Below are 166,413 nucleotides of genomic sequence, written 5' to 3' on the forward strand. Positions count from 1 at the left end.
AAAGGACTGAAAGTAATTAACACTCCTGCAGCTTCTTCTTCTTCTGTAGCCGAATTAGTATTTGCGCATTTATTTGGTGGCGTTCGCTTTCTTTATGATGCGAACCGAAATATGCCATTAGATGGAGATAGTAAATTTAAAGATCTTAAAAAGAATTATGCCAAAGGTAGCGAAGTACGAGGCAAAACCATTGGTATTATTGGATTTGGACGTATAGGACGTGAAGTTGCAAAAATAGCATTAGGATGTGGGATGAAAGTGATTGCAAGTGACAACTATGTAGGTGAAGCAGATATTACTCTCACCTTTTATGATGGGCAGGACATTACATTAAAAATAAAAACAGAGCCAGTTTCTGAATTAATTAAGCACAGTGATTTCATTACATTGCACGTTCCTGCACAAAAAGACTATGTGATTGGAAAAAAAGAAATTGCAGAAATGAAAGATGGCGCGGCAATTATTAATGCTGCCCGTGGAGGAGTGATCGATGAAGTGGCTTTAATCGAAGCACTTGATAGTGGCAAATTATCGTTTGCAGGATTAGATACCTTCGAAAAAGAACCTACTCCAGAAATTAAATTATTAATGAATGAAAAAGTGTCACTTACACCACACATTGGTGCCGCTACAGAAGAAGCTCAAGACAGAATAGGAACCGAATTGGCGACTCAGATCATAGCTTTGTTAAAACCAGTCGAATAGCTTTTTTTTCCTATCTTAGCCAACAACAACCTTTTAAATAAAATAATATGTCCGGAATTTTAGACCTTTTAAACAGTGATATGGGAAGACAGATCATTGGAGGCGTTAGTAATGAAACACAGCAACCAGCTGATAAAACAGCATCTGTATTAGCGATGGGACTTCCTATCCTATTGGGTGCTATGAAAAAAAACACAAATAGTAGTGAAGGCGCCGCAGGTCTAATGAATGCTCTTAATAGTAAACACGATGGGAGCATCCTTTCGAATCTTAGTGGACTATTTAATGGCGGTGTAAACGAAGAAGTAAAACAAGATGGACTTGGAATTCTGGGACATGTTCTTGGAGGTTCACAAAATAACGTAGTAAGCGCCCTTTCTAATAAATCTGGTGTTGACACCAATGGCGTAATGCAAATCCTTCAAGTAGCTGCTCCAATCCTTCTAGGGATGTTAGGGCAAAAGAAAAAAGAACAAAATGTTCAATCTGAATCTGGATTAGGAGATCTTCTCGGCGGTCTTATGGGCGGTGGAAAGAAAACACAAAGAAAGCAACAAAGCCTTATTGAATCTCTGTTAGACAGCGATGGTGATGGTAGCATCATAGATGATGTAGCAGGAATGGTTCTAGGTGGTGGAAAGAAAAAAAGTGGTCTTGGTGGATTGCTCGGCGGAATGTTCGGCGGACGATAAAATTAAGTACTAACTAAAAGAATACCACATTTCTTACAGTAAGAAATGTGGTATTTTGTTAAAGGAGGTTAAAGCATCTAATCGCTTATTCTTTATCTGTATATTTATAAAAAGTTGACGTATGAAATTTTTAATTTTTACTTTTGCCTTTTCTTTAATGATTTTTAGCTGTGACTCGGCAAAATCACCACTACAGGGAAACACATCTGAGACTAATACAACCGCGTCAGATACCGTTCGCATTGCAAATGATAGTCTTGAATATGAGATAATTATTTTCGAACCGGGATTTAATTCTTGGCTTGTATCACAAGAGCCAAGGGGATATTATGGACAAAGTTTTCTTGAAGGAAGAAATAAAATTTATGTTGGAGAATATAATAACCGGGTAAGAACAGTTAATAAGTACCCTACAAATTTATATCCGCAGATAATAGATTATGATTATTTTACCGATTATGGATATGAAGTTAATTATATGCTTTATAATTATTTTATCTATTTTCAAGAAAGATACAATCAAAAATTTATAATTGGACGAAATTGAAAAAATTAAAAGAACGCTGGAATATTCAATCAGACTGGCAACTAACAATTATATTTATTGTCTTTGCACTAACCGGAAGCACTTCTGCTAAATTTGCAGGACCCCTCACCGAATTTGTAGGGATTACCAAAGAAATGGGCGGACTTATATACTGGCCAGTTCGTATATTAATCATTTTTCCAATTTATCAAGTCTTACTAGTTTGTATGGGTTGGCTCTTTGGAGAATATCATTTTTTTTGGACCTTTGAAAAGAAAATGCTTCGATCTATGAAGCTTGGTTTCTTAATTAGAAAAAATGCATAAAGAAGTACAACAAATATTTAAAGTAATAGCAGCAACAATACTTACTGCTGCTTTATTATTTCCTGTACTTTTTCAATTCTCCCACATTTTCGAGAATCACGAGCACAAAACCTGCTCTGAGGTTTCAGTTCATCTTCATGAAAAAAAGGTAGATTGTTCGATCTACGATTTTCATATTTCGTTATTTACTTACACCTTAAATTCTTACGATAAGCTACATATTCAGCAGTATAATAAGTTAGTTATTACTGCCTTAATTGCTTCAGAAAAAGAGGTTTTAAATCACCATTTTTACCTTCGTGGTCCTCCACTTTATACTTAAATTTTTAGTTTACATATTTTTATCTAATAAACTTAATTTTAAGTAGTTATGAAATTTTTAATTTTATCAACACTGCTCCTATTTATAGGGAGTAGTACTATCATTGCACAATCTAATTTAAGCGGTGCTATTACCAATACAAACAACGAACCTGTTATTGCAACAGTATATATTTCTCAACTTGAAAAAGGCACTCTCAGCGACCTAAATGGACAATACACCATTAGCAATATTCCGCAAGGAAAATATACTGTTATTTATAGTGCTATGGGCTATGCAACAATATCTAAACAACTCTTTTTTACTTCTGAAAACACTACGAATGTAGATGATGTTATTATGACTGAAAGTGCCGTAGAAATGGAACAAGTAATTATTTCTACTCCTTTTCATAAGTTGCAAAGCGACAACGTTATGAAAGTTGAAAGAAGATCTGTTACAGAACTTAATAAGAAAGGAGCTACAACGCTTATGGAAGGTGTTACAGACATCGCTGGAGTAGAAACTATTAGTACTGGTATTGGCATTGGAAAGCCTGTTATTCGAGGTTTAAGTGCTAACCGGGTTTTGGTCTACACGCAAGGAGTACGGTTAGAAAATCAACAATTTGGTGATGAACACGGTCTAGGAGTTAACGAAGCTGGTGTCGAAAGCGTTGAAGTTATAAAAGGACCTGCTTCCCTGCTCTATGGTAGTGACGCACTTGGAGGTGTACTTTATCTAAATCCAGAACGTTTTGCAGTTTCAGGAGAAACCCATGGCGACGTGAGAAGCACTTATTTTTCTAATACTAGAGGAACTGCAACTACACTCGGAGTTCGTACTTCAGGGACGCAATTAAAGTTCATGGCCCGTGGTGCAATATCGTCTCACAGCGATTATCAAACTGGTGCTGATTATAAGGTGACAAACACTCGATTTAATGAAAAAGATTTAAAAACTGGAGTTCGTTTTCAGAATAAAGAATTAAAATCGACACTTCGTTATAATTACAATCGTTCAAATATTGGTATTCCTGAAGAAATTGGCGAGCAAAGTACCTCGAAAGATTTGTTACAACCTTTTCAAGAAATAGATAATCATATTCTGAGTTGGGAAAATACTCTCTTTTTTGAGACCTCAAGTCTTACGTTAAAAGCAGGGTATATTTTTAATGACCGCCGAGAATTCGAAGAACATCACGAGCACCACGAAGAAGAAGAAGAAGAAGAAGAAGAAGACCATGAGGATCATGATGAGCATGACGAGCACATGCATGGTGAAGAAGGACCGGCATTACAATTAAAGCTGAATACTATCACCTATGACCTTACTTATCATCTACCACAATTAGGAAAATTTGAAACCATTGTAGGTATTCAAGGACTGTATCAAACTAACGATAATTTTGGGGAAGAGATTCTTATTCCAGATGCCACCACACAAGACATTGGTGTTTTAGCAACAACACATTATCATTTAGAAAAAATTGATTTGCAAGCCGGAGTACGTTTCGATTCAAGAAAAATCGAAAGCGAAGCCGCCCGTGAAATTAACGCACCAGATTTTATTCCTGCAATCAATCGAAATTTCACAAGTTTTAATGCAGCGATAGGTGCAAAAGCCACACTTACTGAACAACTTCTAGCACGTATAAATTTAGCTAGTGGTTTTAGAGCTCCTAACTTGGCTGAATTAACTTCTAACGGTTCTCATGAAGGAACGAATAGATTTGAGATTGGGGATGAAACACTTACAAATGAGCAAAATTTTCAAACCGATATTTCTTTAGAATATCGAAACGAACATTTTGAATTTTCAGCCAATGGGTTTTACAACACTATAAACGACTATATTTTTATTGCACCTACTAATGAATTTATTGATGATAATATGGTGTTTAATTATGTACAAAATGATGCAAATCTTTATGGCGGTGAATTGGGAATGCATATTCATCCACACCCGCTAGATTGGTTACATTACGAAAGTAGCTTTGAAACTGTAACTGGTAAACTAGGAAACAATTCTTATTTACCTTTAATTCCAGCAAATAAACTTCGAAATACACTTAGAGTTGAATTCGCTAAAGCGGGAAAACTGGATAATTTGTATGCTTTTGTTACCTACGAAAATACTTTCAACAAAGATGAAGTAGGAGAATTTGAAACAAGAAATAACAGTTACAACTTACTTAGCTTAGGGACAGGTTGTAGCGTTGATATTGGTGATGCAGTATTCGACATAGGGATAAACACCACTAATCTTACAGATGAAACATATATTTCACATTTATCACGACTAAAACCCGATGGAATTTTCAATACGGGACGTAGTGTGAATGCACATCTTAAAGTAAGTCTGTAATTGAAAATAAAAAAAGGCACGAGTTAATAGTTTAACAACTAGTGCCTTTAAAATAATAATAAATTAATATCTTATTCTACAACTTCAACCTCGATAGTTTGTGGCATTGGTTCCTTTTGTGCTTTCCAAACGAAAGCGTACAACCACATTAAGGTAAATGTGGGTATAAAGTCGGTTATAGGAAGAATTTCTTCAATAAAAACGATTACTGAAGCTACTTTACCTTCAGTTCCTTTATACATTTTACTCATTTGTTTGGCAGCATAAGGTGCCCACAATATATCAAGTATTGGTCCTATAAAAGGTATGAACATAGTAATCATACCTACAGCATCAAAAAGAAGCCCTTTCCGAAGTAATTTATACTTTTCGTTTTGCATTTTTTTAATTTTTATCGGGTATGCTAGGCATTCCCAGAGGTTATTGATTATTATAAAGCAATAAGCCTGCCAAATTTAATGCACTAAATGCGAGTTAAATTACCTTGTTAAGATAGGTCTGAAGAGATTAATTTCATAAATTCATTTCGAGTCTCTATTTTTTCAAATTGCCCACGAAATCCAGAAGTAGTGGTAACACTATTTTGTTTCTGTACTCCTCGCATCATCATACACATATGAGAAGCTTCTATGACTACCGCAACTCCTTGAGGTTTTAGAGTATTGTTTATACATTCAAGAATATCATGCGTTAACCGTTCTTGTACCTGTAAGCGTCGTGCAAAGACATCTACAACTCGCGGAATTTTACTTAAACCAACAATATGACCATTAGGTATGTATGCAATATGCGCTTTTCCAAAAAAGGGTAAAATATGGTGTTCACATAATGAGTATAATTCAATATCCTTGATTACAACCATATCTTTATAGTCTTCAGCAAACATAGCTCCTCGTAAAATGGCTTCTGGATCTTCTCCATGTCCTGAGGTTAAAAATTGCATAGCCTTGGCTGCTCTTTCGGGAGTTTTCACGATCCCTTCCCGATCTATATCCTCCCCTATTCCAGTTAGAATATTGGTAAAATTGTCTTTTAATTTGTTGGTCACTATTTCGTCGTATTCTTCAGAAAAATTGTAAGATCCCATTAATTCTATTTTAATTTATCAGCATAAAACTTCTTAATCTTATCGATCTTTGGGTCTATAATATACTGACAATATGGTTGTTGCCTATTTAAGTTGTAATATTCTTGATGAGAAACATCTGCGGTATAAAATACATCTAACGGTTTCACTTCTGTAACTATTTGATTATCAAAGACATGCTTTTCTTCCAAAAATTTTATAAATGCTTTTGCTTCTTCCCCATCTTCTTCGGAAGAATAAAATACCGCACTCCGGTATTGTGTTCCTTTGTCATTCCCTTGCTGGTTTAAAGTAGTGGGATCATGCGTTGCAAAAAATACTTCTAACAATGTCTTAAGAGTAACAACTTCAGGATCGTAAGTAATTTCGACACCTTCAGCATGACCCGTTCTCCCCATGCAAACTTCTCGATACGCAGGGTTTTTAATAAATCCCCCAGTATACCCAGAAGTTACTTTTTCTACACCAGCAATGCGTTGAAATACGGCTTCTGTACACCAAAAACAACCAGCGGCAAAAACAATTTTTTTAGTTTTACTATTCATATTTTAAACAAAAATATAGTATTTGGTAGCGCAAACCAATGCATGGTATTCTTTTTAAATAATTTATAAGAGTTTCTGCGGTTGCGCTACCAATTATTAAATTTGAAGAAGCCCATAAATAAATTATCTTCGCCCCATATATGAAGCAGTTTTTTACATTTATTTATCTATTTTATTTCTTACTTTCTTATAGTTCTGTTTTTGCACAAACCGAAGAAAGAAAAACACTCCAAGCCACACGAATTAATTCGGCTCCTAAAATAGATGGCGTATTAGACGATAGTATTTGGAAATCATTACCTACATATGGAAATTTCTTTATGTACGAACCCGGTAATGAAGGAATCATTCCTAATAATTTTAAATCTGAGGTAAAACTAGCTTACGACGACAGAGCGGTATATGTAGCAGCATACCTTTATGATCCGGAACCTGAAAAAATAGCCAATCAGTTCTCTCAACGCGATGAAATCGATGTACAAGCTGATAATTTTGCCATTGCTTTGAATACCTATAACGACGGAATTAATGAAACCTATTTCTATGTAACTAGTACTGGAACAATTGGTGATGCGAAAGGGAACCAAGGAAGTCTCGATTTTAGTTATGATGTGGTGTTTGAAGCAAAGGTTTCTAAAGATGATAAAGGCTGGTACGCCGAGTACAAAATCCCCTACAATACCCTTCGCTTTCCAGAAATTGAAACACAAAATTGGAGTGTAAATTTTTTACGAAGAATTATAAGAAGAAACGAAACTCATAGTTGGAATTTAATTGAAAATGACAAAGGGAACCCTTCACAATACAACGGACTATTAACCGGAGTTACTAATATTGATCCTCCCGTGCGCCTTACATTCTTCCCCTTCGCACAAGGGCTAATCTCTAATTTCGATGGCGAAACAGAAACTAGTTTTAGTGCAGGAATGGATATTAAATATGGATTAAGCGATAGTTTTACGTTAGATGCAACGCTCATCCCCGATTTTGGACAAGCAGCTTTCGACAATGTTGAATTAAATCTGGGACCTTTCGAACAAACGTTTAACGAACAAAGACAATTTTTTACGGAAGGTGTAGAACTTTTTAACCGTGGTAATATTTTCTTTTCGAGACGAATTGGTGGAAGACCAAGTGGAAGTATAACTAACCAGACGGAAACCGAAATAATTATAGAGAACCCAGAAAAGGTAAATTTAATTAACGCCATAAAAATCTCTGGAAGAACAGAAGGAGAATTAGGAGTAGGATTTTTAAACGCTATTACTGAAAAAACAACGGCGACTCTGCTTGACACAATTTCGAATATAAAACGAAACATCGTATTAGAACCCTTATCCAATTACAATGTATTTGTGCTGGATCAGCAGTTTAACGGCAATTCTTCTATATCGCTGGTTAATACCAATGTTACTAGAGACGGAAGCTTCAGAGATGCCAACACCTCTGCCTTCGTTTTTAATGTTGCTGATAAAGGAAATCGTTTTAGAACTAGTGGTCGAGCCATTATGAGTAATGTAAATACTTCCGAAGGATTAATCTCTGGGTTTGGTTCAGAAATAGATATTCAAAGAATAAAGGGTAATTTTAGATACCGTATTGGCCATGATTTTGCAAATACAACGTTCAACATAAACGATCTCGGCGTAAACTTAATTAATAATTACAATGATTTTGTCGTAGGCATGTCGTACGAAAATTTTGAACCTACAAAATATTTTAATAAATATAGATTCACGGCAACAGCTAGACATCAACGTTTATACCAGCCGAGTGTACAAACAGGTAATTCTTTATTGCTAGAAAGTTTTTTCGTGATGCGCGACCGGTTCGCTTTTGGACTTGATCTCGAAATAAACTCAAAGTTTCAAGACTATTTCGAACCTCGTGTACCTGGAAGATTTGTAACTTTCAACAAGAATAAGGGAATTGGTGGTTTTGTTTCTTCAGATTATCGCAAAAAGTTTGCTTATGATGTAAGAGCAAATTACTCCTACTTCGAAGACGAAGATCAAGATGGATTTGAACTAAGTATCTCACCACGATACCGATTTTCGAACCGAATATTAATGATCTTCGAGACCGCCTATTTTAAGCGAAAAAATAATTTTGGGTATATTAATAGAACCGATACAAATATTTTCTTCGGACAACGTGATATTACTGAAGTAGAAAATACGATTACCACTACTTATAATTTCGATCCGTATAAAGCTATCGATCTCCGTTTTCGTAATTTCTGGAGTACAGCAGATTACAGCGATTCTATTTTTTATACGTTGAACCCAAACGGAAGCCTTCAAAATGTTGCGTATGATACTGAAGAAAGCAATCCAAATCGCAATTTTAATATTTGGAATCTAGACCTTAGTTTTCGTTGGCGCTTCGCTCCAGGAAGTGTAGCAACCCTACTCTATCGCAACCAAATATTTCAACAAGATGAGCGTGCTACACTTGGGTACCGAGAAAGCCTCGTAAATCTTTTTAAAGAAGCACAGCAAAACACCTTGTCGTTGCGAATAACGTATTTTATAGACTATAATAATATAGGGCAGGTATTCAACAAAAATTCTTAGTCGTTGTATTAGTCTGTACAAAACTGTAATTTCACAGCATAATTAAAATCTATGATAGAAGCCAAGAATATTCACAAGTATTACGATTCACTGCACGTACTTAAAGGAGTGGATCTTTTTATTGAAAAAAGTGAGATTGTTTCTATAGTAGGAGCTTCAGGCGCAGGAAAAACGACACTGCTTCAAATATTAGGAACACTAGATCGTGTTGACAAAGGCACTGGTTCTTTACACATAAATGCTACCGACATTGCTTCATTAAATGCGAAACAATTGGCGAAGTTTAGAAATGAAAATTTAGGATTTATATTTCAGTTTCACCAATTATTACCAGAATTTACAGCGATCGAAAATGTATGCATCCCTGCGTTTATTAAAAACACCCCGAAAAATGAAGCGGTTAAAAGAGCCAAAGAGTTGTTAGCATTTTTAGGGGTATCGCACCGGGAAGATCACAAACCCAATGAATTGTCTGGAGGAGAACAACAACGGGTTGCGGTTGCCAGAGCCTTAATTAACAATCCGGCGATCATACTTGCCGACGAACCCAGTGGTAATCTAGATACCGAAAGCGCAGAGAATCTCCACAATCTCTTTTTTAAATTACGAGACGAGTTTGGGCAAACTTTTGTCATTGTAACTCACAACGAAGAACTTGCTGGAATGGCAGACCGAAAACTCGAAATGCAGGATGGTCGTATTATAAAATAATTAGGATGCTGTTAGTGTTAGGGTATTGGTGTTTTTTATTTTTAAGCACCTCACTTATTGGACTCACGTTTCAAAAAGTCCTACATTTAAAAGGTTTACACCCCGCAATCACCATAGCTTTGGGCTGTTTCGGAATTACGCTATTTGCTTCTTTCTTTGCCTTCTTTTATGCTCTTGACGGGTATTTCGATCTCCTTTTAGGTTTTCTACTCTTAGCCGCATCGGTAACAAATAGAACTAAATTTTCACCCTATCTCCAGTACTGTAGCACTTTACTTCTAAAGTTTCCTCTTTTTTTAAAAATACTATTTCTAATTACAGTAGTGTTTGCAGCAGCTAAAAGCGCAGGAGTACCCTTTATTATAGACAATGAATCGTATTATTTGCAAACTATAAAATGGCTTGATAGCTACGGAATAGTAAAAGGCATAGCAAACATTCATCCGTTTTTGGACCAAGTTTCGGGCTGGCATATTTTTGAAAGTGCCTTAAACCTAAATAGTATTTTTAAAGGGTTCAACGATGCTAACGGATTTCTATTAGTTATTGCAACTTCGTACGCCTTCAGTCATCTTCATCAATATAAAAACGGGCGACTTGAATTTCTATTTATTGGTCTATTTCCTATTTTTAATTTGTTATTATTTCAATTTATCGATGCACCGTCTCCAGATCTTCCTGTATATATTTTGGGTTATTTTGTTTTTTCTGAATTTTTAAAAGAAATGAAGTCCGTTTCTGAAACAAATTACAATGGTTTTATACTTATTTCATTACTGGTTATTTTTTCTATTTATCTAAAAGTAAGTGCTTTGGCATTACTCATTTTCCCAATGTATCTCCTATATATAAATAATAGAGTTCCAAAAAACACTCTTCTTAAGATTGGGTTTATTGGCTTTGTGAGTGCTTTTTGTTTTATACTGAAGAATTATTATACCTCTGGTTACCCTTTATATCCATTAGCCCTGTTTGAAGCAAATGTTCCTTGGAAATTACCAAAATCAATTTTTGAATTCATTACAGAACAAACAAAATATTTTGGATATGGAATGACCGAAACTATTTTTTTAAAAAGCACCCTATTTCAAAGGATATGGCATTGGTTATTTCTCCCTGGGTTGCATGGACTGTTTAATAAAGCAATGGTATTGTTGCTTTTTATCGCTCCTTTTTATATTCAGAAAATGTCATTTAAGAAGTCGTTCTTAGTACTGTATTTTGCTTCTGTGATACAACTTATTTTAGTGTTGAGTGCTTCCCCACAGTACCGGTTTTATTTGTTGTTTTTTATGCTCTTATGTTTGCTGGTTCTGGTTAGGTTTGTAAGAAAGCAATGGCTACATCGTGCCCTTTTGGTTAGTTCCATTGGTGCTATTGCAATTACATTGTTTTTACCAGTTTCGCTTCAAAAGATCACTACAAATCAACACCTTCAAAACTTGGTGCCATTTCAAAAAGAAACCATTTTAATTCCGCACCCTAGTACCCGGTATGCAACAGCAAATTTCGAATCGGTTTCCGAAGGTAATTTTACTTTTTTTAGTGCAATGAATATCGATTTTTTCTGGGCAACGGGTGACGGTCCCCTACCATGTGTTAAGAAACAACAAATAAACTATTTTAAAGAAACTCATGGCAGGGTACCACAGTTTATTTCAGAAAAGGTATCAGACGGATTTTATTCAAAAAAAATAGCAGAATGAAAAAGGCAGAATTACAAGAATTTTTAGATGAAAAAGCAGCACTGTACAATCAGCCAAAATTTATAGAGAGTGATCCCATCCAGATACCACATCGATTTGAGAAGAAAGAAGATATCGAGATTGCAGGATTTCTAGTTGCTACCATCGCATGGGGCAACAGAAAAAGTATTATTACCAATGGCAATCGATTATTAGATATTATGGGGCATTCACCGCACGATTTTGTGCTTCATTTCTCTGAAGAACATACTAGCAAGCTAGACGGGTTTGTACACCGAACTTTCAACGAAACAGATCTTTTATATTTTCTGAAAGCTTTACAACATATCTACAGAAATCACAACGGACTTGAAGCAGTTTTCAGTAAACACGCCACTAAAGATTCGTTGCAACCAGCGATTCATGAATTTAAAAAACTTTTTTTTAGTCTTCCACATCTTCCACGTTCACAAAAACATGTAAGCGATCCGTATAAAAATTCGGCGGCTAAAAGAATAAATATGTTTTTACGTTGGATGGTGAGAAAAGATACTGCTGGAGTAGATTTTGGGATTTGGGATACTATTTCCCCTTCTATTTTATCCTGCCCCTTAGATGTACACAGCGGCACGATTGCTCGAAAATTAAAACTACTAAAACGGAAGCAAAACGACGGAAAAGCGGTAACTGAATTAGACCTCGCCTTGCGGAGTTTTAACGCATTTGATCCTGTGTTGTATGATTTTGCGCTCTTTGGTCTCGGAGCCTTCGAAAAGTTCTAAAATAACACCTCCTTTTGCCTATAAAGGGTATTTAATTATTTAAAATAAATATATATTTACATAGACAAACCAACCTTAGACTCATTTTCAACTTAACAAGGAGATTTTATTTTGATTATACCCTCACTACCTTCTAACGAACAGGAACGACAAATCGCTGTTCAAGAATATGGTTTATTAGATACACTTCCAGAGAAAGATTTCGACATTATAACGTCACTTGTTGCAACCATCTGTGAAGTACCTGTTGCATTGGTAACATTATTAGATACCGATAGAAACTTCTTGAAATCGCATTTTGGTATTCCGATTAACCAATCACCGAGAAATACTTCTTTTTGTGGACATGCTATTTTAGACCCATCAGAAATTTTTCTTGTTGAGGACGCAGAACAAGATGAGCGTTTTTTCGACAACCCTGTAGTAACCGAACAAGGTATGAAGTTTTATGCTGGAGTCCCCTTAATAAATAAAGATGGTTTTGCTTTAGGAACCCTTTGTATTTTCGACAAAAAGCCACGTACGTTAACAAAAAAACAAAAAGAAGCTTTAAAAGGACTTGCGCATCAAGTAATGAATTTATTTGAGGAACGTAGAAGAAATAATACCATGCAACAGCTGCAAATAGAATTAGAAAATAGAAATGAAGAATTAAAAAGCTTTGCTGGTGTAATTTCACATGATATGAAAATGCCTCTTTCAAACATGATTATTACTGCAGATATTTTAAAGGCTAAATATGGAAATGAATTAGATGAAAAAGGACATGAATATTTATCCTATTTAAAAAGCTCATCTTTCACTTTAAGCAATTATATCTCTGGATTATTAGCGCATTATGAAAGTGATAAAATAACAACAGATCATAAAGATGTTTTCGATATTCATCATTTACTAGAAGAAATTGTTGACCTTCTTAATATCAATGTGGATTGTGAAATAAACTTTCCCGAAAAAAATATAGATATTAATTGTAACCGATCGGCACTTGAACAGATTTTATTAAATCTAATAGGAAATAGCTTAAAGTATAATGATAAAGACGAAATTCTTATCGATATAGAATGTTATAATAAAAATGGACTGTATCATTTTTCATTAACCGATAACGGTATGGGAATACCAAAAGAAAAACAAAAAGAAATTTTTACTCTTTTCTCTACGGTAGGTAACGTAGATCGCAATGGGAATAAGGGGCATGGAATTGGATTATCTACGGTACAAAAATTAATTAATAAATTGGGAGGAGACATTTCTGTTTCCTCTAAATTAGGGGTTGGCACTACATTTGAATTCACAATTGCCGCGCTTATTTCTTAAATAACACCGATAAAGTGTTAAATTTTATAGGTAAAAAAAGACTATATGAGATAATTTACGTAATTATGCATTATTATGAAAGCTCCCAATTTACCTTCAAACGAATCGCAAAGATTAGCGCAAGTTAGAAGCTATAACCTACTCGATACGCTTCCCGAAGCTGATTTCGACAACCTATCTAGTTTAGCTGCTAAAATTTGTGAAACCCCTATTGCACTTATAACCCTCTTAGATAAAGACCGTAATTTTTTTAAATCCCATTTTGGAATAGATTTTAATCAGGCTCCAAGAGAAACTTCGTATTGTGGCCATGCCATATTAAGTAAAAACGAAATTTTTGAAGTAGAAGACTCTAGAAAAGATTATCGATTTGTAGACAATCCATCAATCGAAGATTGCGGCACTGTTTTTTACGCCGCTTCACCTCTAATTAATGCCGAAGGATTTCCCCTTGGAACATTATGTGTTTACGATAACAAACCAAGAGTATTAACACAATTACAAAAAGATGCTCTTATTTCTTTATCTAAGCAAGTCGTTAACTTATTTGAGCTTCATAAGAAAAATGAAGAATTAGAAGAAATTCAACGAGAATTAACAGAACGGAACAATCGGTTAAAAAGCTTTGCCGGAGTTGTTTCTCATGATCTTAAATCTCCATTAGCAAATATCACATCTCTTACTCGTCTTCTTAGAGAAGAAAATGAAGGAATATTAAAAGGCGATTCCGATGAGTATCTAGATTATATTGAAGAATCTTCAGAAACCCTTAACGATTACATTAATGGAATTCTTAAATATTATAAAGCCGACGAACTACTAAAAGAAAGAAATACCGATATAAACCTTGGAGAATTTTTTGAAGAAATTAAAGAGATCTTAATTCTTAATGATGCAGAATTTATACACCCAACAGCCGAAACTATAAGAGACACCAATAAAGCTGCTCTTACACAGATCATGCTTAATCTTATCGATAACGGACTTAAATATAATACAAGTCTTAACAGAAAAGTAACGGTACTTTATAAAGAAAAACCAGACTCTCATTGCTTCTCTATTATCGATAATGGAATCGGCATAGAAAGTGAAAAAAAAGACGAAATTTTTAATCTCTTTAAAACCACTGGTAAAAAAGACCGAAACGGAAAAAAAGGAACCGGAATTGGCCTTGCTACCGTAAAAACATTGGTTACCAAATTAGGAGGAACTATCAAAGTTGAATCGAAACCTGGAGAGGGAACTACTTTTAGTTTCACAATACAGAAGTAGTTAAAATCGACACACATTTTTTATCTTTGAAAGCATAAAATACTTGAGCATCGTTCCTTAAAATAGTATCTTGCGCATCGATTCGGCTCTTAAGTATACTACCGACTCAAATTTGGATACAAATGCAGTTTAAAAACCCTGAACTTCTTTACGCTCTTTTTCTGCTGCTTATCCCTATTATTATTCATCTCTTTCAACTTCGAAAATTTCAGAAAGTTGATTTTACCAATGTTGCTTTTCTTAAAAAAGTAACCCTTCAAACCCGAAAAAGTTCACAGCTAAAAAAATGGCTTACCCTACTTATTAGGCTGTTAGCCTTAGCCTGCATCATACTTGCTTTTGCGCAGCCATTTACGGCTACAAAAAAGGCCCTAAACACAGAAAAGGAAACAGTAATATACATAGACAACTCTTTTAGCATGCAAGCTAAAGGAGAGAAAGGACCATTGTTACAGCGTGCCGTACAAGATCTTTATGAGAAAATATCAGGAACCGAAAATGTGAGTTGGTTTACAAACGATTTTAGCAGAAAAAACAGCTCGTTACAAGACTTTAAAAATGAAATTCTTCAAGTAGATTATAGTGCGAGGCAGTTATCTTTAAATGAAATTCTTCTAAAGGGAAATCAGTTATTTGGAAGCTCAAAGACAGCCGACAAACAATTGCTTATCGTGTCCGATTTTCAAGGCAGAAATACTTTCCCAGACACATTAAATGATGCAACAATACACGCAGTACAACTTCAGCCCGTTGCTACACAATCGGTCGCTATAGACAGTGCATATTTTGAAGGGAATACCACTTCATCGAACATATTAAAAGTTAAAATAACTGCCTCGGAAACTATTGCTGCTCCAATTCCCGTTTCTTTATATAATAATGATGTTCTAGTAGCTAAAACAGCTGCAGACCTTTCAGAAAAAGGAACTACAATTTTAAACTTTGATGTTGATAAAAGTGAAAGCTTTAAAGGAAAATTAAGCGTTACTGAAGCAAATCTACCTTACGACAATACGTTGTTTTTTAGTATAAATACGCAAACGAAAATAAAAGTTCTTTCAATTAATCAAGCGAATGCGAATTTCTTGCAACGCCTATTCGATCAACCTGAATTTGAATATACGCAGCAAACATATAATGCCCTAGACTACAACCTAATTCCGAATCAGAATTTTATCATTTTAAACGAGTTAGTTTCAATTCCTCCACCATTAAGAACTGCCTTAGAATCCTTTACGGAAAGAGGTGGAAACCTTTTAATCATCCCTTCAGTACAGGGAGAAATTACAGAATACAACAGTTTGTTAGCTAATTTAAAGTTAGGAGTTATTTCTGAAGCTACACCTTCAGAAAAAAAGATTACACAAATTAGATTCGATCATCCACTATATAAGGATGTTTTTGAAAAACGAGTGGTTAATTTTCAGTACCCAAAAGTAAATCAGTTTCACCCAATAAGCACGAATGCTATCCCGGTACTTACTTTCGAAGATGCTTCTCCGTTTCTTCTTCAAAATGGAAATAGTTACGTTAGTACTGCTCCTTTTAATTCAGAAAACACAAATTTTCAGAATTCACCACTTATTGTCCCTACTCTTTTTAACATGGCGAAACAAAGTCTTTCTTTGCAAAACTTATATTACAATATAGGTTTACAAAATACTTTTTCGGTGCCGGAGGTATTAATGCAGGATGAAATTCTTGAGATGAGAGATAGCACGTTTCGTTTTATTCCACTTCAACAAACCAAAGCAAATCAGGTTATTATTACCACAAATGACGAACCTGCAATAGCCGGAACATACGATATAGTTAAAGACAAAACTTTTATAGAACATATTAGTTATAATTATGATCGGTCTGAAAGTATCTTACAGTATGCAAATTTAGAAAACTGGAAAGGTGTACAACTACATAATTCTATCACAGAAGTTTTCAATTCATTAGCCGCAGAAAATTCAAGGAACGATTTGTGGAAATGGTTTGCTATTTTTGCACTATTATTCCTTATCACCGAAATGTTGATCCTAAAATTCTATAAATGAAAATTCTACTAAAATCGGCCACGATTGTCGACCCCTCAGGAAAACATCATTTAAAACAACGGGACATCCTTATTGAAAAAGGAATTATAATCAAGATAGCGGCTACGATCCCAAATGATAAAAAAATTAAAGAAGTTGTTTTAAAAGACTTGCACATCTCTCAAGGGTGGTTCGATCCAAGTGTATCTTTTGGTGAGCCCGGCTATGAAGAACGAGAAACGATTGATACTGGATTACAAACAGCTGCACTTAGTGGTTTTGCTCACGTAGCTGTGAACGCGAATACGCAACCCATAACCGACAGTAAATCGAATATTAAGTACTTGCGCTCTAAAGCAGAAGGTCATGCAGTAAACCTCTACCCTATTGGAGCATTAACAGTTGAAAGCAAAGGAATCGACTTGGCAGAACTATACGATATGCAAAATGAAGGAGCCGTTTCATTTTATGATCATAAAAAACCAATAAGCAATGCAAACCTTTTAAAAATTGCATTGCAGTATACCCAAAGCTTCGATGGGCTAGTACAAAGCTTTCCTTTTGAGACTTCTGTCGCACGGAACGGAATGGTTAATGAGGAAATAAATAGTACCCGACTAGGGTTAAAGGGTATTCCGGCTCTTTCGGAAGAATTACAATTGGTACGTGATCTTCATTTATTAGCCTATACTGGAGGAAAATTACATGTACCCACAATTTCCACAAAAAAATCGGTAGCACTAGTAAAAGAAGCAAAGAAAAAAGGACTCAATGTAACATGCAGCGTAGCACTATCGAATCTCATACTTACCGACGATCTTTTAGAAACCTTCGACACTAATTATAAAGTTTTACCGCCGCTAAGAACTAAAGAAGATAGCAAAGCTTTATTAAAAGGTTTAAAAGAAGGAACCATCGATGGAGTTACCAGCGATCACAATCCTATCGATGTAGAACATAAAAAAATAGAGTTCGACCACGCATACTTTGGCAGTATTGGTTTGGAAAGTTGTTTTGGTGGATTACATAAAGAAATGAATGTTGAAGCAGCGGTAAGTGCTTTGACCAATTTAAAATCGGTATTTAAGATTCCATCGGAACGTATTGAAGAAGGGAACAAAGCCACACTTACCCTATTTAACCCGAATGTGAAATGGACATTTACCAAGGATGATATAATGTCTACATCAGCAAATTCAGCCTTTTTAGGAGAAACACTTAAAGGAAAAGCTTATGGGATTTTTTCCAACGACCAATTAATTTTAAATTCTTGATGAACCAGCAACCTTCCGGAAAATCGAAAGCAATTATTGCTTACATTACTTTTATTGGAATGTTCATTGCCTATTTTATGAATCGTGATCAAAAACACGCTTTTGCAACATGGCACATTAAAAATATGTTTGGGCTGGTGCTTATACTGCTAATCTCTCAAGTAATTCAAGCCTATGTAGATCTTCTTATTGGAGAAATTATTTGGGTAATATCGTTTCTACTTTGGGTATTTTCTATGATCATGGCTATTTCGAATAAGCAAAAAGCAATTCCCGTTTTAAGTGAGAAATTTCAGCAATGGTTTACTTTTCTTGATTAGTTCCCCTATCTTTAACAGATACTTAAAAATCAACCATCAAAAAAAACCTTAAATTATGGAAAACCAATCTGTTTCAGAAGGTAAGACAATAGCGATTATTGCTTACTTATGGGTCATCGGACTAATAATTGCCATTGTAATGAACAGTAGTAAAAAGAATCCTTTTGCATCGTTTCATATTCGACAAGCAATTGGAATTATTTTACTTTCGGTAATTTTTAATATTATTTTCTATTACATATATGTTCCTATTTTACCTTGGATACTAAACTTAGGTGTTTTCGTACTTTGGATTTTAGGATTTATTGCTGCCATTCAAGGCGAAGAAAAACCTGTACCAGTTGTTGGAGCACAATTTCAAGATTGGTTTAAGAATATTGGATAATTTTTAACCAATATTTATAGCATACGATGCCACTTTTTTAGGTGGCATCTTTTATTTTTGAAAAATGACAAAAAAAGAATTAATACTAGAACACAATTATAAAGCTCCCGCAGTTTCTTCTGAAAATCCTCCTGCAATTATAATGCTTCATGGCTTCGGAAGTGATGAGAACGACCTATTTTCTTTCGCTTCAGAATTACCTGAAACATATGCAGTTATTGCGCTAAAAGCACCTATACCTATGCAACCCTATGGAAATGCATGGTATAATATTTACTTCGATAACACCGACGGAAAGTTTAGTGATACCGAACAAGCAATTGCTTCTCGAGATCTTATTTCAAATTGTATCGATGATATAATCTCTAAATATAAAGTCGATAAAAATAACATTACCCTACTTGGCTTTAGTCAAGGAACTATTTTAAGTTTTGCCGTTGCTCTAAGTTATCCAGAAAAAATAAAAAATGTGATCGGTTTAAGTGGTTATATAAATGAAGATATTCTGAAAGAAGGTTACAAGGATAACGATTTTAGTAATCTAAACATCTATACATCTCACGGAAGTTCAGATCAAGTTATTCCAATAGATTGGGCACGGAAAACCAAACCCTTCTTGAAAAATTTAGATATCGATGCTACATATTCTGAATTTCCAGTAGGTCACGGTGTGGCACCTCAAAACTTTTATGAATTAAAACAATGGCTAGAAGATCTTAGTTAAAAATTACTGCGGATACAATAAAGATCCAAGTGTTCTAAACTGAAGTTCATTAGTTTCATTAAATGAGTATTCTAAGATCATTTCACCCCAATATTGTCCATCGGTAAAATCGGCTAACAACCATTTGTGGTTTAAAAAACGTACTTTATTTACGCGCATTGGCTTGCCATTTAGCCCGACAAATGGCACTAGTGGATTTCCCTCTTCTCTAACGTTTTGATCGTAAATCGCATTGTGTGCAAGAGCTTCAACAGCTTTCGCTTCGTATCCAGAATTTTCGAGATAGGTCATTGCATTATCATTACCTTGTAGCGTGAAATAATTTAAATCGTCGGCAACCATTTGTAATGAATCTGCTGCAGCTTCAGATCTTTCTGCTCGTTTGGTTAACGATTCAATCTTTTTTTCTTGTGATTCGAAAATCGTTTTCTCATTCATATACTGATAAATGATAAACAATGCAGCGAAAAGAAAGAGATACATGAATATTTTATGCTTCATAGGAAACTAGTTTTTTTTATTGAAATTTAAATTCTTGTTTTATTCTGAAAAAACGATTACAAACATTTCTAAAGTGATTATTGAATCACTAGTTGAAGTCCATCATACGCTAAATGCACTCGTTTTGGAAGCTTTTTCGACACCTCGTCATGAAAACCCAATAAATGGCTAATATGTGTTAAATAAGCCTTCCCAGGGTTTACTTTTTCAATGAATGCTAATGCTTCATCTAAATTAAAATGTGAAGGATGTGGTGCTTCTCGAAGTGCATTTACAACTAAAACTGCACATCCTTTAATTTTTTCAATTTCGGTTGTCTCCATAGATTTTACATCTGTGAGGTATACAAAGTCATCTATGTTAAAACCTAATACCGACAATTTATTGTGAAAAGCTTCTACTGGAATCACTTTCTTTCCGAAGAGATTAAAAGGGGTTTCTTTATCGATAACATGCTCTTCAATAGTAGGCGCACCAGGGTACTTATTTTCAATTTGAAATATATATCCAAATCGGTCGTGCAACGAATTAAATACGCGTTGCGATGCATAAAAAGGAATATTTCCTTGTCTAAAATAAAAAGGACGAATATCGTCAAGACCAGCAGTATGGTCACTATGTTCGTGTGTTAGTAATATACCATCTATTTTTTTACATTTTTCTCGAAGCATTTGTTGTCTAAAATCGGGTCCACAATCTATTACAATATGAGTGTCATCCCACTCTAAAAGCACCGAAACTCGAAGCCTTTTATCTTTAGGATTAGTGCTTAAACATACGGGATGATCACTTCCAATTATGGGAATTCCTTGCGAGGTTCCTGTGCCTAAAAATGTAACTTTAAGGGGTGATTTCATTGGGACAAAAATAACAGTATTTTTTTTGTTTGCCTATTGTATTTAGTACCTTTGTTAGTGACTTTACTTTAAATAAGTACCTATGCCAGATCATATTTCCGGAGACAAAGATTTTGAGGACATTCCTTCGATACGAAGCAAAGCCTTACGGATAAATCTTAATGAAAACATCTACGGTACCTTTGCAGAAATTGGTGCCGGACAAGAAACTGTACGTAATTTTTTTAGAGCAGGAGGTGCTTCTGGAACTATTGCAAAAACTATGTCTGCTTACGACAAGGATTTTAGTGATGCTATCTACGGAATCGAAGATGATGGACGATACGTTACCGAAGCGCGCTTACAACGCATGCTTTCTCATGAGATCAACCTTATCGAAGAACGAATAATTCGAGACAAACATCCCGAAAAATTATTCTTTGCATATGCAAATACTGTAGCAACCATCGATTTTGCTAAAAAATACAAAGGTCATGGATGGGTTGGAATTCGATATCAAATGGATCCCAACGAAGACTATAACGAAATTACTTTACACATTCGTTTTCATGAGAATGATGCGATGTTGCAGCAAATCACTTTAGGAATTCTAGGGGTTAACTTAATTTACGGCGCTTACTATAAATACGATACGCCTAAAAAGTTATTACGTTATTTATATGACCATATCGATAAAGATAAAATTGAGATCGATACGATAAACTTTTCTGGTCCTCGTTTTGCTGATGTTGATAACCGGTTAATGAGCTTACAACTTATTAAAAATGGTATGACCGATGCCGTAATGTTTGGTCCTGATGGGAATAATATTCTTCCTGCTAGAATTCTCTACAAAAAAAATATTCTTGCTTTACGCGGAAGTTTTAGACCCGTGACAAAAGTGAATATAGATATGTATGAGAAATCATACGAAATGTTTTTAAATGAAAGCAAAGTAGAAAAGGAACGTACTGAAGTAATTTTTGAAATTACACTTTCCAATTTACGTGCTGAAGGGGAGATCGATGAAGAAGACTTTATGGATCGAGCTAAACTCTTATGTTCTTTAGGACACACGGTATTAATTTCGAACTTTCAGGAATATTACAAACTGGTGGAATATTTTTCTCGTTACACAAAAGAACGTTTAGGATTGGCCATGGGTGTAAACAATCTAGTTGATATTTTTGATGAAAAATACTACCGTCATTTAAGTGGTGGTATTCTAGAAGCCTTCGGAAAGTTATTCTTTAAAGATCTAAAAGTATACCTCTACCCTATGCGTGATCCTGAAACAGGTGAGTATACAACTAGTGAAAATTTAAAGGTACATCCACGTATGAAAGAATTGTACAAATTCTTTAAATATAACGGCAAAGTGGTTGATATTACTGACTTTAACCCTGATATATTGAATATTTTCTCTAGAGAAGTGCTTCAAAAAATTGAAGATGGTGAAGATGGTTGGCAAGAAATGCTTCCAGAAGGGGTTTCAGAAATCATTAGAGACAAGCATCTTTTTAGTTGTAAGATTGATCCTAAGGCTGAAGAAGCTTCTAGTTAATCCTACTTTTTTAATACTTTTTTTTAAAACCTGTGGTCTTTAAAGTCACAGGTTTTTACATTATACAGTTATTCTTTAAATTATTCTAAGATTTGAGCGGCGTGATCTTTCGTTTTTACCTTATCGATAACACGAGAAACTATACCTTCTTCATTTATTAAGAATGTTTTTCGATGGATACCATCGTACTCACGGCCCATGAATTTTTTAAGCCCCCAAACTCCAAATGTTTCAATCACCTCTTTATTTTCATCTGCTAATAAAGGGAAAGGAAAATCGTATTTTTCTTTAAACTTCTTCTGCCTTTTTTCACTATCGGCACTTACACCTAATATAGAGTAACCTTGGCTTTGCAATTCTTTATAATTATCTCGTAGATTACAAGCTTCAGCGGTACAACCTGGTGTGTTGGCTTTTGGATAGAAAAATACAATCAATTTCTTCCCTTTGTAATCTGACAATGAAATGGAATTTCCTTCTTGATCGTTTACAGTAAAGTTTGGTACTTTGTCGCCTTCTTTTAATGTCTTCATTGTTTATTTTTGTATAAAAGTAGTTAAAATGAATAAGCAAGAAAAGGTAGAATTTGTTATTGAAAAGTTAAATGAAATTTATCCCGAAATTCCTATTCCGCTGGATCATAAAGACCCTTATACCCTTTTAATTGCCGTATTATTATCGGCTCAAAGTACAGATGTTCGCGTTAACAAAATTACCCCATTGTTATTTGAGGTTGCCGATAATCCACATGATATGATAAAATTATCTGTAGAAGAGATTCGAGAAATTATAAAACCTGTAGGACTTTCTCCCATGAAATCGAAAGGTATTCATGGACTGTCCAAAATTTTAATAGAAAAACATAATGGACAAGTACCTGTAAGTTTTGAAGCTTTAGAAGCATTGCCGGCAGTGGGTCATAAAACTGCAAGTGTAGTAATGTCACAGGCTTTTAACATCCCAGCGTTTCCCGTAGATACCCACATACACAGATTAATGTACCGCTGGGGTTTTACTAATGGAAAAAATGTAGTACAAACCGAGCGAGATGCAAAACGATTATTCCCAGAAGATCACTGGAACAAACTGCACTTGCAAATTATTTGGTATGGAAGGCAGTATTCACCCGCTAGAGGATGGGATTTAGAAAAAGATATTATCACAAAAACAATTGGAAGAAAAACAGTCTTAAATGATTATTTTAAGAAAAAAAATATTGCTACTAAAAGAGCATAAAAAACCCTCCGAAGGGCTTACTAAGGAGGGTCAAAGTTTAGTTTAGAAGTGCTTCAAACTTCAATTTATGGTAATCTATAACACTTAAAGCCTTCGAATAATCTAGAAGAAACTTTACGGTCTCTTCGCTAGGAGCCAATTTATTTTTCACGGGATCCATACGTGAGGTTTCAGAGTACAAGTTTTGCATATATCTCATTTTAGAGGTTATTATTTACAAATAACGCCCCAACTTGCACTTTATTGTATTAATTTGTTAATACAATATTATGTTTATCAATCACTTTGCGTAAATTAATAAGTGCGTAACGCATTCTTCCCAAAGCAGTATTAATACTTACTCCAGTTTGCTCACTAATTTCTTTAAAGCTCATGTCTTTATACATGCGCATTACTAAAACTTCTTTCTGATCTTCCGGTAATTCTTGGATAAGCCTTCTAACATCGTCCTCTACTTGCCCCTTAATCATTCGTTTCTCAGCGTTAAGTGAACCATCAGATAATACCGAAAATATGTTAAAGTCGGTATTATTTTCGAATTTAGGCATTCGATTATTTTTTCTGAAATGATCAATGACAAGATTGTGTGCAATACGCATCACCCAAGGAAGAAACTTCCCTTCTTCATTATAAGCACCTCGTTTTAAGGTCTTAATTACCTTAATAAAGGTATCCTGAAAAATATCTTCTGCGATATCCCGATTATAAACTTTTGAATAAATGAAACTGTAGATTCTTTGCTTGTGACGAGTAATTAATTCGCAAAGAGCGGATTCATTGCCATTCATATAAGCGCTTACAAGAAACGCATCTGTACTGTTACTTTGCTTCATATCGATACTTTTTAAAAATAAACAACTATTATATTGGTTGTTTAGCTGCTATGTTTTAAGTGTAAAAAGTAATGATATGCTATAGGCAATAAATTTTATAAATGACGTTGTAAGGCGTAAATATAACAACAAAGAAATCACAAATGCAACAAAATCTTATTTTTTTCCTAAAAAAAATACAATATATGTTAATGTGAAATCTCAAAATGTATATAGTATCTTTGCGAAAATCGTTGTAAAAAGAAAGTTGATAATTTGAATACTGAAACACTAGATACCAAAAAAAACATCCTTATTGAGGGTGCCAAACTTCATAACCTAAAAAATATATCGGTTGCCATTCCACGGAATAAATTGGTAGTTATTACTGGTCTTTCGGGAAGTGGAAAATCAAGTTTAGCCTTTGATACTCTCTATGCTGAGGGTCAAAGGCGCTACGTAGAAAGTCTTTCCTCTTATGCTCGTCAGTTTTTAGGGCGTCTTGATAAACCAAAAGTAGATAGTATAAAAGGTATTTCCCCTGCCATTGCTATAGAGCAGAAAGTAAATTCTACAAATCCAAGATCTACGGTAGGTACTTCTACAGAAATTTACGATTATTTAAAGCTTCTTTATACACGTATAGGAAAAACAATTTCGCCTGTTTCAGGAAATGTTGTTAAAAAAGATACCGTGAGCGATGTGATGACCTATATGAAAGAATTTCAAACGGGCGAAAAATTACTGTTGCTTGCACCCATTTTTCTTGAAGAAGGAAGAACTATTGAGAATAAGCTTCAGGCGTTAGCCCAGCAAGGATATTCCAGAGTTAAGATTAAAAATTCTATTTCGCGAATAGATGAGCTCAAGGAAGAAAAACTTCCGAAGAACATTCTTTTAGTAGTTGATAGGGTGATCACTAAAGATGATGAAGATTTTTACAATCGACTTGCAGATGCGGTGCAGATGGCTTTTTACGAAGGTAAAGGTGAGTTATATATTGAAAATCTTTCCGATAATTCTATAAGGGAATTTAATAATAGATTTGAAGCAGACGGGATGACATTTGTAGAACCAAATGTACATTTGTTCAGTTTTAATAATCCCTATGGCGCATGTCCGACGTGTGAAGGCTATGGAGATGTAATTGGGATAGATGATGATCTTGTAATTCCAAATACTGCCTTATCAATTTACGAAAATGCGATATTTCCTTGGCGCGGTGAGAGCATGAGTTGGTATCGTGATCAATTGGTAAATAATGCTTATAAGTTTGATTTCCCTATTCACAAACCTTGGTTTGAACTTTCTGATGAACAAAAACAACTAGTTTGGGATGGAAATAAATATTTTGAAGGATTGAATAGCTTCTTTGCTTTTCTTGAGTCTAAAAGTTATAAGATTCAAAATAGAGTAATGCTTTCTAGATATCGAGGAAAGACAAAATGTAGTACATGTAACGGAAAACGTCTGCGCCCTGAAGCAAATTTTGTAAAAGTTGGTGGACTTTCGATACAAGATCTTGTTGAACTTCCATTAGATAAAGTTGCTGTATTTTTTAAAGATTTAGAACTTGATTCGTACGAAGAACAAATTGCTAAAAGACTTTTACTAGAAATTAAAAACCGACTTTCCTTTTTAATGGATGTTGGTTTAAGCTACCTTACACTTAATAGAAAGTCTAATACATTGTCGGGTGGAGAATCGCAACGTATAAATCTAGCAACTTCATTAGGAAGTAGTCTGGTTGGATCTATGTACATCTTAGATGAACCCAGCATCGGACTACATCCTAAAGACACAGAAAGACTTATTGTAGTTTTAAAAGCTTTAAGAGATCTCGGGAATACGGTTATTGTGGTGGAGCACGACGAGGATATAATGAAAGCTGCTGATGATATTATAGACATTGGTCCCGAAGCGGGAACCTTTGGTGGAGAAGTTGTTGCTCATGGAACGTATGCTCAAATTTTAAAATCTAATTCTCTTACTGCTGGTTATCTCAATGGAGCGCTGCAGATAGAGGTTCCCTCAAAAAGACGCACTTCAAAAAACAGCATAAAAGTTGTAGGAGCACGCCACAATAATTTAAAGAACATTAATGTTGAGTTTCCAGTTGGTGCATTTACTGCAGTAACAGGAGTTTCTGGAAGCGGTAAGAGTACTTTAGTTAAGAAAATTCTTTACCCTGCAATGCAAAGACATGTTGGAGGATATGGAGAAAAGCCAGGACAATTTACGGGATTAGAAGGATCTTTTAATAGCCTTAAAAATATTGAATTTATCGATCAGAATCCCATTGGACGTTCCAGCAGATCGAATCCGGTTACTTACATCAAGGCATACGACGACATACGTAATTTATTTGCTAAGCAAAAATTAAGCGATATTCGCGGTTATAAAGCCAAACATTTTAGTTTTAATGTCGATGGTGGCCGATGTGAAACCTGTAAGGGGGATGGTGAAGTGACAATAGAAATGCAGTTCATGGCAGACGTTCATTTAGAATGCGATACTTGTAATGGAAAGCGATTTAAGAAAGAAGTTTTAGAAGTAACCTTTCACAAAAAAAATATTGATGACATTTTAACCATGACTGTGGATGATGCAATTTCTTTTTTTAGTGAACATGAAGAAAAAAGGATTATTACAAAATTACAGCCACTTCAAGATGTAGGTTTGGGGTATGTACAATTAGGACAAAGCTCCTCTACGCTTTCGGGTGGTGAAGCACAGCGAATTAAATTGGCGTCATTCTTAGTAAAAGGAACAACAAAAGAAAAGACCTTATTTATATTTGACGAACCTACCACGGGACTTCATTTTCATGATATAAAAAAACTATTAGCTTCCTTTTATGCGCTTCTCGATAAAGGCCATACGTTAATCGTGGTTGAGCATAATATTGATCTTATTAAGTGCGCTGATCATATCATTGACCTAGGACTTGAAGGAGGTTCTAAAGGTGGAGAAGTAATTGCACAGGGTACTCCAGAAGAAGTGAGCACTAATAAAAAGTCTTTTACAGCTGCATATCTAAAAGAAAAAATTTAGAATAAAATCAAAAACGTCTCATAATCAAGGGTTAACGTTTTTGGCACGATGGTTGTTTTATTAATGGCGTACAGAGCTGACCAAAGAAATTCAAAGCAAGTACAACCTTTTAAAAATGACAATTATGAAAAAAGCAGCAACCCTCCTATTTAGTTTATTCTTAATAGGATTCTCAGTAAAAGCGACACCAGATTCTTCGGAAAGTGTACCTACACTTGAAGAAACAACGAACTACGATTACGATGGAAAATCATACATCTTTATTGAAGGTACTGTTGAATTTTCAGTTTTTCCAGATGGTCAATTTGATTTTGTATATGTTGGTCCTCAACAAGGAAATAATGTTAATGTAAATATCAACACACCAAATGTAGCTGTCTCATTTAATTCTGGCTACGATTACGAAGCGTACGTTCAATACGATGATTATGGTGCTGTAATCCAGGTTGAAGATACACCTATTTATTATGATGAATACGGACGTATTGTCCAAGCTGGTAATACAGAAATTCAGTATACTAATCGACGTATTGTACGTGTAGGAGGTTTACGTGTTTTCTATAATCACTATGGACACTTCTCACATTATTCTGGATATATTAACCTATGGACTCCACGCTATGTTTACAGACCTTGGCATGTATATTATGCCAGACCTTATTACACAAGTTGCGTAGTATACGACTATCCTTATAGAAGATATTATTCTCCAAGACGTTATAGCTATACGCATCATAGAAACTATTATAAAAAAGGGCGTAATCACTATGCTAACGGAAGAAGAAATTTTTATAGACCAGGAAGTAGAAACCATTATAAAGACGGTCGTGTAACAAAAAATAGTAATTATAATCCCAATCGACGTAACACCTTTGTTTCTGATAGTGGAAGAAGAAATGCTAACACATCACGTACGGCCTCTTCAAATCGAAATAACAATAATATAAGTAGAAATAATAGTAGAAGTAAAGCTACCGGGAATGTGCGATCGAACCAACAGGTAAAACAAACTAGAACAACTAAAAAATCTGTTGCAACATCAAGAAATAATACGGTACGCTCAACAAATAGAACTGCGACAAAACGAATTGATAATTCGGCAAAAGTGAATCGAAAAGTATCTCCAAGCCGTTCTACAAAAACGGTGCGTACTTCGAGAATTAAGACTCCTACTAGAGTTGCTACAGGAAACAGAAAACAAGTGTCTAAGAATCGTAGTACACGCACAAGTAGACCAACAGCGACTAGTACTACACAAAGAAAGAGTACTAATGTATCACGAGGTGGAAGTGCTGTAAAAAGAACTACTGGAGCTAGTGCTTCAAGAAAGACTACTGCGCAAAGAGGTTCGAACACTAAATCTAAATCTTCATCACGAAGTCGTTCTGCCACTCGTAGTGGTAGAGGAATCTAAAAATTTGGTTGGTTAGTTAGAAACCCCCTAAAGGCCTTGTGCCTACAGGGGGTTTTGTTTTGTTTATCTACGATAAAAATTAAATTACCAATATTTTATGTCTGGTAATGTTTCATTTATATTTAATTAATTAAACAAATAATAAACCTTTATTCCTTAATAATTTGCTGAGTATAGACTCCACTATTTGTATTAATTTTAAGTATATAAACACCTTGCTGAAGGCTAGAAATATTTAACTCTCCATTTACGAAGGTAGCCGGTATTACTTTTCCAAGAACATCGTACATAACGCTATTTTCTATTTCAATTCCTGAAGGAATATTAATTTTTAAGATTCCTGTAGTGGGATTAGGGAAAACCGATATTTGTGAAAGAGTATTAGTATTAACACCTAGTAAGCAATCTCCACCAAAAATAAAGTTTCCGAATAGTTCTCCACTGCCATTAGCACCTTCTAACTCAATTTTTGTAATAGGTTCATCTGTGATTACCCCGAAAAAATTCTGAGAATTTGTTGGTGCATCTATCGATAATTCTTCTATTAAAACATCTCCTTCACCATAAACTCTAATTAAGGTAGTAGGGTCATTATTTTCCCAAACATCCATAGCTACTGCATACACATTAGGATCAAAATTGATAATTGTAAATTCTGCAAATGTTGTAGCACCAACTAAAGAATCTGTGTTACCAATGGCACCGGGAGGAATATTTATAACTGTACCAGTACTTACAGAAACTGTAAACCCAACTTCTAGTTCACCAGCTGCAAAACAACTATCTCCATCACTACTTACAGTAGGACCACATTCGGTAATACCTGCGGGACCTCCTGTAAAATCTTCAGAGGTTACACTCGTTTCTGAGCAGTTTTCAGAAAGCGCGGTATTAAATTCATCGAGAGTAGTGTAAACTCCAATAATTGGGCGTTCTAAGTCATCAATTTGTGTGATTGTAGCTTGTTGATTGGTAGCATTGATTACTGGTAAGTCTATAGCTCCCAGTTCGTGGTATCCGGAGATTTGCTGTGCGTAAGACACGGTCGATACGATTAATGCGATTGTTAAAGTAACTTTTTTCATGTGTAAGGTATTAAGGTTCGTAAATTACTCTTCATAACTAATGCTAAAAAGAGTCTCTATTCAACTCTAAATTAGTAATTTGTATTTAATTATCGCATATATTTAAAACATTAATTTTATTCTAATAAAAAAGCCTTCCATTTCTGGAAGGCTTTTGCTTTAAATGAATGTTGTTTCTCTAAAGAAACTTGGATTGTTATTTCCCGTCCATTTTGTCTTTTAAAGCTTGAAGTGCTGAGTTCGCGTCACCTAAAGTCGGTTTAGACTCATCGGCTTGTTGCTCCGCTTTTTTAGCAGCTGCTTTTACGATCTTCGCTTCTTCTTCTTTATGTATTGCCATGTGAGAGGCTACCACTTTCTTAAATTCTTTATTGAATTCAATAATTTGGAATTCTGCTTCTTCACCTTTTTGTACGTCAGTCCCGTCTTCTTTTTCTAAGTGACGTTTTGGTACAAATGCACTAATATCATCATTAAAGTTGATTACGGCTCCTTTGTCTACGATCTCATCGATCTTAGCTGTATGCTTGCTTCCTACTTTAAATTCAGCTTCGTACTTATCCCAAGGGTTGTCTTCAGTCTGTTTGTGACCTAAGCTTAATTTACGTCCTTCTACATCTAATTCAAGAACAACAACCTCTAGTGTATCACCAATATTAGTAAATTCACTTGGGTGCTTGATCTTCTTAGTCCAAGATAGGTCGCTGATATAAATAAGTCCGTCGATACCTTCTTCTAATTCTACGAATACACCAAAGTTGGTGAAGTTACGTACAATCCCTTTATGACGTGAACCTACAGGGTATTTAGAAGTAATATCAGTCCATGGATCCTGCGATAATTGCTTGATACCAAGAGACATTTTACGATCTTCTCTGTCTAGTGTTAATATTTCTGCTTCTACTTCATCTCCAACATTTACGAAATCTTGTGCGCTTCGTAAGTGTGTTGACCAAGACATTTCAGAAACGTGGATCAATCCTTCTACACCTTCAGCTACTTCGATAAACGCACCGTAATCTGCAATTACAACAACTTTACCTTTAACGCGATCACCAATTTTAAGCTCATCACCAAGGGCATCCCATGGGTGTGCATTTAATTGTTTAAGACCTAATTGAATACGTGTTTTATCTTCATCGAAATCAAGAATTACAACGTTCAATTTCTGATCTAGTTCTACGATCTCATTCGGGTGGTTGATACGTGACCAAGAAAGGTCTGTAATGTGTACCAGTCCGTCTACACCTCCAAGATCTACGAATACTCCGTATGAAGTGATGTTTTTCACAACACCTTCGAGTACTTGACCTTTTTCAAGCTGACCGATGATTTCTTTCTTCTGCTCTTCGATATCTGCTTCGATAAGCGCTTTATGTGAAACAACAACGTTTTTAAATTCGTGGTTAATTTTCACCACTTTGAATTCCATTGTTTTACCAACATACGCATCGTAATCACGAATTGGCTTCACATCTATTTGTGATCCTGGTAAGAACGCTTCGATTCCAAATACGTCTACAATCATACCACCTTTGGTACGACATTTAACGAATCCGTTAACGATAGTTGCTTCGTCGTGTGCAGTATTAACACGCTCCCAGGCTTTAATTGTTCTTGCTTTACGGTGAGAAAGAATTAACTGTCCTGTACTGTCTTCGCGTACATCGATTAAAACTTCTACTTTGTCTCCAACTTTAAGGTCCGGATTGTAACGGAACTCATTTAAAGAAACAACACCTTCAGATTTTGCGTTAATGTCGATGATCGCATCACGATCGGTTACAAAAACAACTTCTCCTTCTACTACTTCGTCATCTAATGTATCAACGAAATTTTCGGTTACTAGTTTTTCAAAATCTGCTAGTTTACCATCATCGATAGGATCGATTCCTTCTTGATAGTTGTGCCAGTTAAATTCTTCAAGAAATTTTTCAGGATCGCGTTGCTTTAAAGAAAGTTCTTCTTTTGGTTGCTCCACTTCAGCAGTTGCTGTTTCCTGTTCGTTTGTTGTAGCTTCTTCTTTTGCTACTTCTTTGTTTGCTTTATCAGCCATTTGTTACTGTGTATTGCGATTCAGAAATTTAAGTTGCTGCCTCACAAGTTTTTGTATTCTGTGTTCATTCAAGAAAAATGCGGCGATCCCACAGAAGGGTTTAGATTATATTAGTTTTAGCTCCTTTTATTCTTGCTTTGCCGCTAAAAGGGTTGCAAAATTACTACTTATCTTTTGATTTTCAAAGCGTTTTGAATAAGAAAAATCACTCCTTTTTTAAAGGCACTAACTTTTATCGCAAGTCAGATTTTAATAAATATCTATTTCATTATAAGTGTAATTTAAATCGTATTTCTAGAGCTACTTCTTGGGCAAGCCACTTCCGCTTCGCTACAGTGTCGGGCTATCCGCGCTACACGGTAGCCAACTGCTATCCCTCTTGCAGTAAAACAGTTGCATATAATAGAGCACTTATTTTTAAATGCTCCTTAGATTCATCTTATTTAAAAGTTGCTGCATCTCTATCGCTTTCATTATTTTTGTTTTCTTAAACCTCAACATTATGAAATCACTTACCGCTTTATTTCTTGCTTTTTTAATAGCTAATTCTTGTAATGAAAAACCTTCAGAAGAACAGGAGACCTTTGTGTATTGGGTCAACAGTGCTAAAGTCGCATGCGAAGGAGTGGGCCAAAGACAATGCCTTCAGATTCAGAAAGGAGAACAATTTAGAGAGGGAGAATGGCAACTTTTTTACAGTACTATCGATGGATTTAATTACGAACCCGGATTTATATATAAACTAGAAGTTTCCGAAGTAAAAAAAGACCCGAAGTCCGTACCCGCAGATGCTTCCTCAATTCAATATACACTTGTGGAAGTTCTTGAAAAAAAAGCAATGGAACCTAAAACAGATAGCAAGATAGCCATACAGCTGCACGATATATGGGCATTACAGGCAATGAATGGCGATGTGGTGCGGCACAATCAATTCTCAGGAAGAAATAAACAACCTGTATTAGAGATTTTTGTGGAAGAAAAACGCATTGGCGGTAACGATGGTTGTAATTCTATTTTTGGTAGCATTGAAACACTTACCGATAAAAGTATTCGCTTTGGAACTTTGGGCGGTACTAAAATGGCGTGTCCCAACATGGATTTATCTGCAGAATATAACAAAGCATTGCAACAGGTACGAAGTTATAAAAGAGAAGAACTAAGTTTGTATTTCTATAATGAAGCAGATAAAGAGGTATTGCGTTATAAAAAAGTAGATTGAAAAACTACTAGAAACCTCACCTCGTAGTAAAAAGTAGTTAGTTATTTAAAGCAAAAAGCGAAACCTTTTTAAGTGGAGTGTAAAAGTTATATTCGTCCAGCAATACGGTCTTTCGCCAATTGTAGAATAATATGAAACTGATCTTCTAGATTCATTTCACTGTTATCTATTTCTATCGCATCGTCCGCCTTTCGTAAAGGAGAATCTTCCCGAGTGGAATCGATATGATCGCGCTCTAATACATTTTCAAGCACATCTTTATAAGCTACCTCATCCCCTCTTTCCAACAGCTCGTGGAACCTTCTAGTAGCACGCTTTTCGGCAGAGGCATTCATAAATATTTTTAATTCTGCATTTGGAAATACCACGGTTCCTATATCGCGACCATCCATAACTACACCTTTTCCCTCTCCCATGCGTTGTTGCTGCTCCACCAATTTTCTGCGCACTTCGGGTATTGTGGCGATCGGACTCACATATTCTGAAACTTGAAGTGTACGAATTTGCTTTTCTACATTTTCATTATTAAGAAAAATTTCAGCTTTAGAAAATGCGTTCGGTTTTCTAAATTCCAGTTTAATTTCTGAAAGTGACGCAATAAGTTTGTCTTTATCGAAAATTTCTTCAGAAATAAACCCTTTTTGCATCGCATATAGCGTCACGGCTCTGTACATTGCGCCAGTATCTACATATACATACTCTAGCCAGTCTGCCAGTTGTTTGGCTACAGTACTTTTTCCTGTAGATGAATAACCGTCTATGGCAATGGTAATTTTTTTCATTACTGAAGGTTCATATTAAGTCCGAAAAAACTAGAGGTCGCTGCTGCATTATACTTGGCATACGTATAACTGAGTCGAATTTTGTTTAAGCGTATGGAAAATCCTGCGCTTATTCCTGCAAATGAACGCTGTTCGATAATTCGTAATTCTTCTGCGCGACGTAAATTATACCCCAATCGAATGTTAAATCCTTTCTCGGGAAATAATTCGATTCCTACAATCATGTGTCGAAACGCGTTGTCTATAAAGTTTACGTTTTCTTCGGTGGTATTTCCTTCAAGATCGGTCTCTGCCCGATTAGGATTGGGAAAAGCAACACGCCAACGTTGCATGTTCTCTAGTGTAAAGTGCCAACGAATGGGAATATTCTCTAAGGTTTGAGAGATTCCGAAGATTAATTCGAAAGGTAGTGGCTCGTATACTTCATCGTAAGGAGTAAATTGTGTTCCCAGGTTTCTAGCGACACCGGTAATATGCAAATCCCAAGCATCGTAAACGTACATTACTCCAATATCAAGAGCACCTCCAAAGGATGAATATTGTTCTAATTTTGAAGATATAAGTTTCACGTTTACGCCAACATGAAAATTGGTAAAAGCAATATTACGAGCATGTCCAAAAGATAAAGCTACTTCTCCTCCACTAAAACTGCTAGTAGGCTCTCCATTTTCGTCGTAGCCATCGAAACTTCCGTAATTAATATAGGTGATTCCAGTATGAAGCACTTGAGTACGACGATCCCACAAATAAGCGTACGCCGCTGTACCGTAATTTACGTCTCCAATATAATTTGAATAATTTATGGATAGTTGATTATCCATATCCGGATTAATACTCGCCGGGTTAAAAAGCGCTTGCGTTGGATCGTAATCATAATTTGTAACCACTTTTCCTCCCAATGCTGCCTGACGTGGATTATTTACTAAGTTCAAAAATTGATAGGTCGACCTCCCTCCTACCTGAGCGATAGCACTTGTGGTTAACATAACAATTAAAAACAGAATAATCTTTTGGATCATAGAAGCAGGATACCTTTACCTAACATGTAAACGACTGCAATATTAATTTATTTTCAACAGGCGACGAAATGATTTACGAAATGAATAAGACCTTATAACAAAATACACGTTATAAGGTCTTAAACTACAATTGCTATTTAAAGTTTCTTAGCATTTTTCACCTTTTCTTTGGTCAATGCCAATTGAAGCACATCGCTCATATCTTTTACATACTGAAATTTCAACCCTTTTAAATATTCGGGTTTAATTTCATCGATATCGCGTTTATTATCTTCACAAAGAAGAATCTCTTTAATATGTGCTCGTTTTGCAGCAAGGATCTTTTCTTTTATCCCTCCTACTGGAAGCACTTTTCCACGTAAGGTAATTTCTCCTGTCATGGCTATACTTTTCTTTACTTTACGCTGTGTAAATAGTGAAACCAATGAGGTTAACATCGTAATTCCAGCACTCGGACCGTCTTTTGGAGTTGCTCCTTCAGGAACGTGAATATGCACATTGTATTTTTCGAACACCGCTGGATCGATTCCTAGCACTTTAGCGTTCGATTTTATATATTCTAAAGCAATGGTTGCCGATTCTTTCATTACCTTACCAAGGTTCCCTGTCATGTTTAGAGTTCCTTTCCCATTAGATAGAATCGATTCAATAAAGAGAATATCTCCTCCCACACGTGTCCATGCCAGTCCGGTGACAACTCCAGCTACTTCATTATTTTCATATCGGTTGCGCTCCATTCTAGGGGCTTTGAGAACTTCTACGATCAAGTCGTTAGTCACTTTCAAAGTATACGCTTCTTCCATAGCGATCTTCATGGCCGCATAACGCACCATCTTCGCAATCTGTTTTTCAAGTCCACGTACACCACTTTCCCTAGTGTATCCTTCCACAATTTTTTCTAACTGTGGTTTGGCAATTTTAAGGTCTTCAGAAGTAAGTCCGTGTTCTTTTAATTGCTTCGGAAGTAAATGTCTTTTGGCAATCTCAACTTTTTCTTCGATCGTGTATCCTGTAACATTTATAATCTCCATACGGTCGAGCAATGCTGGTTGAATGGTACTTAGACTATTTGAAGTAGCAATAAACATCACTTTTGAAAGATCGTAGCCTAACTCTAAGAAATTGTCGTAAAATGCGCTATTCTGCTCTGGATCTAAAACTTCTAGCATTGCTGAGGAAGGATCCCCTTGATTTCCTGAAGACAATTTATCGATCTCGTCCAATACAAAAACAGGATTACTGGTTCCCGCTTTCTTTAAGTTTTTTAAAATTCTTCCAGGCATAGCACCAATATAGGTCTTACGATGTCCACGAATTTCCGCTTCATCTCGAAGTCCTCCAAGTGACATTCGAATGTATTCTCTTCCTAATGCTTCAGCAACCGATTTCCCGAGAGAAGTTTTACCTACTCCAGGAGGTCCGTATAAACAAAGTATAGGAGACTTCATATCGTTACGAAGTTTCAGTACTGCTAAATATTCAATGATACGTTGCTTTACGTCATCTAGACCATAATGATCGCGATCTAGAATTTTACGTGCGCGCTTAAGATCGAATTTATCGTTACTAAAAGTATCCCAAGGTAATTCTAGCATAAGATCCAGATAGTTTTTCTGAATACTAAATTCAGCTACCTGCGGATTCATACGCTGCAACTTGGTAAGTTCCTTATCGAAATGTTTCGATACTTCTTCGCGCCAATTTTTCTTCTTAGCACGCGTTCTCATTTCTTCAATTTCAGCTTCCGAAGAATTTCCACCCAACTCTTCTTGAATGGTTTTCATTTGCTGTTGTAAGAAATATTCTCGTTGCTGTTGATTTATATCACTGTGCACTTTCGATTGAATATCGTTGCGCAATGATAATTTCTGAAGTTCGACATTCATGAACTTCAACGTTTCCAATGCGCGATCTTTTAAATCATTAATCTCTAATAAACTCTGCTTTTCAGCCACAGATATGTTCAAATTAGAGGATACAAAGTTGATAAGAAACGAATTACTTTCAATATTCTTAATCGCAAAAGCGGCTTCCGAAGGAATATTCGGACTGTCTTTTATAATTGTTAATGCCAATTCTTTAATCGAATCAATAATCGCATTAAACTCTTCATTTTCTTTTGCAGGACGCGCTTCGGCAACCTCACGAATTGTAGCCGTCATGTAAGGCTCTGTAGTAAGAACTTCAGCAACCTGAAAACGTTTCTTTCCTTGAATGATCACCGTTGTATTTCCATCTGGCATTTTAAGCACACGAAGTATTTTGGCGACCGTCCCCGTTGTATTGATATCCTTGGCTCCAGGCTCTTCTTTACTTTCATCCTTCTGCGATACCACACCAATCACTTTATTCCCTTTGTTGGTTTCGTTGATAAGCTTTATCGACTTATCTCTTCCAGCGGTAATTGGAACTACTACGCCTGGAAACAATACCGTATTTCGCAAGGGAAGTATTGGAAGGGTATCAGGAAGTTCCTCTTTCTGCATGGCATCTTCATCCTCTGCAGATAATAAAGGAATTAATTCTGCATCTTCCTGCAATTCCTGTAATGACATCGTGTCTATATTTCTAAGTTTTGATTTCGACATATTAATATATAAGACATTGTGTCATTTTAATAAGAAACACAATGTATCGTTTAGTTTAAATTATTTTCAGTTTAAAGCATAGCTACTGTAATACAAGAGATTCAGAAGCCTCGCTCTTATAAATAGACAAGAGTTGTGCCATGTCGTTCAAGGGTTACTAAACACCGATGAGTATTCGAAAAATGTGCGAAATTAAAACTCTAAAATTTATCGATAAAACGATATGTTGCTTAATTTTTAAAAAAAATGTTAGTGTACGTGTAACAATTCATACCTTGGGTACTCTCTATACTAAACGAAGTATTTTTTTTGTCACTAACCCATCAAAATATTGAAACGTTACTGTTGCTCTGTAAAAAGAACAACCAGTTAGCACAATTAGAAGTGTACAACCGCTACCAGAAAGCGATGTATAATGTTGCGGTGCGCATTGTAAAAGATACTGCCGAAGCCGAAGATGTAATGCAAGAATCATTTATAACCGCATTTAGCAAATTAGATTCTTTTAAAGGAGATGCCACTTTCGGAGCTTGGTTAAAACGTATCGTGATTAACAATAGTATTTCACAATATAAAAAATCGAAACGATTTGTGACACTTCCTGAATATCATTTAGAAGATGAAATCGAAGAAAATACTAGTAGTATTGAAGAAGACTTTAGTCGTACAAAAGCGCAGCAGGTAATGCGTTGTTTAGAATTGTTGCATACCAGCTATAAACAAATACTAACACTGCATTTAATCGAAGGATATGATTACGAAGAAATCTGTGATATTATGCAACTAAGCTATGCGAATTGCAGAACAATGGTATCGAGAGCAAAAGAAAGTTTACGAAAAAAATTAATGGCAACGTCATGAAAAAAGATGCAATAGATGAACTGTTTAAAAATCTTGAAGGTAGTTTCGATATACACGAAACGGCCAACGGACACCAAAAACGTTTTCTTACTAAGTTACAGAATAAGACGACTAAGGAAGAACCAAAAAACAAAACATGGTGGAAACCACTCTCTATAGCTGCTTCTATCGCAGTACTTTTGGCAGTAAGTTCTTTATTTCTGAAAACAACGCCAACGTATGCAGAATTAGCAAGTGTTTCTCCCGAAATGAAAGAAACACAATCGTTTTTCACCTCAACAATTTCTGAAGAGTTACAAACCCTAAAAAGTTTTAATACTACTGAAACGAAAGAACTGGTAGACGATGCACTTTATCAACTTTCTATTCTTGAGGAAGAATATGAATCACTTAAAATAGACCTTACTGAAAGCGGAAACGACAAACGAGTAATCTATGCCATGATTAACAACTTTCAAAATCGAATTGAATTGTTACAACAGGTTATTGAAACCATAGAAGAAATAAAAACACTTAAAAATTATAAAGATGAAACTACATTATAACATACTCCTCATTTTATTTTTAGTCCCCATAATGGCGTTAGCCAGTCCGGAAAAATTTAAAGGAAAATACACCAAAGAGAAAACAATTAAAAAAGAATTTTCGGTAAATGCCAAAGCAGGGCTTAAAGTAAACAATAGCTACGGAAATATCGATATTGTTACGTGGGGAGAAAACAGAACCGTGATCGAAGTTTTTATAAAAACCAACGGAAATGACGAAGAGGAAGTACAGCGAAAATTAGACGAAATTAAAGTTGATTTCACTGCCAATGGATCGTTAGTTACTGCCATTACGAAATTCAATGAAGAAAAAAGTTCTTGGAAGTTTTGGGGAAATAAAAACAGTAGTATTTCAATGGAAATTAATTACGCCATTAAATTACCTGTCACCAATACTGTAGACTTAAATAACGACTACGGAACAATTAGCATTAATAAGCTTGAAGGAAATGCAAAAATCAATTGCGATTATGGACAACTAATTATCGGTGAATTATTAGCAGATGATAATTACCTTACTTTCGATTATACCGATAATTCTACCATCACTTACATGAAAAGTGGTAAGATCGACGCCAATTACTCTGGATTCACATTGGACAAAACAGAGCGTGTAGAGATTGCTGCAGATTACACCCATTCTGAAGTTTTAGAGGCTAAAGACGTAAACTATAATTGTGATTATGGTAAAGTAACAATACAAAAAGTAGGAGAGCTCATAGGACGTGGCAATTACGTTACCGTACGATTAGGAACAGTAAGTGGTTCGGTAAATCTAAATAGCGATTATGGCTCTATAAAAATCGATGAGATAACAAATACGGCTAAAAATGTGACACTCAATGGAGATTATACAGGAATAAAAATGGGCTTCTCCCCTAGTTACCATTTCAATTTTGTTGTAGACCTCTCTTACGCAGGGTTCACGGGAGAAAACGATCTTACTGTTACCAAATCCTCAAAAGACTATACTCATAAAACCTACTCAGGTTATCATGGAAAAGAAAATTCTGGAAATACAGTGAATATAAATTCCGATTACGGAAGCGTGACCTTATCTAAAAACTAACAAGTAACTAAAACAACACAATCATGAAAACACTATCACAAATTGTACTTACCGCAATATTATTATGTACAGCCACCATCGATTCTCATGCTCAGAAATGGGGAAATAAAAAAGTTAAGGGAGATGGGAATGTTATTACTAAAACGATTACAACACAAGAATATGATGTAGTTGATGTAACAGGTTCTATGGATGTAACACTTATAACTGGAACGGAAGGATCTGTAAAAGTTACCACAGATAGTAATCTTCATGAATATATTACCGTTGCAACTAAAGGAAAAACACTTTATATTAAAATTGAAAACGGTATTTCGATTCGCTCTCAAAAGGGAATAAAAGTTACTATACCATTTACCGATCTGAGTGGTCTTGATCTTGTTGGGTCAGGAACAATAGAAAGTGTTGCGGCTATTTCTTCTGAAAATTTTGAAGCACAAATTACGGGTTCTGGCGGAATTAAAGTTACAATTAATACTCAAAATTTCGACGCTAAAGTTACTGGCTCTGGGGATTTGAAAGTTAATGGTAACGTTCAGAATCTAGAGGTGAAAGTAACAGGTAGTGGGACTTTTAATGGAAAAGAACTAATAGCAGAAAATACAGAAGCCTATGTCTCTGGATCTGGAGAAGCTTCAGTAGTTGCAAACTCTAGTTTAAAAGCTCGTGTTAACGGTTCTGGAGATATTACTTATTCTGGTGCAGCAAATAAAAATGACACAAAGGTATTAGGCTCTGGCTCTATTAAATCGATGTAACCTATTACATTCAGTCAAAATAATAAAAAAAGCCACTTCATTTATAAGTGGCTTTTTTTATTTAACAAATTATTTTTTACTGTACCGTTAAAAAGAATTGACCTTCAGTAACTTCAAAAGTTTGGGGATCAACACCATTTGGATCTGTAGCTGAAAAAGAAAACCTACCTTCTATATTCCCTGTAACTTCATTATAACTATTAATTATAAGTATACCGGGATTACTACTGTAATTCACAGGGTTGTTTTCTGTATCTGGAGCATAAATTCCAACTATATTTTGAAAGTTTTCAAGTGTAGGATCCATCTCGTACGTACCTGCTTCGATCGTTCCAGGAAACGTTACACTTAAGAGTTCGTTACCAACAGTAGCGGTAATACGAATAATTTCGTTCCCTGCAAACGTTGTGTAAATAGCCGTAGCAGAAGTTGTTCCAAAATCTTCGTCGTCTACCTTTACTGAAAATGGGTCGTTGGTTCCAGGCATAGGTGTGTAACTAACATTTAAATTACCTTGAGTTACTTGCACTGTATCTGAAGAGCCTCCTACAGGATCGGTTCCTGTAAATGAAAATGTAGCCTTAATTTTTCCACTCAAAGTGCTAAATTCTGTTATTGTGATTGTGCCTGGATTAGAGGTGAGATTATTACCACCCTGTCCATCGTTATAGATTCCTATAAGTTTTGCGCCATTCGAAATAGACTCCATAGAGAATGTCCCTATTCCAACATTTTCAGGAATATCTATACGTAGTAGTTCTCCAGTTTCAGTACGGGCTTCAATTTTAACTACGTTTTCATCACCAACAACACGTACTTCGGCAGTGAAACTATCTTCTACAAATTCTTCTCCATTTACGTTTGCGAAGAAGGGATCTGTATCATCGGGATCCTCTTCATCGATCTCTTCAAAATCATATGGTAGATTTTTAAACGCTCCCAATGTAATTGCTATATTTTCGGTAACAGGGTCCCCGTTTGCGTCTACAATTGGATCACCATTTGCATCGAAAGTTGGACGTGCTCCTAGTATGCTAAAAGTACCCGTAATGGTAAGGTCCATTACATTTAAATCTGTAATTTGTAATTGCCCGGTACCCCCAAAAGCAAGAGATGTTGTATACGGGTTCAACGTGTTTTCTTCATCAAAATAAATACCTATATTTTGGGTTCCTGAACCTGAAGTTAAATTAAATGTGCCAGTTCCAGCATTTTCTACTCCTATAGTGATACTCTCCCCCGTTGATTCTTTAGTTCCTGTAATAACTAATTCGTTGTTTGAATTTAAAACCACAGTGGTACTTTCTGCTAGAAATTCTGTATTACCGATCATTGCTTTAAATTGACCGTCCTCCAGTAAACCGGGGTCGTTCTCGTCAGGAAAATCAGTATCTAAAGGTTCATTAGTACAAGCTGTAAATTGAAATGCAACAAATGCAATCAATACCCAGTTAAAAAGTTGAAATCGATTCATAAAAACAGGTTTATTAGGTAATAACCGCAAACTTAAGTAAAAATTGTTTATCCATTTTTATTTCTTGGCACTCTGAATAATAAAAGTAATCCTATTATAAAGAACAGAATAAAGAAGAGAATTGCATACCGTATGCTACCCGTTAGTTGCGCTACATATCCATAACTAAACATACCGATAACAATACCTATTTTTTCTGATACATCGTAAAAACTAAAATATGAAGCAGTATCTATGGCATTTACTGGGATTAATTTTGAATAGGTAGATCGAGAGAGCGATTGAATTCCTCCCATGACAAGTCCTACTATAGAAGCTGTAACATAAAATTGTTCTGGCGTTGTAATTGTATATGCATAAACACATATACATGCCCAAATAATATTAAGAACAATTAGAGTATTTATATTACCAAATTTCTCTGAGGCTCGGGATGTTAAGAAGGCTCCCAATACGGCCACTAATTGTATTAATAGAATACTCACAATTAATCCAGTGGTTGCATCGGTATCGCCCCAATCAAGTTCTTCAATCCCAAAATAAGTAGCCACCAACATAATGGTTTGAACAGCCATACTGTACACAAAAAACGCTCCCAAGAACCGTTTTAATGCAATATTATCTTTTAGACTTAACCATATCTTTTTAAGCTCTTTAAATCCGTTAAAAATAACATTCCTTGTTAATTTCTCTTTTTTATTTCCCTTCGGAAGGTGATAATATGAATATTGACTAAATCCAATCCACCATACTCCTGTTAATACAAAAGAAAGTCGTGTGGGTAACCCTTCATCTTCGAATCCGAAGGTTTCATAAGATAATATCATTCCCAAGCAAAGTACTAATAGAATTACGCTACCTATGTACCCTAAAGAATATCCTTTTGCACTTATTCGATCTTGCTGCTCAGGAAAAGCAATGTCTGGTAAATATGAATTATAAAATACCAAACTTCCCCAAAAGCCGATTAAAGCTAGAAAATAACATAAAAGACCAAACCATAAATATTCCATGTCGAACCAAAACAGCCCGATACATGAGATCGCTCCCATGTAACAGAAGAATTTCATAAACGCTTTTTTGTTTCCTACATAATCGGAAATTCCACTTAAAAAGGGGCTTAGAATAGAAACCATTAAAAAAGCAGCGGCAGTAACATAACTTATTAAGGTGTCATTATTAAAATCGTATCCTAGAAAAGTAACGGTGTCACTCACTATTTTTCCATCTTCTTTTACCAGAGTTAAAGCACCGTAAAATATTGGGAATACTGCTGAAGCAATTACTAAGCTGTATACCGAGTTTGCCCAATCGTAAAACGCCCAAGCATTCAATAATTTTTTGCTACCCTTTGGAAGATTTGCCATAATTTTAAAATCTATGTTTCAGAAGAAATAAAATGAACTGCTAAAATAGCAGAATGTTTTTTATAATTAGGGATTGTTTTACGTTTCAGAACATAAAAAAAGCCACTATTATAAAATAGCGGCTTTTTAAAATAAGTTGATAGTTATACTAACTTTTTCTGAAGGTTGTTACACCATATTTACGTGCTTCTGCTTTAGCTTCGGGAGCCCAACCTGTAATATTTCTAATTCGTGTATCACTAGATGGGTGTGTACTTAGAAACTCCGCTGGAGCACCTCCTGCTTGTTGTTTCATTCGTTGCCATAATTCTGCTGCTACGATAGGATCATATCCTGCAATAGCCATTAAAGTTAACCCAATTCGATCTGCTTCGGTTTCATGGCTTCTGCTAAAAGGAAGCATAATTCCAACCTGAGAGCCAATTCCATAGGCCTGATTAAAAATCCCTTGCTTTTTAGGATCACTGCTTAGCGCTATATTTCCTGCTACAGCACCCAATTCTTGTAATTGTCCAGCACTCATACGTTGCTGTCCGTGATTTGCTAAAGCATGTGCTACTTCATGTCCCATTACCGCAGCAACTCCAGCTTCATTTTGAGTTACGGGAAGAATTCCTGTATAAAAAACAATTTTCCCTCCAGGCATACACCACGCATTTACCGCATCATCTTGAACGAGATTGTATTCCCATGAATAATCTTTTAAATATCCAGAGTATCCATTTGCTGTAAGCCATCGCTCAGCAGCAGTGGAAATTTTTTGTCCAACATTTGAAATCATTTTAGCATCTGAAGTACCTCTCACTACCTTATTTTCTGAAAGAAATTGATCGTATTGTTGAAAAGCCATTGGAAGGATCTGTGAATTGGGCACCAAGGCTAATGTTTTTTTCCCTGTAAAAGGATTTTGTGCGCAAGCAACCATTAATAGGGTGACTGCAAGGATGGATAGTGTTTGTTTAAATTTCATTTTGTTACTTATTTTCGTTGGAATAAATATAGTTATATCCTTTTAGTATTCTCTTAAAATTATTTTAAAACAATTTCGTGTCAGAAGGACATAAAATTCGCACAAAATTAGTCAGATTATTAAAGTTGGAATGAATTTTGAAGATTCTTTTTAAAAACATACATCTTATGAAAAATCTACTTTTAGTATTATCTCTTACAACTGCATTTCTTTTCTCGTCTTGTACTAAAGAAACTACCGTTGTAGAGGAACAATTATTTTTAGCACAAACGTTCGAGGTTACTACGACGCTTTCTTTTAATTCTAATTCGAACCTCTATCAATCACAGCGATTTACATATCCGTTCGAAGTATTTGAAAGTGATGCGGTACTTGCATATCGTTTAGAAGATATCGATGAAGATGGATTTGATGTATGGACCCAATTACCACAAAATTTTTATTTGGCAAATGGTGACATCGTTCAATACCTACACCTTCAAACTTTTGTAGATGTTCAGATTTTATTGGATGGTGATTATGACCCAGACACTTTACCTTTATTTTTAACAGACAACCAAACATTTCGTTTTGTAGTAGTTCCATCTGAATTTGCCGATGCAAATATGTCTATGGATGAAGCGATTGAAACCTTCGACCTTCAATTCTAAGTAAATAGTTTCAGAGGCTATAATAAATACTTAAATTGAAGTTAAATAGTATCTTATTCCGTTAGGTTCAAGAAAAAATTCGACATAATTTTATGTTATATCATGATTTCAGAGGTAGATTAAAAATTGAGATCAAGTAAAAAACAAAGAATATAGCATTGAAATTGTTGAATTATAAATCAAATCAAGAAATGAAAAAAATAGTAGTATTACTTGCTGCTTTTGCATTGTTTAGCTGTAAAAGTAAAGCACAGGAAGAAAAGAAAGATCAGGATTTTAAAGTTAGTAAAACTGAAGCCGAATGGAAGGCTGAACTTTCTCCAGAAGAATTTTATGTGCTTCGAGAAGCTGGAACAGAACGTCCTTTCTCAAGTGAATTAAATAAAGAATATTCGAAAGGAACCTTTGTTTGTGCTGCGTGTAAAACACCACTTTTTAAATCTGAAAATAAATTTGACAGTGGTACTGGATGGCCAAGTTTCGATCGTGAGATTGAAGGAAACGTTGCCTATTCAACAGACAAAAAAATTGGATACACTCGTAAAGAAGAACATTGTGCTACATGTGGCGGACATTTAGGTCACGTATTTAATGATGGGCCTAAAGAAACTACCGGTTTACGTCATTGCGTAAATGGAGATGCCTTAGATTTTATACCTGCAGACAATGGAAAATAAAAAATATCCCATTCAGAAAACTGAAGCAGAATGGCGTGCTGAGCTAGGTGATGAACGCTATCGTATTCTGCGTGAAAAAGGAACTGAAAGACCACACACGGGTGAGTATAATCTTCATTTCGAAGATGGAGCCTATGTATGTGGAGCTTGTCATACACCATTATTTAAAAGTGACAGTAAATTTGAAAGCGGTTGTGGATGGCCTTCGTTCGATGAAGCCATCGATGGTGCAGTGGAATATGTAAAAGATCATACCTTTGGAATGGTACGCACCGAAATTCTGTGTTCCAATTGCGGCAGTCATCTAGGTCATGTATTTAATGACGGTCCTACGAAAACCGGACAACGTTTTTGTGTAAATTCACTATCGGTCGATTTCGAAAATTAATAAACTTAATAGTTTTAATAGGCATTATTTTCTGGTTATTACTAGGATCTGATGCCTTTTTGTTTTTCAAATAGTTTTGAAACATAGGGTTTTGTGATTTTCCTTTTTAGAATTGGTGCTTGTAACATACATTTCGTAAATTCGTAGCTTCAAATCAACGACAAAATACAGACAATGAGCAAATACGACGTAATCGTTTTAGGTAGTGGTCCCGGAGGCTACGTAACGGCTATTCGGGCTTCACAGCTTGGACTTAAAACAGCTATTATAGAAAAAGAAAGTTTAGGAGGCGTATGCCTTAACTGGGGTTGTATCCCAACAAAAGCACTGCTTAAAAGTGCTGAAGTATTCGATTATCTTAATCATGCTGAAGACTACGGCCTTACAGTAAAAGGAGCCGATAAAGACTTCGGAAAAGTGATTGAAAGAAGTCGTGGTGTTGCCGAAGGAATGAGCAAAGGTGTTCAATTTCTTATGAAGAAGAATAAAATTGAAGTTATTAAAGGCTTCGGAAAGTTACAGCCAGGTAAGAAAGTTGAAGTGGATGGTACAGTATACAGTGCAGATCACATTGTTATTGCAACAGGTGCACGCTCTCGTGAACTTCCTAATTTAAAACAGGACGGAGAAAAAGTGATTGGGTACCGTGAAGCAATGACCCTTAAAAAACAACCTAAAAGCATGATCGTTGTAGGAAGCGGTGCGATTGGAGTTGAATTTGCACATTTTTACAAAACAATGGGAACGGACGTTACTGTAGTGGAGTTTTTACCAAATCTGGTTCCATTGGAAGATGAAGATGTTTCAAAGCAATTTGAGCGTTCCTTTAAGAAAGCAGGTATTAAAGTAATGACCAATTCTTCCGTAGAGAAAGTAGATACGTCTGGGAAATTGGTTAAAGCTACAGTAAAAACTAAGAAAGGGGAAGAAATACTTGAAGCAGAAGTAGTTCTTTCTGCAGTTGGAATTGTTGCCAATCTTGAAAATATTGGTCTGGAAGATGTAGGTATTGTAACAGACAAGGGAAAGATCATGGTAAACGACTGGTATCAAACAAATATTCCGGGATATTATGCCATCGGGGATGCAGTACCTGGCCCTGCCCTAGCCCACGTGGCTTCTGCCGAAGGTATTTGCTGTGTTGAAAAAATTGCAGGTGCCCATACTGAAGCAATCGACTACGGAAACATTCCAGGATGTACCTATGCTTCGCCAGAAATTGCAAGTGTTGGAATGACCGAAAAACAAGCAAAAGAAGCTGGATACGATTTAAAAGTTGGAAAATTTCCGTTCTCTGCCAGCGGAAAAGCAAGTGCCTCTGGTAAAAAAGATGGTTTTGTAAAAGTTATTTTCGATGCAAAATATGGAGAATGGTTAGGCTGTCACATGATTGGTGCAGGAGTTACCGATATGATTGCTGAAGCCGTACTTGGGCGTAAACTAGAAACCACAGGACATGAAGTATTAAAAGCGATTCACCCTCACCCTACGATGAGTGAAGCGGTAATGGAAGCAGTTGCAGATGCTTATGGAGAAGTAATTCATTTATAACATAGGCTTTAGTTCAATAAAAAATGCGGCTATCAATAGCCGCATTTTTTATTTAGAATGTTTTTTTTAGGCTTTTATTATAGGTTTAAAATTCCATCACTTCCTTCTTCAGTTAAAAAACTTTGAAGCGCCAATTCATAGCTTTGAAGTCCGAAGCCTACAATCACCCCTTTCGTGTTGGGTGCTACAAACGATTTATGACGAAACTCCTCTCTTTTATACGTATTTGAAATATGAACTTCGACTACTGGAGTTTGTATTGCTTTAACGGCATCTGCAATTCCCACAGAAGTATGTGTATATGCCGCTGCATTTAAAATAATTCCTTGATACGTATAGCCTACCTCTTGTATCTTGTCGATAAGCTCTCCCTCAATATTAGATTGAAATTGAGATAGCTCAACCTCCTTATATTTAAATTGAAGAGTAGTAAAAAAATCGTTAAACGTTTCATCTCCGTAAATGTCGTTTTCCCGTTTGCCTAATAAATTTAGATTAGGACCATTGATGATCATTATTTTCATAGGGTAAATATAGAAATAAAAAAGCAGGAGTTTTTAGCTCCTGCTTATCATATTTTCCTTGTTATAATTTTAGAATTTATAACCAACTGATAACGATAGTACCGAGTTAGTAAGGTCATCCTCAAAAATTCCGTCTTCCGAATCATTTCCGGCATCATTAACATTGCTTAATCCTAATACATAGCGTGCCTGAAAGAAAACCCCCATAGGCAAGCGATATGCTGCTCCTATTCCTGCTCCAAGATCAAAACTTGAAAAGTCATCCTTCAAGTCAATTGTAGTTTCCCCTTCATTTCCATCTTCATCAATATTAGTTTCAAATTCAGATTTAGCTCTAAAACCGAATTGCGGCCCTCCTTCTAAACTAAATTCGTCTGTCACATAAAATTTTGCCATTACAGGTATATTGATATAATCTAAAATTAATTTACTTTCAACGGTTGTACCAGCAAATTCATCTTTACGCTGTAACCCCTGCTGAGAGTACAAAACCTCAGGTTGAATCGAAAACTTTTCAGTTACAGGAATTTCTACAAGACCACCAACGTGAAATCCTGTTCTTCCATCGGCATCTTCGACATCGTCACCTGTAAGCTTAGCAAAATTAACTCCTGCTTTTGCACCCATTCTAAAATCTGCCTGAGCAAATGTTGTCGATACTCCAAAAACTGCTACAGCAGCTACTAAAAAAACTTTTTTCATAATTTTTTGTTTTAGTTAAGAAGCAAACATACATATTGATTCGACTCAAAAATGCCAATTATCTATTAATTTCTCTTAAAAACATCTTAAAACCAGTAATTTAAGGTTAAATAGGCTAAATGAATTATAAAAAATTGTACCCTAGAGCAATTGAAAAGACACTGTTTTTCCCTTCTAAACCATCTACTACATCGTTAAGCCCTAATTGATAACGAGCATCAATACGAATACCCAATTCGAAATCGAATCCTACACCGGCGACAGCACTTAAATCGAAGGTTTCTGCTTCTATTTGAGATTCAACATCTGCGAGAGCTAGGTCGATGTCATCACTAATTAAAAAACCGAACTGAGGTCCAGCTTGTATATTTAATCCTCGAAATAAATAATATTTTACTACAACTGGTACATTTACATAAGACAGATCGAATTTCGCAGCATCGAATTCTGCACCTTGTTGTGAAAAAAGAACTTCGGGTTGTATTACTAAGACATCTGTAGGTTTAATTCCTAAAAAAGCGCCGGCAAGAAACCCCGTTTTATTCGAACCATCTCCTGCATCACTAATGTTTGCAAAAGTAGCTCCCCCTTTAATTCCAAATTCTATTCCTTGTGCGTTACTGTTTAAATACGCACCAAAAATAAAGACCAATACAAATAATTTTTTCATAATAAATAATTTTCAGGTTTGTCATATAAAGGTACAAAAAATGGTTTTTTTCTTGCAAATGATCTTTCATCTGGTTTCTCAAATTAAAAAAAATATCCTAATATCGTAGAATGAAATGGACGCAAGCCTTACAAGAATATCAAGATTATCTTCGTATTGAAAGAGGCCTTTCAAAAAATTCTATTTTAAATTATTCTTTAGATATAAAAAAATTGATTGGTTGGTTAGAAGAGCATTCGATTCAAACATCGCCCGTAGTAATTACTGAAGAATCTTTACAAGAATTTATTTACACGATAGCTAAAAAAGTTAACCCGCGTTCTCAGAGCAGGATTATATCGGGTTTACGTGGGTTCTTCAATTATCTCGTTTTTTCAGAATACCGAACTACAAATCCATTGGAACTAATTGAAAGTCCGAAAATAGGTCGCAAACTACCCGATACGCTTTCCGAAGAAGAAATCGATATGCTCATTAAAAATATCGATCTAAGCAGTTCTCAAGGAGAACGCAACCGTGCAATCTTAGAAACTTTATATGCATGTGGTTTAAGAGTTTCAGAATTAATATCCTTAAAAACATCAGATCTTTTCTTTGAAGAAGGCTTTATTAAAGTAACTGGAAAAGGTGATAAAGAGCGTTTTGTCCCTATTGGAGACGGTACTATAAAATTCATCGAATTATACCGGAAAGAAATTCGCGTACATGAACCTATTCAACCTTTGGCGCAAGATACTTTATTTTTAAACAGGAGAGGAAATCCTCTTTCTCGTTCTATGATCTTCGTAATTATTAAAGAACTTGTGGTTAAAGCAGGAATTCGTAAAACTATTAGTCCGCATACGTTTCGGCATTCGTTTGCGACTCACCTTTTAGAACGGGGAGCCGATTTACGTTCTATTCAACAGATGCTAGGTCACGAGAGTATTACTACTACAGAGGTGTACACACATTTGGATAAAAAACACCTTACTTCAGTTTTAAATAATTTTCATCCACGAAAATAAGTTTCTATTATAACAAATATTTTAGATTACATTTTTTTTTCTGAAACTTCACACCTTTACAACTTCCCATATGGGTTAAATAAACGCTAAAGTGTTTTAATTCTTTTTATGCGCTTAATTCATTTCGTAAATTCTTCCGAAGAAAAAAAATAAAAACTATGAAAACACTAGAATTTGAAAATAAAGACCGGATGCATGCCATTGGTTTAGGAACTTGGAAAGCAACCGGAAATGACGTAAAAAAAGCTGTGAAAAATGCTCTAGAAATTGGTATCCGACATATAGATACAGCAGCTGCTTATGGAAACGAGTCTGAAATTGGTGAAGCATTGGCAGAAGTTTTTGAAGAAGGAAAAATTCGAAGAGAAGATGTATTTATTACGTCTAAATTGTGGAATAACGCACATCAAGAACGGTCGGTTTTACCTGCACTTCAAGAGAGTTTAAAAAAGCTTCAATTAGATTATCTGGATTTATATTTAATCCACTGGCCAGTCGCCTTTAAAGCTAATGTAAACCAGCCTTCCTCACCTTCAGATTATCTTTCACTTGAGGAAGTTCCTATTATTGAAACATGGAGAAAAATGGAAGAAGCAAAAGAAAATAGATTGGTACGACATATTGGAGTTTCTAATTTCAGTAAAGAAAAATTGAACGATCTTATTTCGAAAGCAACCCATAAACCAGAAATGAATCAAGTGGAGCTGCACCCTTTATTACAACAGGATGAATTATTAAATTTCTGTAAGAAAGAAGGTGTTTTTATGACTGCATATTCTCCCCTTGGTTCTGGAGATCGATCTAAAAACATGAAAGGTGAAGACGAACCAAACCTTATGGAGCTTGACACCATTAAAGAAATCGCTAAAAAGAACAATGCTACTCCTGCACAAGTATTAATTTCGTGGCATGCTCATCGTGGGTGTGGAGTGATCCCAAAATCGACCAGTAAAGATCATATTGAGTTGAACTTTCGAGCAGCAGATCTATCGCTTTCTGAAAAAGAATTAGAACAGATTTCAAAATTGGATAAACACTATCGGTTTATAACTGGTAAATTTTTTGAAGAACCTTCTAAAGGTTACGAAAATATTTATGATGAGTAATCATTAGGAATTATAATAAAACAAAAAATGCCCGAACATTATACTCGGGCATTTTTAATTTCCTATAAAATGTTTTTATTTCGCAATATTTACCGCTCTGGTTTCCCGAATTACGGTTACTTTAACTTGACCTGGATACGTCATGTCTGTTTGAATTTTTTGAGAAATCTCAAATGAAAGTTGCGCCGCCTTGTCGTCACTTACTTTTTCACTCTCTACCATTACGCGTAATTCACGTCCAGCTTGTATGGCATATGCTTTATTAACGCCGTTAAATCCGAAAGCAATGTCTTCAAGATCTTTTAAACGTTGAATATACGAATCCATTACCTGTCTTCTTGCGCCTGGCCTTGCACCACTAATAGCGTCACAAACTTGTACGATAGGTGACAGTAAACTTGTCATTTCTATTTCGTCGTGGTGAGCTCCAATAGCATTACATACCTCAGGCTTCTCCCCGTATTTTTCTGCCCATTGCATTCCAAGGATTGCGTGAGGCACTTCTGTTTCGGTTTCTGGCACTTTACCAATATCGTGTAATAATCCCGCCCGTTTTGCTAATTTTGAGTTTAAGCCTAGTTCGGCAGCCATAACGCTACATAATTTTGCAACTTCACGTGAATGCTGTAATAAATTCTGACCATACGAAGAACGGTATTTCATTCTCCCTACTGCTTTAATTAATTCGGGTTGCAAGCCATGAATTCCCAAATCGATTACTGTTCGTTTTCCAACTTCAATAATCTCTTCTTCTATTTGTTTGGTTGTTTTTTTAACAATTTCTTCAATTCGTGCTGGGTGAATACGCCCATCGGTTACTAATTTATGTAGCGACAATCGTGCTATTTCACGACGTACAGAATCGAAACAAGATAGGATAATAGCATCTGGCGTATCATCTACTATAATCTCGACCCCAGTCGCAGCTTCTATTGCACGAATATTTCTACCTTCACGCCCTATAATACGTCCTTTTACATCGTCACTTTCAAGATTAAATACAGAAACACAATTTTCTACAGACTCTTCGGTACCGATTCGCTGTATGGTGGTAATAATAATTTTCTTAGCTTCCTGTTGCGCCGTCATTTTGGCTTCTTCCACAGAATTTTGAATATAAGCCATTGCACTAGATTTGGCTTCTTCCTTAAGGCTCTCCATAAGTTGTGCCTTAGCTTCATCAGCAGAAAGACTTGAAATTACTTCCAATTGATTAATCTGATTGCGATGCATTTTGTCTATCTCATTCTTTTTTTTCTCAAGGTAGTCTAACTTCTCATCGTAATCTTTCTGCTTACTATCTATTTGCGCATTTAATTTTTTATTTTTCGCTAATTCATTAGATACTTGAGATTCTTTATCACGAGTTCGTTTTTCGGCATCAGACATCTTCTTCTCACGACTCATTATTACTTTCTCGTGTTCGGACTTAAGTTCTATAAACTTCTCTTTTGCTTGAAGCATTTTATCTTTCTTTACGCTTTCTGCTTCAGACTTGGCTTCTTTTAAAATTGAAGTGGCTTCTTTTTTTGCTGAATTTACCATAGCGGTAGAACGTTGTTTTTCTAAAAATTTAGCAATTCCGAAACCTATAGCCAATCCTACGATTCCAATAATTATAATGAGTAATGTGCTATCCATATTTTAAAAATTAAATCCGGTTTTCCGGGTTGATTAAGGATTTTAGGGACGTTTCTATTATCCTTTCATTTTCCATTTACCTTACTTTAAGGCAATAAAAAAGCCTACATTAATAACTTGATTTGAATAAACTCCTTAAAGAAAAGTTTAGGGCTAACAAGTTGGTCAAGTATCCGCTCAAAGACGGCTCGCTTTTACAACTTTAACTCACCCTTTTTAAAGAATTCGTGTTGAGTTTACCAAAATATGTATTAATGTAGGCAGTAACCTATTGTAATGTAAAGAACGTTATGATAAATGATCCTGCAATAATTGATTTAAAGTTGCTAATTTCTCTTCAACTTCATGCGTATCATTTTCTTTATCAATCTCTTTTTGCTCTACCTGAGCGGCAAATTGCAAAGCACACATGGCTAATACATCCTGCTTATCTCTTACGGCATAACTCTGTTCGAACCGCTTGATCATAGTTTCTATTTTCTTTGCCGCTAACCGGAGGCCTTCCTCCTGTACCGGGTTAATTGTCAAAGGATATACCCTATCGGCAATCGAAAGTTTGATCTTTAGTTGGTCTGACATGGTTGTGTTTTAATCGGAAAGTTGTGTAATACATTGATCTATTTCCCGAATTAAAGCATTTATCTTGAGCTTTGTTTCTCTTTTATGTTGGTCGCTGCCAAGCATTGAATTTGCTGTCTTTAATGAGTTACAGGTTTCGACCCATTGATCAATTTCATTCTGATACCGATCTTTCTGTGATCTTAATTCTGAAAGTTCTTCTTCCAGTTTCACATTCTCCTGCTTCAATTTTTCATGTCTATGAAGCAGCTTGCTAATTCTATTCTCAAGAGAATCAACAATTTCTGAAAGGTTGCTCATTAATTTCTAATTCAATACTACTCTCACAAAGTTAACATACGTATCCAAATAAGACAACTGTTTTCTGTAATTTTTTGTAATATTGAAGTCTGTTTACAATAAAACTGCAACAACCCCCGTATTATCTACAGCAAATGCTACATTATCTTATGAGAAAAATTTTTATTGTATTATACATTATAGGTGTTGCAGCCTACGGCCAGAGCTCTTTACCCACAGATTATTTTAGTGATCCATTAAACATACCTATTATTCTTTCTGGAAGTTTTGGAGAATTAAGAAGTAATCATTTTCACAGCGGACTTGATATAAAAACACAACAGCGTGAAGGACAACCTATTTTTGCTCCTGCCGATGGATTTGTTAAGCGCATTAAAGTGGCTCATTATGGGTATGGAAAAGCACTATATATTCAACATCCAAATGGCTATACTACGGTGTATGCTCACCTTCAGCGATATGCGCACGATATTAAAGATTATGTAAAGAATGCTCAATATGAAAAAGAAACATATGAGATTGAATTATTTCCTGAGGCAGGGCTGCTTGAAGTAAAAAAAGGAGAAATAATTGGCTATACTGGTAACAGCGGTAGCAGTGGCGGTCCTCATTTGCATTATGAGATACGAGATGCAGCTTCACGCCCCATGAATCCTATGTTATTTGGTGTAGAAATTCCCGACACTAAAAAACCTCTGGTTACTTCGGTATTTGTATATCCTGTTGGAGAACAAGCCCATGTTGACCAGTCGCAAAATCCGCAGAAATTACGATTAATGCTTCAAAAAGACGGTTCGTATAAAGCTGAAAAAATCTCAGCGCTGGGTAAATTAGGTATTGGAGTGTCCACAAACGATCAGCAAAATGGAGCTTCCAATAAAAACGGAGTTTATGAAATTAAAACCACATATAACGGAGAAGAAAAATTTAAGGTCCTATTCGAAAAGTTTTCATTTGGTGAGACACGCTATTTAAATCGGTATATCGATTTCGATTACTTTAAAACCAATAAAAGTAGAGTTCAGAAACTATTTAGAGAAGCTAACAACCCCTTAAGTATCATAAAAAGCGAAGTAGACAACGGATATATTACGGTTGAGGACGGTTTCACATCAAATTTTACTATTGAAATTCGAGATTTTAAAAATAACAAAGTAATAATTTCTATCCCTATTGAAGGAGCCGATAAAGAAATTCTGGATCCGAAAGAAAGTAAAGAAACCGACAATTATATCTATGCGAATGAAGCTACTTCTATAACGAAAGGAAAATTTAACATTTATATTCCGGCAAATAGTTTGTATGAAGACACATATTTAGACATTCAGGTTGAAGGCGACACTTTGAAGTTTCATAAAGATGTAATTCCAATCCATAAAAACATCACTATTACGGTAGATGCTGATAACTACACAGCTTCAGATCTAGACAAATTATATATTGGAGAGCTAAATTACCGTGGAGAACCATACTATAACAGAACGTACCGAAAAGGAACAAAACTTTCGGCAAAAACCCGCTCTTTTGGCACGTATGCTTTAGTTGCAGATACTACTGCTCCTACTATAAAACCACATAATTTCATCAACGGAAAATGGGTGAGTAAACTAGATAACCTTCAGATAAAAATTGAAGATGACCTTAGCGGAATTAGTTCGTACCGTGCTACCATCAACGGAAAATTCATCGTCACGGAATATAATTATAAAAAAGACGTTCTTACTTATAATTTTGAAGACGAAATAATTTCAGAAACCGAAAATAATTTGAAACTTATCGTTACCGATAATGTAGGAAATAGCACTACATTTGAAGCAACTTTTTTCAGAAAACAACTCTAATCTTTGCGTTTGAAAACTACTTCTTTTTTTACTCTGATTCTTACATTTCTTTTCACCAGTATCGTTGTTGCTCAAACTGCAACAGTTCGTGGTGTTATTTTAGATACTGAAAACATTCCCGTTGCAGGTGTTAATATTTCGTACGGTGACGAGGGAGTTATGTCTAATTTTGATGGATACTATTTAATTGAAGTTCCCTCGAATGAAAATATAACCCTTACCCTTTCGCACATTAGCCATAAGAATATTCAGGTGACAGTGAATCTATCTCCTACTGAAGACTTTGAGCTTAATCCGGTAATGAAAGTTGATATTGAGCAGATTACAGAGGTGGTTATTTCGGGGAGAGAAAACAAACAGGTACAAGGTATTACCACGCTAAGTCCCGAAGCAATCCGCAAAATTCCAGGTGCAAATGCTGGAGTTGAAAACCTTCTAAAATCATTGCCGGGAGTAAATGGAAACAATGAATTAAGTACCCAATACGCAGTTCGCGGTGGAAATTACGATGAGAATCTAGTGTATGTAAATGAAGTTGAAGTGTATCGTCCCTTTCTTATTCGTAGCGGACAACAAGAAGGATTAAGTTTTGTAAATAGTGATCTTACCTCAAATGTTGATTTTTCTGCGGGGGGGTTTCAAGCAAAGTACGGTGACAAACTTTCTTCTGTATTAGATATTACTTATCGTCGTCCAGTTGATTTTGGTGCGAGCCTTGATCTCAGTTTACTAGGAGCTAGTGCTTCTGTAGAAGGTATTTCTAAAGATGGAAGACTTTCGGGCATTGTTGGATTACGCTATAGAGACAACAGTTTATTTGTGGATGCAAAACAAACAGAGACAAACTATCGTCCAACCTTTGCAGACGCACAGACCTACCTTACGTATAAATTCTCTAACAAATTCGAACTTGGATTTCTAGGAAATTTATCGATAAATAATTACAGTTACCGTCCACTTACTCGCCAAACCAATTTTGGAACAATCGCCGATCCCATTGCACTGCTTGTTTTTTATGAAGGACAAGAAGAAGATAGATACGATACGTATTTCGGTGCTTTAAAAGGAACTTACTTGGTGTCGGACAATTATACCGCAAAACTAATAGGATCCATTTACCAAACACAGGAACAAGAGTATTTCGATATATTAGCGCAATATCGGTTGGGAGAGGTTAATACAAATATTGGCGACGAAGAACTTGGGGAAGTTCAATTTAGTGAAGGTATTGGCTCACAACTAACTCACGCTAGAAACGATCTTGATGCGCTAATTATAAATTTAGAGCACAAAGGGAATATCGCCATTGAAGAAAACAATATTGAATACGGGATTAAATATACCCATGAAGATATTCGTGATCGTGTGCAGGAATATGAGATCATTGATTCTGCAGGTTTTTCTATTCGGCCACCTATTATCGATTTTGCCAACAATCAACCCTACGATCCATATACTTCTCCCATAGTACCTTTTACAGACATTCGTGCACAGAATGATGTGCAGATAGACCGACTGTCTGGATATGCACAATGGAGTAAAAGAACAACTGTGGGAACTAACGATGTTTGGTTAAATGCTGGAGTTAGAGCACATAATTGGACTGTAAGCGGAACAGGAATTGAAAGTAATTCGCAAACCGTTTTTAGTCCACGAGCACAGGTCTCTATAAAACCAGATTGGGACATGGATATGTTGTTTCGATTATCAGGTGGATTTTACCACCAACCTCCCTTCTATCGTGAGTTAAGAGATAGTACTGGAGCAGTTCGACCCGAAGTAAAAGCACAACAATCTGTTCATATTGTTGCTGGGAACGATTACAGTTTTAAATTATGGGAACGTCCATTTACACTAAATAGTGAAGTGTATTACAAACGACTTACCGACGTAAATCCATATACCCTTGAAAATGTGCGCATTCGGTATCGTGCCACTAACAATGCCATTGCATATTCGTACGGATTAGATGCTCGACTATCGGGTGAGTTTATCGCTGGAACGGAAAGCTGGATAAGTATTGGATATTTAAAAACAGAAGAAAACATTAATGATCGTGGCTATATTTTTAGACCTACCGATCAACGGCTTAAATTCGCAGCCTTAATACAAGATTACGTAAAAGTAATACCCAACTTAAAAGGATATTTAAACCTAACGTATAATACAGGGCTTCCAGGGGGTTCTCCCAGCTATGCAGACCCTTATGATTACCAAACAAGACTCCCAGATTACAAAAGAGCCGATTTAGGTGTTTCATACGTACTAGTTGATGAAAACAACCGAAAAGAAACGGGTTGGATGAAGCCTTTTAAAGAATTAACTATAGGCGCTGAAATCTTCAATATATTCGACGTACAGAATTCAATTACCAATACTTTTGTACGAGATGTATATACAAAGGTTCAATATGCAATTCCCAACTATTTAACGCCACGTATCTTTAATGTACGGGCTACAATGAAGTTTTAAAACACACTATTACTTCTAAAGTTTTACAATTTAGCTTCCATCAGTAGCAAAAATTGAACGAAAGCTTTATTCTGCAATAAACTTTTTAAGTACTTCAATTACATAATCGATTTCTTCCTTTTTATTAAAACTTGAAAAAGAGAATCGAAGGGACGGTTTTTGAAGGTCTTCTTCGGAAAGAATTGCGTTTAACACATGAGACCCTTTAGAGCTTCCGCTTTGACATGCACTTCCACGCGAGCAAGCAATGCCATTAAGATCCATTTGAAACAATAACATAAGTGCTTTTTCGGGAGTAACAGGAAGACATACATTAAGTAGTGTGTAGGTACTTTGGGTATCATCTTCGCATTTTCCATTAAAGGTAACGCCAGGGATATGGGTTCTAAGTTGCTCTTTAAAATAATTTTTAAGATCAAGAATATATTTGCGTTCTTTCTCCAAATTCTGATACGATAATTTAAGCGCTTCTGCCATGCCGGCGATTGCATACACCGCTTCGGTACCTGCACGCAAACCTCTTTCCTGTTCCCCTCCACAAATTAACGACTTGATCCCTGAATTTTTACGTACAAAAGCAAATCCTGCACCTTTTGGACCGTGGAACTTATGCGCAGCAACTGCAGCAAAATCGATAGGAATTTCAGAGAAATCTAATTCGTAATGTCCCACAGACTGAACAGTATCACTATGAAAAAGCGCATTGTATTTCTTACAAAGCTTGGCAACACGTTCAAGGTCTAGTAAGTTTCCTATTTCATTATTTACATGCATAAGACTTACCAATGTTTTTTCCTCACTAGCCGCAAGCATCGATTCAAGATGGTCGTAGTCTACCTGACCTTTTTCGTCTAATTTTACATAATCTGCAGAAATATTATATTTCTTTATAAGGTTATCTACAGTATAAAGAATTGCGTGATGTTCAATTTTACTTGTGATAATTCGCGTCACTCCAAGGTCGCAAACGCAACTGTTTAAAATTAAATTATCTGCTTCAGTTCCTCCCGAAGTAAAGATTATTTCTGCCGCCGACACCTTCAAATAAGCTGCAATTTCTTTTCTTGCATTTTCAAGTAAAGATTTAGCTGATCTCCCGTAAGAATGTGTAGAAGAAGGATTTCCATATTCAGTTCTTAAAACTTCAGAAATACAATGGATTACTTCGCTTCTTAATTCCGTAGTAGCAGCACTATCAAAATATACTTTTTTCATGAGGAACTTTTTGTTAGTTATTGTCCGTAAAAAAGATGCACATTATGCAATTTTTAACGATGCAAAAGTACACATTATAATAAATTTGCAATAGTTCAGTTGTTAAGAATTGTGTTACTTTGTATAAATTCAGAAATAAGATTACAACGCATGTTTAGATTTATTGCCATCGTACTACTTTCCTTGTTATTTCAAAGCTGTGATGACGGAGATATTATTGTAACTTCATTTAATTTTGGTGATGCTAATTTAGCACTATGCGGAGGACCAGAGACATATGTTTTTTACAAAATTAACAATGACGCTCAAGAAAGTATTTCTCTACAAATAGAAGCTGTAGATAGTATGTTTATAAAGCAAGACACCCTTACATTTATACTAGATGGAAATTCCAATTTTGTATCTTATCGTAAATATGACGGCCCTGTAACTTCATCTTATTTTTGTCAGAGCACCCCTCCTATTACCCCTACAGTTACATTAAATTACGCTGGTGATTCTGGTACTGCTGTGTTAACCACAACGTTACTTTTAGACGATAACGATGGAGTTCCAACGGTAGAAAATAGTGTTGACATTATGGAAGAAGGAATGGGCGATTTAGACGGTGATGGAATACCAAATTATTACGATAGTGATGATGATGGTGACAACATTCCAACAGCAGTTGAACTAGCGCTCGATCTTAACGAAGATGAAGACAATAACCCACTTACCACCCCTAACGATTTTGACGACGATGGTATTCCCAATTATCTTGATAGCGACGATGATAATGATGGTGTACCTACCCGAAATGAGGATAGTGATGATGAAGGGTTAGATCCTCGAGATGATACTAATAACGACAATGTGCCAAATTACCTAAATAGTGATGTAACCAATTCTTTTGATAGCGAAGCTTACATTCAACACTCTTTCGATAGAAATAGTGATATCCAACTATTACTTTCAGATCTGGTTCTTACCAATGCCTCTGAAACAATTACTCAAGAAACCATTAATATGGGAACTATAGATAATGTAGTGGATGATACCGTTACATTTACCCCTATCTTTACAGTGGATTAAGGATTTTTATTCTGAAAAATATATACTTCGGTTGCGCCTCTTCCGTATTTTTGAAAATTTGCATCGTTATATTGCAGGTTTTCATACCTTCTAAAAAGAAATTCTAATTCTGCTCGAAGTACCCCCTCACCCACCCCATGAATAAAAACAACGCGCTGAATTTTTTTCTGAATAGCAAAGTCAAGCTGACGTTTGGCAGTGTCTAATTGTATATTCAACATTTCATAATTGCTCAACCCTTTTGTGTATGGCATTAATTGATGAATATGTAGGTCCACTTCCATAGGGGGAAGTGTTCGTTCTTTTGGCTTTACCCTTTTGCTTTTTTTAGGTGTTTTCTCTTCGTTTTCTGAAAGTATATCTTGCACATTATCAGGGATCAATTCTAACTTAGAAAGAGGTGTTTCTATAACAATTAATTCATCTTTATGAAAATTAATTTCGAAGTCATCTTGCGTTAAAACAGTTATAATATCAGCGTTTATAGCAGTTACAACCCCATCGATGGCATCATCTACTACAGAAATTTTATCCCCTATGTTCATAATTGAAAGATTTTACTTACATTTGTGGTTAATTAAGAGTATGTTGCGTTTTTATAATGTTAATTAAATAACAAATTTATAAATTGTAAGATGCTTAAATTTGTATTATTTTTAATAAATTTATCGCTTAATTTTTGAAACAAATTTACCCCCAAGTAAGCAATTTCTAAAAAACAAAAGTATGAAAAACCTACTACTAAGTTTGACAATGCTCTTAACATCTGCTGCAACTTTTGCACAATTGTTTGTGAGGCCTAATCCAAGTACGAATACAGATTCGTATGTGTATGTACAAGATCAAATCCTTTTTGTTGAACAGGATATAAATCTTGAAAAAAATGATAATTCGAGCGCAACAGAAGCTAGTATTTATCTAAGAAACGAATCTCAATTAATCCAAGGTACCTCTAACGGTTCTAATTCTGGTGATGGAATGTTATCTGTTTATCAAGAATCGTACGGTGATGCTTGGGATTACACTTTTTGGTCCTCACCTACTGGAAGAGCTCAATCAGCTACCACAGGCAATCAAGATTTTGGAATGGGATTAGTATATGATGTAGTTTCTGTTACTGAATCTAATATGAATGGTCTTACTTCTTCACTTAATGGACAACAATCTCCAATGAGAATTTCAAATCGATGGCTATATACATACGATACAGATAGTGGCTATGTTCCTTTTAATATGGCATATGTAGTACCTACAGGTCGTGGATTTACGATGAAAGGGGTTGGTACTTCAAATCACAATCAAACATACGATTATCGGGGACGACCTAATAACGGTGACATTTCTGTTCCTGTAGAAGATAGTAAAGAAATATTAACAGGAAACCCTTATCCCTCTGCTCTAGACCTAAACCGAGTTTTTTACGATTCTGATAATGCAGAAATTGAACAATTTTATTATTGGGATGAAGATCGAGATACTAATTCACATTTTTATGTACACGTAGAAGGTGGATATGGAACTTGGGTTCCTGGTAGTCCCGACTTTAATGGTATTCCAGGACAAGCTGGATATGTAGAAGGTCTTTATACTCGACCAGTTTTTACAAGTTTTAACAATGATGGTACGGTTGATTCAACTACTGGTGAACTTGGAGCCGACGTTGAAAGACGTATAGCTCCAATAGGACAAGGGTTTGTAATTGTAGGTGGAAATTCAGGAACAGACGATCAAATTGTTTTTAAAAATACTCATCGCCGTTACATCAAAGAAGGACTTTACTCGGTTCTTTTACGTCCAGAGCATGCAGACCAAGATTTTATGACGAATAATGCTCAAAATAATAATTCAGAACAAACTATACACACGGAATCACCCGAAAGCGATGATTCTGATCCCATCGACCCAGAATCCTTAAGAATACCAATGCTTCGTTTCTTTACTAAATTTGATAATAGTCATGCTCGAGATATGGTATTAGCTTTTCCTGAAGGAGCTACAGATGGTTTCGATAGAGGTATGGATGCCGCGCACCCTTTAGATGCTCCAGGTGACGTCTACTTCCCTGTTTCTACCGATAACGGAAAAAAACTTTGTGTAATTCAAGGTGTCGATTTTGAAATTTCTAAACAAATTCCACTTATCTTCAATCTTACACAACAAACTGTAGTTTCATTTAAAGTAGTTGAAAGTATCAATATGCCAACTGACAAGGCTTATTTTTATGATAGTTTCGAAAACACATACTACGATATAACCAACGGGAATGATGCAGACATAGTACTTGCCGAAGGAGAACACGCAGGAAGATTCTTTATTACGTTTCAAGATGATTCTATTATGTTAGCAGAAACAGCAGAAGCTCAAGGTAGAGTATTTAACGATATTACTGTATTCCAAGATAATAATTTATCTGTCTTAGATGTTAGCAACCCTGAAGGGTACGAAATTAAAAGAGCTGCAGTATATGATATGAGCGGTAAACTTGTTATTAATGAAGTAAATGTAGGAAATAGTAGAAGATACTCTTTCCCTACTGCGACATTAAGTGATGGAATTTATGTGGTAAAATTAACTACCAAAGAAGATATAACTATAGATCACAAAGTTCGTGTTTTTAATAGAAGATAAAGCTTCTATATAAAAACATTATTTATTAAATAATAATATTCCGTATAAAGAATATAAAGTAATAAAGGCTTCCCTAGGGAAGCCTTTATTTTTTAACAGTCTATCCTTGCTACGAAAGGGTCTCTGACCGCATAGAATGGTCTAATTAATTGAGGAATTATAAAAACCATTCACACAAATATACCGTAAACGTAACCCCAAAACAAAGCGGAAAGCCTTCTAAAAACAGGACGCCAATGGAAAACAAAAAAGACTCCTTAACAGAAGTCTTTTATAGTTTTAATAATCAAGTTATTAAAGATTATTCTTAAAAATGGATTCCATTCCAGACAAACTAGAAAGATCTATATCGCCATTACTTATCGCACGATATAACTGCATCATATCATCTGGGTGCATATTTTCACCCAATAATCTAAAAATAGCGAATCCTTTCTCAGAATCATTCGCTACAATTATAACCTCATCTATCGAAGTCTCTTCTCCTACATATTGAAAACTTAGATTTATTTTATCAGCCTTAACCTTAGAAAGCAATTGATATTTTTCATTGGTAAGAATTTTATCCAATTCTTTCTTTTCAGCTTCATAGACTAAAGTATTTCCATCTTTTATTGGATAGGCAACTACATTAATTTTCTTTATAGATGAAAAAAGCTCTTTTTGTTCTTCCGAAATTAAGTTGGTATCTCCTTTCAGCAAACTGGTTGCAAGATCTACTTTCATGAATGCAGGATCATCTTGTTTTTCCACAAGATATCGCTGTAGTGATTTTTCATTAGAACAACTCCATAATGAAAGTATCGCTAAAGAAATTCCTACAAAATATTTTATAAGTGTCATATTATTGTTTTTTATCAATATTTTTCAACTCTTCACTTCCCGGTATTTTAAGGTCTTGTGTGAGTTTAGAGATTTTCTTTAAGTCAATATCCCCCGTAATACTCATAATTACGGTCATAGGTTTGCCATCTATAGTTCCGTTAAGGTGCATAAGCAACTCGCTTACAAAATTCTCATTACGTCCCTCTTTAGAATAGAATTTAATGTTCTTACCATCATCTTTCACTCGCATTAATTCTGCAAGTCCATTAGAACTAGACACATACTTGGCTACAGAAGACTCCATTTTTGTAGAAACCGTAGGATTACTAGTGCTATAAATCTTTATATTATCTAATTTATTAACTAATTCTAAATATTCTTTGGCTTCCGGATCCTTAGAGTCTAAATCCATTTTGCTAAGAAGTTTAAACATGTTCTTGGTTACAACAACCGAACTAACATCTTTTTCATTTTCAAAAGAATCGAACGCATTTTGTGCTGTTGCAAATAAAGGTGCTATTACGCATACGAGTATTAAAGCTATTTTTTTCATTTATTGTTTATTTAAGTGTTTAATTTATTTTAAAATTTGATTTTTAGTTTTTGTAAACTGTTGTAGCATAGCGAGGTCTTCTGCTCCTTCATTAAAGTTTTCAGAAAGAAGTAACAATGCTTTTTTACTTTTTTCAAAAGCCGCCAATGCTTCTTTTTCTTCCGTAGAAAGACCCGATTTCGAAAATTGAAAACCTGCTATTCCAATTGCAATTACTAACCCTGCCGCAATTCCATACCACCACTTTCGTATAGAGGTAGTTGCTTTAGGAAAAACAATCTTACGGGTTAAATTTTCTTTTTGAGCATCTTGCAGTCCGTTAAAAAGAGGTTTGTAATGCTCTAAATGGGGAGCAATAGGTTCTTTCTCAAAATAACTCCGTAGCATCGCTTCTTGATCTAACGTTGTGGTTCCTTCAAAATAAGAATCTAAAAGCGCTTCTATTTTAGCTAATTCCATAATTGTGTTTTTTTATTAATGCTTCCCTAACTGTCTTTCGGGCTCTCGACAAGGCCACTCGTACAGCTGTTTCATTACTTTCTAACATTGCTGCAATTTCACTGAACTCAAATTGTTCTACATCCCGCAATTGCAATACTAACTTTTGTTGTTCGGGAAGGGTATCCATGATTTTAAAAACCAATGCCACACCATCGTTCGCTTCTATTCTCCTCTCGAGATTTTCTGAAGTCTGATAATTTGAATGAACAATCTTCAAATTTGACGCCTGCTTCGACTTTAATCGGTCCAAACAATAATTCTTTGTCATGGTCATGGCAAAAGCTTCCGTGTTCTTATACGTCTCAATCTTCTTTTTTCCTTTCCATAATCTTAAATACACTTCTTGAACTGCGTCCTCAGCTTCATCGGTCGATACAAGAATCCTTCTAGCAAGTCGAAATAACTTATCTTTAAAAGGGAGCACAGTATTTATAAACTCTTGCTGTTTCATTAATATATCCGCGGGTACAGCCTGCTTTTTAGTTGGTAAAAAAGATGGAATTTACCCCTTCTTATATTTACGACGAACCACACACTTTTTTGTTACATTATAATTTATAAACTGTTTAGGTCAATACTAAGCAAATCATTTTTACCATAACAATAGTATTAGTATTTTAGGCGTTTAGAAAACAAAGCTATCGATTTATGAAAAAGAATTTACTTTTATCCCTTATCGCTCTTAGTACTTTATTAAGCTCATGCTTCGAAGATCTAGACGACAACATTCAATTCGCAGATACGATCGACATACAAGATTTTATCTACCGCGGTTTAAATTACTACTATCTATATAAAGCCGATACCCCAGAACTTGCAAATGATGCATTTATAAATGACCAAGCAAAAAATGAATTTCTACAAGGGTTCGAAACACCAGAATCCTTATTCTCTTATTTAAAATCACCTCAAGATCGATTCAGCATCTTAATAGACGACTACGTAATCCTAGAGAATTCACTCAGCGGAATTACCTTAAACAATGGGATGGAATTCGGACTTGTATTTTACCCAGATAATAGTGGTAATGTTTTTGGATACGTACGCTATGTACTACCCAATACTTCTGCCTCCGAAATGAACCTACAACGGGGCGACATTTTTAATAAAGTAAATGGAGTTCAATTAACCGAAAACAACTTCAACGAATTACTAGCACCAGACACGTATACATTAAGCCTTGCAACCTTTAACGGACAAACAATTACCGAAACCAACGAAGAAGTAACACTTACCAAAGTACAATACACCGAAAATCCAGTGTTACTTTCAAAAACTCTTACCATAGAGAATGAAAAAATAGGCTATCTCATGTACAATGCGTTTACACGAAGCTTTGTTTCCGATCTCAATGCAGCTTTTGGCGAGTTCGCTGCCAATGGAGTAACCGAATTAGTCCTAGACCTCCGATACAATGGAGGTGGTTCTGTAGAAACTGCCACCGACTTGGCAAGCATGATTACTGGGCAATTTAATAATCAAGTGTTTTATTCAGAACAATGGAATGAAGACCGACAAGCAGATGAGGCTGAAGATGGTTTGTTCGACAATACCATCACTGGAGGCGCTGCTACCAACAGCCTTAATTTAAATCGTGTTTTTGTACTTACCACACAACGCACCGCTTCCGCAAGCGAATTGGTAATCAACGGACTCGAACCCTACATCGATGTTGTTCAAATTGGTTTAAATACTACGGGAAAATTTCAAGCATCACGTTTGCTGTACGATGCTCCTGCGCCCGATTTTAACCGCTCACAAGCCAATCCAGGACATACCTATGCCATGCTTCCCCTCATCTTTAAAACAGCTAATGCAAACGGAAACACAGACTATATCGACGGACTTATTCCCGATATAGAACTTGGAGAAGATTTTTCAAACTTAGGAATGCTAGGAGATGTAAACGAGCCACTTCTCGCCGAAGCCATTGAAATTATTGTCCCATCAGGGAGACCTTCTAATCGCAACTTCACTCAGCTGCAAGTGGTTTCCGAACGAAAAGAAATGCTTCCTTTTTATCAAATTTTGCTGGCAGATAAGTAAAACATTCAATTAAAACCAAGAAAAAACCACGATCGCAACTTATACAGCTGCCGTCGTGGTTTTTTATTTACTATACAGAAGATATTTTAAACGATAATTCTGTTTTGGGCAAGCCCCTTTTATTCCGCCGCGGCGTAACAAAACGGTCGGGCTATCCGCGCTACACGGTAGCTAGCTTCTATCCCTCTTGCAAGAAGCATTAGAGATTAAAATCAAAATTAAATGTTGAACATTGAATATTGAATATTGAAAGTATTGCTTCAAATATAATACGCAATTTATTTCCTAAAACTCCAGTGTCACTCCGGCACGCACATTTCTACCTTTGGTCTGAAAACGATACAACTCCTCGTATTCTTCATTCAGAATATTCGAAACTGCTCCAAATACAGTAATCACATTTGTAAGTTTTGTTGAAAAATTAAAGTCTAACAATCCGTAGGATTCCAAGGCAATTGATTCAGACATAAATGTTTCAGAACTAAAAAATGAATCGGTACGTTCGCTGTTGTATTGATAGTTTAACCCTACCGAAGAATTTTCAGCAAAATTATAAGCTACTGTCAAGTTTCCTTTATGTTCTGGAATACGCAAGGCAAATCGCTCATCAGCCTGTGTATTGGTATAATTAGCTGAGACATTCAGTTTGCTTCCAAAACGTTTCGACACTTCCACTTCCACTCCACTCGCTTCAAAAGTATCTTCTATGTTTTGATATTGAGAAATAAATAATTCTGGATCTACAGTCACAAAATCAACATAGTTCTCTTCATTTCGGTTAAAATAAACTGCACTAATTCGCAGATCATTTTCCGAAGTAAATTCTAAACCACCTTCAATTGTTCGGTTTTCTTCCGGTTGTAATTCTTCATTTCCATAAAGCGGATCATACAATTGAAATAAAGACGGTGTGATATACGCCGTGCTATACGATCCTAAGAGTTTTAGTGTGTTGGCTCCCAAATCAAAACCATATGACGGATTCACGTTATACACAACATGGCTTCCATAGTTACTGTGGTTGTTTAAACGAGCACCTACGTTCACATTCAGTCCAAAATCTGAAATGTATACTAAGTTTACATAAGGGTCTATAATGTCAAATTTAGCCGTATCCTCACTTACATCTTGTGCAAAATCGGTACTTCCAAAGGGAATCGTAAACGAATTAAAGCTACTCACATTTACATTCAATCCTAGCAAAGCCGTTAATCTATTTGAAAATTCGTACGTAATATAATTGTCTAACGAATAGGCTTTACTATCGTATTTTGCTGGAAAAGAAGACTCAATATTTCGTTCAATCCAAGTAAAACTATCATTAAACACATAGCTTCCTTTAGAGTATTTCCACTCAAAATGTCCTCCGGTTTTAAGTTGTCTAGTTTCAGAAATATTATCTGCATCTGTAAAACTAAAATCATCGAACCCAGTTTTAAATTTGTTGAAAGAAAAGAACTGACTCATCTTAACATTTTCATTAAATGTATACCCAAGGTTAATTCTTCCGTCAAATCTATTAAACACATCTGGTTCGTTTACAGGTTCTTCTGGAAGTGCAGCAACAGCAGAAAGCCCATCGACATGACGATTACTGAAGGTGGCGTTATAGAAAAACTTGTTGAGCGTACCATTCATCCCCACGAAATTTGTAAACTCTTCAAGACTATAATCACCAGCATCTTCAGCCGCTCGATTTGTTCCATAAATGGAAGTAAATGTTGCGGCAATGGGCTTTGCTGATGCCTTTTTTGTTGTAATATTTATAACTGCAGTAGCAGCTCCTGAGCCATATAAAACACTAGAAGCTCCTTTTATAATTTCAATAGAAGCTACCGTTTGAGCTGGAATAAGACGTAAATCATAATCGTTAGCGATCTGAGAGGGATCATTTAATTGAACGCCATCGACCATTATTACAACCTGTCGGTTTCTTCCTCCACGCACGAAATAGCCAAGGTTTTGTCCTTCATTACTTCGACTTCCGTTAATTTCGATTCCCGATACCTCATTAATAAGAGAGGCAATCGACCTTCCAGCATTTCGTTCTAAGGTTTCTGCGGTAATAGTAGCGATGACTTTTCCACTATTTTTTCTAGCAATAGGTGTTTTGGTATCTAAAAGAACGGTGTCTAATGATTCCGGTTTTTGGGTTTCCTGCGCAAAGAGCGTACTTCCCAAGCAAAGGCATAAAGCCCATAATAAGTGTTGTTTCATGTGTTTTTTTTGAAACGGAAAAAGTAGAAAAAGCACAATGGCTCGTTCATTAAAACTTTTATCCCGAAAGTTTAACAATGGTTGAATCTAGGCAGGTCTCCTGGCTTGTCTGGCATGTGAACCTTCCCTTTAATTTCATAATACAGGAAATTAAAAGTGGTTTTTTGAAGCGACACATTATCCACCAATGGCGAACGACTTACAGTTGCGGGAACAGCTTCGGTCTTACACCGAATTCCCTTTTAAGCATGTTCTAAACATTTAGAACACGCACCAAAATTCGCTGCGAAAATAAAGGTTTTATTTAATCTGTACGCAGAAAATGGAATAATTAAACAGAAACCCTATTTTTGGGCATGCAAAAAATCTATTTACTATTTATAAGTACCGTCCTGTTCTTAGGATGCAAATCTGAAACCGCCAACATCACTCCACAGGTTTTAGGAACTGGAGAACGTATTGAAGTTAACTACGCAGAAGGATTCGAAATAGAAGCCTTTAAAGATTTTAAGATCATTACCATTAATACTCCTTGGCCCAATGCAAAAGAAACCTTTCGGTATGCGTTGGTGCAAAAAGATGCACAGGTTACTATAGGCGAAGGCTTTGATGCGGTTATAGAAATACCAATAGACAGTATTGTGGTTACCTCTACAACGCACATCCCTTCGCTTGAGATGCTAGAAGAAGGAAACGCATTGGTAGGATTTCCAAACATGAATTATATTTCTTCTGAAGCAACTCGAAAACGAATTACCGAAGGAAAAATCACAGAGTTAGGCATGAACGAAAACCTAAATACCGAAGTGCTTATCGATCTTGCTCCCGATGTTGTAGTAGGTTTTGCTGTTGATGGTTCAAACACGACTTTCGACATACTAAAAAAGACAGGTATTCCGGTACTTTACAATGCGGACTGGACTGAAACCTCTCCTTTAGGAAAAGCTGAATGGATCAAGTTTTTTGGTGCGCTCTTTAATAAATCTGAAAAAGCAGCCGAACTATTTAATACCATTGAGAAAGACTATAACGAAGCTAAAACAATTGCAGAAAGTTCTCAAACACGTCCAACCGTACTTAGTGGTGCAATGTATAAAGATGTATGGTATTTGCCACAAGGTGATAGCTGGGCTGCTCAATTTATAGATGATGCGAATGGAAGCTATTTATGGAAAGAGTCGAAAGGTACAGGAAGTCTTTCCTTGAATTTAGAGTCTGTGTTAGAGAAAGGAAAAACCGCCGATTTTTGGATCGGCCCTGGACAATTTACAGGGCTTGAACCATTGGGAGAAGCTCATAGTGTTTACCGCCAGTTTGATGCTTATAAAAACGATAACGTTTACAGCTTTACAACAAAAAAAGGAGCAACCGGAGGTGTAGTATATTACGAACTAGCTCCCAATCGCCCCGATCTTGTTTTAAAAGATATGATTAAAATTCTGCATCCCAAATTATTGCCCAACTACGAATTATACTTTTTTAGTAAATTAAAATGATTCGTACCTCACAGACATACCGCACGTATTTTATTGTACTGTTATTTTTATTGACAGTTACATTTCTCTTAAATATAAGTTTAGGTTCTGTACAAATTCCTATTGGTGAAGTATTCGCTGCTCTTTTTGGAGGAGAAACTTCTAAAGAAACATGGCGATTTATCATTGTAGAATACCGTTTACCAAAAGCTATTACCGCATTAATAGCAGGGGGCGGATTAGCCGTTTCGGGGCTACTTATGCAGACCCTGTTTCGCAATCCATTAGCAGGGCCTTTTGTTTTGGGGTTGAGCAGTGGCGCCAGTCTCGGCGTTGCGCTTTTAATTTTAGGAGCCGGAGTTTTTGGAGGATTCTTCGGAAATCTTCTCGCTAGTCAATGGAGTTTGGTTATTGCTTCAGCATTGGGAAGTTTTTTGGTATTACTTGCCGTATTAGCAGTAACCTTTAGAATTAAAGACACCATGGCGATCCTTATTATCGGATTGATGTTTGGAAGCGTCACAGGAGCTGTAGTGGCGGTACTTTCTTATTTCAGCAATGCTGAGAAACTACAACAATTTATTTTTTGGTCTTTCGGAAGTTTAGGCAATCAATCGTGGCAAGGGATTTTAATTTTAGTAATTTGCTTCGGAATTGGTTTGCTACTCGCACTCTTTAGTAGTAAATCGTTAAATAGTTTATTACTCGGAGAAAATTATGCAAAAAGTTTGGGCATACATCTGAAACGTACCACGGTTATCATCATACTAGCAACCAGCATACTCGCTGGAGGAATTACAGCTTTTGCGGGCCCCATCGCTTTTATCGGTCTTGCGGTGCCGCACATTACAAGACAGTATTTTACAACTTCCAATCATTTCGTATTACTTCCAGCGGTAGTTCTTTGCGGAGGCATTTTGTTATTACTTTGCGATACCGTAGCGCAGCTCCCCTTTACCGAATATACCCTTCCTATCAACGCCATTACATCACTTATTGGGGCACCAGTTGTGATCTGGTTGTTGGTTCGCAAACGTAAACTTTTATTCTAATGGCTTCAGAAGAAAAACATATTATTTTAGAAGCTAACCACCTTGCTACCGGCTACCAAAGTAAGAGAAAAAGCACGGTTATTTCTGAACATATTAATTTCAGAATTGAAAAAGGAACACTTGTCGGACTCGCAGGTGCCAACGGAATTGGTAAATCCACATTACTAAGAACCCTTGCTGGAATGCAACCTGCCCTGTCGGGTACTATGAAACTAGATGGAACCTACATCGAAGATTTTACGCCGCTGCAACTTGCTACAAAATTAAGCATCGTGCTAACAGAACCTCCTGCGTCTAAAAACATGAGCGTTGAAGAATTTATTTCTTTAGGACGCCAGCCCTACACCAATTGGATGGGTTCACTAACAGATGATGATATTACAGCGATCACCAATGCTATGAATGCCACCGACACATTAAAACTTGCAAACCGAAGATGTTACGAACTTAGTGACGGACAACTGCAACGAGTAGCTATAGCACGCGCATTGGCACAAGATACGCCTCTTATAATTTTAGATGAACCAACCACACATTTAGATTTGTATCATCGCGCTTATATTTTGAAATTGCTAAAAAAACTAGCAAAAGAAACTCAGAAAACCATTCTATTTTCTACACATGAAATTGACCTCGCCATTCAATTAAGTGATGCGATGTTGGTGATGACCCCTCATGCAATTCACTTCGACACGCCTTGTCGACTAATTAAATCTGGTACATTCAACACATTATTCCCCGAAGATACCATTGGTTTCGACGCCACAACGGGACGATTTAGTATTAAAAATTAATTAGTCCGTACATAATCATTAATCATTTCTTTAGACTTTTATTTTCTTAGTATCTTTAAGCTCCCACTACATTTTAATTCTGAAACTTTTGAACGAAACATTTTTATTTCTCTTATTAGCGGCAATCTGTTTGTTAATTGGTGCCTTTATTGGAAACCTTTTTGCACGACTGAAAAATAAAACAGAAACTGGAAAACTCGAAGAACGGCTTACACAGGCTGGATTTCAAGAAGAAAAACTAAATACACTCATCACGAATATTATCGATGAACGTGAGAACATACGAAAAGAAAAAGATTTTTTAAATGTAGAACTTACGCGGCGTAATTCAGATCTGGAAAATCTAGAGGTCAAGGTCCGTGAACAAAAATTGGAAGTAGAGAAATTGCAGGAAAAATTTACAGAAACTTTCGAAAATCTGGCAACTAAAATTCTAGATACCAAGTCAGAAAAATTTACCAAGCAAAATAAAGAAAATATCGATGGCATTTTAAAGCCACTACAAGATAAAATCGACAAATTTGAAAAGCGTGTAGAAGATTCTCATAAAGAAAGCATCGACCGCCACGCCATGCTACGACAACAGATCATAGGATTAAAAGAGTTGAATGAGCAAATGAGCAAAGAGGCTACCAACTTAACTAAAGCCTTAAAAGGAGATAGTAAAATACAGGGAAATTGGGGCGAATTGGTGTTAGAACGCGTACTCGAAAAAAGTGGACTTGAAAAAGATCGGGAATATTTTGTACAAAACAGTTTTACCAACGAAGAAGGGCGACGCGTCCTGCCCGATGTAGTGTTGCACCTTCCCGATAACAAAAAAATGATTATCGACAGTAAAGTTTCTTTGGTTGCTTACGAACGTTTTGTAAACGAAGAAGATACCGAGTTACGGAATCGGTATTTAAAAGAACATATTGGCTCTCTTAGAAAGCATATCGATCAACTAAGTGCCAAGAACTATCAAGATATCTACAAAATTGAAAGTCCCGACTTCGTATTACTTTTCGTTCCTATTGAACCTGCTTTTGCTGTAGCAATTAATCAAGATAATAGTTTATACAATTGGGCTTTCGAAAAGAATATTGTAATTGTAACCCCTTCTACCCTCCTGGCTACCCTACGTACCATCGACAGCATGTGGACTAATGAGAAGCAACAACAAAATGCCATTGAGATCGCTACGCAAGCCGGAGCCTTATACGATAGCTTTACGAATTTAACCGATGAATTAGTAAAAGTTGGAAAACAGATTGGGACAGTGCAAGGAAGTTATGAAAACGCTATGAAAAAACTTACAGGACGTGGTAATCTTATTACACGGGTGGAAAAACTTAAGCGCCTTGGAGCTAAAGCAAATAAAAATATCGATGCAAAATTATTGAAACGAGCTCAAGAAGAGGACTAATCAGTTTACTAATTCTTAAATAGCATGGAAGAAAAAATTGACCTACTAAAAAAATGGAAGAAACGTATTAAAAAAGCGCAACGAGCACATTATAAAGATGCGCATCGCTTAAAAAGACATAAAATGTTAATTGGCATCCCTACCATTATATTCACAACTTTAGTGAGTACTGGGATTATTGCTTCACTTGAAAGTTCGAATCCTGGAGATGCAGAATATTTTCATCCAATTATATTAGGATGTTTAGGGCTGTGTGCCTCAATACTTGCTTCCCTACAAACATTTTTAAATTTTTCTGAAAAATCTGAAAAACATCTTAATGCAGCAAGAAAACTTTCTTCATTAAAAAAAGAGGTGCAACATCATTTAATTATTCTAAAAGAATCTCCAGACACAATTAATGACTTTATACAACATGTTCGAGAGAAATGGGACGAAATAATTAACGAAGCACCACTTGTTTCAAAAAGAAATGCTTTGTTATATTATCACAAAGATGAACAGAAAAGAAATAAAGAATAAAAAACTCAATTTTATGAATTTTATATGAAAGAGATTCTTGAACTGTATTTAATTATCTTAGGCATTTCGTACCTTGCCTAAAACGTTTACGACAACCTTTACTCTATGAAAAAAATACTTTTTATAATTCTTGGAAGCCTATTAGCACTGTATCTCTTATATTTTGCTTTTGTATATTTTGTACCCTATAGTGAAGGGACACGGGCTGGGGAATTAATTAAATTTAGTCACAAAGGAGTGATCGTTAAAACATGGGAAGGAGAAATTAGCCAAGGAATAAGCGGCGCACAGATCTTTTCTTTTTCAGTAATGGATCAAGAAGAAGAGGTTATTAAAAAGCTTCAGGAATACCAAGGTGGTTATGTGAAACTTAGATATGTTGAACGGTTTGGCACCTTCTTTTTTTGGGGAGATTCTAAGTATTTTATTACAGAAGTTTCAGAAGAAAATTCGCCTCACTTTAATCGACAATAATATGTCTGCTATTCATAAACATATTGAAGAGTCTCAAGTTATTATTTCCGAATTGATGTTGCCGTCACATAGTAATTTTAGTGGTAAGATCCATGGAGGATATATTTTGTCGTTAATGGATCAGATCGCATTTGCTTGCGCTTCAAAACACAGCAGGAATTATTGTGTCACAGCATCTGTAGATACCGTTAATTTTTTAAATCCGATAGAGGTCGGCGAATTGGTTGTAATGAAAGCTTCTGTAAATTATGTGGGGCGTACTTCGATGGTGATCGGAATTAGAGTCGAGGCAGAAAACATTCATACGGGAGTAATAAAACATTGTAATTCTTCTTATTTTACGATGGTTTCAAAAAATGAAAATGGAGAAAGTGTCCCTGTACCGGGATTGATTTTAGATTCAGAAATTGAAATTCGACGTTTTGTGAAAAGTGCTCACCGACTGGAAACTAAGGCGGAAAGAGCAAAACAATTTAAAGAAAATACGTTTAAAATTAATGAGCATCTCGATGTATTAAAATCGCACAATGTGATTGTCGCTTACAAGGGGAAGCCATAAAATACCCAGTAACTTCTCGACGTAATTTCTAGATGAGACATTCTATTTCTTTATCAATTTTTTCGTCGTCTTATATTCTTTAGATTGAACGGTAATAAAATAAACACCCGAATTTAGGTAACTGGTATTTAACATGGTAAGAGTTCCTCCTCCTTCACCCCAACCTACTCGCTTTCCGTATACGTCGAAAATTTCGTAAGCTTCTAACTTATGTAAGGATACAATTGTGATTGCATCTTCTATAGGATTTGGATACATTAAAACGTTTTTTTTAAATTTTTCCTCAATATCTAGAATTACCTCTACTGTTATAGTTCCAAACATAGAACTTGGATGTACATCACATTGATAAGGGTTTTCTCCTTCTTCAGTAAAAGTATAGGTAAATTCACTGCCAGTACCAGTAAGAATACCGCTGTCAAACTCTTCGTTACTTTCCTCCAAACTCGTAACGCTATGTGAACTTCCATTCGCCCATGTCCAGTGAATTGCATCTCCAATGGCTATCGTAAAACTGGCATCACCTCCCATTACGCCTTGTTCCCAATCTAGATCGAAAGTTTCTTGACCGTACAGAAAGATAGTACTGCTTAAAAAAATGATTGATAATATAGTTTTCATAAATACCTATTTAAAATAACTGTATTAAGATAACAAATATTACTGAATATCAACGTCTTACACACAAATCATTTTCATTTAATCGTATTAACACTTCAAAATAGACATTATTTTTTTCCGTAAATTAAAAGACTGAAGGCTAAATTCCATAGAATTTAATCTTCAGTCTTTTAGATAAAAAAAGTTTGGGTTTTATTTACTCAAATACATTCTTCTTCTTGAATAAAGATCATAAAAAGCATCATCTTTAAGGCTATCGATAAATAAGATACTTTCTCCCGTACTTTTCATTTCGGGCCCCAACTGTTTGTTCACATTTGGAAATTTATTAAAACTGAAGACTGGCTGCTTAATGGCATATCCTTCCAACTTCGGATTAAAATCGAAATCTTTCACCTTACTATGCCCCAGCATTACTTTTGTTGCGTAATTTACATAAGGCTCTCCATAAGCCTTTGCAATAAAAGGAACGGTTCTAGAGGCTCTAGGATTCGCTTCAATTATAAAAACTTTTTCGTCTTTAATCGCGAACTGAATATTTATTAAACCTACTGTATTTAAGGCTAAAGCAATCTTTTTAGTATGATCTTTTATTTGCTGCAGTACAAGATCTCCTAAATTAAAAGGAGGAAGTAATGCGTTAGAATCTCCAGAGTGTATTCCGCAAGGTTCTATGTGCTCCATGATCCCGATGATGTACACATCTTCTCCATCACAGATCGCATCAGCTTCTGCTTCAATCGCACCGTCTAAATAATGATCTAACAATAATTTATTATTCGGAATTTTCCGAAGTAAATCTACTACGTGCTCTTCTAATTCTTGTTTGTTGATTACAATCTTCATTCCCTGACCTCCTAACACATACGATGGCCGAATTAATAGCGGGAAGTCAAGTTCATCTGCCAATGCCAAGGCTTCATCGGTGGTTTCTGCAACCCCGAACTCTGGATAAGGAATGTTATTTTCTTTTAGAATTCTTGAGAAACTACCACGGTCTTCAGCAAGATCGAGAGATTCAAAACTAGTTCCCATAATCTTAATTCCGTAACGTTCTAATTTCTCTGCTAATTTTAAAGCAGTTTGTCCACCCAGTTGTACAATTACTCCTTCCGGCTTTTCATGACGAATGATATCGTAAATATGTTCCCAGAAAACTGGCTCGAAATATAATTTATCGGCCACATCAAAATCGGTCGATACGGTTTCGGGATTACAGTTAATCATGATGGTCTCATATCCCACTTCACTCGCTGCAAGTACTCCGTGCACGCAACAATAATCGAATTCAATTCCTTGTCCGATACGGTTGGGTCCCGATCCTAATACAATTACTTTCTTTTTATCACTAACAATACTATCATTCTCAGCATACGGTTTTTCGCCGTCCACTTCCATTTCGTTCTCGAACGTAGAATAGTAATATGGTGTTTGCGCTTTAAACTCGGCTGCACATGTATCAACTAATTTATAAACGCGTTGTATGTTTAATTCTTCTCGTTTTTTATACACTTGGCTCTCCAAGCATTTTAGCATGTGTGCTATTTGTCGGTCCCCATATCCTTTTTGTTTCGCTTCGAGCAGTAATTCCCTCGGAAGGGTTTCGAGTGTAAAGGTAGAGATCTCTTTTTCCAACAAGTACAATTCTTCATACTGTCGTAAGAACCACATATCGATCTTTGTGATCTCATGGATTCTGCTCAACGGAATTCCTATCTGAATGGCATCATAAATCACGAAGACACGATCCCAGCTTGCGTTTTTCAGTTTGTCCAGAATCTGTTCGTAATTGGTATAACTTTTTCCGTCGGCACCAAGACCATTTCGTTTAATTTCAAGTGATTGTGTAGCTTTATGAAGCGCTTCTTGAAACGAACGTCCAATTCCCATCACTTCTCCTACTGCTTTCATTTGAAGTCCTAACGTACGATCGGACCCTTCAAATTTATCGAAATTCCATCGAGGTATTTTAACGATTACATAATCGAGCGTAGGTTCGAATAATGCAGAAGTAGATTTGGTAATCTGATTTTCAAGTTCATCCAGATGATACCCAATAGCTAACTTTGCAGCGATCTTTGCAATTGGATACCCAGTTGCTTTTGAAGCTAAGGCCGAAGAACGCGATACACGTGGATTGATCTCAATAGCAATGATATCTTCATTTTCATCTGGACTCACTGCAAATTGTACATTACACCCTCCTGCGAAATCTCCAATACTACGCATCATCTTAATCGCCATATCACGCATGCGTTGCTGTGTACGATCATTTAAGGTCATTGCCGGTGCGACAGTAATAGAATCTCCAGTATGAATTCCCATCGGATCCATATTTTCGATGGTACATATAATTACCACATTATCGTTACGATCACGAAGTAATTCCAGCTCATACTCTTTCCAACCCATCATCGCTTTATCGATCATGACTTCGTGGATAGGTGAAATTTCTAAACCATGACTTAATAATTCATCAAAATCTTCAGGCTTATATACAATGGAAGCTCCTGCTCCACCTAACGTATAAGAGGCACGAATTACTAATGGAAAACCAAATTCTTGAGCTATTTCTTTTCCTTCAAGGTAAGATTTAGCCGTTGCCTGTGGTGCCATGGGAACACCGATCTTTTCCATCAAGGTTCTAAATTGCTCTCGATCTTCGGTGATATTAATGGCATCGATATCGACACCGATAATTTCTACGTTAAAGTCTTTCCAAATTCCCTTTTCATCTGCTTCGATACAAAGATTTAAAGCGGTCTGTCCTCCCATTGTAGGCAATACAGCATCAATTTGCGGATGTTCTTTTAAAATCTGCAAAATAGACTTTGTTGTAAGTGGCAAGAGGTATACATGATCGGCCATTTTAGGGTCGGTCATGATGGTTGCAGGATTAGAATTGATGAGAATGGTTTCTATTCCATCTTCACGAAGCGAGCGTAACGCTTGAGAACCAGAATAATCAAATTCACAGGCTTGACCAATAATAATAGGCCCTGAGCCGATGATAAGGATAGATTTTAAGGATGTGTTTTTTGGCATTGTAAATGAAACTTTATTCGGTGTGTAAAATTAGGACACGTTAGGGTATAAAAAAAAGGTGTTGCTTTTAAAAACAACACCTTTTATATATGACTTATCAACATTATTTTTTGTGACGAGTTTCAGAAGACACAGATATTTTCTTTCTGCCTTTTGCTCTTCGGGCAGCCAGAACTTTTCTTCCGTTTACAGAAGCCATACGCTCTCTAAAACCGTGTTTGTTTCTTCTCTTTCTTTTTGATGGCTGAAATGTTCTTTTGCTCATTTTTAGTATACTTTATCTTCTAAAAAAATCTTTTTCTTTATCTATTTTGATGTTCTTAATTAAAGAAGCATCTTTTGCAGCAATATTCTTTTGCATATGCGGGTGCAAATATACAATGTTTTTTTACTTTCCCAAGTGCAAAAGTAAAATATTTTTGATTGTTTTTAGTACCTTTGTGTCTTCAAAAAAATAAAGCCATAACATGGCTCGCATTCAATAAAAATAGCATTCATGTTTCATAAAAATATTAAATTAGTTTTAGCCGCCTTAATCATAGCACTAGCAGTATGGCAATTTGTAGAAGGAAATATAGGCAATGGTATCATGTACCTATTATTATCTACAGTTTTTATATTCCTCTATTTTAAAAATGAAATTATTCTATTGGCATTTCTTCGTCTTCGTAAACAAGATTTTCCAGGAGCAAAAAAGTGGTTAGATAAAATTAAAAATCCTGAAGCTGCTTTAGTAACAAAACAACAAGGGTATTATAATTACTTAAACGGATTAATGGTTTCTCAAACGAATATGAATGAAGCCGAAAAGTATTTTAAAAAATCGATTTCTTTAGGATTATCTATGGATGCTGATATGGCAATGGCAAAATTAAATCTTGCAGGCATTGCTATGACGAAAAATCGAAAACGAGAAGCCCAAATTCTTTTAAAAGAAGCTAAGAAACTCGATAAGCATAATATGATGGACGAGCAGATTAAGATGATGCAACAACAAATGAAAAAGATGGGGCAACCTAGACAGCAATTCGGTAAGCAAGCAGGACGTGCTGGAAGACGATAATCATCATTCCTACAGCACTTTCTTACACCTTTATGCTTTTTAACGAATAATTTAATCACGTTAACGAATAATTTCTTTTGTAAAGAAACTCCTACATACATTTGTCCCGAACAACAAATAACACGGTTTTATGGGGACAAAACTACTCACACTTTTTATCTTATTTTCTTTCACATTACAAGCTCAGGATATGGCTCGTGAAGACTATTTTTCTCAAAAAATAGGAAAACATATTAAAAAGTTTACGCAAGAATCTCAACGGGCATACGCAGACAACAATTTAGAAAGAGCAGAATTTCTTTTCGACTCATTAATTAATAATGTTGTAAACGGTAGCTACTTAGATAATTTTAAAGTAAAGAAACTTTCAGGTAAAAAAAGCGAGCTAAATGATTTTAAAAAACCTGTATTCTTAATTACGTATGCTTCTTGGTGTGTTCCAGGAGTAGGTGAAATTCCAGCTTTAAATGACCTTGTTGCAGAACACCATGATGAAATCGACTTTGTTGTTCTCTTTTGGGATTCTAAAGATAAAGTGAAGAAAGCTACTAAAGAATATCACAAAAAAATTAATGTTATGTATGTAGACGAAAAAGAAAATACAAACAATCATGTTGTTAAAACAATGAAGCATAGCTTAGGTTTTCCTACTTCATTTTACATAGACAGTAATAAAAGGATTTTAGATGTACAGAGAGGTGTTTTACATGCCTATAACGAATCGTACGATACTTCATTTAATATGAATTATGATTCATTCTTAAATGGAGTAGCGACACTTAAAAGTCTAAGTCCGAACACAAACTTAAATCCTGTAGCGACAAAAATACCATAATAATGGCACCATAGTTAATATATAAGTAGTAGTAGTTAAGTTAGTAGGGACGGTCTTTATCAAATTGATAGGGGCCGTTTTAATTTATACCATTTCGTCGTTAGTAATGAAAATCTCGATTTTCTACAAGAGCGTTTTCGGGAACAAAATGATCTATAATAATAGATTTCTTACCTGAAAACTGAGCATGCTCAAATCGTAAATTAAGTATTTCTTCAGAGAGACTATCGATTTGAAAGTATTTATAGTTTTCTGGAATATTAAATAACTTCGGAAGCTGTTCTCCTGTAACTTTAATAAAACTTCCGTTCGTATTAGTTACCAAAGACCAAGAGGCTTTAAGTGAAGGACCACATTCTGAAAAATCACCATTATTGTCATACACTTTCATTTCTTTTAAATAAGAAATTCTATAGGATAGAAAGCAGTCGCCCATATTCATTCTATGACCGTTATTAAATCGCTTTGCTAATTTCCAGGTCTTAATAGAGTCTTCAGTTAATAGATAAGTAGCATTTTCTGGTAATAAAAACCCTTCCTTACTTGTATTTACACAAGACGAAAGGGCAATGCTACTTAATAATATGTTTAAAATTAATTTCAGATATAGTATTTATAAAGATTTGTTTCCGTAGAAAAAGCCAATTACTGCCCCATCGTATAATACCCTTTTTCAGGTATTTGAATATAATATTCTTTTCCAGATGCATTTTTTAAATACGTATCTCGTAACCACGGATTGTGAATTTTAAGAATTTTATAATTAATGCCTTGTTCTTTAGCAAATTGAGCAAAATCATCTACGGGTTTATCTACTTTTAGATTGTACGTAGGTATAGGTTGATACAAATCTTGATCTCTAAAATTAAACCCATATTTCTTCGGATTAGACATGATTTCTTTAAAGGCTAAAATTCTAAACACATACCTACTCGTTTCACTATTTAATAATAAATCATAATAATCTGTAACATCTTGTCGAACCATCTGTTTATTAACTCCTCCATTTCCAGCATTATAAGCTGCTGCTGCGGCTGTCCAACTTCCAAATTTATCATTCGATTTCTTTAGGTACTCTGCAGCCACTTTAGTTGCGAGTTCTAAATTATAGCGTTCGTCTACATAATCGTTTATCTCTAAACCATATTCTTTTCCAGTACTAGAAAGAAACTGCCAAAATCCAGCAGCCCCTGCAGGCGATCGCACATTGTCTAATCCACTTTCAGCAACCGCTAAATATTTAAAATCATCTGGAAGACCGTATTTTTCTAATAAAGGTTCGATGATAGGAAAATATTTGTTTGCTCTTTTAAACATGAGCAACGCATTAGATTGCCAGTAGGTGTTTACTAACAATTCCCGGTCCATTCGTTCACGAATATCAGGATTGTTTAACGGGACCGACTCTCCAGCAAATTCCATATACTCAGGAATGGGCAATGCATATACGTTATAATCGTTTATAATTTTCTTTTCTAAAATTTCGTCTGTAGGTGCTTCTTGAACGGCATGAATACTTATAAAAGCGATTCCACACAACACTGCTACTCCTCCAATTTTCGATAATATGTTCATGATTTTCTAATTTTTTTTAAAGATAAAAAATAAACCACTCCTTTGCTGAAGACACCTCATAATTATTTTTCTACTAATTTCATTATTCTTTCAGAAACTTCTTTTCCCCTGTTAAGAATCATTATATGCGTTCCACCTTTAATAATATGTTTTGTTTTAATGTTTTTAATCGGAAAAACTACATCTGCATCTCCGTGAATATGTTTTACTTTTTTCACTCCTTTTGTCCGTTTCCAACATACCATATTTTCGATTGCCCAATCTAAATATTGCTTATCACGAACGTGAAGATATTCTTGATATAATTTTAGTCGTTTTTCAGTTTTTGGCCCTATTGCAAATCTTGTGAGATCTTTGGTACTTAGTACAAGACTAGTTGGCACTAATTTATATGCCCATGTTTTACGTGCAAACTTTAATCTTCTTGGTAATTCTTTTCTAGTTTTAACACTAGAGATAATAATTAGATGTTTTAACTTTAAAAATTTAGACATTTCTTGCGCAACTACGCCACCAAAGGAAACACCAATTAATACCGCATTATCTTCAGAAACTAGTGCCGCCATACGCTTTGCATAAGACTTCAGTGTTTCTTTCTTATCTGGAATTAACCATTCGATGATATGTGTCTCATAATGAGTTTCTGGGAAAGAAATATTTCTAAAAATTTCTTTAGAAGCTGCCAATCCCGGGACAAAATATAGATGTGTTTTTTCAAATTTCATTATGATACTTATTCAATAAAAATGGTAAATACCAAAGATTATTCGTAAATTTACGAGATAAAGATAAAGGTATCAAACGGTAATGAATAGGGTTTTTAAATGAAAATATTGATTTGCTAACAAGCAAAAAAAAATTAAAAAAGACTAAATCATAGTATTTATTATCTAGACCGAACTACTCAATTTGGTGTGTGTTTTTAAACATTACAAAAGACAGAACTTTTATTTAAAGATCAAAAAAACAAACCACTCTCGGAGATTCCAACTTCGTAATACTTTGGAAAAAAAGACACCCCAATTTAGAAACATACCTAACGATGGTATGCATATTATTAAAAGAATTAAAAAACCTCCCTATGATTGAAGATGTTGAAATTACCGACAACGAATTTTTACGACAATTCGAACTCGAAATAGGTGATAACATGGCACGTATCGAATATGCGCTTCAAGACCGAAAGATCTTTCTCACTAAATATGAGATGCCCGAGGAATTAGAAGACCAAGGTTTTAGAGAAATATTCATTAAAGCTGTTTTCGAAGAAGTTAAAAGACGAGAAATAAGTTTGGTTCCTACCAGTCCAGAAATTGCTGGATTTCTACGAAAAAACCGAAGAAAATACAAATCTCTTCTTCCGGTAGGGATTAACATATAACAACTTATTTTGGCGTTTCAACTTCCGCGTTGCTACAGTTGTCGGGCTTTCTGCTATATCTTTTTTAAAACTTACTAAAAAAGGTTTTAAAAAAGGATGCCGCCTCAATCCCTAACGCAATTTAACATTATGCTGATATAGCTTTTTCATCGAAATTAAATCGTACCAGTCCATCATCATCAATATCGGTAAGTGTAACATTGTGTAGGGTATTTACCAATTCTGGGTTCCATGGTGCTTTTACTTTTACGTAATTTTCAGTAAAGCCATGAATATATCCCAGTTTATTTTCTCCTTCGAACAAAACTGTGCGATGGGTCGTTAATTGACCTTCATAAAAGGCACGTCGCTTTTTTGCAGACAACCCGCGTAACATTTTACTACGTTTACTTCTTACCTTTTTAGAAACCGCCCCTTCCATAGTAGCAGCAGGAGTATTATCCCGCTCCGAATACGTAAAAACATGTAGATATGAAACATCTAATTCATTTAAATAGTTGTACGTTTCTAAAAACAATTCTTCCGTTTCACCAGGAAACCCAACGATAACGTCGACGCCAATACAAGCATCTGGCATGACTTCACGAATTTTTTGAACTCGTTCTGTATAAAGTTCACGCATATAACGACGGCGCATTTGCTTCAGTAATGTGTTGTTCCCACTTTGTAACGGAATATGAAAATGAGGAACAAAGGTGTCTGATTCTGAAACAAACTCTATCGTTTCATCTTTCAGAAGGTTTGGCTCTATAGAAGAAATACGCAACCGTTCAATTCCAGGAACTTCATCTAAAGCCTGTACTAAATCTAAAAATGTGTGTTCATGCTTCTTATTGCCAAATTCTCCTTTTCCGTAGTCTCCAATATTTACTCCAGTTAGCACTATTTCTTTAATATCTTGAGCTGCTATTTCTGAAGCATTTTTTAAAACATTATCTAACGCATCGCTACGCGAAATACCTCTCGCTAAAGGAATGGTGCAGTAAGTGCATTTATAGTCACAACCATCTTGAACTTTTAAAAACGCACGCGTACGATCACCGACCGCATAAGAGCCCACGTAAAAATCTGCATCTTTAATCTCACAGGAATGAATTGCTGCGGTTCCTTTCTCCCAATCTGGATTCGCAGTAAGTTCATTTAAATATCCCGTTAGTTTGAATTTTTCTGTTGCACCTAAAACAAGATCTACACCATTTACATCGGCTAATTCTTGAGGTTTTAATTGTGCATAACAACCAATTGCTGCAACAAATGCATCGGGATTAGACTTCTGTGCTTGTTTAACAATTCTTTTAAATCGCTTATCGGCATTTTCTGTAACGCTACAAGTATTAATAACATAGACATCGGCGCTTTCAGAAAAATCAACACGTTGAAAATTTTCTTTTTCAAAATCGCGCGCAATTGTAGAGGTTTCACTGAAGTTCAGTTTGCAACCGAGCGTATAGAATGCGACTTTTTTAGTAGAACTCATCTTTGTACCTTTACATTGAAAAATAAGAGTGCAAAAATACAAAACTATTTTGGCTTTAGTACTGTATCCTGTTGGCTTGAGGTTTAAACTTTTTCTATACTCCTATTTAAAATTATAGTTTTATTTAATCAACTAATTTTCTATTCCCAACTTTGAATATTCAAAAATATACGTCTTTAGTACTTGGAATCTCTTTATCTATACTAATTTCTTCTTGTTCCAACTCTACTGTTTCTAGCCGGGATCATGAGGTGTTTCGGTATAATGAACATAGTAATATTGCTTCGCTAGACCCGGCATTTGCAAGAAATCCACAGAGTATTTGGCCATCTAATCAAATATTTAATGGTTTGGTGCAATTAGATGATTCTCTAAACATTCAACCCGATATTGCTGCTTCTTGGGAAATAGACGACACAACACATACATATACGTTCTATTTACGGAAAAATGTAAAATTTCATAAACATGCTTTATTTGGGAAAGATTCAACTCGAACAGTAACGGCTTCAGACTTTGTGTATAGTTTCAATAGGCTTACCGACGAAAAGATAGCTTCTCCCGGAAGTTGGGTACTTCAAAATGTGCATTCATACCGCGCAGAAAATGATACTACGTTTACCATTCAGTTAAAACAAAATTTCCCTGCCTTTCTGGGGTTACTTTCTATGCGTTATTGCTCGGTAGTTCCAAAAGAAATTGTAGAACATTATGGAAACGAATTCCGAAGTAATCCTATTGGCACTGGTCCTTTTCAGTTTAAATTATGGGAAGAAAATGTAAAACTTGTGCTTCGAAAAAATCCGTTGTATTTTGAGATTGACAAGCAAGGAAATCAACTTCCTTATTTAGAAGCGGTAGCCATAACTTTTTTACCAGATAAACAAAGTGAATTTCTCCAGTTTTCACAGGGTAATATCGATTTTGTATCGGGGTTGGACAATTCGTATAAAGATGAAATTATTACCACACAAGGCAAGCTTCAACCTGCATACGCAGATCGGGTAAACTTAATTACAACTCCCTACTTAAATACGGAGTATTTGGGTTTTTTTATGGGCGCCGATACACCCGAGATTCAATCGAAGCTACTACGACAGGCTGTAAATTATGGTTTTGATCGTGAAAAAATGGTGATGTATTTACGTAATGGTATGGGAATTCCTGCCGTTCACGGATTTATACCAAAAGGCCTTCCCGGATTTTCGGAACTTGAGGGATATACGTATCAGCCCGATAGTGCACGTGCGCTTATTAAAGAATATAAAAAAGAAAGTGGAGACGCAAATCCTGAAATTATTATTGGTACCAACAGTCAGTACCTCGATCTTTGCGAATACATTCAACGCGAACTTGAAAAACTAGGCATTAACGTAACAATCGATGTAGTGCCTCCCTCTACCCTTCGACAAATGAAAAGTAGTGGAGAACTAGATGTTTTTCGTGCAAGTTGGATTGCCGATTATCCCGACGCTGAAAATTATTTATCGTTGTTTTACAGTCCAAATTTTACTCCCAACGGCCCCAATTACATGCATTTTAAAAATGAAACTTTCGATAGTTTATACGATGCCAGTATGCGTTTTTCAGACATTGAAAAGCGCAAGGTTCTCTACCGTGAAATGGATTCAATCATAATTGCTGAAGCTCCCGTAGTTCCTCTTTTTTATGATATGGCAGTTCGTTTTGTAAATAAAAAGGTAACGGGACTGGGTATTAATCCACAGAATTTTTTAGTACTGAAACGGGTGAAGAAAGAACGATAAGTTTTTACTTTGGAAAAACTATCTATAAGAGGCATAAAGTATCCTTCGATTGCCGTCTATTTTTTACTGTTATAAGATTCAACTTCAAAAATGTAACTTTTCCTACAAATTACACGTATAACCTGTAAAAGGTAACGTATGGGATTTGGAGGTTCGGCCGCAGCTATGATACAGTCACTGCGAAATAATAAAAGTCAGTTAGCAAAAAGGGATAAGTATTTCGAATAGAAAGTACGTCATGGTAATGGATCTTACAAGACGTTTGTGGATCATAAAAAGATGACTGCTAACGAGCTTCAGGTTTTTAAACTTAAACTCCTAAAAAAACAAAAAGCCGAAAAAATAAAGACGTACATTATTGTTGCCGTCTCCATTTTACTGGCTCTTTTTTTACTATACATTTCCCCTTCAATTATCGCCTTTGTATTCGATCCGAGTTATCAAGATGTGAAGTTTTAAGTGGTCTCAAGGTTGTAATTTAACCCATGCACCTATCCTTTCCGCCATTTGGCTGTTTCATTAAAAACATGTTCCATAATTGCAGCATCCGTTTCAGAAAATGCTATGTTGCGACGCGACATCACGACTTTGGCTACTTCAAAAGCTTTGTTGGTTTTATACGTGGTCATTCCAGCGCTTCCTCCCCAACTAAAACTCGGGATAAAGTTACGTGGAAAACCGCTTCCGAAGATATTAGCGCTTACTCCCACGACAGTTCCTGTATTAAACATGGTATTGATACCGCACTTACTGTGATCGCCCATCATTAATCCGCAGAATTGTAATCCGGTGCGCGCAAAGCCTTCGGTTTCGTAATCCCACAAACGGACTTCAGCATAATTATTTTTAAGGTTTGAGTTATTCGTATCTGCTCCCAAATTACACCACTCTCCTATTACTGAATTTCCAAGAAATCCATCATGTCCTTTGTTTGAAAACCCAAAGATCACAGAATTATTCACCTCTCCTCCTACTTTACTGTGTGGTCCAACCGTGGTACCTCCGTAAATCTTTGCACTCATTTTTACCGTTGCATGTTCGCATAGCGCAAAAGGCCCCCGAATCATCACACCTTCCATAATTTCAGCATCTTTTCCAATGTATATGGGTCCGTCGGTTGCATTTAAAGAACAAAGTGGCAGTTTGGCACCTTCTTCAATAAAGATTTGTTTCTCATTAAAAGCAACTGTAGTTTCAGGAATTGCTTGCGAAGTTCGTTCTTTGGTGAGCATTTCGAAATCTCTTGCAATTGCTTCATGATTTTTAGAGAAAATATCCCAAGTATGTTCTATACGCAATACGTCGTCATGAGAATACTGAATTATTTCAAATGTTTCAAAATCTACTTCCTGCCCTTCCGTCGTAAAAAAAGCGATGGGCTCATCTTCGAAAAACAACGCTTGATTTTCAGTTAGATTTTCAACGATCCCCGCTAAGTTTTCAGAAGGAATAAAGGAAGCATTAATAAGAATATTCGATTCCAGTTCTACCATTGGGTACTTTTCTTCGAGGTATTCTTCAGTAATAGTTGTTGTTGTAAAGCCAAGGAAATGTTCCCACTTTTCACGAATGGTAAGAATTCCTACACGAATATCTGCTACCGGACGTGTGTATGTGAATGGTAATAATTGATTGCGAACTGTTCCGTCGAAAAGTATGTAATTCATTTGTACGTATTAAGTATGATTATAAAAATAAGATTTTCAATAGATATGAAGTAAGATCTGCGAACAATTTATGTGAAGAACGCAAATTTTATTTATAGGCTATAACGACTTTAATATTAGGTAAAAAAAAAGCCTCCGATTTCTCGAAGGCTCTGTTATATTATAAACGAAGAAAACTCTATTCTTCAGTTTTAGCTTCTTCAGTCTTAGCAGCTTTAGGCGCTTTCTTGAACTTGTTGTATTTGTTCTTGAATTTGTCGATACGTCCTGCAGTATCGATAAGTTTAGCTTTACCTGTGTAGAAAGGGTGTGATGTTCTCGAAATCTCCATTTTTACAACCGGATACTCAACACCATCAACCTCGATAGTTTCTTTGGTTTCAGCAGTAGATTTTGTTAAGAACACATCCTCGTTAGACATGTCTTTAAAAGCTACAATTCTATAATTTTCAGGGTGGATACCTTTTCTCATCTTATTATTTTTTTACTTATGTCGCCTCCAAGTTTAGGATTTGAGAGTGCAAAAATAAGGATTATTTATAATTCTACAATAAAAATTCTATAGTTTTTTTACCCTATAAAATCATTATTAAAATGCGAATATACTTTATTTCAACAAGAATTTAAGGTTTGTTTAAATAGCGGTGCATTAGATATTCTACTTTGCAAAAATTAATTGTAACGTTTTACTATCTTTGTTTACTAACCAACCAAACTAAAAAACTTCTACCAACATGGAAACACAAACTGCTTCAACAAAAAAAATTGGTGTTAATTACGGATTGATACTGGGCCTTATTTCGGTTGCCTTTTCAGTAGTCATATGGGTACTAGGAATGTCTGCTGAAAGACCTTGGTGGACCAGCGCTTTAAGCGTAGCAATAATGGTTGCTCTAATAGTTTATGGGTTAAAAGCGTTTAAGGCTGCTAATGCTGGCTTTATGTCATTAGGAGAAGCTTTAAAAACAGGACTTACCATCTCTTTAATCTCGGGACTTATTGGAGCACTTTTTATGTATTTATTTGTAACTGTGATCGAACCAGATTTTATTGGACAGATCTTAGAACAGACCGAACGACAAATGTACGAGCAGAACCCAAACATCACCGATGAACAAGCCGAAATGGGATTAAAAATGACAGAAAAATTTACAACGCCATGGATGATGTCGCTCTTTGGTTTGATTGGGACTTTATTTTTCGGTTTTATTATATCTTTAATTGCTGGACTTGCTATGAAAAACAACAAGCCAGAACACTTACAATAGTAATTTGAATGAACATATCTATCGTAATTCCCCTTCTTAATGAAGATGAATCACTTACCGAATTATATCATTGGATCGCGCGTGTTATGCGATCCAATGATTTTTTATATGAACTCATTTTTATCGACGACGGAAGTACCGATGGTTCTTGGAAACTTATTGAACAACTAAGTAAAGAACACCCAGAGGTTAAAGGAATTCGATTTTTAAAAAACTTCGGAAAGTCTCAAGCACTGCATGCAGGTTTTGCCATTGCTGAAGGAGATGTCGTTATTACAATGGATGCCGATCTTCAAGACAATCCAGAAGAAATCCCCGAAATGTATGCGATGATCGTGTCTGAAGGATATGACCTCGTTTCTGGCTGGAAGAAAAAACGCTACGACTCTGTAGTAGCCAAAAATCTTCCTTCAAAGCTCTTTAATTTTGCAGCTAGAAAAACTTCGGGAGTAAACTTACATGACTTTAACTGCGGATTAAAAGCGTATAGAAACGATGTTATTAAAACCATTGAGGTTAACGGGGAAATGCATCGCTATATTCCTGTATTGGCAAAGAATGCAGGGTTTTCCAAGATCACCGAAAAAGTAGTACAACATCAAGCCCGAAAATACGGAACTACAAAATTTGGTGCCGAACGATTTGTGCGTGGATTTCTAGACCTTATCACTATCTGGTTTCTGTCTAGTTTTGGAAAACGCCCAATGCACCTATTTGGAGCTTGGGGTGCATTTATGTTATTTCTAGGGTTTTGCTTTGCGCTCTTTTTGGGAATCGATAAACTTTTTATACATACCAGCGGAAGACTCCTTACCCAGCGTCCCGAATTCTATATCGCACTTACATCCATGATTCTTGGAAGTCAGTTCTTTCTCGCCGGATTTATAGGCGAATTAATTCTTCGTAATAAAAAGAACAGCCCAGACTACATTATTAAAGAACGTAGAAACGTCAGAGAATAATCAACAAGATTCCTTATTTTTGTGCCGCCTGTTTTTCACCATAACAGGGTTTAAATTTTCAGTATGATTTATATCGATCCTAAGACCTTAGACCGCGTTAATAAATGGCTAACACCTACTTTTGATGCTTCGACACAAGAAACAATAAAAGAACTCATCGCAAACGATCCCGAAACACTGGAAGACAGTTTTTATAAAGATCTCGCTTTCGGAACTGGAGGTATGCGTGGTGTCATGGGAGTTGGAGACAATAGGATAAACAAATATACCTTAGGTAGAAACACCCAAGGACTTTCAAACTACCTCAGGCAACAATTTCAAGGAAAAGATATTTCTGTCGCGATCGCTTTCGACTGCAGGCACAACAGCAAAGAACTCGCACAAGTAGTTGCAAATGTTTTTTCTGCAAACGACATAAACGTGTATTTGTTTTCAGATCTACGTCCAACGCCAGAACTTTCATTCGCTGTAAAGTTTCTTAATTGCCAGTGCGGAATTGTTTTAACAGCCTCTCACAACCCACCAGAATACAACGGTTATAAAGTGTATTGGGAAGATGGAGGGCAATTGGTTCCGCCACAGGACAGTGCTATTATTTCTGAAATAAATAGTTTAGAATATCATAACATTAATTTTGAAGCAAAATCGGAACGTATTAAATTAATTGCTTCGGAAGTGGACGATGCATTTGCAAAAGCTTCAATCGAGAACGGAAGTTTTAATACTTCACAACAAGCGAAAGATAATCTGAAGATTGTTTTCACATCGTTACACGGAACTTCCATAACGATGATACCAAGAGTGTTAGAAGCTGCCGGATATAAAAAGGTTACCGTTGTTGAGGAACAAGCTACGCCAGACGGTGATTTTCCGACCGTAGTGTCGCCAAATCCAGAAGAACCCGAAGCACTTAAAATGGCCATAGAAATCGCAGAACAACAAGGAGCCGATATCGTGATAGGAACCGATCCCGATTGCGATCGCCTCGGAATTGCTGTGAGAAATGCACAAAATAAAATGGTTATTTTAAACGGAAACCAGGCAATGGTTTTAAAAACGCATTTTTTATTAGAACAATGGAAAAATGCTGGAAGACTAAATGGAAATCAGTTTGTTGCTTCTACCATTGTATCCACTCCAATGATGCGAAAGGTAACGGAAGATTTTGGTGTGATCTATAAAGAAGGACTCACTGGCTTTAAATGGATCGCCAAAATGGTTAAAGATTTTCCAGAACTAGAGTTTATAGGAGGTGGAGAAGAGAGCTTCGGTTTTATGGTGGGTGACTTTGTTCGCGATAAAGATGCTGTAACCGCTACCCTACTTGCTTGTGAAATTGCCGCACAAAAAAAAGAGGGTGATAGTAGTATGTTTGAGTATCTTCAGGAAATCTATCATCAATATGGACATTATAGTGAACACCTAATATCTATTGTAAAAAAGGGTAAAAAAGGAGCGCAAGAAATTTCAGAAATGATGGCAAAAATGCGGAGTAATCCTTTTACTGAAATTGGGGGAAGCAATGTTATACGTATTGAGGATTATTCAAAAAACGAAGCCGTAAATGTTAAAGAAGGAACTCACTCTCAACTAAACATTCCACTTTCAAATGTACTTATATTTTATACTGAAGACGGAAGCAAAATAGCAGCACGCCCCAGCGGTACAGAGCCTAAAATAAAGTTTTATATAAGCGTAAATACAAAAACAGAAACAACTATTGAAGAAACACTTCAGAAAAAAATTAATACCATTACCGCAGATCTTAACGTGGATTAATACAATCGAATGAACTACTTTAAAAAAATACTTCGCTACGCCATTCCTTACAAAGCGTATGCTTGGCTTAATATAATCGCTAATGTGTTCTATGCACTTTTTGGAACATTGGCATTTGTATCTTTAATTCCTATGTTAAAGGTTTTATTTGATAATTCAGCTAAAATCACTGAAAAACCAGAATATCAAGGAATTTTCGAACTGGGAGATTATTTTGAAAATTACCTGAATTATTATACCACTATGAAAATTGAAAGTTCAGGGGAAATGAATACCCTACTTATCATGATCGGGTTGGTAATTTCTACCTTTTTATTAAAGAACTTTTTTAGCTATCTAGCCATGTTCTTCATTACCTTTCTTCGAAATGGTGTCTTAAAAGATTTACGGAATGATCTCTACAAAAAAACCATTGATTTACCGGTTTCTTTCTATTCTGAAAAAAGAAAAGGAGATACTATTGCACGTATTACTAGTGATGTACTCGAAATTCAGCATTCGTTTTTATCTATATTAGAACTTATTGTGCGCGAACCACTAATGATTCTTTTTACAATTATTGCTATGCTTGCCATAAGTGCAAAGCTCACCGTCTTTGTTTTTATCTTTATTCCGGTTTCTGGATTTATTATTTCTAGAATTGGTAAAAGCTTGAAACGTCACAGTGATAAAGTACAACAAGAACAAGGATTCTTTTTATCTATTTTAGAAGAAACGCTCGGTGGACTTAAAATTATTAAAGGTTTCAACGCCGAAAAGATCTTCGATGACAAATTTAAAGCATCAACCACTCGTTTTTTTAATTTTTCGAATACCTTATTAAATAGACAGAATCTCGGGTCGCCTGTAAGCGAATTTTTAGGAATCGTTGTAATTGCAATTCTATTGTGGTATGGAGGATCTATGGTGTTGGTTGAAAAAACGTTACCGCCCGAAGCTTTTATTGCTTACATGGGACTTGCGTATAATATTCTTACGCCTGCCAAAGCCATAAGTAAAGCAAGTTATAATGTAAAGAAAGGAAATGCAGCAGCAGAACGGGTTTTAGAAATTCTTGAAACCGAATCTGCAATTAAAGATAAGCCAGACGCACTTGTAAAAGAAGATTTTTCACAACAAGTATCTATAGAAAACATTGCTTTTAAATATGATAAAGAATGGGTGTTAAACAATTTTTCACTACAAATACCTAAAGGACATACTGTTGCATTGGTTGGGCAAAGTGGTAGTGGAAAAAGTACCATTGCCAACCTAGTAACCCGATTTTACGATGTCGACAATGGAGCCATTAAAATTGATGGGGACAACATAAAAGATATTACACAAAAATCGTTACGAGGTTTGCTCGGACTCGTAACACAAGACTCTATTTTATTTAATGATACGGTAAAAGGAAACCTATTAGTTGCGAAAGAAACAGCAACCGATGAAGAAATTATTGAAGCACTTAAAGTGGCCAATGCTTGGGAGTTTGTAAAGGAACTACCACAAGGAATTCTAACTAACATTGGGGATAGCGGTGGAAAATTAAGCGGCGGACAGAAACAGCGTCTTAGTATTGCAAGAGCGGTTTTAAAGAACCCTCCTATTATGATTCTCGACGAGGCAACTTCAGCTCTCGATACCGAAAGTGAGCGTTTGGTACAGGAAGCATTAGAAAACATGATGAAAAATCGAACTTCTATTGTGATCGCTCACCGACTTTCAACAATTCAAAATGCAGATACTATTGTTGTACTTTCAAAAGGTGAAATTGTTGAACAAGGAAAACATCAAGAGTTACTCGATAAAGCTGGGGTTTATTATAATTTAGTTGAAATGCAGTCTTTTTCTTAAATTAAACCCATAAAAAAAGAGCGGTTAGGGCTCCGCTCCTTTAATTGGTTCGCTACAGTTGGGGCTCGTAGCGAATTCATTTGATACATAAGTAATTAACTATAGTTCAAATATAGAACACTTCTATATACTGTGCAAGCGAAATTTACATTTAAGCATCTTTTTTTGCGCTTTATCGGAAAAATACGTGTAAACACTTACGTATTTTCTTACAATACAAAAAGGCTTTCTGTAGGAATAATTTTTGTTTTTTATGGTAAGTTTAGAAAAATAAAAAAACGGGTCAGCCCCCGCTTAGACCCGTTTTTAATGTGTTCCTATTAATTTTGGCACTATAATAGTGAACATATACATAAGTAGTATGAAGCAAATTTAGTAAATATTTTCCTACAAAAAAATATTTTTTGCTTTTAATCGTAAAAAAAATACGTTTTATCGAATAACTGCTTCTGTTACAGGAATAAATAAATGTTGCTATTAAACTATTCTTTTTTTTTAGAGTCATACTTGAATTGATTAACTTCTAATATGGACGAAAAAGACTTACTAATTGCATTACGTTCTGTAGATGAAAAAGAAGCTGCTTTTCGTTCTTTGGTTGCCTTATATAAAGAGAGATTATATTGGCACATACGAAAAATGGTGCTAGACCATGAAGATGCCGACGATGTGTTACAAAATACTTTTATTAAAGTATTTCGAAATATTGATAATTTTAATGGAGATAGTAAATTGTATACATGGATGTATCGAATCGCTACGAATGAAGCAATAACTTTTCTAAATAAAAAAGCGAAGCGTAACAACGTCACTATAGACACTTTAAAAGATCAGGCAATCGAAAATCTTAAGTCTGATGTGTATTTTGAAGGAAACGAAATCCAGCTTCGGCTTCAAAAAGCAATACATACACTTCCTCCTAAACAGCAGCAGATTTTTTCGATGAAATATTTCGAAGATCATACCTACGAAGAACTTTCAGAATTGTTAGACACATCTGTAGGAGGTTTAAAGAGCAGTTATCACATCGCAGTAAAGAAAATTAAAGATTTTTTAAAATCGAATGAAACCTTTTAAATAAATAATAGTCATAGTATTAAATGAAAACACAAAAACATACACATGGGTTTAAAGTTCCCGAGGATTACTTCGGAAATTTCGAGACAGCTTTGTTTTCAAAATTAGAAGAAGATACGTTACCAAAATCTACAGGTTTTGAGGTTCCAGAAGGATACTTTAAAAATCTTGAAGCGAAGGTTTTAAAATCTGTATTAGATTCTGAAAACGAACCGAAAGTTATTTCACTATGGAACAAAACTACGCTAGGATATATTGCGGCAATCGCTGCTTGTGTTGTTTTTATCGTTAGCATTTTCATAAATACAAATAATACAAACCTTATCCAATTGCAGGATAGCGCAGTTTCGACCTATATTGAAGACGGTAATTTAGATTTTAGTACACTCGATGTGGTTGCATTATTAGATGATGTTGAAATCACTAACATTGAGTTACAAACAAGTTTATTTTCCGAAGAAAAAATAGAAGATTATTTATTGGAAGATATTGATGATACTGTTGATTTAATTGATTTTGAATGAGACTAATATTTATAGCACTTTTTATAGTAAGCGGTTTGTATGCTCAAGATGAGAAATACGACAAGATAAGAGCATTACGCACTGCGTATATTACGGAAGAACTTAGCTTATCCCCTATGGAAGCTGAAAAGTTTTGGCCAATTTATAACGAGTACGATGATAAATTGTTAGCTATACGAAAAAACCGAAGAAACTCTATTCTTGAAACCATTCGTGATGGTGTAGATTCGATGACCAATGAAGAAGCGAATATGGTTCTTGATGAATCATTGGCAATTCAAATTGCAGAATTGGAATACAGAAAAGAACTCATTAAAAAACTTAAAAAGGTTTTAGATCCTCGGAAAATAGTTGCCCTTAGTCGTGCTGAAAATAATTTTAAAAGAAAATTACTTAAGCAATATAGAGGACAAAAAAGAAATAAAGATTAGTAATTGTTGATTTGTTTGGTGCCCGAATCTTGATAACGTACGGGCGAAATTGAAAAAGGAGCTTCCAAAAGCTCCTTTTTCTATTTTTTAAAGAGTAGTTTCGATATCTTATTCTGCCCGCTAGCAAAAGCAACTGAATCATTTACAAACTCAATGGCATAAAAACCTTCTTTTGAAAGTTCAAGCCAGCTATCTCCTTGATCATTGCTATACGATATTCCCGGAGAACCAACAGCTACAATACCATACCCTTCAGATCCTGGTACGAATTTCACGGAAGATCGATACCCAGGCCCACTACCATTGCTTATTAAGTTCCATGTTTTACCGCCATCGCGTGTAATTGCTTTATTCCCTTCATTTACATCTTTTTTGTCCCAATTCCCTCCAAAGATCACTCCTGTGTTTGCATCAAAAAAAGCAATACTATAAATTCCAGTCATGGCTTCACCTTGAATTATTGGTGTGTTATAAACATCCCAAGTTGCCCCCTTATCTGAAGAATAAAAAACTCTAGCTCGTTTGCCTCCCGTAGCAATCCATGTATGATCCTTATAGATTGCAATATTTGAATTACTCGCAGCAAAGGCCGCTTCTGCGGGTACTACTGGAGGAAGCATGTCACAAGACAATTTTTTCCATGTCGCACCCCCATTACGAGTTATAAGTATCGAAAGACATTCATCTGTAGGATCGCCCATAGCAATTCCTTCATTATCATTCCAAAAATTAATGGCATCGTAAAATACCTTTTCTCCCGACTCTACATAAACCTCTTCGATGGTAGTAGCTTCTTTTCCATTAAAACCAATTTTATAAAGTACAGCGGGATTAGCTATACTTAATGCAAAAACAGCATCTTTGGTCATCGCTAAAGCACGAAAGTGTAATAGAGAATCTTCGTATTTAATTGTCGCAAGTTTAGGTGTCTCTCCATCTATTAAACCCACCTTACCATTATTCGCAGCGAACCAGACTCTTTGATCGTCTAATGGAGCTATCGCACGAATGCTCAAACTATCTATAAATACAGGAGATATAGTTACTTCAGTGAATTCGACTGCACGCTTGGTACAAGAAGTAAATAATAATATTAAAGCTAGAAGGGAGAAGAATCGCATATAAAAAATTTTGTCAAAAGTAACAAAATATACTTACGGGTTGTAATACCTTTGCAACTTTCAAAAGAAGCATAATTAAGGAGTATAATTTTTATTCCGAAGAAATCAAAAGCTTCTTAAAACTATGATACATGAGATTACACCGTAACTTGGTATTTGCCACCATCGATTCGCTACATTTAATTTTTAATGAAAATAAACAAGCGGACAAAGTGCTGCGCAATACCCTTAAAAGAGACAAACGTTGGGGTGCACGTGATCGCGGATTTATTGCTGAAACTACCTACGACATTGTACGTTGGAAACGATTATATGCAGAAATTGCTGAAGTAAAAGAGCCTTTTTCTCGACCCAATTTGTTCCGTCTTTTTACCGTATGGGCGACTCTCAACGGGATAAAAATTCCAGATTGGCCTCAATTTGAAGACACGCCAACTCGAAGAATAAAAGGTAAATTCGATGAACTTTCTAAAATACGAAAGTATCGAGAATCATTGCCAGATTGGTTAGATGAATTGGGAGTTAAAGAACTTGGTAAAAAATGGGATGCCGAAATTGGTGCCCTTAATCAAGTCGCAGATGTCGTGTTGCGCGTAAATCCCCTAAAAACTAATGTTGTAGATCTTCAAGCGAACCTAAAAGAGCTTGAGATTGAGACCGAACAAATTAAAGGGTATCCGTACGCATTAAAACTTAAAGAACGTGCGAATGTATTTATCACCGAAGCTTTTAAAAATGGGTGGTTCGAAGTACAAGACGCTTCCTCACAAAAAGTAGCTGCCCTTCTCGATCCAAAACCAGGAATGCGTATCGTTGATGCATGCGCTGGTGCCGGAGGAAAAAGTCTTCACATCGCTTCTCTAATGGAAAATAAAGGACAAGTGATATCTATGGATATTTATGAAAATAAACTTACCGAACTAAAAAGAAGAGCCCGGAGAAACGGAATTCACAATATCGAAACGCGTGTAATAGATTCTACAAAGGCAATAAAAAAATTACTCGGCAAAGCAGACAAGGTGTTAATCGATGCACCATGTTCTGGGTTGGGAGTTTTAAGAAGAAATCCAGACGCAAAATGGAAATTGCAACCTGAATTCTTAGACACGATTAAAGAAACACAGAAAGAAATTCTAGACAACTATTCTCGTATGGTAAAACCAGGCGGGCAATTAGTATATGCAACCTGTTCGATCTTACCTTCAGAAAACGAAAAACAGGTAAAAGCTTTTTTAGCACGTGAGGAAGGCAATAAATTTACACTTACAAAAGACCAAAAGATCTTACCAAGTAAGTCAGGTTTCGATGGATTTTATATTGCACTACTTCAGAAAAAAGAAACAGAATCTTAATTTTTATGGCATGAGAAAAATATTTTTCATTATAGCTTGTCTAAGCGTTCAATATGGTTTTAGTCAGCAACCCTATTATAACGACGTCGACCTATCTCTTACAGGGCAAGACCTTTATAATGCGCTTCAAGTAAAGATAAATATTGCTAGTAATACATATACTTATGGAGATGTTCGCAATGACTTTAAAATCATGGACGAAAACCCAGATGATACGAATACCGTTTTGTTGATCTACGGATATAACGATTCTGATGGAAGTTGCATTACAGACCGCAAAAGAGATAAAGACTTTTTTGGAGGAAATAGTTGCGATTTTAATCGAGAACATGTTTTTGCAAGATCTTTAGCGAATCCAGGAATGGGAGATGCCGACAATAATGCTTCTGGAATTGTTGCAGATCCTCATAATTTACGTCCTAGCGATGTACAACAAAACGGAAACCGAGGTAACAAGAAATTTGGTGATGGCTCTGGAAATGCTGGAAATGTTGGCAGCGGTAACTGGTATCCAGGCGACGAATGGAAAGGGGATGTAGCTAGAATGATGATGTATATGTACACACGTTACGGAGATCGTTGTTTACCCTCTTTAGTAGGTGTTAGCGATACACAGGGAAATACCGAGATGCTTCAATTATTTTTACAATGGAATGCAGATGATCCAGTAAGTGAATTAGAACAGCAACGAAATCCACATTTAGAAATGGTCTACGGAAACAGAAACCCTTTCATTGATAATCCCGTCTTAGCAACAATAATTTGGGGAGGTCCTGAAGCAGAAGATCTTTGGGGACTTTTAAACACTTCGGAAAATGTAGTTTATAATGTTAGTTTATACCCTAATCCTGCTTCTGAAACTATCTATGTACAATCCACTACTTCATTCCAACCAGAATCTTATATAATTTATAGTTTACAGGGAAAGAAAATTGCAGAGAAAACCCTTAATATCTCAGAAAAAAAGATAGATATATCAACATTTCAGAGTGGTGTATATCTTTTAGAATTATGTGGCCCCACGGGAAAGCAACTTAAAAAGATAATTATAGAATAATATAATTGCAACCTCATATTCATAATATTATAAAACCTTAAATGTTTCCAATACGGTCCAAAAGATTAAATAAATTTCCTCCTTTTATTATATGTATTTGGTTTTTTTTATTAATGTTCAATAATTATTCCTATGGACAAAATGAAATACGAGGAAAGGTTTTTAGTCTCCAGGATTCAATTCCTCTTTTTGGAGCGTCGGTCTATTTTGACGGTACTAATATTGGAGTTTCAACAGACGATGATGGGTCTTTTAAAATTCCGTTCACACAAAATAATTCTTCTTTAATTGTTAGTGCTATTGGCTACGAGTCTGTTGTAATAGATACCCAAAACGAAATTTCCGTGCGAACCATACATGTTCTTTACCTTCAAGAAAAGACAGAATCATTAGATGCGGTACATCTCGAAACAGATCCCTGGTCAAGAACTAAAAAACTTGGCATATTTAGACGTGAATTTATAGGTAAGAATAAAGCGTCACTAGCCTGTAAAATTATAAATGAAGACGCTTTAAGATTAAGGTATATTCCTTCTTCAAAAGTACTTGTTGCTAATAGTACAGAACCTTTAATTATTAAAAACAAACATCTCGGGTATAAAATTAATTATACATTAACCGATTTTGAAGTTAAATTTGAAAATAGTACAATGGGGCTAACACTCCCATATTACACCTATTATCAAGGATATAGTTATTTTGAAGAACTTAGAAATAGAGTTTCTAAAAGAACTAAAAAGAATAGAGAAAATAGTTTTTTAGGCTCTACACTTCATTTTATGAGATCTCTTTACAAAAAAACGCTCGACGAAGATGGATATAAAGTTTTTTATGACAGTTTTCAGGTACCTACATACCGATATTTCAAAACTACCCATCAAGAATCCCTAATGGAAATTGAAGTGCTTACCGATGAAATTGACATTCTCTATAACGACTTCGAACAATCTGGCCTTTTATTTGAAAAAAAATTTTACATCGACGCATATGGCAATCACACCCCTGCAAATGCCTTAAACATAAGCGGTGAAATGTCGAAAAAAAGAATTTCAAACCTAATGCCAGTTAATTACAAAATTTACGAAAACGAATAATACTTATTTCCTGTTAATAACAACTGTATTAGTCTTTTTGAAACGGCTATCTTTCACTTTTTGTATTTGAAAAATTCTGTATCTTTGCACCTTTCCAAACCCGCTTGTTCATTGTTGGGCAAGCCTGCAAATTTGTAACGAATGATTCACTTTTTTGGAGACGTAAAAAACACTGTTTTTGCTGTCCAAACTCTCGGAGAAATCTCAACGAACGATATAAAAAAATTAGTGTGGTTGTTTGGCGACCAACCTAAAATAGATAAATCCGCCCTTGCGGATTTTTTTATAGGTCCTCGTGCCGCAATGGTTACTCCTTGGAGTACCAATGCAGTAGAAATCACACAAAACATGGGAATCACCGGTATTATTCGTATCGAAGAGTTTAAAGCTGTATCCGAAGGTTTTTCAGACTTCGACCCCATGCTTTCTCAAAAATACAACGGTTTAGGTCAAGAAATATATACCATTGGTATTCAACCAGAAGGCATCCTTGAAATAGACGATATTGCAGCATTCAATGCTCAAGAAGGGTTGGCATTAAATCCAGAAGAGATCGTTTATCTTGAAAATTTAGCGACAAAATTAGAGCGTAAATTAACCGACAGTGAAGTCTTTGGTTTTAGTCAAGCAAACAGTGAACACTGCCGTCATAAAATATTTAATGGTACTTTCGAAATAGACGGAGAAGAAATGCCTTCGTCTCTTTTTAAATTAATTCGAAAAACTTCCGAAACTCATCCCAACGATATTGTCTCTGCCTATAAAGACAATGTCGCTTTTGTGAAAGGTCCCAAGGCGACACAATTTGCTCCCAAAACACCCGACCAACCCGATTACTACGAAACTAAAGAATTTGATAGTGTCATTTCTATAAAAGCAGAAACTCATAATTTTCCCACAACGGTAGAGCCATTCAATGGTGCAGCTACTGGAAGTGGAGGTGAAATTCGTGATCGACTCGCTGGTGGAAAAGGCTCGTTACCCTTAGCGGGAACTGCCGTGTACATGACCTCTTATTCTCGTTTAGAAGAAAACCGTCCATGGGAAAAAGCAATGGATGCTAGAGAGTGGTTATACCAAACACCTCTCGATATTTTAATTAAAGCAAGCAATGGAGCTTCCGACTTCGGAAACAAATTTGGGCAACCCTTAATCGCAGGGTCGGTACTTACCTTCGAGCATCAAGAAGACAATCGTAAATTAGGGTTCGACAAAGTAATTATGCTTGCCGGAGGAATTGGTTACGGTAAAGCAGATCAAGCCTTAAAAGACACTCCTGTAAAAGGGGATAAAATTGTTATTCTAGGAGGGGAAAACTACCGTATTGGAATGGGAGGTGCTGCCGTTTCTTCAGCAGATACTGGAGAATTCTCTAGCGGAATCGAATTAAATGCCATTCAGCGTAGTAACCCTGAAATGCAAAAAAGAGCGGCTAACGCCATACGAGGCATGGTGGAAAGCGATCACAACGAAATTGTTTCTATTCACGATCACGGTGCTGGAGGTCACTTAAATTGTTTAAGCGAATTAGTCGAAGATACAGGAGGAAATATCGATCTCGATAAATTACCTGTAGGAGATCCTACCCTTTCAGCAAAAGAAATTATTGGTAACGAATCTCAAGAACGCATGGGACTCGTTATTGGCGAACAACATCTTGATAAACTAAAACGTATTGCAGACCGAGAACGTTCCCCCATGTATGAAGTGGGTGAAGTTACGGGCGATTATAAATTTGTTTTTGAAAGCAAAACGACTGGTGCGAAACCTATGGATTTCGAATTGGCCGATATGTTTGGAAGTTCCCCAAAGACGGTACTAAAAGATCGTACCATTCAACGAAATTACAAATCCGCAGCCTATGAAGCAACAGCTATTTCCGAATACACAAAACAAGTCCTTCAATTAGAAGCTGTTGGTTGTAAAGATTGGTTGACCAATAAAGTAGACCGATGTGTCACCGGGCGTGTTGCAAAACAACAATGTGCCGGACCATTGCAATTGCCCCTAAACAACTGTGGCGTGATGGCATTAGATTACAACGGCATAAATGGCGTGGCAACTTCTATTGGCCACTCCCCTATTTCCGGGTTGATCGATCCCGTAGCAGGATCACGAAATTCGATTACCGAAGCACTTACCAATATAGTATGGGCACCTTTAGAAAACGGATTAAAAAGTATTTCCCTTTCAGCCAATTGGATGTGGCCCTGCAATAACGAAGGGGAAGATGCTCGCTTATACAAAGCCGTTGAAGCGGTAAGTGAATTTGCTATCGATTTAGGCATTAATGTGCCAACTGGAAAAGATTCACTTTCGATGAAGCAGAAATATAAAAATGAAGAAGTAATCTCTCCCGGAACTGTGATTATTTCCGCTGCAGGACATTGTAAAGACATTAAAAAAGTAGTGGAGCCTGTGTTTCAAAAAAATGCAGGAGATGTGTACTATATCAATGTTTCACAAGATGCATTTAAATTAGGTGGATCTTCTCTTGGTCAAGTTTTAAATACCATTGGAAATGATGCTCCTACTGTAAAAAGTGCTGAATATGTTGCAACTGTTTTTAATACCTTACAAGCGTTAATTACACAAAATAAGATTGCCGCTGGTCATGATATTGCTTCAGGAGGATTAATAACCACATTATTAGAAATGTGTTTTGCAGATACGCAATTAGGAGCACAATTAGATCTTTCAGAATTGGGTGAAACTGACCTTGTAAAAATCCTATTTTCTGAAAATTGTGGTGTGGTAATTCAGGCTTCGGAAAATGCTTCCGTAGAAAAAATGCTTTCAGAAAAAAACATAGATTTTATACACCTTGGAACTGTTACTGAAAGTGAAACCTTACAACTGAAACATAATACCACAACAACCAACTTTTCAATCCCTGAAATGCGTGATGCTTGGTATAAAACTTCTTACTTACTCGATACTAATCAGAGTGGAGATCAAGCAACTTCTCGTTTTGAGAATTATAAAAAACAACCGCTTTCTTTTACCTTTCCGAAGCAATTTACAGGTAAACTACCTACACCCGAAAGTTTCAAAGCACCGGGAGAACGAATTAAAGCAGCGGTACTTAGAGAAAAAGGAAGTAATAGCGAACGAGAAATGGCGAACGCATTATACCTTGCCGGATTCGATGTTAAAGACGTTCATATGACCGATCTTATCGAAGGAAGAGAAACCCTGGAAGACATTAAGTTTATTGCTGCCGTGGGTGGGTTCTCGAACAGTGACGTTTTGGGAAGTGCAAAAGGCTGGGCAGGTGCCTTTTTATATAATGAAAAAGCAAACAAGGCATTAAAGAATTTCTTTGCCAAAGAAGACACGCTATCTTTAGGTGTCTGTAATGGCTGTCAGTTATTTGTTGAATTGGGCATACTTACTCCAGATCATGAAGAAAAACCAAAAATGCTCCATAACGACTCTGGTAAGTTTGAATGCTCTTTTACTTCGGTAAAAATTCAAGAGAATAACTCGGTGATGTTGTCGTCTTTGGCTGGTAGTACACTGGGAATCTGGGCAGCACACGGTGAAGGAAAATTTAGTTTCCCTAAATCTGAAAGCAATTATAATATTGTGGGTAAATATGGCCATGAAGGATTTCCTGCGAATCCAAATGGAAGCGATTTTAACACCGCAATGATGACCGATGATACCGGAAGACATTTAGTAATGATGCCCCATTTAGAACGTTCCACTTTTCCTTGGAACTGGGCTCATTATCCAAAAAACAGTCAAAATGAAGTCTCTCCTTGGCTTGATGCTTTTGTGAATGCAAGAAAATGGCTGGAAGAAAAAGAAGCCTAACTTATTGAAAGTAAAACAACAAAAGGAACTTTATCTTAAGATTTAGTTCCTTTTTTTATTTCTTAAAAAAATCAAAATTTTTTCCTAATTTGCAATTCTACACTAATTAGTAAACTATGACCGATCCAAAACGTCTTTTTGACTTCCCATATTATCAACTCGAAAAATATCCACAAGAAAAATCTTTGGTTACCAAAGTAAATGGAACCTGGGTAGGAACTTCTACACAGGAGTATATAGATCAAGCCAATGCCATTAGCCGTGGTTTAATAAAATTAGGGGTACAAGCCAACGATAAAGTCGCAATTATTTCGATGAATAATCGTACCGAATGGAATATTTGTGACATCGGAATTTTACAAACCGGAGCGCAAGATGTACCAATCTATCCTACCATTTCTGAAGAAGATTACGAATATGTTTTAAATCATAGCGAAGCGATCTATTGTTTTGTCTCTTGTAAAGAAGTATTTGATAAGATTAATAAAATACGTGCTAATGTACCATCTCTTAAAGAAGTGTATTGTTTCGACGAGATCTCTGGTTGTGCGAATTGGGACGAAGTAAAAAAACTTGGAAACGATAACAAAGACGTACAAACCGAAGTTGACAAAAGAAAAGAAGCGGTTCACGAAGACGACCTAGCGACTTTAATATATACTTCGGGAACTACAGGAAGGCCAAAAGGTGTTATGCTTTCTCACAAAAATATTGCTAGTAACGCAAAGCATAGTGAAGGACGCTTACCCATAGAAATGGGAAAATCGAAAGCATTAAGTTTTCTGCCAGTTTGCCACATTTATGAACGTATGCTCTTATATATGTATCAGTATTGTGGAGTGAGTATTTATTTTGCTGAAAGTTTAGAAACCATTAGTGATAACTTAAAGGAAGTACATCCTCATGTGATGTCGGCAGTACCAAGGTTGCTTGAAAAAGTGTACGATAAGATCGTTGCAAAAGGAAGTGAACTAGAAGGTGTTAAAAAGAAATTATTTTATTGGGCGGTTGAATTAGGACTGAAATGGGAACCTTACGGCCAAAATGGCTGGTGGTACGAAACCCAACTGAAGCTTGCCCGAAAATTAATTTTTAGCAAGTGGCAAGAAGCCTTAGGTGGTGAGTTAAAAGCAATAGCATCTGGAAGTGCTGCTTTACAACCACGATTGGCTCGTGTCTTTAATGCTGCGAATTGCCCCGTAATGGAGGGCTACGGACTTACAGAAACTTCTCCTGTAGTTAGTGTGAATGATATGAGAAATCATGGTTTTAAAATTGGAACCGTTGGAAAACCCTTACCCGACACCGAAGTTAAAATTGCTGACGATGGAGAAATACTTATAAAAGGCCCACAAGTAATGATGGGATATTACAAAGACCAAGAACAAACGGACGAAGTATTAAAAGGAGGTTATTTCCATACAGGAGATATAGGTGTTGTAGATAGTGATGGGTTCTTAAAAATAACCGATCGTAAAAAATCTATGTTTAAAACTAGTGGAGGAAAGTATGTAGCTCCGCAACTTATAGAGAATGCGATGAAACAATCACAATTCATCGAACAGATATTAGTGGTTGGTGAAGGAGAGAAAATGCCTGCTGCATTAATTCAACCAGCATGGGAGTTTATTGAAAATTGGGCTCAGAAAAAAGGATTAGACATTTCGAAAGATCCGAAAGAGGCTATTAAAGATGAGCGTTTAATTGCTCGTATTCAAAAAGAAGTTGATACTCATAACGAACGCTTTGGTAAATGGGAGAAAGTTAAAAAGTTCGAACTTACTCCAGATGTGTGGAGCATAGAAGGTGGACAACTTACCCCTACCATGAAAGCTAAGCGAAAAGTGATTAAAGAAATGTACAAAGATCTATACGAGCGTATATACGATCGAGCATCATAAATATAAAAAAAGAGCAACGAGAGTTGCTCTTTTTTTTATCTACTAAATAAGGAGCTTCTCTAACAAAAAATGTTTTTTAATACCTATCTTTTATAATATAATATATCGCTCATCGAAATTCACAACTCATAGAAGCTTAACAAAATTACAACATCTCGACTGTAAGATTTTTAGTTATTTTCAGACCAATTCTTTGTATAAAAAATTCAGAGAATTATGAAAATCTTAAATAATATACTCCCCTTCCTCTTTTGCTTTAGCGTGCTTACAGCGTTTGCACAAGAACGAACCAATGCTAAAAATCAAGATGAAGAATTAGGGAAAGTAAGTTGGTATCGTGATTTTGATACGGCAATAGCTCTTTCAGAAAAAAATAATAAACCGATACTTATTTTGTTTCAAGAAGTACCAGGTTGTGCGACCTGTCGTAACTACGGTCACAATGTCTTGAGCAGCCCATTAATGACCGAAGCCATTCAGAATGAATTTATTCCATTAGCGATTTTTAATAACAAAGGTGGTAATGATAGAAAAATCCTTCAAAAATATAAAGAGCCTAGTTGGAACAATCCTGTGGTTCGTATTGTAAATTCTAAGGGTGATAATTTAGTTGCTCGGGTGGCTAGCGATTACTCCGCCAAGGGACTTTATGATGCCATGGTGAAATCGCTTCAAATCTCAGGACAGGAAATTCCCGAATACATGAAGTTACTCGGAAAAGAGCTTTCAGTAAATAATACTTCAGAAGTAAAAGAAAATTATTACAGTATGTATTGCTTTTGGACTGGAGAAAAACAACTGGGTAACAACGAAGGTGTACTCAACACAGAAGCCGGCTTTATGAAAGGCCGTGAAGTGGTAAAGGTGACTTATGTTCCAGAGATTATTAGTGATGAAACGTTGACAAGTTTTGCCAAGCAAAATAGAATGACTCCTATCACGAAAGATGATTCGTATCGCCATTCAGACAAAGATGAAGACTATTACTTGCAACATTCCGACTATAAATACCTTCCATTAAGCAAAATTCAACGCACTAAAATTAATTCAGCATTAGGAAACAGAGAGTCGGCTGAAAAATATTTAAGTCCGATGCAGTGTAAATGGCTTTCAGAATTAAAAAAAAGTAAGAAATCTTCAGTACTTTTTAATCAAAATTTTAAAACTTCTTGGGAAGAATTAGCTTCTAAATAAATATAGATCTTTTATAATAAGATTGTTCCTATACTAGAATGGATAATTTTTATAAATATATTATGCACGCATAGTAAATTTTAGTATCTTTGGGATGCAATATTTTTATATGAAAGAAAAAACGATTGATTATATTCTTCGTTCAACTTGGATGTCTGTACAGAAATTGTACAATGAGGAAGCTGGAAAAAAAGGCAGTACTATGGCCACAGGATTTGCTTTAATAAGTATAGATCCTGAAGAAGGTACGCCCTCTACGGCTTTAGGGCCTAAGATGGGGATGGAGGCTACTAGTCTTTCGCGTACACTTAAAACGATGGAAGAAAAAGGGTTGATCGAACGCAAGCCAAATCCGTTAGACGGTCGTGGAGTTCTTATACACCTTACTCCTTTCGGTGTTGAAATGCGTGAATTTTCTAAACATGTTGTATTGCAATTCGATGAAGTTGTAAAAGAAAGTATCTCTAAAGAAGATCTACAAACTTTTAAAAAAGTAGCACATACTATTTTAGAACTCATTAATAATAAAAAGATTTATACTTCCAAAAAAATAGCATAATATGTCAAAAAGAAGAATTAATAAAGTAGCCGTAATTGGTTCAGGAATTATGGGAAGCGGTATTGCTTGCCATTTTGCCAATATTGGAGTCGAAGTTCTATTGCTAGACATCGTACCTCGAGAATTAACCGATAAAGAAAAAGCAAAAGGTCTTACTTTGGAAGACAAGGTAGTTCGCGACCGTTTAGTAAACGATGCACTTACTGCTTCAATCAAATCTAAGCCAGCTCCATTATATCATACAGATTTCGCCAATCGAATTACGACTGGAAATATGGAAGATGACATCGCCAAAGTAAAAGATGTAGACTGGATCATAGAAGTAGTTGTAGAGCGATTAGACATAAAACAACAGGTTTTTGAAAATCTAGAAAAACACAGAACTCCCGGAACACTTATTACTTCAAACACCTCGGGAATTCCTATTCACTTTATGAGTGAAGGAAGAAGTGAAGACTTTCAGAAGCATTTCTGCGGAACGCACTTTTTTAACCCACCCCGTTATTTACAATTATTTGAAATCATTCCAGGACCTAAAACGTCTCAAGAAGTGCTTGATTTCTTAAATGGATATGGAGAAAAATTCTTAGGAAAAACTTCTGTAGTAGCTAAAGACACTCCTGCTTTTATTGGAAACCGTATTGGTATCTTCGGAATTCAGAGTCTGTTTCACCAAGTAAAAGAAATGGGACTTACGGTTGAAGAAGTAGATAAATTAACTGGTCCCGTAATAGGGCGTCCTAAATCTGCTACCTTTAGAACAGTAGATGTAGTTGGGCTTGATACCTTAGTACATGTAGCAAACGGAATACATAAAAATGTTCCAGAAGATGAAGAACACGATATTTTCGAACTTCCAGATTTCATCAATACCATGATGGAAAACAAATGGTTGGGAAGTAAAAGTGGACAAGGATTTTATAAAAAAGTTAAAAACGACGACGGTAAAAGCGAGATCTTAGGTCTAGACCTAGGCACTATGGAATACCGAAAAGGTAAAAAAGCCTCATTTGCTACCCTTGAACTCACAAAGTCGATCGATACTGTTACCGATCGTTTCCCTGTTTTAGTTAAAGGAAAAGATAAAGCAGGAGAGTTCTACCGAAAAAACTTTGGTGGCATGTTTGCGTATGTCTCTAATCGAATTCCGGAAATAACAGATGAATTATATAAGATAGACGATGCCATGAAGGCCGGTTTTGGTTGGGAAAATGGCCCATTTGAAATTTGGGATGCGGTAGGTGTAAAAAAAGGAATCGAACTAATTAAAGCACTAGATAAAGAACCAGCTGCTTGGGTACAAGAAATGCTAGATGCTGGAGTAGAATCTTTCTATACAGTTAAAGACGGTGCTACGTATTATTATGATATTCCTCAGAAAAAACATGTAAAAATTCCAGGACAGGATGCCTTTATTATCTTAGATAATATCCGTAAATCTTCTGAAGTATTTAAAAACAGTGGCGTTGTCGTTGAAGATCTTGGGGATGGTATTTTAAATGTTGAATTTCAAAGTAAAATGAATAGTATTGGCGGAGATGTCTTGGCTGGTCTAAACAAAGCAATCGATATTGCTGAAAAAGATTTCGACGGATTGGTTGTTGCCAATCAAGGGAAAAATTTCTCTGTTGGTGCCAATATCGGAATGATTTTTATGATGGCAGCCGAACAAGAATATGATGAATTGAACGCGGCTGTTAAATATTTTCAAGACACCTGTATGCGATTGCGTTACTCATCTATCCCTACAGTAGTTGCACCTCACGGAATGACCTTAGGTGGTGGATGTGAAATGACCCTACATGCCGACAGAGTAGTTGCTGCTGCAGAAAGTTACATTGGATTGGTTGAATTTGGTGTTGGAGTTATACCTGGTGGTGGAGGCTCTAAAGAAATGGCGTTACGTGCGAGTGATTCTTTTAAACAAGATGATGTACAATTAAACCGTTTACGCCAGCACTTCTTAACTGTAGCTATGGCGAAAGTATCAACATCGGCTCACGAAGCTTACGATCTTGATATTCTGAAACATGGAAAAGATATTGTTGTTGTAAACCCTGCCAGACAAATTGCTACAGCCAAAGCTGTCGCGAGACAAATGGCCGATATTGGTTATACAAAACCTCCAAAACGCGAAGATGTTCTCGTACTAGGAAAACAAGCATTGGGTATGTTCTATGTAGGTACCGATAGTATGGAAGCGAGTAAATACATTAGTGAGCATGATCAGAAAATTGCAGACAAACTGGCGTATGTAATGGCTGGAGGTGATCTATCTGAACCGACCAAAGTAAGTGAACAGTACTTGCTAGATCTGGAAAGAGAAGCATTTTTGAGCCTAACAGGTGAAAGAAAAACCCTGGAACGATTACAGCATATGATTCAAAAAGGAAAACCACTTAGAAATTAAAATTTCTGCTATATGCCTTAAGCTTTGCGCTAAGGCCAAAATATAAATTCGCTTCAAGCCAAGAGCTTAAAGCCTAAAGCAAAAAAATATGAAAACAGCATATATAGTTAAAGCATACCGTACCGCAGTTGGAAAAGCACCCAGAGGTGTATTCCGCTTTAAAAGAGCCGATGATCTTGCCGCAGAAACCATTCAGTATATGATGAAGGAACTTCCTGGTTTAGATCCAAAACGCATCGATGATGTTATTGTAGGTAACGCAATGCCAGAGGGCTCACAAGGATTAAACGTAGGTCGATTAATCTCTTTAATGGGATTAGATATCGTTGATGTACCTGGAATGACAGTAAATCGATTTTGTTCGTCAGGGGTAGAAACCATTGCTATCGCAGCTGCTAAAATTCAGTCGGGAATGGCTAATTGTATTATCGCCGGTGGTGCAGAAAGCATGAGCTCTGTTCCTATGTCGGGTTACAAACCAGAATTAAATTATGACGTGGTTAAAAATGGTCATGAAGAATATTATTGGGGAATGGGAAATACGGCAGAAGCGGTTGCTAATCAATTCAATGTATCCCGAGAAGATCAAGATGAGTTTGCTTACAATAGCCATATGAAAGCCCTAAAAGCATTAGAAGAAAATCGTTTTCAAGATCAGATTGTTCCAATTGATGTTGAACAAACCTATGTGGATGAAAATGGAAAAAAAGCTACAAAAAAATATACTGTAAATAAAGACGAAGGTCCTCGAAAAGGAACGAGCAAAGAAGCTCTGGCCAAATTACGTCCAGTATTTGCAGAAGGAGGTAGTGTTACTGCTGGTAATTCCTCGCAGATGAGTGATGGAGCTGCCTTTGTAATGGTAATGAGTGAAGAGATGGTTAAAGAACTAAATCTTGAACCTATCGCACGAATGGTAAATTATGCAGCGATGGGAGTTGAGCCAAGAATCATGGGAATTGGTCCTGTAAAAGCAATTCCAAAAGCGTTAGAAAATGCTGGACTAAATCAAGATGACATAAGTCTTATAGAATTAAATGAAGCATTTGCTTCTCAAAGTTTGGCAGTAGTTCGCGAACTTGGCTTAGATAAAGACATTGTAAACGTAAATGGAGGGGCCATCGCTTTAGGACATCCTCTAGGCTGTACGGGTGCAAAACTTTCAGTACAACTATTCGATGAAATGCGTAAACGAGATATGAAAGGAAAATACGGAATGGTAACCATGTGCGTAGGTACTGGACAAGGAGCCGCGGGAATTTTCGAATTTTTAAACTAATAATCCGTTGAATATCCTTTTGGATGTAAAAAAATAAATAATCACAGAGCAGCGAATACTTCTCTATTCCAGACTCTTTAATCTATACTTTAAGTAACATGGCAACAGAAACAGTAAACAAAGACATTCTTCGCGGAGGACAATTCTTAGTGAAAGAAACCGATTGTAATGATATCTTCACACCAGAAGATTTTAATGAAGAACAACGGATGATGAAAGAAGCAGTGATGGAATTTAACGATCGAGAGATTGTTGCAAATCGCGAACGTTTTGAAGCAAAAGATTATGCACTTACCGAAGAGGTCATGCGAAAAGCAGGAGAACTTGGTTTTCTAAGTGTTGCTGTACCTGAAGAATTCGGAGGTATGGGAATGGGATTCGTTTCTACAGTATTAACTTGTGATTATATCTCTAGTGGTACAGGATCTTTTTCTACCGCATTTGGAGCTCACACAGGAATTGGTACGATGCCAATTACTCTCTACGGAAACGAAGAACAAAAAAAGAAATATGTTCCTAAATTAGCTAGTGGTGAATGGTTTGGTGCTTATTGCCTTACAGAACCAGGAGCGGGAAGTGATGCTAACAGTGGGAAAACTAAAGCAGTATTATCTGAGGATGGGAAACATTACCTTATCAGCGGACAAAAAATGTGGATTTCTAATGCAGGATTCTGTAATGTAATGATTGTTTTCGCTCGAATTGAAGATGACAAAAACATTACTGGTTTTATTGTTGAAAACGATAAAGACAATGGAATCTCTATGGGAGAGGAAGAACACAAATTAGGAATTCGTGCTTCATCTACACGTCAAGTATTTTTTAACGATACAAAGGTTCCTGTGGAGAACATGCTTTCAACAAGAGGAAACGGATTTAAGATTGCAATGAATGCTTTAAATGTAGGGCGCATTAAACTAGCGGCTGCATGTCTTGATTCTCAGCGACGTGTTACTTCTACAGCGACCCAATATGCTAACGAGCGTAAGCAGTTCGACACACCAATTGCATCTTTTGGAGCGATAAAAAGCAAGATTGCAGAAATGGCGACTAATGCCTTTGTGGGCGAATCGGCAACGTATCGTGCAGCTAAGAATATCGAAGACCGAATTAACATTCGTATTTCTGAAGGGAACTCACATCAAGAAGCAGAATTAAAAGGTGTTGAAGAATATGCTATTGAATGTTCTATTCTAAAAGTAGCCGTTTCTGAAGACATTCAGAACTGTGCTGATGAAGGAATTCAAATTTTTGGTGGAATGGGCTTTTCTGAAGATACCCCGATGGAAGCCGCATGGAGAGATGCACGTATCGCTCGTATCTACGAAGGTACTAATGAGATTAACAGAATGCTTGCCGTTGGTATGTTAGTGAAAAAAGGAATGAAAGGTCATGTGGATCTTTTAGGTCCTGCACAAGCAGTAGCTTCAGAGTTGACTGGAATTCCATCATTCGATACGCCAGATTATTCCGAAGTACTGTCAGAAGAGAAGGAAATGATCGCTAAACTGAAAAAAGTATTTTTAATGGTGGCAGGTGCAGCCGTACAAAAATACGGACCAGATCTTGAAGAACACCAAATGATGTTATTAGCGGCGTCGAACATTCTTATTGAAATTTACATGGCAGAAAGTGCAATTCTTCGTGCAGAGAAGAGTAGTAAAAATGGAGCAGACAATGCAGAATATCAAATCGCAATGGCTCAATTATATCTGTACAACGCTGTAGATATTGTAGATACTAAAGCTAAAATGGCAATTATTTCTTTTGCTGAAGGTGATGAGCAACGTATGATGTTAATGGGACTTAAACGTTTTACTAAATATCAGAACATGCCAAATATCGTTGGGCTACGTAACAAAATTGCAGAAAAAGTAACGGAAGAAAATAAATATCCCTTCTAGCGGATTCCCCACAAAATCTTTCTTAATACCTCATGATTTTTATAAATCATGGGGTATTTTTACAACAGCTCTTTTGGAATGAACTTTGTACCGTTCGTATTAATTTAAAATCGTATTTTTTTCATGATAAAATTACTTTCATTTCTACTATTTAGTTCATCGCTGATGGTATTTGCTCAACCCAATACCGAAGTATATCTTATGGATATTACTTCAAACGATGAGAGAATTTCTCTTCAAAATTTTAAAAATATATCACAAAATCCTGGCTACGATAGTCAGCCCTCTTTTGCCTTCAATTACCTGTTGTATGCAGGTTCCAATGACGGACAAACAGAAATTAAAGGATATGAGCTTCGGGAAGGAGTCACCGTTCGTTTTAACAAACCTACACTTGGCGGAGAGTTCTCGCCACAATTAATTCCTAATGACAGTCAATTTGCCGCCGTACGTCTCGATACCACCGGACTACAACGTTTGTATTATTACAGCACCGCAGGAGACTCAAAACTCATTCTACCCGATGCTCCCGTGGCCTATTTTTCTTTCTATAACAAAGAAATAGTTTTGGCTTCCATTCTATCAGACGATGAGTTAGATCTTGTTTTATATAATCTCACTACCAATTCAGCAGATACAATTATTGAGAATTCAGGTCGGTCCATTCACAACATTCCAAACAAAGAAGCAATGAGTTATACCGTTGTAAATGAAGAAGGAAATTACGACGTATTTCAGTTAGATATGAAAACAAAAGAAAGTTTTTTTATCTGTCAATTACCTATCGGAATCCAAGACCATACTTGGCTGGATTCAAATAGGTTACTCATAGGAAGTACTAACAAACTATATGTATACGACACTTTTGAAGGCTCAGAATGGAAAGAAATAGTAGACCTCTCCTCCTATCCCATCACAGACATCACCCGCCTTGCTGTCGATGAGTCAGGTAAAAAACTAGCACTCGTCGCAATGCCTGTTGAATAAATTTTAAAAATTACATTTAGAACTATTCTTTTCCTTAATTTTAGTGCTTAACTCTACACAATGAAAGTACATTTTCTTTTAGCATTTCTTTTTTCTGGTGTATTATGGTCACAAACCGATACACGTATTTACGAAATAATAAATGCAATTTCTTCGGAAAGAATTGAAGCCGATATTACTAAACTGGCTGGCTTTGGCACCCGAAATACTTTTAGTGACACCATTAGTGAAACCAGAGGCATTGGTGCAGCACGACGTTGGATTAAATCTGAATTTGAAAAAATTTCAAAGGATTGTGGAGATTGTCTAAATGTTTTTACACAAAGAGATTTGGTAAAAGCAGAAGGAAACAGACGCATTCCAAAAGACACTTGGATTGTAAATGTAGTAGCAATTCAAAAAGGCACCACACATCCTAACCGATACATTATTATGAGCGGTGATATCGATTCCCGAAACAGTGATGGGAGTGATTTTACAAAAGATGCTCCTGGAGCTAACGATAATGCCAGTGGAATGGCTGGTGCTATAGAAGCTGCAAGAGTTTTAAGTAATTATAAATTTGAAAGCAGCATCATCTACCTTGGCTTAAGTGGAGAAGAACAAGGGCTTTTTGGAGGAAAAGGATTCGCCGATCATGCAAAAGAAAAAGGATGGGAAATTATAGGCGTTCTTAACAACGACATGATTGGAAATATTAAAGGTGTAGATGGGATAATCAGCAATACAGATTTTAGAATCTTTAGTGAACCCGTACCTCCTACCGAAACCGAACAAGAACGCAATGCCCGAAGGTTTTACGGAGGAGAAGTAGACGGAAATTCACGCCAATTGGCACGGTATGTTTATAAAACCACCAAAACCTACATGCCCGAAATGAACCCTATGATGATCTACCGATTAGATCGTTTTGGAAGAGGTGGACATCACAGACCTTTTAATGATTTGGGATATGCGGGAATCCGTATTATGGAAGCACACGAAAACTATACCCAACAACACCAAGACCTACGTACAGAAAACGGAATTGAATACGGAGATAAATTAAAGTTCGTGAATTTCGATTACGCTAAAAAATTAACCGCTGTAAATGCAATCACGATGGCAAGCCTTGCATGGGCACCTCCTGCCCCAACAAAAGTAGCGATCGGTGGTATTGTAGCACCATCCGCAAAATTAAAATGGGATAAAGTTCCCGGTGCCGTAGGATATAAAATTTATTGGCGAGATACCACATCACCTACATGGGATCACAGTCGCTTTGTGGGAGATGTTTCAGAATTTACACTCGATGGAATTGTAATCGATAATTATTTCTTCGGAATAGCTGCCATAGGTAAAGATGGACACGAAAGTACGGTAGTATTCCCCAATTCTATATTCAGATAAAACAGACTCCTAGCAATTAAAAAAATCTCACGTATAGCATGAAACAAATTAATATTTTATTTTTCTTTATCCTGTTTACCTCCATTACTGTAGCACAGGAATTTACCAAAGCCGATCATCTAAAAGGTGCTGTTACACCAGAGCGTGCTTGGTGGGATCTTACACATTACGACCTTAACGTTACGGTAGAGCCTGAAAAACAATTTATACACGGAACAAATACAGTTGCCTACACAGTTATAGAGACCGAAAAAGTAATGCAGATCGATCTTCAAGAACCTATGACGATCGATAAGGTAGAACAAAACGGAAAAAAACTGAAAGTAAAATCAAAAGGAAATGCTCACTTTATTAAACTAAACGAAAAACAGAAAAAAGGAGCAGAAATGAAGCTCACTATTCACTTTTCTGGAAAACCCAAAGTAGCGGTACGAGCTCCTTGGGACGGCGGATTTACTTGGGCAAAAGATGCCAATGGCAATCCATTTATTGCTACTGCAAATCAAGGAATAGGTGCAAGTGTTTGGTGGCCAAACAAAGATCACCCAAGCGATGAACCCGATAACGGAGTGTTAATTTCAGTAACTACGCCAAGTAATTTAATGAATGTTTCTAATGGTCGGTTGGTACAAGAAATCGATAATGGTGACACTAAAACGTGGGTTTGGAAAGTAGTTAATCCAATAAACAATTACGGAGTAAATATTAATATTGGAGATTATGTGCATTTCGGGGAGACCTATGAAGGGCTCAAAGGCGATTTAGACATGGATTATTATGTCCTCAGAGATAATTTAGAAGCGGCGAAACAACAATTCGAACAAGCCCCAATGATGATGAGAGCTTTCGAATACTGGTTTGGTCCCTACCCTTTTTACGAAGATAGTTTTAAATTAGTAGAGGTGCCTTATCTGGGTATGGAACACCAAAGTAGTGTGACCTACGGAAATAAATTTCAAAATGGTTATTTAGGTACCGACCTTTCCGATACCGGTTGGGGGCTGCGATTCGATTTTATTATTGTTCATGAAGCAGGGCACGAGTGGTTTGCCAATAATATTACCAATAAAGATGTAGCAGATATGTGGATTCACGAAGGATTTACAGCGTATTCAGAAAATCTATTTCTCAATTATCACTTTAGTGAAGAAGCTGCCAGCGAATATGTAATAGGAACACGAGCGCGTATCGCCAACGATCGTCCTATAATTGGCACATACAATGTAGATCACGAAGGTAGTAGCGACATGTATTATAAAGGAGCGAACATGCTTCACACACTACGACAGGTTGTTAATGACGATAAAAAATGGCGGGAAATACTTCGCGGACTCAACTCGGATTTTTACCATCAAACAGTAACAACGCAACAGATAGAAAATTACATTAGTGAAAAATCGGGACTAAAACTTTCTGCATTCTTTAATCAATATCTACGTAGCACTTTAATTCCAAAAATTGAATTTACTTCGGAAGGAAACACGGTTCGTTTCAGATATACCGATACTGTTGAAGGGTTTGAAATGCCTGTAATTGCTCTAATAAACGGGACTGAAGAATGGATTACTCCATCTTCAGAATGGCAAACTACTACGTTTGAAGCTTCCGTAGAAAGTTTTAAAATAAAAGATGATTTTTATGTAAATTCAGAAGAAGTGGAATAGTCACACTTCCGAAGAAAATGAATAAATAAAAGTAAATGTGGAAAAACCTGAACTCTATTTTCCAACTGCCAATGAGTGGCGAAAATGGTTAGCCGAAAATCATAGTGACTATCCACAAGGGGGTTATTTAATTTTTTATAAAGTAGCACACGAAACTCCTTCCATGCGTTGGGAGGAAGCTGTTAAGGTTGCCATTTGTTATGGCTGGATCGATAGTACCGTAAAAAACTTGGGAGATGGAAAAAGACGTCAGTATTTCTGCCCGAGGAATCCGAAAAGTACTTGGAGCGCCCTCAATAAAAAATATGTCGAAGCACTCGAAGCCGAAGGATTGATTCATAAAAAGGGGTATGAAGTTATCAACATCGCCAAAGAAACCGGTACTTGGAGTGCGATGAACGATGTAGAGAAGGGTATTATTCCTAAAGATCTTCAAAAAGCTTTTAACAACAATCAACGTGCCTTTAAAAACTTTCAGTCATTTTCTCCCAGTTATCGAAAAAGCTATCTAAGTTGGTTGCATAGTGCCAAACGAGAAACAACAAGAGCCAAGCGTATTTCAGAAATTATTCAACTTTGTGATCAAGGCATTAAATCAAGATCGTGAAATCCTCGTTTCAGTAATAACATGAGATAAATGTGTATCTTTAGCCTTCAACTATACTCACAACCATGTTACGAATTACCTTCCTAATTGCCCTGTTTATTTCGGGTCTTACCTTCGCTCAGAAAAAAGATAAAACTAAAAAAGAAGACGTTAAATGGGATGTTTCAAATCCCGGAAAAGAATTTAACTATAAAACACATTCCTTTTCTACCGAAGAAGGCACGTGGATGAATCTAGATGTAAGTCCGGACGGACAAACCATAGTATTCGATCTTTTGGGAGATATTTATACGATTCCCATTACTGGAGGAAAAGCAAAAAAACTACGAACTGGAATTCCTTTTGAAGTACAGCCGCGTTTCAGCCCAGACGGAAAGTACATTTCTTTTACCAGTGATGCTGGTGGCGGTGATAATATTTGGATCATGAACGCCGACGGAAGCAACGCCGAACAACGAACCAAAGAAGATTTTAGATTATTAAATAATGCATTCTGGATGCCAGACGGCAATTATTTCGTAGCACGCAAGCACTTCACGTCCGGAAGAAGTCTGGGAGCTGGTGAGATCTGGCAATACCACCGAACTGGAGGAAGTGGAATTCAATTAACTGAGCGCAAGAACGATCAACAGGATGTAAATGAACCTGTTATATCTTCAGACGGAAAATATCTCTATTACAGCGAAGACATGTATCCAGGAGGCTCGTTTCAGTATAATAAAAATCCGAACAGCCAGATCTATGTAATTAAACGCTATAGCTTCGAAGACGGCACAACCGAAACCATTACAGGAGGCCCTGGAAGTGCTGCAAGACCTACGCTTTCTCCCGACGACTCCAAGCTTGCTTTTATAAAAAGAGTTCGTGAAAAAAGTGTGTTGTACGTGCATGATTTAGAAAGTGGTACAGAAATGCCTATCTACGACGAACTTAGTAAGGACCAAATGGAAGCTTGGGCAATTTTTGGCGTATATCCTAATTTCGATTGGTTGCCTAATAATCGCGACGTGGTCTTTTGGAGTAAAGGAAAAATTCATAAAATTAATTCTGAAACCCTTGATGTGACCAACATTCCTTTTTCCGTAGATGTGAAAATTGACATCGCAGAAACCGTTCACTTCAACAATCCCATTGATTCTGAAACAGTTACCCCGAAAGTTATTCGTCATTTAATAACCGCTCCTAATGGAAAATTTGTTATCTTTAATGCAGTTGGACATCTTTGGAAAAAAGATTTACCTAACGGAAAACCTCTGAGACTAACTACCGGCACCGATTTTGAATTCGAACCGGTCCTATCCCCTAATGGAAGCGAGATCGCTTTCGTTACCTGGAACGATATTGAAAAAGGTGCCATTTTTACGGTGCCAGTTTCAGGAGGAATTCCAAAAAAAATAACTTCAGAAAAAGGAATATATCGTACTCCCTCCTATGCTCCTAACGGACGCACTCTTGTTTTCAGAAAAGAAAAAGGAAATTCAGATCAAGGTTTTAGCTTTACAAAGAAGCCTGGAATTTATACCATGAATAATGACGGAAGCAAGGAAACTTTTGTTACTAAAAAAGGGGAATACCCTGTGTTCAGCGCGAATGGTAAGCGAATCTTTCTTCAAACAGGAGGTACTTATTTTGGCAATCTCATCAAAAAACTAATTAGTGTTAACCTAAATGGTAACGACGAAAAAGAGCATCTTTCTTCTAAATATGCCAATCGTTTGGTACCAAGTCCCGACAATAATTGGATTGCTTTTACCCATTTACATAAAGTCTATGTTGCGCCTTTAGTATTAAACGGAAAACCTATCGATCTGGATGACGCTTCAAAATCGGTTCCTGTGTCGCAAATTGCAAAAGATGCGGGTATTAATATTCATTGGTCACCCGATAGTAAAAAAGTACTATGGACGTTAGGGGATGAATATTTTAGTAATGAATTAAAAAATCGCTTCAACTATTTACCGGGTTCCCCCGAAAAAGTTCCAGAACTTAATAATACTGGAATAAAAATAGGGCTTACGGTTCCTGCTGACAAACCCTCTGGAAAAATTGCCATAACCAATGCTACGATTATCACGATGGATGGTGACAAAGTGATTAAAAACGGAACTGTAATTATTAATGGAAATACCATTGAAGCGATCGGAGAAGCAGCGAGCACTCCTGTACCTTCCGATGCCCTTATTGTACCCGGACTAGGTAAAACGATTATGCCTGGAATGGTCGATGCGCACGCTCATATCGGTGCATTTCGCTACGGATTAACGACACAGCAAAATTGGCAGTTCATGGCAAATCTTGCATTTGGAGTTACTACAGCACACGATCCTTCTGCAAATACTGAAACTGTTTTTTCTCTTTCAGAATTACAAAAAACGGGAGATCTTGTAGGACCCCGACTCTATTCTACCGGATTTATTTTGTACGGTGCCGATGGTGATTTTAAAGCGGTGATCAATGATATTGAAGATGCTCGAAGCAGCATACGACGTACCAAAGCATTTGGCGCACAAAGTGTAAAAAGTTACAATCAGCCACGACGTGAACAGCGCCAGCAAGTTATGCAGGCAGCGAGAGAACAAGGCATTAATGTGGTACCTGAAGGAGGTTCTACTTTTTTCCATAATCTCACGATGATTATTGACGGTCACACGGGAGTTGAACATAACATTCCTGTTGCACCCATATATAAAGATGTAATTGAACTATGGAAAACAAGTAAGACAGGCTACACTCCTACCCTAATTGTAAATTATGGTGGATTAAATGGGGAATATTACTATTACCAACGAGACAATGTATGGGAAAATGAGAAACTATTAACATTCACTCCAAGGAGTATTATCGATAGTCGTTCAAGACACCGAAATATGGCTCCAGATAAAGAATATGAGAATGGACATGTTTTAGTATCTGAAACTGCAAAACAACTAACAGATGCTGGGGTTAAAGTGAATATGGGCGCCCATGGGCAATTACAGGGCTTAGGAGCCCATTGGGAGACTTGGATGCTTGCCGCAGGAGGAATGACTCCCATGGAGGCACTAAAAGCAGCTACCATAAATGCTGCAGAATATATTGGTGCAGGCGACTATATTGGATCGTTAAAAAAAGGAAAACTCGCTGATCTTTTAATTTTAAATAATAATCCTTTAGATAATATTGAAAACACCTTAAGTATTGAAAAGGTTTTAATAAATGGGAGAATGTACGATGCAAACACAATGCATGAAGTGGGTAACCACCCAAAAGAAAGAAAGCCATTCTTCTGGGAACTAAATAGTTACAACAATTCTTTTCCGTGGCACCAAGAAAATGTCGGTGAAATGCAACCTGGTTGTGGTTGTAATGTAGGACAACATTAATTTGTTAAAGTGTTTTAAACAAAAAAATAATTGATATATCTTTAGGTATTGTTAGACAAAATTAAGGATGTGCATGAATCACACATCATACCTTTTAAAAAAAGTTACCATAATAATCTAATGATACCCTCATACTCTACATACCGGCAGCCTGCTATGTACGAAGCGTTATAATTAGTGCATAAAAGCATGCCATAACCTTCATATAATTAGTGATTAATTAATCTTTTTACAATGGGAAAGAAGACTAAATTAGAGGTCAAAGCCGAAATACAAAAGAAATATAATACGCTTCCAAAGGCGTATGGCGGTTATGCAAATGATCCTAAAGAACAACCAATAGTTCCTATTTTCGAGAAGGTAGCAGCACGAATTAACATGAAACCTTCCTATCTATTTACCATTGCTGCGGGAGAAGGATTAGGCGTAAATCATTTAGATTTTGATGATAATTTTAGAAATGGCGTCTTAATTACCGATCAACAAGTGGATGGTTTTCAAGCATTAGGTCTCGATTATTTTAGTTCTCCGCAAGAATATCCAAGATTTAAAAAATACCTTCCTTCTGATTATAATATTGGAGATGAATATGAAAGGTACGATGTACGACGTGCAGAAAAAAATCGTGTTGAAGTTGTTCCAAGTGCTAAGTTTAAAGACATGCAGAGTGCAATTGATGGTTTTGGGGCTATTATAGCACATCGAAAAAGCTTGTTTGAATCTCATTATAATGCTTTTGGCTATTCTAACCCTACCGAAGATGAAATTGCTTACTGGGTATACGCATACTATCAAGGTGAGGGTGATGCCAAACGAGAATTAAAGGCAAATGGTGGATTCGACTTTATGAATGGCAATGGAACATCCATTAAACAAGTACACAATCTAGCACTCGAACGGGTCGCTTCGTGGCGTTACCTACTAACCTATAATATTTTTAGCAGTTAATTTATGGTACGAATTATCCCCATTGTTCTAATCATTTTGTGTGTTTCTTGTAAAGAAAAAAAGTCTTCTACCACACCCGTTATTTCTGAAGAGACATCAACCACACGTATAGATACTACCTATTGCAACGGCTTTAATAGGACCATTGAACCCAAAGAAGTAAGCACCTCCATGTACAATGAGCCGTATTCCATTTCAATTACATTAAATCCTTTGGAACAGCTTCGAGTACTTTCTTCTGAAGGAAACAATGTAACGGTTTGTAATGAACATGAAGGAACAATTATTCTTAAGAAGAGCGTCGATACCATTTTTACTAAAAAAATTAATAGGTCGTTATTCTCGGATGAAGCAACTTTTAGTGAACTTCAAAAACTTCGTTTAGATTCTATAACTCATAACGGTGTACGTACTCATACGTTGTATTTTAATTGTTATTTTTCAGAATACAATTCAAATACTATTTTGGAATCAGTTATTGGAATCGATTATAAAAAAGACATTGGCAAAACATTCGTATTTACCCCATTAAAAGAACTAGAGAATTAAGACCGAATTACGAAAAAAAATTAATCATGGCATTACAATCAAAGACCACATTATTTATTGGAGGATTTCAAGTTCCTGTTTTTAAGCGGATTATGCTACATCAACAGATCGACTCACACCACATGTTAGAAGTGGTTTGTCGTATGGATGTACTCGAAACTCTTTCAGATTCTTTAGGAGAACAAAGCAAGAACTTTCTAGGAGAAACCATTACCCTTCAAATTAATTCGCTCGATACCTTCAGTGGTTACAAAGAACTGGAGTTTAAAGGGGTTGTTACGCAAGTAAAGAACGTAAAAGGCTTCAATCATACCACCGGTGATGAAATCATCATTAAAGCCCAAAGTCCAACCTACCTTGCGGATGATGGCGCGCACTATGCTTCGTATATCGATACCACACTTTCAGAAATTATAAATTCCTCCATACAAGGCTACGACCAATCGAAACTGGAAGTTGCCATTCAACCAAAAAACGATGCCACCCTCCACTACTCTGTTCAGCACGATGAAAGCTCTTACGATTACATCAGCAGACTCGCTTCCCAATATGGAGAATGGTTTTATTACGATGGAAAAAAACTAATCTTCGGAAAACCAGGTACCGAAGAACTTTCATTAACCTATAGCTTCGATCTGAAGGAGTATCACCTCGAATTGATGCCACAATCTCATAACTACAAATATTTTACCAACGATTATCTTTCAGACCAAACCCACGAAAAAACTACGCAGGGAATTACCTCTGGAGTCAATGGATACAGCGGATTTGTAAGCAACAAAGCAAATACAATTTTCAGTAAAGAAACCAAGATCTGGAATCCCATTTACAACGACCCCAAAGCGAAACAACGTATGGATTCGGGTGTGGAAGCTCAGAAAAAAGCGATTGAAATTAAGCAAGTAAAACTCGTGGGAGTAAGTGATAACCCGGGTGTTTCTATCGGAAATATCGTGAAAGTTGAAGGCGGAAGTTACAGAGTGACCAACATAACTCATACCAACAATGAAAACGGCGATTACCAGAATCGGTTCGAAGCCATTACGGCCGAATTTGATGCGTATCCCAACACCAATATCAATACCTATCCTAAAAGTCAGTCGCAATCGGCTGTGGTAAAAGACAACAACGATCCCGACGGACTAGGACGCATTAAAGTAGAATTCCCTTGGCAGAAACCAATTGGTGAAATGACACCGTGGATTCGTATTGTCACGCCGCATGCGGGTGGCGATAAAGGATTTCATTTTATTCCGGAAGTGGGCGAAGAAGTCCTAATCGGTTTTGAAGGTGGCAATGCAGAACGCCCCTATATGATGGGAAGTCTCTACCACGGAAGTGCCAAACCTGACAGTTGGAAAACGGCTGCAAACGACGTGAAAGCCATTCGAACACGAAGCGGACACACCATTGAATTGAATGATACATCTGGTGGAGAATTTATCACGATCACCGATAAAAATAAGAACCTAATCACGATCGATACCGCGAATAATAATATGACCATTACGGCTTTAGAAACTATGACGTTTAACGCAAAGAATGTTCAAATGAATGTTGCCGAAACCTACGAGATAAATGTAGGGCAAGATAAAGTTGAAAGTGTAGGTAAAAATCACATTATAAATAGCGGCAATAGTATCGAAACCGTGGCACAGTCGAAGTCGGTTAATGTGACCGCATTGTACAATCAATATTCAGCAACTGCCAATTTAATTGCTACTTCTGGAGATATGACGATACATTCAAAAGGCGTTTCAACGTTACAGGGAAATGGCGATGTAAAAATTAGTAAAGGGTAATTAATGAAGCGATACATTCAGGAATACCTGATGCTCACACTTCCAAGGACAGAACAGAATGCGAGCTATCATCAGAAAATTATAACAAATACATTACTAAAAAATGTTGAAAAAAAGCAAACCCTAGAACGGCAATGTACTATGCAAATTCAACCGTTGGAATATTCAGACTTTGAAGTAAGATTAAATGTTGAAAATCTGAAAATGCAATTAGACTCCACGCTGAAAAAACAAGAAAATTTAAGTGTCGCAATTGCAGGTACGTTAGAAAAGGTTAGGTTAAGAATGAATAGTAATGGACTATTTACTGAATTATTAAATTATGAAGAAATATTAGAGAAGTGGTATCGCATAAAACCGAAGCTACTCACCGAATTTAAAGGAAATGCATTTATAACCTATATGAAGAGTATAGAACGAAAAATAGAAGATCCACAAGGCCTATTACATGACATGCGCCAGTATAGAAATTATGGGCTGTTCTTTAATGAATTACTAACAGAACATTCTAATGTTGCCACTAAATCGTCTACAAGAGAACGACACATCGATTCCTTATTTTATGAGCGTTCGATGACTTTTGAAGAAACCGTACTATTTGATAAAACAGAAAATGGTCTCGATACATTATCCTTTCAGGGAACATTAAAAGATGGTTTAACCCCTTCAGAAGTACCCGTAAAAAGAATGGCTTTGTTAACCTTAGATGCCAACGCTGTTTTTGCCTTAAAGCACTATCGTGGCACCTATCAATTTCAAACTGAAACAGGTTTGTTAGAACAAATGAATGTATCTATAGCAACAGGGTTTGGTGAAAATTATTCAAAACAACAACTGTATAATTTGAAGCGAACCAATTAAATTTTAGCACCATGGCAGGAAGAAAATATGTATGTAATAATGCGAAAATCGAGTGCAGTCTCTGTACCAAACCGGAAGGTAAATTAGTGGTTACTTCCAATATGGTAAAATTACAAGATAAGACTTGGGCTACCGTTGCAGATAGCAAGAAGGCAAACCTTCAATTTACGGGTAATTGTAAAAAAAGTGATAAACAAAGTGTCCCGTGTGTTTCACTGATTGCACCTGCAAAATGGATTAATACCGGTGAGATTTTAATTCAGGATAACAAAGCGCTTTTAGAATGTTCGACCATTAAATGCAATTATGGAGGCGTGGCTATAAAAATAAAAGATCACATTCAAAAAAATGAAATTGATAGCGTGGAACCTACCGATGTAGAAGTAGTTTCTCCTGCATGATACAAAGCATCTTATATAATGCATTATAAAAATTGAATTAAAAAAAGTAAAGAACGATGTTAATACTTCTCGTTGTAGTAGTTGTAGCCGCCGCAGCTACGTATGTCTTAACCCGACCTCCCAGTAGTCCGGTTGAACCTCCAAATATTCCAACGTCACCAGAGGTTCCTGTAGAACCAACGCTTCCACCAGAAGGAAGTATTGAAGCAGGACCTTTAGAACCGATTGAAGTTATTGAAGATGAAACTGAAACCGAAACTGAAACCGAGACAACTTCAGAAGATGAGGAAACTATAGAAACGGAAACCGAAGAAACGGAACAACCCGACATGAATTCCACCGCTGCCAATGATGGTATGACCGATGGTATTAATGAAGCCTACTTTGCTAAAAAAGAATATAAAGCAAGTGGAAACGAAACTGCCGATAATAGTCCGTATCGCTATGAATTCAGAAATACTCAAAATTTTAGTAGTAAAACAAGAGCTACGGTTGCGGGGGAAATTCTTACTATTATAAAAGATGAGCTCGCAGCACGGAAAGAGTTTGCGAAAGTAGACACTATAGAAGCTGCCCTAACTGAGCCTTCTTATGCGGGATCAAATTCTGCCGGAGCAGGAAACGGAGGTACTGTCGAATTTGAAATTTATAAAATGACTCCGGAGTATGTAAAGACCGACAATGCGCCTCTTGAAAGTGACCTCTATGTTTTTGCAAAGACAACCAACCTAGATGAAAAGGAAATTACAATAACCATCCAAGAAAAGGAGGAACTGTTGGTAGGTGCCAATGCGCCCCTACCCGTCCTTGAAAGAGATGATGCAGCGGAAGAAGTTCAAAATTCAGAAGATTTAGAAGAAATTACAGAGTTAAAAGGAACTATTGATGAAGGGTTTATCGCGATCCCTATTAGATTGAGACCTAAAGCTGATGAAGATTTACAGGAATGGAAAGAAAAACTTGATGGTAAACAGTCAGATACATATTCGTATGAAGTGGCAAACAGCTTCTCTGTTGAAGGAGATGCAGAAGCCATCGCTAGTAGTATTGAACGAAAAAGCAATGAAGCTCTCGCTCCAGACTTTATAGTAAAGAAAGAGAATATCACAGAACTTTTAACCGAGGGTGCTAGTTTTGAAACGGGACATACTTTTAATCTACCCAAGTATAGTACCGAAAAAGTTTGGGGGAAACTTTGGCTTAAAGCTTCAGCTCAAGGGGAAGAAGAGCTATACGAAGAAGAATTTTTAAATGAAATCAATAATGATAGCGATACTGCGGAAAATGAAGAAAGCGACGAAACTGAAACTACGGCTCAAAAGGAAAATTATTTTGTAATTGGAGGAATATGCGTCTGTGAGGCAAGAGTTCGTGCCTATATGCGCATGTTACGTGTTGGTGAAGGTACTGTTGGTGAGCGAGGTTATGTAACCCTATTTGGAGGTGTCGATTTCACAGCTCCACCATATAACAGGGATATGTCGGATCACCCAAGAATTCAGCGACCATTCGGTGCTACTACCTCAAGTGCCGCCGGAGCGTATCAAGTGATGGGCTATACCTGGGATGATGCAAATATGATCACGCGAAGAACACAATATGGAATAGAAAATTTTGAACAGTTAAGTCAAGACCGTTTTTGTATTGTCCTATTCAAACACAAGAGAGCCGGAATGTTAGAATTGATCATCGCCGGAAATATTAGAGAAGCCACTGCGGAATACGGGAGTCGGGAATGGGCCAGTCTTCCAATGAATGAAAATGAGGGAAGGTATGGACAGCCAAATAAAACTATGACCGAAGCTTTGGCTCTTTATGAAACATTTCTACAAGAGGAATTGGCAGGTGATAGTGACCTCTATTTACCGGATGGTTTTTTGAGTGAATTTGGATATAGCTGTTGTAATGATTCTTCCGATGGCTGGCATCATCCTTTAGATACGATGGAATTAAGAGGTTGGTATAACAGTGGGTTTTATCCTGGTTCCAGTGATCATGGGGACGCACCGATACGTTTTTCTAACCACCATGATGGTCTCGATTTATATGCTCCTATAGGAACAACAGTATATGCTTGTGTTGACGGTGAAATTTATGAAGATTATATTTCAGGGACTTACGGAAATACCTTAGGTATAAAAGGAACATATAATGGATCGACCTACTATTTCTTTTATGCACATTTATCTGAAAGAGATGTAGCTAAAGGAGATACTGTAAAAGCAGGAGATATAATAGGAAAAACAGGGAAATCTGGAAATGCTTCTGGTCAGGCAGCAAAAATGAATCATTTACATTTTGAAGTAAGAAATACAAGTAGCAGAACAGGTGGACGTCTGGATCCACTAACAACAATTGCTGAATTAGGGGCGGACGTAAATACGAGTCCAGATGAAGCATCACAAACCGGTAATTAATTATGATACTAAAAAAAATAATTATTCTATGTCTGGCTATAATTTGCAGTGTTTCCTGTAAATATAAAAATGCTGGAAATTCATCCGACAATACAGAAGTTGCTTCAGAAGAACAGCTTTCACAAAGTGATATTTATATAGACCGGGAGTTTTATGCGAGTGATGAACTTAACGATGTAAAAGTGATCGCTTCCAAAGAAACAAAAATAGATAGCATAAAATACAGTATTTATACCGATGCCGCGGGTGGTTACATTTTCTCTCTGGAAAAATTTTTAAAGAATGATGACGTGGCATTGTATCGAATTGTTGATACGATTCATTTGAGTTCTATTGCGATCGATGTCGTTATTCAGGAAAAATCAAACGCCCGTGTGCTCCAAATTTTAGAAAATGGAGTCCCCCTAAAAGCCTGGAATTTTTCAAAAAAAAATACTTCAGAAATAGCGCAAAAATGGATTGGCACTTACAAGGGAAAATTTTTACGAATGAAAAGCGAATCGGCAGACCCGAGAGCGTGGGGTACCATCAATCTAAACATTACGAAAGACGCAGCTACACTTCGCATTGACAGTTATCTTGAAAATAAGGAACAATCACTGCTGCTCACAAAGCAAAATAAAGACCAACTAATTCTACAAGACATAAAAAATCCGGAGTCTGTCGTCACACTTCGTAATAGCAACAACGGTGTGCACCTCTTTACATCGAACTTGTTAGACGAAATTTTAAGCGATCCCGGGGAATATGAACTGGAAAAAATACAATGAGAAACGTATGGGGTTATATAAGCAATAAATACACCTCCATAGAGGCATGTAGGGCTTTAATTTTAAACGTATAATTTTAAGAGATCTTCAGACTTTCTTATTGCCCTTTATTTCTGAAAACCAAACGTTTTATCTTGCCAGGAGTTGACATTCTTAACAGATAACCTTATATTTATAGATACAACAGATCTAATTGAAAGGTTATGGCATTACAATCAAAGACCACATTATTTATTGGAGGATTTCAAGTTCCTGTTTTTAAGCGGATTATGCTACATCAACAGATCGACTCACACCACATGTTAGAAGTGGTTTGTCGTATGGATGTACTCGAAACTCTTTCAGATTCTTTAGGAGAACAAAGCAAGAACTTTCTGGGAGAAACCATTACCCTTCAAATTACTTCGCTCGATACCTTCAGTGGTTACAAAGAACTGGAGTTTAAAGGGGTTGTTACGCAAATAAAGAACGTAAAAGGCTTTAATCATACCACCGGAGATGAAATTATTATTAAAGCCCAAAGTCCAACTTACCTTGCAGACGATGGAGCGCACTATGCCTCGTATATCGATACCACACTTTCAGAAATTGTAAATTCCTCCATACAAGGCTACGACCAATCGAAATTGGAAGTTGCCATTCAACCAAAAAACGATGCCACCCTCCACTACTCTGTTCAGCACGATGAAAGTTCTTACGATTACATCAGCAGACTCGCTTCCCAATATGGAGAATGGTTTTATTACGACGGAAAAAAACTAATCTTCGGAAAACCAGGTACCGAAGAACTTTCCTTAACCTATAGCTTCGATCTGAAGGAGTATCACCTCGAGTTGATGCCGCAATCTCACAACTACAAATATTTTACCAACGATTATCTTTCAGACCAAACCCACGAAAAAACTACGCAGGGAATTACCTCTGGAGTCAATGGATACAGCGGATTTGTAAGCAACAAAGCAAATACAATTTTCAGTAAAGAAACCAAGATCTGGAATCCCATTTACAACGACCCGAAGTCGAAACAACGCATGGATTCGGGTGTGGAAGCGCAGAAAAAAGCCATTGAAATTAAGCAAGTAAAACTCGTTGGAGTAAGCGATAATCCTGGTGTTTCTATCGGAAATATCGTGAAAGTTGAAGGCGGAAGTTATAGAGTGACCAACATAACTCATACCAACAATGAAAACGGCGATTACCAGAATCGGTTCGAAGCCATAACGGCCGAATTTGATGCGTATCCCAACACTAATATCAATACCTATCCTAAGAGTCAGTCGCAATCGGCCGTGGTAAAAGACAACAACGATCCAGACGGACTAGGACGTATTAAAGTAGAGTTCCCTTGGCAAAAACCTTTGGGTGAAATGACACCGTGGATTCGTATTGTCACGCCGCATGCGGGTGGCGATAAAGGATTTCATTTTATTCCGGAAGTGGGCGAAGAAGTCCTAATCGGTTTTGAAGGTGGCAATGCAGAACGCCCCTATATGATGGGAAGTCTCTACCACGGAAGTGCCAAACCCGACAGTTGGAAAACGGCTGCAAACGACGTGAAAGCCATTCGAACACGAAGTGGACATACCTTTGAGTTTAATGACACACAAGGAGGAGAATTCATTACTATTACCGATAAGAATGGAAATATAATTCGTATTGACACAGCAAAAAATGACATAATGATTTCTGCGCTTGAAAACATGACGCTGAATGCCAAAAACATGCAAATTAATGTGGAAGAAAATATGGATGTTTCCGTAGGAAAAAATAAAACTGAAACAATTGGAGAAGATTCTTTAATTTCTGCGAATAATGAAGACAAGCAGGTGAACGAAGAGATTAAAGTATTGAGTAGTAAATACAAACAAGAGGCGCAGGAGATTTCTACAGATGCTAGTGGTGAAATTAAAACAAATGCTGGCGGTAAGATCACCATTGCTAGTGCAGAAACAGTAGAATACGGAGAATAAGATATCTATGGCTGGAAATGTAAATCTTACATCAACTCCCACAGGAGCTCAAGAATCGAAAAGTGTACTTAGCGGTATTCAAGTACAAACTGCACCTGTTTATGTTGGCAATTCCAGTTATGAAGAACTGGTTCCAGAAGACACTCATGATGTGGAAGTGGGTGTTTATCTAGATGGTACTTGGAATAACCGAGCTAATACCTCGGCACGTATTGCTTATGAAGATAGAGAGGCGGGACTACCGCACGATCCTGAACTTGCTAACGCTTATATCGATGCGACTAGCTTCGGAAACGATTATAGCAATGTTTCAAAAATGGAACCGTACTATAGAAAGCAACAAACCGATACCCTACTCACATTTGGAGTGTATATAGAAGGTGTTGGTACCGAAAATCATAAAAAAGACAGTATTCGTGGTGGAGGTTTCGGAACCGGTAGTACTGGGGTTGAAGCAAAAGTAGAAAAAGGATTGAAAACAGTTGCTTCAGAAATAAGTAACAAAGGAGTAGAAGAAATTAATACTATTACCATCGATGTATTCGGGTTTAGTCGTGGTGCTGCCGCTGCTAGAAATCTGGTTCATGAAGTAATGAAACCATTTGTAGCTGAACATGACGAATATGTTGGGAATGGTTGGGGAGCAACAAAAATCACCGTTCCTGAAAAACCGCGTCACGGACATTTAGGATTAGCACTTAAGGAAAGTGGCATTCCAGTACGTCGCCTAGTGGTTCGTTTTGTAGGTGTGTACGATACTGTTTCTTCTCATGGAGCTGGAGTAGTTTTTAGCTACGATAATGATACTGCTGCCTTGGGGTTAGATGCCATACGGCGAGCACAATTCACTTTACATTTAACAGCATACGACGAGCATCGAAAAAATTTCTCGCTAACCAATATTAATAGCGCCGCTACTATTGGAAGGGGAAAAGAATTTTCATTACCCGGCGTACATGGTGACATTGGCGGAACATATTTAGATGGAGCCGAAGAAAAACACACCTTTGTAATAGGAGAAAAAGATTTTTTATTGGAACAAGGATGGTATCGTGAGGATCAGATTCGTGTTAAGAGAATAGGTAGAAATAGTGTTCTAAAGTGTGTTCGAGACAGTTTACCCAATACATATTGTCGTATTCCACTTACGATCATGACCGATTTCACCGTTGAAAAAAACTTACCAATCGATGGGGCAGGTATTAAAGGAGAATTTCCTATACCTGGAAATCTTGATGATATTAAAAATAGAATTTTCGATTATGTTTATAATGAGGGGCCACCTCTTGTATTTAGAACACCCGATGAACTTAATGAAGATTTGGGGAATGGTAGTATTAATAGAGAGGAGTACGCTGTGCAACTAACAGACTATGCATTACTAAAACAGACCAGAAATCAGTTTCTTCATTTTTCAGCACAATACGGAAGTTTAACCATGGGGCCGCGAAGAAGATTTCTTAGTGGAGAGCGATACCGTAAAATTGTAGATGGATGATACGAACGCAAATGCTATTGCTCCTACTAGTTATATGTAGTCTGCCTCAACTTTCTTGTCAACAAAATAACGAATCAATGAATACCTACGAATGGACACCAACAAATACAGCACCTCAAAATTATCCAGTTTATGTATCAAAGGGTCTATTTAAAGGAACCGATGGATCTGTTATTAAAACCCCTGATAAACGTACCCTTTACTTTGGGTGGCAACAAACTGGATCGGTGTATCTTTCGGGTCCCGATAAGAAGTCCTTACCCAATTCGCTAGAAGCAACTTGGTTTTCTTTCGCTGAGCAAAAATATTACACTATAAATCTAACATTACCGGTTCGTGATATGGAAGAATATTTCACAGAAGGATTTGTTAATCCACGAACGGGAAATACAGAAACCTTTACGACCATAAGCTATGGAATCGCACCCGGTGGTTTGGTCGTTGTTTGGCTGGTAGGTACGGCGCATCGTGTTGAAATTGCAAGTGGTAAAGGGACGGTCATTGCTATGGAGTTCGATACATTAATTCCTACGACCGAAATGAATGAGAAAGAATACACCGATTTTACACTTAATGAACATTCTGATGCTACCACTAGACAAGCAATCGAAAGAGGGATGATTCCTTTTGAAAAATGGGAGAACTATCGCATAACATACCCATGGAAAGTCGTTCTTCAACATGCAGATTCTTTTACTCCTAAGATGGCTCGCATTCAAATGTGGAATGGAGAACAGGAGGTGCAATTCTTTAATAAAAATACAAATCGGATTTTAAATAATTGGGCACTACCCGCTTCCATGCGTCTAGAATGGACCGATAAAAACTCAAATAATTTCGCTGCAAAAGTTTCTTTTACTGAAGAGGATATTCAAAATGCTTTTAGTAATGTAGACCCAAATGAAGCTGTTAGTCTGGAATTTAGAATCGATACATTTAACGATGCTCTTCAAGTTTTTGTGGTTACTAAAGAAGAGGAATTACTCGTGAAAAATGTTTCGGTTACCATCTTCGAAAAAGAGTCAAAATAGATAGAAAGCCTATGCCGAGATCACAATTGCATCCTCTTTCACTCCGTACCCTTACGCTTCAAGAACCCATATCCTATGTAGCTGAAATTCAAACAAAGATCGTATCGAAAAACAAAGGTTCTTTTAATGGTATGGGTTTAAAATTCTCTTTGCGATTGCTTCAGAAAAAAGAAAATGGCACGATGCATATTGAGGTAAAAACTCATAAACGCATTCTCCTTTCAAAAAAAAAAGCACCCATTAAAAAATTTTCAAAAGCACAACAAATTGCCTTACAAGTGGCCGCAATAAACGATCATCTCATTTTTGAAGTTTCTAAAAATTATGGCATACAACGTTTGGTAAACACAAAAAGAGTGCAAGAATCTTGGGGTGAAATTCGTACAGAACTACGAAGTGAATATCCCGATATAGAGGAAATGATTTCAGATTTCGATTGGCAGCTTCAGAATAAATACATACAACATATATTTTTGGAAGACAATTTCTTTAATTTTTTGTTTCCGAAGTTATTTAATCATGACTTTAAAGGTAAACAGCCGATATTGATCGAGAAAGCTATTTCTAACGGAATTCATACTCATACCATTCCGATACTTGCAAAGCACACCCTCAAGAAGTTTGATACCGGTTTTACCCAAGTTACTGTAGGCACGAAGGGCGAATTACAAACAGAACATCCTAAATTTCCGTTAGCTAAGTTAAATACATTTATTGGTTCTTTGGGAATTCCTAAAGGAGCCCACTGCGATCTTAATTTTAATTATGCGGGTTCGTATGAGCTGGATGGTCTTAAACATTATATTACTAAAGGACAACTTCGGTTTTCTTTTGAAATTAAGGAACACTATTTGAAGGAAACTTCATTCGAACTTTTTATAGATCCTAAACACCGTAATAAAATTTCCAAAACAACCTTATGAAAAAAATAGTACTAAGCTTAATTACGCTAATGATCATGGCTCCGGCTGTGGCACAAAAACGTGTTTCAGATAGTATCCCCTCTCCATCCGCTAACAATACCAATACGCCAGCACACCAAATAGCTGATAGCACTTTCACCATCGTGGATCAACCTCTTGATGTATACAAAGGTGTTTACAAAGATAGTCTGCCATATAGCGGGTATTTTAAAATGGGATCGACCGATTTTTTCTGGGTCGATTTTTATGCCCAGGGAAGAAAAACTGTGCAATATTCGTTTGATTTTTTAGAAGATATCATGATCGAAGAAAAAAATGGCTATGTTCAAGGTAGAAAAAAAATACTCGATCTTAAATCAACGTTTCGCGATAATAAAATTATTAATGGGTATACCCATACCATACTACCTAAGGCTATTGTTACAAAAAAACACATAAGTGGTGACCTTTACGAAGCAGTTGTAGATGTTTTTGACATTCACTATTACAATCGAATTACGATTCGAAAAAACAATAAAACAGTACTCATAAAAAACCTTAAAGATAGTCTCTCTAGTTTACGCATCGCCCCCCAGCATGGAATCTTAAATATCTCTTTAAATATAGATGAGGAACGTATTGCTGGAAATCATAGAAATGACTGTAAGTTCGAAAGACCTAAACGCAATAGTCTACTAAGGACATATCGCCTAGCCGATAGGGAAGCTTGTTTTTCGGTTACCAATGGTATAAATATAGAGCCCTACTTTTTAAACTTTACTCTGCTCGAAGAATTAATAAAACAATATCCTATAAAGGAAAATGGTTCTGTAGATCTTGAGGCGATTGTTTCTTTGATCGGTTCTAAGCTAACAACAGATAATCAACCAATTTCTACTGAAGAGGAAAAGTCTCTAGCAAGTGGTTACGTTGTCACGGCTATAAATGGTGGTATAGAAAGTGGTATTTATTGGACTCCTTTTGAAAAAGATAACGGTATGTATAAGATATTTGAGTCAGGAAGAATGACCGAGAAAGGGCTTTCAACATTAGAAGATTTTCAAGCACTCTTTGAAACGTATTTAAAAAATAATGTTGTGAAAATGACACCAAAAAAATAGTTTTTAAATCACTTATAAAAGTAAACCATGAGCTATTGCCTTTAAAAAACAGAAATAATGGCAATTTTTATCGATACTTTTTATAACTTTCTGTTTGCAAAGCAGATACAGTAACCTCTTTAAATATAGTAATAATGAGCAGTAAAATTTATGTGTTGGATGGCGCGATAGTTCAGTGTGACCAAGGTTTTACACCTGCTAAACTTTTGGTTACAGAAAATCGGAAAGTAAAGATTCAAGGAAAGTTTAAGGCTACCGATATGGAAAAACAGGTGCCACAAACTTTTGGACAATGTAAATTGAAGCCTTCGGGAAGTAGTTATTTACCCTGTGTGCCTGCCCTTCAAAAATGGACTAAAACTTCCGGAAAATCCACCTTAGGAGGCAGCAAAAAATGGTTGTTTGAAGATTCAGAATGTATGTGTGCCACCGGCGGAAAAATCACCATTACCGATCCCACACAAATAAACAGTGCCGGAAGCATCAAAGAAACTTTTAAAGATATTGCCATAATGATTCCCGGGGCGATGCTGGGGAACGACAAAGCCCCAAAAGTGGTGGAGAGTTATTGGATGGACGAATCGGGCAACGAAAAGATAGATGCTTCAGATTATGGAAAAAAAGCGCAATTATATGTGTTAACCGAAAATATGGATCCGGGCGAAAATGTCACGGTGAAGGTAAAAGATTCAGAAAATAAAGAATTTAAAAAAGGCGAAAAGGAATTGACCTATTCCGGAAGTGTAAAAGCAGATGGCACCGTGGCATTAAAATTGGTCGAGATAGATACAAAGTGGAACGAAACAGAAAACGACGCATAATATGGGACATACGTTAGTTATTGATAGTATTGAAGCAGCGGGGCGTTCTTTTGCAGGTGGTTCTACCTTGGCGATAGCTCCTGTGCTAAAAAAATTTATGGTTCATTTTAGACGACCCAGCAGTTATCAGGGCGAATACGGGTTTGATTGGTTGCGGGATGAGTATATTTATCCTATTAAAACAGTAACTCATAACAACAGTGGAAGTCCCCTAACCGGTAAGACACCATTTTGTATGGATGTTGGAGCGCTAAAAACAGAATACAAAACCACTGATGTAGTAAATCCGATAAGTCCATATGGAAAAGATTATTATCCTGCTTGGCTTTCAATATTTCCACATACGACAACAGCTCAGTTTGCTCATGGATCTAGAATGCACAGATTTGGAGTAACTCTTGATCTTGAAATTGAAGAAATTGAAACTTTATCGAGCGATGCTACAAAGATTACATTTGAATCAGGCAATCGTAATTTAATTGTGACCCCGTCAGAAATTAATTTACAAACTTTACTAGGAAGTAAACAAACCAAATCACTTGGAGGAAGTTTAACACGCACTTATTACCATTCAAGCGGTAAAGTAAATATAAAATCGAAGGATGCTCCTTTAGCTGCCCATACTGAAATTAAGGTGTTTGCTCAATTAGGAAGTCAAAAGGAAGAGGTTGGTAAGCTAATGGTTTACAAAAATGATGTAATACCAAAAGCCGAAATTGTTGTTGTGAATGTCATCACTGGAAGTACATCGGCAAGTTTAAGAAGTGATTACCAGTTTTTATTTAAAAATCAGTCTTTTAATCAAGCATTAATAAGAGCGGAAGTAACTACTGACACTAATTTTGACTTAACAGCATTATCATCCAATTCAGATGTAGCTGCCTTTTTGAGTGGTTATTCTTCTATGAGTGCCGAGACGATAAGGTCGGCAATCGAAACATTGTATTTAAAGTATGGTACACACAAACCGTCAGTAGGTGGAATAGATGATAGTACCAACAAAAAAACATATCTTTTTTATACCGATATTTCCGCAGGAACCATTAATGGAATTTGCTCTTTAGATATTCCAACCATGACTTGGGGTAATCATTATGTTATATTTAATTCTGGTCTCTCCAGTAAAAGAACAGTTATTCACGAGTGTGGACATTCTTTTAGCCTCCCACATGTCTTTTCAGCTAGCTTGAGTCCGTTCGATTTTTATCAAGGATATACAGATAATTACATGGATTATACTTGGCAAAGAGGTTCTCCTTCTCCAAGTGGGGGCTATTATAGCTCTGGAGATAATAAGTATAAAGGGAAAATGTATTCTCTTTTTAAATGGCAATGGCCAATTATTCGTTCGGATAGAAGTTTAATTTTAACCTATTGAAAATTAAGCCATGAAAAAAGTATTATTTTATAGTATTCTCCTTATAACATTCTCATGCCAGCAAAAAAACAATGCGGTCGGTATTATAACAACGTCTGAAAACTCACAATCAACCAATATCAACTATATTAGCTTTACGGAATACAATGCTTCGGTTCCCGCTAATTATGAATTGCATATATTTAAAAGTATTGAAGTAGATAAAGACAGTGTATATCTTAAAGAGTACACTTATAAGTTTGGTAAACCTTCTGAATCAATCCTACTATCCTCTTACGAAAGCAAAGTTAAAAACAGAGAATTTATAAATAAATTAGAAGTGGAGACTACGACCGAAAGTCAAACAATCGGTCAGTTAGGTAATGAATATGATGGCGGAGGTATTCATATTAAAATAATTACAAAAAATATGGATACGATAACCTCGAATATGAGCTATAAAAAAAATACTATACGTGCAGATCTTAGATTTATCTTAGATTTTTATCTTTCAATTAAAGAAAAAATCTACAATTAAAAACTGAAAAGTGTAACGTTTTTAAAATTCAATTGATTTCTTTTTAAATGGCAGTCACAAATAATGAGAGACGAAGTGATATTTTAGAGGAATGGCGTCGCTATAAAAGACCTTATGCAGACGCACGTGGTCTATTGGATATTTATTATAATTACTATGATGGATTGCCCAATTTCAAACAAGCAACGACAGAAAACATAATGGATTACCATTCAGAAGAAGATTCGGTTGGATTAATTATTCAAAGTAATCCAAATAATAGGATTTCTTACTGGAAACATCAATGGAGAATTTTGCAGTCAGAAATTTCAAAATATCATTAAAAATGAAAAATTTTATCATATTAATATTTATTATTTTTATAGGAAAAGGTTTTTCTCAAAATGTTGAGCCGCCTCCAATCAAGGTTTACAAATCGGAAATTAAAACAAAGATTGAAAACGGACGTCTATGCTTTTTTGATACTTATGATAATAAAAAATTGAATCGTAAATATGAGATTTTCTTAGAGAGGACAATTTCGACAGACACACCAATTAAGCTTGATTCACAATTTATTGTAGCAGAAGGTAATTTCAAAAACGGATACAAACATGGCCTTTGGAAAACCACTTACGAAAGTAAATTAGTAAAGACCGAAAATTATAACAACGGCTTAATGATAGGTCGATATCGTGTATATGATTTAGATGGAGACGAACTTTACAGAACCACTTTAGGCTCAAATGGGAACGGAAAGTATAAGGACTATTATTACAAAACAGGGGTCCTAAAGGAAGAGGGATTCTATAAAAATGGTAAAAAAGAAGGCGAATGGTGTGAATATGATAAACAAGGCAACATGGTGAAAACGATAAAATTTGAAAACGGTGTTCCTCAGTAAATGGTATAAAAATCGCATCTTCATTTTTATGTTGTGTTTATTGCTATTTAGTTGCAAAACAAACAACAACTTATCAAAGCCAAAGCCCCTAGTAATAAATGAGCATTACCCTAGTTCCCTTGAAGCAGACAGCATTTATTTTTGGAGGACAAATAATTTAATTCTTAATCCTAACACGAATGATTTATTTTCTTACGACATTTCCAAATTAAAGCCTTTAAGTCGGGTTCTGGAAGAATTTAAAATACGTGATGGCATTATATATGAAAAAGACAAACCACTGGGCAACGTCGATATCCTTTTTCAATATAGCCCTTCTCAAAGATGGTTAGTGAAAGTTGAGGATGGTCACATGACAGCTTCTTATCAGCAAGAAAATTTTAAACAATGGGAATATCAATTATTCAACTTTAATGGTGAACTCACAATGTTAGGTTTTATAGAAAGCTATATTTATTTGGAAAAACTAAAGGATGGAAATGGTAGTAAAAAAACTTTTTATCAAACTGATATCTCTGAGAAAAAAGATTTACTCATTAAAGAAAAAGGTCAAGTAAAAAATAATTTAAAATACGGTCAATGGACCTATTATAACAAGCATGGCAAAATAGATAGCACTAAAACATATACTATAAAAGACTCAGTAGATGTTCGTTTTCCACATTGCTTATTTAATAAGACTGAGCCCTGTTATTAAGAAATAAAATTTCGTAAAAAATGTTTCGGCAAATTCAAAATGAAATTAATATCGCTAATATTCGTACTGCTTCAATTTACACTCGGACATGCTCAGGAGCCAATTCAACCACCAACCATGAGCATAACCTTTAAAAACGTCAAAAAAAAATAACGCCTGCCCATTAGTTTAAACGTATATAGATTCTAACTTAGAAAAAGTTTCTACTTGTATATTTATAAAAAAAATTTATTTTTAAAGCCTCAAATATTTAATAACAATCTACTTATGAAAAAAATCTTATTCGCTACGCTTGTAGCAAGTTTCGCCTTTTTTAATGTTAATGCTCAAGATGAAACCTCGTATGGTTTTACAGAAGGAGATGTATATGTATCTGGTAGTGCAGCGTACAATACCCAAAAAGTTTTTGAGGATAAAACCTCTTTCTTCTCCTTTATGCCAAGAGTTGGTTTCTTTCTTTCAGACAATGTTGTACTTGGTGGACAAGTTGGGTATGGTTTCTCTAAATCTGAATCGAACGACATAGATATTCAAAAAATCAACCGATTTAACGTAGGAGCCTTTGGTCGTTATTATAACAAACCAGCCAATCAATTTTCACTTTTCGGTCAATTAAGTGTAGATTATCTATCAGCCAAAGATGACTTGGCAGATATTTCTTACAACGGATTTAATATTACCATTGCACCAGGTCTTAGTTACTTTGTTTCTGAACATTTCGCTCTTGAAGCGACTTTAGGACTGCTTAGTTTCGAGACACAAAAAGACGATACGGATGATGCAGAAGCCGTTAACAGCATTAATTCTGGACTTAATTTTAACGATATCGGAATTGGCGTTGTGTACAAGTTCTAAATATAAAATTTATATAAATTATTAAACCCGAACGTAATGTTCGGGTTTTTTTATACTAAAACATATAATTCGACTATCTTTAATCGAACCACCACCGTAAATGTATTACTAAATATGCCTTTTAGTCCTTTTGTGCAATTCTATAAAGACTGTTTCTTGTATATATTTCTATCTGGAATCGTATTTATGGTGGTATTCGGTCCATATTGGGGATTCTTATTATTTTGCTTCCTAGGCCCTGGAATTGGGGTAATGTGTTTTCATATTTTTAAAAAGAATAAATGGTACACCTATTATAATTTAGGAATTAAAAAGCAAATGTTACTCGGTAGTACTTATCTTATTAATCTATTCGTTTCAATTCCAGTTTTTGTAATCGGAAGTGGAGTTTATTATTTATTCCATGGAGCTTCAGTTATATAAAGTACATAAATCTTTTGGAACTAAAGCAATCGTTACCGATGTTTCCTTTTCGCTAAAAACAGGAGAAATTCTAGGGCTCTTCGGAAGAAATGGTAGTGGTAAATCTACTTTACTGAAGCTGATTTTTGGCACATTAAAAGCCGATGAAATTATGCTACAACTTAATAAAGTTAGTATTGCTCCTTCAGAAGTAATAAAGAACAAACACATTGCATATTTACCTCAACACCCCTTCTTACCAAACGCTATGCGGGTACGAGATGTAATCCCCTTATTTTTTTCCGAAGAAAAATACCAAGACGCCATTTTTTATGATCCTGTTATCGCCACCTTTACCGCACGACGCATCGGCGAATTATCGCATGGACAACGAAAGTATTTTGAAGTGGTATTGCTAGGTACCCTTCCCCACCCATTCTTATTTTTAGACGAACCGTTTTCCATGCTGGAGCCATTGCAAATACAAAGCGTAAAAGAATTTCTTCGGAAACTACAACCTACTAAAGGGATATTAATTACAGATCATTACTATACTGAAGTCTTAGATGTTACCACAAAGAACATAATAATTTCTGAAGGTGTTTCGCATGCTATCACTTCTACAGAGGATCTAAAAAAGTTTAAGTACCTTCGAAAAAATTAAACACTATTTTTATCTCCATTTCATACCTCCAAACCTAACCATGCATTTAGCTCAATTAAACATAGCCGAGGCAATTGAAACAATGGAACATCCAATGATGTCTAGTTTCATGGAAAACGTTGATCGAATTAACGAATTAGCAGAAAAAAGTCCTGGATTTGTGTGGCGCCTTTCTAACGAGGAAGAATCGAATACTCCTGTTTTTAATTCCACAATCATTGCAGTAAATTTAAGTATTTGGAAAGATCGAGAAAGTTTATTTCAATTTGTATATGCTTCAAATCACGTGGAGATACTTAAGAGAAAATCGGAATGGTTTAAAAAAACACCCAAATTACATATGGTCTTATGGTATATTGAAGAAGGGCATATTCCTTCTATAAAAGAAGCTAGCGAACGTTTATTGTATCTTCAAGAGCATGGAGAAAGTCCTTTTGCTTTTAGCTTTAAAAGTTCGTTTTAATTTCATATTTGTTTAATCGAAAACATTTAAGAAAGTATAGAACAAAAAAAAGGCTCCGAAATTCGGAACCTTTTCAATTTTATTAAAATGTAGTATTTATGCTTTTGGCATTAATACTTTATCCACACCGTGAATAATTCCATTCGAAGCATCCATGTCAGCATCTGCTACTGTAGACATGTTTCCTTTAGCATCCTTGATCATTACTTTACCATCTTTTACAGATAGTGTAAGGTTTTCACCTTGTAAAGTAGTAACAGTATACTTATTATCATTATCTTCTATAGCTTTCATAACATCGGCTGCATTCCACTCACCTGCTACAACGTGATACTTCAAGATATTTTGAAGTTTCGCTTTGTTTTCAGGCTTCATTAGCATATCCATAGAAGCTTTTGGTACTGCTGCGAACGCATCATTAGTTGGAGCAAATACAGTGTATTCTCCTTCTTTCATGAATGTTTCAGCAAGACCAGCTTCTTTTAAGGCAGCAACTAATGTAGAATACTTAGGATTTCCCATTGCTTTTGCAGCGATGGTATTTTTATCGAATTCCATTTTAGCCATGTTCTTTTCTTCTTCCATTTTCTTAGAAGCTTCCATTTCCATTCTTTCAGCTTCAGCCTTCGCTTCTGCTTCCTTTTTCTTAGTGTCATCACAAGAGACAAATAACATCCCTACTACTGCTAATGACAAAACAATTGATTTAATTTTCATAATAACGTTGATTTTTGATTTTTTGTTTAAATCAAATGTACTTCAAGGAATGTGAAATTTGTATTAAAACGAATTAATGTTACGTTAAATATTCGGTTTACCTAATATAAAAAACGGTCTGTCGAAAACTGCATATCTCTTTATATTTTTCATTTTATTTAAGAGATTACAAATAAGGAAAATTGTATTTTTAAGTCCACAAATTTAAAACAACTATCATGGTAAAAGCAAAATATCAAAGCGTTCTTGATTTAGGAGAACAAATGAAAATTCAAAAAGGAGATGTTAAGGTCGATGGAAATACATTACATGTAAAGGGTATTACCAATACGCAATACGATAAAGATCGATTGTGGGATGAGATTAAGCGTGTGGGTGGTGAAAATCCTTCAGATATTGTAGCAGATATAAACGTGGCAGATTCTTCTGTGTACGCAAGACATACTGTAGAAAGTGGAGAGTCTTTAAGTAAAATCGCGAAGCATTATTACAAAGACCCAATGAAATATAATGCTATTTTCGAAGCTAATAAAGACATCCTTAAAAACCCTGATACCATTCATCCTGGACAAGAATTAGTGATTCCTAATATATAGGTAGCGCTATTCGATTAATAAAAAAACTGTCATTTTTCAATGACAGTTTTTTTATATGTAAAATTTTACAAAAAAAATCTACAGAACGACATTCCAAGCATTAATCGTTAAAGCCCACTAATGTAGCTTCCGTAGACATCTTTAAATTGAAGTCCGTCACCCAAATTATACTTACTTAACTTCTTATTTTCTGCGAGTGCCCATAAAATAAATTCTTTTAAGAAATAGCGGTCTTCTTCTAAAGCATCTGGCATGTATTCTCGTAAGAGATCTTCCAACGGTGAAATTCTATTTAATTCAGTTTTATATTCTTTATCTGAAAGTGAGTCTAATAATTCAAAATTACTTTCTTCAAAGAACCAACTCACTACCTCAGCATACGGGTCGTTGTCTCCCTCTTTCTGAAGCTTTTCTATCTTCGGAAAATATGCTTCAAACTGTGTTTTAACCGCACTAGCTATAAGTTGTTGGGCAACTTCACTAGCACCCTCTTGTTCTCCTTCGTATACCAATTCTACTTTACCTGTGATCGCTGGGATGATGCCCATAAAATCACTTAGTCGTACACTCGTTTTTTCATCGCCATTCTGAAGAGCTCTGCGCTCGGCTGTGCTTAATAAATTTTGAAAGGCAGTAATACTTAATCGTGCACTAACTCCACTTTTAGCATCGATAAATTCACTTTTACGTGCTTCAAAACTAATCTCTTCTAGAATATCTTTTGCGAGCTCAGGAACATGAACGTGTTCTTTTTCTGAAGCTGCCTCAGCGGTTTCTTGAGCCGTAATCGTTCTAGCAATTTTAAGGTCATCTGGATAATGCGTTAATATTTGAGAGCCTATTCTATCTTTTAATGGTGTTACAATACTTCCTCTATTGGTATAATCTTCTGGGTTAGCAGTAAAAACAAATTGAATATCCAATGGTAATCTCAATTTAAAACCACGAATTTGCACATCCCCTTCTTGTAGAATATTGAATAATGCTACTTGAATTCGTGCTTGTAGATCTGGAAGTTCATTGATAACAAAAATGCTTCGGTTAGCTCTTGGAATCATTCCGAAGTGAATAACACGATCATCAGCATACGTTAATTTTAAATTCGCTGCTTTAATAGGATCAACATCTCCTACCAGATCAGCGACCGTCACGTCGGGTGTTGCCAATTTTTCTGAAAAACGATCACTTCGATGTAACCAAGTAATTGGAGTTTTATCGCCTTCCTCTTCTAGCAATTCTTTTGCAAACCGAGAGATCGGTTTAAAGGGATCGTCGTTGATCTCACTTCCTTCCACTACCGGCACGTATTCGTCGAGTAAGTCAACCATCTGTCGTGCTAGGCGTGTTTTTGCTTGTCCACGTAATCCCAACAGATTTATGTTATGCTTAGATAGAATGGCCCGTTCTAATTCGGGAATTACGGTGTATTCATACCCATGTATTCCTTTAAAGGTTTCCTCTTTCTTCATTATTTTCTGAAGCAGATTGCGGCGTAATTCTTCTTTTATTCCTTTGTATTCAAACCCTGCTTTTTTAAGTGCTCCGAATGTTTTTATAGTGTCTATTTTCATATTTCTTTTTAAAAAATGCAATCCTTAATTTAGTTCCTCCTTTAAAGAGTCATTACTACATTACCTCAACTTCTTTCTTCTATTGGTTTCATAGTCGGTAAATATCATTTCACCAAGCCCTTGTAAACCAGTATAGAATGCTTTCCCTTTATTCGCAGCTGTGAAATGGTCTACAAATTGTTGTAAATACGGGTCGTTGGCAATCATAAATGTGGTTATGGGTATATGCAACTTACGTGCCTGAGCAGCCATAGAGTAACATTTATTTACAATATGTGGATCAAGTCCGTTGCTATTTTTATAATACCTACCATCTGGCAACACCATGCAACTGGGTTTACCATCGGTAATCATAAATATTTGTTTATTGGTATTCCGTTTCCGGCGTAACATATCCATTGCCAGTTGTAATCCGGCAACCGTATTAGTATGATAAGGACCTACGTTTAAATAGGGCAGATCTTTAATTTTAATAGGCCAGGCATCGTTTCCGAAGACTAAAATATCCAGTGTATCTTTAGGATATCGTGTCGTAATTAATTCTGAAAGCGCCATCGCTACTTTTTTCGCTGGAGTAATGCGGTCTTCTCCGTAAAGAATCATACTATGACTAATATCGATCATGAGCACTGTACTCATTTGTGCTTTATAGGTAGTCTCTTCAACAACCAAGTCATTTTCAGCTAATGAAAAAGAATCAATACCGTGATTAATTTGCGCGTTCTTTAAACTTTCAGTCATTGAGATCTGTTCCAAACGATCCCCGAACTGGTAATTCCTGAATTCACCTGCCTGCTCATCTCCTCTACCAGTAAATTTAGTTTTATGGTTTCCGGCTCCACTACGTTTTAACTTTCCGAAGATCTGTTCTAACGCTCTTTTGCGAAGAGAACGTTCTAATTTTTCAGTAATAGAAATTCCACCTTCTCCGTCACCGTTACCACTACCATTTTTTAATTCTATTTCTTCACGAATAAATCCTTTGTCTTTTAATTCCTGAACAAAGTCTTCTAGTGTGTAGTCTTCTGTAGTTAGATTGTATTCTTTATCAAGTTGCTCTAACCAATCCATCGCTTCATCAAAATCACCGGAAGTATGGGTGATTAATTCTTGAAACACCTCAAATAAACGTTCAAAAGGAGTTTGTGTTTTTGGGGTGTGTTTGGTAAAAACAAAGCCGCTTCTTTTTGCTTTAATATCCATTCTCTAAAATTAGATGTTTTTTGTTTAAATTATTCATTCGTATTGTTAAACAAACGTTAGAAATATAAGTTTAGAGTTTTCTTAAGATAAATAAAGAGTTAGGATGCATATTTTGCTCTTAAATTATTAGTTACACTATGAAAATACCATTACTATTCTTATTGCAAGAAACCCCAAAAGATCAAAAAGGAGAGCTCGATGTTAATCCTCAATCTGTAATCGAAAAGCTAGATACGTGGCTGGATGGTTTTATTAAAGCCATACCAAACATCGTCATCGGGATTGTAGTTTTTGTAATCATGCTCTACGTTGGGAGATGGCTTGGAAAAATGGTAAAAAGAATTCTTAAAAACAAAGGCCGTCAAAACTTTGGTGATCTTTTAGGAGCTTTTACCAGATATTTGGTCATTATTCTTGGAATTGCTATTGCCTTAACCATAATGGCGCCAAACCTAAGTCCTGCCGATCTTATAGCGAGCCTGGGAGTTTCTTCGGTAGCTATTGGTTTTGCCTTTCAGGACATTCTACAAAACTGGCTTGCCGGAATACTTATTCTATTACGACAACCTTTCGAAATTGGAGATCAGATCGAAGTAAACGGATACGAAGGAACAGTCGAAAAAATTAAAACCCGCGCTACGATTATTACTACGTATGATGGGCAACGCGTAGTGATACCAAATAATACTGTCTATAACAATTCAGTAAAAGTAAAAACCGCTCACGAGTACATACGATCTCAATACGATATTGGCTTAGGTTACGATCAAGATTACCTGAATGCCATGAAAATATTAAAAGAAACAATTCAGGGTGTAGAAGGAGTTACTTCTGAAAAACCTGTAGAAACATTGGTGTGGGATCAAGCAGACAGCTGGTTAACCGTTCGAATTCGCTGGTGGACAAAAAGTGATCGTGCCAGCGTGGTGCATGTTTGGCATAGCGTAATTCTTGAAACACAAAACGCAATGAATGAAGCCGGTATCGACTTACCGTTTCCAACTCAAGTGGAGATTCAAAATGCACATGATCATCAGGAAGTTCAAAAACAACGAAAGGAAGATGCGACTAATAAATCTTTAAAAACAGATAGCAAAGAGAATAAGGAGTCTGAATAATTAAATCTTACATACATTTCATACAACGCAGGAGGTAGTTCTCCTGCGTTTTTTTTATCTTCATAAGCTAAAATTAAATACAATTTGATGCGACACTATTTTCTAATTTTCTTACTGGGAATTATTTCGATCCCTCTTTCAGCTCAAGAATTTTCAATGGACATTTTAAAAGATGTAAAACCCAGAAATATCGGTCCTGGAGGTATGTCAGGTCGGGTAACTGCTATCGATGTGGTTATAAGTGATCCCGATATTATGTATGTAGGTACTGCATCGGGAGGGTTGTGGAAATCGGAAAGCGGTGGAATAACTTGGAACCCTATTTTCGACAATGAAGCTACTGCATCTATCGGTGCTGTTGCAATTCAACAATCTAATCCCTCAGTGATTTGGGTAGGAACTGGAGAAGGAAATCCAAGAAACAGTTTAAATGGTGGTTACGGAATTTATCGATCGCTAAATGGTGGTAAAACATGGCAATTAATGGGGCTCGAAAATACACGCCATATTCACCGGGTTATTATAGATCCTACCAACCCTAATATCGTGTACGCTGGAGCCATTGGATCTCCTTGGGGAGAGCATCCAGAACGTGGTGTATTTAAAACAACAGATGGTGGTAAAACCTGGAATAAGATTCTCTTTACGAATAACCGCTCGGGAGTAGCAGACATGGTTATGGATCCCGCAAACCCTAATAAATTAATGGTAGCAATGTGGGAACACAAAAGAGATCCTTGGTTTTTCAAATCGGGCGGAGAAGGTTCTGGATTATACATTACTCACGATGGTGGAACTACGTGGGAAGAAAAGACCGAAGCAGATGGTTTACCAAAAGGTGAACTAGGGCGTATAGGAATTGCGATCGCACGTAACAAACCCAATATTGTGTACGCATTAGTAGAAGCGAAAAAGAATGCGCTATACAAATCTGAGGATGGTGGTTTCCACTGGAAAAAAATTAATGACAAAGAAGATATTGGAAATAGACCTTTTTATTATTCTGAAATTTATGTTGATCCACAAAATGAAAATCGTGTTTACAGCGTATTTACCTACGTAAATGTATCTGAAGATGGCGGAAAGAATTTTACACAATTAATGCCAGCTTACGGTGCAAATAATGGAGTTCATCCCGATCATCATGCTTGGTGGATTCATCCTACCGATGGAAGTTTTATGATCGATGGAAACGATGGTGGTATGAACATTACTCGCGACGGTGGAAAGAGTTGGCGTTTTATAGGAAATATGCCCGTTGCTCAATTCTATCATATTAATGTGGATAACGAATTTCCATACAATGTTTATGGAGGAATGCAAGATAATGGAAGTTGGCGAGGACCTGCCTATATCTGGAAAGCACAAGGAATACGAAATAGTTATTGGCAAGAAATTTCTTTTGGAGATGGATTTGATGTAGTCCCCGATCGCGATGACAGTCGTTATGGATGGAGCATGAGTCAACAAGGATTTGTAAGTCGCTACGATCATATTACTGGAAATAATTATACAGTGCGCCCTACCCATCCTAACCCTGATGTAACACTACGTTTTAATTGGAATTCGGCAATTAATATTGATCCATTCGATAACAACACCATTTATTTTGGTAGTCAGTTTGTTCATAAAAGTACAGACAAGGGACTTACTTGGGCCGTAATTTCTCCCGATCTTACCACTAACGATCCCGAAAAACAAAAACAAAGTGATAGCGGCGGATTAACATTAGATGCGACTGGAGCAGAAAATCACACAACTATTTTAGTTATCGAACCTTCGCCTCTAGAAAAGAACATGCTTTGGGCTGGAAGTGATGATGGTCGTGTGCATTATACGCAAAATGGCGGACAAAGCTGGAATGAAGTATCTAATCTCCCTGGATTACCTACTGGAAGCTGGATTGTTCAGATAAAAGCTTCTAATAAAAATAAGGGTGAAGCACTACTCATTGCAAACGATTACCGAAGATTTAATTATAAACCCTACGCCTACCGAACTACAAATTATGGAAAAACTTGGAACCGTATTGTGGATGAAAATGATGCTCTTAGCTATACCCTTTCTATCGTAGAAGACCCAATAGAAAGAAACTTAATGTTTTTAGGAACCGATGACGGATTATATATATCTCTCAATGCTGGTAATTCTTGGGAAAAATGGACACATGGTTTTCCAACCGTCCCTGTAAAAGACCTAGTAATTCATCCTAGAGAACACGATTTGGTGATTGGAACTTTTGGAAGAGCTGCGTGGATCTTAGATGATATTCGTCCGTTACGGAGCATAGCTAAAAACCAAGCTACCTTAACTTCAGATATACAATTATTCGAACCCCCAACTGCGTACCAAGCTTCCTACCAACAACCTACGGGGAGTCGCTTTGGAGCAGATGCGATCTATAATGGTGAAAACAGGGATTCGGGTGCGTTGCTTCGGTATTATTTCAGAAAAAATACTTCAGAGATAAATAAAGACTCTACCAAAGATCAAGAAGATGATACGTCTACTTCTGATAAAGATTCCTCTAGTGAAATTTCCGAAGAAATAACGGAAGGTGCTTCGAAAGATAGTTTGTATTTAAAATTTTACGACGGAAACCGATTAATTAGAACATTAAAGCGAAAGTTACCCGACAGTACTGGGATTTACACCTGGCGTTGGCGAATGGACGAAGCTGGAAGTGATCGCCCTTCTAGAAAAATTAGAGAACGCAAAAATGAACCTGGAGGCACCGACGTAAAGCCAGGAACATATCGAGCAGTACTAGAATTTGATGGAAAAACTTCTTCTACTTCTATTAAAGTGGAAAATGACCCAAGATTAACTATTTCGCAGAAAGCGATTTCTGAAAGTTATTCAGCTTCGAAACAAATAGAATCTTTTACACAGAAAGCAGCAGATGCGGTAAAACAACTTGTAGAAAGTAAAAATACAGCTGAAGAATTTTCTGCAAAACTTAAAAAAGAAGATAAAGACAAATACAAACAACAATTAAAAGCGAGTAAAGAGATTATTAAAAAAATAGATTCTGTTATCTCCATTTATATTGGGAAAGAAGATAAAAGACAAGGAATCACTCGCAATCCAGAGGTTACGGTGATGCAGCGTTTAGGTAGTGCAGGGTATTACAGTGGCAGCAGACCAAATGGCTTAACGCAAACAGAGCGTACGTTAATTGCACAGGCTAAAACAGCATTAAACGAAGCAATAGAACGAACCAATGTGTTCTTTACTACAGATTGGAAAACATATGTTATAGAAATGAAAAAAATCGAATTGTCCCCATTTAAAGAAACCGAAACATTTACAATAGAATAGCAGGAAACTTAATATTTAAATCGTTAAACTCATGAAAAAACTAATCACGATAGGTGTACTCTCATTACTCCTTATAGGGTGTAAAGAGCAAAAGAAAGAAGAAGTCGCGCAAGTTAAAGAAGTGCAACAATATTCCATCGAGCAATTCATGGATAATGAAAACGCATTTGCAAATGGATATACAGCCGATAAATCGAAGGTTTTAATGACGAGCAATCGTTCTGGGATTTATAATCTATATTCGGTTCCTGCAAATGGTGGAGAATTAATGCCGATCACAAAGTCTGATAGCGCGTCCATCTACGGGATCTCTTACTTTCCTGAAGACAATCGCATTTTATTTAGAATGGACGGAAATGGTGATGAAATATTTAAAATCTTTCTGAAAGATAACGAAACAATTAAACGTTTAACACCAGCAAAGAATGTACGTGCATTATTTAGAGGTTGGGCAAAAGATGGTAAAAGTTTTTTCTACGGAAGCAACGAACGTGACCCCAGAAGTATGGATCATTACGAAATGGATGTAGCAACATTTACTCCAAAATTAGTATATAAGAATACCGAAAATATGGAGTTTGGGGGTATGAGTGAAGACAGAAAACATATCCTCTTAAGCAAATCAATCAATACAAACGATTCTGATTTATTTCTTCTGAATACTGAAACTAACGAACGCATTAAAATTAATGACACAATTAGTAGTAATAGTTCACAAGATTTTTCGCCCGACGGAAGCGCATTTTACTACACCACCGACGAAGGAGCCGAGTTTAGCTATTTAATGAAGTATACCATCGCCGATGGAACAAAGGAAAAAGTACTAGAAAAAGATTGGGATATAAATGGTTTTTATTTTACTCAAAACGGCAAATATCAAGTGCTTTTCACCAATGAAGATGGAAAGACTGTAATGGATGTAAAAGAAGTGAGCACTGGAAAAAATATAGACTTTCCCGATTTTAAAGATAAAACTATTAATAGTGCAAATTTTTCACGAGATGAATCTATGGCGTTGTTAAATGTTGGTGGTGACAGCACCCCGTCTAACGTATACTCTTTTTCTATTGAAAGTGGAAAATACGAACAGCTCACGGAAGTACTTAATGATGAGATCGATGAGGAAGATTTAGTGGCTTCAGAAGTAGTTCGTTTTAAATCCTTTGACGGACTTGAGATTCCAGCAATCTTTTACAAACCACATCAGGCTTCCGAAGAAAATAAAGTACCAGCTTTAGTATGGGTACACGGAGGTCCTGGAGGACAATCGCGACAAGGTTTTAGCTCTACCATACAGTATTTTGTAAATCATGGGTATGCGATTCTTGCTGTTAACAATCGCGGAAGTAGTGGCTATGGAAAGAGTTTTTATAAAATGGACGATCAAAATCATGGTGATAAAGACCTTAAGGATTGCATTGCTGGAAAAGATTGGTTGGCAAATCAACCGTATATCGATGATAACAAGATTGGCATTTTAGGGGGCTCTTATGGAGGATACATGACGATGGCAGCCCTTACCTATGCTCCTGAAGAATTTGAAGTGGGTGTGAATATATTTGGAGTTACTAATTGGTTACGAACCTTGAAAAATATTCCGCCATGGTGGGAGTCTTTTAAAGATGCATTGTATACAGAAATGGGTGATCCAAATACAGCAGATTCGATTCGGTTAAGAGAAATCTCGCCATTATTTCATGCCGAAAAGGTTACAAAACCTCTTATAGTCTTACAGGGTGCAAAGGATCCACGTGTATTAAAAGTAGAGAGTGATGAAATTGTTGAAGGGGTAAAAAAGAATGGTGTTCCAGTAGAATATGTATTATTTGAAGATGAAGGACATGGATTTGTTAAGAAAGAAAATGAGATAACTGCCTACAGCCGCATCTTAGAATTCTTAGACCTATATTTAAAGGGAAATAGTACTACTTCTATAGAGACAAACAAAACAAATTCTATTGAAATTAAAGCAGAAGATTAACGTCTTATATAAACGCTAAATAAAATATATGCAACTCGAAAAAGTAACTTTTCAAAATAAAGAATCTCAAACACTTGCTGGAAGACTAGAACTTCCTGCCAATAGGAAGCCACATAACTATGCAATTTTTGCGCATTGTTTTACCTGTAGCAAGAACTTATTAGCTGTTAAAAATGTGAGTAGGTCTTTAACTGCAGCTGGATTTGGAGTGCTTCGATTTGATTTTACTGGATTAGGCGAAAGCGAAGGAGATTTTGAGAATACAAATTTTTCGGGAAATGTAGAAGACCTTATTGCAGCAGCAGAATTTCTTAAACAGAATTATGAAGCTCCAACCTTATTAGTAGGACATTCGTTAGGTGGTGCAGCAGTTATATTTGCTGCTGCTGCTGTCTCATCTATTAAAGCTGTTGCGACAATAAATGCACCAAGCGATCCTAAACATGTTAGACATTTATTAAGTGAAAGTGTTGATGAAATTAAAAAAAATGGAAAAGCTACAGTAACTCTTAGTGGTAGACCTTTTACAATAAAAAGTCACTTTTTAGATGATCTAGAAAAGCAATCATTGAAAAAGGTCATTAAAAATTTTGGAAAAGCTCTAATTATTTTACACGCTCCACAAGATACATTGGTGGGAATAAATAATGCTGAGGAGTTATATGTTGCTGCACATCATCCTAAAAGTTTTGTTTCTTTAGATGGAGCAGATCATCTACTTACTAAAAAAGAAGACTCTCAATATGTGGGACAAGTAATTGCGGGCTGGGCTTCTAGGTATGTTACCATTCCAGAAACTACTAAAATAAAATCTAAACACGATGTTGTAGCAAGTTTAAGTCAAGATCAAGGTTTCACTACCGACATGAAACTTGGAGATCATTACATGGTTGCGGACGAGCCAGAGAGTTTTGGAGGAAATAATTTTGGTCCTACACCCTACGAATTAGTCTCGGCGGGACTTTCAGCATGTACTGCAATGACCATACAAATGTATGCACGTAGAAAAAAATGGGACCTAGAACACGTGGAAGTACATACAAGTTATGATAAACGACATGCCGAAGATTGTGAAAATTGCGAAGCAGAAACTGCGAAAATAGACACCTTTAGTCGTGAGATTAAACTTCAAGGAACCTTAGACGAAAAACAATTAAAACGTATTCTTCAAATTGCAGATAAATGCCCCGTGCATAAAACCCTTCACAGCAAAACTCAGATAATTACGAAACTTATTGAATAATTTTAAAACTTCAGTACTGTTCTTAACCCTTAAATTTTAAACTAACTCACTCTAATTAAGGGTTAAGATTTCTTTAAAATTTTGTTTGGGTTTTAAAATCGCCGTACCTTTCTTATTCATATAACACGAACCAAAATAATATAACAATGACACGATTAGGAATAACACTCGCCGCACTTACGTTTGTAGCTTTTGTAAGTTGTAAAAACGATAAGAAAAATGCAGACAAGAAAGAAGATATGAAAGAAGAATCCATGAAAGAAGATATGGATGCAAAGAAAGATGATAATATGGCATCAAACATTAAAAAGGTTTCTTTCAGTTTAAGTTCAAAGAGTAATTCGAATGCAACTGGAAAAGTTGTTTTTTCTGAAAAAGACGGACTGGTTTCTTTCAACGCAAATTTAAAAGGTTTAAATCCAGGTACTCATGCAATTCATATTCATGAAAAAGCAGATTGTTCTGCAGCTGATGGAACTTCAGCCGGAGGACACTGGAATCCTACTTATGTAGATCATGGAAAATGGGGTTCTTCTGCTTATCATAAAGGAGATATAGGAAATTTTGAAGCCGATGCCGATGGAAACGGATTTGTTTCCATGCAAACCGACGAATGGTGTATTGGTTGTGATGATCCTAAAAAAGATGTAGTTGGAAAATCGATCATTGTTCACGAAGGAGCAGATGACTTTACTTCACAACCTTCTGGAGCTGCTGGTGCGCGCGTAAGTTGTGGTGGTATCATCCAGTAAGAAAGTTTAATATAAATAAAAAAAACCGTTCTCAGTTTATCTGTAGAACGGTTTTTTTTATGTAATTAAGTTGTTTCTTTTTAGGGAAGTCCTGGGGTTACTGAACATTTACTTTATGTTTCAACCTAACTACATCTATTAATAATCAAATACAATACCAAACTTTACACCCCTTATGTTTATAGGCATTACGAGTTATTTTTAGTTTTACCTATAAATTAGTTTTAAGGAGTTAACCATTATTAATTACCGATTAATAAAAAAATCCAGCGAAACTAGCTTCGCTGGATTGATAACTCTTTGTAATTTTCATTCGATTTTTTTAAAAGAATAGATTGAAAAAAAATTAATCTAATAGAATAGATCCTGTTCTTCCATTCCAAGACCAAGTACCGGCTGTAAGAACATTGCAATTTGTGTCATAATATGCTGAGCCATTCGCAAAACTATACAGAAAGGTCCAGTTAGCATCTGTTCCATTAAGTGGAGAAGTTTGATTTCCTGCTGCAAATTCATTTATATTAAAAACCCCTCCAATAGTTTGTTCTCCAGAAAAGAAAGGACGTTGTGAACCTGTTGGGAACGTATCTGGACAAAACGATCCTGCTGTAAAATTTTCCATAACCGTATCGGTAAACATTCCACCCCCAGCAGTAACTAGCACAAGTTCTGAAATAATATTTACAGTAATTGGCACTGTTGCAGGGAAAGGCAGTCCTGTTGGTACAATAATAGTTTCTGTTTCTGTACTTAAAAAATCCCAAGTACCATTAAAACTTGGGTTGCTATCATCTACATAGGTCCCTAACGATACCATTACTCTATTTTCAGAAGTTTCCTTTAAAACTTTAGCAGTAGCGGGTTTTCCCATAATGAATGCTTCTTCAATTATAGGGTGTTCACTATCGGCAAAAGTAAGTGTAAATCTAGTGTTAGCATCTCCTTCGAAAACCACTTTCGAAATAATACTGTTAGTTAAAGAAGGCCGCCCAATAAAACCTAATTTAACATTATTAGTAGTGACCAATACTGCATTAAAATTACCGTCATTTTCATTATTAATAGTAAGTACACCATGGTGACTCATATCGTTTCCAACAAATATGCCTCGATAAATACCTCTTTCGCCTGTATCGTATTTAGCCAAAGCTTTAACAGAATCGGGATTTATAAGTTGTGTAAGATCGATCGAGGAATTCTCTAGAGAATTGGTAGCGTCAGGGCTACATCCTAACATTAATAACGTAGCAAATAAGAGTAAGGTTGCTTTTTTAAACATAATATATTTATTTGGTTAATATTCGTAAATATCTGCATTTCAATCTTTTAATAAAAATTTTTATATTAAATTTTCATTAATAAAATCCATAAAAAAACCGGACCAAGGCCCGGTTTCAACTTTATAAACTATTTATTTTTACTCGAATTCTTTCAACGTATTAATAATAATTGAACAACATTCTAATAATTGTTCCTTAGTCATTACCAAAGGAGGAGCAAAACGAATAATGTTTCCATGTGTTGGTTTTGCAAGCAATCCATTATCCCGTAGTTTAAGACATATATTCCAAGCGGTATCACTATCTTCAGAATCGTTAATAACAATAGCATTAAGTAATCCTTTACCACGAACCAAATTCGCAATCGTACTATTTTGAATATAGTTGTCTATCTCACTACGGAAAATTTTCCCCAATTCTTCAGCATTTTCAGCAAGGTTTTCATCTTTTACTACTTTTAAGGCCGCCATAGCAACAGCTGCTGCAACTGGATTACCACCAAAGGTTGAACCATGAGAGCCAGGAGTAATTACATTCATAATCGGATCATTCGCTAAAACTGCAGAAACTGGATAAGCGCCACCACTTAAAGCTTTCCCTAAAATTAAAATATCGGGTGTTACATTTTCATGATCAACGGCTAATAATTTTCCAGTTCGTGCAATACCTGTCTGAACTTCATCAGCAATAAATAAAACATTGTATTTTTCACATAATTCTTTTGCTTTTTGCAAGTACCCTTCAGAAGGAACGTAGACTCCTGCTTCACCTTGTATAGGTTCTACTAAAAACCCTGCAATATTTTTACTGCTTTTTAAAGCTGCTTCCAGTTCAGTTAAATTATCGTATGCTACTTTTAGAAAACCATCGGTATACGGACCGAAGTTTTTCCTAGCAACTGGATCGTTAGAAAACGATATGATTGTGGTTGTTCTTCCGTGGAAATTATTTTCGCATACAATGATCTCTGCTTCATTTTCGGAAATTCCTTTCTTTTCGTAAGCCCATCTACGGCAGATCTTCAATGCTGTTTCTACGGCTTCAGCCCCCGTATTCATTGGAAGCATTTTATCGAAATTAAAATATTCCGAAGCATATTTTTCATATTTTCCTAACATGTCATTATAAAATGCACGCGATGTTAGCGTAAGAGTTTCTGCCTGTTTATTCATCGCTCCCACGATCTTAGGGTGACAGTGACCTTGATTTACTGCGGAGTATGCAGAAAGAAAATCGTAATATTTTTTTCCTTCAACATCCCATACAAATACCCCTTCACCTTTTGCCAATACTACCGGAAGTGGATGGTAATTGTGAGCTCCATATTTATTTTCTAAATCGATTATTTTTTCTGATTTCGTTTGTTCTAAAACTGACATAATTGCAATACCTTATAAGTGCTAAAAAAATTGATTCCTTCTTGGCGGAGAGAAATCATCCGTAGAGGCTGCAAATTACTAAAATTATTGCACATTTTTTTGGGGAAGAGCGTAGAATTATACGTGCTAATTATAGTACTTTTGCGGTTATGGCAAGACGTAAAAATAATAGGGTTATTCTCGAAAATCTCGAGGTTATTGATGCAGGAGCAAAAGGAAAAGCGGTAGCAAGAGCCGAAGATGGACGTGTGGTATTTATAAATAATGCTGTGCCCGGAGATGTAGCAACCGTTCAAACTACTAAGAAGCGAAAAGCTTATTTTGAAGGCACCGCAATTTCCTTCTCAAAATTATCGGACAAACGCGTAGAACCTGTTTGTGAACATTTTGGAACCTGTGGAGGCTGTAAGTGGCAACATTTAGGATACGAGCACCAATTATTCTACAAACAGAAAGAAGTAGAAAATAACCTGCAACGTATTGGTAAAATCACCCTCCCTCCTATTACTCCTATTTTAGGAAGTAACGAACAATATTTCTACCGGAATAAAATGGAATTCTCGTTTAGTGATAGCAAATGGCTTACACTACAACAAATTAAAAGTGATGAAGTAATAGAAGATCGCAATGCACTTGGATTTCATATTCCTGGGATGTGGGACAAAATTCTGGACTTGAATAAATGCTACCTTCAAAGAGATCCTAGTAATGCCATACGTGATTTTGTAAAAGCAGAAGCAGAACGTTTAGAAATTCCGTTTTTTAATACTCGAAAGCAAGAAGGTATTATGCGTACCTTAATGATTCGTACATCAAGTACTGGCGAAGTTATGGTATTGCTTCAATTCTTTAAAGAACATGAAAACAAACGGAAAGCTTTGTTAGATGCTATTATTTCTGAATTTCCAGACCGTACCTCACTGCTTTATGTAATCAACGAAAAAGGCAATGATACCATTTACGATCAAGATGTAATTTGTTACTTCGGAAGGGATCATATCTTCGAAGAAATGGAAGGGTTACAATTTAAAATCAATGCCAAGTCTTTTTATCAAACCAATAGTGAGCAAGCTTACGAATTATACAAAGTAACCCGGGATTTTGCGAATCTTTCCGGAAACGAATTGGTATACGATCTCTATACAGGGACTGGAACCATCGCTCAATTTGTTGCTAAAAAAGCCCGAAAGGTAATTGGGGTAGAATCGGTTCCTGAAGCAATTGAAGCTGCCAAAGAAAATGCGCAATTAAATCAGATCGAAAACGTTGAATTCTACGTAGGCGATATGAAAAAGGTCTTTAATGCAACCTTTATTGAAACTCACGGAATTCCCGATGTTGTAATTACAGATCCACCACGCGACGGAATGCATGCCGATGTCGTACAGCAATTGCTTCAACTCGGAGCGCCTAAAATTGTGTACGTAAGTTGTAACAGTGCTACCCAAGCACGAGATCTAGCTTTACTTGACATCGATTATGAAGTTAAAAAAGTACAACCTGTGGATATGTTCCCACAAACCCATCATGTAGAAAATGTGGTTTTGCTTGTAAAACGGTAGGTTAAGCGTTTTTTTTAAAAAATATTGCGGAAAAATTACAGATAAAAAATTTAACTTTTTTGACTAGAAAAAGTAGTATATGATTACTAATGAGACATTAGAAAAATTACACGTAAAATTAGAAGAATTAAGAAGATTAAATAAAATTTCTTATCGTAAACTGGGAGAAGTTATAGACTATAGCGGAGAAGGGATTAATAAGGCTTTAAAAAAATTTACACTTTCAATAGGTCAAATAAATCAAATTTCTAAGAAATATGGGTTTTTAGATGAAATTAAAAGCATTGTAGTTAAATTTAATGAACTAGATGAATTAAGTAGCTATTCAAATTCTGAAAGATTAACGGAAGATCAAGTAAAGACTTTTGCTTTGATATTTAATAAACATTATAATCAACTAAAAGATGATCCTATAATTCATAATAAACTTAGAGCATTGATAGAGAAAGCAAAATTTGATGAACTTGTGGCGATTCTTCCTTCTTTATTTGAATCTAAAAAAAATTATATAAAATCCGATAGTAACTCATCCACCGAAAAATAGAATGAATTTTATAAAAAAAGGAATACTAGTATCGCTCATCACCCTATTTTTTTATGGGTGCTCTCGGGACGATATTTGCTCGGGAGAAACTTTAACTACACCCAAACTTATTATTGTTTTTAAAAATGTTTTAAACCCTTTAGAAGCAAGTTCAGTAGTAGGCTTATCTATTGAAGCAGATTTTACCACCACTGGAGGAGTTGTTTTAGAAACCACCACATCAGATTCTATCGCAATACCATTACGAACCAATGCACTGGAGACCCAATTTCGTTTTATTCAAAATACTGGAGCAACCAATGAGAATACCGACATCGTTACTTTTAACTACATCACTAATGAGCTATATGTAAATCGGGCGTGCGGATTTAAAACCAATTACGATAATCTTGAAGGTGTCGTTACCGATGATGAAACTAACTGGATACAAAATTTAACCATAGAAAAACAACTTGTTGAAGATGAACAGGAAACACATATTACTATTTTGCATTAGTCTATTGTGTGCGTTCACTTCTTTGAAAGCACAACAAACAGAAATAGCTAATCAAACCGAAACAATTACCGTTACAGACACCGTACAACAAAAAACCAAATACGGATTGCGGGTTGGACTGGATATATCGAAACCCATTCGATCGCTTTTAGATAATCGATATTCGGGATTTGAAGTCGTAGGTGATTTTCGATTTTCAGAACGATTTTATGTAGCAGCGGAGATTGGTAATGAAACTAAAGACACTTTCGAGCCTAATCTTAATTTTTCTACTTCAGGAAGTTATGCAAAAGTGGGAGTAGATTTTAATGCCTACAATAATTGGTTTGGGCTTAACAACGCAATAACGGCAGGTTTGCGCTATGGGTTTTCTACATTTAAACAAGAGCTACTCGCCTATCGGGTGTATACAACATTAGATGCTACATTTGTAAATGCCATTAATACAGTTCCTACAGAATATACAGGCCTTACAGCACATTGGGCAGAGTTTATATTGGGAATTAAAACCGAAGTATTAAACAATGTCTACGTATCTGTTACGCTTCAGTTGAAAAACAAACTTTCTGAAGACACGCCCGAAAATTTTGATAATCTTTATATCCCAGGATTTCACAGAGTAAACGATTTTAGCGAATTTGGGGTTGGTTTTGGCTATAATGTTTCCTATCTCATTCCAATTTTCAGAAAATAATTTTTCCGAAGCAATTAAATTTTTAATTATAGTATTTAAAAACTTAGCTTACCATTAAATATCAATTCTTATTTCATTGTGTACTTAAAACGATATAAAGTCTATTGTTTTTTAGCTTTTTTACTTCCTTCGTACATTTCGTATTTTACAAAGCGGGCTTCTAGTTTTCCGTTAAAGAGTTTAATTTTTCGAGAAGGTCGTAGTCCAACACACTTTAAGGCTTCCATATTAGAGGTAATTAGCCATGCTTGGGTACCAGGATATTTCTGTTTCAGCGTGTCACCAATCTTTCCGTAGAAAGCCTCAATATCGTTAACTGATATTCGTTCATCGTACGGTGGGTTGGTAACGATCCATAAAGAACGGTCGGTTTCTTTTTCACTTTCAAAAAAATCTTGTTGTGCTACTTCTATAAATTCTGAAAGGTTGGCACTACTTATATTTTCTTTGGCTTTTTTTACTGCTTCACGATCGGTATCGAAACCTTTGATCTTAAAGTGAAATTCTCGAATTTTCTTCAAGGCAGCTTCTTCGATTAATTCATAAAGGTCTACATCGAAATCTGGCCATGTTTCGAATCCGAATTCATCTTTATTAAGGTTTGGTGGGATATTGCATGCGATCATTGCGGCTTCGGTTAGTAACGTTCCACTACCACACATAGGATCTAAAAAATCACATTGTCCGTTCCACCCTGAAAGCATGATCATTCCTGCAGCTAATACTTCGTTAATTGGCGCAATGGTGTTCGCAACTTTGTAACCTCTTTTATGAAGCGATTGCCCTGAACTATCTAACGAGATCGTACAAATATTGCGATCTATGTGAACATTTATACGTAATGTGGGATGGTCGAGATCCACGTCGGGTCGCACTCCTTCTTTATCTCGAAAGCGATCCACAATAGCATCTTTTGTTTTTAAAGCTATGTATTGTGAATGTGTAAATTTTTCAGAAAAGACAGTGGCATCAACTGCTAGGCTTCCGGTAGACTTCATATATTTTTCCCAAGGGATCGCATATACTTTTTTGTACAGATCCTCTTCAGTAAAAATATTAAACCCTGTAATTGGTTTTAAAATCTTTATAGCGGTACGGCAACATAGATTCGCTTTGTACATAAACCCTGTGTCCCCTTCGAATGAAACGTTCCGGGTACCCATCTCAATATTTGAAGCTCCTAATTTACGTAACTCTTGCGCTAACAGTTCTTCAAAACCGTATAACGTCTTTGCAACCATTTTAAAATTATTTTCCATATCAACCTACTCCTCGTAAAATATTATAATTAGTAATTAAAAGTTGAATTAATAAAAATTCACTTACTAAAGGTGCAAAAATACAGTATTTTCGCAGTGCAAAACCGCATCGATGCAAAAAGAAACAGAGAATTGGTACACAGCATGGTTTGACACCCCTTTCTACCATATTTTGTACAAAGACAGAGATTATCAAGAAGCCGGATTATTCATGAATAATTTAACGGCATTCCTAAACCTATCTAAAGGTGCAGAAATATTAGACTTAGCCTGCGGAAAAGGTCGTCACTCCAACTACTTAAATAAACTAGGTTTCGAAGTTACTGGAGTCGACTTATCCCCTTCAAGCATTAAATTTGCTAAACAGTTCGAAAATGAAACGCTTCATTTTGAAGTACATGATATGTGTCTTCCGTTCCCGAAAAAATTTGATGCTGTATTTAATCTTTTTACCAGCTTTGGTTATTTCGAAACCGAATTTGATAATGTTAGGACCATTAAATCCATAAAAGCTGAATTAAAACAAGATGGTTTTGGAGTTATAGATTTTTTAAACGCTACCTACGTCAAGAAACATTTAGTCCCCGTTGAAACTAAAGAAGTAGATGGAATCACATTTTATATAAAACGATTCATAAAAGATAATTACATTTACAAAGACATTAGATTTCGATACAATCATGAAGATTTTTTCTTCACTGAAAAAGTAAAAGCGCTAACATTATCCGATTTTAAAGCATATTTCGATGAAGTAGGTGTAACACTTAAAAACTGTTTTGGAAACTATAATTTGGACGAATTTAACGAAGAAAACTCCCAAAGACTCATCCTCATTTTTAACTAATGATTTATTTAGCATTATTCTTGGCTGTAGCTATAGGCTATTCGATCGCACTATTACTAAAAACAAAACAAATAAAGCATTTAGGTTTGTACCTTGCTTTTAGTGGTGCTTTTTTACTTTCGATAACAATATTCGAATTATTACCAGAAGTATTTTCCGATCCTTCCAAAAAGATTGGAGTGTTTATAATGATAGGAATACTTCTTCAGATATTCTTAGAATTCTTTTCAAAAGGAGCCGAACATGGACATGTACACCTGCACGTTTCCGAAGCAAAATTCCCTTGGTTATTATTTATAAGTTTAAGTATTCATGCACTTTTAGAAGGGTTTCCAATATCAGAAACCAACAATCTACTTATTGGCGTCATCGTACATAAAATTCCAATTGCTATTATCCTTTCCTTCTTTTTTATGAAAGCAAGATACGGAAAAGCAACAACCCTTCTTTTTCTATTCTTTTTCGCCTTAATGACACCCTTAGGAGCCTGGTTAGTCAATTACTTTAAAATACTCCATCAATACCATACTGAAATTACAGCCGTTGTTATTGGTATATTTTTACATGTTTCTACTACAATATTATTTGAAAGTAGTAAAGATCATAAATTCAACTTAGCGAAGTTAACTACCATTATTGTAGCTATCGTTTTGGCTTACTTACTATAAGGGGAGTAAAATTTTCTCTCGGCGAACTCTTGCAAAAAAGCAAGATCGGGCTATTCATTACAAGTCCTCGCCGTAAAGCTAAAGTCATTACGGCTGTGGGCTTTCCATTACTATCCCTGTTCGAAACACTACTGCATTCCGTTCTATTTTCAAGCGTAATAGACTCTAGTGTAATGTACCTCAAAAACCAATTTCTTTATTCTAGAATTGATAATGAAATAATATTTCTGTAGATATATAAAAAATGAAATAAACTTCCGGCCATTACGAACAAATGCCATATCACATGATTAAAATACATACGATCTAATACGTAAAAAACAATGCCTCCTGTATATGCAACTCCTCCAGCAATTAGCAATTCTATTCCCGAGTCATTAGTTATATTCTTCAGAGCAAGAATATCGAAAATAATTAGCCACCCCATAATTAAGTATAGTACTAAAGAAATTATTTCAAAACGGCCAGTAAAAAAAACCTTTAAAACAATACCAATACAAGCGAATCCCCATATTATATAAAACAACAACCAACCAATGCTTTGTGGTAATGCGATTAAAAGAATAGGAGAATAGGTACCTGCAATAAGTAAATAAATACTTATATGGTCAAATTTCCGGAACAGAACTTTCTTGGGACCAAACTCTACATAATGATATATTGTGGAACTAAAGTAAAGTATTAGCAACGAAGCTCCATATAATAGTACAGAAACTACATGTGAAATCGAGGCATACTTTTTATCAAAGACTAATAAAAAGGTACCTACTATTCCTAATAGAAAGCCTAAACCATGTGTAAGTGTATTCCAACGTTCTTCTTTTTTCGTTTGAGGTCGCATTATTCAAAAGTATGCCTAAGTTTTTAAGAAAAGAAATAAAATTCTATTTGACAAATTAAACATTACATCTTTACCGAGAAGATTTTTATTAGTATTAATTTTTGAAGT

Annotated in this window: 149 protein-coding genes, 1 other RNA gene and 1 riboswitch (1 of these 151 running past the window's edge); of the genes, 103 read left to right on the forward strand and 47 right to left on the reverse strand. The window is 36.1% G+C overall.

Annotation, left to right across the window (positions count from 1 at the left end):
* From ULVI_RS11615 to ULVI_RS11640, 6 genes are all read left to right on the forward strand, one after another.
* Positions 1-705, forward strand: partial view of a D-2-hydroxyacid dehydrogenase gene (locus ULVI_RS11615; RefSeq protein WP_068592943.1) — the 3' portion only. It extends 255 nt beyond the left edge of the window; only the last 705 of its 960 coding nucleotides appear in the window; its start codon lies beyond the left edge, outside the window; the stop codon is at positions 703-705.
* 47 nt (positions 706-752) lie between these two features.
* Positions 753-1,397 (forward strand): DUF937 domain-containing protein, encoded by a 645-nt coding sequence (locus ULVI_RS11620; RefSeq protein ID WP_068592944.1) that lies wholly within the window; start codon positions 753-755, stop codon positions 1,395-1,397.
* Between the two features lie 121 nt (positions 1,398-1,518).
* Positions 1,519-1,944, forward strand: a complete 426-nt coding sequence (locus ULVI_RS11625) for a DUF6146 family protein (protein ID WP_068592945.1) — start codon at positions 1,519-1,521, stop codon at positions 1,942-1,944.
* Entirely contained in the window at positions 1,941-2,249 is a 309-nt protein-coding gene (locus ULVI_RS11630; protein ID WP_068592946.1) for a DUF6787 family protein, read from the forward strand. Before ULVI_RS11625 ends, ULVI_RS11630 begins: the two co-directional genes overlap by 4 nt.
* The gene (locus ULVI_RS11635) at positions 2,242-2,571 is read left to right on the forward strand and encodes a hypothetical protein (protein WP_068592947.1); all 330 of its coding nucleotides are present in this window, start codon (positions 2,242-2,244) and stop codon (positions 2,569-2,571) included. The genes ULVI_RS11630 and ULVI_RS11635 overlap by 8 nt, the downstream gene beginning before the upstream one ends.
* A gap of 48 nt (positions 2,572-2,619) precedes the next feature.
* Positions 2,620-4,917, forward strand: a complete 2,298-nt coding sequence (locus tag ULVI_RS11640) for a TonB-dependent receptor (RefSeq protein ID WP_068592948.1) — start codon at positions 2,620-2,622, stop codon at positions 4,915-4,917.
* Between the two features lie 71 nt (positions 4,918-4,988).
* Here ULVI_RS11640 and ULVI_RS11645 read toward each other — a convergent pair whose 3' ends face one another.
* The 3 genes from ULVI_RS11645 to msrA form a co-directional block, all read right to left on the reverse strand.
* On the reverse strand, positions 4,989-5,297 hold the full coding sequence (locus ULVI_RS11645) for a hypothetical protein (RefSeq protein WP_068592949.1): 309 nt from the start codon (positions 5,295-5,297) through the stop codon (positions 4,989-4,991).
* A 107-nt stretch (positions 5,298-5,404) separates the two neighbouring features.
* Entirely contained in the window at positions 5,405-6,004 is a 600-nt protein-coding gene (gene folE, locus ULVI_RS11650) for a GTP cyclohydrolase I FolE (RefSeq protein ID WP_068592950.1), read from the reverse strand.
* Between the two features lie 5 nt (positions 6,005-6,009).
* The gene (gene msrA, locus ULVI_RS11655; RefSeq protein WP_068592951.1) at positions 6,010-6,549 is read right to left on the reverse strand and encodes a peptide-methionine (S)-S-oxide reductase MsrA; all 540 of its coding nucleotides are present in this window, start codon (positions 6,547-6,549) and stop codon (positions 6,010-6,012) included.
* Positions 6,550-6,689: 140 nt separating this feature from the next.
* On the opposite strand from msrA, the gene ULVI_RS11660 reads away from it, so the two are divergent.
* The 11 genes from ULVI_RS11660 to ULVI_RS11710 all read left to right on the forward strand — a co-directional run bounded on the left by ULVI_RS11660 (position 6,690) and on the right by ULVI_RS11710 (position 19,622).
* Positions 6,690-9,125, forward strand: a complete 2,436-nt coding sequence (locus tag ULVI_RS11660; protein ID WP_068592952.1) for a DUF5916 domain-containing protein — start codon at positions 6,690-6,692, stop codon at positions 9,123-9,125.
* Positions 9,126-9,176: 51 nt separating this feature from the next.
* The gene (locus ULVI_RS11665) at positions 9,177-9,836 is read left to right on the forward strand and encodes an ABC transporter ATP-binding protein (RefSeq protein WP_068592953.1); all 660 of its coding nucleotides are present in this window, start codon (positions 9,177-9,179) and stop codon (positions 9,834-9,836) included.
* A 5-nt stretch (positions 9,837-9,841) separates the two neighbouring features.
* Positions 9,842-11,542, forward strand: coding sequence for an LIC_10190 family membrane protein (locus ULVI_RS11670; protein WP_068592954.1), 1,701 nt, complete (start codon positions 9,842-9,844; stop codon positions 11,540-11,542).
* Positions 11,539-12,303: a TIGR02757 family protein gene (locus tag ULVI_RS11675; RefSeq protein WP_068592955.1), complete on the forward strand. Its 765-nt coding sequence runs from the start codon at positions 11,539-11,541 to the stop codon at positions 12,301-12,303. Before ULVI_RS11670 ends, ULVI_RS11675 begins: the two co-directional genes overlap by 4 nt.
* Positions 12,304-12,414: 111 nt before the next feature.
* Positions 12,415-13,623 carry a sensor histidine kinase gene (locus ULVI_RS11680; RefSeq protein ID WP_068592956.1) on the forward strand — a complete coding sequence of 403 codons (1,209 nt, stop codon included), beginning with the start codon at positions 12,415-12,417 and terminating at the stop codon, positions 13,621-13,623.
* 75 nt (positions 13,624-13,698) lie between these two features.
* Positions 13,699-14,895, forward strand: coding sequence for a GAF domain-containing sensor histidine kinase (locus ULVI_RS11685; protein WP_068592957.1), 1,197 nt, complete (start codon positions 13,699-13,701; stop codon positions 14,893-14,895).
* A gap of 122 nt (positions 14,896-15,017) precedes the next feature.
* A complete protein-coding gene (locus ULVI_RS11690) occupies positions 15,018-16,940 on the forward strand; it encodes a BatA domain-containing protein (protein ID WP_068592958.1) in 1,923 nt (640 codons plus the stop codon).
* Complete coding sequence (locus ULVI_RS11695) at positions 16,937-18,193, forward strand: dihydroorotase (RefSeq protein WP_068592959.1); 1,257 nt, start codon at positions 16,937-16,939, stop codon at positions 18,191-18,193. Before ULVI_RS11690 ends, ULVI_RS11695 begins: the two co-directional genes overlap by 4 nt.
* Positions 18,190-18,513, forward strand: coding sequence for a hypothetical protein (locus ULVI_RS11700; RefSeq protein ID WP_157632613.1), 324 nt, complete (start codon positions 18,190-18,192; stop codon positions 18,511-18,513). Before ULVI_RS11695 ends, ULVI_RS11700 begins: the two co-directional genes overlap by 4 nt.
* A 55-nt stretch (positions 18,514-18,568) precedes the next feature.
* Positions 18,569-18,898, forward strand: a complete 330-nt coding sequence (locus tag ULVI_RS11705) for a DUF4870 domain-containing protein (RefSeq protein ID WP_068592961.1) — start codon at positions 18,569-18,571, stop codon at positions 18,896-18,898.
* 64 nt (positions 18,899-18,962) lie between these two features.
* A complete protein-coding gene (locus tag ULVI_RS11710; RefSeq protein ID WP_068592962.1) occupies positions 18,963-19,622 on the forward strand; it encodes an alpha/beta hydrolase in 660 nt (219 codons plus the stop codon).
* Between the two features lie 3 nt (positions 19,623-19,625).
* Here ULVI_RS11710 and ULVI_RS11715 read toward each other — a convergent pair whose 3' ends face one another.
* Together ULVI_RS11715 and ULVI_RS11720 are read right to left on the reverse strand one after the other, a co-directional pair.
* Positions 19,626-20,123, reverse strand: coding sequence for a hypothetical protein (locus tag ULVI_RS11715; protein ID WP_068592963.1), 498 nt, complete (start codon positions 20,121-20,123; stop codon positions 19,626-19,628).
* 77 nt (positions 20,124-20,200) lie between these two features.
* Positions 20,201-20,980, reverse strand: a complete 780-nt coding sequence (locus ULVI_RS11720; RefSeq protein ID WP_068592964.1) for an MBL fold metallo-hydrolase — start codon at positions 20,978-20,980, stop codon at positions 20,201-20,203.
* Positions 20,981-21,062: 82 nt separating this feature from the next.
* On the opposite strand from ULVI_RS11720, the gene ULVI_RS11725 reads away from it, so the two are divergent.
* Entirely contained in the window at positions 21,063-22,523 is a 1,461-nt protein-coding gene (locus ULVI_RS11725; protein ID WP_068592965.1) for a TonB-dependent receptor, read from the forward strand.
* 80 nt (positions 22,524-22,603) lie between these two features.
* Here the strand turns inward: ULVI_RS11725 and bcp are convergent, their stop codons facing one another.
* A complete protein-coding gene (gene bcp, locus ULVI_RS11730; protein WP_068592966.1) occupies positions 22,604-23,056 on the reverse strand; it encodes a thioredoxin-dependent thiol peroxidase in 453 nt (150 codons plus the stop codon).
* Positions 23,057-23,084: 28 nt separating this feature from the next.
* Here bcp and ULVI_RS11735 point away from each other — a divergent pair, with 28 nt between their 5' ends.
* Entirely contained in the window at positions 23,085-23,759 is a 675-nt protein-coding gene (locus ULVI_RS11735; RefSeq protein WP_068592967.1) for an endonuclease III domain-containing protein, read from the forward strand.
* Between the two features lie 37 nt (positions 23,760-23,796).
* On the opposite strand, the gene ULVI_RS15590 is transcribed toward ULVI_RS11735, so the two are convergent.
* Both ULVI_RS15590 and ULVI_RS11740 read right to left on the reverse strand, forming a co-directional pair.
* Positions 23,797-23,949, reverse strand: coding sequence for a hypothetical protein (locus ULVI_RS15590; protein WP_197463506.1), 153 nt, complete (start codon positions 23,947-23,949; stop codon positions 23,797-23,799).
* Between the two features lie 58 nt (positions 23,950-24,007).
* On the reverse strand, positions 24,008-24,592 hold the full coding sequence (locus ULVI_RS11740) for an RNA polymerase sigma factor (RefSeq protein ID WP_068592968.1): 585 nt from the start codon (positions 24,590-24,592) through the stop codon (positions 24,008-24,010).
* Positions 24,593-24,847: 255 nt separating this feature from the next.
* On the opposite strand from ULVI_RS11740, the gene uvrA reads away from it, so the two are divergent.
* Together uvrA and ULVI_RS11750 are read left to right on the forward strand one after the other, a co-directional pair.
* Positions 24,848-27,625, forward strand: coding sequence for an excinuclease ABC subunit UvrA (uvrA, locus tag ULVI_RS11745; RefSeq protein ID WP_068592969.1), 2,778 nt, complete (start codon positions 24,848-24,850; stop codon positions 27,623-27,625).
* Positions 27,626-27,749: 124 nt separating this feature from the next.
* Positions 27,750-29,039: a hypothetical protein gene (locus ULVI_RS11750; protein WP_068592970.1), complete on the forward strand. Its 1,290-nt coding sequence runs from the start codon at positions 27,750-27,752 to the stop codon at positions 29,037-29,039.
* 149 nt (positions 29,040-29,188) lie between these two features.
* Here ULVI_RS11750 and ULVI_RS11755 read toward each other — a convergent pair whose 3' ends face one another.
* Positions 29,189-30,124 (reverse strand): T9SS type A sorting domain-containing protein, encoded by a 936-nt coding sequence (locus tag ULVI_RS11755; protein WP_068592971.1) that lies wholly within the window; start codon positions 30,122-30,124, stop codon positions 29,189-29,191.
* A gap of 196 nt (positions 30,125-30,320) precedes the next feature.
* Entirely contained in the window at positions 30,321-32,180 is a 1,860-nt protein-coding gene (rpsA, locus tag ULVI_RS11760) for a 30S ribosomal protein S1 (RefSeq protein ID WP_068592972.1), read from the reverse strand.
* A 502-nt stretch (positions 32,181-32,682) separates the two neighbouring features.
* Here rpsA and ULVI_RS11765 point away from each other — a divergent pair.
* Positions 32,683-33,399 (forward strand): DUF4377 domain-containing protein, encoded by a 717-nt coding sequence (locus ULVI_RS11765; protein ID WP_068592973.1) that lies wholly within the window; start codon positions 32,683-32,685, stop codon positions 33,397-33,399.
* Between the two features lie 86 nt (positions 33,400-33,485).
* Here the strand turns inward: ULVI_RS11765 and cmk are convergent, their stop codons facing one another.
* From cmk to lon, 3 genes are all read right to left on the reverse strand, one after another.
* On the reverse strand, positions 33,486-34,181 hold the full coding sequence (cmk, locus tag ULVI_RS11770) for a (d)CMP kinase (RefSeq protein WP_068592974.1): 696 nt from the start codon (positions 34,179-34,181) through the stop codon (positions 33,486-33,488).
* Positions 34,181-35,200, reverse strand: coding sequence for a type IX secretion system protein PorQ (gene porQ, locus ULVI_RS11775; RefSeq protein ID WP_068592976.1), 1,020 nt, complete (start codon positions 35,198-35,200; stop codon positions 34,181-34,183). Before porQ ends, cmk begins: the two co-directional genes overlap by 1 nt.
* A 137-nt stretch (positions 35,201-35,337) precedes the next feature.
* Positions 35,338-37,788: an endopeptidase La gene (gene lon, locus ULVI_RS11780; protein ID WP_068592978.1), complete on the reverse strand. Its 2,451-nt coding sequence runs from the start codon at positions 37,786-37,788 to the stop codon at positions 35,338-35,340.
* Between the two features lie 309 nt (positions 37,789-38,097).
* On the opposite strand from lon, the gene ULVI_RS11785 reads away from it, so the two are divergent.
* Genes ULVI_RS11785 through ULVI_RS11800 form a run of 4 tightly spaced genes read left to right on the forward strand, consistent with a single transcriptional unit; the run spans position 38,098 to position 41,021 of the window.
* Complete coding sequence (locus ULVI_RS11785) at positions 38,098-38,649, forward strand: RNA polymerase sigma factor (protein WP_068592979.1); 552 nt, start codon at positions 38,098-38,100, stop codon at positions 38,647-38,649.
* Positions 38,646-39,194 carry a hypothetical protein gene (locus ULVI_RS11790; RefSeq protein ID WP_068592980.1) on the forward strand — a complete coding sequence of 183 codons (549 nt, stop codon included), beginning with the start codon at positions 38,646-38,648 and terminating at the stop codon, positions 39,192-39,194. Before ULVI_RS11785 ends, ULVI_RS11790 begins: the two co-directional genes overlap by 4 nt.
* On the forward strand, positions 39,178-40,263 hold the full coding sequence (locus ULVI_RS11795) for a hypothetical protein (RefSeq protein ID WP_068592981.1): 1,086 nt from the start codon (positions 39,178-39,180) through the stop codon (positions 40,261-40,263). Before ULVI_RS11790 ends, ULVI_RS11795 begins: the two co-directional genes overlap by 17 nt.
* A 23-nt stretch (positions 40,264-40,286) precedes the next feature.
* A complete protein-coding gene (locus tag ULVI_RS11800; protein ID WP_068592983.1) occupies positions 40,287-41,021 on the forward strand; it encodes a head GIN domain-containing protein in 735 nt (244 codons plus the stop codon).
* Between the two features lie 76 nt (positions 41,022-41,097).
* Here the strand turns inward: ULVI_RS11800 and ULVI_RS11805 are convergent, their stop codons facing one another.
* From ULVI_RS11805 to ULVI_RS11815, 3 genes are all read right to left on the reverse strand, one after another.
* The gene (locus ULVI_RS11805; RefSeq protein ID WP_068592984.1) at positions 41,098-42,495 is read right to left on the reverse strand and encodes a DUF6252 family protein; all 1,398 of its coding nucleotides are present in this window, start codon (positions 42,493-42,495) and stop codon (positions 41,098-41,100) included.
* A 47-nt stretch (positions 42,496-42,542) separates the two neighbouring features.
* Positions 42,543-43,862 carry an MFS transporter gene (locus tag ULVI_RS11810; RefSeq protein ID WP_068592986.1) on the reverse strand — a complete coding sequence of 440 codons (1,320 nt, stop codon included), beginning with the start codon at positions 43,860-43,862 and terminating at the stop codon, positions 42,543-42,545.
* A 148-nt stretch (positions 43,863-44,010) separates the two neighbouring features.
* Positions 44,011-44,832 (reverse strand): M48 family metallopeptidase, encoded by an 822-nt coding sequence (locus ULVI_RS11815; RefSeq protein ID WP_068592987.1) that lies wholly within the window; start codon positions 44,830-44,832, stop codon positions 44,011-44,013.
* 167 nt (positions 44,833-44,999) lie between these two features.
* Between ULVI_RS11815 and ULVI_RS11820 the strand changes: the two genes are divergently transcribed.
* From ULVI_RS11820 to lpdA, 4 genes are all read left to right on the forward strand, one after another.
* Positions 45,000-45,482 carry a hypothetical protein gene (locus ULVI_RS11820; RefSeq protein WP_068592988.1) on the forward strand — a complete coding sequence of 161 codons (483 nt, stop codon included), beginning with the start codon at positions 45,000-45,002 and terminating at the stop codon, positions 45,480-45,482.
* A 191-nt stretch (positions 45,483-45,673) separates the two neighbouring features.
* On the forward strand, positions 45,674-46,159 hold the full coding sequence (msrB, locus tag ULVI_RS11825; protein ID WP_068593106.1) for a peptide-methionine (R)-S-oxide reductase MsrB: 486 nt from the start codon (positions 45,674-45,676) through the stop codon (positions 46,157-46,159).
* Positions 46,149-46,547: a peptide-methionine (R)-S-oxide reductase MsrB gene (gene msrB / locus ULVI_RS11830; protein WP_068592989.1), complete on the forward strand. Its 399-nt coding sequence runs from the start codon at positions 46,149-46,151 to the stop codon at positions 46,545-46,547. The genes msrB (ULVI_RS11825) and msrB (ULVI_RS11830) overlap by 11 nt, the downstream gene beginning before the upstream one ends.
* Before the next feature lie 174 nt (positions 46,548-46,721).
* Positions 46,722-48,098 carry a dihydrolipoyl dehydrogenase gene (gene lpdA, locus ULVI_RS11835; RefSeq protein WP_068592990.1) on the forward strand — a complete coding sequence of 459 codons (1,377 nt, stop codon included), beginning with the start codon at positions 46,722-46,724 and terminating at the stop codon, positions 48,096-48,098.
* Between the two features lie 77 nt (positions 48,099-48,175).
* On the opposite strand, the gene aroQ is transcribed toward lpdA, so the two are convergent.
* From aroQ to ULVI_RS11850, 3 genes are all read right to left on the reverse strand, one after another.
* Positions 48,176-48,622, reverse strand: coding sequence for a type II 3-dehydroquinate dehydratase (gene aroQ, locus ULVI_RS11840; RefSeq protein WP_068592991.1), 447 nt, complete (start codon positions 48,620-48,622; stop codon positions 48,176-48,178).
* A gap of 69 nt (positions 48,623-48,691) precedes the next feature.
* Positions 48,692-49,324 (reverse strand): porin family protein, encoded by a 633-nt coding sequence (locus ULVI_RS11845; RefSeq protein WP_068592993.1) that lies wholly within the window; start codon positions 49,322-49,324, stop codon positions 48,692-48,694.
* Between the two features lie 124 nt (positions 49,325-49,448).
* Positions 49,449-49,994, reverse strand: coding sequence for a porin family protein (locus ULVI_RS11850; RefSeq protein ID WP_068592994.1), 546 nt, complete (start codon positions 49,992-49,994; stop codon positions 49,449-49,451).
* A gap of 110 nt (positions 49,995-50,104) precedes the next feature.
* Between ULVI_RS11850 and xerD the strand changes: the two genes are divergently transcribed.
* Positions 50,105-51,001 carry a site-specific tyrosine recombinase XerD gene (gene xerD, locus ULVI_RS11855; RefSeq protein ID WP_068592996.1) on the forward strand — a complete coding sequence of 299 codons (897 nt, stop codon included), beginning with the start codon at positions 50,105-50,107 and terminating at the stop codon, positions 50,999-51,001.
* Positions 51,002-51,159: 158 nt separating this feature from the next.
* Complete coding sequence (locus ULVI_RS11860; RefSeq protein ID WP_068592997.1) at positions 51,160-52,107, forward strand: aldo/keto reductase; 948 nt, start codon at positions 51,160-51,162, stop codon at positions 52,105-52,107.
* A 75-nt stretch (positions 52,108-52,182) separates the two neighbouring features.
* Here the strand turns inward: ULVI_RS11860 and rny are convergent, their stop codons facing one another.
* The 4 genes from rny to ULVI_RS11880 form a co-directional block, all read right to left on the reverse strand.
* Positions 52,183-53,748 carry a ribonuclease Y gene (gene rny, locus ULVI_RS11865; RefSeq protein ID WP_068592998.1) on the reverse strand — a complete coding sequence of 522 codons (1,566 nt, stop codon included), beginning with the start codon at positions 53,746-53,748 and terminating at the stop codon, positions 52,183-52,185.
* 128 nt (positions 53,749-53,876) lie between these two features.
* A non-coding RNA gene (gene ssrS, locus ULVI_RS11870) (6S RNA) lies at positions 53,877-53,984 on the reverse strand.
* Between the two features lie 52 nt (positions 53,985-54,036).
* A complete protein-coding gene (locus ULVI_RS11875) occupies positions 54,037-54,327 on the reverse strand; it encodes a cell division protein ZapA (RefSeq protein WP_068592999.1) in 291 nt (96 codons plus the stop codon).
* A 9-nt stretch (positions 54,328-54,336) separates the two neighbouring features.
* A complete protein-coding gene (locus ULVI_RS11880) occupies positions 54,337-54,627 on the reverse strand; it encodes a hypothetical protein (RefSeq protein WP_068593000.1) in 291 nt (96 codons plus the stop codon).
* Positions 54,628-54,776: 149 nt separating this feature from the next.
* On the opposite strand from ULVI_RS11880, the gene ULVI_RS11885 reads away from it, so the two are divergent.
* Both ULVI_RS11885 and ULVI_RS11890 read left to right on the forward strand, forming a co-directional pair.
* Positions 54,777-56,468: a M23 family metallopeptidase gene (locus ULVI_RS11885; protein WP_068593001.1), complete on the forward strand. Its 1,692-nt coding sequence runs from the start codon at positions 54,777-54,779 to the stop codon at positions 56,466-56,468.
* Positions 56,469-56,477: 9 nt separating this feature from the next.
* A complete protein-coding gene (locus ULVI_RS11890; protein WP_068593107.1) occupies positions 56,478-58,940 on the forward strand; it encodes a TonB-dependent receptor in 2,463 nt (820 codons plus the stop codon).
* Between the two features lie 66 nt (positions 58,941-59,006).
* On the opposite strand, the gene ULVI_RS11895 is transcribed toward ULVI_RS11890, so the two are convergent.
* Positions 59,007-60,155 carry a cysteine desulfurase family protein gene (locus ULVI_RS11895; RefSeq protein WP_068593002.1) on the reverse strand — a complete coding sequence of 383 codons (1,149 nt, stop codon included), beginning with the start codon at positions 60,153-60,155 and terminating at the stop codon, positions 59,007-59,009.
* Between the two features lie 150 nt (positions 60,156-60,305).
* Here ULVI_RS11895 and ULVI_RS11900 point away from each other — a divergent pair, with 150 nt between their 5' ends.
* Positions 60,306-61,226: a hypothetical protein gene (locus ULVI_RS11900; protein WP_068593003.1), complete on the forward strand. Its 921-nt coding sequence runs from the start codon at positions 60,306-60,308 to the stop codon at positions 61,224-61,226.
* On the opposite strand, the gene ULVI_RS11905 is transcribed toward ULVI_RS11900, so the two are convergent.
* Entirely contained in the window at positions 61,223-61,771 is a 549-nt protein-coding gene (locus ULVI_RS11905; RefSeq protein WP_068593004.1) for a Smr/MutS family protein, read from the reverse strand. The two genes, ULVI_RS11900 and ULVI_RS11905, sit on opposite strands and share 4 nt — an antisense overlap.
* A 181-nt stretch (positions 61,772-61,952) precedes the next feature.
* On the opposite strand from ULVI_RS11905, the gene ULVI_RS11910 reads away from it, so the two are divergent.
* Positions 61,953-63,854: a T9SS type A sorting domain-containing protein gene (locus ULVI_RS11910; RefSeq protein WP_082830859.1), complete on the forward strand. Its 1,902-nt coding sequence runs from the start codon at positions 61,953-61,955 to the stop codon at positions 63,852-63,854.
* A gap of 294 nt (positions 63,855-64,148) precedes the next feature.
* Here the strand turns inward: ULVI_RS11910 and ULVI_RS11915 are convergent, their stop codons facing one another.
* The 4 genes from ULVI_RS11915 to ULVI_RS11930 are packed head-to-tail and all read right to left on the reverse strand — an operon-like array spanning position 64,149 to position 66,184.
* Positions 64,149-64,697 (reverse strand): DUF4252 domain-containing protein, encoded by a 549-nt coding sequence (locus ULVI_RS11915; RefSeq protein ID WP_068593006.1) that lies wholly within the window; start codon positions 64,695-64,697, stop codon positions 64,149-64,151.
* A gap of 1 nt (position 64,698) precedes the next feature.
* Positions 64,699-65,232: a DUF4252 domain-containing protein gene (locus ULVI_RS11920; protein ID WP_068593007.1), complete on the reverse strand. Its 534-nt coding sequence runs from the start codon at positions 65,230-65,232 to the stop codon at positions 64,699-64,701.
* Positions 65,233-65,256: 24 nt separating this feature from the next.
* Complete coding sequence (locus ULVI_RS11925; RefSeq protein ID WP_068593008.1) at positions 65,257-65,691, reverse strand: hypothetical protein; 435 nt, start codon at positions 65,689-65,691, stop codon at positions 65,257-65,259.
* Positions 65,678-66,184 carry an RNA polymerase sigma factor gene (locus ULVI_RS11930; RefSeq protein ID WP_068593009.1) on the reverse strand — a complete coding sequence of 169 codons (507 nt, stop codon included), beginning with the start codon at positions 66,182-66,184 and terminating at the stop codon, positions 65,678-65,680. Before ULVI_RS11930 ends, ULVI_RS11925 begins: the two co-directional genes overlap by 14 nt.
* A 197-nt stretch (positions 66,185-66,381) precedes the next feature.
* Here ULVI_RS11930 and ULVI_RS11935 point away from each other — a divergent pair, with 197 nt between their 5' ends.
* Entirely contained in the window at positions 66,382-67,779 is a 1,398-nt protein-coding gene (locus ULVI_RS11935) for a S41 family peptidase (RefSeq protein WP_068593010.1), read from the forward strand.
* A gap of 285 nt (positions 67,780-68,064) precedes the next feature.
* Here ULVI_RS11935 and ULVI_RS11940 read toward each other — a convergent pair whose 3' ends face one another.
* Positions 68,065-69,996, reverse strand: coding sequence for a TonB-dependent receptor plug domain-containing protein (locus ULVI_RS11940; RefSeq protein ID WP_068593011.1), 1,932 nt, complete (start codon positions 69,994-69,996; stop codon positions 68,065-68,067).
* Positions 69,997-70,069: 73 nt separating this feature from the next.
* A riboswitch (cobalamin riboswitch) is annotated at positions 70,070-70,289 on the reverse strand.
* Between the two features lie 63 nt (positions 70,290-70,352).
* Here ULVI_RS11940 and ULVI_RS11945 point away from each other — a divergent pair.
* From ULVI_RS11945 to ULVI_RS11975, 7 genes are all read left to right on the forward strand, one after another.
* Entirely contained in the window at positions 70,353-71,492 is a 1,140-nt protein-coding gene (locus ULVI_RS11945) for an ABC transporter substrate-binding protein (RefSeq protein WP_068593012.1), read from the forward strand.
* Positions 71,492-72,523, forward strand: coding sequence for an iron ABC transporter permease (locus ULVI_RS11950; RefSeq protein ID WP_082830869.1), 1,032 nt, complete (start codon positions 71,492-71,494; stop codon positions 72,521-72,523). The genes ULVI_RS11945 and ULVI_RS11950 overlap by 1 nt, the downstream gene beginning before the upstream one ends.
* On the forward strand, positions 72,523-73,317 hold the full coding sequence (locus tag ULVI_RS11955; RefSeq protein ID WP_068593014.1) for an ABC transporter ATP-binding protein: 795 nt from the start codon (positions 72,523-72,525) through the stop codon (positions 73,315-73,317). Before ULVI_RS11950 ends, ULVI_RS11955 begins: the two co-directional genes overlap by 1 nt.
* A gap of 88 nt (positions 73,318-73,405) precedes the next feature.
* A complete protein-coding gene (locus ULVI_RS11960; RefSeq protein ID WP_068593015.1) occupies positions 73,406-74,725 on the forward strand; it encodes a DNA recombination protein RmuC in 1,320 nt (439 codons plus the stop codon).
* Positions 74,726-74,749: 24 nt separating this feature from the next.
* Positions 74,750-75,247, forward strand: a complete 498-nt coding sequence (locus ULVI_RS11965) for an SLATT domain-containing protein (RefSeq protein WP_068593016.1) — start codon at positions 74,750-74,752, stop codon at positions 75,245-75,247.
* A gap of 105 nt (positions 75,248-75,352) precedes the next feature.
* The gene (locus tag ULVI_RS11970; RefSeq protein WP_068593017.1) at positions 75,353-75,721 is read left to right on the forward strand and encodes a 6-phosphogluconate dehydrogenase; all 369 of its coding nucleotides are present in this window, start codon (positions 75,353-75,355) and stop codon (positions 75,719-75,721) included.
* 1 nt (position 75,722) lies between these two features.
* Complete coding sequence (locus tag ULVI_RS11975) at positions 75,723-76,280, forward strand: acyl-CoA thioesterase (protein WP_068593018.1); 558 nt, start codon at positions 75,723-75,725, stop codon at positions 76,278-76,280.
* Between the two features lie 42 nt (positions 76,281-76,322).
* Here the strand turns inward: ULVI_RS11975 and ULVI_RS11980 are convergent, their stop codons facing one another.
* The 3 genes from ULVI_RS11980 to rpmH all read right to left on the reverse strand — a co-directional run bounded on the left by ULVI_RS11980 (position 76,323) and on the right by rpmH (position 80,211).
* Positions 76,323-76,901, reverse strand: a complete 579-nt coding sequence (locus tag ULVI_RS11980) for a T9SS type A sorting domain-containing protein (RefSeq protein ID WP_068593019.1) — start codon at positions 76,899-76,901, stop codon at positions 76,323-76,325.
* Positions 76,902-77,093: 192 nt separating this feature from the next.
* A complete protein-coding gene (carB, locus tag ULVI_RS11985) occupies positions 77,094-79,946 on the reverse strand; it encodes a carbamoyl-phosphate synthase large subunit (protein ID WP_068593020.1) in 2,853 nt (950 codons plus the stop codon).
* A gap of 103 nt (positions 79,947-80,049) precedes the next feature.
* Positions 80,050-80,211 (reverse strand): 50S ribosomal protein L34, encoded by a 162-nt coding sequence (rpmH, locus tag ULVI_RS15350; protein ID WP_082830860.1) that lies wholly within the window; start codon positions 80,209-80,211, stop codon positions 80,050-80,052.
* 231 nt (positions 80,212-80,442) lie between these two features.
* Between rpmH and ULVI_RS11990 the strand changes: the two genes are divergently transcribed.
* Positions 80,443-81,009 carry a hypothetical protein gene (locus tag ULVI_RS11990; protein ID WP_068593021.1) on the forward strand — a complete coding sequence of 189 codons (567 nt, stop codon included), beginning with the start codon at positions 80,443-80,445 and terminating at the stop codon, positions 81,007-81,009.
* Positions 81,010-81,139: 130 nt separating this feature from the next.
* A complete protein-coding gene (locus ULVI_RS11995) occupies positions 81,140-81,844 on the forward strand; it encodes a TlpA family protein disulfide reductase (RefSeq protein ID WP_068593022.1) in 705 nt (234 codons plus the stop codon).
* Positions 81,845-81,944: 100 nt separating this feature from the next.
* Here ULVI_RS11995 and ULVI_RS12000 read toward each other — a convergent pair whose 3' ends face one another.
* From ULVI_RS12000 to ULVI_RS12010, 3 genes are all read right to left on the reverse strand, one after another.
* Positions 81,945-82,280 carry a hypothetical protein gene (locus ULVI_RS12000; protein WP_197463507.1) on the reverse strand — a complete coding sequence of 112 codons (336 nt, stop codon included), beginning with the start codon at positions 82,278-82,280 and terminating at the stop codon, positions 81,945-81,947.
* A 209-nt stretch (positions 82,281-82,489) separates the two neighbouring features.
* Positions 82,490-83,419: a lytic transglycosylase domain-containing protein gene (locus ULVI_RS12005; protein WP_068593024.1), complete on the reverse strand. Its 930-nt coding sequence runs from the start codon at positions 83,417-83,419 to the stop codon at positions 82,490-82,492.
* 62 nt (positions 83,420-83,481) lie between these two features.
* Entirely contained in the window at positions 83,482-84,144 is a 663-nt protein-coding gene (locus ULVI_RS12010; protein ID WP_068593025.1) for an alpha/beta fold hydrolase, read from the reverse strand.
* A 356-nt stretch (positions 84,145-84,500) separates the two neighbouring features.
* Between ULVI_RS12010 and ULVI_RS12015 the strand changes: the two genes are divergently transcribed.
* Positions 84,501-84,800, forward strand: a complete 300-nt coding sequence (locus ULVI_RS12015; protein WP_068593026.1) for a GNAT family N-acetyltransferase — start codon at positions 84,501-84,503, stop codon at positions 84,798-84,800.
* Between the two features lie 127 nt (positions 84,801-84,927).
* Here ULVI_RS12015 and mtaB read toward each other — a convergent pair whose 3' ends face one another.
* Positions 84,928-86,277 carry a tRNA (N(6)-L-threonylcarbamoyladenosine(37)-C(2))-methylthiotransferase MtaB gene (mtaB, locus tag ULVI_RS12020; protein ID WP_068593027.1) on the reverse strand — a complete coding sequence of 450 codons (1,350 nt, stop codon included), beginning with the start codon at positions 86,275-86,277 and terminating at the stop codon, positions 84,928-84,930.
* Positions 86,278-86,435: 158 nt separating this feature from the next.
* Between mtaB and ULVI_RS12025 the strand changes: the two genes are divergently transcribed.
* Positions 86,436-88,043 (forward strand): ABC transporter substrate-binding protein, encoded by a 1,608-nt coding sequence (locus tag ULVI_RS12025; protein WP_068593108.1) that lies wholly within the window; start codon positions 86,436-86,438, stop codon positions 88,041-88,043.
* A gap of 491 nt (positions 88,044-88,534) precedes the next feature.
* Here ULVI_RS12025 and ULVI_RS12035 read toward each other — a convergent pair whose 3' ends face one another.
* The gene (locus ULVI_RS12035) at positions 88,535-89,710 is read right to left on the reverse strand and encodes a GlmU family protein (RefSeq protein ID WP_068593029.1); all 1,176 of its coding nucleotides are present in this window, start codon (positions 89,708-89,710) and stop codon (positions 88,535-88,537) included.
* Between the two features lie 178 nt (positions 89,711-89,888).
* A complete protein-coding gene (locus ULVI_RS12040) occupies positions 89,889-90,182 on the reverse strand; it encodes a type B 50S ribosomal protein L31 (protein ID WP_068593030.1) in 294 nt (97 codons plus the stop codon).
* A gap of 262 nt (positions 90,183-90,444) precedes the next feature.
* On the opposite strand from ULVI_RS12040, the gene ULVI_RS12045 reads away from it, so the two are divergent.
* The 7 genes from ULVI_RS12045 (at position 90,445) to ULVI_RS12075 (ending at position 97,587) form a co-directional block, all read left to right on the forward strand.
* On the forward strand, positions 90,445-90,978 hold the full coding sequence (locus tag ULVI_RS12045) for a DUF4199 domain-containing protein (RefSeq protein WP_068593031.1): 534 nt from the start codon (positions 90,445-90,447) through the stop codon (positions 90,976-90,978).
* An 8-nt stretch (positions 90,979-90,986) separates the two neighbouring features.
* A complete protein-coding gene (locus ULVI_RS12050; protein WP_068593032.1) occupies positions 90,987-91,940 on the forward strand; it encodes a glycosyltransferase family 2 protein in 954 nt (317 codons plus the stop codon).
* 63 nt (positions 91,941-92,003) lie between these two features.
* Positions 92,004-93,719, forward strand: coding sequence for a phospho-sugar mutase (locus ULVI_RS12055; RefSeq protein ID WP_157632614.1), 1,716 nt, complete (start codon positions 92,004-92,006; stop codon positions 93,717-93,719).
* Positions 93,720-93,728: 9 nt separating this feature from the next.
* The gene (locus tag ULVI_RS12060) at positions 93,729-95,555 is read left to right on the forward strand and encodes an ABC transporter ATP-binding protein (protein ID WP_068593033.1); all 1,827 of its coding nucleotides are present in this window, start codon (positions 93,729-93,731) and stop codon (positions 95,553-95,555) included.
* 528 nt (positions 95,556-96,083) lie between these two features.
* The gene (locus ULVI_RS12065; RefSeq protein ID WP_068593034.1) at positions 96,084-96,632 is read left to right on the forward strand and encodes an RNA polymerase sigma factor; all 549 of its coding nucleotides are present in this window, start codon (positions 96,084-96,086) and stop codon (positions 96,630-96,632) included.
* Between the two features lie 23 nt (positions 96,633-96,655).
* Positions 96,656-97,156, forward strand: coding sequence for a hypothetical protein (locus ULVI_RS12070; protein WP_068593035.1), 501 nt, complete (start codon positions 96,656-96,658; stop codon positions 97,154-97,156).
* Entirely contained in the window at positions 97,153-97,587 is a 435-nt protein-coding gene (locus tag ULVI_RS12075) for a hypothetical protein (protein ID WP_068593036.1), read from the forward strand. The genes ULVI_RS12070 and ULVI_RS12075 overlap by 4 nt, the downstream gene beginning before the upstream one ends.
* A gap of 80 nt (positions 97,588-97,667) precedes the next feature.
* On the opposite strand, the gene ULVI_RS12080 is transcribed toward ULVI_RS12075, so the two are convergent.
* Positions 97,668-98,708: a WD40/YVTN/BNR-like repeat-containing protein gene (locus tag ULVI_RS12080; protein WP_068593037.1), complete on the reverse strand. Its 1,041-nt coding sequence runs from the start codon at positions 98,706-98,708 to the stop codon at positions 97,668-97,670.
* A 131-nt stretch (positions 98,709-98,839) separates the two neighbouring features.
* Between ULVI_RS12080 and ULVI_RS12085 the strand changes: the two genes are divergently transcribed.
* From ULVI_RS12085 to ULVI_RS12265, 36 genes are all read left to right on the forward strand, one after another.
* Complete coding sequence (locus ULVI_RS12085; RefSeq protein ID WP_068593038.1) at positions 98,840-100,060, forward strand: RsmB/NOP family class I SAM-dependent RNA methyltransferase; 1,221 nt, start codon at positions 98,840-98,842, stop codon at positions 100,058-100,060.
* 10 nt (positions 100,061-100,070) lie between these two features.
* Positions 100,071-101,117, forward strand: a complete 1,047-nt coding sequence (locus ULVI_RS12090) for an endonuclease (protein ID WP_197463508.1) — start codon at positions 100,071-100,073, stop codon at positions 101,115-101,117.
* 113 nt (positions 101,118-101,230) lie between these two features.
* Positions 101,231-102,211 (forward strand): carboxypeptidase-like regulatory domain-containing protein, encoded by a 981-nt coding sequence (locus tag ULVI_RS12095; RefSeq protein WP_197463509.1) that lies wholly within the window; start codon positions 101,231-101,233, stop codon positions 102,209-102,211.
* Positions 102,212-102,352: 141 nt separating this feature from the next.
* Positions 102,353-106,030, forward strand: a complete 3,678-nt coding sequence (purL, locus tag ULVI_RS12100; protein WP_068593041.1) for a phosphoribosylformylglycinamidine synthase — start codon at positions 102,353-102,355, stop codon at positions 106,028-106,030.
* Positions 106,031-106,146: 116 nt separating this feature from the next.
* On the forward strand, positions 106,147-107,931 hold the full coding sequence (locus tag ULVI_RS12105) for an AMP-dependent synthetase/ligase (protein ID WP_068593042.1): 1,785 nt from the start codon (positions 106,147-106,149) through the stop codon (positions 107,929-107,931).
* A gap of 216 nt (positions 107,932-108,147) precedes the next feature.
* Positions 108,148-109,125 carry a VPGUxxT family thioredoxin-like (seleno)protein, type 2 gene (locus ULVI_RS12110; protein WP_068593043.1) on the forward strand — a complete coding sequence of 326 codons (978 nt, stop codon included), beginning with the start codon at positions 108,148-108,150 and terminating at the stop codon, positions 109,123-109,125.
* A gap of 109 nt (positions 109,126-109,234) precedes the next feature.
* The gene (locus tag ULVI_RS12115) at positions 109,235-109,684 is read left to right on the forward strand and encodes a MarR family winged helix-turn-helix transcriptional regulator (protein WP_068593044.1); all 450 of its coding nucleotides are present in this window, start codon (positions 109,235-109,237) and stop codon (positions 109,682-109,684) included.
* 1 nt (position 109,685) lies between these two features.
* Positions 109,686-112,094: a 3-hydroxyacyl-CoA dehydrogenase/enoyl-CoA hydratase family protein gene (locus ULVI_RS12120; RefSeq protein WP_068593045.1), complete on the forward strand. Its 2,409-nt coding sequence runs from the start codon at positions 109,686-109,688 to the stop codon at positions 112,092-112,094.
* Between the two features lie 88 nt (positions 112,095-112,182).
* Positions 112,183-113,373 (forward strand): acetyl-CoA C-acyltransferase, encoded by a 1,191-nt coding sequence (locus tag ULVI_RS12125; RefSeq protein WP_068593046.1) that lies wholly within the window; start codon positions 112,183-112,185, stop codon positions 113,371-113,373.
* A gap of 98 nt (positions 113,374-113,471) precedes the next feature.
* Complete coding sequence (locus ULVI_RS12130; RefSeq protein WP_068593047.1) at positions 113,472-115,277, forward strand: acyl-CoA dehydrogenase family protein; 1,806 nt, start codon at positions 113,472-113,474, stop codon at positions 115,275-115,277.
* A 123-nt stretch (positions 115,278-115,400) separates the two neighbouring features.
* On the forward strand, positions 115,401-116,264 hold the full coding sequence (locus ULVI_RS12135) for a TolB-like translocation protein (protein WP_068593048.1): 864 nt from the start codon (positions 115,401-115,403) through the stop codon (positions 116,262-116,264).
* 60 nt (positions 116,265-116,324) lie between these two features.
* Positions 116,325-117,653: a M28 family peptidase gene (locus ULVI_RS12140; protein ID WP_068593049.1), complete on the forward strand. Its 1,329-nt coding sequence runs from the start codon at positions 116,325-116,327 to the stop codon at positions 117,651-117,653.
* A gap of 38 nt (positions 117,654-117,691) precedes the next feature.
* Positions 117,692-119,317 (forward strand): M1 family metallopeptidase, encoded by a 1,626-nt coding sequence (locus ULVI_RS12145; protein ID WP_068593050.1) that lies wholly within the window; start codon positions 117,692-117,694, stop codon positions 119,315-119,317.
* 37 nt (positions 119,318-119,354) lie between these two features.
* On the forward strand, positions 119,355-119,924 hold the full coding sequence (locus ULVI_RS12150) for a YdeI/OmpD-associated family protein (RefSeq protein WP_068593051.1): 570 nt from the start codon (positions 119,355-119,357) through the stop codon (positions 119,922-119,924).
* A 65-nt stretch (positions 119,925-119,989) separates the two neighbouring features.
* A complete protein-coding gene (locus ULVI_RS12155) occupies positions 119,990-123,286 on the forward strand; it encodes an amidohydrolase family protein (RefSeq protein WP_068593052.1) in 3,297 nt (1,098 codons plus the stop codon).
* 234 nt (positions 123,287-123,520) lie between these two features.
* Positions 123,521-124,234, forward strand: coding sequence for a hypothetical protein (locus tag ULVI_RS12160; protein WP_068593053.1), 714 nt, complete (start codon positions 123,521-123,523; stop codon positions 124,232-124,234).
* A 3-nt stretch (positions 124,235-124,237) separates the two neighbouring features.
* On the forward strand, positions 124,238-124,783 hold the full coding sequence (locus ULVI_RS12165; protein ID WP_068593054.1) for a hypothetical protein: 546 nt from the start codon (positions 124,238-124,240) through the stop codon (positions 124,781-124,783).
* A 26-nt stretch (positions 124,784-124,809) separates the two neighbouring features.
* The gene (locus tag ULVI_RS12170) at positions 124,810-126,585 is read left to right on the forward strand and encodes a type VI secretion system Vgr family protein (protein WP_068593055.1); all 1,776 of its coding nucleotides are present in this window, start codon (positions 124,810-124,812) and stop codon (positions 126,583-126,585) included.
* A gap of 3 nt (positions 126,586-126,588) precedes the next feature.
* Positions 126,589-127,446 (forward strand): hypothetical protein, encoded by an 858-nt coding sequence (locus ULVI_RS12175; protein WP_068593056.1) that lies wholly within the window; start codon positions 126,589-126,591, stop codon positions 127,444-127,446.
* A gap of 11 nt (positions 127,447-127,457) precedes the next feature.
* Positions 127,458-127,847 carry a DUF4280 domain-containing protein gene (locus ULVI_RS12180; RefSeq protein WP_068593057.1) on the forward strand — a complete coding sequence of 130 codons (390 nt, stop codon included), beginning with the start codon at positions 127,458-127,460 and terminating at the stop codon, positions 127,845-127,847.
* A 56-nt stretch (positions 127,848-127,903) separates the two neighbouring features.
* Positions 127,904-130,264, forward strand: coding sequence for a peptidoglycan DD-metalloendopeptidase family protein (locus tag ULVI_RS12185; protein WP_068593058.1), 2,361 nt, complete (start codon positions 127,904-127,906; stop codon positions 130,262-130,264).
* Positions 130,265-130,266: 2 nt separating this feature from the next.
* Entirely contained in the window at positions 130,267-131,034 is a 768-nt protein-coding gene (locus tag ULVI_RS12190; protein ID WP_068593059.1) for a hypothetical protein, read from the forward strand.
* 203 nt (positions 131,035-131,237) lie between these two features.
* Positions 131,238-133,004 (forward strand): type VI secretion system Vgr family protein, encoded by a 1,767-nt coding sequence (locus tag ULVI_RS12195; protein WP_068593060.1) that lies wholly within the window; start codon positions 131,238-131,240, stop codon positions 133,002-133,004.
* Between the two features lie 7 nt (positions 133,005-133,011).
* Positions 133,012-134,502, forward strand: a complete 1,491-nt coding sequence (locus ULVI_RS12200; RefSeq protein WP_068593061.1) for a phospholipase effector Tle1 domain-containing protein — start codon at positions 133,012-133,014, stop codon at positions 134,500-134,502.
* 11 nt (positions 134,503-134,513) lie between these two features.
* A complete protein-coding gene (locus ULVI_RS12205) occupies positions 134,514-135,533 on the forward strand; it encodes a DUF2931 family protein (protein ID WP_262485582.1) in 1,020 nt (339 codons plus the stop codon).
* An 11-nt stretch (positions 135,534-135,544) separates the two neighbouring features.
* Entirely contained in the window at positions 135,545-136,456 is a 912-nt protein-coding gene (locus ULVI_RS12210; RefSeq protein WP_068593063.1) for a hypothetical protein, read from the forward strand.
* Positions 136,453-137,556 carry a hypothetical protein gene (locus ULVI_RS12215; protein WP_068593064.1) on the forward strand — a complete coding sequence of 368 codons (1,104 nt, stop codon included), beginning with the start codon at positions 136,453-136,455 and terminating at the stop codon, positions 137,554-137,556. Before ULVI_RS12210 ends, ULVI_RS12215 begins: the two co-directional genes overlap by 4 nt.
* Before the next feature lie 134 nt (positions 137,557-137,690).
* Entirely contained in the window at positions 137,691-138,377 is a 687-nt protein-coding gene (locus ULVI_RS12220) for a DUF4280 domain-containing protein (protein ID WP_068593065.1), read from the forward strand.
* A 1-nt stretch (position 138,378) separates the two neighbouring features.
* Positions 138,379-139,755, forward strand: a complete 1,377-nt coding sequence (locus ULVI_RS12225; RefSeq protein WP_068593066.1) for a zinc metalloprotease — start codon at positions 138,379-138,381, stop codon at positions 139,753-139,755.
* Between the two features lie 10 nt (positions 139,756-139,765).
* The gene (locus ULVI_RS12230; RefSeq protein ID WP_068593067.1) at positions 139,766-140,272 is read left to right on the forward strand and encodes a hypothetical protein; all 507 of its coding nucleotides are present in this window, start codon (positions 139,766-139,768) and stop codon (positions 140,270-140,272) included.
* A gap of 47 nt (positions 140,273-140,319) precedes the next feature.
* Positions 140,320-140,595, forward strand: a complete 276-nt coding sequence (locus ULVI_RS12235) for a PLP-dependent aminotransferase family protein (protein WP_068593068.1) — start codon at positions 140,320-140,322, stop codon at positions 140,593-140,595.
* Between the two features lie 2 nt (positions 140,596-140,597).
* Positions 140,598-141,155 carry a toxin-antitoxin system YwqK family antitoxin gene (locus ULVI_RS12240; RefSeq protein WP_068593069.1) on the forward strand — a complete coding sequence of 186 codons (558 nt, stop codon included), beginning with the start codon at positions 140,598-140,600 and terminating at the stop codon, positions 141,153-141,155.
* A complete protein-coding gene (locus ULVI_RS12245) occupies positions 141,133-141,852 on the forward strand; it encodes a CBM20 domain-containing protein (protein ID WP_157632615.1) in 720 nt (239 codons plus the stop codon). Before ULVI_RS12240 ends, ULVI_RS12245 begins: the two co-directional genes overlap by 23 nt.
* 267 nt (positions 141,853-142,119) lie before the next feature.
* Positions 142,120-142,707: an outer membrane beta-barrel protein gene (locus ULVI_RS12250; protein WP_068593110.1), complete on the forward strand. Its 588-nt coding sequence runs from the start codon at positions 142,120-142,122 to the stop codon at positions 142,705-142,707.
* A 382-nt stretch (positions 142,708-143,089) separates the two neighbouring features.
* Positions 143,090-143,773: an ATP-binding cassette domain-containing protein gene (locus ULVI_RS12260; protein ID WP_241780988.1), complete on the forward strand. Its 684-nt coding sequence runs from the start codon at positions 143,090-143,092 to the stop codon at positions 143,771-143,773.
* 40 nt (positions 143,774-143,813) lie between these two features.
* Positions 143,814-144,236, forward strand: coding sequence for a DUF3291 domain-containing protein (locus ULVI_RS12265; protein ID WP_068593073.1), 423 nt, complete (start codon positions 143,814-143,816; stop codon positions 144,234-144,236).
* Between the two features lie 96 nt (positions 144,237-144,332).
* On the opposite strand, the gene ULVI_RS12270 is transcribed toward ULVI_RS12265, so the two are convergent.
* Complete coding sequence (locus ULVI_RS12270) at positions 144,333-144,953, reverse strand: fasciclin domain-containing protein (protein ID WP_068593074.1); 621 nt, start codon at positions 144,951-144,953, stop codon at positions 144,333-144,335.
* Between the two features lie 218 nt (positions 144,954-145,171).
* Here ULVI_RS12270 and ULVI_RS12275 point away from each other — a divergent pair, with 218 nt between their 5' ends.
* Positions 145,172-145,549 (forward strand): LysM peptidoglycan-binding domain-containing protein, encoded by a 378-nt coding sequence (locus ULVI_RS12275; protein WP_197463510.1) that lies wholly within the window; start codon positions 145,172-145,174, stop codon positions 145,547-145,549.
* 107 nt (positions 145,550-145,656) lie between these two features.
* Here ULVI_RS12275 and ULVI_RS12280 read toward each other — a convergent pair whose 3' ends face one another.
* Positions 145,657-147,120, reverse strand: a complete 1,464-nt coding sequence (locus ULVI_RS12280) for a MoxR family ATPase (RefSeq protein ID WP_068593076.1) — start codon at positions 147,118-147,120, stop codon at positions 145,657-145,659.
* A gap of 60 nt (positions 147,121-147,180) precedes the next feature.
* Positions 147,181-148,323, reverse strand: a complete 1,143-nt coding sequence (locus ULVI_RS12285) for a vWA domain-containing protein (RefSeq protein WP_068593077.1) — start codon at positions 148,321-148,323, stop codon at positions 147,181-147,183.
* 137 nt (positions 148,324-148,460) lie between these two features.
* On the opposite strand from ULVI_RS12285, the gene ULVI_RS12290 reads away from it, so the two are divergent.
* From ULVI_RS12290 to ULVI_RS12310, 5 genes are all read left to right on the forward strand, one after another.
* A complete protein-coding gene (locus tag ULVI_RS12290; RefSeq protein ID WP_068593078.1) occupies positions 148,461-149,441 on the forward strand; it encodes a mechanosensitive ion channel family protein in 981 nt (326 codons plus the stop codon).
* Positions 149,442-149,528: 87 nt separating this feature from the next.
* Positions 149,529-152,762: a WD40/YVTN/BNR-like repeat-containing protein gene (locus ULVI_RS12295; RefSeq protein WP_068593079.1), complete on the forward strand. Its 3,234-nt coding sequence runs from the start codon at positions 149,529-149,531 to the stop codon at positions 152,760-152,762.
* A 31-nt stretch (positions 152,763-152,793) separates the two neighbouring features.
* On the forward strand, positions 152,794-154,743 hold the full coding sequence (locus tag ULVI_RS12300; RefSeq protein WP_068593080.1) for a S9 family peptidase: 1,950 nt from the start codon (positions 152,794-152,796) through the stop codon (positions 154,741-154,743).
* Positions 154,744-154,771: 28 nt separating this feature from the next.
* Positions 154,772-155,986 (forward strand): bifunctional alpha/beta hydrolase/OsmC family protein, encoded by a 1,215-nt coding sequence (locus ULVI_RS12305; RefSeq protein ID WP_068593081.1) that lies wholly within the window; start codon positions 154,772-154,774, stop codon positions 155,984-155,986.
* A gap of 146 nt (positions 155,987-156,132) precedes the next feature.
* On the forward strand, positions 156,133-156,738 hold the full coding sequence (locus tag ULVI_RS12310; protein WP_068593082.1) for a superoxide dismutase family protein: 606 nt from the start codon (positions 156,133-156,135) through the stop codon (positions 156,736-156,738).
* Between the two features lie 346 nt (positions 156,739-157,084).
* Here the strand turns inward: ULVI_RS12310 and ULVI_RS12315 are convergent, their stop codons facing one another.
* Positions 157,085-158,017 (reverse strand): hypothetical protein, encoded by a 933-nt coding sequence (locus tag ULVI_RS12315; RefSeq protein ID WP_068593083.1) that lies wholly within the window; start codon positions 158,015-158,017, stop codon positions 157,085-157,087.
* A 138-nt stretch (positions 158,018-158,155) separates the two neighbouring features.
* Positions 158,156-159,397 carry an ornithine--oxo-acid transaminase gene (gene rocD / locus ULVI_RS12320; protein ID WP_068593084.1) on the reverse strand — a complete coding sequence of 414 codons (1,242 nt, stop codon included), beginning with the start codon at positions 159,395-159,397 and terminating at the stop codon, positions 158,156-158,158.
* 149 nt (positions 159,398-159,546) lie between these two features.
* Here rocD and rlmD point away from each other — a divergent pair, with 149 nt between their 5' ends.
* The 4 genes from rlmD (at position 159,547) to ULVI_RS12340 (ending at position 162,693) form a co-directional block, all read left to right on the forward strand.
* Positions 159,547-160,959 (forward strand): 23S rRNA (uracil(1939)-C(5))-methyltransferase RlmD, encoded by a 1,413-nt coding sequence (gene rlmD, locus ULVI_RS12325; RefSeq protein WP_068593085.1) that lies wholly within the window; start codon positions 159,547-159,549, stop codon positions 160,957-160,959.
* Positions 160,960-161,038: 79 nt separating this feature from the next.
* Positions 161,039-161,503, forward strand: a complete 465-nt coding sequence (locus ULVI_RS12330) for a hypothetical protein (protein WP_068593086.1) — start codon at positions 161,039-161,041, stop codon at positions 161,501-161,503.
* 1 nt (position 161,504) lies between these two features.
* Positions 161,505-161,999, forward strand: coding sequence for a DUF6452 family protein (locus ULVI_RS12335; protein WP_068593087.1), 495 nt, complete (start codon positions 161,505-161,507; stop codon positions 161,997-161,999).
* Positions 162,000-162,021: 22 nt separating this feature from the next.
* Entirely contained in the window at positions 162,022-162,693 is a 672-nt protein-coding gene (locus ULVI_RS12340) for a DUF6048 family protein (protein WP_241780989.1), read from the forward strand.
* Positions 162,694-162,794: 101 nt separating this feature from the next.
* On the opposite strand, the gene ULVI_RS12345 is transcribed toward ULVI_RS12340, so the two are convergent.
* Positions 162,795-163,952, reverse strand: coding sequence for a THUMP domain-containing class I SAM-dependent RNA methyltransferase (locus tag ULVI_RS12345; RefSeq protein WP_068593089.1), 1,158 nt, complete (start codon positions 163,950-163,952; stop codon positions 162,795-162,797).
* A 112-nt stretch (positions 163,953-164,064) separates the two neighbouring features.
* Between ULVI_RS12345 and ULVI_RS12350 the strand changes: the two genes are divergently transcribed.
* On the forward strand, positions 164,065-164,796 hold the full coding sequence (locus ULVI_RS12350) for a class I SAM-dependent methyltransferase (protein WP_068593090.1): 732 nt from the start codon (positions 164,065-164,067) through the stop codon (positions 164,794-164,796).
* Complete coding sequence (locus tag ULVI_RS12355) at positions 164,796-165,464, forward strand: ZIP family metal transporter (RefSeq protein ID WP_068593091.1); 669 nt, start codon at positions 164,796-164,798, stop codon at positions 165,462-165,464. The genes ULVI_RS12350 and ULVI_RS12355 overlap by 1 nt, the downstream gene beginning before the upstream one ends.
* 196 nt (positions 165,465-165,660) lie before the next feature.
* Here the strand turns inward: ULVI_RS12355 and trhA are convergent, their stop codons facing one another.
* Positions 165,661-166,305 (reverse strand): PAQR family membrane homeostasis protein TrhA, encoded by a 645-nt coding sequence (trhA, locus tag ULVI_RS12360; RefSeq protein WP_068593092.1) that lies wholly within the window; start codon positions 166,303-166,305, stop codon positions 165,661-165,663.
* Positions 166,306-166,413: the final 108 nt, after the last annotated feature.

Origin of the sequence: Cochleicola gelatinilyticus (assembly GCF_001637325.1) — a bacterium.
Taxonomy (GTDB): Bacteria; Bacteroidota; Bacteroidia; order Flavobacteriales; family Flavobacteriaceae; genus Cochleicola; species Cochleicola gelatinilyticus.

What these genes read in the sequence shown, in the direction of transcription:
- purL (WP_068593041.1), top strand. Translation starts at nt 102,353, where the DNA reads ATGATTCACTTTTTTGGAGACGTAAAAAACACTGTTTTTGCTGTCCAA.
- ULVI_RS12080 (WP_068593037.1), bottom strand. Translation starts at nt 98,708, where the DNA reads ATGCGATTCTTCTCCCTTCTAGCTTTAATATTATTATTTACTTCTTGT.
- ULVI_RS11895 (WP_068593002.1), bottom strand. Translation starts at nt 60,155, where the DNA reads ATGAAAAAAGTATATTTTGATAGTGCTGCTACTACGGAATTAAGAAGC.
- lpdA (WP_068592990.1), top strand. Translation starts at nt 46,722, where the DNA reads ATGAGCAAATACGACGTAATCGTTTTAGGTAGTGGTCCCGGAGGCTAC.
- ULVI_RS12205 (WP_262485582.1), top strand. Translation starts at nt 134,514, where the DNA reads ATGCTATTGCTCCTACTAGTTATATGTAGTCTGCCTCAACTTTCTTGT.
- ULVI_RS12305 (WP_068593081.1), top strand. Translation starts at nt 154,772, where the DNA reads ATGCAACTCGAAAAAGTAACTTTTCAAAATAAAGAATCTCAAACACTT.
- ULVI_RS12240 (WP_068593069.1), top strand. Translation starts at nt 140,598, where the DNA reads ATGAAAAATTTTATCATATTAATATTTATTATTTTTATAGGAAAAGGT.
- ULVI_RS11660 (WP_068592952.1), top strand. Translation starts at nt 6,690, where the DNA reads ATGAAGCAGTTTTTTACATTTATTTATCTATTTTATTTCTTACTTTCT.
- ULVI_RS11685 (WP_068592957.1), top strand. Translation starts at nt 13,699, where the DNA reads ATGAAAGCTCCCAATTTACCTTCAAACGAATCGCAAAGATTAGCGCAA.
- ULVI_RS12270 (WP_068593074.1), bottom strand. Translation starts at nt 144,953, where the DNA reads ATGAAAATTAAATCAATTGTTTTGTCATTAGCAGTAGTAGGGATGTTA.
- ULVI_RS11795 (WP_068592981.1), top strand. Translation starts at nt 39,178, where the DNA reads ATGAAACTACATTATAACATACTCCTCATTTTATTTTTAGTCCCCATA.
- ULVI_RS11975 (WP_068593018.1), top strand. Translation starts at nt 75,723, where the DNA reads ATGTCTGCTATTCATAAACATATTGAAGAGTCTCAAGTTATTATTTCC.
- ULVI_RS12115 (WP_068593044.1), top strand. Translation starts at nt 109,235, where the DNA reads ATGAAAGAAAAAACGATTGATTATATTCTTCGTTCAACTTGGATGTCT.
- ULVI_RS11740 (WP_068592968.1), bottom strand. Translation starts at nt 24,592, where the DNA reads ATGAAGCAAAGTAACAGTACAGATGCGTTTCTTGTAAGCGCTTATATG.
- ULVI_RS11720 (WP_068592964.1), bottom strand. Translation starts at nt 20,980, where the DNA reads ATGAAATCACCCCTTAAAGTTACATTTTTAGGCACAGGAACCTCGCAA.
- ULVI_RS11880 (WP_068593000.1), bottom strand. Translation starts at nt 54,627, where the DNA reads ATGAGCAACCTTTCAGAAATTGTTGATTCTCTTGAGAATAGAATTAGC.
- ULVI_RS12105 (WP_068593042.1), top strand. Translation starts at nt 106,147, where the DNA reads ATGACCGATCCAAAACGTCTTTTTGACTTCCCATATTATCAACTCGAA.
- ULVI_RS11645 (WP_068592949.1), bottom strand. Translation starts at nt 5,297, where the DNA reads ATGCAAAACGAAAAGTATAAATTACTTCGGAAAGGGCTTCTTTTTGAT.
- ULVI_RS11670 (WP_068592954.1), top strand. Translation starts at nt 9,842, where the DNA reads ATGCTGTTAGTGTTAGGGTATTGGTGTTTTTTATTTTTAAGCACCTCA.
- ULVI_RS12300 (WP_068593080.1), top strand. Translation starts at nt 152,794, where the DNA reads ATGAAAAAACTAATCACGATAGGTGTACTCTCATTACTCCTTATAGGG.
- ULVI_RS11920 (WP_068593007.1), bottom strand. Translation starts at nt 65,232, where the DNA reads ATGAAAAAAATAGCTTTAATACTCGTATGCGTAATAGCACCTTTATTT.
- ULVI_RS12120 (WP_068593045.1), top strand. Translation starts at nt 109,686, where the DNA reads ATGTCAAAAAGAAGAATTAATAAAGTAGCCGTAATTGGTTCAGGAATT.
- ULVI_RS12005 (WP_068593024.1), bottom strand. Translation starts at nt 83,419, where the DNA reads ATGAACATATTATCGAAAATTGGAGGAGTAGCAGTGTTGTGTGGAATC.
- ULVI_RS12185 (WP_068593058.1), top strand. Translation starts at nt 127,904, where the DNA reads ATGTTAATACTTCTCGTTGTAGTAGTTGTAGCCGCCGCAGCTACGTAT.
- ULVI_RS11935 (WP_068593010.1), top strand. Translation starts at nt 66,382, where the DNA reads ATGAAAAAGAATTTACTTTTATCCCTTATCGCTCTTAGTACTTTATTA.
- ULVI_RS12170 (WP_068593055.1), top strand. Translation starts at nt 124,810, where the DNA reads ATGGCATTACAATCAAAGACCACATTATTTATTGGAGGATTTCAAGTT.
- ULVI_RS11620 (WP_068592944.1), top strand. Translation starts at nt 753, where the DNA reads ATGTCCGGAATTTTAGACCTTTTAAACAGTGATATGGGAAGACAGATC.
- ULVI_RS12140 (WP_068593049.1), top strand. Translation starts at nt 116,325, where the DNA reads ATGAAAGTACATTTTCTTTTAGCATTTCTTTTTTCTGGTGTATTATGG.
- ULVI_RS12045 (WP_068593031.1), top strand. Translation starts at nt 90,445, where the DNA reads ATGGAAACACAAACTGCTTCAACAAAAAAAATTGGTGTTAATTACGGA.
- ULVI_RS11765 (WP_068592973.1), top strand. Translation starts at nt 32,683, where the DNA reads ATGAAATCACTTACCGCTTTATTTCTTGCTTTTTTAATAGCTAATTCT.
- rny (WP_068592998.1), bottom strand. Translation starts at nt 53,748, where the DNA reads ATGGATAGCACATTACTCATTATAATTATTGGAATCGTAGGATTGGCT.
- ULVI_RS11805 (WP_068592984.1), bottom strand. Translation starts at nt 42,495, where the DNA reads ATGAATCGATTTCAACTTTTTAACTGGGTATTGATTGCATTTGTTGCA.
- ULVI_RS12355 (WP_068593091.1), top strand. Translation starts at nt 164,796, where the DNA reads ATGATTTATTTAGCATTATTCTTGGCTGTAGCTATAGGCTATTCGATC.
- ULVI_RS11715 (WP_068592963.1), bottom strand. Translation starts at nt 20,123, where the DNA reads ATGAAGCATAAAATATTCATGTATCTCTTTCTTTTCGCTGCATTGTTT.
- ULVI_RS12280 (WP_068593076.1), bottom strand. Translation starts at nt 147,120, where the DNA reads ATGAAAATAGACACTATAAAAACATTCGGAGCACTTAAAAAAGCAGGG.
- ULVI_RS11875 (WP_068592999.1), bottom strand. Translation starts at nt 54,327, where the DNA reads ATGTCAGACCAACTAAAGATCAAACTTTCGATTGCCGATAGGGTATAT.
- msrB (WP_068592989.1), top strand. Translation starts at nt 46,149, where the DNA reads ATGGAAAATAAAAAATATCCCATTCAGAAAACTGAAGCAGAATGGCGT.
- ULVI_RS12175 (WP_068593056.1), top strand. Translation starts at nt 126,589, where the DNA reads ATGAAGCGATACATTCAGGAATACCTGATGCTCACACTTCCAAGGACA.
- ULVI_RS12060 (WP_068593033.1), top strand. Translation starts at nt 93,729, where the DNA reads ATGAACTACTTTAAAAAAATACTTCGCTACGCCATTCCTTACAAAGCG.
- folE (WP_068592950.1), bottom strand. Translation starts at nt 6,004, where the DNA reads ATGGGATCTTACAATTTTTCTGAAGAATACGACGAAATAGTGACCAAC.
- aroQ (WP_068592991.1), bottom strand. Translation starts at nt 48,622, where the DNA reads ATGAAAATAATGATCATCAATGGTCCTAATCTAAATTTATTAGGCAAA.
- ULVI_RS12090 (WP_197463508.1), top strand. Translation starts at nt 100,071, where the DNA reads ATGAGAAAAATATTTTTCATTATAGCTTGTCTAAGCGTTCAATATGGT.
- ULVI_RS11750 (WP_068592970.1), top strand. Translation starts at nt 27,750, where the DNA reads ATGAAAAAAGCAGCAACCCTCCTATTTAGTTTATTCTTAATAGGATTC.
- ULVI_RS11640 (WP_068592948.1), top strand. Translation starts at nt 2,620, where the DNA reads ATGAAATTTTTAATTTTATCAACACTGCTCCTATTTATAGGGAGTAGT.
- ULVI_RS12065 (WP_068593034.1), top strand. Translation starts at nt 96,084, where the DNA reads ATGGACGAAAAAGACTTACTAATTGCATTACGTTCTGTAGATGAAAAA.
- rpsA (WP_068592972.1), bottom strand. Translation starts at nt 32,180, where the DNA reads ATGGCTGATAAAGCAAACAAAGAAGTAGCAAAAGAAGAAGCTACAACA.
- ULVI_RS12195 (WP_068593060.1), top strand. Translation starts at nt 131,238, where the DNA reads ATGGCATTACAATCAAAGACCACATTATTTATTGGAGGATTTCAAGTT.
- ULVI_RS11990 (WP_068593021.1), top strand. Translation starts at nt 80,443, where the DNA reads ATGTTTCATAAAAATATTAAATTAGTTTTAGCCGCCTTAATCATAGCA.
- ULVI_RS12125 (WP_068593046.1), top strand. Translation starts at nt 112,183, where the DNA reads ATGAAAACAGCATATATAGTTAAAGCATACCGTACCGCAGTTGGAAAA.
- ULVI_RS11900 (WP_068593003.1), top strand. Translation starts at nt 60,306, where the DNA reads ATGTTTAGATTTATTGCCATCGTACTACTTTCCTTGTTATTTCAAAGC.
- ULVI_RS12335 (WP_068593087.1), top strand. Translation starts at nt 161,505, where the DNA reads ATGAATTTTATAAAAAAAGGAATACTAGTATCGCTCATCACCCTATTT.
- ULVI_RS12345 (WP_068593089.1), bottom strand. Translation starts at nt 163,952, where the DNA reads ATGGAAAATAATTTTAAAATGGTTGCAAAGACGTTATACGGTTTTGAA.
- ULVI_RS12040 (WP_068593030.1), bottom strand. Translation starts at nt 90,182, where the DNA reads ATGAGAAAAGGTATCCACCCTGAAAATTATAGAATTGTAGCTTTTAAA.
- ULVI_RS11970 (WP_068593017.1), top strand. Translation starts at nt 75,353, where the DNA reads ATGAAAAAAATACTTTTTATAATTCTTGGAAGCCTATTAGCACTGTAT.
- ULVI_RS12035 (WP_068593029.1), bottom strand. Translation starts at nt 89,710, where the DNA reads ATGAATTACATACTTTTCGACGGAACAGTTCGCAATCAATTATTACCA.
- ULVI_RS11910 (WP_082830859.1), top strand. Translation starts at nt 61,953, where the DNA reads ATGAAAAACCTACTACTAAGTTTGACAATGCTCTTAACATCTGCTGCA.
- ULVI_RS12220 (WP_068593065.1), top strand. Translation starts at nt 137,691, where the DNA reads ATGAGCAGTAAAATTTATGTGTTGGATGGCGCGATAGTTCAGTGTGAC.
- ULVI_RS11635 (WP_068592947.1), top strand. Translation starts at nt 2,242, where the DNA reads ATGCATAAAGAAGTACAACAAATATTTAAAGTAATAGCAGCAACAATA.
- ULVI_RS12230 (WP_068593067.1), top strand. Translation starts at nt 139,766, where the DNA reads ATGAAAAAAGTATTATTTTATAGTATTCTCCTTATAACATTCTCATGC.
- ULVI_RS11955 (WP_068593014.1), top strand. Translation starts at nt 72,523, where the DNA reads ATGGCTTCAGAAGAAAAACATATTATTTTAGAAGCTAACCACCTTGCT.
- rocD (WP_068593084.1), bottom strand. Translation starts at nt 159,397, where the DNA reads ATGTCAGTTTTAGAACAAACGAAATCAGAAAAAATAATCGATTTAGAA.
- msrA (WP_068592951.1), bottom strand. Translation starts at nt 6,549, where the DNA reads ATGAATAGTAAAACTAAAAAAATTGTTTTTGCCGCTGGTTGTTTTTGG.
- ULVI_RS11710 (WP_068592962.1), top strand. Translation starts at nt 18,963, where the DNA reads ATGACAAAAAAAGAATTAATACTAGAACACAATTATAAAGCTCCCGCA.
- ULVI_RS11915 (WP_068593006.1), bottom strand. Translation starts at nt 64,697, where the DNA reads ATGACACTTATAAAATATTTTGTAGGAATTTCTTTAGCGATACTTTCA.
- ULVI_RS12350 (WP_068593090.1), top strand. Translation starts at nt 164,065, where the DNA reads ATGCAAAAAGAAACAGAGAATTGGTACACAGCATGGTTTGACACCCCT.
- ULVI_RS12225 (WP_068593066.1), top strand. Translation starts at nt 138,379, where the DNA reads ATGGGACATACGTTAGTTATTGATAGTATTGAAGCAGCGGGGCGTTCT.
- ULVI_RS11905 (WP_068593004.1), bottom strand. Translation starts at nt 61,771, where the DNA reads ATGAACATAGGGGATAAAATTTCTGTAGTAGATGATGCCATCGATGGG.
- ULVI_RS12160 (WP_068593053.1), top strand. Translation starts at nt 123,521, where the DNA reads ATGGGAAAGAAGACTAAATTAGAGGTCAAAGCCGAAATACAAAAGAAA.
- ULVI_RS11790 (WP_068592980.1), top strand. Translation starts at nt 38,646, where the DNA reads ATGAAAAAAGATGCAATAGATGAACTGTTTAAAAATCTTGAAGGTAGT.
- ULVI_RS12235 (WP_068593068.1), top strand. Translation starts at nt 140,320, where the DNA reads ATGGCAGTCACAAATAATGAGAGACGAAGTGATATTTTAGAGGAATGG.
- ULVI_RS11820 (WP_068592988.1), top strand. Translation starts at nt 45,000, where the DNA reads ATGAAAAATCTACTTTTAGTATTATCTCTTACAACTGCATTTCTTTTC.
- bcp (WP_068592966.1), bottom strand. Translation starts at nt 23,056, where the DNA reads ATGAAGACATTAAAAGAAGGCGACAAAGTACCAAACTTTACTGTAAAC.
- carB (WP_068593020.1), bottom strand. Translation starts at nt 79,946, where the DNA reads ATGCCAAAAAACACATCCTTAAAATCTATCCTTATCATCGGCTCAGGG.
- ULVI_RS12155 (WP_068593052.1), top strand. Translation starts at nt 119,990, where the DNA reads ATGTTACGAATTACCTTCCTAATTGCCCTGTTTATTTCGGGTCTTACC.
- ULVI_RS11755 (WP_068592971.1), bottom strand. Translation starts at nt 30,124, where the DNA reads ATGAAAAAAGTTACTTTAACAATCGCATTAATCGTATCGACCGTGTCT.
- cmk (WP_068592974.1), bottom strand. Translation starts at nt 34,181, where the DNA reads ATGAAAAAAATTACCATTGCCATAGACGGTTATTCATCTACAGGAAAA.
- ULVI_RS12010 (WP_068593025.1), bottom strand. Translation starts at nt 84,144, where the DNA reads ATGAAATTTGAAAAAACACATCTATATTTTGTCCCGGGATTGGCAGCT.
- ULVI_RS11930 (WP_068593009.1), bottom strand. Translation starts at nt 66,184, where the DNA reads ATGAAACAGCAAGAGTTTATAAATACTGTGCTCCCTTTTAAAGATAAG.
- ULVI_RS11980 (WP_068593019.1), bottom strand. Translation starts at nt 76,901, where the DNA reads ATGAAAACTATATTATCAATCATTTTTTTAAGCAGTACTATCTTTCTG.
- ULVI_RS12285 (WP_068593077.1), bottom strand. Translation starts at nt 148,323, where the DNA reads ATGGATATTAAAGCAAAAAGAAGCGGCTTTGTTTTTACCAAACACACC.
- ULVI_RS12165 (WP_068593054.1), top strand. Translation starts at nt 124,238, where the DNA reads ATGGTACGAATTATCCCCATTGTTCTAATCATTTTGTGTGTTTCTTGT.
- ULVI_RS12135 (WP_068593048.1), top strand. Translation starts at nt 115,401, where the DNA reads ATGATAAAATTACTTTCATTTCTACTATTTAGTTCATCGCTGATGGTA.
- ULVI_RS12145 (WP_068593050.1), top strand. Translation starts at nt 117,692, where the DNA reads ATGAAACAAATTAATATTTTATTTTTCTTTATCCTGTTTACCTCCATT.
- ULVI_RS11995 (WP_068593022.1), top strand. Translation starts at nt 81,140, where the DNA reads ATGGGGACAAAACTACTCACACTTTTTATCTTATTTTCTTTCACATTA.
- ULVI_RS12085 (WP_068593038.1), top strand. Translation starts at nt 98,840, where the DNA reads ATGAGATTACACCGTAACTTGGTATTTGCCACCATCGATTCGCTACAT.
- ULVI_RS11885 (WP_068593001.1), top strand. Translation starts at nt 54,777, where the DNA reads ATGAGAAAAATTTTTATTGTATTATACATTATAGGTGTTGCAGCCTAC.
- ULVI_RS12180 (WP_068593057.1), top strand. Translation starts at nt 127,458, where the DNA reads ATGGCAGGAAGAAAATATGTATGTAATAATGCGAAAATCGAGTGCAGT.
- ULVI_RS12275 (WP_197463510.1), top strand. Translation starts at nt 145,172, where the DNA reads ATGGTAAAAGCAAAATATCAAAGCGTTCTTGATTTAGGAGAACAAATG.
- ULVI_RS11695 (WP_068592959.1), top strand. Translation starts at nt 16,937, where the DNA reads ATGAAAATTCTACTAAAATCGGCCACGATTGTCGACCCCTCAGGAAAA.
- ULVI_RS11735 (WP_068592967.1), top strand. Translation starts at nt 23,085, where the DNA reads ATGAATAAGCAAGAAAAGGTAGAATTTGTTATTGAAAAGTTAAATGAA.
- ULVI_RS12215 (WP_068593064.1), top strand. Translation starts at nt 136,453, where the DNA reads ATGAAAAAAATAGTACTAAGCTTAATTACGCTAATGATCATGGCTCCG.
- ULVI_RS12295 (WP_068593079.1), top strand. Translation starts at nt 149,529, where the DNA reads ATGCGACACTATTTTCTAATTTTCTTACTGGGAATTATTTCGATCCCT.
- ULVI_RS11690 (WP_068592958.1), top strand. Translation starts at nt 15,018, where the DNA reads ATGCAGTTTAAAAACCCTGAACTTCTTTACGCTCTTTTTCTGCTGCTT.
- ULVI_RS12310 (WP_068593082.1), top strand. Translation starts at nt 156,133, where the DNA reads ATGACACGATTAGGAATAACACTCGCCGCACTTACGTTTGTAGCTTTT.
- mtaB (WP_068593027.1), bottom strand. Translation starts at nt 86,277, where the DNA reads ATGAGTTCTACTAAAAAAGTCGCATTCTATACGCTCGGTTGCAAACTG.
- ULVI_RS11850 (WP_068592994.1), bottom strand. Translation starts at nt 49,994, where the DNA reads ATGAAAAAATTATTTGTATTGGTCTTTATTTTTGGTGCGTATTTAAAC.
- ULVI_RS12110 (WP_068593043.1), top strand. Translation starts at nt 108,148, where the DNA reads ATGAAAATCTTAAATAATATACTCCCCTTCCTCTTTTGCTTTAGCGTG.
- rlmD (WP_068593085.1), top strand. Translation starts at nt 159,547, where the DNA reads ATGGCAAGACGTAAAAATAATAGGGTTATTCTCGAAAATCTCGAGGTT.
- trhA (WP_068593092.1), bottom strand. Translation starts at nt 166,305, where the DNA reads ATGCGACCTCAAACGAAAAAAGAAGAACGTTGGAATACACTTACACAT.
- rpmH (WP_082830860.1), bottom strand. Translation starts at nt 80,211, where the DNA reads ATGAGCAAAAGAACATTTCAGCCATCAAAAAGAAAGAGAAGAAACAAA.
- ULVI_RS12265 (WP_068593073.1), top strand. Translation starts at nt 143,814, where the DNA reads ATGCATTTAGCTCAATTAAACATAGCCGAGGCAATTGAAACAATGGAA.
- msrB (WP_068593106.1), top strand. Translation starts at nt 45,674, where the DNA reads ATGAAAAAAATAGTAGTATTACTTGCTGCTTTTGCATTGTTTAGCTGT.
- ULVI_RS12075 (WP_068593036.1), top strand. Translation starts at nt 97,153, where the DNA reads ATGAGACTAATATTTATAGCACTTTTTATAGTAAGCGGTTTGTATGCT.
- xerD (WP_068592996.1), top strand. Translation starts at nt 50,105, where the DNA reads ATGAAATGGACGCAAGCCTTACAAGAATATCAAGATTATCTTCGTATT.
- ULVI_RS12290 (WP_068593078.1), top strand. Translation starts at nt 148,461, where the DNA reads ATGAAAATACCATTACTATTCTTATTGCAAGAAACCCCAAAAGATCAA.
- ULVI_RS12070 (WP_068593035.1), top strand. Translation starts at nt 96,656, where the DNA reads ATGAAAACACAAAAACATACACATGGGTTTAAAGTTCCCGAGGATTAC.
- ULVI_RS12190 (WP_068593059.1), top strand. Translation starts at nt 130,267, where the DNA reads ATGATACTAAAAAAAATAATTATTCTATGTCTGGCTATAATTTGCAGT.
- ULVI_RS11945 (WP_068593012.1), top strand. Translation starts at nt 70,353, where the DNA reads ATGCAAAAAATCTATTTACTATTTATAAGTACCGTCCTGTTCTTAGGA.
- ULVI_RS11665 (WP_068592953.1), top strand. Translation starts at nt 9,177, where the DNA reads ATGATAGAAGCCAAGAATATTCACAAGTATTACGATTCACTGCACGTA.
- ULVI_RS11965 (WP_068593016.1), top strand. Translation starts at nt 74,750, where the DNA reads ATGGAAGAAAAAATTGACCTACTAAAAAAATGGAAGAAACGTATTAAA.
- ULVI_RS11925 (WP_068593008.1), bottom strand. Translation starts at nt 65,691, where the DNA reads ATGGAATTAGCTAAAATAGAAGCGCTTTTAGATTCTTATTTTGAAGGA.
- ULVI_RS12000 (WP_197463507.1), bottom strand. Translation starts at nt 82,280, where the DNA reads ATGGGCGACTGCTTTCTATCCTATAGAATTTCTTATTTAAAAGAAATG.
- ULVI_RS11810 (WP_068592986.1), bottom strand. Translation starts at nt 43,862, where the DNA reads ATGGCAAATCTTCCAAAGGGTAGCAAAAAATTATTGAATGCTTGGGCG.
- ULVI_RS12050 (WP_068593032.1), top strand. Translation starts at nt 90,987, where the DNA reads ATGAACATATCTATCGTAATTCCCCTTCTTAATGAAGATGAATCACTT.
- ULVI_RS12130 (WP_068593047.1), top strand. Translation starts at nt 113,472, where the DNA reads ATGGCAACAGAAACAGTAAACAAAGACATTCTTCGCGGAGGACAATTC.
- ULVI_RS11705 (WP_068592961.1), top strand. Translation starts at nt 18,569, where the DNA reads ATGGAAAACCAATCTGTTTCAGAAGGTAAGACAATAGCGATTATTGCT.
- ULVI_RS11940 (WP_068593011.1), bottom strand. Translation starts at nt 69,996, where the DNA reads ATGAAACAACACTTATTATGGGCTTTATGCCTTTGCTTGGGAAGTACG.
- ULVI_RS12330 (WP_068593086.1), top strand. Translation starts at nt 161,039, where the DNA reads ATGATTACTAATGAGACATTAGAAAAATTACACGTAAAATTAGAAGAA.
- ULVI_RS11800 (WP_068592983.1), top strand. Translation starts at nt 40,287, where the DNA reads ATGAAAACACTATCACAAATTGTACTTACCGCAATATTATTATGTACA.
- ULVI_RS11845 (WP_068592993.1), bottom strand. Translation starts at nt 49,324, where the DNA reads ATGAAAAAAGTTTTTTTAGTAGCTGCTGTAGCAGTTTTTGGAGTATCG.
- ULVI_RS11860 (WP_068592997.1), top strand. Translation starts at nt 51,160, where the DNA reads ATGAAAACACTAGAATTTGAAAATAAAGACCGGATGCATGCCATTGGT.
- ULVI_RS12210 (WP_068593063.1), top strand. Translation starts at nt 135,545, where the DNA reads ATGCCGAGATCACAATTGCATCCTCTTTCACTCCGTACCCTTACGCTT.
- lon (WP_068592978.1), bottom strand. Translation starts at nt 37,788, where the DNA reads ATGTCGAAATCAAAACTTAGAAATATAGACACGATGTCATTACAGGAA.
- ULVI_RS11725 (WP_068592965.1), top strand. Translation starts at nt 21,063, where the DNA reads ATGCCAGATCATATTTCCGGAGACAAAGATTTTGAGGACATTCCTTCG.
- ULVI_RS11625 (WP_068592945.1), top strand. Translation starts at nt 1,519, where the DNA reads ATGAAATTTTTAATTTTTACTTTTGCCTTTTCTTTAATGATTTTTAGC.
- ULVI_RS12250 (WP_068593110.1), top strand. Translation starts at nt 142,120, where the DNA reads ATGAAAAAAATCTTATTCGCTACGCTTGTAGCAAGTTTCGCCTTTTTT.
- ULVI_RS11675 (WP_068592955.1), top strand. Translation starts at nt 11,539, where the DNA reads ATGAAAAAGGCAGAATTACAAGAATTTTTAGATGAAAAAGCAGCACTG.
- ULVI_RS12015 (WP_068593026.1), top strand. Translation starts at nt 84,501, where the DNA reads ATGATTGAAGATGTTGAAATTACCGACAACGAATTTTTACGACAATTC.
- ULVI_RS12095 (WP_197463509.1), top strand. Translation starts at nt 101,231, where the DNA reads ATGTTCAATAATTATTCCTATGGACAAAATGAAATACGAGGAAAGGTT.
- ULVI_RS11815 (WP_068592987.1), bottom strand. Translation starts at nt 44,832, where the DNA reads ATGAAATTTAAACAAACACTATCCATCCTTGCAGTCACCCTATTAATG.
- ULVI_RS12055 (WP_157632614.1), top strand. Translation starts at nt 92,004, where the DNA reads ATGATTTATATCGATCCTAAGACCTTAGACCGCGTTAATAAATGGCTA.
- porQ (WP_068592976.1), bottom strand. Translation starts at nt 35,200, where the DNA reads ATGATCCAAAAGATTATTCTGTTTTTAATTGTTATGTTAACCACAAGT.
- ULVI_RS12315 (WP_068593083.1), bottom strand. Translation starts at nt 158,017, where the DNA reads ATGTTTAAAAAAGCAACCTTACTCTTATTTGCTACGTTATTAATGTTA.
- ULVI_RS12200 (WP_068593061.1), top strand. Translation starts at nt 133,012, where the DNA reads ATGGCTGGAAATGTAAATCTTACATCAACTCCCACAGGAGCTCAAGAA.
- ULVI_RS15590 (WP_197463506.1), bottom strand. Translation starts at nt 23,949, where the DNA reads ATGCAAAACTTGTACTCTGAAACCTCACGTATGGATCCCGTGAAAAAT.